Genomic DNA, 230,686 nt, shown 5'->3' with positions numbered 1-230,686 from the left:
AGTTCCTGATGGTGCTCGCCGAAGGGCTCGTCCTCTCCGGTATCGCGATCTCGATCAGCGGCGACACCAGGCCCTCGTCCGGCGCCTGCCACGAGATCTGCCACGCCTTCGACCTGCTCTTCCCGCAGCGGGCCGGCAGCCACGGCGAGCAGGTCGGGCTCGGCGCCGCCTTCGCGATGCATCTGCGCGGCGCGGCCGACGAGGCCGGCCTCTTCGCTGACGTCCTGCGCAGGCACGGCCTGCCCGTACTGCCGGGGGAGCTGGGCTTCAGCGTGGACGAGTTCGTCCGGGCCGTGCAGTACGCCCCGCAGACCCGCCCCGGACGCTTCACCATCCTCGAACACCTCAACCTGTCCGCAGACCAGATCAAGGACGCTTACGCCGACTATGCAAAAGCCATCGGTAGCTGAACTCCGCCCGGTCGTGCACCCTCCGGGCGTCAAGGACCGGCGGAGCGGTGAGCACTGGGGAGGCCGGCTCTACATGCGGGAGATCTCCCTGCGTGTCGACCGGCACCTGGTGAACACGCGGATCACGCCCAACCAGCTGACCTACGTGATGACCGTCGCCGCCGCCTTCGCCGCCCCCGCCCTCCTCGTGCCGGGGATCTGGGGCGCGGTGCTCGGTGTGCTGATGGCTCAGCTCTATCTGCTTCTGGACTGCGTCGACGGTGAGGTCGCCCGCTGGAAGAAGCAGTACTCGATGGTCGGCGTCTACGTCGACCGGGTGGCCGCCTATGTGCTCGACGCCGCGGTCCTCGTCGGTTTCGGTCTGCGCGCGGCCGACATCTGGGGCTCGGGGCGTATCGACTGGCTGTGGGCCTTCCTCGGCACCCTCGCCGCCCTCGGCGCCGTCATGATCAAGTCCGAGACCGACCTCGTCGGCGTGGCCCGCCACCAGCAGGGGCTGCCGCCGGTCAAGGAGACGGCGTCCGAGCCGCGCTCGTCCGGCATGGCGCTCGCCCGCAGGGCGGCCGGGGCGCTGAAGTTCCACCGGCTCGTCCTGGGCATCGAGGCGTCGCTGCTGATCCTGGTCCTGGCGATCGTGGACCAGATCAGGGGCGACCTGTTCTTCACGCGGCTCGGCGTCGCCGTGCTGGCGGGCATCGCGCTGCTGCAGTCCCTGCTCCACCTGGTGTCCGTCCTCGCCTCCAGCAGGCTCAAGTGACGGCCCCCGGCGCGGACGGCTCCGCGAAGGTCGGCGCGGTCATCATCACGATGGGCAACCGCCCCGACGAGCTGCGCGCCCTGCTGGACTCGGTCGCCAAACAGGACGGCGACCCGGTCGAGACCGTCGTGGTCGGCAACGGCGCACCCGTACCTGACGTCCCCGACGGCGTACGGACCGTGGAGCTGCCCGAGAACCTGGGCATCCCCGGCGGCCGCAACGTCGGCATCGAGGCGTTCGGCCCGGCCGGCACCGACGTGGACATCCTGCTGTTCCTCGACGACGACGGGCTGCTGCCGCGCACCGACACGGCGGAGCTGTGCCGCGCGGCCTTCGCCGCCGACCCGGAGCTGGGCATCATCAGCTTCCGGATCGCCGACCCCGACACCGGAGTGACCCAGCGCCGCCACGTCCCGCGGCTGCGCGCGTCCGACCCGATGCACTCCTCGCGGGTCACGACCTTCCTCGGCGGGGCCAACGCCGTACGGTCCCGGGTCATCGCCGAGGCCGGACCGCTCCCCGGTGAGTTCTTCTACGCCCACGAGGAGACCGATCTGGCCTGGCGGGCCCTCGACGCCGGCTGGATGATCGACTACCGGTCCGACATGGTGCTGCACCACCCCACCACGGCCCCGTCCCGGCACGCGGTCTACCACCGCATGGTGGCCCGCAACCGCGTCTGGCTGGCCCGCCGGAATCTGCCCGCGCTCCTGGTGCCGGTCTACCTGGGGGTGTGGATGCTGCTCACGCTGGTCCGCCGCCCCTCCGGTGCCGCGCTCAAGGCGTGGTTCGGCGGCTTCAAGGAGGGCTGGACGACTCCCTGCGGACCACGCCGTCCGATGAAATGGCGTACGGTCTGGCGGCTGACCCGACTGGGCCGGCCTCCGGTGATCTGAGAAGCTGACTGAGAGCATCGGACGTACTTCGGGACCCGGCATCCGAGCCCGGCCCCGATCCGGCAGCGCATCTTGAACACGAAAGTTTCAACTTGTGAGTGACACAACCCATGGCGGTGCGGTCGCGCTGAGCGACCGCCCGTCTCCCGACGACGGTCTGTCATCGGCCGAGCTGGCCGGGAAGTACGGCCTGTCGGTGAGCGGTGCCCGGCCTGGACTCATGGAGTACGTCCGGCAGATCTGGGGGCGGCGCCACTTCATCCTGGCCTTCTCGTCCGCGAAGCTGTCGGCCCAGTACAGCCAGGCCAAGCTGGGCCAGGTCTGGCAGGTGGCGACCCCGCTGCTGAACGCGGCGGTCTACTACTTCATCTTCGGCCTGCTCCTCAACACCAAGCGGGGACTGGCGCCCGACGTCTTCATCCCCTTCCTGGTGACCGGGGTCTTCGTCTTCACCTTCACGCAGAGCTCGGTGATGGCCGGTGTGCGGGCCATCTCGGGGAACCTGGGGCTGGTGCGGGCGCTGCACTTCCCACGGGCCTCACTGCCCATCTCGTTCGCGCTGCAGCAGCTCCAGCAGCTGCTGTACTCGATGATCGTGCTGATCGTGGTAGCGGTCTGCTTCCACAGCTATCCCTCGCTGTCCTGGCTCCTGATCATCCCCATCCTGGCGATGCAGTTCGTGTTCAACACGGGCCTGGCGCTGATCATGGCCAGGCTGGGCAGCAAGACGCCCGACTTCGCGCAGCTGATGCCGTTCATCATGCGGACCTGGATGTACACGTCGGGCGTGATGTTCTCCATCACGGTCATGCTCAAGGGCAAGCCGCCGTGGATCGCGCACGTGCTCCAGTGGAACCCGGCCACCGTCTACATGGACCTGGTCAGGTTCGCCCTGATCGACGGGTACGGCGCGGAGAACCTGCCTCCGCACGTCTGGGCGGTCGCCGGTGCCTGGGCGGTTCTGCTCGGTGCCGTGGGCTTCGTGTACTTCTGGAAGGCTGAGGAGCGGTACGGCCGTGGCTGAGGAAACCATTCAAGCGCGCATCCCCACGGTGATCGCGGACGATGTGCACATCGTGTACCGCGTCAACGCCGGTGGCGGCGGCAAGGGCGCGGCCACCGCGGCGCTCAGCCGCATCGTGGGCAAGGACAAGAGCGCCGCACGCGGAGTCCGCAAGGTGCACGCCGTACGCGGGGTGACCTTCACGGCCTACCGAGGCGAGGCCATCGGCCTCATCGGCTCCAACGGCTCGGGGAAGTCGACCCTGCTGCGGGCCATCGCCGGACTGCTGCCGACGGAGAGCGGCAAGGTCTACACCGACGGCCAGCCGTCCCTGCTCGGTGTCAACGCCGCGCTGATGAACGACCTCACCGGCGAGCGCAACGTCATCCTCGGTGGTCTGGCCATGGGCATGTCGCGCGAGGAGATCCGCGAGCGGTACCAGGGGATCGTCGACTTCTCCGGCATCAACGAGAAGGGCGACTTCATCACGCTGCCGATGCGGACGTACTCGTCCGGCATGGCGGCCAGGCTCCGCTTCTCGATCGCGGCGGCCAAGAACCACGACGTCCTCATGATCGACGAGGCGCTGGCCACCGGCGACCGCAAGTTTCAGATCCGTTCGGAACAGCGCATCCGCGAACTCCGCAAGGAGGCCGGCACGGTCTTCCTCGTCAGCCACAGCAACAAGTCGATCAGGGACACCTGCGACCGCGTCCTGTGGCTGGAGAAGGGCGAACTGCTGATGGACGGCCCGACCGAAGAGGTCGTCAAGGCGTACGAGAAGGAGACCGGCAAGTAACGGCCGGCCCCGACCTTCCCGCCCTCGCGCACCGCGGCAGCGGCCCCCGCCGGAATCTCCGGCGGGGGCCGCTGCCGTTCGCGCGCCGCCGTTCCCGGACATCCCGACACGCCGGTATGAGCAGGGTGTTCAGGCCACTGCCTGACCGTCGTAAAAAGCTCCCGGCGAGTCAAGTGATCGTCAAGTAGTGTGCCTGCGGGGAAGGTTGCGATGGATTGAAGTGTTCTTGTAATGCACGCTGCACCCCGCTGACGTGCCAGTCGTTGTACAACGTAAGCTGTACCGGTGCTGATTCACGGCAAGTGGGGCCATAACCCTGCGTCGCCAACCCGGCGTCGCCTTGCCTGACGGTCTGCGCGGCGTGTCCGAAATGGGTTGTATTGAGTCGGCAGTGTAGAACGGGAGATGTGACGGCAATGGCAACGGACGTGTCCCAGCTCCGCGATGGCTCCGCCGTTCCCGCGCCTGGCAGCATGCGGTGACGGGCGTCCGGGAAGCGGGCGCCGACGGTCATGCGCGCACCACGCTGGACAAGGCTTCCGGGGAGAACTTCCCGGTAGCGCCGTTCTTCCTGCCGCGCGCCTGGCGCGACGACCTGATGGCGGTCTACGGCTACGCCCGGCTCGTCGACGACATCGGCGACGGAGACCTCGCCTCGCCCGCCACCGAGGCCCGGCTGCTGGGTCTCGACCCCGCCCGCGCGGACGACCGCCTCGCGATGCTCGACGCGTTCGAGGCCGATCTGCGGCGTGTCTTCGCCGGACCGGGCGAGCAGCCGCGCCACCCCATCCTCCGCACGCTCCGGCCGACCGTCCGCCGCTGCGCCCTCACCCCTGAGCCGTTCCTCGGGCTGATCGCCGCCAACCGCCAGGACCAGACCGTCCGGCGCTACGAGACCTTCGACGACCTCCTCGCCTACTGCGAGCTCTCGGCCAACCCCGTCGGCCGTCTCGTCCTGCAGATCACCGGCACGGCGAGCCCCGAGCGCATCCGGCGCTCCGACGCGGTGTGCACGGCGCTGCAGATCGCCGAGCACCTCCAGGACGTCGCCGAGGACCTCGGCCGTGACCGTATCTACCTGCCCGCCCGGGACATGAAGGAGTTTCACGTCCAGGAGGCGGATCTTGCCGTCCCGAGCGCGGGCGCTTCGGTGCGCGCGCTGGTCGCCCACGAAGCCGAACGCGCCCGGGAACTGCTGAATGAAGGCGGCCCGCTGGTGGGTAGCGTCCATGGCAGGCTCAAGCTGCTGCTCGCCGGGTTCGTAGCCGGTGGAAGCGCCGCTCTCCAGGCGGTCTCCGCCGCCGGATTCGAGGTACTTGCCGGACCGCCCAAGCCCACCAAGCTCGGCCTGTTGCGCGAAATGGGAGCCGTCTTGCGAGGAACGCGTAGAGAGGGGTGAGCCGGACCGTGGAGGGACAAACACCGGTTTCGGGGCCCGTGATGGCCGCGTACACGTACTGCGAGGCCGTCACGGGACAGCAGGCGCGGAATTTCGCGTACGGGATCAGGCTGCTGCCCGCCGACAAGCGGCAGGCCATGTCCGCGCTGTACGCCTTCTCGCGGCGCGTGGACGACATCGGCGACGGAGAGCTGGCACCCGACGTCAAGCGGGAGCGGCTTGAGTCGACACGTGAACTCCTCGGCCGGATCCGCGAAGGGGCCGTGGCCGAGGACGACACCGACCCGGTCGCGGTGGCCCTGACCGACGCGGCACGCCGGTTCCCCATCCCGCTCGGCGGGCTCGACGAACTCATCGACGGCGTACTGATGGACGTACGCGGCGAGACCTACGAGACCTGGGACGACCTGGAGGTCTACTGCCGCTGCGTCGCCGGCGCCATCGGCCGGCTCTCGCTCGGTATCTTCGGCAACGCCGCGAGCACGGCCGCGGCCGAGCGGGCGTCGCAGTACGCCGACACGCTCGGCCTCGCGCTCCAGCTCACCAACATCCTGCGCGACGTCCGCGAGGACGCGGGCAACGGCCGCACCTATCTGCCCGCCGACGACCTCGCCAAGTTCGGCTGCTCGGACGGCTTCCACAGCGCGACACCGCCCGCGGGCTCCGACTTCGCCGGCCTTGTGCACTTCGAGGTGCGCCGCGCCCGCGCGCTGTTCGCCGACGGCTACCGGCTGCTGCCCTTCCTCGACCGCCGCAGCGGGGCCTGTGTCGCCGCCATGGCCGGTATCTACCGGCGCCTCCTGGACCGTATCGAGCGCGACCCCGAGGCGGTCCTGCGCGGCCGTGTCTCGCTTCCCGGCCGGGAGAAGGCGTACGTCGCGGTCCGTGGCCTCTCCGGTCTCGACACCCGGACCATCACCCGGCAGAGCGCCCGGAGGCGCGCCTGATGCCCCTCGACAGACCCGCTCCGCCACGCTCGGCCGAGCGGTACTCAACCTCCCGGGAAGATCACGCGTCCCTGACTTCGACGACCTGCCGTCCGTGCCCGGACGGCCGGGTCCGGAAGGGGGGCGTATGACAGCCGACGTGGCGCGGCCCGCGCACGCGGTCGTGGTCGGCGGAGGGCTGGCCGGCGTCACCGCCGCACTCGAACTCGCCGACGCGGGCGTCCGCGTGACCCTGCTCGAAGGCCGGCCCCGGCTGGGCGGGCTCGCCTTCTCCTTCCGGCGCGGCTCCCTGACCGTGGACAACGGCCAGCATGTGTACCTCCGCTGCTGCACCGCCTACCGCTGGTTCCTCGACCGCGTGGGCGGAGCCGGCCTCGCGCCCCTGCAGGACCGGCTCGACGTGCCGGTGCTCGACATCGCGCCCGCGGGCGGCCCCCGCCTGGGCAGGCTGCGCCGCAGCGCGCTGCCCGTGCCGCTGCACCTCGCCAGGAGCCTCGCGACGTACCCGCACCTCTCGCTCGCCGAGCGCGCGAGCGTCGGCCGGGCCGCGCTCGCGCTCAAGGGGCTCGACCTCGCCGATCCCGCCCTGGACGACACCGACTTCGCGAGCTGGCTGCGCGGCCACGGGCAGTCCGACCGCACCATCGAGGCACTCTGGGACCTGGTGGGCGTCGCGACGCTCAACGCCACAGCGCCGCACGCCTCGTTGGGGCTCGCCGCGATGGTCTTCAAGACCGGGCTGCTCTCCGAAGCGGGCGCGGCCGACATCGGCTGGGCCCGGGTGCCGCTCGGCGACCTGCACGACACGCTCGCCCGCGAGGCCCTCGACGCGGCGGGTGTGCGCACCGAACTGCGCGCCAGGGTCGCCGGTCTCGACCGGGCCGCGGACGGCAGCTGGCGGGTGGCGACGGACGACGAGACGCTGGACGCCGACGCCGTGGTGCTCGCCGTACCGCACCGCGAGGCCCACGCGCTGCTCCCCGAAGGGGCGCTCGACGCACCGGACAAGCTCCTTGAGATCGGCACCTCACCGATCCTCAACGTCCATGTCGTGTACGACCGCAAAGTGCTCCGCCGGCCCTTCTTCGCCGCGCTCGGCACCCCGGTCCAGTGGGTCTTCGACCGTACGGACTCCTCGGGCCTGCAGGGCGGCGGCCAGTATCTGGCGCTGTCCCAGTCCGTCGCGGACGACGACATCGACCAGCCCGTCTCCGTACTGAGGGAGCGCTATCTCCCGGAGCTGGAACGGCTGCTGCCCGCGGCCAGGGGCGCCGGCGTGAGCGACTTCTTCGTCACCCGTGAGCGGACGGCGACGTTCGCGCCCGCCCCCGGTGTCGGACGGCTGCGTCCCGGCACCCGCACCCGGATCCCCGGCCTCTGCCTCGCCGGGGCGTGGACCGCCACTGGCTGGCCCGCGACCATGGAGGGCGCGGTGCGCAGCGGTCTCAGCGCCGCCGGGACCGTGCTCACCACGCTCGGCCGTACCCACGACCATCCGCTTCAGGAGGCGGCATGAGCACTGTTACTGGAACAAGAGGAGAGCCTGTGACCCCGGCCGCAGACACCGTCGATATTGTCGCGCTCCTGGAGCGCGGACGGACCCTGTCCTCACCGGTGCTGCGCGCTGCCGTTGACCGGCTCGCACCGCCCATGGACACGGTCGCCGCCTACCACTTCGGCTGGATCGACGCCGAGGGACGCCCCGCGGACGGGGACGGCGGCAAGGCCGTACGCCCCGCGCTCGCACTGCTGTCGGCCGAGGCCGCCGGCGCGGCGGCGGAGGCCGGTATCCCCGGCGCCGTCGCGGTGGAACTCGTGCACAACTTCTCGCTGCTGCACGACGACCTGATGGACGGTGACGAACAGCGCCGCCACCGGGACACCGTCTGGAAGGTGCACGGCCCCGCCCAGGCGATCCTCGTCGGCGACGCGCTCTTCGCGCTGGCGAACGAGATCCTGCTGGAGCTCGGCACCGTCGAGGCGGGCCGCGCCACCCGCCGGCTGACCACCGCCACCAGGAAACTGATCGACGGTCAGGCCCAGGACATCTCCTACGAGCACCGCGAACGGGTCACCGTCGAGGAGTGCCTGGAGATGGAGGGCAACAAGACGGGCGCCCTGCTCGCCTGCGCCGTGTCCATCGGCGCGGTCCTCGGCGGCGCCGACGACCGCACGGCCGACACGCTGGAGGCGTACGGCTACCACCTCGGCCTGGCGTTCCAGGCCGTCGATGACCTGCTCGGCATCTGGGGAGACCCGGAGGCCACCGGAAAACAGACCTGGAGCGATCTGCGCCAGCGCAAGAAGTCCCTGCCCGTCGTCGCGGCACTCGCGGCCGGCGGACCGGCGTCGGAACGGCTGGGCGAACTGCTCGCCGCCGACGCCAAGAGCAGCGACTTCGAGACCTTCTCCGAGGAGGAGTTCGCCGCACGGGCGGCTCTGATCGAGGAGGCGGGCGGCCGTGAGTGGACCTCGCAGGAGGCCCGCAGGCAGCACGCGATCGCCATCGACACACTCTCCGGGGTCGAGATGCCGGAAAGGGTGCGGGCGCAGCTCATCGCGCTCGCCGACTTCGTCGTAGTACGGAAGAGATGATCACCATCGCCACATAATTCGCGGTCGCCGGCCGGTGTCCACGGGACACCGGCCGACGGAGACCCCAGCACAGCAGAGGAAGCACTGCACGAAGGGGAAGCCATGACAGCGACGACCGACGGAAGCCCCGGAGCCATGGAGCCCCGCGCAGCCGCGGCAACGGGACCAGCTGAGACAATTGAACCCAGTGGAAATACTGAAAATACTGACACGATTCTTGCCGGCCGCCACCCGGTACGCGACGCCGCCGAGCAGGCCGCGGAGCGCTCGGTCGAATATCTGCTGAAGGCCCAGGACGCCCAGGGCTGGTGGAAGGGCGACCTGGAAACAAACGTGACCATGGACGCCGAGGACCTGCTGCTGCGGCAGTTCCTGGGAATCCAGGACGAACGCACCACGCGCGCCGCCGGACAGTTCATCCGGGGCGAACAGCGCGCGGACGGCACCTGGGCCACGTTCTTCGAGGGCCCGGGCGAACTCTCCACGACCATCGAGGCGTACGTGGCGCTGCGGCTGGCCGGGGACGAACCCGACGCCCCGCACATGGCGTTGGCGTCCGAGTGGATCCGCGCCCATGGAGGCGTGGCCGCGAGCAGGGTGTTCACCAGGATCTGGCTCGCTCTCTTCGGCTGGTGGAAATGGGACGACCTCCCCGAGCTACCACCTGAGATGATTTTCCTGCCCAAGTGGTTCCCGCTGAACATCTACGATTTCGGCTGCTGGGCCCGGCAGACCATCGTGCCGCTGACCGTGGTCTCCGCGAAGCGCCCGGTCCGCCCGGCTCCCTTCGCGCTGGACGAGCTGCACACCGATCCGGCCGACCCGAATCCGGCCAAGCGGCCTGCCCCGCTGGTCAGTTGGGACGGGGCGTTCCAGCACCTGGACAAGGCGCTGCACCTCTACCACAAGGTCGCCCCGCGAAGACTCCGCAAGACGGCCATGAACGCGGCGGCCCGGTGGATCATCGAGCGGCAGGAGAACGACGGCTGCTGGGGCGGCATCCAGCCGCCCGCCGTGTACTCGGTCATCGCGCTCCATCTGCTCGGATACGACATCGACCACCCGGTGATGCGGGCGGGCCTGGAGTCCCTGGACAGGTTCGCCATCTGGCGCGAGGACGGCGCCCGCATGATCGAGGCGTGCCAGTCCCCGGTGTGGGACACCTGCCTGGCCACGATCGCGCTGGCCGACGCGGGGCTGAGCCCCGACCACCCGGCGCTCGTCAGGGCCGCCGAGTGGATGCTCGCCGAGGAGATCGACCGGCCCGGTGACTGGTCGGTGCGCCGCCCGGGGCTCGCACCCGGCGGCTGGGCCTTCGAGTTCCACAACGACAACTACCCCGACATCGACGACACCGCCGAGGTCGCGCTCGCCCTGCGCCGGGTCCAGGTGCCCGACCGGGCGAGGCTGGAAGGCGCCATCGCACGCGGGGTGCGCTGGAATCTCGGCATGCAGTCCAAGGACGGCGGCTGGGGCGCCTTCGACGCGGACAACACCAGTCCGTTCCCCAACCGGCTGCCGTTCTGCGACTTCGGTGAGGTCATCGACCCGCCGTCGGCCGATGTCACCGGCCATGTCGTGGAGATGCTCGCCATCGAGGGCAAGGCGCACGACCCGCGCACCCGGCGCGGGATCGAGTGGCTGCTCGCCGAACAGGAGGCGACCGGCGCCTGGTTCGGGCGCTGGGGTGTCAACTACATCTACGGCACAGGGTCGGTGGTACCGGCCCTCGTCGCGGCCGGGATGCCCGGCTCCCATCCGGTGATCCGCCGTGCGGTCTCCTGGCTGGAGTCCGTACAGAACGAGGACGGCGGCTGGGGCGAGGACCTGCGCTCGTACAAGGAGGAGGCGTGGATCGGACACGGCGCTTCCACCCCCTCCCAGACCGCGTGGGCGCTGCTGGCGCTCCTCGCGGCGGGGGAGCGGGAGAACAAGGCCGTGGAGCGGGGCGTCAGCTGGCTCGCCGGGACACAGCGCCAGGACGGCGCCTGGGACGAGCCGTACTTCACCGGTACCGGCTTCCCCTGGGACTTCTCGATCAACTACAACCTCTACCGGCAGGTCTTCCCGCTGACCGCGCTCGGCCGGTACGTCCACGGTGAACCCTTCGCCGGAACCCGGCAGGGGAGCTGATGGCAGAGGCCCCGGGCAGCGCCCCGCTGCTGATCGCCTGCGCGCTGGGCATCGAGCGGTTCGCCCTGCGCACGGGCGGCGGCCGCGGCGGCGCGCCGGGTCCGGTGACCGTACTCCGTACGGGCATGGGGCCCGAGGCGGCCGCGTACGCCGTCACCCGCACACTCGGCGCGCCTCCCTCGCGGGATTCCGCCGTGATCGCCTCCGGCTTCTGCGCCGGTCTCGCGCCCGGAATGCATCCGGGCGATGTGATCGTCGCCGATGAGACCAGGGACAGCAGGGGCGCGACCGCCTGCGTCGGCACCGAGGTGCTGGCAAAGGCCCTCGCCGCCGCCCTGCCGGGGCGTACTGTGCACACCGGTCCGCTGACCGGATCAGACCATGTTGTACGCGGCCACGAAAGGGCCGAGCTGCGTGCCACAGGGGCGATCGCCGTGGACATGGAATCCGCGGCGACGCTCTGGAGCGCCGTACGGACCGGGCCCCGCCCGGTTGCGGCCGTCCGAGTGGTCGTGGACGCTCCAGAACATGAACTCGTCCGAATCGGGACGGTGCTCGGTGGAATATCGGCCTTCCGCGTACTCCGTGCCGTCCTTCCAGCTTTCTATGAATGGCACCGTTCTTTGCTGCTCCCCAGGAGGTGAGCTAGATGGCCATGCCGCTCCGTCAGACCATCAGGGTCGGGACGTATCTCTTCGAACAGAAGATCCGCAAGCGTGAGAAGTTCCCGCTGATCGTCGAGCTGGAGCCGCTTTTCGCGTGCAACCTCGCCTGCGAGGGCTGCGGGAAGATCCAGCATCCGGCGGGAGTGCTCAAGCAGCGCATGCCGGTGGCGCAGGCAGTGGGGGCCGTCCTTGAATCGGGTGCTCCGATGGTTTCCATCGCGGGCGGTGAGCCCCTCATGCACCCGCAGATCCATGAAATCGTGCGCCAGCTGGTGGCGAAGAAGAAGTATGTCTTCCTCTGCACCAACGCGATGCTGATGCGCAAGAAGATGGACAAGTTCACGCCGTCGCCCTATTTCGCGTTCACCGTGCACATCGACGGGCTGCGCGAGCGGCACGACGAGTCGGTGGCGAAGGAGGGGGTGTTCGACGAGGCCGTGGAGGCCATCAAGGAGGCGAAGCGGCGCGGTTTCCGCGTCACGACCAACTCCACGTTCTTCAACACCGACACCCCGCAGAACATCATCGAGGTACTCAATTACCTCAATGACGACCTGGAGGTGGACGAGATGATGATCTCGCCCGCCTATGCCTACGAGAAGGCCCCGGACCAGGAGCACTTCCTGGGGGTCGAACAGACCCGGGAACTCTTCAAGAAGTCCTTCTCGGGTGGAAACAGGCGCCGCTGGCGGCTGAACCACTCACCGCTCTTCCTGGACTTCCTGGAAGGCAAGGTGGACTTCCCTTGCACGGCGTGGGCCATTCCCAACTACTCGCTCTTCGGCTGGCAGCGCCCCTGCTATCTGATGAACGACGGGTATGTCCCCACGTACAAGGAACTGGTCGAGAAGACCGACTGGGACAAGTACGGCCGGGGCAAGGACGACCGCTGCGCCAACTGCATGGCGCACTGCGGTTACGAGCCGACTGCCGTACTGGCCACGATGGGCTCCCTCAAGGAGACCATCAGGGCCGCCCGCGAGACCGTTTCGGGCAACCGCGGGTGATGTGAGGGCCGCAGGAGAGCCTGTCGCACCCCGGGCTCCCCGAGCCGCCGGCCCGACCTGTCCAGGTCGGGCCGGCGGCCGTAGGCGCACAGGCGCCGGTTCCGGTGCTGTCGACGACCGGGCGCCGGTTCCGGCGCCGTCACCGGCCGGCACCGGGTGTGTGAGCTGAACAGAATCCGAGAGGGGGCCCAGCGTGTCGATCTTGGAGAATATCCGGGGACCGCACGACCTGAAGGCGCTCGCCGAGGCGGAACTCGGTGAACTGGCCGTAGAAATAAGGGAGTTCCTGATCCAGGCGGTGGCCAGGACCGGGGGACACCTGGGGCCGAACCTGGGGGTGGTCGAACTCGCCGTAGCGCTGCACCGGGTCTTCGACTCACCCGTCGACCGCATCCTGTGGGACACCGGCCACCAGAGCTATGTGCACAAACTGCTCACCGGCCGGCGGGACTTCTCCAAACTGCGCAGCAAGGGCGGCCTCTCCGGCTACCCGTCCCGCGAGGAGTCCGAGCACGACGTCATCGAGAACTCGCACGCCTCCACGGTGCTCGGCTGGGCCGACGGCCTCGCCAAGGCCAACGAGGTGCTCGGCAGGACCGGCCATGTGGTCGCCGTGATCGGCGACGGCGCGCTCACCGGCGGTATGGCCTGGGAGGCGCTCAACAACATCGCGGCCGCCAGGGACCGCCCGCTGATCATCATCGTGAACGACAACGGGCGCTCGTACGGCCCGACGATCGGCGGCCTGGCCAACCACTTCGCCACCCTCCGTACGACCGACGGCTATGAGCGGGCCCTCGCCTGGGGCAAGGAAGTGCTCCAGTCGACGCCCGTCGTGGGACAGCCGCTGTACGAGTCGCTGCACGGCGCGAAGAAGGGGTTCAAGGACGCCTTCGCACCGCAGGGCATGTTCGAGGACCTGGGGCTCAAGTACGTCGGCCCGGTCGACGGCCACGACCTCGCGGCCGTGCAGTCGGCGCTGAACCGGGCCAAGCGCTTCCACGGCCCGGTGCTCGTGCACTGCCTCACCGAGAAGGGGCGCGGCTACCGGCCCGCCCTGGAGGACGAGGCGGACCGCTTCCACACCGTCAGCGTGATGGACCCGCTGACCTGCGCACCGCTCGCCCCGCCCGGCGGGCCCTCCTGGACCTCGGTGTTCGGTGCCGAGATCGCCGCGATCGGCGCCGAGCGGCCCGATGTCGTCGCCATCACGGCCGCGATGCTCCACCCGGTCGGGCTCACCGAGTTCGCCGAGCGCTTCCCCGAACGGGTCTGGGACGTCGGGATCGCCGAACAGCACGCGACGGTCTCCGCCGCCGGGCTCGCCACCGGCGGTCTGCATCCGGTGGTCGCCGTGTACGCGACCTTCCTCAACCGGGCCTTCGACCAGCTGCTGATGGACGTGGCCCTGCACAAGTGCGGTGTCACCTTCGTCCTCGACCGGGCCGGGGTCACCGGGGTCGACGGGCCCTCGCACAACGGCATGTGGGACATGTCCGTGCTGCAGGCCGTGCCGGGACTGCGGATAGCCGCGCCCCGGGACGCCGACCAGCTCCGCGCCCAGCTGCGGGAGGCGGTCGACGTGGACGACGCGCCGACCGTACTGCGCTTCCCCAAGGAGTCGGTGGGCGATCCGGTCCCGGCGGTCGGCCGGGTCGGCGGCATGGACGTCCTGCACAGGGCCGACCGGCCGCAGGTGCTGCTGGTCGCCGTCGGGGTGCTCGCCCCGGTCTGCCTCCGGGCCGCCGAACTCCTCGAAAGCAGCGGTATCGGCTGCACGGTCGTCGACCCGCGCTGGGTCAAACCGGTGGACGCCGCACTCCCGGGACTGGCCGCGGAACACCGGCTGGTCGCGGTCGCCGAGGACAACAGCCGCAGCGGCGGCGTGGGTTCGGCGGTCGGCCAGGCGCTGCGCGATGCCGGGGTCGACGTACCGCTGCGGACCTTCGGGATCCCCGAGCAGTTCCTCCCGCACGCCAAGCGCGCCGAAGTGCTGGCCGACATCGGGCTCACGCCCGTCGAGATCGCAGGACGGATCAGCGCCGCCCTGAAAGCCAAGGAGAAGACGGAATGACGGAAGGCGCACCCAAGGGTCTCGAACCGAAGGGTTTCGATCTGACGACCCTGCTCGCCGAGCGAGGTGCCGAGCGCTACGAGCTGCACACCCGGTACCTCAACCACCAGCTGCCGAGGATGCTGCACACCATCGGCTTCGACAACGTCTACGAGCGCGCCGAGGGCGCCCACTTCTGGGACGCCGACGGCAACGACTACCTCGACATGCTCGCGGGCTTCGGCGTCATGGGGCTCGGCCGGCACCACCCGGTCGTCCGCAAGGCGCTGCACGACGTCCTGGACGCCTCGCTCGCCGACCTGACGCGCTTCGACTGCCAGCCGCTGCCCGGGCTGCTCGCCGAGAAGCTGCTCGCGCACTCGCCGCACCTGGACCGGGTGTTCTTCGGCAACAGCGGTACGGAAGCCGTCGAGACGGCGCTCAAGTTCGCCAGGTACGCCACCGGGAAGCCCAGGATCCTCTACTGCTCGCACGCCTTCCACGGGCTGACGACCGGCTCGCTCTCGGTCAACGGGGAGGACGGATTCCGGGACGGATTCGCACCGCTGCTGCCCGACACGGCGATCGCGATGGGTGATCTGGCCGCGCTGGAAAGGGAGTTGAAACGCGGTGACGTGGCGGGCTTCGTGGTCGAGCCGATCCAGGGCAAGGGCGTCCTGGAGTCCCCGCCCGGCTTTCTGCGCGCGGCCCAGGAGCTGCTGCGCCGGCACAAGGCGCTCCTGATCGCGGACGAGGTGCAGACCGGGCTCGGCAGGACCGGCGACTTCTACGCCTACCAGCACGAGGAGGGCGTCGAACCGGACCTGGTCTGTGTGGCCAAGTCGCTCTCGGGCGGCTACGTGCCGGTGAGCGCCACACTGGGCAAGGACTGGATCTTCAAGAAGGTCTACTCGTCCATGGACCGGGTGCTGGTCCACTCGGCCAGCTTCGGCTCCAACGCGCAGGCGATGGCCGCCGGGCTGGCCGTGCTCTCGGTGATGGAGGACGAGGAGACCGTCGCGCACGCCCGTGCGACCGGTGACCTGCTCAAGTCCCGGCTGGCCGCGCTCATTCCCCGCTACGAGCTGCTGCACGACGTACGCGGCCGGGGGCTGATGATCGGCATCGAGTTCGGCCGCCCCACGTCGCTCAAGCTCCGCAGCCGGTGGACCATGCTCCAGGCGGCCCGCAAGGGGCTCTTCGCGCAGATGGTCGTCGTACCGCTGCTGCAGAAGCACCGCATCCTCACGCAGGTGTCCGGGGACCATCTGGAAGTGATCAAGCTGATCCCGCCGCTGGTCGTCGACGAGGCCGACGTGGACCGCTTCGTCGAGGCGTTCACCGCGGTGATGGACGACGCGCACGGCGGTGGCGGACTCATGTGGGACTTCGGACGGACCTTGGTGAAGCAGGCCGTCGCCAACCGCTGAGCACCCGTCGGCGGACGCGTTTTTGCCTCAGAGGCAAGGAAATTGCCTCTGAGGCATTTTGCTGTCCCAATGGGGTGTATGAGCACCCCCGCGGACGACCTGCCCGATGTCGCCCCGCGCCTGCGTGAACTGCGCCGGCGCGGGCGGCTCACCCTGGAGGCCGCGGCCCGCAGGGCCGGTCTCTCCCCGGCGCACCTCTCCCGCCTGGAGACCGGAGCCCGGCAGCCGTCGCTGCCCATGCTGCTCTCGCTGGCCCGCATCTACGGTACGTCGGTCTCCGAGCTGCTCGGCGAGGTGCCGCCGGAACGGGACCCCGTCATCCGCGGGGACCGCCAGGGCTCCGTCGAGGCCGACGGCTGGACGTACCACACGGCGGGCTCCCCGGGCCGGGCGATGCAGCCCCTGCGGGTGCGGGTGCCGTTCGGGGCGCAGGGCGAGCTGGTCCGGGTCCATCCAGGCGAGGAGTGGCTGTACGTCCTCAGCGGGAAGCTGCGGCTGACCCTCGGCGACGCGGCGCACGACCTCGACCCCGGGGACAGCGCCCACTTCGACTCGCTCACCCCGCACCGGATCGCGGCGGCCACCCGGGACGGGACCGAGCTGCTCTTCGTACACACGCTGCTGCAGAGCCCCGACCTGCACTGAGCCCGACCCGCTTCCGAACCCCCGACGAGAAGAGGCCCGCCATGCCGGAAACACCCGAGGACACCCAGGAGAAGAAGTTCCCCAGGGGACTCGTCATCAGGCTCTTCGCCTATCTGGTGGCGGGCCATCTCTTCGCCGGATTCGTCTATCTGCTGTTCACGCTCGGCGGCCGGCAGTAGCCCGCCACCGGCGATCGCCTCAGGAGGCGTCGTCGAGCAGCCGGGCGCGCAGCTTCTCGCGTGTCTCCGGGCTCAGCGCCAGGCCCTCGGTGAGATAGCGGTCGGTGGTGCCCCAGGTCTCGTCGATGGCCGCGAAGGCCGTCTCCAGATACTCGGCGCGGGCCTCGAAGAGCGGGCTCAGCAGCTGCATGACCTCGTCGGCGTGCGGGTCGGCCGACTCGTTGCTGCGCTTGACCAGATAGCGCCGCCGGGGATCGTTCGACTTGAGGTAGTCCGCCTCGACGGCGTCGCGCTCCACGCCCACCGCGAGCAGCGTCACCGCTATCGAGAGTCCCGCCCGGTCCTTGCCCGCCGCACAGTGCATCAGCGCGGGCACGCTGTCCTCGGCGATGGCGTGCAGCACCCGGCTGTGCTCGGCGGTCCTGGTCGTGATGATCGTCCGGTACGACTTCGCCATCCGGCCCGCGGCCCGGTCGTCGGAGAGCACCCGCCGCAGCTGCTCCAGATCGCCGTCGCGGACCATCCGCCAGAACTCGGACCCGTCCGCCGGGTCGGTGAGCGGGATGTTGACGTGGCGTACGCCCGCCAGCTCCACGTCCCGTCCGTCCAGGGCCACGTCGGCGGCGTTACGGAAGTCGAAGATGGTGTGCAGGCCCAGCGAGGACAGGAAGGCCGCGTCATCGGCTGTGGCGTGGGCGAGGTGACCGCTGCGGAACAGCCTGCCGGGGCGCACCCGCCGTCCGTCCACGGTCGGCAGCCCGCCCACGTCACGGAAGTTGCGGACCCCGGACAGCTCGGGTTCTGCCGACGGGACCTGCGGAAGTTGCTGCGTCACGGGGCTCCTCGGTGTCCTGCCGGCGGGGCTGGTCGCCGCCGTCGGCGCGTGGTGGACCTGGCGGTCCGGCCGTGTCTGAGGAGCGTGGTCCTCACGGCCCTGGATTTTTGACGATACGACATCGATGCGTGATGCAGGCATCGTGCCCCGGAGAAGCCGGGCGGCCCTCCTTATTCCGTCTTTAGACAAACTGACCAGGTGGCCTTTCTCACGGCCCGTCACCCCCTTAATACGGTCGCGTAGGTCACAGCACGAGGTGCAGGATGGGCCGTTGTGGCAGACGATTCGGCAATCAAGAACAGAGACATCATCGGGTCGTACGCGGCGATCGGCGACAGCTTCACCGAGGGAGTCGGGGACCCCGGACCCGACGGGACCTTCGTTGGCTGGGCCGACCGGCTGGCCGTACTTCTGGACGACCGCGTCCCCGAACACACCTTCCGTTACGCGAACCTGGCCGTACGCGGACGGCTCCTCGACCAGATCGTCGACGAGCAGGTCCCGCGGGCCAAGGAGCTCGCCCCCGACCTGGTCAGTTTCTCGGCGGGCGGCAACGACATCATCCGGCCGGGCTCCGACCCGGACGACGCGGCCGAGCGCTTCGAGCGGGCGCTCGCCGACCTCACCGCCTCGGTCGGCACCGTCATGGTGACCACCGGGTTCGACACCCGCGGTGTCCCGGTCCTGCGCCATCTGCGCGGCAAGATCGCCACGTACAACGAGCATGTCCGGGTGATCGCGGCCCGGCACGGCGCCCCGGTGCTCGACCTCTGGTCGCTCAAGACGATCCAGGACCGCCGCGCCTGGGACGCCGACCGGCTGCATCTGTCGCCTGAGGGCCACACGCGTGTCGCCCTGCGTGCCGCGCAGGTCCTGGGCCTCGACGTGCCCGCCGACCCGGACCAGCCGTGGCCCCCGGAGCCGCCGCGCGGCTCGGCCGAGGTGCGGCGCGACAACATCCAGTGGGCCCGCGAACACCTGGTGCCCTGGATAGGCCGCAGGCTCCGCGGTGAGTCGTCCGGCGACCACGTCGAGCCCAAGCGGCCCGACCTGCTCCCGCTCTGACCGCTGCCGCTCCGGCCGCTGCCCGGCGGCGTGGACCGTTCACGGACTCGTTCCTCGCCGGACGTGCCCGCCGCACATAATGGATCGACACCGCACACCTGGAGGTCCTTGTGCCCGCTTCCCGTTCTCTGCCTCCCCGGATCCGCGCGCTGCGGCCGGAGGGCTTCGGTGCCGACCCGGCCGGAGAGCGGATGGCACGTATCCGCCGCTCACCGAACTTCGCCGACGGCGTGTTCCAGAACCCGGTGGGCGCCAGGACCCGGCCGTCCGGCTCCATGGCCGAGTTCGCGAAGGTCTACTTCCGCAAGGAGGAGCGGGTCCTCAGGGTCCCCGACGGCACCGTCCCGGTCCACGCCACCACCGTCGCCGACCTCGCGAAGGCACCGGCGTCGGGGCTGCGGCTCACCTGGATGGGGCACTCCAGCGTGCTCGCCGAGATCGACGGCCGGCGGGTGCTGTTCGACCCGGTCTGGGGCCAGCGCTGCTCGCCGTTCTCGTTCGCCGGGCCGAAGCGGCTGCACCCCGTGCCGCTGCCGCTCGCCGCGCTCGGGCCCGTCGACGTGGTGGTGATCTCGCACGACCATTACGACCACCTGGACCTCCCCACCATCAAGGCACTCGCGGGGACCGGCACGGTCTTCACCGTACCGCTCGGCGTGGGCGCCCATCTGGAGCGCTGGGGTGTCCCCGCCGACCGGCTGCGCGAGCTGGACTGGAACGAGACCACGGAGGTCGCGGGCATCCGGCTCACGGCCACCCCGGCCAGGCACTTCTGCGGCCGCGGGCTGCGCAACCAGCAGCACACGCTCTGGGCGTCCTGGGCCGTCGCCGGACCCGAGCACCGGATCTACCACAGCGGTGACACCGGCTACTTCCCCGGTTTCGCGGACATCGGCGCCGAGCACGGCCCGTTCGACGCCACGATGATCCAGATCGGCGCGTACTCCGAGTACTGGCCCGACATCCACATGACACCGGCCGAAGGCGTCCAGGCCCATCTGGACCTCCAGGGCGGGAAGCCCGGCGGCGCGCTGCTGCCCATCCACTGGGGCACCTTCAACCTCGCCCCGCACCCGTGGGCCGAGCCAGGCGAGTGGACCCGGGACGCGGCGGGGGAGGCCGGGCAGGCCGTGGCGCTGCCCCGGGCCGGCGAACCCTTCGAGCCGTCGGGCAAGCTCCCGTCCGAGCCGTGGTGGCGCGCGGTGTCGCCGCCGATCGCCCACCCGTGGCGCCGTGCCGCGGGACCGGACACGGCCCCGGCCGGCCGGAGGGGTCTCGACCTCGCGGAGGAACAGCACACCTGAGCGCGGGGCGGCAGAGTCCTACGGCCGGGGCACCGCGAAGTGGAAGCAGCCGTACTCCACGGCGCGTACGTGCACCAGCGCCACCTCCCGGACCGCGAACGCCTCGTCGAAGGCCCGGTCGAACCCGGCGCCCGCGTCCGCGTCCGCGGGGATCTCGAAGAGACGGCCGCCGACGATGTGCCCCGCGGCGTCATAGCGCCGGATGGTGCGCAGCGCGCCCGGCCGGGCGAACGGGTAGCCATCGGTGTCGCGCGGCCCCGGGCACGCGTCGGCGTGGATGAAGACCGGCCCGGCCTCGTCGTACGCCCCGGGCGCCGCGCCCGTCTCCGCCGCCCAGCGTCGCAGCGGCGCGTACGAGACGAGTGCCACCCGCTCACCGGGCTCGATGGCCCGCAGACAGCAGCGCAGCGGGCTTCCGACGCAGTCGACGGGGTCGCCGTCCTCGCGTGCGGTGTACGGGTGCGGGGGCCGGCCGGAGTCGTCGCTCACGCGGAGTTCCCGCAGCGCGGCCGGGGGGATGGGAAGAGCCGTGTAGGTGGTCATGGCTCCAATGTCGTCGGCGCGCGCCGCGGGTGCTGGCGGAATTCTGACGCCGAGGCCGCCCGCGGTGGGCGCCGCGCTCAGCGGCTCCGGCCGGCCTGCTCCCGGCTGCCGCCCGCCTCCCTGGCCGCGGCCACGATGTCCTGGAGCGCGGTGAGGTGGTCGTCCAGCGCCTGCCGGCCGTCGGGGGAGAGGGACAGCCAGGTCCGGGGCCGCTTGCCCACATGCCCCTTGCGTACGTCCAGATATCCGGCTGCCTCCAGTGCGGAAGCGGTCTTGCTGAGCACCGAGTCGGACACCTGGCAGCCGTCGCGTACGGCCGCGAACTCGGCCTCGTCGCACGCGGAGAGGAAGGCGGCGACGGCCAGCCGGGTCGGATGCTGGATCGTCTCGTCCAGCGTGGGCCGCCCCCGGCCCGGCGGGGCGCCCGTCACGCCGGCTCCGCCAGGGCCCGCCTGATCGTCGCGTTACGGGCCAGGCATGTCACCCACACACCGAGCCCGAACACGACGAACGCCGTGAGCTGCGCTGTGCTCTGACCGGCTCCGAAGGCCCAGCACAGCCCTCCGGCCAGTGCGCCCGCCACGAAGACGGCCGGCAGCGCGACCCGGCTCCGCCACAGACGCGCGGGCCAGGACCGGTCGATCACGACCCCGGCCCCCTTGCGTGCCGCCCGCGCGAGCAGGGCGACGACGACGAGCGCCAGGAGCGCCACCACCAGCGACACCAGAGTCGCCCAGGCGCCCTTGCCGTTGCTCCACGCCTGGACCGCGGTCGGCACTATGACCGCCACGGCCGCGGCCGGGCCGTACCAGGCCGGGACGAGACCGGCCTTGAGACGGGCCCGCTCCTGTGCCGTCTCCACGTTCCGCAGGGCGCCTGCGGCGTACTCGGCCGATGCCGCACCGGCCTCGTGGCGTACGGACTCGTTCTCCTGCGACGGCATCAACTCACGGGCCTTTCCCGGTCATAAGTGGGGGCTGACGCTTGCCATCCTGACACATACTTTCCGAAGTGGAAAGTATTTTCTTATCCCGTGGAACGGCTGCGGGCGTTGGCCTCGGCGACGCGGGCCTGCAGCAGCTCGGCCGGGCCGACCGGGCGTACGCGTGCCGGATCGGCATCCCACTCGCGGCCGCCGCCCAGCGGCCGGAGCTGGAGCCACGGGCCCTCGTGCCCCATGACGATGCCGACGCGGCTGCTCGCGATGTCGCGGACGGCCGTTCCGGGAAGGGGTGGCGAGGTCCCCGGGTCCGGCTGCGGGGCGGTGCTCACCGGCCAGCGCCCTTCGCGACGACCGCGGCCAGCGCGAGTGCGACCGGCGCTGAGCACACCCCGAGGTACACCAGCGCGTAGCGGGTGCTCGCCGGGGCATCCTCGCGCTCCGGTCCTGACTCGAACCACGGGGTGCGTACGTCCATGGCGGGGAGCTGGATGCCGGCGCCGGTCAGGGCCCCGGCGAGCGCGTCGCGCGCTTCGAGCGCCTCCTGGATCTTCGGGCTGTCACCGTCGGCGCGGTACGGGGTGCGGCGGGGGAGCGGGGGAGGCGTGGTCATGGCGGATCTCCTTGCGGTCGGTGTGGCTGCGCGGTTTCGCTGCCGGGTCCACCAGGCGTGAACTACGGTGCGTAGTGGGGGCGTTACGAGAATGCCGCCCGGCCGGACCGGGCACACCGACGGCGCGATCTCGTTCCCCCGCGGCCGTGCACGTTCCACACATTCCACATGGAATGCGGCGAACTGGCGGGCGCGCGTGTATGTGTACCGGTACGGGGGCGGATTCCGGGTGGGCCGGACGCCCTGGAAGGAGCGCCATGCCGCAACGACGCCTCGTCACCAGCCGCAGCCAGGAGCCGCGTCAGCGGTTCGCGGAGGAGTTACGGAAACTGCGCGCCCAGCACGGTCTGAGCCTGCGGCAGTTCGGCGACCGGATGGGCTGGGACTATTCGCTGTTCGGGAAGATGGAGAAGGGCGAGACGCTGGGCGGGCCCGAAGTGGTGCAGGCGATGGACCAGTTCTTCGGTACGCCGGGGATGTTCCTCGCCCTGTGGGAACTGGCCATGGCGGACCGGACCCAGTTCCGTGAGCGCTACCGGCAGTACATGGCGCTGGAGTCGGACGCCGTCAGTCTGTGGCACTTCGCGGTGAGCGTTCTGCCTGGTCTGCTTCAGACTCCGGCCTACGCGCGCGAGGTTCTGGGGGCAGGCGGCCTCAAGGGGGAGGAGCTTGACCAGCAGGTCAAGGCACGAATGGGGCGGCGAGAGCTGCTTGCCGGTGAAGACCCTCCGCAGTTCCGGACCATTCTCTCGGAGGCGGTTCTGCGGACTCCGCTGAGGGACCCGCTGGAATGGCGGCAGCAGTTGGAGTATCTGCTGGAGGTTGGAGAACGCGATGAAGCGACCGTGCAGGTAGCGCCGTTCGGCGCGGGGCTGCACGGTCTCATCAACTCTGACGTGATGTTCCTCCGCCTGCCCGAGGGGCGTACCGTGGCCTACGTCGAAAATGGGTACAGGGGCGAACTCATCGAGGATGCTGCCCCGGTGGAACGGCTGCAACGTGCGTACGATTCGGTACGCGACCTGGCTTTGTCACCAGCCGAGTCGCGGAAGTTCATTCTGCGCATTCTGGAGGAAGTACCGTGCGATCCCTCGACCTGACCGCAGTGACGTGGCGTAAGAGCAGCTACAGCAACCAGGATGGCGGCCAGTGCCTGGAGGTCTCCGACGACTTCGCCGCCGTTGTCCCCGTACGCGACAGCAAGCGCCCGGACGGCCCCGTGGTCACGTTCGCCGCTGACCACTGGTCGTCGTTCGTCTCCGCTCTGCGGGACGGCGTGCTGAACGCCTGACCGGCAGCCGCCCCTGTCAGGTCACTGCGAGACAGGGGCGAGCCAGATCCCGGCGATCGCGTCGTTCAGGCCGATCGCGGTCTGCTCCCAGGTGGCCCGTGGTGTGGGGCTGCCCTCGGCGAGCGCGCGTTCCCGTTCGGCGACGACGAGCACCACCAGATGCCGGGTCATGGCGCCGCGTTCCAGGCGTACTTCGGGCGGCAGGCCGGGCAGGCAGCTGTTGAGGCCGTCGACCGCCCGGACCAGGGCCGGTGAGTGGAGGGACGCGTCCGTCATGATCTCCCGGTGGACGGGGTCGGTGCCGATCTGCGCGTAGAAGCGGCCGAACCAGGAGGGCACGCCGAGGCCGGCGACATGGAGCACGAAGGGATCCACCAGGCAGGCCACCCAGTCGCGTACGTCGGTGGAGCCGGTGGCCTGCTCGACCCTCTCCGCGCGCATCTGCTCGACCCGGTCGTTGTGCTTGTGCACGATCGCCCTGATCAGATCGGCCTTGGAGCCGAAGTGGTAGCCGACGGCCGCGTTGTTGCCCTGGCCCGCCGCCTCGCTGACCTGACGGTTGGAGACCGCCACCACGCCGTGCTCGGCGAACAGCCGCTCCGCCGCCGAGATGAGCAGCTCCCGGGTGGCGGCGACCCGTGCGTGCCGCGCCGTGGCGGCGGTCACCGCGGCCACCGCACCGGTGTGTACCGCTGGGCTGTGTCACTCACTGCTCGTCTCACCGCATGGCTTCCGTAGACGCGAACTCCGACGTCACCCAGTTAAGCGCCGCCCCCGATCACCGGTCAAACATCTGACTTAACCGGGGGCGGCCGCACTCCGCCCGGTCAGGCCGTGGCGGTGGGCAGGGCCTTCTCGCCTTCCGTCTTCGCCGTGCCGAGTGCGGCGGCGCGTACGGCCGGGATGAGGGCCGCCACGGCCATCGACACGATCGCCATGGCGCAGCCGACGAGGAGCGCCGTGCGGAAGCCGGACTCGGAGGTGAAGCTCCGGCCCGCCGCTGTGGTCGTCATCTGTGCGAGGAGTACGCCGATGACCGCGGCGCCGACGGAGGTGCCGAGCGAGCGCATCAGGGTGTTGAAACCGTTGGCGGCCGCGGTCTCCGACTGTGGGACGGAGCCCATGATGAGGGCGGGGATCGAGCCGTAGGCCAGTCCCACGCCGCTGTTGATGACCATGACGGCCAGCATGATGCCCCAGGCCGAGCCCATCAGCGCCAGCGAGACGCCGTAACCGCCGGCGATCACGAGGGCCCCGCTGATCAGGGTGAATTTCGGGCCCTTGGCATCGGTCAGCTTTCCGCCGAGTGGCGAGACGAGCATCATCATGATGCCGCCCGGCGCCATCCACAGACCGGAGGCCAGGAGCGACTGCCCCAGCCCGTAGCCGGTGGCCGAGGGGAACTGCAGCAGCTGCGGCATCACCAGCATGCTGGCGTACATCGCGAAACTGGTGAAGACCGAGGCGACGTTCGTCAGCAGCACCCGGGGGCGGGCGGTGGCGCGCAGATCGATCAACGGGTCCTTGGTGCGCAGCTCCCACAGGCCCCAGGACGCGAACAGCACCGCGGCGCCCGCGAAGAGACCCAGGGTGGTGCCCGAACCCCAGCCCCAGCCGGCTCCCTTGGAGACCGCCAGCAGCAGACAGACCAGCCCCGCGCCGAGGCCGAGCGCTCCGGGGACGTCGAACCGCTGCCCCGTGATGGTGGGGGGTACCTGCGGAATCAGGGAGCGGATCAGCAGCGCGAGGATCGTGGCCAGTACGGCGGCGCCCCAGAACAGCACACGCCAGTTGGCGTACTGGGCGACCGCCGCAGAGATGGGCAGCCCGATGCCTCCGCCGATGCCCATCGACGCGCTCACCAGCGCGATGGAGGAGCTGAGCTTCTCCTTCGGGACGGTGTCGCGCAGCAGGGCGATCCCGAGCGGCACCATGCCCATCCCCATGCCCTGCAGCGCCCGGCCGATGATCATCGGGGTGATGCCGGAGGACAGCGCGCACACCACCGATCCCAGGATCAGCGGCACCATGCAGGCCAGCATCATCCGGCGCTTCCCGAGCATGTCGCCGAGGCGGCCGGTGACCGGCACGCACACCGCGGACACGAGCAGCGTGACGGTGATGACCCAGGTGGCGTTGGACGCCGAGGTGTGCAGCATGCCCGGCAGCTTCGCGAGCAGCGGGGTGACGAGTGTCTGCATGACCGCCGCCAGGGTGCCGGCGAGCGCCAGGACGCTGACCACGCCCCTGGAGCCGGACGGCTCTTGTGTGTCCTTCACGTGCGTGTCCTTCAAGACGGAACTCTCCTCGCAGATAGTTGCTCGGGGAAACATTAAATCAGTCGATTGACTTAATCCAACCGCGAGGTGTTGACTGCTTCCGGAGCGTGATCCGTCGACCCGAGTGTGCGGAGGAGATCTGTGGTGACCGGCCCGCAGGATGTGGAACCGCTGCCCTATCCGCTGGACCCCCCGTCGGCGCTGCAGCCGCCGGAGACGTGGGAGGAGCTGCGCCGGACGTGCCCGGTGGCGCGGGTGAGTCTGCCGAGCGGCGACGAGGCGTCGTTGCTGACCCGGTACGAGGACGTGCGTACGGCGCTGTCCGACCCCCGCTTCAGCCGCGAGGGGCTGACCAGGCCCGACGCGGCCCGGGTGGCCGCCGGGGGTTCGGACGGGATCTTCAAGAGCCCGATGGCGAAGACGCTCAACGCCCAGGGGCACGAGCGGTGGCGGCGCATGGTGGGGAAGTGGTTCACGGCCAGGCGGATGGCCGCGCTGCGCCCTGACATGGAGGCCATGAGCGACCGGCTCATCGACGGAATGCTGGAGCGGGGCCGTCCCGCGGACCTGGTGGCCGGACTCGCGTTCCCGCTGCCGGTGTTCGTCATCTGCCGCATGCTCGGCGTACCGGAGAGCGACCGGGACCGGTTCAAGACCTGGTCCGACATCTTTCTGAACGTCACCCGGTACACGCGGGACGAGACGGAGTCGGCGTACCAGGAGTTCGCCGCCTATATGGCCGGCCTCATCGACGGCAAGCGTGCCGATCCCGGGGACGACCTGCTCAGCCTGCTGCTGACCGGTGCCGGTGGCACGGACGAGCCGATGTCCGACGAGGCGCTCGTGGCCACCGGGCAGGCGCTGCTGCTGGCCGGCCACGAGACCACCGCGGGTTTCATCGGGCTGATGGTGGCGCACCTGCTGTCGGACCGGCGGCGCTGGGAGCGGCTGCTGGCCGATCCCTCACTGGTCAGGGCGGCGGTGGAGGAGAGCCTGCGGTTCGATCCGAACGGCGCCAAGACCGGAATGCAGCGCTACGTCCACGAGGACGTCGAACTCTCCGGCGGTGCCGTACCCACGGGGACCACCGTGGTGTGCAGCATGGCCGCGGCCAACCGCGACCGGAGCGTCTGGGAGAACGCGGACGAGATGGACATCGGCCGCAGTCCCAACCCGCATCTCACCTTCGGCGCCGGGGCCCACTCCTGCCTCGGGCAGCCGCTCGCCCGTACCGAGATGCAGGCCGTGCTCAGCGTCCTGCTGCGACGCCTGCCGACCCTCGAACTCGCCGTGGCCGCGGAGGAACTGCGCGCCGAAGAGGGGCTGCTCACCGCTCCGCTGCACGCGTTGCCGGTGACGTGGTGACCGCTGCCAGGACCACCGGGGCTCCCCGGGCCGACCGTACGGAAGGGACCCGGGACGCGATCATGGCGGCGGCCGAGCGGCTGTTCGCCGAACACGGTCTGTCCGCGGTCTCGCACCGGCAGATCGCCCAGGCGGCGGGGCAGCGGAACGTCACCGCCGTCAGCTACCACTTCGGTACCCGGACCGAGCTGGTCCGCGCGATCATGACCAGGCACGGTGAGCAGGCCGACCTGTTCCGGGAGCGGTACGTGGCGCTCGCGGAGAGCAGTGATGAGATCCGGGACTGGGTCGTCGCCCTGGTCCGGCCGGTGCCGGAGTATCTGGCCTCGCTCGGCAACCCGTCCTGGAACGCCCGGCTGTCCGTACAGGTCATGACCGACCCGACGATGCGCACGCTGGTGACCGAGCAGGCCATCGCCCGCCCGAATCTGCGGCGGGTGCTCGACGGCCTCGGGCGCCGCCTCGCGCACCTGTCGCCCGAGGTCAGGGCCGCCCGCGGGGAGATGGCGCGGCATCTGATCGTGCACACCTGCGCGGACCGGGAAGGGGCTCTGGCCGCGAACACCGGTGTGCCGCCGGCCTCCTGGGACCGGACCGCGGCCGCGCTGACCGATGCGATCGCCGGGCTGCTGACCGCCCCGGCCACCTTGCACACCCCGAAACGAAAGGGAGACACCTGACATGAGGATCAGCGTCGACGAAGAGAAGTGCTGCGGCGCCGGGCAGTGCGTGATGATCGCGCCCGAGGTCTTCGACCAGCGCGACGAGGACGGCATCGTCGTCCTGCTCGCCGCCGAACCTGCGCCAGGCCGGCATGAGGCCGTACGGGAATCCGCGAGTGTGTGCCCCGCTGCGGCCATCCACATCACCGAGCAGGCGTAGGCGTTCCCTGACCCTCCTGCTCCTGCTCCTGCTTCTGCTCCCGCCCCCCACGTAGAAGGACGACCGAATGACCTCAGCGCCCCGGGCGGACACCGCCTCCGCCGACACCCCCGCGTTCCCCGGTCCCCGCTCCTCCGTGTGCCCGTTCGGCGTCTCGCCCGAGATGCGTGCCCTGCGCGACCGCGGAGCGGTCAGCCGGGTCACGTCCTGGGGCGGAAGCACCCCCTGGGTGGTGACCAGCCACGCCGAGCAGAAGCAGCTGCTCGGCGACCCCCGCCTCAGCGCCGTCTTCTCCCATCCGGGTTTCCCCAGCCCCGTCGACCCCGAAAAGGCCGGCAAGGGGAAGGCGGACATGAGCTTCGTCGGGATGGACGATCCGGAACACGCGCGGCTGCGCCGTATGGTCAGCGGCGTCTTCACCATCAAGCGGATCGAGGCGATGCGGCCCGTCGTCCAGGAGATGACGGACGGCTTCATCGACACGATGCTCGACGGCCCCAGGCCGGCGGATCTCGTGCAGGCGCTCGCGCTGCCCATCCCGTCCCTGGTCATCTCCCGGCTGCTCGGCGTCCCTTACGAGGACCACCAGTTCTTCCAGACCAACAGCAAGACCATCGTCTCCGCCTCCGCCGACGCCGAGGCCCGGCACACCGCCCACACCAACCTCGCCGAATACCTCGACGAGCTGGTCGGCAGGAAGACCACCGGCCCCGGCGACGACCTGCTCTCCGCACTCGCCGAGCGGATCACAGCCGGAGAGATCACCCGCCACGACGCGGGGGCCATGGGGGTGCTGCTCCTCCTCGGCGGCCACGAGACCACCGCGAACATGATCACCCTCGGCACGCTGCTGCTCCTGGAGCACCCGGAACAGCTCGCCACCATCCGGGACACCGACGACCCCAGGGTGGTCGCCGACGCGGTCGAGGAACTCCTGCGGTATCTGTCGATCGTCCATCTCGGGCGGCGCCGCACGGCTCTGGAGGACATCGAGGTCGCGGGCCGGACCATCCGCGCGGGCGAAGGCGTCATCCTCCTCAGCGAACTCGCCAACCGGGACCCCCAGGTCTTCCCCGACCCCGACACCCTGGACATCACCCGCAACGCCCGCCCCCACCTGGCCTTCGGCTCCGGCACCCACCACTGCGTCGGTCAGCCGCTGGCCCGGATGGAACTGCAGGTCATCTACCCCACGCTCTTCCGCCGCATCCCCACCCTGCGGGCCGCGGCCGATGTGGAGCGGATCCCGTTCAAGTACGACTCCGTCATCTACGGCATCCACGAGCTGCCCGTCACCTGGTAGCCGTCGCCCAGTGACATACGACATGGCCGGCCGCGCCGGGATACGGACACTATGGGCGGATGCACACAACCGGAACCGGTCGCCCCGACCGCCCCGATCACCCCGACCACGGCCCCACGCTGGCCCAGCTGCTCGCGATGATCGCGGCCGGGACGCTCGACGTCGTGGTGGCGCCGCGCGGGACCGGTGTGCCGGTGTCCGACGTGGTGCTGCACGACACGGGTGAGGAGCGGGACGAGGAGATATGGGCGGCCACCGGGCTCGTCCTGCTCGCGGTCGGAGTGGAGGCCGCCTCTCCCGAAGCGGTCGGTGTGCTGCGCGCCGCGGACCGCGCGGGGGCGGCGGCCGTGGTCATGCGGCCCGGCCGCCGGGGCCCCGGCCCCGGGCTGCTGGAGGCGGCGGAGCAGGGGCGTACGGCGCTGCTGACCCGGCGGCCCGGCCCTGGCTGGACCGAGGTGCTCGGCCAGTTGCGGACGGCCCTGGCGCACAGCGTGCCCGACCGGTCCGCGGGCGCGGCCGGGGTGGAAGGGCTGCGGCTGGGCGATCTGTCCGGCCTGGCCAACACCGTGGCTGACCTCGTCGGGGGCGCGATCACGATCGAGGACCCGCAGTCGCGGGTCCTGGCGTACTCGCGCATGGACCACGAGCCCGACCCGATGCGCCGGCTCACCATCCTCGGCCAGGAGGTGCCCCGTTGGCGGGTCGTCGAACTGCGCGAAAGCGGCTTCTTCCAGGCCCTGTGGAACACCGACGACGTGGTGCGGCGCCCCGCCGACGACCGGTACGCCGAGCGGCTGGCCGTCGCGGTGCGGCACGGCTCCGAGGTGCTCGGCTCGATCTGGGCCGCGGCCGACGGACGCCCGCTCGCCGAGGACGCGGTGGCCGCGCTGCGGACGGCGGGCCGCGCCGCGGTCCCGCATCTGGCGCACCACCGCACCTGGGGCCGGGCGGCGGCCTGGGCCCGCGAGGGGGCGGTGCACGCACTCCTGGCGGGCAGTCCGCAGGCGGCGCACGACCTGGGGATCGTGCGGGGCCGGCCGTACGCGGTGCTGGTGGCGGAGGCGTACGACGGCCGCGAGCCCGCCCCGGACGATGCCGGGCAACGGGTGCTCGACGTCCTGGCACTGCAGGCGGCCGCCTACCGTCCGGGGTGTGTGACCGCGCGGTCGGGGCACCGGCTGTACGTCCTGGTGCCGGCCGCAGACGAGGAGACCGACCCCGCGCGCACCCTGCTGGCGACGGCCCGTTCGGTGCCGCGCGCCGAGCTGTTCGCGGGTGCCGGTCCTGTGGTCGCCGACCTGGCGGAGCTGCCCGCGTCCCGTGAGGCCGCGGAACTGGTGGTACGGGTGCTGCGGGACCGGGCCGCACAGCTGCCGGCCGCCGGGACCGGGCCGGCGGTGGCGTCGTACGCGGAGGTCGCGGCCGACGCGGCGGTGCTGCGGCTGCTCGACCGGGTGGAGCCGCTGTGGGAGGCGCTGTCGGGCCCGGTGCACGCGATGCTGGCGCACGACCGGGCGCACGGGTCGCGGTACGGCGAATCGGTCGCCGCGCACCTCGACGCCTTCGGCGACACGGCCACGGCCGCGCGGCGCCTCAATGTGCACCCCAACACCCTGCGCTACCGGCTGCGCCGGGCCGGAGAGCTGTTCGGTGTGGACCTCGCCGACCCGGCCGTACGGCTGCTGGCCGACGTCGGACTGCGCCTCGGCCGCCGTACCGGGTGAGCCGTATGCGGCCGCGCCGGACCTTCCATGATCGTTTACCTGTGGGCCAGGACAGGTGAACCGGCCAGGCGTGGTCGCGGATGACGAAGACATGCCGGGCCCCCTGCACCGAAGCTGGGCACAACGTCCCGCGGTCCGAACGGGCGCGGTGCACGAGCGATCTCTCTAGGAGTGTTTCAGGTGACTTCCGGTCCGGCCCCCCAGCGCCAGCGCGCCCGCGAGGCGGCGCTCGCCCGCGCCGTCGACGAGGGGCTGCTCGGCCCCGGCTCGCCCCTGGTCGGGCTCCTCGACGTCGACGGCGTGCTGGCCGCGGTGGAGGCACTGCACCAGGCGTTCGACGGCCCGGCCACCGTGCACCACACGTTCGCGGCCAAGGCGTGCGGTCTTGTGCCGGTGCTGCGGCTGCTCGCCGAGGCCGGCATGGGCTGCGAAGTGGCCTCGCCCGGCGAGCTGGAACAGGCGCTGGCGGCCGGTTTCACCCCCGACCGGCTGGTCTTCGACAGCCCGGCGAAGACGGTCGACGAGCTGGAGTTCGCGCTGGCCCACGGCATCGCGATCAACCTGGACAACTTCCAGGAGCTGGAGCGCGTCGACCGGCTGCTGGCCGGGCGCGAGCCGTCAGGACCCATCGGGCTGCGGGTGAACCCCCAGGTCGGTGCCGGTGCCATCGGGGCCATGAGTACCGCGACCGCGACCTCCAAATTCGGTGTCGCGCTGCGCGACCCGGGAGCCGTCGACGCGGTGATCGACGCTTTCACCCGGCGCCCCTGGCTCAACCGCCTGCACGCGCACGTCGGTTCCCAGGGCTGCCCGCTGCCGCTCATCGCCCAGGGCATCCGTGCCGCGTACGACCTCGCGGAGCGCGTCAACACCGGGCTGGGCCACGCCAGGATCACCGGCCTCGACATCGGCGGCGGCCTGCCCGTCAACTTCGACAGCGAGGACGACAGCCCCGGCTACGCCGACTACGTCGCCGAACTGCGCAGCGCCGTCCCCGGGCTCTTCGACGGCCGCTACACCCTCGTCACCGAGTTCGGCCGCTCGCTGCTCGCGAAGAGCGGCACCATCGGCTCGCTCGTCGAGTACACCAAGTCGGCCGGCGGCAGGCGGATCGCGGTCACCCACGCCGGAGCCCAGGTGGCCACCCGTACCGTCTTCATGCCGGACGCCTGGCCCCTGCGCGTCGGCGTGTTCGACGCCGCGGGCCGCCCCAAGGAGGGCCCGCTCCAGGTCGTGGACATCGCCGGACCCTGCTGCTTCGCCGGTGACCTGACCGCGACCGCCCGCGAGCTCCCGGCGATCGAGCCGGGGGACGTGGTGACGCTGTACGACACCGGGGCGTACTACTTCTCGTCGCACTTCTCGTACAACTCCCTGCCCAGACCCGCGGTGTTCGGCTACCGCACCGACTCCGGGGGGCAGGTGCGCCTGGCGACGGTCCGCGCGGCGCAGAGCGTGCGCGAAGTCGTCGAGGAGAGCGGGCTCTCCCACGCGGACTCCCTGGTGGCGCTGTGCGCGGACGACGGGGACAGTCCCGACAGCGCCGAGTACGGAACGAAGAAGGAGGTGGAGCAGTGACGCACGTCCTCATATCCGCCGACATGGAGGGGGCGACGGGCACCGTCTCCCCGGCGGACGTCACAGCGGGAACACCGCGCTACGAACGCTTCCGCCGACTGCTCACGCAGGACGTCAACGCGGCGGTCGCCGGGTTCGCCGAGGCCGGCGCGGACGAGATCGTCGTCAACGACGCGCACTGCGGCATGGACAACGTACTCATCGAGGAACTCGACCCGCGCGCCGTCCTGATCACCGGCCGGCACAAGCCGCTCGGCATGATGGAGGGGCTTGCGGAGGATGTCGACGCGGTGGCGTTCGTCGGATACCACACCGGCGCGGGCGAGCAGGGCGTCCTCGCGCACACCTACCTCTCGCACAGCATCCTCGGCGTCCGCATCGACGGAGAGCCGGTCGGAGAGGGCCAGTTCAACGCCCTGGTCGCCGCCGAGGCCGGGGTCCCCGTCGTCCTCGTCACCGGCGACGACATCACCTGCCGGGAGGCCGCCGGGTACGCACCCGGCTGCCGGACCGTCACCGTGAAGAAGGCCATCTCCCGGCACGCGGCCGTCTGCCGTACCCCGGCCGTCACGGCCGCCGACATCCGGCGTACGGCAGCGGCGGCCCTCTCGGCGCCCCCGCCACGCGCCGCCCCGCGCCCCGCGCCGCACGTGGTGGAGGTGGACGTGGACAGCCCGCACCTCGCGGACCGCGCGAGCGCGCTGTCCGGGGCCGGACTGTCCGGGCCCAGGACCGTCCGTATGGAGACCCCCGACGCCGTGACGGCGCTGCGCCGCTTCCGGGCGCTCAGCTGGGTGATCGGCGGCGGTCGCGAAGGCGACTGGACCTGACACCGCCGCCGTCCCCCCGCGTGGATTCCCCGCCCCCGTACGTCTTCTACGCCGTCGTCCATGACTGGAGCTGCCATGACCTCCTCCGCACCGCAGAGCAATCCGCAGAGAAACCCGCAGACGGGACCACCGCAGGGCAAGGCGCCGGCCCCGAAACCTGAACTCAACCGCTCCCTGCGCAACCGCCATATGTCGATGATCGCGATCGGCGGTGCGATCGGCGCCGGACTGTTCGTCGGCAGCGGCTCGGTGATCAAGACCGCGGGGCCCGCCGCGATCGTCTCCTACTGCCTGGCCGGCGCGCTGGTGCTGTGCACCATGCGGATGCTCGGCGAGATGGTCGTGGCCAAGCCCTCGTCGGGGTCCTTCGCCGACTACGCCCGCACCGCCATCGGGCCGTGGGCGGGCTTCACCATCGGCTGGCTGTACTGGTACTACTACGTCATCATCGTGGCCGTGGAGGCCGTCGCGGGCGCGGCGATCCTGCACGAGTGGATCGGGCTGCCGCTCTGGGTGCTGGCCATGGGCCTGATGGTCCTGATGACCGCGACGAACCTGCTCTCCGTGAAGTCCTTCGGCGAGTTCGAGTTCTGGTTCTCCTCCGTCAAGGTCGCCGCGATCGTGGCCTTCCTGATCGTCGGCGGACTCTATGTCTTCGGCGGCTGGCCGGGCTCGTCCTTCGACTTCTCCCACCTGACCGCCCACGGCGGCTTCGCACCCAACGGCGTCACCGCGATCTTCTCCGCGATCGTCGTGGTCATCTTCGCGTTCGGCGGAGCCGAGATCGTCACCATCGCCGCCGCCGAGAGCAAGGAGCCCGAACGTTCGGTGGCCCGCGCCACCACCGGGATCATCTGGCGGATCATTCTCTTTTACGTCGGCTCCATCGTCCTGGTCGTCACCATCGTGCCGTGGGACAGCGCCAAGGTACTGACCAGCCCGTACGTCGCCGCATGGAAGATCATCGGGCTGCCCGGCGCGGGCGTCGTGATGGACATCGTGATCCTCACGGCCGTGCTGAGCGTGCTCAACTCCTCGGTCTACGTCTCCTCGCGGATGCTGCGGGCGCTCGCCACCCACGGCGACGCCCCCACCTGGCTGGTGGCGACGAACAAGCGCCAGGTCCCGGCCCGCGCCATCCTGGCCGGCACCGCGGTCGGCTGGATCTCGGTGCTGCTGGCCTATCTGTCCCCGGACACCGTCTTCACCTACCTGGTGAACTCGTCCGGCGCGATCGCCATCTTCATGTACCTCATGATCGGTGCGTCCCAGCTGCGTATGCGGCGGAGGCTGGAGCGCGAGGAGCCCGAGCGGCTGACCCTGCGCATGTGGCTCTTCCCGTATCTCACCTGGGTGGTGATGGCCGGCTTCGCCGCCGTGCTGGTGGCCATGGCCGTCATCGCCGACCAGCGCACTCAACTGCTCACCAGCCTCGGCAGTCTGGCCGTCGTGCTCGTCGCGTACGCGGTGCGCAGGGCACGCGGCAGCGGCCCGGTGCGCGCCGATGACACCCCGCGGCCGGACGCGGTGCCCACCTCCTGAACCACCGGGCGCCGAACCGCCCCGCCCCTGCCGATGCGGGACCGGCCGTGCGCCGGCCGGCCGGTCAGCCCAGGCGTACGGGCAGCGAGTCGACGCCGAACACGGCGGAGTACTTGCGGAACGCCAGCTCCTCCGCCGGTACGGCCAGCGACATGTCCGGGAAGCGCCGCAGCAGCGCCGGATAGGCCGCGCACAGTTCCATCCGGGCGAGTTCGGCGCCGATGCAGCGGTGGATGCCGTGGCCGAATGCGATGTGCGAGGAGGACGGGCGGGCCGGGTCGAACGTATCCATCCGCGGGCCGATGGAGGCATCGCGGTCGGCGCCGCTGAGGGAGCACAGCACCACGTCACCGGCGGATATCCGGGTCCCCGCTATCTCCATGTCCTCGCGGGCGAAGCGCGGGAAGGCGACCTGGACCACCGTGAGATAGCGCAGCAGCTCCTCCACACAGGGGCCCACGGCCTTGTCGTCGTCGCGGACGGCCGTGAAGTGGTCCGGGTTCTGGAGGAGGACCAGGGTGCCCAGGGCAAGCATGCTGGCGGTGGTCTCCAGGCCGCCCGTCAGCACCCCGTCGGCGAGACCGGTCAGCTCCTCGTCGTCGATGGCGTCGCCGTGCTGCTTGATCAGCATGCCGAGGAGGCCGTCGCCCGGGTTCTCCCGCTGCTTCTTGACGATGTCCCGGAGGTAGGAGAGCGACTCGGATATCGCGCCGAACGAGGCGCCGGCCCCGGCGAAGAGGTCGAACCGGGTGGTGCCGAGGCGCTGGAAGTCCTCCCGGTCCTCGTACGGGACACCGAGAAGTTCGCAGATGACGAGCGAGGGGATCGGCAGCGCGAAGGTCTGGACGAGGTCGACCGGCCCGGGAGTCCGCGCCATCTCGTCGAGCCTGTCGTCCACGATCTCGTGGATGCGCGGGGTGAGCCTGGCGAGCCGGCGCATGGTGAACTCCGGTGTGAGCAGACGGCGCAGCCGGGTGTGCACGGGCGGGTCGGAGAAGCCGAGGCCGCCGGGGTGCTGGCCCTCGGTGACGCCGGCGTTGCCGATCAGATTGGTGAAGTCGTTGCTGAAGCCCTTGGTGCGGCCCAGTACGGCCTTGGCCTCCTCGTAGCCGGTGACCAGCCAGACGTTCATACCGAGCGGTACGGACAGCTTGCTGACCGGTTCCCTCTCGCGCAGTTCACCGAGATCGGCCACCGGGTCGAGGCCGGTACGCCGCAGCGGCATGAGGGTCGAATCGGGGAGCAGCGCCGCATTCGAAAGGTCGAAGCCCTTCTTGCGGATGTTCGCCAGATAGCGGCGGCCCAGCCATGTCGTCATGCGTGAACGGATATTCGTCATGCGCGCAATACTGCCCCGACCATATGCGGGGCCGTTCCGCAGCCCCGATGCCCGCGACAGCGGCATAATTTTCGGCCGCGCGTACGAACCCTCATACCAGAGCGGGACGCTCGGCGCGCAAGTTCGGCAACTAGACGTCAAGTGCCACGGCGTGGCGACTACTGTGAGTGGCTGCTGATCAACAGGGAGACGCGTCAGGTGAGTTGCCTTCCCTGTCGGTGAGCCCTGGTATCCCACGTACCGAGGACGCTGATGTCTCAACTTCGCGCACCCGAAGCGCGGAACGACCGGCCGGAAGGCGGACGGCACGGCCGGACGGGCAACCGCCCACCCCGGCCGGGCCCCTCCCCGGCTCCGTCCGCCCGCCGCTCGCGGTCCGTACCGCCGACGCCCGAGGCCCGTATACGGCCGCAACTGCTGCGTACCGCCATCCTTCCCACCGTCGTCGCCGCGCTCAGCGGCACCGCGGCCGTGGTCTTCACCATCCACTCCGCCGGGGTCCACCCCTCGGCGTCGCTGCGCGGCGTACTGGCCGGATGCGCCGCACTCGCGGCAGCCGCCATGGCCGCGGCGGCGCTGGGGGCCGACCGGGTCACCAGGACGGTGCTCGACCGGTGCAACGCGCTGCGCCGCTCCAGCGCGCGCGGCCAGGCCGACCTGCGGGCCGTGGTCGACCGGCTCGCCAGAGGGGAGGCACCGCCCGGCGGAGGGGGCGGTACCGCCGGGCCGTCCCGGGGCGACGCCTTCGACCTGCTCGCCCTGGAACTGAGCCGCGCCCAGGAGGCGGCCGTGGAGTCCGTGGTGCGCGCCGCGCGCATCGCACCGCCCGCGGTGACCACGGTCGACGAACAGAAGGTCGAGGTCTTCGTCAACCTCGCCCGGCGCCTCCAGTCGCTGGTGCACCGGGAGATCCAGCTGCTCGACGAGCTGGAGAACCAGGTCGAGGACCCCGAACTGCTCAAGGGCCTCTTCCAGGTCGACCATCTGGCCACCCGGATCCGCAGGCACGCGGAGAACCTCGCGGTGCTCGGCGGCGCCATCTCCCGGCGCCAGTGGTCGAATCCGGTGTCCCTGACCGAGGTGATGCGCTCCGCCGTCGCCGAGGTCGAGCAGTACCCGCGCGTCAAACTGGTGCCGCCGGTGGACGGAACGCTGCGCGGCCACGCCGTCGCCGACGTCATCCATCTGCTGGCTGAACTGGTCGAGAACGCCACGGTGTTCTCCGCCCCGCACACCCAGGTACTGCTGCGCGCCCAGCACGTCACGGCCGGACTCGCCGTCGAGGTCGAGGACCGGGGCCTCGGTATGTCGGTCACCGAGACGGACCGGATGAACGCCCTGCTGGCCGAGCCCGACCAGGTCAATGTGGGCCATCTGCTCCAGGACGGACGGATCGGCCTGTACGTCGTGGCCGCGCTGGCCCGCAGGCACGGTGTCTCGGTCCGGCTGCAGGCCAATATCTACGGGGGAGTCCAGGCCGTACTGGTCCTGCCCGCCGCGCTGCTCGGCGCCGACGAGGCCGGACTCCAGACACCGACGGCCGCACGCACACCCCAGCCCCACCAGGTTCACCACACCCCCCAGGCCCACCAGGTCCCGCAGCAGGCGACCGTACCGGCCCCGCCGCCGGCCCCCCGGGATTCCCCCCGGCCGCTTCCCGTACGGGAGCCGGAGGCCGAGCGGCCCAATCCGGCCGCAGCCCTCCCGGGCGCGCACCACGGGCCGCCGCAGGACACCGGCGCGCCCGCCGACAGCGCGCGGTACGACAGCGCACGGTACGACACCGGGCCCGTCCCGCTGATCTCGCCCGCCGACCGCCCCGACCTGCCCCGGCGCCGGAGCCAGCAGCACCTGGTCCCGCAGCTCAAGGACGCGCCCGCGCCCCGGACGGACGAGGAGCACCCGGCCGTCCACGATCCGGGCCTGATGGCCGCCTTCCAGCGCGGCATCAGCCTCGCCGAGGCGGAGCCCGAACCCCACGGCCTCCCCCGGGACTTCCCCCACGACCTCTCCGCCCACGACCTCCCCGCACACGGCCTCCCCGTACCTGGCCTCACCACGAACGACCTCTCCAAGCACGACCTCTCCAAGGAGGAGATGCACCATGGCGAGTGAAGCGCCGACCGCGCATGTGTCCGATCTCGACTGGCTGCTGAGCGGCCTGGTCCAGCGCGTCCCATTCACCCGCAACGCCGTCCTGCTGTCCGCCGACGGGCTGGTGAAGTCCGTGCACGGCCTGGACGCCGACAGCGCCGACCACATGGCGGCCCTCGCCTCCGGTCTCTACTCACTGGGCCGCAGCGCCGGAGCGCGCTTCGGCGACAGCGGAGAAGTACGGCAGGTGGTGGTCGAACTCGACTCCACCCTGCTGTTCGTCTCCACCGCTGGTTCGGGCACCTGTCTCGCCGTACTCGCCGGGCGCGAGACGGACGCGGCCGTCCTCGGATACGAGATGGCCATGCTGGTGAAGAGCGTGCGGCCCTATCTGGTGACTCCGGCCCGCAGCCGGGTCGGCGCATCGAGCGCCACGGGGCGCTGAACGTGCCGTTCCAGCAGGACAGCCCATGGCTGGACGAGGCGGCCGGCCGGCTGATCCGCCCGTACGCCGTGAGCAACGGCCGCACCCGCCCCACCGCCCAACTCGACCTGCTCTCCCAGGTGATGGCGACCGGGGCGCCGCTCCCCGCACACCTCGGGCCCGAGCACGCCCAGACGCTCGGGCTGAGCGAGCGGCCCACCTCGGTGGCGGAGATCGCGGCCCATCTGCGGCTGCCCGTCGTCATCGCCAAAGTCCTGCTCTCGGACCTGATGGACAGCGGGGCCGTCACCACGCGCGCGCCCCGGCCCGACGAAGACCCCACCGACCTTTCCTTGCTGGAGGCAGTGCTCGATGGCCTACGACGACGGCTCTGATCTCTTCCCCACCGCGCTGAAGATCCTCGTCGCGGGCGGTTTCGGGGTCGGCAAGACGACCTTCGTGGGGGCGGTCAGCGAGATCTCACCGCTGAGCACGGAGGAGATGCTCACCCAGGCCGGTGAGCAGACGGACAGCCTGGAGGGGGTCGAGTCCAAGTCCACGACCACCGTCGCCATGGACTTCGGCAGGATCACCCTCGACCGGCACCATGTGCTCTATCTCTTCGGCACACCCGGCCAGGAGCGCTTCTGGTTCATGTGGGACGAGCTCTCCGCCGGAGCGCTCGGCGCCGTGGTGCTCGCCGACACCCGCCGCCTCGCCGAGTGCTTCGGCGCGATCGACTTCTTCGAGCAGCGCAGTATCGGATTCGTCGTCGCCGTCAACGAGTTCGACGGGGCGTTCCGCTACGGGGCGGACGAGGTCAGGGCGGCGCTCGACCTCAGGGCGGAGATCCCCGTGGTGCTGTGCGACGCCCGAATCGCCAGTTCGGGAATCCGCACCCTGGTCACTCTCGTAGGCCATCTGCTCGACACCGCGCCGGAGGCCGGACCCGAACCGGGCCCGGTGGCGGACCAGGTCACCACCCAGGGAGTCCACCCATGACGTACGACCCGACAGGGCGGCTGCTGCTGACCCCCGTCGACCGGGACGCGCCCGTCCGGGCCAGGCGGCTGCGCAGACTCGGCCTCGGGCAGCACCCCGACCCGGTCTTCGACGCGTTCGCCCGGCGGCTCGCCGAGGCGACCGGGGCGCCGTACTCGCTGGTCAACTTCATCGACGAGAACCGGCAGTTCTTCGCGGGACTGCACACCCCGGCCGGTACGCACTCGGGCAGCGACCTGAGCGCGGTGGCCGCGGCCTGCGGGATCAACCGTGTGATGGCCCGCGACCACGGGTACTGCCCGCATGTGGTCGCCCGCCGCAAGGCGCTCGTCCTGGAGGACGTCTGCGACTATCCGCGGTTCGCCGGGAATCCGGTGGTGGACGAGATCGGCATCCGCTCCTATCTGGGCGCGCCCCTCATCGACCGTACGGACACCGCACTCGGCGCGGTGTGTGTCGTGGACACCGTGCCGAGGCAGTGGGGGCTCACCGGTCTGCAGACCATCAAGGCGGCGGCGGCCGAACTGGTCGCGCAGATCCACCACCGGGAGGACGCCGGGCTCTGACGCCGGGCTTCCGGCGCCGGGTTCCGGCGTCCTGGCGAAGGGCGGCACGGTCAGGCCGTCACGGTCGTCCCGTCCGGGAACACCAGCTCGACCGCTCCGTCCCCGGTCGCTCCGTCCCCGGCCCGGCCGTCCCCGACCGTGACCGTGATCGACTCCTGCAACGCGGCGGGGTGCACCGCGTCCCGGGACAGGGCGACCAGGCTGACGTGCACGGTCCGCCCGCCGGGGTGTCCGGCGCGGCTCAGAGTCGGTGTCGCGGAGTGCGGGCCGTACGCGTTGGCCTGCACATTCCGGGCGACCGCCGCATCCGCCCGGTCCCAGCCGTACAGCCCGACCAGGGCGCTGGTCAGACCGTCCGCCGTCCGGGCCAGCGCCCACCCGGCGCCCTCGTCGGACGACGGGCGTTCCCGGGCGGCCACCGGATGGCCGCCCTCGCGTACGGTCACGCCCTGCGCGGCGTCCACCCGGTGCACCCGGATCTCCCAGGGACCGTGCAGCACACTGGTCGTCTCCACCCGGACCCCGGCGTCCTCGTACCAGGAGGACGCGGTCCGCCCCGCGCAGGCCAGCCGGTTGACGCGCCGCCGCCGCGACGGCACACCGTCCGGGCCGAGCACCGCGAGATGGTTGTCCACGGCCCGCTCCCACGCGTGCGGCGCCGACTCGGGCGCGGTGGCCGTGGAGTAGCCGAACGTGGCGTAGTGCGGGTCGTCCTCCGCGTCGCCCTGCGGCGGGTTGTGGTCGCTGCCGTGGTTGACGAGCCGGACGATGCCGTCGTGCCGGGTCCCGTGCAGCAGCCAGCCCGGCGCGGGCAGCGCGGTGTACTGGTCCGACTCCTCGATGGGCAGGGCCTGTTCGCGCTCCGTCCAGGTGGGGTGACCGGCCGGCAGCAGCAGCCCCAGAAAGCCCTTGGACGCCCAGTACGGCGACGCGGGACCCGAGTACGGCTGGGTGGTGGGCAGGAAGGTGTCGTACCAGCCGAGCGTGAGCAGCCCGCGCTCGTCGGGCACCCCGCGCTCCGCGAAGTGCCGCATGGTGCCCGACGCGAGACGGCGGGTACGGCCGGGGGAGAGCGGCGTGCAGTCGGCCAGCGCGCCCATCCAGACCGGAGCGAGCGCCGCGTACCGGTAGGTGAGGGAGCGGCCCTGGTGCACGGGCGCGCCGTCCCCTCCGAAGAAGTGCTGGTAGCCGTCGAGGAACTGGCGGAGCCGCTCCCGGTAGACCTTGGTGCGCCCGGCGTCCGGATCCTCACCGGCGATCCGGGACCAGAGCAGCGGGTACAGATGGAGCGCCCAGCCGATGTAGTAGTCGAAGTTCTGCCCGTCGCCGTCGGTGTACCAGCCGTCGCCGACGTACCAGTCCTCGATCCGGTCCAGACCGCCGTCGATGTCGGACTGGCTGTACGGGGCGCCGACCGAGGCGAGGAACTGCTCGGACACCACCTGGAAGAGCCGCCAGTTGTTGTCCCAGGTGCGGCTCCCGACGAAGCCGGAGAACCAGTCCACGACCCGCTCCTGGACGCGGGTGTCGAGCTTGTCCCAGATCCAGCGGCGGGTCTCGTGCAGCGCCACGGCGACCGACGCCGCCTCCACCATCTGCTGCGAGCACTCGGTCAGCCTCGGCCAGGCTTCGCGCGACGCCGGATCGGTGCCGGTGGCCAGGCCCTGCGCGTACCGCTCCACGAGACGCGGATCCGCGGCGTCGCCCGCGCCCGCGATCCGGAACGCGGCGAGCAGGAAGGAGCGCGCGAACCCTTCGAGACCGTCCGACACCACCCCCGACCAACTGCCGCGCCCCGGCAGCCGGTACTGCGCGAAACCGGGGGTCGCGTACGGCACGAGACCGTCGAGCAGCCGGTCGGCGAGCGCCTCCCAGTGGGCGCGGGTCCAGCCGGTGCGCGAGGAGAGGAGCCGGTCGGTCGGGGGCAGATCGAGGAAGGGCGGGGTCATCGGGGTGGTGCTCCTGGGCTGTGTGAGGGGGGGCCGGTGCCGGCGGGGCGGGCCCGCCGGCACCGGTGGGACGGGCGTCAGCGGAGTTCGGCGGTGTGCGTATGGCCGCGTGAACCGTCCACCGCGACGGTGAGGACCGGGCGGCGCCCGGTGGTGACGGTCACCGTGGGATCGGCGCGGACCACCTCCCGTACCCGGAAGGGCAGTTCGAGCGTCACGGCCTGCCGGCCGTGCCCGGGGTCGGCGACCGCGACCGACACACCACCGCCGTGCCGGCGCAGCAGAACCGACGCCGGGCCACTGGAGGTGAGGCCGGCCGCGGTCCCCGGCTGCCAGAAGGTGGCCGCGGTCAGCCCCGTCCTGGCCACCTCGACCAGCTGCACGGTGGCGTTGTTCGCCACGATCCGCACCGGCCGGGTGTGCGCCTGGACCGCGGTGGCGGCCGGGGAAGCACCGGGCAGCAGAATGTAGGCGTACGAGGCGTCGGCGGGGGACACCCCGTGGTCGAACCAGAGCGTCGCGTAGATGCGGGTGACCGGGGTGGTGGAACCGGCGGTGTCCGCACCGGTGTCGAGATCGCTCCAGCGGCCGGTGCGCTCCTCGCGCAGCGCGTGCAGCGAGGTGCCGGGCGAAGGGAACACATACCCGCCGACACCGTCCAGATGGGCCCAACGGGCGCCGTGGAACGTCCTGTTCCAGCCCGGCCCCGACGGCTGGTGCTCGCCGTCGACGGTCAGCCGCCGCTCGCCCGACGTGTGCAGATTGCGGTTCTCCACGACGGTTTCGACCGTGCGGCCGTCGCTCGCGGTGATGCCCGCCCCGAGCGCGATCACCGCGTTGTCGACGAGGAACCACGACTTGCGGGCCTTCAGTGTGCTGCCCTGCGCCGCCAGCTCCATGGCGGCCGCTCCGTACCGCCCGTCGAGGACAGCGCCGCCCGCGACGGTGTTCCCCGGCAGGTAGGTCCCGGTACCGGAGCCGGGTGTGATGTCCGCGCGCCGCCGGGTGTCCACGGTGGTGCCGGGCAGCCGGTAGGGGTCGACGGTCGGCCAGAAACCGTCGCCGAACTGGCCCAGGTCGTCGCCCGTGTAGAGGTACGTCATACCGTCACCGGTGTACCAGCCGTGCAGGTTCTCGCCGTTGCCCGCCTCGTACGCCGCGATCCGCTTCGATGACAGGGCGAGCGCCAGGGACCAGCCGGGCCGCCGGTGCACCACCCGGTCCATGTCGGCGAAGACGTGGTGACCGGTCGCCCGGTCCGCGGCGACGACGCTCCGGTCAGCGAGCAGCTCCTTGGCGAGCGCGACCTGCGGAATCCCGACCAGGCCCAGATAGGGGTCGGTACGGTTGCGCTCGATCCAGCCCTTGACCGCCGCCCGCCAGCGGTCCGCCACGGAGTCGGGCGCGGCGCTCGCCAGCAGCAGAATCGCCGAGACGGCCGCGGCGCCGTCGGTGTGGTCGGCGGCCCGCTCACGCGAGATCGCCCGGCCGCGCACCGCGTCCATCATCAGCCCGTCGAAGATCACCGGTGCGAAGGTCCCGGTGACCGCCTCGTACATCACGGAGATCCGCGGATCGCTGACCGCCCAGGGCGAACCGGCGAGCAGCGCGCTCAGATACGCGGCCCCGGCCAGCAGCACCGTGCCGTACGAGCCGGTGTACGCCACCGTGTCGTGCTGGACGAAGGAGCCGTCCGCGTAGAAGCCGTCGCCCGAAGTGACGGTCTGGAAGAGGCTGTTGAGCCCGTTGTCCCGTACGTCGGAGAGGCCGTCGCGGGCCAGCGCGACCTTCGCCGAGTCCTGGGCGAGCAGCCCGTGCAGCGCCACGATGACGGCCTTGTCCGACCGGTTGGCGCCGGTCTCCGCGAGCGACGGGGAGTTGGTGCGGCGGTCCGGATCCGGTGCGAACTTCTCGACGCTCGCCAGCTGGGCGGTCAGGTCGGCGGCGGGGATCCGGGACCTGAGGAGCACACAGCAGTCCAGCAGCGCGCGCGGCGCCCCGATCTCCCAGAACCACCAGTTGCCGCTCTCGGTCCTGTCCGGGTTGTACGCCGTGTCGTGCAGGAAGCGCAGCGCGGACACCAGCGCGTCCGCCACCTCGTCCTTCCCGCTCAGCGCGGCTCCGGTGGTCGCCCAGGCGGTCGCGAGGGTCCGCAGCCGGGTGTAGCTCTGGCTGAACATCCCCGGGTCGGTCACCGGGACGTAGTCAGGCCATAGCGCGGTCCGTCCCTCGCTGCGGTCAAGACGCTGCCAGAGGTCGGCGGCCGTGGTGTCGAGTGTCTTCAGCGCGGTGGTGAAGTCGGGGTCGGCGGCGTCGAACGCGCCCCCGGTGATGAGCTGTTCGGCGCGGGCGAGCGCGGTCTCGTACACGTCGGCCGCCGGTGCGCCGGTGGTGGTGGGGGACGCGGGTGCGGCGGCGCGCGCCGTTCCCGCGCCCGCGGTCCCGGCGACGACCGGCACGACGACCGACGCGGCCCCGGCGGCCAGGAGTGTTCTCCTGCTGAGCGCGGAATGAGGCTGATCCATGGCGGTTCCCTTCGGTTCCGGAATCGGGGGCGGTGTCAGTCGCTCAGCGAGCTGGGGTCGACGGGCGGTTCGGGCAGCCGCAGCGCGGCGATCTCGGCGATCCCGGTGGCATCGATGGGGAAGGCCCACTTCCGTACGAAGAAGTCCGTCAGGTCGTACCCCGCGACCCGGCTCGCGTAGGTGGACAGCGCCCGGTACTGCCTGGCCTCCACGGCCGGGTCGTGGTCGTAGTCCTCGACCGGCGCGTCGTGCTGGTGCTCGGTGCGGACCAGCTGGTGCAGCCTCGGCCAGAAGTCGTCGCCGAAGGCCAGTTCCAGCTGGCGCAGCGGGACCAGCTGCTCGTACGGGCCGAACGTCGTCTCGTACGCGATGCCGGGCGTGCCGACCTTGGGCGCCGCCGACTGGAACCAGTTGAGCCCGGTCGTCGCGTCCTTGGTGAGCAGGTTGGACGGCTGGCCCAGGGTGCGCTGGGCGGCCAGTGAGTAGATGTTGACGGTGACCTCGGTGAGCCCGCCCGCCTGGTAGGCGGCCTGCTGGTTGAGGTGGCCCAGCTCGTGGTAGAGCCCCCAGCCCCTGGTCCGCAGTCCCTCGACGGTGCAGAGGCGGTCCATATAGGCGCGCGGGAAGCCGTTGAAGCCGTGCCAGGCGTAGGCGCCGACGCCCTTGGGGACGACGCTCACCTCGTTGAAGTGGTAGCGGCCCGCCTTGGGGCGGTTGAGCGGCTTCGGGCCCACCAGGCCGCTGATCCTGTTGTGCGAGTCGATGATGGTGTCGAAGAGCCGCAGCAGCGCCGCGTGGTCCTCACCCCGGTAGAGCAGCGCGCCCTCCCGGGTCAGCGTCAGGATGGTGTGTCCGGTGGTCAGCTCCACCCAGGGCACATCGGTGATGCTGTCCAGCTGCCGCTGGAACTCGGCCTCGGTGGTGCGGCCCAGCTCGAAACCGGCCATCCGCGCCGTGCCGGAGACGAAGGTGACCGCCGCCTGCTGCCCGTGGCCGGCGAAGCTGAGGTAGAGGGGGCCGCCGTAGACGTCGGAGACGGTGTTGCGCCCGGCCCGCAGCGGGAACACCCGGGGGGCCTTGAGGTCGGGGTTGGTGTTGTAGTCGTCGAAGGTCCCGATGTGCAGGACGGGCAGCGCCCCGTGCCCCGGCCGGATCCGCACCGTGACCTGCTCGCCCGGGGCCGCGTAACGGCCGGTGGGGATGAACTCGCTGGCCCGCAGCGAGCGGTCGAGCCGCAGCCGCTCGGTCTCCGCGCCGGGGAACGCCTCGATCAGCAGGGTGTCGCCCGCACGGGACGCGGGGGACGCGGGGGACGCCGGGGAGGCGGGGGCGGTGCGGGAGCGGCCGTCCGCCGCAGCGCTCCCGGCGCCGAGCAGGGTGACGGCTCCGGCGCCCGCCAGTGCGGCGAGCGCGGAGCGGCGGCTGACCGCCGAGCCGGTGAGGGGCAGGTGAGCAGGGCGCATCCGGACTCCCAGGGGGCAAGAGATGGTGGAGTGGCGTACGAACTGCGCGTCAGCATGTAAGCGGTTGCTATCAACCCGCAAGAGGATCGGGGAAGTTACTGTCTTTTACTATGGCCAACTGGGGACAGGCCGTAAGTAACCGGTCACGGAGCACCCGGTCCCCAGACAGGCGGCCACGGAGCAACCGGTCACGGCCGGCGGCCGCGCGCGGGCGGCGGCGCCACGGAGTCGCGCACCACGAGATGGGTGCCGAGCCGCACGGTCCCGGTGGTCGGCTCCCGCCACTCGTCCTCGTCACCGCCGGGCACCGCGAGCCGTACGGCCTGGCGTCCCATCTCCTCCAGCGGGATGTGCACGGTCGTCAGCCGGGGCCGCAGCTCCTGCGCCACCGGGATGTCGTCGTACCCCGCGAGTGACATGTCCTGCGGCACCCGGACACCGGCTTCCTCCAGCGCCTGGGCCGCGCCGGCCGCCACGATGTCGTTCGCCGCGAAGACCGCGGTGAAGTCCGGTCCTTCCCGCAGGAGTTCGGCCATCCTGCGACGCCCGAAGGCGCGGCTGAAGGAGCCGAGCTGCTCCAGCTCCGGGTCGCGGGGCACCCCGCGCAGCTCCAGCGCCCGCCGGTGCCCGGCGAGCCGGTCGCGGGTGGTCGACAGAGCCGGCGGGCCGCCGAGGTAGAGGATCCGCTCATGGCCCTGGGTCAGCAGATGGTCGGTGATGGAGAAGGCGCCGCCCTCGTTGTCGTACTCGACGGCGGCGCCGCGCGCCTCCTGGTCCAGCGGCGGCCGCCCGCACAGCACCAGTTTCGATCCGCCGGACTCCAGGTCCCGGGCCCTGCGCCCCAGTTCGGCGGTGTGCGCGCGGTCGGCGACGGAGCCGCCGACGACGACCACGGCGTCGGCGCGCCGCTCGTGCATCAGCTCGATGAAGGCCAGCTCGCGCTTGGGGTCGCCCTGGGTGCAGCAGACCAGGCAGAGGCGTCCGCCGAGGCTGGCCTCCCGCTCCACGCCGCGGGCGATATAGGCGTAGAAGGGGTCGATCAGCTCGTTGACGATGATGCCGACCGTGCGCCCCGACACCCCGGCGAGCGCGCGGGCGTGCGCGTTGACGACATAACCCAGCTCGCGCATCGCCTCCTCGACCCGCTCCCGGGTCGCGGCGGCGACCGGGTAGTTGCGGTTGAGTACGCGCGAGACGGTCGCGGTCGAGACCCCCGCCAGCCGTGCCACGTCCGTGACGGTCGCGCGTCGCCGGCTGTCGGCTGCCGAGGTCTGGCGGCGCATCGGTCCCACCCCCTGGTTGTCGTCCTGTGCCGCTGAGCTTATGGCCTGCGGGACGGGGCCGTTCATGCGATCCGCTCCAAGTCGGCCAGGTGCACGGGGTGATTGAACGGCAGCCCGTCGGCGTAACGGCAGAGTTCGTCCACGGCGAGCGCTCCGAGCCTGCCGACCTCGTTGCCCTGGGCGCCCGCCATGTGCGGGGTGATGAAGACGTTCGGCAGGTCCCACAGCGGGTGGTCGGGCGGCAGCGGTTCGGGGTCGGTCACATCGAGTACGGCGTCGAGCCGCCCGCTGACCAGGTGTCCGGTGAGCGCCTCGGTGTCGACCAGGCGCCCGCGCGCCGTGTTGACCAGCAGGGTGCCCGGGCGCATCAGCCCGATCCGCCGGGCGTCGAGCAGCTGCCGGGTCACGGGGGTGTCGGGCGCGTGCACGGTCACCACGTCGCTGGTGGCCATGAGGGTGTCGAGGTCGGTGGAGACGGCCCCCAGCAACTGGGCCTCGGCCGCGCCGACATACGGGTCGTACAGCAGGATGTCCGCGTCGAGCACCCGGAGCAGTTCGATCACCCGGCGGCCGATCCGGGAGGCGCCGATGACGCCGACCGTCAGGCCGTGCGTACCGATCCAGTGCTGGCGGTCGAGGTCGGCCGCGGTGCGGTGGGTGCGGCGGTCGCGGAAGAGCCGGGCGAACGGGAAGGCGCGCTTGGCGCCCATGATGATCGCGGCCAGGGTGAACTCCGCGACCGGCACCGCGTTCGCGTCGGCCGCGGACGACACCGCCACCCCGCGTTCGTACGCCTCGGGCGCGAGGAACGTCTTGACGGTGCCCGCCGCGTGGATGACGGCCCGCAGCTTCGGCGCCCGCTCAAGCAGCCCGGCGTCGATGGGCGGGCAGCCCCAGCCGGTGAGCAGCACCTCGGCGCCGGCCAGCGCGGCCATGGCGTCGGGGGAGCCGAACTCCCTGATGACATAGGGCGGATGGAGATCGGCCGACTCCTCGAGACGGGCCCGCACCCGTGGCGGGAAGATGTCGTCGATCAGTCCGGGGTCCATGGCCAGCACGGTGCGAGGGCGCCGCGGGGGCGGGTCCGGCTCGTCCGTACCGGTCTGGGCCGGTGCCTCGTCGGTGGTTCGCACCCTGCCTCCGGACAGTAAACGCGTTCTATTGATGAGCGGCACGCTAGGGAGCCAAGACGCCACACGTCAAGCGATCTGTGCGGCCATCTGACCGGTTTGCGCCGCTATTTGAGGACATTTCCGGGCGATCCGATCGACAGAAACATCGAGTAACGCAGACGTTTCTCCGGATCTCTTGACGGTGGGGTTAACCGCTTACTACGTTGCGGCGGCAGAAGGCTCGCTCTGCGCCACCCCAGCCGAACAGGACTGCACCATGGCTGAAACAGCACCTCCGATGCCGCTGGACAAGCGGCGCAGGAAGTCCCAAGCACCATCTCCACCCGTCGTCGCCCAGCACCGGCTGTCCCTGTGGCAGCGGATCAAGCGCGACAAGGTGATGCTGCTGCTGACCCTGCCCGGGCTGCTGTACTTCGTGGTGTTCCACTACATCCCGCTGCTCGGCTACATGGTGGCCTTCCAGGACTACCAGCCGTACCTCGGCTATATGCACAGCGCGTGGACGGGCTTCGCCAACTTCTCCAGCGCCTTCGCCGACCCGGCCTTCTGGTCGGCGACCGTGAACACGGTGGAGATCGCCTTCGTCCAGCTGATCTTCTTCTTCCCGGTGCCGATCGCGCTCGCGCTGCTGCTCAACAGCATCGTCAGCGACAAGCTCCGCCGGTTCATCCAGAGCGTCGTCTATCTGCCGCACTTCATCGGCTGGGTCATCATCGTCTCGATCTTCCAGCAGGTGCTGGGCGGCGCCGGGCTGCTGCCCGACCTCCTCGGTGATCTGGGCCTGCCCCGCTACGACATGATGAGCGACCCCAACGCCTTCCCCTGGCTGATCGCCCTCCAGTCCATCTGGAAGGACGCGGGCTGGGGGACGATCATCATCCTCGCCGCGCTGCTCGGCATCGACAAACAGCAGTACGAGGCCGCGGCCATCGACGGGGCGAACCGCTGGCGCAGGCTGTGGCACGTCACCCTCCCCGGTATCGCCCCGGTGATCATCCTGCTGCTGATCCTGAACCTCGGCCAGATCCTCTCCGTCGGCTTCGAGCAGATCCTGCTCCAGCGCGACGCGGTCGGCCCCGGCTCCGGCGAAGTGCTCGACACCTACGTCTACTACCACGGCATCAAGGACAACCAGTGGGGCATCTCGGCGGCTGTCGGCCTGGTGAAGGCAGTCGTGGGAACCGTCCTCGTCCTGGGCGCGAACAAGTTCGCCCACCGTCTCGGCCACGAAGGGGTGTACCGCGGTGCGGACAGCTGAGAAGTCACCGGCGAAAGCCCCCGTCACGGCAGCGCCGCTCGCGGCCGCGCCCGTGATCAGGCCGTCGGACGGCCGCCCGCCGTGGATGGAGCGGCCGACGCGCCTCGGCCTCACCGGCAAGGGCATCGTCCTGGTCCTGGTCGTGGTCGCCGTGGCCTATCCGCTGCTCGGTGTGATCGGCACGAGCTTCGCCTCGCAGACCGACATCATCAAGTCGACCGGTCTCGTCCTGTGGCCCGACCACCCCACGCTCGACGCCTACCGCACCATCTTCACCGGCGGTGTCGTGTCCCGGGCGCTGCTGGTGAGTGTCGGCATCACCGTCTTCGGTACGGCGGCCAGCCTGCTGGCCACCATCGGCATGGCGTACGGGCTCTCCCGCCGCAATGTCACGGGATCCCGCTTCATCCTGATGACGGCCCTGTTCACCATGCTCTTCAACGCCGGCATCATCCCGAACTTCCTGCTGGTCAACCAGCTCGGCCTCTACAACACCTACGCCGCTCTCGTCATCCCCACCCTGATGAGCGCCTTCAACCTGGTCGTGCTGCGCGCCTTCTTCATGAACCTGCCGGAGGAGCTGTACGACGCGGCGCGCGTCGACGGCGCCGGGGACTTCCGCATCCTGCTCCAGGTCGTCCTGCCGCTCTCCAAGGCGGTCATCGCGGTCGTGGGCCTCTTCTACGCCGTGGCGTACTGGAACGCCTTCTTCAACTCGCTGCTGTACCTCCAGGACTCCGACAAGTGGCCGCTGCCCATGGTGCTGCGCACCTTCGTCCTCCAGGGCCAGAGTCTCAGCGGCGCGGCGGCGGGCGAGAGCGTCGCCCCGCAGGAGGCCGTGCAGATGGGTGTCCTGGTGGTCGCCGTCGTACCGATCCTGCTCGTCTACCCGTTCGTCCAGCGCTACTTCACCAAGGGCGTGCTCACCGGCGCCATCAAGGGCTGAACAGCCCCGTCGGCTGAGCGGCCGGCCCGCGTCGGCCGAGCAGCCCCCGCCACCCCCCGGCCTTCCCTCCCTTCTCTCAAGGAGATGTCCGTGCCGAGCTCCACCTCGATCAACCGCAGAGCCCTCTTCCGTATGGGCGCGGGTCTTGGCCTCGGCCTCGCCGCGACCCCGCTGCTCGCCGCCTGCGGCGACGGCGGTACCGCGGCCAAGGCCGAGACCAAGAGCGCGAGCCTGCTGCCGGCCACCGCGGTGCGCAACATCGGCCTCAAGCCCGACCTGCCGGGCACGGCCGCGGGTGTGCCGCAGGCGTTCTACAAGTACCCGGCGACCACACCGCGCGCCACCAAGGGCCAGGTACTCAAGGGCGCGAAGCCGATATCGGCGGCGATGGAGACCTTCTCGCCGCCCCCTCCGGCGCGCGGCAAGAACGCCGCCTGGCAGGCGATCGAGAAGCTGCTCGGCGGGAAGGTCGACGTCACCGCCGTCCCGACCGACGACTACTCGACCAAGTTCACCACCATGGTCGCCAGCGACACCCTGCCCGACCTCTTCATGTATCCGGAGACCGGCGGCGTCGACAACAAGGCGGCCTTCTTCGCGGCCAAGTGCGCCGATCTGACGCCGTTCCTGGCCGGTGAGAAGGTCAAGGACTATCCGAACCTGGCGGCCATCCCGCAGGCGGCCTGGCAGGGCGGCATCTTCGGCGGGAAGCTCTACGGCATTCCGATCTCCCGGATGGGCACCGGCGGCGCGGGCTTCTACCGCCACGACCTCTTCGCCGAGGTCGGAGTCTCCAGCCTCGACGAGATCTCCAGCCTGGACAAGTTCGTGGAGGTCTGCAAGGAGCTGACCCGCCCGAAGAAGGACCAGTACGCCATCATCGCGGGCGCCAACAACCTGCTCGCCATGTCGGCGGGGGCGCCCTGCTACTGGCGGATGGACGCCAAGACCGGCAAGTTCGTGACGGACCTGGAGACGGACGAGTTCCGTCTGGCGATCGACACGGCGCGCAAGCTGTACAAGGCGGGCTGCTACTACCCGGGCACGATCGGTATGTCGGGCGCGCAGAAGTCCCAATACACCGACATGTTCAAGAACGGCAAGGGCGCCTATGTGTACGACGGGATCCCGTCGTACTACACGCCCAGCACCGGGTACGTGGCGGCGATGGCGGCCGTCGACAAGAAGTTCGACCCCCGGCCCATGACCCCGTTCAGCGACCAGGCCATCGCCTGGATGGACAACGTCGCCCTCCAGAACACGCACATCAAGAAGGCGTCTCCCGAGCGGGTGAAGCAGATCCTCGCGCTCGCGGACTTCGCGGCGTCGCCGTTCGGCAGCGAGGAGTACACCCTCATCATCTACGGCGTCGAGGGCACCGACTTCACCCGCGATGCCAACGGCAACCCGATCCTCACCAAGAAGGGCAGCCAGGACGTCACCGTCCCCTGGAAGATGTTCGCGTCCGCCGTCCCGGCCGTGTTCAGCACGGACACCGAGAAGGGCGTCCGGTACGTCCACGAGGCGTACGCGAAGATGATCCCGATCATGGAGCAGGACCCGACCCTCAAGGTCTCCTCGCCCACCTGGGACTCCAAGGGCTACGGCAGCCTGTACACCCTCAAGCAGGACGGCCTCAAGGACATCGTCTCCGGCCGCAGGCCCATGTCGTACTACGGCCAGCTGACCAAGGAGTACCTGGCGAAGGGCGGCGAACAGGCCCGCCACGAGTTCGAAGAGGCCGTCCAGAAGGGGAAGAAGTGACCAGTCGGCGCACCGTACTCCAGCTCGGCGGCGCCGCGGTGGCGGCCGTCGCGGCCGTACCCGTGATCGGCACCCCCGCCCTGGCCCGCTCCTTCGACCCGGAGCCCGGCTCCAGCGGTGTCGGCGACCCGCTCTTCCCGACCCTCGGCAACGGCGGCTACCAGGTCACCCACTACGACCTGACCTTCGACTTCACCCCGGTCACCTACGACTTCACCGCGACGGTGCGGATATCGGCGCTGGCCACCCAGGACCTGTCCGCCTTCAACCTGGACACCGACGGCCACACCATCGACCAGGTCACCGTCGACGGCCACGCCGCCCGCTGGGCGCTGTCGGCGGGCAGCAGCGGCCAGGAGCTGACGCTCACCCCGGCCCGCCCCTTGCACGACGGCAGGCCCTTCACCGTCGAGATCCGCTACCACGGCAACGGCAAGGACAAGCGGCTCGGCCTGAACGGCTGGGTCTTCGGCAGCGAGGGCGGCTTCGCTGCCGCCGTGCAGTCCTCCCGCGCCGACACCTTCCTGCCCTGCAACGACACCCCGTCCTCCAAGGCGACCTGGGCCTTCCACATCAGCGCCCCGAAGGGCTATGTGGCCGCGGCCAACGGCGAGCTGCTGCACCGGACCCCGCGCGCCGACGGCTCGGCCGTCTGGCACTTCGCGCTCCGCGAGCGGATGCCCACCGAACTGCTCGGCATCGCCGTCGTCAAGGGCACCTATCTGTACGGCAGCAGCCACACCGGTCTGCCGCTGCGCCACATCGTGCCGCAGGGCCACGAGGACACCTACGCGCCGGTCGTCGCGCGCACCGCCGACCATCTGGCCTGGCTGGAGGCCAAGTTCGGGCGGTTCCCGTTCTCCACGTACGGGGTGCACATCTACGACGGCTACACCGACGCACTGGAGAACCAGACCCTCACCCTGATGGGCACCAACTGGTTCAAGCCCAGCGCCGACGGCAACCCGACGTACGAGAACACCATGGTCCACGAGCTGACCCACCAGTGGTTCGGTGACTCCGTCACCCCGCACGACTGGCAGCAGGCATGGCTCAACGAAGGGCCGGCCACCTACTACGCCGCCGTGTACAGCGAGGAGCGCGGCTGGTCGGTCGTCGCGGACAAGATGAAGGCCGTCTACGGGACGCTCGACGCGGTCCGCGCCGCCGACGGCCCGCCCGGACTGCCCAAGGCGCTCGGCGGCACCAATATCTACGACGGCGGGGCGCTCGTCCTGTACGCGCTCAACCAGCAGGTCGGGCAGCGGACGTTCGACCGGATCATGCGCGAGTGGGTCCGGCGCTTCAAGGACTCGACCTACACCAGCGAGAAGTTCATCCAGCACACCGTCGACATCACGGGCGACCGGAGCCTGGACCGTTTTCTGCGCGACTGGCTGTTCGGCGCCACCAACCCGCCGATGCCGGGCCACCCCGACTGGAAGGCCGCCGCATGAACCGCCGCACCACCCGACCCCCGGCCGGTCACCGGCCCACCGCCCGGCGTATCGGCACCGCACTCGCCGCCGTCGCCGCGCTGCTCGCCACCGCACCGCTCGCGCAGGCCGCCCGCCCCGCCCACGGCGACACCCTGTACGCGGCCCCGCACGGCGCCGGATCGTCCTGCACCCACAGCCGCCCCTGCTCCCTGGACGGCGCCCGCGACAAGGCCCGCACCCTGCACGGGCAGGACGTGACCGTGCGGCTCGCCGGGGGTACGTACACCCGCGACGCGGCCCTGAAGCTGACCGCAGCCGACTCCGGCACCACCTGGACAGCCGCACCCGGCGCCCGCCCCGTGCTGTCCGGCGGCCGCACCGTCACCGGCTGGACGAAGACATCCGGCGGGGCCTGGACCGCCCGGGTGCCCGACAACGTCACCCCGCGCCAGCTCTTCGTCAACGGTGTACGGGCCACCCCCGCCCGCGGCGCGGCCTGCGCCGCCAGCGTCTGCGACGCCACCAAGACCGGCATGACCGGCGCGAAGGCCACCGGGATCGCCGACTGGAAGCGGCCCACCGACGCCGAAGCCGTCATCAAGGTCCGCTGGCGCAACTACCACTGCCGGATCGCCGGGGTCAGCGGCGACACGATGACCTTCGCGCAGCCGTGCTGGACCAACTCGGCGAGCGGCACCGACCGCACCGGCCCCGCCTGGGACTCCACGACGGTCGACTCGGCACGCTACTCGGGCGTCGCGTTCTTCGAGAACGCGCCCGAACTCCTCGACCAGCCGGGTGAGTTCGTCCACGACTCGGCCACCCACACCCTCACGTACCTGCCGCGCAAGGGCGAGGACATGCGGCGCGCCACGGCCGTCACACCCGCCACCGAGCAGCTGGTGACGGTGGACGGCGCGCACGACGTCCGGCTCCGGGGGATCGGCTTCGCGTACGCCGCCTACCACCAGCCCGACACCGACGAGGGCTACGCCGGGATGCAGGCCGGACTCACCCTCACCGGCGCCACCGGGCCCGTCGACCACTCCGGCCGCTACTACACCAAGCCGTCGGCCGCGCTCACCGTGCACGCCGGCCGCCATGTCACCGTCGACGGGGCGTCGTTCACCCACCTCGGCGGCGCCGGCGCGATCCTCGAAGCAGGCACCAAGGACTCCGGAATCACCCACTCGGACTTCAGTGACCTGTCGTCGGGCGCCGCGTACATCGGCGACACCGATCCGACGCCGACGCCCGAACTGGCCGGTGAGCGCAACACGTTCGCCTACAACACGGTCACCCGCGCCGCCGTCGAGTACACCGACGCGGCCGCGGTCTGGGCGGGCTACGAGGCCGGACTCACGGTCGACCACAACACCCTCGACCAGCTTCCCTACTCGGGCATCTCGGTCGGCTGGGGCTGGAACCAGCCCGAGGCGCAGAAGTCGGTCCTGCGCGACAACCGGATCACCGACAACCGCATCACCAACGTCATGCAGGTCAAGGACGCCCAGCACGACGGCGGCGCGATCTACACCCAGGGCGCCCAGCCCGGCACGGTGGTCTCCGGGAACTACATCAACCGCTCCGCGTACGGCAACACCGAGCGCGACGGCAACGGCATCTACCTCGACGAGCAGTCCTCGTACATCACTGTCGAGAACAACGTCCTGACCCGGCTCGGCTACAAGTGGGTCTCCAACTGGGCGGATTACGGCATCCAGAACACCGCGCGCGGAAACTGGACCGACACCGACGCGCCCGCCATCGCGGGGACCGGCTCGACCATGAGCGACAACCACACCCGGTTGGAACAGCTCCCGGCGGCGGCACTGAAGACCGCCTCGGCGGCCGGTGCGCACCGCGGCCCCGTCGAGCAGCTCAGCCCCGACCTGGCCCGTCACGGCACCGCCACCCAGTCGTCCACCGACGGGGCCGCCGCCGCACTCGCCATCGACGGGGACACCTCGACCGACACCAGGACACTCTCCGAGCAGGGCGCCTGGTGGCAGGTGGACCTCGGATCGGTGCGGCACGTCGGACGGATCGAGATCTGGAACGACGCGTCGGCCACGACAGCGGGCTTCGACGTCCGCACGGACCACAGGACCGTCCATGTCGCGGGCAAGGCGCTGCGGCCCACGGTGCTGGACCTGAACGCCCGCACCCGGTACGTGAAGATCCAGCTCACCGGCACCGGACGGGTCGGTCTCGCCCAGGTCGCCGTCCACCCGTAGGAGTCCCGGCGGCCGCCCGGCCGGCCCCCTCCTGGGGGCTTGCCGGGCGGGCCGGGTCCGGGACCGATCCGGGGGAGCGGCGGACCTCAGGCCAGGAACCCGCTGATGCTCCGGTGCAGCGAGGCGGCGTCCAGGCCGTGCGCGGCGACATGCTCCTCGATCTGCCCGTACCGCCGCAGCTCCGCCCGGCCGACACCGAGGCCGAGCACCCGGTGCGGCCGGTCGGCCAGGGCGTCGTTCGCGGAGGCGGTCGACGTGCCGGCCAGATACGGCTCGGCCAGGACCACATCGGCCCGGCCGGACGCGTCGGCGGCCCGGCGGAGGGCGGCCCCGTCGAAGGGCCGCACGGTCGCCGCGTAGAGCACGGTGACGTCCATCCCCTCGGTGGCCGCCAGGACCGCGTCCAGCATCGGCCCGACCGCGATCACCACCCCGCCGCGGCCCTCCCGCACGGTGAGGAATCCGGCTCCGGTGACCGGTCGCGGGTGCTGGTTGGCCTGCAGCGACAGCCGTACGTACACCTTGTCGTCCCCGCGCACCGCGTGGCGCAGCAGGGCCTCCGCCTCGTCGGGGTGGCCCGGTACGTGCACGGTCCAGCCGTCGAGCGTGTCGAGGAGCGCCACATCGCCCGGCGCCATATGGGTGAAACCGCCGGCCGGCCAGTCGTACGACCCTCCGGCGCTCACCAGTACCGCGCCCACGCCCTGGTGGCCGAAGTCCAGCTTGACCTGCTCGAAGGGGCGCTCGACCAGGAAACTCGCGAAGGTGTGCACGACAGGGCGCAGCCCCGTCAGCGCCATCCCGGCGCCCGCACCGATCAGCAGCTGCTCCCGGATCCCCACATTGACCACCCGGTCCGGGTGGGCGCGTGCGGCGTCGGCGAAACCGTCGCGGGTGATCTCGGCCAGTACGACCGCGACCCGTGGGTCCTCGTCCAGCAGCCGCGATGTGGTGGCGGCGAAGCGTTCACGCATGTTGTCCATGACAAATCCCTCTCGGAAGATCGTCGGAAGGCAGGGCGGCGGAAGTCCCGCTCAGGCGTTCTTGGGCTCGACACGGGCGACCACGGCGTGCGGCCGGCCCGGATGCGGTGCGGTGAAGGCCGCGTACAGCTGCTCGTGGTCCCGCCCGTCGACGGTCTCGACCGACCACCCGCCCGCCTCGAACCTGGCCGCGATCCCGCCGGGGGCGCCGTAGCTGGCGGAGGCGTTGTCGATCACCACGGTGTGCAGCTGGTCGAGCCCGGCGGGCCCGGCGTAGGCGATGGCCTCGTGCACCGAGCCCTCGTCCAGCTCGGCGTCCCCGATCAGTACCCACACCTGCGGATCGGTGCGCCCCTGCGCCCGCAGCCCGAGCACGGTCCCCACACCCAGCGGCAGCCCGTGCCCGAGGGACCCGCTGCCGATCTCGGCCCCGGGCACGAGCAGCCGGTCGGGGTGGTGGCCGAGCGACGATGCGTACGAGCCGAAGCCCGCGAGCAGTTCCTCGGGGAGGAATCCCTTCGCGGCGAGGACCGCGTAGTACGCCATGGGGCCGTGCCCCTTCGACAGCAGAAAGCGGTCGCGGCCTGGCGCCGAGAAGGTCTGCGGGGTGACCCGCAGCACCCGGTCGTACAGCACCCAGAGCGCGTCCAGCGTCGAGGTCGCCGCCGGTCCGTGCTTCTCGTCGCCCGTCATGAGGGCCATCAGCCGGTTCAGGTCTGTGTTCATGCGGCCGACGATCCGACATCAAGCGCACTTGAGGTCAAGTGGTCCGCCGGGGGAAACGGGTTCGTGACCACCGGGTGGAGTGCGGTATTGTTTCGGTGCGCGTTCGGCCGGGGAAGCCCCGGTCCGAAGCGGCACCGGGACGTGGCGCAGCTTGGTAGCGCACTTGACTGGGGGTCAAGGGGTCGCAGGTTCAAATCCTGTCGTCCCGACTGGAGACAGTCGCAGATCAGGGCCGGTTTCGGAGCAATCCGAAACCGGCCCTTGATCATTTTTGGGGACCAGTTGGGGACCAGTTGGGGATCAACCGGAGGTCCGGCCTTCCCTGACCGGGTCAGCGGGTCATGACGACTGGGCCCGGCAGTGAGCGTGGTGCGCGCAGCGCGCTGAAGTGGGCCGAGAGCGCCGCCCCGGCGGCCGTGATCTTGCGGACGTCCGGGTGGAGGTAGCGCTGGGTGGTGGTCAGTGAACCGTGACCGGCGATCCTGCGGAGCACGTGTACCGGGACCCCGGCGTCGGCGAACCAGGTCAGCGCGGTGTGCCGGAGGTCGTGGCGGCGCAGATGCTCGTAGCCGAGCTTGGTGACCACGTCGTCCCAGTGTGTGGCGTCGCGCAGGACGGCGGTGGAGATGCGCCCGCCTCGCGGGCCCGTGAACAGGCGGGCGTCCGGATTGGGGCCGGCGGACAGGATGCGCTGCGCGACCAGGGGGCGGATCTCCTCGACAATGGGAACCTTGCGCGCCCGCTTGCCCTTGGTGCCCTTGTCGGTCAGCCCGCCGGGGGCGGGTGTGGTCTGACGGCGCACGGTCCAGATCCACTGGGTGGTGTCGATGTCTCCGACGCGGCAGCCGGAGATCTCGCCGATCCGTGCGGCGGTGCACGCGGCGAAGATGACCACGTCTCCCCAGCCGCGGTACTCATCGTGGGAGGCGGCCACGAGCGCGTCGGCCAGTGCGACGAGTGTTTCCCAGTCCGGCAGGGCGAGCGCGCGTGGGTCGAGGAGTTCGTCCTCGGCCTGCTTGTAGAGCTTCTGCCAGCCGGTCACCCGGGCGGGGTTCACCTTGATGATGCCGTCGCGCACTGCCTGCTCCATGACGCGGACCAGGACGGCGATGGTGTTCTTGACCGTTGAGCGGCTGAGCTCGTCGGCGATCCAGTTCTGCACGGTGCGGTCGACAGCACCGTTGGTGATCATCCGGACCGCGAGGTGGCCCAATGCGGGCACGACGCGCATCCGCCAGCCGGCGAGATAGGGGTCGAGAGTCTTCAACTCCAGCCCTCGCAACGCGAGGTCCATATTCGCGTTGCCGTACTCGGCGAGCTTCATGGTGGCCAGCGACGGGGACAGCCCTGCCTCAGCCGCTTCGATGATGGACTGGAGCCACTCCTGCGCTTCGTCCTCGTCCGCCTTTCCTTCCGACAGGGACAGGCGCCGCTTCGTAGTCGGGTCGAACCAGCGGACTCGCGCACGGTAGGGGTTGAGGCGATCGGGGCGGTACTCGATGTCGGTAGTGAGTCGGACACCGACTGGCACGATGGCCTTGTCGGCCATCAGACGTCTCGGCGCGGGTTGGTCCGGCGGCTGAGCAGCCATTCCTCAACGTCGTTCGCGCTGTACATGACGACGCGTTCCGAAACGGAGACGAACGGCGGGCCCTGGGGCGGCCGGGCGGTGCGCCAACGGCGCAGAGTCGAGGCGTCTACACGCAGCCAGGCGGCAAGTTCGCGTGTCGAATACCAGGCACTGGCCAGGAGAGGCGACCTGCTATCAGCTAGGGCGAATTGGGAATTTTTCTCATTCTTTGTGTGCGTCTGACGGTTTGTGTAGGCTGCTATCGGTCCGATGGGCAAGGGTGGTAGATCTCCGGGGGTATGGAGAGCGCCAGAGGGATACAGCGGAAAGCGGTCGGCGACAGGCGACGCAGCCCGCAGGTGGAGAGTCGGGGGATTCTGCGTGCGCCAGAAGCGCTTAGTCCCTTCTGATGGGCTGATCCGCAGTGGCGCTCGGGGCAAACGGTGGACAACAATCGTCTGCAGATACGCCGGTTTGGCTAACCGGCGATGGGCGGCTACATTGCCCTCGCTCGCGACACGGCGAGTGTCAGGCGCTGTGCCGATTGAATGCTTCTCTATGACGCACCATGTGGAGTGCGTGGCGATCCTCGAACCTATCGCAAAGGCTGCCTGACCTGCGGGTTTGGGTGGTGTGCGTTATGTGCGGTGTGTGCGTTACGGGCGATATCTTGACGCTGAAGTGACGCTCTACGAGGCATCTTGACGCTCATTTGACGCTCGTTCTGATAGGTCGTCAGGTGCATTGCATCGCTGTTCAGGTGGCCTCCTGACTGTATGGGTGCGGCGAGGTGCTGGGGATTTCGTGGTGCTGAGCGGTCTCACTCAGCCACCTGCGCAGAGTGCAGGTAGGTTCTTCGTCTGCTGGTGGTACATGCCTCGCATGGCCGCTGACCAGCGGAAACGGCCACGATTCGGCCAAGCTGCAGGCGGATGGTCCGCGTATGGCCCGGATCTTGGTCGGCACGGAGTGCACCCCTGGTCGTCGACCCGTGGCGGCGGCGAGCTAGCACATAAATGAGGGGTGTGCTGACAGGGCCCACGGAGCGTGCCTCGACGTGACGCGCTGGACTGCCGACCGCCGATAGAAGTGCGAACCATGGCGGCACCGCAGCTCCTCAGCCGTGCGGACCGGGCCGACGAGCCTGACCCAGCAGAGCGGCGTGCCGACTACTCCGGGCGAGGGCTGATGCTGCCTCGGCAGCCCAATCTCGGGTATCGGCGGAGAGCCGCCGGTCGTGGGCCATAGCGGCGGGCGTCTGCTTTGTGCTTCTTGAGCAGGAGGGATCAAGGGCCAGCCGGAGGCTCTGCCAAGGACTCGCTGAGTGAGCCTGCGAGGGCAGGGTACAAGCCTGTTCGCCGACGGGATGAGCGCAAGGCGTGAGACTGACTCTGCATGAGCAGGCTCAAGTTCGAACCGGCCGTCGAAAGCCGACGTGCCATGCGGCACTTTGCAAGCCGACGCCGAGAACACGTACGGCGTCGGCTCATCACACGTCGGCTGACCCTCGGGCGGTTGTAAGCCGCCCACGATGCCCGGTATGAGAGGTGGCCAGTATTCTCCGGTGCTGCTCAGGTAAGCGTGACAGCATGCGTAGAGTTCCTTACAGTGACCTTCTCGCGTCTCATCCGTTTGCAAATCAGGCTTGAACAGGACCCGGTGACGGGCAATCAGGCACTGCGGGGGACGTGGGACGAGATGGTCAGCAATTGGGGGAACGATGATCATCACCGAACAGCCGAGTGCTGCGGCAGCAGAGGTGGTCCGTGGTCACACAGTACTGCTGGACCAGGAGGGCGACAGCTCTCGTACCAGCAGCGACCCCCACACAGAACAGCACACGACGGTTCTGGCGGTTGAGGCGAAGGCGGCTGCCGTACGGATCTCCCCTCCGCAGCCCTCCGACAACCTCCTGGCCCCCTCCAAGCAGCCCTTCGTCGGACGTAGGAGAGCGCTCGCCCGATTAGCCGGCTCTCTGGACGGTGGGGGCGGAATCATCACCCAGAAGTCGACGATGACACTGAGCGGGTTGGGCGGCATCGGCAAGACGGCGCTGGCCCTGCACTACGCGCACCAACATCGCTCCGAGTACACCCTCGTCTGGTGGATCACCTCTGAGAGCGAGGAGCAGATTGCCTCGGGCCTGGCAGAGCTCGCGCTCACCCTGTACCCAGAGTGGGCGAGAGCGGCCACTCCCAAGGAGCGGACCGAGTGGGCCTTGACCTGGCTGGAGGCCCACGCCGGCTGGCTGCTCGTCTACGACAACGTCGAACGGCCGGAACACCTCACGCCCTTCCTCGGCCGCCTGCTCAACCGGGGTCACCAACTGGTGACAAGCAGATGCCGTACAGGATGGCTCGAAGGCACCGAGCTGATCAGTCTGGACGTCCTCAGCCACGAGGCAGCGGTGGATTTGCTGTGCGCGCCGGGGACGACGCAGCAGGATCCGGTCCCGGCCGGGCGCACCCCCGCCGAACGCGCGGAGGCGGAACTGCTGGCGGACGACCTGGGCTACCTGCCGCTGGCCCTGGCCCAAGCACGCGCCTACCTGCGGGAGACCAGAACGGGGTTCGCGGACTACCGGGCGAAGTTGACTCACAAACCGGAAGCCGGACTGGGCGGCGACAACGCGGCGGTCCGCGCCGTCGCCCGTATCTCCCGCACCAGTTTGGAGGCGATCCAGACGCGACAGCCGTTGGCCGTGTCCATGCTCCACACACTGGCCTGGTACGCCCCCGAGTCCCTGCCTCTCGCGGTGCTCCCGCACATGGAAGGTGACGCCGAACGGACCGACGCGGCGCTGCAGGCACTGCGGAACTACCACCTGGTCAACATCGGACCCGGCGGAATCGCGCTGCACCGGCTGCTCCAGCGCACGCTGAGGACATCGGCGGCGACACAGATCCCCGACGCCCGCGGGCGGGCGGAACGTGCGCTGGCCGCCGCAGTCGGATCGGCGCCCGACGACGTCAGACCGTTCCTGACCCATATCCAGGCGCTCGCTGCGACGGGAACAGCGCAGGACGCGGAGGCCGACGCGGGGCTGGTGGCCATGTACCGCCGCGGCGCCGAGGAGTTGGTGGCCCGCGAACAGCATGTCCTGGCCATCGTGCCGATGGAGCGAGTCGTCGACTGCAGCACGCGCTTGTGGGGCATCGATCACGACACCACGCTGGGCCACCGCGACCGCCTCGCCGAACTCCACGCCAAGGCCGGCGATCCAGCCACGGCCGTTAGCCTCTGCAAAGACCTCTTCCTCGACCGCAAGGCTGTCTCCGGCGACGAGGCACCGCAGACACTGGCCAGCCGGGAACGGCTGGCATACGCCTACCGCAAGGCCGGCGAGGTGATGCGTGCGGTCACGGAGCTCCACGAGGTTGTCGCCATCCGGCTCCGCGTCCAGGTACCGGACCACGAGGACACGCTCCGCAGCCGCAACGATCTGGCGTACGCCCTCCAGATGGCAGGACGCCACGTGGACGCGGTGAAGGAATTCGAGGCGGTCGTGGCCGACCGGGAGAGAGTTCTCGGCCCCCGGCACAAGGAAGCGCTCACCAGCCGCACCAACCTGGCCTACGCCCATCGCTCGGCGGGCAATCACGCCACCGCCGTGCGCCTGTACGAGCAGGCGGTCGAGGACCGGAGCTCCGTCCACGGCCCCGACCACCCGGACACTCTGACCAGTCAGGGCTGGCTCGCCTCCGCGCAGCTAGCGGCGGGCAGCCCCCGGACCGCAGTGGAGATTTACACCGCGGTGGTGGCCGACCGGACCCGGGTGCAAGGGGCAGATCACCCGGACACCCTGCGCAGCAGACAGGATCTCGCCTACGCCGTCGTCGACGCCTCCGGCCCGGAAATCGCGCTGACCGACTTTGAGTCTCTCGCCCAGGACAGCGCGCGAGCCCAAGGCCTGGACCATCCCGCGACCCTGGACTACCGCGAAGACATTGCCGAGATCCACGGGCTCCTCGGCGAATTCACCCGGTCTGCAGAGTGCTACGAGGCGGTAATCTCCGGCTACCGGCGCGCCCGAGGGGACAACCACCAGGACACGCTGCGGGCCCGGGACTCCCTCGCGCACACCCTGCAGATGTCCGGCGACCTCCGGCGCGCCCTGAGCGAGCGCGAGAGGCTGGTGGCCGACCGGACGAGAGCACGGGGTAAGGACCACCCGTCGACCCTTACAGCCCGCGTGAGACAGGCGCACACCCTGCGCGCCGTCTCAGAGTTCAAGGCAGCGCTGGGCCTTTACGCCGAAGTCCTGCACGACCGAGTTAAGTTGTTGGGACCCGAGCATCCAGACGTCCTGTGGACGCGCGAACTCCTGGCCTTCACCCACCAGGACGTCGGCCAGCATGCAAAGGCGGTCAAGCAGTTACGGGACTTGCTCACGGACATGAAGGAGTTCCTCCGCGCTGACCACCCCCGCATCCTGGCGGTGCGTCGCTCACTGGCCGACCTGTTCTCGGCGGAGGAATGCCACGCGGACGCCGTCCACGCCTACCGGAAGCTGGTCGAGGATCACGTGCGGGTCCACGGCCCGGATCATCCGAGGACCCTGCAGACCCGCGAGCGGCTCGGTGTGGCGCATCACGACGCCTCCGAATTCGATGAATCGCTGGCCCTGTTGGACGCGCTTGTCGCCGACCGCTGCCGCGCGCAGGGCCCCCAGCATCCCTACACCCTCAGTACCCGTTCCCTGCGTTCCTGGGTCCTGCGGTCGGCCGGCCGGTACGACCGGGCGATCACGGAGTACGAGCTGCTGATCGACGACCGGACGCGGCTGCTCGGCCCAGAGGCGGCTAAGACGCTGGACGCGTACAACGGCAGAGCTTTGGCCTACCTGGGCGCGGACGACCATCCGCGGGCCGTCGAGGAGTTCTCCCGGCTGCTCGACATCCGCTGCCGGGTCCTGGGCCGGGAGGCGCCGGCCACCCTGCTGGTGCTGGAGAACCTCGCGGACACCCATTCCGCGGCGCAGAATCACGACCGGGCTGTGGCTCTGTACGAGGAAGCGGTCGCAGCGTGGGGCCGGGCCTGGGGGCCCACGCACCGTCGCACGCTGGCGGCCCGGCGTGACCTGGGCCTGGTCCAACGGGCGGCCGGACGGCACGAGGCGTCGTTGGCCACGTTGATGGCCGTGCTTGAGGAGGAGGCCGAACAGACCGGGGACGATCATCCCGGAGCCCTCGGTCTACGGCTCGACATCGTCGCCGGACACATGTCCGCAAGCAATTACCTCCTCGCCGAGGAGCTGGCCGTTCCGCTCGTGCACGACTGCGTCCGGGTCCGCGGCCGGGACCATACGCACACCCTGGACGCCCGCTTGTGGCTGGCTTACGCCTGGATGGGTTCGGGCCAGGTAAGCAAGGCCATCACCGGTCTGCGGTCCCTGTTGGCGGACCGCGACGGGCTGCAGGGGCGCGCCCACGTGTCGACGCTGAGTACGCGCTTCATGCTCGCGTTTGCCTTCGAGGAGGCGGACGACTTCGAGTCGGCTCTGGCACTGTATGACGAGGTGGTGGCGGACCGGACGCGTGTCCAAGGCGCGGATCACCCGCGGACTCTGGCCGCCCGGGCGACTCTAGCCAGGGGACGCGAACTCGTCGGCGATCGCGCGGGGGCCCTGCGGGAGTTGCATGCACTGCTCGGGGACCACCAGCGCCTCCTGGGGCCGGATCACCCCGACACGCTCGAAGCGCGTGACGACATCGTCTGGGTGCTCCTGGGCGGTTCCGCGGCCCGGCCGGCCGTACGGGCGGCCGGGCACCTGGTGGCTGACTGCCTCCGCGTCCTCGGCCCGGACCATCCCCGTACGCTCAACGCCCGTGCCCGGCTTGCCCTGACGTATGTGCAGGCCGGGGAGCTCGTCAAGGCGCTGCGGTTGCGCGAGGAGCTCGTCGAGGACTTTGGGCGGGCTCTCGGACTGAGCCACGAATCGACTCTGCGGGCCCGCGCCGAGCAGGCCCGGTCGCTCAGTCTAGTGGGCGAGCGGCAGCAAGCAGTGCGGCAACTGCTCGATCTGGTCGCCGCGAGCGACCGGATCCGTGGTGCCGACCACGTCCTGACGATCGCCTGCCGCTCTCAGCTGGCCGTCGCCATCCGGGAGACCGGCGACCTCGCTTGGGCCTTGTCCGAACTGGAGAAGTTGCTCAAGCAGTGCGAGGAGGTTCTGCCGGAGGAACACCGGTGGACGTCCGAGGTCCGCTCCACCCTGGCCTGGACACTCGCCGACGCGGGACTGTCCGAACGAGCCGTGCCGCTGGCACAGGGGACGGTGGAGACAGCTGTACGTCATTTCGGCGCGGGCCACCGGCGTACATGGGAGCCGTCGGCGGTACTGGGACACGCCCTGCTGCAGGCGGGAGAAGCCAACCGGGCTCGGGTGGTGCTGGAAGAGCTGCTCCTCTCCGTGAGCCGGCTGCAGCACGGACCCGACTGGCCGACCGATGTCGACGGCCTCGTCCAGGTCCACCTCCGGGCGGCAGCTCTCGGCCCCTGGGAGCCCGACGGATCCGGGACGGCCGCTTCGGAGGTCCTGGCGGCCGATGAGGAGATCGTCCGGCTGGGCCTGGTGGTCGCTCTGTACGCGGAGCGCTTCGGTGGGCTGATGCCAAGCCTGCCCGTCGAACTCTCCCGCGCGCTCGCAGACTCCGAGCACCGCGCGGCGGCCGTGACGCTGCTGGAAGCGGTGCACGCGGGCAGGGCGGCAGTGCTGGGTGCCGACCATCCGGAGACACTGGAGTGCCACGCCGAGCTGGTCCTAGCCCGTCTGGAGACCGACGCGCCCGCGTGCCTAGCCTGGCAGAGCGAGCTGTTGAACCGTTGGGAGCGGGTCTTCGGCGCGGACCATCCGGGGACCGGGGAACTGCGCTGGCGGCTGCGTACCGCACGGCCGGCCTGGCAGCCCAGGATGACCCTCATCGACGAGACCGGCGTCGGGCGGACGTCGGCCGTGGAGCTGAGCCTGGAGCGGCAGGAGGACGTTCCGGCCCCTGAGCTGGCGGCTGTCGAGGTGGTGGCGGACTGCCGCTCCAACGCCGTCGTGGTCCCCGCAATCGTGGAGTACACCCCCGGGGGCCCGCCCGCCGTCTTCTCCTTCACCCCTCGGGAACCGGGGGCGCACAAGCTCCGTTTCACCCTGTACGACCATGCGTCGGGCTTCGCCCTGCAGGAGCTGGAGACGATGGTCCATGTGCCCGACGCCGAAAAGCGCAGCGATGCGCAGGAGCATGGGAGCGACTGACCCGCATGCGACAGGAACTCCCCGTCGAGATAGTGCGCAACCCGTCGTCCGGGTACACGGTCCCCCCGCCGCGCCCCGAGCCGGTCCCGGGCGTCGGCGCACCGCGTGATCTGAGGATCGTGGTCCGTCAATCGGGGCACGGCGGGCTGACCCTCATGTCCCACGCCTCGTGGCTTCCGGCCCGTGAGCAGTGGCTTGATGCACGCCTGGAGACGACGCCTCAGACGCTGCTCGACAGAGCTGGCACTCTTCGCTCCGAATGGAAGCGCCTGATTGTCGACCACACCACGACCACTCCGACGCCGGGGGCACGGGTAGGGGGGCGCCCGCTTGCGGAGCAGACAGACCTGACCCCTCACTCGCCCCTGGTCGGGACTTTGGTGAGGCGCCTCGCGGAGGAGGGCTTCGACGTCCTGGACGTCATGCTCGACGGACACGACTCCGCGCTGCGACGTCTACGCTCGTTCCTCCTGGACGCCCTGGCCGAGGAGGAGGACTTGCGAATCAGCTTCGACTCGGAGCTCCCGCTGCCCTGGCCGATGCTGGCCGTCGACCCGGCTCGCTGCGCGGACCCGTGGGATGCCTTCCTCGGCTACCGGCACCAGGTCGAGCAGTCGAGTCCCGGCCGCTCCTGGGTGGAGCAGATGAGGCTGGCGCCACGGCAGCAGGCGGTGACCAGCCTGAACACCGACACCACCTTGGACCTGGTGGGCCGGGCGTCGGAGGTGCGGGATCTGCTGAGCAGCCGTTCCCGTCTCACCGTCCGCACCAGGGCGGAGGATCTCCTGGACGCGCTCAACAACGCGGTCCTGCCGGAGGACCTCATGTACTTCTGGTGCCACGGAACGTTCATGGACGAGGGCACCACGAACCGGCGTCTGGTCATCAGGCTCTCCGACCCGGATTTGATCGACAGCGCCAAGGTGCGTCGCAAGCGCCGCCGTCTGCGTGACCTGCCCCAGCGTTTCCGGCCCTTCGTGCTGCTCAACGCCTGCCACACTGGCCAAGGCGCCGCCAACTCGGACGTCGAGCACCTTGGTTCCGCACTCATAGATCTCGGCGCCGACGGTGTTCTCGGCCCGCAGATCGAGATACCCCAGGTCTTCGCGTCGGAGTACGCGTACTCCTTCCTGGAGCTGTACCTGACGGGCCGGCACACCGCCGGGGAGATCAGCCAGCGCCTGGTTAAGGCGTTCGCCAAGGACTTCAACAACCCGCTCGCCCTCACCTACTCGCTCCACTCCGGTCTGCACAGCCGCCTGGACCTTGCCTCATGATCGCCGACGCGGCGCTGCCTGCGTTGCCAGAACCGGTCGTGGTCGACCTGGACGCGCAGGGGCGGCTGCGGACGCCGGAGGGCATGCCCGTCCCGGCCGACCGGGTGGCGGACCATCTGGCACGGCGACTGCGCATCCCCGCCTGGGCGAGCGACATCCATGTCTACGTGCACGGCTGGCGGACGCCTCCCGCGACAGCCGTGCGCAGCGCGACGAAGTTGCTCTACGCGGCCTCGGGACTGTGGACCGCCCGCCCCGACCGCTACCCCGGGCTGAATGATGGGTACCGGCCGTGGTGTGTAGTGGTGCGCTGGCCGTCCTCCAGTCGCCCCACTCTGGGGGGTTACCGCCTGATCCGAGACCGGGCCCACGCCATGAGCGCCGATGGGGACGGCCACGCGCCGTACGTCATCGGGCATCTGCTCGGCTATCTGGACGCGGAACGGGCCGACCCCCGCACGGCGGCTGTCCTGGCCAACCGCCATGGCCAGTATCTCCATCTGATTGGCCACTCGTTCGGGGGCCGATTCCTGTGCGAGGCTGTGCAACGGGCCGCCGAGCGCCCGCCCGTCCTCTCGTGGAGTTTGCCGCGCGACTCCCGGCGCCCTTTCACCGTCGACAGCACGCTGATCTTCCAGATGGCAGCGCCACGGGACGCATTCACCCGGGACTTTGCCAAGCTGTTCCCCTCGGACGAGCATCCTGGCGCCCCCCTCGGGGGGCCGCTCGTCCTGACCCACTCGCGATGGGACCGGGCCACCGGGTTCTGGCATCTGCGGGCCGAGGGTGCACCGGGCATCGGGCACTCGGGGGTGGGCCCCGCGCCCGTTCCGCAGTTCTCGACCAGACTGCTGGAGACGGGGGCTCGGTATCCTCCGCACGTCCTGGATCACCGAGTCGTCAATATCGACGCGGACTGGCTCTACCGCGGCGGTCGCCGCACCAGACTCTCCCCGGCCGGCGCGCACTCTGACTTCCTGCATCCCGAGTCCGCCCACCTTCTACTGACTTTGGCGGAGCGTTCCCGTTGATCTGACTACGGTGCACCACGGCAGAAGAGCCGTCCGGTCAGTCGGGTCCCCGGTCCGCGCATGCCGTGCGTCTAAGCCTCATTGTTTCGAGTTGCCACAGAAGGTGGCGGAAAGACCACCCCGCCCCGTGCAGGCCGTGCTCAGGAGAAGCCCGTGGGGCTTGGAGAGGGCAAGACGTTGAGCGTTGACGACTGAGTGCTGGTCAGATGTCCCGGAAGAGACCAGCGAGTGCGGTGACCTGCCGCGATGAGCGGTTGGCGGTCGCTGACCTGCGCGAATGACCTTTCGGCTATTTCACGTTCGTGCCGCTTGATGGGGCCGGAAGTCCCAGAAAAGTCCCAGGGGACTCCCACAACTGACGGATGCCTTTCGGCTCTGTACAGGTGCTTGGAAGGAAGCGTCCAGTTTCCGTCCCGTAGCTGTTCGCGCCGTAGTGGAATCCGGAGCGCTGGGAACGACGTCCTGGTGTTCGCCATCTGAGTGCGGGAGCCGACCCGGACGCCCATCGGTCGGACGGCCAGGCAGCCGCAGTGATGCTCCGGACGGAATCCGGAGTGCTGGACCGGCGGGGGTGATCCCCTCGAAGTCGATTACCACCCCGCAGTGGTGCTCCGGACGGAATCCGGAGTGCTGGCCGTACGGGCCACGACCACCGAGGCCCGGGAGGCGGACCCGCAGTGATGCTTCGGACGGAATCCGGAGTGCTGGACCGATTCGGGGGGCCGAACCCTGGCAGCGCCATGCCGCAGTGGTGCTTTGGACGGAATCCGGAGTGTTGGTGCCGCCACGCATTCGCGGTTGCCTGGGTAGCAACGCCGCAGTGGTGCTCCGGCCAGGATCCGGAGTGCTGGAGTATTGCCCTGGAGGACCTGAGTCGTCTCGATGCCGCAGTGGTGCTCCGGACGGAATCCGGAGTGCTGAAACGGTTGGCCGGCAAACCAGCCCGTCAGGTAGCAGCCGCGGTGGTGCTCCGGACGGAATCCGGAGTGCTGGCACGGCATCGTAGTCGCCGGTCGCGACACGGGCGATGCCGCAGTGGTGCTCCGGGGGAAACCCGGAGTGTCGGCGCGATCGCCTGTACGAGCGACATCTCTGTCTTGCCGCCGCAGTGGTGCTCGGGAGGAAACCCGGAGTGTTGGCGCATCCGGGGCAATGCCTTCGGTCGGCCTGGGCCGCCGCAGTGGTGCTCCGGACGAATCCGGAGTGGTGGGGGATGTATGCCTCTCCGCCAGTGGGCGGCTCGGCGCCGCAGTGGTGCTCCGGACGGGATCCGGAGCGCTGAGGCCGCGGACCGGATCGCCGAGACCCTCGGCACACCGCCGTAGTGGTGCTCCGGCCGGGGTCCGGAGTGTTGGGGTGCGGGCGTAGTTGTGGAAGTCGTCGCTCACGGGGCCGCAGTGGTGCTCCGGACGGGACCCGGAGTGTTGGGCAGGACCCCGCGCGCGTACGACTGCAACGTCTGGACGCCGCAGTGGTGCTCCGGCCAGGATCCGGAGTGTTGGACAACGTCGCCGCTACGATCTTTCCCACCCCGATAGCCGCAGTGGTGCTCCGACCGGGAGCCGGGTGTTGGAAGCTCTCGTAGCGCTGGCGCCATGAGGGAATCGAAGCCGTAGTGGTGCTCCGGAGGCAATCCGGAGTGTCGGTGTCTTTCCGGTCCTGTACTGCCTCGACGTCGAGGATCCGCAGTAGTGCTCCGGACGGGATCCAGAGTGTTGGTGTCGTGGTCCCGGCAGTAATGGTCAAGGAGTCGCTGCCGTAGTGGTGCTCCGGACGGATCCGGAGTGTTGGCAAGCTGTCCGGCATCGTCGTCCACCTTGCTGACCTGCCGCAATGGTGCTCCGGGACGGGATCCGGAGTGTTGGGCTCGCCCCGTCGTGGCAGGGCAATTCCATTATCCTGCCGAAGTGGTGCTCCGGTCGCAATCCGGAGTGTCGGCGTGCCCCGTTCGCACATTGATCAGCGCCAAAAGCCGCCGCAGTGGTGCTCCGGACAGAATCCGGAGGGTTGGGGTGGAATGTCATCAGCGATATCGCGCTGATCGACGTGCCGCAGTGGTGCTCCGGACGCGATCCGGAGTGTTGGAAGACCGGAGCACATGGGCGTGGCCAGGGCGTCGCCGCAGTAGGGCTCTGGTCGGGCCCCCGGAGTGTTGGTCGCCTTGGGTTTGATGGTCCCCGGCTTGCCAGACTTGCCGCAGTGGCGCTCCGGACGGAACCCGGAGCGTTGGACCGGGGTGTGCTGTACGCCGCGTACGGGCTCACACCGCGGGGTGTCCGGGCGCACCCCGGAGGTTTGGGACGGCCTTGATCGCGGTGCTCTTGCGCCAGACAGTGCCGAAGTAGTGCTCCGGTTGCAACCCGGAGTATTGGCCGTTCGACTGCAAGCTCAACCCGGCCAACCGGTGGCCGGAGATGTGCTCCGGTCGGAGTCCGGAGTGGTTGACGAATGCTGGCGTGGGCCACACCGCTGGGACGCTGCCGCAGTGGTGCTCCGGAGGGAAACCGGGAGTGCTGGTGCGCGAGGGTGACGCGTAGCCTCCGCAAGCGCAAGCCGCAGTGGTGCTCCGGGCGGCACCCGCAGTGTTGGGTACCAGCAGGTTGGCCCACACTCGTTTGTACGTCGCGCCGCAGTGGTGCTCCGGGGGAAACCTGAAGTGTTGGCGCGATCGCCTGTACGAGCGACATCTCTGTCTCGCCACCGTAGTGGTGCTCCGGATGGTCTCCGGAGTGTTGGGCCAGACCGCTGGCACCACCTTGCGCGGAATATTCGCGCCGCAGTGGTGCTCCGGACGGAAGCCGGAGTGTTGGCAGGCCAGGCCAGGCCAGTCGGTCGCCTTCCGTCAGGGGTGCCGCAGTGACGTTACGGACGAAATCCGAAGTGCTAAACGGGTGAGCAGATCCAGCACGGCGTCGGCGGATGGCCGTAGTGGTACTCCGGACGGAATCCGGAGTGTTGCTCTGGAGGTGCGCACAGATGTGCCGGACGACGTCGCCGCAGTGGTGCTCCGGACGGAGTCCGGGGTGTTGGCCCGCCCAGCCTGCAACGCTCCGGGGGAGCGAACCGGGCCGACCATGATCATGGATGCATGGTATAGGCATTTCGGTCATTTCGCTTCGGAGTGGTGGCGCATTTCGTGGGGTGCCTGTGGTTCCGAGATCTGTGGGTGACGCGCTGTCCTGGGGAGAGCGGTCCGTCGCCTTGGAGGAGACGGGTGCGTTGTGCGGTGTAGATCGCGGTGACGCCTAGGTTTTCGAGGACCGCTGGTTTGGAGGGGGTGCGGATGGCTGAGTGTTCGAGGAGGGTGGTGAGTGCGGTGGTGGTGAGGGGCGGGTGCCAGGTGGGCCATGTGAAGGCGTTAGTGGTGGTGTTCCAGCTTGTGGCTTGGGGGCGGTTGGTGTTGCCGATGAGGCGGATGGCGGCGAAGCCGTGGAGGGCGAGCCAGGTTGCTCCGGGGACGCCTTGTTGGGTGGGTTTGCCGTGGCTGACCATGTGGGCGTCGCCGAGGGAGCTGTGGTCGAGGTTGGCGCCGGCGTAGCCGTCGACTCGCTTCCAGTTGGTGAGGGCTGCGTGGAGGTGGTTGGGGTTGTTGATGCAGTGTTGGGCGGCGGTGGCCCAGCTGCTCGGGAGGGTCATGCGGCCGGTCCGCCCGAAGAGCGGGGTCGTACGGGTGTAGAGGGCCTGGGAGCTGTCTTTCGTTGTCCTCTTCGGTGCGGTGGTGTCTTCGGTTTTGCCGGGGCTGGCGCTGAGCGTGTTGATCAGCGAGGTGAACCAGTGGGCGTGGTTGTCGTTGTGGTCGCGTTCCGCCTGGGCGTGGGCGCGGAGGTGAGCGAGGGCTTCGGGGAGGGGCATGCGGAGGGGGTCGTTGGGTGCGCCCGGGCCGGATGAACGGGGCTGGTCGAGGATGCCGGGGGCGAGGGCCAGGGCGTCCTTCTCGGGCTGGATGGGCAGTTGGGTTGCCAGGAGGTCGGCGAGGCTGTCGTGGGTGAGGGGCTGGTGTGTGTGGAGGATGGCTGGTGCGTCCGGGCCAGCCCAGGAGAGTTGCGGGGCTTGATCGAGCATGTGGTGGGTGAGGTGGAGGGTGCCGAGAGCGGCGAGGAACCCGAGGGGTGAGCTGCCGTAGAGGGCGGGGAGTTCGAGGGAATGGCGGGTCATGGTCAGGTTCCTTCCTCGGAGCAGGCCATGTCGGCGAGACGGAGGGTGGCTTCGAGCAGGGCCAGTCCCCAGGGCCCGTAGCGGTGGTTGAGTGTGTGGAACCGGTCGGGGCCGGTCCAGTCGGTGCCCATGTCGGCGCTGTCGACGATGACCTGTTGTTGGTCGGGCATGGTGCACGTCACCTTCTCCGGGGCGGGGTCGGTCATGGGGGGAAGGAGCGGGCGGGCGTGGCCGTGGTGTGCGGCGACGAGGTGGAGCACCAGGTGGTCGTCGTCACCCCGGGGGTGGTCGGGGCGGGTGTCCAGCCAGGCGGTGACGGCGAGCGCGCTGATCGCTTCGTGTCGCATGTCTGGATGCCACTGCGCGAGTTGGGCTGCGCGGCGGCGCGCGTGGTGATCGGCGGGGTCCATCCCGGATTTCGCGCGGGGTTCGTCCAGGATTTCGGCCAGGAGTCTGTCTCCGGCGCAGAGCATGCATTGGAACCGGCGGTGTGATTTTCCACAGTCGTGGGCGTGTCCTGCGGCCCGGAGGGCGTCGATGAGCGGGGGAGGCAGGCGCAGGGCCGTGGCGAAGGCGCCGGCGCGTTCGGCGACGGCGACGCTGTGTTGTGACAGCGAAACGGGGCGGGTCAGCGAGCTTGCGTCGGAGGCGTCGTCGGCGATGCCTGGGGTCCGTTCGCGCTGTCCGCGTGGCGGCCGTGCAGGGATGAGGACGAGGCGGCAGAGGTCTTCTGGGTCGAGGACAACATGCCCTTGTTCCTCGGTGCGGCCGGTGGGTGCCGTGGTCCACCGCTCGACAGTGCGCAGGCGGTGCAGACGGTTCTGGGCCAGGTCGGCATACGGCCCACCGAGGAGGGAAACCGGGGCGGCGAGGAGGACGTCCAGGAGTTCGTTGACGATGCCGGTGGTCTCATCCGGGTCCTCAACGCGCAGCCGTTGGGCTGCGTGGGCGGTCGCTGTCGTGAGGCGGACGGTGACCGAGTCTTCGCCGGTGGTTCGGGGAGTGAGGACGTGGGCGTCGATTCGGGTGGGCGCGGTGTCCGTGGTGGGGTAGTCGCCGAGGTCGGTGACCGGTTGGTCGCGAGTGCCGGTCCAGCCGTAGGCGTCATGGCCTCCGTAGCGTGCGGGCAGGACTACGGTGCTACCGGGCCGGATTTCGCGGGGCTCGGTGGCTGGCACCCACTGGTTCTCGCGGTCGTCGTAACGCAGCACCGGCGACATAGTGGGTGCCGGTTGCCTCTTGGCCGTGGGAGCCGTGTCGAGGGTGGGCGTCGTGCCTTCGAGGTCGCTGGTGTCGTCGTCGGCGGGGGCGCAGGTGAGGAAGCGGCGCAGTTGCCGGGCGGGGATCGCGACTGTTTCGCCGGCGTGGGGCGGGGTCTGGCTCATGCGGGTGGCCCATTGTGCGAAGTCGGGCTGTCCGTCGGTCTCGTGAAGGTCGGCGCGCCAGAGCACGAGGACGTCTTCGGGTGAGGTGTCCAGGCCATGGAGGAACGGGGCTGGCGCCTGGTCGGGGACTGGGGCGGGGCTGGTGCGGGTCCAGGAGTCGACGAGGGTGCGATGGACTACAGGGATGAGGGGCGGCTCCACGTTGAGGACGCTGGTGTCCACGTCCGCGAGCAGCGCGGGCAGGGTTACAGGATTGACGAGCAGGCCCTCGGCAAGAACTCCGGCCAGTGAAGGAGCCTTGAGTCCGGACATTATGACGGTGGGCGCCTTCTCCGTCAGATGCGCCCAGGTGCGTTCGGCGGACTCACCGTAGACGGGGATGGTGCTCTGCTTGGTCTGTGTGCTGGTGCGCAGGACGATGGCGGGTGCGAGGTTCAGGTCGCCGGTGCGGTCCAGACGGCCGAGGCGCTGGATGAGTGCCGCGAGGGAGGCGTTCTCGGTGACCATGCCGGCGAAGGAGATGTCGATGCCGACCTCGACGGTCTGGGTGGCGATGACGATCAGCGGCCGTTCGCGGTCGGGTTGCACGCTGGCGAGGAGTTCGGTGACCAGCGGGTGGGCCAGGAGACGCTCGCGGTCGAGGGGGCGTGTGCGGCCGGTCAGCAGCACGGTGTCGGCGTCCTCGCGCTGGGCCAGCAGGTGATGGGTGGCGCGGGCGGCGCGGATGGTATTGGCGATCACGCCGATCACCGGTCGCTCGATCACCGGAAGCAGGGATTCGACCGCCAGCGCGGCAGCCTGCGCGAAGGCTGCCGCCGTGTCCTTCACGTTCGGCGAGGCATCCAGGAGCGTGAGGCGGCGCTGCGCGTTCAAGCGCCGGCTGGCCACAGGGTGGGCACGGTCGGCGTCGGTGATCGAGTGCCGGGGCCGGTCCGCGGCGGCCGAAGCGGTCGCGGAGAGGCTGACGACCTGGACGGCACGGCCGGCGAAGTCCGGTTGGGAGGCAGTGGCCTGGTAAGCGGCGCAGTCGGTGGCCGTGCGCAGCAGCGGCAGCGCGATGTGAGCCTCGTCCACGGCGAGGAGGGCGTCCATGCCGCACAGAGCGGCGTCGATGGGGCGCATGCGCGGGCTGGTGTGATAGCCGCGGAACAGCAGACGACTGCCGTACTGATCGACGGTGCTGGAGATGACGGCGGGCTGAGCCGGGGAGCGCAGCCAGCGGGAGCTCCAGTCGGCGCCGCCCCGCATGCGCACGCTCTCCATGGCGGTGTCGCTCGCGCCAAGTTCACGCAGCGCCTGGGCGACACGGCCGGTCACCGTAGTGGCACCGCTGTCGTGGAGCGCCCGTTGAAGGGAGCTGGCGCTTTCGTGTGCCTGGTCGACGACCAGGCGTCGGTCCACAGCGAAGAACAGCCGTACAGGCACGGTCCGCCGGGCCCCGCTGGAGTGCTGCCAGGCCAGGAGGAAGCACCAGATGTCGATGGTGCTGGTCTTGCCGAGGCCGGTGGGGATGTCGAGGTCGGCCCAGATGCCGCTTTCCGCGACCCGGTTCAGGTATGCGGTCTGCCAGGGAAAGGGCCGGTGTCCTCGGACTTCCTGGACGAAGTCGGAGAACTCCTCCAGATGCAGGGCGCCTTCAAGGGGGATGGTCATGCCGTTCCTTCTCGCGCGGGGACCGGAATGCACAGGCCAAGGCCGTAGCTCTTTTTGCTGCCCAGGATGATCGGCCCGGTGACCGGCTCGGCGAACCGCAGGCGGACGTGGCGGCTCAGGAGAGGCCGCTCGCCGGCCTTGCGGCGCAGCGCATACGGGGGGAGTTCCGGCGCGCCGGGTACGTATGCGCCTCGGTGCAGGACCTCGACCGATCGCGGCTCGGGGAATCCGGCCAGGACGCAGCTGGTCGCCACTGATGTCTCGATCCCGTTCGGGGTTCTTCTGGGAAAGTGGTCCAGGACCATCGGCAGGGCCGTCGTCCACTGGGTGGACGGGGTGGTCCATCGCTCCGCGCGCACTGCTTGCAGCGTGCTCTGCACGGTGTCGCCCGCACCGGCGTATGACAGAGGAACGGGGCGGGACAGCGTCGGCACGGACAGCTTGCGCAGCCCGCCACCGAGACGGAGGAGAACCGCCAGCAGCGCCTTGCGGTGCGCCGGATCGAGATCTCGGGGCAACGCGATGCCCACCCCGCGCAGCCGGCCGTCCGCGTGGCGATGTCCAACGAACGGCAGCGCAACGAAGGCGCAGACGTGCCGCTGGTCCCCGGCAGGTTTGTGCCCGTGCACCGCGATCATCTGGTCCACGTCGTGCCCTGCCGCAGAGAGCATGCCGCTGACCTTCGAACGCAACGAGGAGGTCACTTTGAGCGTGAGGGACGGGTCGAGCGAAAGCCCAGAGGGGAACGCGAAGGGGAGCAGATCGACATACGGGCCCTCCACCACCATGTCCTTCGGCCCCGCAGACTCGATGCCGACGAGCTGATAGGCGTGGGGCCGGGCCTGCTGGAACGCTCGCTGACCCTCGGCATGTGCGCTGCGAAGACGTGTGAGGAAGCCCGGGTAGGGAGCACGGAGAAACTCCACGTTCCTGGCCTCACGGGAAGCGGGAGACCACTCACGCCACCCTTCGCCCACGGGCGTCACCTCCGCATCGCCGACCACGGCCGCGGTGAGAAGCGCGTGCCCGCTGGCCCGGCCGAAGTAGCCGATGCGGGACAGCAGGAGCTCAAGCACCGCCTGGATACCCGGGGACGGGCACTGCGGCCAGATGAAGCTCACCATCGGCTCCGCGAGATTGCGCTGGGGCCATTGCTTCGGCTGGCCGCCGGAGATCCGTCCGGGAAGCACCGCGTGCCCAGGCTTCTTCCGCTCCACCGCATTGGTCGGCACCCATGCCCGCCGAGTCTCGGCGGCTTCCACCGACCGAGCCGGGACCCGGACCGTGGGAGGGGGCTGCTCCTCCAACCACGTCAGCGCAGCGTTCTGGACCGGGTCATCCTCATCGGCCACCGAGACCAGAGCGCAGAACAGCCGATAGGGGTGTGGCGGCCACTCCGCACCGGAACGATTCAGTGTCGAGGCGTGGTACGAACTGTCCAGCAGATGCACGTCAAGATGGAACGGCACGAGGTCACTCCTCTTCGGCCGCGCCGATTCCGGCGATCTCGTAGGACTTTTCGATCGCTTGCTGCAGACTCGCGTTCGGGCGGACACGGAACGGCTCGACCGGCCACTCCAGCCCGGACTTACGGGCCCGTTCCAGAGCGATCTCGAACAGCGCCTGTGCATCGCGGGACGTCGTGCACTCCATCGGCTCCGTCACCGGCACCCCGTTGCGCCCCCGCTGCACCCATTCCACCTGCTCCGAGACGACGACAAGGTCGCAGCCCGAACGTAGGTGCAGAGCCGACGCACCGAAGGCCAGCCGGTCTCCCAGAAGCGCGATGGACGCGAGCAACGCCCGGCCTGCGGCCGTGAACTCCTCGGTGACGCTCCCGAAGCGCAGCGAGGACAGTTGCGCCAGGGACACCGTCGCCTGCCGGTGCACCGCCTTGACCGAGACCCCGCCGATGCCTTCAGAGGGTGGGATCATGCCGTGGCCCAGCTCCGACATCCTTGCGGACGCGACGCCGCGGGGCGGCTTCGCACCATCGAGCGGAGACCACCCCGTCTCGGTGACCGCGACGGTGTCACCAGCCAGGTTCAGCCGGTCCACGCGCCCGGCCGCCCGCACACCCACGAGGGGCGAGACGCCGTACATCTCCGAGGTGTAGGCGCGGGGGACCTTGACCTGGATCCGGCGCTTACGGTGCGAGTCCCACACGCCATACACCAGGTCCGCCGGCGACTGATCCAGATAGGCGCGGAGGTCTGCTGCTCCCGCCCGGCGCAGCGCGGCCCCGACCTCGGTCTTGTCGAACGTTGTCCCCTCTTCGTTCTGGGAGTCGCGGAAGTAGGCGTCGCAGGACCTGTGCGGCGCCTCCAGGCTCGTGATCGATACGGCCGTCCCCCCGGCCTCCGTCGTCAGCTCCAGATGGGGAAGGAACAGGTCTTCACGGCGTACCGCGTCCAGGAGCGCCCGTTCGCACCGGTTCGCCTGCGACTGGCGCTGATCGAGGAGCACCACCCTGACCTCATCGCCCTCCACGTAGCGGGGCTCGATCAGGTAGCCGGCCGCGTCGGTGGACTTGGCCTTCACCGTCGGCGGGCAGATCCTGCCGCCCGAACCGCTGGTCGGCTCATACGCTGCCCGGACCCGAATAGCGCTGTCCTCCGACAGCGCATTGGCTGCGGCATGCAGCCGTTCGTACAGCTCCTCGATCACGATCGACCTCCCAAGATCGGTGAGCGCAGAGGACGGAATGGCCACCCAACCTCCCTCTAAAGCAGCCCACTTCGGCAATTGCGGATCATCGAAGCATCGAGGAAATGGGCGAGCAAATAGGTTCAATGGTGAGGGATACGACTCTGTCAGTGGTGGCCGATAGGGTCCTTCGCTCGTCGGTGACCGGCCTCCTCCCAGCGCTGGGCGCAGCGCGCCGATGGGCGTTGCGTTTTCGCACGGCCAGGGTTCCAGCGTGGCTGACGCGCAGGTCAACATCGTTCAGCATCCGTGCATCTGATTGGAGGTGCGAACAGCACTCGTTCGAGGGTGCGGCCAAATGGGGGATGGCGTTTCGGGGTACGGCCGACCAGGTTGTTCGACGTCCGGCGCTGACGGCAGGCTTAAGGAAGTCAACGGGTATAGAAGCAAGGACCTCACGCTATCCGCCAGCAACGACGAGGAATGCCGCGTGCCTTCTCCGTGGTTGCGGGACCTGCGGAGGCTCCCTCGGCGTAGGGGACGCGTCGAGCACGGAGACTCAGTGCCCGGCCAGCCGAGACCTGCGGCCAAGCGCTTAGAAGGCACCTGCTCTGTCTCCGTACTTCCTGGCCGCCGAGAGGCAGGTATGGGTGGGTTCGCGCAGATTCGCCAACAGCAGACATATTGAGTCGTATACGGACTGGATTAACTCGGCGAAGGAAGCAAACCTAGAGCGGTCCTCGGGAAGCGGAACCTGTTCTCTGCGTAGCAACCGGGTTCGCGAGGGGTGCGTCGCGGGCGCAACATAGCCGACGATCGCCGGTTAGCCAAACCGGCGTTTCTCCAGACCATTGAATGACCAGGGGGCGCTGACGCGTCCCGATGTCTCGTGTGAGGAATCAAGTAGGTTGTCGCAGCTCGCAATAGATGAATCGTCCTTGCTCTCTGCGGACCGCGTCCGTGCCCTCCTGGAATGGGTTCAGGAGGAATCTCCGGGAGCGATTTACCCCTTCTTCGTCTCGTTGGCGAGCACTGCGCTGTCGCCGGGTGAAGCTGCCTCGGTTCGGGTGCACGACGTGACGCTCCCGGACGGGGAGTTCGGGGAAGTGCTGGTCCGCTCCGGCGAGGGCCGAAAGGTCCCTCTCACGCCAGAAATCGTAGGCATCCTGAGGCGCTGGATCGACCGCGCGGGCCTGAAGGCCGGAGATCTGTTGTTCCCCGGTGAGCAGGGCGGGCCGTTGCCGTCCTGCGAATACAGGAGGGTGTGGAGGCAGGCTCGCCAGGCGGTGTTGAGTCCGGCCGAGGTCCGAGCGGGCGTGGGAGAACATGTCTCCAGCCTGCGTGATTCCTCTCTGGACGCCTGGCTGAAGGCGGGGGTTCCTGTGTGGGGCGTTGCCGAGTGGGCTGGTGTGAGCGCGAGCTGGATTGCGGTGCGGTACCCGCACCGCTTCCGGCTGGAGGACGTCGAGATCGACTGGGATCACTTGGAAGAGATCCTGCGCCTTCTGAACACCGCAAAGCTGTAAGTTCCGTTCCCGTGCTCGGACTCACGGTCCGAGCACGGGCCCTCCGGCCGAACAAATCCCGATCGTCGGCGGTCCACGCCTCGCCGCGGCGGCGACCTGTCACGTGCCTCAACCCCCTGAGCGATGTGGTCCCACTGCCCTGACAGGGCTGATAGCCCCTCGTTCTGGACCGCAGGCAGTCCCGCTCAACCAATTCGCCGGGTTGGTCATCCCACACCCGTTTCCGAGGACCGCGCATGCCTGCCCATTTGTTGTCCATCCCCGCTGTCGCCGCCGCCCTGGATGTCGACCGCCGCACCGTCTACCGCTTCATCGCCGCCGGAGATCTCCCCGTCGTCGACCTACGCACCGGGACAGGACGTTCCCGCGTTCGTGTCCCTGCTGCCGGGCTGGAGGAGTTCATCGCCAGGAGGCTGGTTGTTTCCCCGCGCCCCCGTCGCTGACCTCTCGCCCCAAGTCCGGCGCTCAACGCTTCCGAACGAAGGAGTAGTACCGCGTACCTGCGCAAATTGAAGTCCGGCAAGTGGCAGGCGACCGTACGCAACCGAGCCGGAGACCGGTTCAGCGAGTCCTTCCCCCTCAAGGCCCAGGCGAGAGCCTGGGGCATCGAGCTGGAGACCCAGTTTGCCCGCGGAGGCATGCGCGACCCGCGGGCCGGCGAAACCACGTTCCGGGAGTGGCACGACCGGTGGTGGAACGCCCGCATCGTCGAACCCCACACCCTCCGGGGCGACGCGTCCAGCATCAAGAACCACGTCATGCCCTACTGGGCGGACTGGGAAATGCGGGCCATCACCCGCATGGACGTCCAAAGCTGGATCCGCTCCCTGGTCGAGAAGGGCGCAGGCCCCGCCGCGATCAAGCGGGCCTACAACCTGACATCGTCCATCATGCGCGCGGCCGTCGACGACGATGTGATCGCGGTGAGCCCGTGCCGCAGCATCGATCTGCCGCCCATCGCGGTCAAACCGCCGCAGTGGTTCACGCCCGACCAGGCGCAGAGCATCCTCGACGGACTTGCCCCCGCCTGGCGGACAATGTGCCTGCTCGGCTTCTACACAGGACTGCGCTGGGGAGAGCTCTCCGGCCTGCACCGCCACCGCATCGACACGCGCCGCTCCCGCCTGTTCGTGGTAGAGGTCAATACTAAGAGTGCGGAACGTGAGCTCTTGTCCGTTTCGTCGTTGAGGTTGGACAAGGACGGCTGGTCACGGGTGCGTAATGGTCCTCAATCGCTGGGGCGGGCGAACAGGCCGGGTTCGGTCTCGGCGAGGATGCCGCGGCTGACCAGGCGCTTCAGTTTCGAGCGGATGCCTTCGGTGTTCTTCGGGAGGATCGGCAGGTCGAGGGCTTGGCAGAGGTCGCGGGCGCGCATCGGCCGGTCGGCGTCGGTCAGGGTGGTGAGGATCTGCTGGTAGGCGGGGTGGTCCGGGATATCGGGCCGGTCCGGCTCGGTGGCGGGTGCGGGCGGCGTGAGCGTGAGGAGGGTCTTGCGGGTGATGCGCAGGTTCTCGCTCTCCGCCTCGATCTCGCCCAACTGCCCGGTGAGCTCCTCGATGCGTGTCCTCAGCTGCTCCGCTTGGGCAGCGAGTTCACGCTCCCGTGTCTCGATGTGTTCCAGGATGGGTGTGACCTGCGGGTTCTCGCTCATGCGGTCCTCCAGGAGGAGATCGTGCGGCCGGTGAGGCGGCGGCTCATGACGGAGGTCATCGCCCACAGGACGCGGGAGCGGGAGGAGGTGGGACGGTGTTCGTAATCGCGGACGAGACGGCGGTAGAACATCAAGATCCCGTTTGTCTGCTCCACGATCCATCGCTTCGCCTGCGGGACGAATCCGCGCTGGTACGGGTTGCGTTCGACGATCTCGACGTCGATGCCCAGGTTCTTGCCGTGCTCGACGACCTTGTTCTTGAAGCCCCGGTCGACCAGGGCCTTGGTCACCGTGTCGCACTGGGCGGCGACACCGTCCAGGAGCGCGATGCCGGCGGTGTTCTCGTGCGCGGAGGCGGGCAGGACGACGCAGTCGATGACGAGGCCCGATACATCTACGGCCAGGCATCTCTTCCTGCCTGGCACCCGCTTCGAAGCGTCCTTGCCGGTCGTTGCGGCGGGGACGCCGACGGCGGCGTGGACGCTCTGGGTATCCAGGATCACCAGGCTCGGGTCGGCTAACCGCCGCCTCTTCTCCCGAAGTTGCCATCGGAGCAGATCGTGGATGGTCTGGTCGGTGCCGTCATCGCGCCACTTGTAGAAGTAGTACTTCACCGCGCCGGCGGGCGGCAGGTCATGGGGCAGCAGTCCCCACTGGCAACCGCTTCGGTTCTGGTACAAGATCGCGTTCACGATTTCCCGCATCTCGTATCCGCCCTGGTGGCCGCTGACCGACGGATGCGCGGCCTTCCAGGCTGTGATCACGGGCTCGACCAGGACCCACTGCTCATCGGAAACGTCGCTCGAATACGGCTTGTGCATGCTCATGCCACAACTCAAGCGAACACCGAACGCCCGACCGGCAACCATGCACCAACCTCACACCATCGAGCGATAATAAACCGGACAGAAGGTCACGGTTCCGCACTCTCAAAGTGCCCCATATTCCTGACGGGCGACGGCATGATGATCACGAGGGTATGCCGATGAAGATGCCGCAGTCGGTCATGTGGAAAGTACGTGGCTGTCTACGAGGTCCAGAAGCGCTTGCAGTGCCGAGCTCGGGCGGCGGTTCGTGGCGGTGCCCAGGTATGTGGTCCAGCGCAGGTCGGAGCCGTGTACGTCGAGTAGCCGTAGTTCCGGTGTGCGGGGGACCGCGAAGGCGGGCAGGAAAGCCAGGCCGAGTCCGTTGCGGACGAGAGCCGCCGCCATCGTAAAGTCGGGGATTTCGAAGGCCACTTTGCGTTCGATCCCGGCAGTGGCGAATGCGCGGTCGACCACTTCGCGGTTGCCATGGCCGGGTGGGGAGTCCACGAACGATTCGTCGTGGAGGTCGGCGAGCGTCACGTCCTGACGCGCTGCCAGACGGTGGCCTCTGGGGGCGACGAGGGCCAGGGGCACGGAGCTCAGCTCGCGCGCATCGATCCCAGCCGGCCGGTGCCCCGGCAGCGCCAGGAAGGCCACGTCCAGGTCGCCGTTGAGCAGTGCCTGGGAAAAGCCCGACGAGCCGGTCGTCGAGAATCGCAGCCGGACCTCGACCGCCGGGTGAAGGGCGTGGAGTTGCCCAAGGAGGGCGGGCAGGTCGACGACCTGGACCGATGCCATGGCGCCGACGTTCACCGTGCCGCGCAGCGTGCCCTGCGCATCCCGTACCGCATCCTGGGCCACCTGTGCGGCGTGCAGGGTGGCACGTGCCTCCGGGAGGAGAGCCGCGCCGGCTCCGGTGAGCCCGACGCCCTGTGAGGAGCGCTCGAACAGCTGGCAGCCCAGCTCGCGTTCCAGGGCCCGGATGGCGGCGGAGACCCCGGACTGCACGACGTGCAGGCGGTGGGCTGCGCGCGTGAAGCTCAGTTCTTCGGCCACGGCAATGAAGTGCTCCAGCTGTCGTAGTTCCATTCCATCAGTATCACTCTGAATGATGGCTCTCAGCAAAAACAATCGTTTGCAGTGATTCTTGCTGGTGGCGACTATGGAGAAGTCACTGAGCATGTGGAGAACCGGGAGAAGCGTCGTGGATTGGTCCGCTGCCATGAGGCACCCCACGTCCGGTACGAAAGCCCGGCTCGGCCGTCGCCTGCTGCGGCTGTATGCCGGTCTGGCGTTGTATGGCGCGAGCTCGGCACTGCTCGTGGCGTCCGGTCTCGGCCTTGAGCCGTGGAACGTGCTCCACCAAGGGCTGGCCGAGCTGACCGGGCTGTCCATCGGCGTAGTGTCGATCATCGTCGCCGCTGTCGTGCTGCTGCTGTGGATCCCGCTCAGACAGCGCCCCGGCCTTGGCACCGTCTCCAACGTCTTCGTCGTCGGCCTGGCGATGGACGGCACCCTCGCTCTGCTGCCGCATCTGCACAGGCTGCCGGTTCGTGGCGCGGTGCTGGTCGCCGGGATCGTACTGAACGGCGTGGCGACCGGTCTCTACATCACGGCACGGTTCGGCCCCGGTCCGCGGGACGGTCTGATGACGGGATTGCATCGGCTCACCGGCCGCTCGATCCGTCTGATGCGGACGTCTGTCGAGGTCGTGGTCGTCGCCGCGGGCTTCGCTCTGGGCGGCACCGTGGGCGTCGGCACTCTCCTGTACGCCCTGTCGATCGGGCCGCTCGCCCAGTTCTTCCTGCGCGTCTTCACCCTCGTCCCGCCGCCACACAACCCCTCCGCCCTTGCTGCGCAAAGGCGGCGGCCGCGCGGGACGCCTCCTCGCCCCGACCAGCCGTAGCAACTCTCCAAACCGCGCCGCGACACCTCACACATCCCTTGCCCTGTAATGAACACGGAGTCTGCATGTCCACCGTCCAAACGCCGCTCAGCCGAGGCGCCTCCCAGCCAGCCCCCGCGGCCGTGACCCACCCGCCCTCCCCGGCGAGACCCCGACCCGGGGCGGCCGGAACCGGCGCGCCTCGTACGCCGCCGGATTCTGGTTCGTGGCCACGGCCTTCGCCGTCCTGATGACCTTCGGCACCGTTCCGACCCCGCTGTGGCAGCTGTACGCGGCGCGGGACCACTTCGGCGCGACCATGGTGACCGTGGCCTACGCCTCGATGGTCGTGGGCGCCGTCGGTGCGTTTCTCGGCCTGGGACATCTCTCGGACCGCCTCGGGCGCCGTCGCGTCGTCGCGCCGGCGCTCGCGATCGGCATCATCGCCTCGGTCGTAATGATCACCTGGCAATCCCTGCCGGGCCTGATCGTCGGCAGGGTTCTCACCGGTCTCGCGATGGGGACCATGGCCTCGACAGCGACGACGTATCTGCACGACCTCCACCGTCGGGCCCGGCCGGAGCAGGCAGGGTCGCCGCTGCCCGGCATCGTGGCGACCGCGGCCAACCTCGGCGGACTGGCCGCGGGCCCTCTGGTCGCCGGGATCGTCGCGCAGTGGCTGCCGGCGCCGCTGACCATCGCCCCGGCGCTCTGCTCCGTCGCGCTGACGGTGTGCCTGCTGCTGGTACTCGCCACGCCGGAGACCGTGGACCGCAAGCCGCGCACCTCCCGCCCGGCCGCCCGGTTCGCGCTGCGGCCCGGGAGCGGGGTGGCCTTCGGCGCCGCCGGAATGCTGGGCGCCAACGCCTTCGCGAACTTCGGTCTGACCTCCGCGCTGGGCTCCAAGGTGCTCCAGGACACGCTGCGCATCGACTCCCACCTGGTCGCAGGGGTGGCGGTCTTCCTCATGTTCGCCTCCGCGGCGGCCGCCCAACTGGTGCTCGGGCGTCTGCCCCTGCCGCGCATCCTCCGCCTGGGCTGCCTGGCCTTCCCCACCGGTCTCGCTCTGTGCGCGTACTCCCTGAACCACCCCGCGCTCTGGCTCTATCTGGTCGCTGTCTCCTTGTCGGGGGCAGGCTCCGGTCTGCTGTTCAAGGGCGCCATCGACCGCGCCATGTCGGCGGCCGCCCCCGACTCCCGCGCAGGGGTGCTCGCCGTGTACTTCGTCATCGCCTACATCGGCATAGGCGTGCCGGCCATCATCTTCAGCATCGCCATCGACCACATCGGCATCGAAGCCGCGATGATCGGATTCGCATCCGTCCTGTCCCTGGGCGCTGCCGTCTCAACCGCTGTCGCCTCGCACAACCGCAACAAGAAGGCTTGATCCCATGCGCTACATCATCATCGGAGCAGGCGCGATCGGCGGCACCGTGGGTGTCCGGCTCGCGGAGGTGGGGCACGACGTGGTGCTCGTCGCTCGCGGCGCCCACTACACAGCACTGCGCGAGCGCGGCCTGCGTGTGACGACACCCGACGGAACCCGTACCCACCAACTGCCCGTCATCCAGCGCCCGGAGGAACTGGGCGAACTGCGTCCGGACGACGTGCTGTTCCTCGCCGTGAAGACGCAGGACAGCGAGGCAGCCCTCGATGTCCGGCGCCACCGCCCGGTGGCCGGCGGCGGCACGGCTGCCGAGCGACTTCCGCTGATCTGCGCACAAAACGGCGTCGAGAGCGAACGCATGGCCCTGCGCCGCTTCCGCCACGTCTACGGAATGTGCGTCTGGCTGCCTTCGACCTACGTCGAGCCCGGCGCCGTATCCGCCGCAGGCACCCCCTTCACCGGCATCCTGCACATCGGCCGCTACCCGACGGGCATCGACGAGACGGCCCGGAACATCGCGGCCGACCTGGAGGAGACCAAGCTGCTCGCACCCGTCGTGCCCGACGTGATGCGCTGGAAGTACGGCAAACTCCTCGCCAACGTGATCAACGCCCTTGAGGCCACCACCGGGCCGGTCACCTCCGGTGCAAGCATCGCGCTCCTCAACCGAGCCCAGGAGGAGGGCGAGGCGGTGCTCAAGGCGGCGGGCATCACGGCGACAGACGACCAGGAACAAAAGGAAGCCCGCGGTGACCGGATCCGCCTCACGCCCCTCGAGGGCGCCCAACGAGGCGGAGGCTCCTCCTGGCAGAGCCTCGCCCGCGGCACCGGCACCATCGAGGCCGACTACCTCAACGGCGAGATCGCCCTCCTGGGCCGCCTGTACGGCGTACCGACTCCGGTGAACGACACCCTCCAACGCGTCGCGAATACGTTCGCCCGGGAGCGGAGGCAAGCCGGATCGATGCCTGTGAGCAAGCTGACGGCGCTCGTGGACGAGGCAACCCCCCGATAAGCGCAGCCGACTGTCCCAAGGCGTAGTCGCGAATACGCCAACTCCTACGCAGACAAGCGCGAAGGTCGGGCGTCAGCCGGCACCCGAATCGAGCCGCACACCGTGCAGCGGCCGGTCAGCCCGACCCCCGGGAGCAGACTATGACGCCAACACATTTATCCGATTCTCGTGCTGTGAGAGTGCGGAACCGTGACCTTCTGTCCGGTTTATTATCGCTCGATGGTGTGAGGTTGGTGCATGGTTGCCGGTCGGGCGTTCGGTGTTCGCTTGAGTTGTGGCATGAGCATGCACAAGCCGTATTCGAGCGACGTTTCCGATGAGCAGTGGGTCCTGGTCGAGCCCGTGATCACAGCCTGGAAGGCCGCGCATCCGTCGGTCAGCGGCCACCAGGGCGGATACGAGATGCGGGAAATCGTGAACGCGATCTTGTACCAGAACCGAAGCGGTTGCCAGTGGGGACTGCTGCCCCATGACCTGCCGCCCGCCGGCGCGGTGAAGTACTACTTCTACAAGTGGCGCGATGACGGCACCGACCAGACCATCCACGATCTGCTCCGATGGCAACTTCGGGAGAAGAGGCGGCGGTTAGCCGACCCGAGCCTGGTGATCCTGGATACCCAGAGCGTCCACGCCGCCGTCGGCGTCCCCGCCGCAACGACCGGCAAGGACGCTTCGAAGCGGGTGCCAGGCAGGAAGAGATGCCTGGCCGTAGATGTATCGGGCCTCGTCATCGACTGCGTCGTCCTGCCCGCCTCCGCGCACGAGAACACCGCCGGCATCGCGCTCCTGGACGGTGTCGCCGCCCAGTGCGACACGGTGACCAAGGCCCTGGTCGACCGGGGCTTCAAGAACAAGGTCGTCGAGCACGGCAAGAACCTGGGCATCGACGTCGAGATCGTCGAACGCAACCCGTACCAGCGCGGATTCGTCCCGCAGGCGAAGCGATGGATCGTGGAGCAGACAAACGGGATCTTGATGTTCTACCGCCGTCTCGTCCGCGATTACGAACACCGTCCCACCTCCTCCCGCTCCCGCGTCCTGTGGGCGATGACCTCCGTCATGAGCCGCCGCCTCACCGGCCGCACGATCTCCTCCTGGAGGACCGCATGAGCGAGAACCCGCAGGTCACACCCATCCTGGAACACATCGAGACACGGGAGCGTGAACTCGCTGCCCAAGCGGAGCAGCTGAGGACACGCATCGAGGAGCTCACCGGGCAGTTGGGCGAGATCGAGGCGGAGAGCGAGAACCTGCGCATCACCCGCAAGACCCTCCTCACGCTCACGCCGCCCGCACCCGCCACCGAGCCGGACCGGCCCGATATCCCGGACCACCCCGCCTACCAGCAGATCCTCACCACCCTGACCGACGCCGACCGGCCGATGCGCGCCCGCGACCTCTGCCAAGCCCTCGACCTGCCGATCCTCCCGAAGAACACCGAAGGCATCCGCTCGAAACTGAAGCGCCTGGTCAGCCGCGGCATCCTCGCCGAGACCGAACCCGGCCTGTTCGCCCGCCCCAGCGATTGAGGACCATTACGCACCCGTGACCAGCCGTCCTTGTCCAACCTCAACGACGAAACGGACAAGAGCTCACGTTCCGCACTCTTAGAGCCGGATATTCCAGGTCTGGAGCGCTTCACTGCTGCTGTTGGAGCCCCTGCTCTACCTCACACTGGCTTGGGGCCCGGGGAGGCCAAAAAATTGGCGGGCTGCCCAATTGGAATCTGCGGGCTGGGTGGCTATGAGCGTTAATAGCCTCCGGCGATGCGCACTGCAAGAAGACGGCCGGTGTCCACATTTTGTGGAAAGGCGCAGTCAAGCGATTCTTGAATCCGTCGCATCGCGTTTACGTGGGCCTCTGTGCGATCCCCGTTCTTGATCGCCTCAATATGACCGGTGAGCCGTTCGAGGACTTCGGGGCTCTTTCCGTAGTCATTATCTGGGAAGAGCGGATCGAACGACGACAGGGTCTCACCATTCTCTAGGTATGAGATCCATGCTGCTGCTGTCTCTGTTTCACTTGCCGCGAGTACGACAGTGTCACGAGATATTGATTTGAGGATATCGACATCGGCAAGATATGGACCTTCTGATTCGATGGCGAAGCTCCAGTTTCCACAAGAACCGGCACGTATCAGTGGGCCGTCGGTGCCGGTGATTTTGCTACTGTGTAGTACCTCTATATCCAGGTCTGGGATGTCGTCGTCCGACAGGTCTTCCCCGAATGCCTTGACGGCATCTGATTCGGATCTACTCAGGAAGATGGGCGGAATGTCGCGACCCGTCACTCGTGCAAGCAGCTCACGCGGGGTGATGCCCCTGGCGAAGACGACGCAATAACCATTTTCGTAGATTTTTGAGTTTGGGAAGATCTCTGTATTCATTAATGCCCCACATGTCGTGAAAATGCATTCGTGGCCCGGCCTGTTGAGTTTCAAGCCGGGCCACGAATGTTATTCTGTTACCCGTTTCCTGCGTCTACCCAGTACGCGTCTCCGTCGATGAGGCGCCAATCGGTTGTAACTCTTCCAAGGCCACCCCCAACGCCCTCGTTTTCCACTTTTGGCATGCTGGCGCGAGCGCACTTGGCATTCGCTGGAGGCATCTTACCTTGATTCAGCCCTGGCCAGGTGAGAGAGGTATATACCTCCCCCTCAAGGGTTTCGGTAATCACAGCATATTGCTGGCAGGAAGATCCCTTGGCTCCCGAGCTCCCTCCGCTTTCCTTCGATTTGGCGAAGGGCCATTCGTCGCATTGTGCAGGAGGTGGCGTCGTGGGGTTTGCTTTGAATGTTCCGTCGCAAATGGCGTTTCGATTGTCTCTTGCGGCCTTCTCGTTGGCTTCGCGATGCAGTGGCTCTCCGTGTCCTTCCCATCCGGGATGAGTGGACATACTTGCCTGCACCATTCCTATGTACTGGCGCGACAGGTTGTATTTGCTGTCCACGGTGTAGGTGGGAGTGAAGCTAGGAACAATGCAGCCCGCGTATTTGCCGACCTCGTTATCGCAGCGTACCGCGTACTCGAAGGCCCCCGGTTGATTAAGGCCGCCCCACGAAGCGGTTCCGATTGTGGCGCCTGGGATGCTGACGGCAATGGTGTACTCCATATTCATCACATCATGCATCTTGGACTTCATCCAGGTGCGCAGCCAGTGGCCTTCCATGGGGACGCCGATCGTTACCGGCTTAGGTCCGGTCCATGGACCGGGACCTTGTTTGCAGGTCGATTTAGGGGAGACGTTACAGATGGAGGTTATTTCCGCCGTCATGGTGTCCGACACGACATCACTGGACTTCAACTCGAATTTGAAGTACTCGCTGTACTCCACGTTCGAGTTCGAGGTATCTATCTCTTGCTCGATAGTAGCCTCAGCGTTGCCAAGCACCATCCCGGTGTCAATGTTCACCACTACGATGATCAAGACTCGGTGGGAGCAGATGGACCAGCGTGTCACGAACACGGTGTTGTCCGCCTGCAAGCTGCACCATATTGGGCTCGTGGGTGCACTGCTCTTTCGCGATATCTCCTTCGCAGGTTTCCACTCGAAGCAGATCGCCTTCGTCTTCCCGGCCTTGCGCAGGGCCGGAAGGTTGCGCTTGGTCGCCGGACAAGTGGATTGCGCCTGGCCTGAAGTAGGCAGGGCGAGCGAGCCCTCGCTATTCAGGACTTTGCTTTTTACCTGACCTGCCGAAGCGATGCTGCTTACAGGGCTTTTCGGCGTCGTTTCTGCGGCGGCTGTACTCGGCAAGATCAGCGCGAGGGCGGCCGCGGCGGCGACTGCTAAGGATCTTCGAATTCTAGTATTCAAAATGCCCCCCCTAGGCGAATGTTGAACGAAGCATGACAGCTTCTTTCCTCAGGTGATCACGCCAGGGTGTTCTTGGTCAACGACGATTTTCGGTCAGAGGTGGTGGTCTACAGTCTTTGGCCTCGGCGTTCCCGCAGTCGGGAAGTCTTGATCTTGTCGGTAGCCTGCTGGCTCTGAAACCTTGTGTGGAAGCCCGTCGGTTTAGGCCGGAACAATCTTTACCCCTACAACAGTCGGAGATGATCCCAGCCATCTGGGCCGACGCTGAAGACGAGTAGCCCTGCCGTCGGTACCTTGCCGCTACGAGCCGTGTAACAACGGCTAACACAATGAGTTGATCTGTCGGTGGGTGATCAGGCAGCAGGCGAGCTTGAGGAAGGCTTCGTGGATGTCTGCTCGGCGTTCCCAGCGGATGCGGAGGTGTTTGAAGCCGTGGAGCCAGGCGAAGGTCCGCTCGACGACCCAGCGGTAGGTGCCGAGCCCTGTGCCGTGGAGGGTGCCGCGGCGGGCGATGGCCGGCACGATGTGGCGTTGGCGGACCTGGTCACGGTAGATGTCGTGGTCGTAGCCGCGGTCGGCGAAGAGCGAGTCCGGCTTTCGTCGCGGGTGCCCGACCCGTCCCCTGACGGGTGGGATGGCGTCGATGAGTGGCATGAGCTGGGTGACGTCGTTGCGGTTGCCGCCGGTGAGGATCACGGCGAGCGGGGTGCCGTGTCCGTCCGTGATCAGGTGGTGTTTCGATCCGGATCGGGCACGGTCGACCGGACTCGGTCCCGTGTGGCCCCCCCTTTTACGGCCCGAACGTGGCTGGAGTCGACCACCGATCGTGACCAGTCGAGGCGGGCCGCCGCGTTCAGCTCGGCCAGCAGCACTTCGTGTAACTGCTGCCAGACGCCTGCCTCGTTCCAGTCCCGCAGGCGTCGCCAGCACGTCATGCCGGAGCCGAAGCCCAGCTCCTTCGGCAGGTATTCCCACTGGATGCCTGTGTGCAGCACGAAGAGGATGCCGCACAGCACTTGCCGATCGGTGCGGCTTGCGGCCCGGGTGGCGGAACCGGCGTTCCTTGCGCGGCAACAGCGGCTCGATCCGCTCCCACAGGTCATCCGACACGATCCACGGCGAAGTCCCCATGCACCGCCAACGCCCAACCCCTCGCGCGGACACGGCCACCAGGACCGCACCACCTCATTGTGTTAGCCGCTGTAACAGTCGCCCTTGACCACCTTTCCGGAAGCCCGCGCTCGTGCCTTCTCTCGCCCATCGGTGGCGAGGCCGGACAGGCGCAGGGCGCATGGCAGGCCGGGCAACATAGCCGACGATCGCCGGTTGGCCAAACCGGCGCTTCTCCTGATCGTTGATTGCGTTCGTTGACGGACATTGGGATCTCCTTGCCTGCGTCAGGCGATGACTGCGTGCGTGCGGGTGGGAGGGGGAAACTGCTCGTCGGTCGGGGACCAGACCTGGGGACCAGTGCATGGTGCACGCAGTGGCCTCGCAGTGTCGGTGTTGATGAAGAGCATGCAAGTGATGAAACGGCGTCCTTCAAAGACTGGACGAGACGCCGTTCTGGTGCCTGGAAGGGGCAGTGGTGTTGCGGGGTTCGAGTTGTCGAGGAGCAGAGTCGGGGGAACTTGTGGGTATCGAGCTGTCGTTGGCTGACGTTCCGCTCGGGCCGTTCGAGGGTTCGTTGGTCACCGTGTATTCGGCCAAGAGCAAGGGGGCCAATCTGCACGTGTCGAGGCAGTGCGGACAGTTGCGCACGTCCGAGGTGCGGACCGCCGACGTGCCGCTGGAGACAGCGATGTTGCGGCGGTTGTGCGCGCGATGCGCGGCATGGGGTGTCTGGGGCCGGCCGGGTACCGGACTGGGCATGTTCCTCGGGGCTCTCGGCGGAACGGGGCTGTTGTACCAGTTGCAGTCCTACGTGGAGCCGGACGAGGAGGAACGCTGGACCGAGCGCGAGGCACGGGAAGCCGCCGAACTCCTTCGCACTGAACAGGATGTCGACCCCGGTGATGACGAGGAGGAGGTGGAAGGCGGCATATCGCGGCGGGAGGCACGTGAGGATGCAGAGGAGTTGCGCGGTCTGATCTTTGCCCACTGGCGCGGCGCGGGACGGAGCCTGCATCGGGCACAGGCCACCCTTGCTCACTTTCCATGGCTAGAGGAGTGGGCGAAGCCGGCTCTGACGGTCAAGACGCTGTACCTGGAGACGCTTCGGGCGCAGGCGGCGCGGTTTGTAGACCCGGAGGAGCTTGTCGCGGCTGCTGCCGCAACGGCTCTCGCTATGCCCGAGCTTCCGCACGCGGATCCGGCCTTCGCAGTGCTCGGTGGCAACAGTCGGGTGTCCAGAGCGCTGGTGGACCTGTGGCACCGGTGGCAGAGCGCGGCCGGTCGGCCCTGGGAAGGGCCGAGGACGCGTGCGTACCTTTCGTACGAGATCGTGCGAGGAATTCGCAGCAATCGGAAGGGCTACGACGAGGCCCGCGCCGAGACGGCGCGCCTGATTGCCTCTTGGGAGGAACAGGCCCGGGCGGCAGCGGCGCCGGCGGACCGGGCACCGAGATGCCGGCTGACGGCGCAGATGCCGGAAGCATCCGAAGCCATGCCACGTCATGGTGTCCGCGATTTCCTGGACGGGCTGGATACGTGGACGCTCGGCGTGCTGCTCACGTGGACCGTTGATGCCGACTGGGGCAGCGGCGTCCTCACCCTGGAAGTGCCCGATCTCGTCGCCGAACGGCTACTGAGCTCGGTGAGCAATCTTCCGTGCAGTCCCGCCGCTGCGGCGCGGGATCTGCCCGAACGTTACCGCGGTCCGGGAAGGCAGCAGGGCATCGTTCGGCCGGGTGTCTTCGATGACACCCCGGTCTTCGACCGTCGCCCGGTCACCCCCGATCACATCCGTGCGCTGCGCACACTTGGGCCAGGTCCCGACGAGCTTTACCTTGTCTTCTCGGCGGGCGGGGGAGCGGAAGTACTGCCTCTGGACACCATCGAGAAGCGGCTGGCCAAGGGGTGGCTGGGCGTCCTCATCGCAGGGACCCGTGACCTGCCCGGAAGCGTGCTTGACCCGGCGGAGCCGAAACAGAGTCCCGAGCCGGAGGCAGGTGAGGCCCAGCGGTCCGGTCGTGGCGAGGGCGTCCACGATCTGCATTTCGGCGAAGGACTCGGTCTTGCCGAGGGCACACGCCGGACCCTCCGCCAGACCTACGCCACCGAAGACCGGAACCTGAATCTTCGCCTGCTGGCCCTGGCGCGCAGCGCGCACGACCTCCGAAGCCTGGACGCCGGACAGCCTGGCGGGCTGCCGACGGCCGTATGGCACGGCCTGCTCACCGAGGACCGCCTCAGCCTCGCCCCTTTCCGGCAGCCCGGCAGTGATCGTTGGCGAAGCGGTAGCGGCCTCCCTCTGGGGCCCCTGGCTGCAGTCCAGGTCTACACCACCAATGCCAGCCCTCTGATCGAGGGCAAGGGCCACTCGCCGCTGTGTCGGCATGCCCACGAACGCGCGGTTGTGGCCGGAGATGACCTCCTCACGGTCGCCGACCTCATGGCGCGCACGGACTTGGACTGGTGCAGCAAGTGCGGCGGCTATGCCATACGCAGGCTCAGCGACACTCAACTGTCCTACTACCGTGCGGCTCACCAACTGCACGACATCAAAAAGCGGCTCGACGGCGGGACTGGAGTGGCCGACACTGAGACCTCCACGGTGATCACCCGACTGGAGGAACTGGCGGCCTGGTCGCCGGTCGACGAGGAACAGTGGCGGGGCAGCGATTCCTGGCAATGGCAGGACACCATCCGCGAGCTCAGACGCAAGGTGAGCCGCTACGGGATCGGTGGAGGCTCTATGCGTTGACTCCAACGGTGGTTCGGGGCTGGAGTTGAGTGTAGCGGGTGGTTTCGTCCTCGTGGGGCGGAACGTCTCCGATCCCGCTGTGGAGGCGCTTGTTGAACCAGTCGACCCGTTCCACGGTGCCGAGTTCTTCGACCGCAGCCCGCTGCCATCCAGAGTCGAAGTCTCCCTGGCCCCAAGCCCGTACGCCGCCTGTACGCCCTGTATCGCCCCCGCGCGGCTCTCTGGCTGGTGCCTGGCCGAAGAGGTCGGCGCCGGAAGGGCGTTGGCAGGGGGCGTCTCGGACCGCTGTGTCCCATCGGTAGGATCTCGGGCCTACTCGGCACTTGACGGACCTGCGGGGGGAAGCAGACCGATGGCAGCTATCGTGATCGTGCACGGCATCGGAAACCAGTACCTGGGCAAGTACACGCTGCACAGTAGCGTCGCGCCCGCGCTGCTGGACGGCGTACACCTGGCCGACGGCCCGCCGCTCAAGCCCGACGACGTGGAAGTCGCCTTCTACGGACATTGGTTCCGACCGCCCGGCACCACCTCCGGCAAGGGCGAACCGGCTTACGCCCACCGTGATGTGACGGATCCGTTCGAAACCGAACTGCTGCTGGCTCTCTGGCGGGAGGCGAACCGGCTGGAGCCGGACCGGGTGCCCGCGCCGGACCCGACGGGCACCGGCACGGCACGGAGCAAGGCCGCCGTACCGCACTCGGTGCAACGAGCGCTGTACGCGCTCAGCAGGTCGTCGTTCCTGGCGGGCGTGGCCGACCGTTTCCTGATCGGGGTCTTGAAACAGGTACACCGCTATCTCACCGACGACGTCGTCCGCGCAAGCGTCCAGCGGGAGATCGCCGACTGTGTGACCTCCGAGACCCGCGTGCTCGTCGGCCACTCCCTCGGATCCGTGATCGCGTACGAGGCGCTGTGCGCCCACCCGGAGTGGCCCGTCACGACCCTGGTTACCATCGGCTCTCCGCTCGGCATCCCCAACCTGGTCTTCGACCGGCTGCGCCCGGCACCCCGGGCGGGCCGGGGCGCGTGGCCCGGTGGGGTGCGCCGCTGGCACAACCTGTGCGACCGACGGGACGTCGTCGCCCTCGCCAAACGGCTCGCCCCTCTGTTCCCGGACCTGACGAGAACGGTCGACGACGTCCTCGTCGACAACGGCTGGCGGGCCCACGCCCTCGAACACCACCTCACGGCCGCCGAAACCGGCGCCGCCATAGCCGAGGGCCTGGCCGGGGGAGCGCGGTGACGGACACCGCCGTACCCCGGTGGGCGCTCGTCGTGGGAAACCGGGAGTACGAACACCTCGATCAACTGCCGTACGTCGACCTGGACCTCGACGTCATGGTCGGAGTGTTGTCCCGGCTCGGTTACGGTACCGCGCGCCGGGTCTCCGGCTGCACGACTGAGGGACTGCGCGCGGAGCTGGCCGACTGGGCCGAGTCCGACGACGACCGAGGCGAGGGCACTCTGGTCCTCTACTACACCGGCCACGGCGACCGCAGCGCCGACGACCGCCACTACCTTCTGTGCAGGGACAGCCGCCCCGGGCGCCTCAAGGGCACGGCCCTGGCCACCGAGGACGTCGTCGGCATCGTGACGGAGACGGGCCTGCGGCGCCTCTTGCTGATCATCGACACCTGCTACGCCGGTCAGGGGTCCGTTGATGCCGTCCGCGAACTGGCCCGCAGCCTGACCGCGACGCGCGAGGCCGGCCAGCACCGCCTGACGTCGTTCTCCGTCATCGCCGCCGCCCGGCCACTCGAACTCGCCGCGGACGGCGCCTTCGCCGCGGCCCTGCGCGACGCCGTCGACGACCCGACCCTCGGTGGCCCGCGCCAGCGCAAGCTGTTCGTGGAACAGGTCGTCGACCGGGTCAACGAACTGCTCGCCGAACGCAGCCCCGGCCAGCACGCGACCTTCGGCACCCTGTGCGGCGACGAGGTCTCGCTGTTCCCGAACCCCCGGTACGCACCGGACGTTCCGGCGGAGGGCGTCGACCTCTCCGAGCAACGCGTCGCGCTCAGCGCGGAAGGGCGACGGCGACGGGAGGAATTGGTCAGCCACTTCGGACCATGGGGTCGGGGAACCGAACGGGCGGCCGAGTGGGGGACGTACTTCACCGGGCGGCATGAAGCGTTGCGAGCCCTGACGGCGTGGGTGCACGGGAAGGAGGACGACGACGAGTACGTCATGCACAGAATGCTGACCGCGGACATCCGGCCACGCCGGACGGTGTTCAGTGCCCAGCGTCAAGTCGTGGTAACCGGCAGCCCAGGCGTGGGCAAGTCCGCACTGCTCGGCCGCCTTGTCGTGGAGAACTCCGAGGTCACCCGTCGGCCCGACCTGAGCGAACTGAGCGAACGGACCGGCCTGGCCGATCCACGAGACCTTGAGTGGCTTTTCGGCGTCTTCCAGGAAAAGGGGCGTATCCACGCGGCGATCCACGCCCGTCACAAACTGCTGTTCGACCTGGTCGCGGCGGTCGCGGACGCGGCCGGGCTGCCGGGCGGCACCGGTCGGGAGGAACTGCTGCATGCTCTGGCGGAGCGGTCCGAACCGCTCGTCCTCGTGATCGACGCCCTGGACGAGGCGGGCACGGCGAGCGGCGACGGCAGGGGCGGCGAGGCCGAACACATCGCCTCGGTGCTTCTCGCGCCCCTTGCGAAGATCCCGTGCGTACGGCTCCTCGTCGGCACCCGACCGAGGGTTGTCGAAACCCTGGGCCGCCGGTTCACCACCCTGGACCTGGACGACCCGCAATGGGGCAGCGTCCAGGACGTGGCCGATTACGCGCACAAGCTGCTCCGGGCCCCCGACGGTCTCGGCAGTACCGGAGCGTACGAAGGCGTCGCCGGCTCCCGGCAGGTCGCCGAGGCGATCGCCGTGCACGCCGAGGGCAACAATTACCTCGTCGCCCGCTTGATCGCCCGGGCTCTCGCCCACCGCCCCGATGCTCTCGACACCAAAACCCCTGGCTGGCGGCAGCAGATCCCGCGTCCCACGGACAGACCGTCCCTCACAGCCGGCCCCGCCTTCCGCTGGGCCCTGCGCGACCAGCTGCACGAAGACGCCGACCGAGCCCGTTCCCTGCTGCTTCCCCTCGCCCTGGCCCAGGGTGCGGGGCTGCCCAGTGCCACGGTGTGGCCGGCGGTCGCCTCGGAGCTGACGGGCGTCCCGGTGACGGCGGACGACATCCGGTGGGTGATGCGGGCCGCGGGCGCGCACATCGTCGAGGAACTGGACGCCGACGGTCGCTCGGTCTACCGCCTCTACCACGAGTCGTTCGCGGACGAGTTGCGCGCGGACGCGGCACCTGGTGCCCTGCCCGCCGTCACCCGCGCCCTGCTCTCCCTCGTCCCCACCGGCGCCGCGGCGGGCCTGCGCGACTGGTCCGGAGCGGACCCCTACATCCTGGTCCACCTCGCCACCCATGCAGCGGGCTGCGGCCTCCTCGACGACCTGGTGTGCGACCCGGGATTCCTGATTCACGCCGAACCGACGGCCTTGCAACGAGGGCTGCCGACCGTACGATCCACTCCGGCAAGAGCCGCGCGGGCCGTCTACGAGCAGGTGGGGCCGGAGCTGTCCCGGGAACCCGATCCACGGGCACGGCTGGCCCAACTCCGGCTGTCCGCGCTCCAATCGGGCGCCCATGAGCTCACCGCAGCGGCAGGGGCCCGGGGCGACGAGCGTCCGCCGTGGGACACCGAGTGGACCCTGCCCCTCGACGACAGGGCCGCGGGCTACCGGGCGATCGGTAGTTACGAGGGTGAGGTGACTGCTGTCGCCCTGCTGGAGTTCGACGACCGGAAGGTGGTCGTCACGGCGGAGACCCCGAACCGGGTACGGCTGTGGGACTTCGCCACGGGAACGAGCCTGGGCGAACTGCCGGGCGCCGCCGCTCATCCCATTCGGGCCCTCGCCCCGCTGCCCGGCGCGGAGTCCTCGCGGCTCCTCGTACTGTCCGGTGCCCAGGAGGGGTTCGGTTCCCGGGCGGTGCTCGGGCTCTTCGATCTGCGTACCCTCGCCCCCTCAGGACCCTCGGTGCCGACTCGGGCGTTCGCGTGGGCGGTCACGGACGTCGAAGGCCAGCCCGTCGTGGCGCTGCTGGAACCCGGGGCGATTCTCCTGGTGGATCCGACCGACGGCAGAAGACTGACGCGTGTTCCGGTGCCCCACGTCGGACACACACCCCTGTGGTGGTACGGATCGCGCGGCGGCTGGCGGATCGGCATGGGCATGCGCGCGGGGCGACTCGTGGTGGTGATCGCTGGCAGTGACGTGGACAGCGTGGGCAACGGACGGATCTGGGAGTGGGCCGTCGACCCGGGTGCCGGGTGGCAGGTGACGAGGTCCTCCCCTCCACGCCGTGCCAAGGGCCACCTGATCCTTTCCGTGGCTGTATGGGAGGACAGGACGTGGGTGGTTTCGACGCTCGCGAATCCGCCGCTGGCGACGGATCGGCAGCGCCAGCGGATCGTGCGCAGCAACACCCTGGCCGAGTGGACGGAATACCGGCGGCTGAGCTGGGCGGAGCTCGTCTCGGCTCCCGGTGAGAAGTTCCTGCTCTGCTACGGAGAACCCGACGACGAGCTCGGTGTCGTCGGGCTCGACGGCCGCCTGCGGGCTGCCGCCACGGTCAGTGGATCCCCCGCGTTCTTCCGCCATGTCCGGACAGACACCCAGGGACATCAGGTCCTGTCCTGGCAGGGCGACAGCCCCGCTCCGAGGGTGTGGACCCTGCGGTCACCGACGGGTCCGCCGAGCCGGCGTAAACACCGCAACAGGCTCCGGCCCACCCTGAGCGCTGGTCAGTACGCCGGCCGCCAGTCGTTCTTCGTCCTCGACAGGTTCCTTGACGCCGCCACGGGGGACGATGTGACTCCCCCGCGCGGGCACGCGGCGAACCACCGCACAGTCGGCCACCCGGAACTGCCACCCCTGCGATACAGCTGGCAGGACATGGTCTGGGGCCCGACCCACGTGACCTTCATGGGCGAAGACCCGCTCGACCTGCGGCTCCCGAACCGTATGACACCAGGACTCGGCCGGCTCCAGGGCAAGGACGTGATCGTCGGCCCCCACAGCGACTGGTTCAGAGCATGGTCGTTGGACGGAGAGCTGATCGGGCAGTGGAGCACGCACGGCAACGGGGTACCGGTGCAGTACGTCGAACACGAGGGAAACCTGCTCGCCGCGGTGCCACACGCACAAGGCGGTGGGATCCAGGTCTACTCCTTCCCGGACGGCGCGCCCGGTTTCTCTCTGCTCAGGTCCTCCGTCCCTCGGCTGAGTGGCCATCACCTGGGCCTGTGGCGCGGCGAACCGGTGATCGGCGTCCTGCTCGACGGCGGAATCTCGGTGTTCCACGCCCTCTCGGGCAAGCCGCTGTGGCGCTACGAGGACATGAGCCACCGCCGGGCTTACCCGATCCTCCGGCTGCTGACCGTGCACGGCCGCCGCCTCGCACTCGTCGTCCGCCCCGACCAAAGCCTGACCTTCCTGGACGCCGACGCTGATCGAGTGGCCTTCCGTGTCCATCCCGGCGCCAGGGTAGACGCCGTTGCCCTCGCGGGCGAAGACCTCCTCGGTGTCCTCACCACGAAGGACTTCACCTGTCTCCGTCTGCCCGCCCACTGAGGCGACACCTCACCGGCCTCGCCACCTCACCCCGTTCCAACGTCCCGGATACGGCCGGATTCCGAGAGCCCGGCCGCCCCACCCTCGTCCAACAGACACGACTGTCGGATGAGTCACCGTTGCGCGGTGTCGTCCTTGCTGCTGTGGCGATCGCTGGCCAACGGAACGTGCCCCATGGGGACCAGTTGGGGACCACACGGTGTCCGCACACCTGAACGGCACGCACGTCGCCCCGCGCCATGCTCCCTAATTTCTAGCTGTATGTGCAGACAAAAGGGATGACCCCTGCTCCTGGGGGTCAAGGGGTCGCAGGTTCAAATCCTGTCGTCCCGACGGTGCAGTACAAGGTCAGAGGGGTCCTTCGGGGCCCCTCTTGATCGTTTCCAGAGGTGCCGTCTCACAATTTCTCACAAACGCTGTTGATCAAGGTCAGCCGAGCAGTTCGGCCAGCTTCTCCGAACCCGCCCTGAGCGACTGCGGGTCGGGGTGCACGTAAGTTCGCTTCGTGAACCCGAGGTCCGAGTGACCGGCCCACGCGGAGACCACCGTGTCCGGCACCCCGTTGTTCGCCTCTTCGCCGGGGACGACCCGCACCGGCTGAACGAACGCCTTGTGGTGTGGGAGGGGCCGCCCCCGACGGACCTCGCCCGCCGCCCCGAGACCCTGATGCGCATGTGCGAGCAGGCCGGGGCGGACACCGTGGTCGTGGACTCGCTGAAGGGCGCGGCCATCGGGCTGTCCTACGACGAGGTGGGGGCCGGGTGGAACCGGGCGCGGCAGTTCGCGCTGTGGGAGGGCGTGCAAGTGCTGGAGCTGCACCACACGGTGAAGCGCGGCGAGAAAGGCGCCGAGCCGAACACCCTCGCGGACATCTACGACTCCACGTGGATCACGCCGGGTGCGGGCTCGGTGATCTCGCTCTGGGGCGAGACGGGCGACCCGATCGTGAGCCTGCGCCACCTGAAGCAGCCGTTCGCGGAGGTGGGCCCGTTCAGCCTGCTGCACGACCACACCACCGGCACCACGACCGTGCACCACACGGCGGACCTCGTGGCGCTGGCCGGTGCGAGCCGGGGCGGGGTCTCCGCTCCGGACGCGGCGCGGGCGATCTTCGAGACGGAGAAGCCGAGCGCGGCCCAGAAGGAGAAGGCGCGGCGCAGTCTGGCCAAGCCCGTGGAGGCCTGGCAGTTGGAGGCTAAGGCCGGCCCGGCCGGCTCAGGCGCGGTCTATCGGGCGGCCGCCGGCGCCCTGTCCTGCGCACCGCGGGCGTACCGTGGCAGCGTGGCAAATGAAGACCTGGGGAAGACTCTGCGCCGCCTGCGCCGTCTGGCCTCCCTCACACAAGAAGAGCTGGCCGAGCGCTCCGGCGTATCCGTTGACGTGATCCGTCAGCTCGAACAGGGACGGAAGCACTCGGCGCGGCTCCCCACGCTGCACGCCCTGGCGAATGGCCTCGGCGTGGAGCTGACCACGCTCCTCGGGGACCCGCCTGCCGTGTCCTCCACCGGGGAGAACGACGGTCCCCGCTTCGTGGCGGTGCGCCGTGCCATCATGCCCGCGCTCTGGGGACCGGCGCCCGAGCCGCCCGGGCCCGACTTTTCCATGGACAGTCTGCGTGAGCAGATCGCGGACGGCTGGACGCGGTACCACTCTGCTGAGTTCGACACGGTCATGAAGGCGCTGCCGGACCTGATCTCGGATGCGCGTTCCGCCACCGCATCGGGCAGCGAGGACGAGCGCAGGGCCGGTTTCGCAGCCCTGGGGAAGGCACTTCAGCTCGCCGGGCACGTTGCCGTGCGGATGGGCAAGACGGACCTCGCTCTGATCAGCCTCGAACGCGCCGTAGACGCTGCCGGACAGTCCTCCGACCCGCTGCTACTGCCGATGATCGTCAACTCCACGGCGTGGACGTACCAGCGGCAAGGCCGTCTGGAAGACGCGCTGGGTATCGCCCTCCGGGCCGCCGAGGACATCGTGAGCGCAGGCCATACCGATACGGCCGACGGCCTGAAGGTGTGGGGCGCACTGACCATGAGCGCCGCCACGTCGGCTGCGCGTAGCGGTGACTACGAGCGCGCAGCCGCGATGATGGAGACGGCCGAGAAGGAAGCCGCCCGCGTCTCGAAGTTGCCGGACGGCGGAGACAACCGCATGGTCAGCGTCTTCAGCCCTTCATCGGTCCGCATCGAACGCGTCCGGCTCGCAGTGCAGTACGGGCACCCGCAGGACGCCCTGGCTCTGGCGAAGGGGATGCGGCTCAGCAAGGACACACCTCCGTCGTGGCGCACGTGGCTGCTGCTGGACGTGGCCCGGGCCCACACGGACACCGGGGACGCGGCTGGAGCCGTGAAGACTCTGGAGTCCCTGCGCCGTGTGGCGCCGACGTGGATGCAGCACCACACCTTGGCCGTGGCGATCGTGCGCGACCTGTGGGCGCTACCCAATCACCCTCCGGGCCTGCGGCCGTTGGCGGAGTTCCTGGGGGTCTGCGAATAGCGTGGTGAAAGTGGGACGTTGCGCCCCTGTCAGCGTTCCAGGCATGTCGCTTACATGAGCGGACAGCGCCCCGGCGGCCGTGCGACCGGCCCCGGGGCTTGGCCGATCTGAAGGAAGCAGACCGACATGCCGCAACCTACAACCCGGGCCCGCCAGACCGGGCACCCCGGGTACAGCGAGACCCTGCCGAGGGAGCCCGAGAGCGCAGCCACCGCCCGGCGTCTGCTTCGTACCGCCTGCGCTGTCTGGGGGCTGGACGAGTTGGCCGAGGACGGGGCGCTGATCGTCTCCGAGTTGGTGGCCAACGCCGTGCAGCACGCCCGGCGGGAGTCCATCCGAGTCGTCATCGACCGCCCCGACGCCGCGCGGGTGCGTGTCGGCGTCGCGGATCTCTCTCGGGCGCGGCCGGTGGAGCGCGAAGCGCACGACGACGAAGAGGGCGGGCGCGGTCTGCGTCTCGTGGCGGCGCTGGCCGCCGATTGGGGCACGGACGAGCGCCGGTGGGGCAAGATCGTGTGGGCGGACCTGGAAGGGCGCGGGTGACCACGGGAGAGACCCCTGGCGGCAGTGGGGCCCGTGCCCATCTGTCGCAGTTGATCGAGCTGTTCGGCACGGACGGATGCCTGCGGATCAGTACGGCCCCTGCTGAACCCGGCCCGCCCGCTGTCGGCGGAGAGTCCGAGGACAACGAGCAGAACTGACCGTCCCAAGGCGCGGCGAAGCCCCGGCCGGTGAACTCCACCGAGCCGGGGCTTCGTCGTCTCACGGCCGTCTCACACAGGTCTCACGAACTGCACGGACTGACCTGGAATTTGTGCGCTGACCTGGACGCTTCTGCTCTCCCTGGCTCTCACGGACCCCCTGGACGGTGTTTCGTTCACTGGGGGGGGGCAAGGGGTCGCAGGTTCAAATCCTGTCGTCCCGACGGTGCAGCAGGGCTTCGAGCCCAGGTCAGGGCCTCGTATCACTTCGGTGATACGGGGCCCTCGATCGTTTTCGGGGGCCGTGGGGCCCCAGCCCGGCGTAAGTGTCCGCGTCTCGGCGGCCTATTCTGAACGCATGGCTGATGGGGCGGGACGGGCCGAGCCGTTCGGAGTGTGGGCCACCGCCGTGGGCGTGGCCCGGGTGCGGGCGAGGGAGACGGCACGCGAGCAGCCGCTGTTCCGGGACCCGCTGGCGTCGGCCTTCGCCACGGCCGGCGGGATCGGCCCAGGGCTGCAGTCCCCGCGCGCGGACGAGGCGGACGAAGCGGCCCGGCGCCGCCGGCTCGGCGTGGTCGTCTCGATCGTCATCCGGACGAAGTTCCTGGACGATCTGCTGGACCGGGCGGTCACGTCGGGCGTCCGGCAGGTCGTGCTGCTCGGCGCAGGGATGGACAGCCGCGCCTTCCGGATGGACTGGCCCGCGGGGACCCGGCTGTTCGAGGTCGACACGGCCGAACCGCTGGACTTCAAGGCCGCGGTGCTGCGCCAGGAACAGGCCGTTCCGCGCTGTGAGCGGATCACCGTCCCGGTCGACCTGCGCGACGACTGGCCCGGCGCTCTGGCCGCGGCCGGACACGTTCCGGCGCGGCCGACGGTGTGGATCGCCGAGGGACTGCTGATCTATCTGCCCGAGGACGCGGTGCAGTTGCTGCTCGAACGGGTCGGCGCGCTGTCCGCCGCGGGCAGCAGGATGGGCCTGACCCTGGGCGCCCGCGGTGTGGTCGAGCGCTTCCGCGGGGACGCCGCTCCCGGGTCGGCGGCTTCGATGTGGATCTCGGAGATGCCGGAAGACCCGGTCGGCTGGCTGGACGGCCTGGGCTGGGAGGCGGAGACCTTCACCTTGCGGGAGCGCGCCGAAGCCTACGGACGACCGTTGCGCATCCCGCCGCAGCACGACGAGGGCCCCGGCGGACTGGTCTCGGCGGTCCGCGCGGCGCACTGAGAACGCCGAAGGCCGGCCCCCGCGTGTGACGGGGGCCGGCCCTCTCCTGACGGCCCTCTGCTGACGGCTGTCTCCCGACGGCCCGCTAGCGGACGACCCGGCGGACGGCCCGCTAGCGGACGGCCCGGTGGGCGCCGCTCACGCCCGCTGGGCCGCGTCGTACAGCGGCTCGGTGATCGCCGAGCTGAACTGCGGGCCGACAAGGTAACGGACGCAGTCGTCGTGGGAGTCGACCGGGCAGGGGGCGCCCGCGGTGTCGAAGAACGCGCTCTGCGTGTTGTCGCCGACCACCGTGCCCACGCCGGTCACCGGGTGCAGGCCGGTGATCCGCGGCCCGCCGCTGGAGCCGCCGCCCATGGTGCACGGCAGGCCGAACAGGCCAGGCGGCTCGGGGAATTCGGGCGTACCGGGGTATTCCCTGCCGGTCCCCGAGCAGTACGCGAGACGCTCGCCCGTGTACTCGGGGAGGCCCTCGCGCGAGGGGTCGTTGGCGGCGCGCGGGTAGCCGAAGGAGTCGCCGGTCACGTCGCCGGGCCGATCGAAGCCGATCTTCTGTGCCGCGCCGACCGCGTCCTGTAGCTTTTGGCCCCGCTCGTTCGGGTTCAGCACGACGAACGCCTGGTCGTAGGCGTCGTACGTCTCGGCGTGCTGCTGGTCGTTGGCCAGCCAGGTGGCGTCGGCGACGCCCGTGCGGCCGACGAATTTGCCGTAGGGCGCCTGGCCGTCGTGGTAGCCGGGCACGAACATCTCGTTCGTCGCCCACTGGTTGTTCTCGCCCAGCAGGTCGGTGTTGTCCACGCAGTGGCCCGCGGTCACCACCGTGCTGCGGTTGGCGCTCCGGACCACGGTGGCGGTGCAGCTGACGTCCTCGCCGTGGTCGGTGAAGAACAGCCGTCCGACGGTCTTCGGCAGCGCGTTCTCGGTGGTCCAGGGCGCGCCGTCGGGGCCGCCGGCGGGCGGGTTGCCGGACGTCGGCGTGGTGAGCGCGGCGATGCGCTCCGGCGTCCAGTAGTGCAGGACCGCCTGCTGCTGTGCCGCGGTGACCGCCTGCTGGTGGACGGCCACCTGGCCGGCGGCGGGGTGTTCAGCTGCCGGAGCCGGGGCGGCGACCAGCAGGGACACTCCTGCTGCCGCCGCCGCGGCCACCGCGGTGATGCGCCGCAGGTGCGGACGGGACAGGGGCCCATGGAAGGGATGTGGCAGATATCGCATGGGCAGAGAATGCGGAACCGCTGTCAGCTTCTTGTCAGTTTTCTGTCAGCCGGTGATGTCGGTCCTGAGCGCCTCGACGCAGGGGCGTTCCGCTCCTGGGACCCGGGGCCGTTCCGGGCCGGTGTCAGGGTGTCAGTTCCTGCAGAGCGGCAGTGTCCGCACGTATCCGCCGAGGTTCTCGTCGTCCGTGCCGAGAAGGGCCTCGGTGGTTCCCGGCAGGCACTCCACCCCCTCGATCTTGTGCTGGGGGAACGTCTTGAGCACGGTCGGTGAGGCCGCCAGTGTGACCCGCACCTGCCCGGCCCCCGACACGGTGACCCGGCCCGCTTCGCTCACCGCGGATTCGAAGGGGCCGTCGTCGCCCTCGTCCGCCGCCGAACTCACCACGATCCGGCCGGAGTCGGTCACCGAGATATCGGAGATGTGCCTGGTCTCCTGATCGGTCGGATACGCGGCCCGGTACGCCTGGTGGGTCACGCCGCCGAACTGCGCCTGCCCCCACTCGTCGAAGCTGAGGGACGCCGAGTACAGCGTGGCGGGGCGGTCCCGGCCCGCTCCGCGGTCTGCCCACAGGGCGGCGAGGTGGTTGTCACGGGACACCAGCGCGAGGCTCTCGAAGTTGTCGCCCTGGCCGATCGCCGGGAGCGGCGCGTAGTCGAGGACCTTCGCCGTGGAGCCGGTGACTTCGAGGTGGTAGACGATGCCACGGCCGGCGAGCGCCAGATACTCCGAGGGCTGCCCCGGAACGGCTTCGACGGCCTCCAGGTCCACGGGCTCCGGCCCGTCCCAGGTGACCGGAGAGACGCGATCGGAGTCCTTGCCCAGGGTGATCCGGGACAGGCGCTGCTGCCCGGTGTCCTTGTTGTCGTGCACGACGAGGGCGCTCACGCCCGCTCCGTGCGGGGCGTGGCCTTCGTACGCGATGCCGCTGACACCGCTCCGGGCGTCGCCGCCCACCTTCTGCCATCCGGTCGCCGCGTCCTGCCGCCCGTCGGCGGTACCGGCCGTACCGTCCGCACCGGCCGGGGCGATGCCGAGCGCCGTCAGCAGCGCCGTCGCCGCCGTGAGCCAGACCATCCGCTGCACCATGGGGAGTTTCACTGGAGTTCGCTCGCCTTTCTCTCCGGCAGACGCGAGGTCACGCGTCTGCCGACAGAGTATTGATCATGGTGAGCGAAGGGCTGTTCCGGTGCGGCGTTTCAGCCGTCGGACGTGAGGCGGGCCAGCCACTCCCTCAGCAGATGCTGCTCCGCGCCGCTGAGCGTCGTCTGGTCGGGGAGCGTGGCCAGCAGGGTGCGGGCGGCGCCCGCCGGGCCCGCGGTCCGCACAGCCGGCTCGTCGTAGGTCACCGCGGTGACCATGGACTCCCGCAGGGTGGTCAGCAGTGCCGGGTCGCGCCGCTCCTCGGGCAGTGACAGCCAGGTGAGCACCGCGCCGCGCGCCGTGGCGTGGATGATCGCGGCCGCGAGGTCCTCGTCGACACGGAGCCAGCCGTCGGCGGCGAGGCGCCGGATGCGGCCCATGAGGATCTTCATGCCGGCCTGGAAGGCGGCCGACGTGCCCCTGGTGGGCTCGCTGTACATCAGGGTGTAGAGGGCCGGGTTGGCCAGGCCGAACTCGACCGCCAGGTCCCAGCCGGCCCGCAGGCCCTCGATGGGGTCCTGCGGCTCGGGTGCGGCGTGCTCGCCCTGCTTGGTCGCGAGGAACGTGGCGAAGCCGTACTCCGACACCGCGTCGAGCAGCCCCGCCTTGTCGCCGAACAGCCGGTAGATGGCCGGGGGTTGCAGACCGGCCGCGACCGCGACCGCGCGGGTGGTGACCGCGTCGCGGCCCTCGCGCGCCAGCAGATCGGCGGCCGCCTCGATGACTCGCTGCCGGGGCTCCTCCCGGTCCGCGGCCGGGGTGGCGGAGTCGACGGCGGTTGCGCCGTCCCTGTCGGATGGGCGTGGTGACATGAGTCAACGATACCGCTGATACCGCTCGGGCTGTTCCCTCGGAAATATCGGTGTTATCGTGAAGGTGATTCCACTGGAACTATCGCTGGAGAGAACCATGATCATCGTGACCGGAGCCACCGGAAAGCTCGGACGCCAGGTCGTCGAGAGGCTGCTGACCCGCGTCCCGGCCGGCCAGGTCGGCGTGAGCGTTCGCGACCCGCGGAAGGCCCAGGCGTTCGCCGATCAGGGTGTCCGGGTGCGGCGCGGTGACTTCACCGACGCGGACAGCCTCGCCCACGCCTTCGAGGGCGCTTCCCAGGTGCTGATCGTGTCCGTCGACAAGATGGGCGAGGAGACCGTACGGGACCACCGCGCCGCGATCGACGGTGCCGTCGCCGCCGGCGCCCGCCGCATCCTCTACACCAGCCAGATGGGCGCGGGCGCCTCGTCGCACTTCCAGGCATGCCGTGACCACGCCGCCACCGAGGAGGCCCTGCGCGCGTCCGGCGTGCCGTTCACCTCCCTGCGCAACGGCTTCTATGCCGCCAGCGCCCTCCAGCTGGCGGGCCCCGGTCTGGCGGCGGGCGAGATCGCGCTCCCCGCGGACGGCTCCGTCACCTGGACCGCGCACGCCGACCTCGCCGAGGCCACCGCCGTCATCCTGGCCGACGAGGGCCGCTTCGACGGGCCCACCCCGCCGCTCACCGGGGCGCAGGCGCTGACCTTCGACGACATCGCGCGCCTCGCCACCGAGGTCACGGGCCGCACCATCACCAGGACCACCGTCCCCGACAGCCAGTACCGGGAGGACCTGCTGGGCCATGGCGCTCCCGCCGAGGTGGCGGACCAGCTGCTGGGTATCTTCGCGGCGAGCCGGGCGGACGAATTCACCGCCGTCGAACCGACGTTGGCCACCCTGCTCGGCCGCGAGCCCCTCACCCTGCGTACGGTCCTGCGCGAGCACCTGGCGCAGGATGCCGTGCGCTGACCAGCCCCGCCTGGAGGGCGGGCATACGCCAACAGGCCCTCCGGCAGGGCCCGTCGGCATCGGCCGGGCCGTCTCAGGTACCCGGTGTGCGCAGCCCGAGGTGGTCGCGGAGCGTCGTCCCCTCGTACTCCGTACGGAAGACCCCGCGCTCCTGGAGGAGGGGCACCACCGTGTCGGCGAACTCGTCCAGGCCGCCGGGGACCAGATGCGGGGCCAGGATGAAGCCGTCGGACGCCTCGCTCTGCACGGCGTCGTTCACCGCGGCGGCGACCGTGGCGGGCGAACCGATGAACGTCTGCCGGGCGCTGGTCTCGATCACCAGCTCCCGGATGGACAGCCCCTCCGCCTTCGCCCGCTGCCGCCACTCGGCCGCGGTGGCCAGCGGGTCACGCACCATCCGTACGCTCGCCCGGCCCCGCGCCACCGTGTGCTCACCCGTATCGGGGTCGATGTCGGGCAGCGGCCCGTCCGGGTCGTACGCCGACAGGTCCCGGTTCCAGACGTGTTCCAGGAACTTGATGGCGGTCTGGCCGCTGACCTGGCTGCGCCGCACCTCATGGGCGCGTTCCTGGGCCTCGGCGTCGGTGTCGCCCAGTACGAAGGTGGCCGCGGGCAGGATCAGCAGCTCATCCGGGGACCTTCCGTGGCGGGCCAGCCGCCCCTTCACATCCCGGTAGAAGACCCGGCCGGCTTCCGGCGCGGAGTGCCTGCTGAAGATCGCGTCGGCGGTCGCGGCGGCGAACTCCCGGCCCTGGTCGGAGTCGCCCGCCTGGAAGATCACCGGCCGGCCCTGCGGCGAGCGCGGCACATTGAACCGGCCCGCGATGTCGAAGTGCTGGTCGCGGTGGGCGAACGTACCGGCGTCCGGCGTCCGCAGGAACCGCCCGCTCTCCCGGTCGGCCGGCACATCCCCGTCGGCCCAGGAGTCGAACAGCTCCCAGGCGGTACGGAGGAACTGCTCGGCGCGGGTGTAGCGGTCCGCCTCCGGGAGGAAACCGCCGCGCCGGAAGTTCTCCCCGGTGAAGGCGTCCCAGGAGGTGACGACGTTCCACGCGGCCCGGCCTGCCGACAGATGGTCGAGCGAGGCGAACTGCCGTGCCACCTCGTACGGTTCGTTGAAGGTGGAGTTGATCGTGCCGGCGAGACCGATCCGCTCCGTGACGGCGGCGAGCGCGGCCAGCACCGTGAAGGTGTCGGGGCGCCCCACCACGTCCAGGTCGTAGATCTCGCCGCCCTGCTCCCGCAGACGCAGCCCCTCGGCCAGGAACAGGAAGTCGAACCTGGCCCGCTCCGCGGTGCGCGCGAAGTGGCTGAAGGAGGCGAAGTCGATCTGGCTGCCCGCCTCCGGGTCGCTCCAGACCGTGGTGTTGTTGACCCCGGGGAAGTGGGCCGCGAGGTGGATCTGCTTCAGGGTGTCGCTCATGACTGTCCTCCGGCCCGGACCCGGGCGTAACGGTTGGCGGGCCGCGTCAGGCCGAGCAGCCCGCGCAGCGATCCGGCCTCGTAGGCGCGGCGGAAGGCGCCCCGGCTCTGGAGTTCGGGGACCAGGCCCCGGGTGATGGCCGGCAGGTCGTGGCCGGTCACGGCGGGGCGCAGCCGGTATCCGGTCAGGCCCGCGCGCTGCCAGTCGAGCAGCAGGTCGGCGAGTCCAGCCGGGGTGCCGGTGAACACCTCGGCGTCGCTGGTCAGCGGGGCACCGGCCGTCTCGTCCAGCCGCTGCCTGCGGGCCTTCGCGGCGGTGGCGGTGTCGTCGAGGAAGACCACCAGGTCCCCGAAGACATGGACGGTCTCACCGCCCCGGCCCGCGGCGTCCCGGGCGGTCAGGATCTCGTCGGTGACGGCCCGCGCACCGGCGGCGTCGTGCGGCGTGACATACCCGACGTCCGCCGAGCCCGCCACGAGCGCGTACGGCACGGGCCCGTGGGCGAGTGCGGTCACCAGCGGCTGCCCCTGCGGCGACCGCGGGGTGATGGACGGGCCCTTGACGCTGAACCGCTCGCCCTCGAAGTCGATGTAGTGCAGCTTCGTACGGTCGATGAACCGCCCGGTGGCGGTGTCGCGTATCTCGGCGTCGTCCTCCCAGCTGTCCCAGAGCCTGCGCAGCACCTCGACGTAGTCGGCCGCCTCGCCGAAGAGTTCACGGATCAGCTCCTGTGCGGCCGGGTGCCCGAGGTCCTGCGGCCGGAACTCCGGCAGGTCCCGGCGGCCGAAGTGCGCCGCCTCGTGCGCCGATGGGGAGACCCGGACCCGGACGCCCGCGCGCCCCCCGCTCACATGGTCCAGCGTGGCGATGGCCTTCGCGAGGTGGAAGGGCTCGGTGTGGGTGACCACCGCGGTCGGTACGAGCCCGATGTGCCGGGTCAGCGGCGCCACGGCGGCGGCGGTCAGGACCGCGTCCAGCCGGCCGCGCACCTGGTCGGTGCGCCGGTCGTCACCGGTCGGGTCGGTCGACTGGAGGGACAGCGCGTCCTCGAACGTCACGAAGTCGATGAGTCCGCGCTCGGCTTCCTGTACGGCGTCCAGCCAGTAGCGGGCGGTGAAGAGTCCCTCCGGCCTGGACCGGGGATCACGCCAGGAGGCCGGGTGCCAGCCCGCGCCGTCCAGCGCCACGGCGAGATGAAGCGGTCCGGGAGGAGCGGAAGGGGTGGGAGAGGGTGACATGTCCGCGGGGTGCCTTTCCTGAGGGGCGGGGGTGCGGGGAGAGCGGGGGAGGAGCGCCAGGTCCGGTCAGGCCCCCGGTACGGCCGGGGCGTCACCTCCCGGGACCCGGACCACGACGAACAGATTGCGCAGCCGCAGCGTGAAGCCCATCGACAGATAGAGCCGGATGGCGTTCTCGTTCTCGGCCGCCGCGTGCAGGAACGGAGTGTCCCCGCGGTCCCGGATCCCGTCGGCCACATGGCGTACCAGCCGGGTGGCGAGCCCCTGGCCCCGGTGCCCGTCATCCGTGCAGACGGCGCTGATCTCGGTATGGCCCGGCGGGCGCAGCCGCTCGCCGGCCATCGCCACCAGCCGCCCGCCGCGCCGGATCCCCCAGTACGCGCCCAGTTCGATCGTGCGGGGGAGGAAGGGGCCCGGCCTGGTGCGGCTCACCAGGTCCAGCATCTCCGGTACGTCCGCCGGGGTCAGCCGGACCGCCTCCGGGTCGCGGGCCGTACGCAGGGTGGTGGCGATGAGCTGGACGCCCGAACCGCTGCGTACCGTCTCCCAGTTGTCCGGCACCGACGTGACCCCGGTGACGGCGGTCTGCCCGCCGCGGCCGACCAGTACGGCGAGGTCGTCCCAGGCCGCGGGGGACGCAGGATCGGCCAGTGCGACGAAGGGCGCGACATCCGGCTGATAGCGCGCGGCGGCCCCCACCGTCTCGGCGAAGCGCCGGTGCGGGCCGGTGAGCGCGGCCCAGGCGGCGTTGTCCAGCAGATGCGGAGCGGCCGGTCCGGGCGGCGGCGCGGGAGCGGGCGGCGGGAGGGGCGGCCGCGGTGGCTGGAGTTCGGTGGACATGCGGCGCCTTCTCTTCTCTGCGGGGAGTGTTCTGGGCGGGCGTTTCTGCTGGGTCACCGCCTTCGGAGCGGAAGGCGGTGATGTGGCTCGGCAGTCGTCGGTGCCACGGCTCAGGAGTTGCTGACCGGCAGCCCCGGCGGGTTCACCTGGGCGTTCTTCACGGCCTCGTTCCCGAGGTTCCACGCCCGCAGCCACTTGGCGTACTGACCGTGCCCGATCAGGTAGTTGATGGCCGCGGCCAGTGGCTTCGCGAGGCCGCTGCCCTTCTTGGCGGTGGCGCAGATCAGTCCCTGCAGCGAGGCCCCGGCCCCCGAGAAGGTGCCCGCGCTGCGGGTCGCCTGCGGGGTCGATGCGGTGCGGGTGATGTGGTACGAGAGGCTCGGGTTCGGGCCGAAGTACGCGTCGATCTTCTTCGAATTCAGCGCCAGATAGGTGCTGTTGCTGTCCTGGTAGTACTTCACCGTCAGCTTCTTGCCCTCGGCCGCCAGCTTGCCCCGCCATTCGAGCAGGAGCTTCTCCTGGTTGGTGCCCGCTCCCACCGCGACGGTCTTCCCCGCCAGGCTCTTGTACGTGCCGTCGAAGTGCCAGCCGGAGTCCTTGCGCACCTCGAACCCGAGGTTGTCCTCGCGGTAGCAGGCGAACTCGTACTTCTTCTTCCGCTCCTCCGTGTCCGTGATGTTGGAGAAGCCCGCCTCGGTGCGGCCGCTGTCGATCCCGACGAACAGGTTCTCCCAGGTGGAGTTCTTCAGGTCGGGCCTGAGGCCGAACACCGATGCGACCAGCCGGCCGAGATCGGGCTCGGATCCGGTGAGGGTCTTCTGGTCGTCACCGACATACCCGAGCGGCGCCGAGCCGGCCGGGAGCATGCCGAGCCCGACGGTCAGCTTGCCGTCCGCGGTGACGGACTTGGGCAACTGCGCCCGGATGGCGGCCACTTCGGGGACGTGCAGGGTGGTCTGCTTGGCGGCGCCGTTCGAGACCGTGCCGATGACCACCGACCCCTTGGCGGCGGGGGCCGGCGAGCCGGTCCCGTCCTCGGCGCTGCCGGCACCGCAGGCGCTGAGTCCGGCGGCCAGGGCGAGCACGGTGCCGGCGGCGGCGAGAGCGGACAGTGGTGAGCTGCGGCGGAGCATGTCGGATTCCTCGGTGGTGGGTGCGGGTGGTGACGGGCGGGAGGCGATGCGGACGGAGCCGCTCAGGGGACCTTGCCGAGGAACTCCCTGGTCCTGGCCTCGCGGGGATGGTCGAGTACCTGTCCAGGCGGCCCCTGTTCGACGATCAGCCCCTGGTCGAGGAAGACGACCTGGTCGGCCACCTCGCGGGCGAACCCGATCTCGTGGGTCACCACGATCAGCGTGGTTCCACCCGTCGCCAGCTCCTTGATGACGGAGAGGACCTCGCCGACAAGCTCCGGGTCGAGCGCCGATGTCGGCTCGTCGAAGAGGATCACCCCCGGTTCGAGGGCCAGCGCCCGTGCGATGGCCACCCGCTGCTGCTGGCCGCCGGACAACTGCCGTGGATACGCGCCGGCCTTGTCCCCGAGACCGACCCGCTCCAGCAGGGTGCGGGCCAGGGCCCGGCCGCCCTCCCGGTCGGTACGGCCGATGGCGGTCGGGGCCGCCGCGACGTTCTCCAGCACCGTCAGGTTCGGGAACAGGTTGAAGTGCTGGAAGACGAAGCCGATACGGCTGCGCTGGGCCCGGATCGTACGCTCGGCCAGCTCCTTCAGCCGGCCCCTGAAGTGCCGTACGCCGATGGGCTCGCCGCCGACCGTCACATGGCCGATGTCCAGCTTCTCCAGATGGTTCACGGCCCGCAGCAGCGTCGACTTGCCGGACCCGGAAGGCCCGATGACGACGGTGACCGACCCAGGGTCCACGGTCAGATCGATACCGCGCAGGACCTGGTGGTCCCCGAACCACTTGTGCGCGCGGTGGATTTCCACGGCGACCGGCGCGGAGCGGACGGACTCCTCGCCCTGCGGTGCTGTGGTGCTGAGGCTCATATGCCCGCTCCGATCGCGATACGGGCACGCGCGCTGCGGATCCCGGCCCTGAGCTTCTGCAGTGGAGTGGGGGGTACGGTGCGCAGCGCACCGCGGGAGTAGTGGCGCTCCACGTAGAACTGGACGACCGAGACGGCGCTCGTCAGGACGATGTACCAGAAGGTGGCCACGAGCAGCAGCGGTACGACATCCCCCGGGTAGGTGCTGCCCAGGCTCTGCACCGTGCCGAAGAGGTCGAGCAGGGAGACGTAGAAGACCAGCGAGGTGCTTTTGACCAGGCCGATCAGCTGGTTGACATAGGTCGGCACGATGACCCGCAGGGCCTGCGGGAACACGATGCGGCGGAACCGGAACCCGGGCGGCAGCCCGAGGGCCGACGCCGCCTCGTGCTGGCCCTGGTCGACGGAGAGCACACCGGACCTGACGACCTCGGCGGCGTACGCGGCCTCGTTGAGGCTCAGACCGACGACGGCGACCACCAGGTCGGTGGCGAGATGGGACTCGTCGAACCGGAAGAAGGCGGGCCCGAACGGGATGCCCAGGCTGAGCGTCCGGTACAGCGCGCTGAAGTTGTACAGGAAGAGCAGGACGACGATCAGCGGGACCGAGCGCAGCAGCCAGATGTAGACCCAGGAGGCCGACCTGAGTACGGGGTTGGGGGAGAGCCTGCAGAGCGCGAGGACGATCCCGCCGATGAGCCCGGCCACCGCGCTGAGCGCCGCGACTTCGAGGGTGATGAGCAGCCCGTCGAGCACGACCGGGCGGAAGAACCAGTACGAGAACCGGCTCCACTGGTAGAACGGGTTGCTCACCAGGCCGTGCAGGAACTGCGCGACCAGCACCACGACCACGGCCGTCAGCACCCAGCGCCACGGGTGACGCAGCGGCAGCACCCGCTCGGCCGCGAGCCGGGGGTCGCGCACCGGGGCGGCCGTACCGGCACCCGGTTCGGAATCCGGCCCTGCGTCCGGTCCGTCGTCCTGTCCGGACGCCGTACCGGACCGTGGCGGTCCGGGAGGAGCGGGCAGCGCGCCGGCGGTCACCGGCTCGTCCGGGGGCGCGGACGTCTCGGGCATGGGTACTCCAGAGATCAAGAGGTCGCCGGGCGGCGGGGGCCGGCACGGCCGGGGCCGGGCCGGGCGCCCCGGGCAAGGTGCCGGGAACGGCGGTACGGGAGAGAGCGCGGGGAACTGGGGGAGCGGGCCGGATCTGCCGGGGCGTCAGCGGCCGCGGTGCGGAGCACCGGCCGGCAGCCCGGCGGTACACGAGCGACACCCGCCGGTACACGAGCGACAGGGGTGGGCCGCCGACGACGGCGTACGCGCGGAGCCGGGGTGCGGCAGGGCGCAGCGGAGGCGGCGTACGGCTGCCGTCCTCTCCGGTGCGCGTTCCATGCTGGTCACCCTGGTTCTCTCCGCCGTGCGGGCGCCGCCGGGGGGCGCGCTCGGTGAAACGGGCGGCACACGGGAATCGGGGCCGCCGGACCGGCGGGGGATCACCGGGCCGGTCCGGCGTCAGTAACCCATGCGGGGAAGTGGGCGTCAATGCGCGTCCAGGGAGTGTGAACAGCCCCGGGCCGTGGTCCGCCGACGCCGGGGCGGGACAGCCGTACCCGCTCTGAGCAGGGCAGACGCCGACGGGACACGGGCGGTGTGCGCGTGCGGCCGGGGTGCGGGCCGGGCCGCCGGCCGCCGTTCATTTCGCGATGCCGTAACACGGGCTTCATCCCCGGCGGGATACCGGCCCCGCAGGCCGTGAACCCGCGGCCCGCAGCGGTCATACCGTCGGGCGCGGTGCGTGTCTAGGAGGGCGCCGTGTCGTCCAGGGCCGCCAGCCGGGTCGTCACGTCGTCCGTGAAACGGGTCAGCAGCCGGCCGAGGTCCTTGCGGTCCTGTTCCGGCCAGTGCGCGACGGCTCCGGTGAACCATCCGACGAGCGTGCGCGCGTAACGGTCGGCGGCCTGCGCGCCTTCGGCTGTCGGCTCGATCAGGCTGACGCGTCCGTCGTCCGGGTCGCCGATGCGGTGCACCAGGCCACGCCGCTCCAACTGCTGGACCTGGCGTGTGGCGTGGGGCTGGACGACCTGCACCTGCTCCGCGATCTCCTTCACCCGAAGCGGCTTGCCCGCGAAGTGCAGGGCGAGCAGTACGGAGAAGGCGGGCCGGTCCACCGTGGCCCCGGCGGCCTCCATGGCGTGGTGCACCAGCCGGCCACGGCTGATGGCGTTGCTCAGCTGGGCCAGGCGGGGCATCACGGCCAGTACGTCGTCCTGGTTGCCGGCCTGCTCGGGCTCGCCCGGTGTTGGCGTGTTCATCCCATTCATCCCAGCTCCATTTGCATACTTAACACAGGTATCTATACGGTGGTCTTGCTCGTCGGTGTCCGGGGTGTGCTGCACCCGCAATAAGGATACCTAAAGTAGGCATCTACTGCCCCGGGTGGGAGCCCGGACGAGGAGGACTCATCATGTACCCCAAGGTCAACCGCACGATCCTCATCTCCGGCGCCAGCATCGCCGGCCCGTCCCTCGCCTACTGGCTCGACCGGTACGGCTTCGAGGTCACCGTGGTGGAGAAGGCCCCCGCGATGCGCGGCGGCGGGTACGCGATCGACGTCCGGGGCACCGCGCGTGACGTGGCCGACCGGATGGGGCTGCTGCCGCAGCTCCGGCGGGCCCATGTGGACACCCGGAAGATCTCCTTCCTCGATGCCGATGGTGGTGTCGTGGCCGCTGTACGGCCCGAGGCCGTCACGGGTGGGGCGGAGAACCTCGATCTGGAGGTGCGCAGGGGAGACCTGGCCGACTGTCTCCACGGCCTGGTCCGGGACAGGGTCGAGTTTCTGTTCAACGACTCGATAGCGACCCTCGACGACCGGGGCGACGCCGTGGAGGTCACTTTCGACAGCGGCACCCGGCGCACCTTCGACCTGGTGATCGGTGCCGACGGGCTGCACTCCAACACCCGCCGCCTGGCCTTCGGTCCCGAAGAGCGGTACCACCGCTACCTCGGTTACTGCTTCGCCGGATTCACGTTGCCCAACGACCTCGGCCTCGCGCACGAGGCCCGTATGTGGAACGTCCCGGGCAGGGCCGCGACGCTCTACGCCCACGACCCCGCCGACACCCTGCACGGATTCCTGACGTTCGCTCAGGAGAAGGCCCCCTTGGGGGCGTTCCGCGACCCGTGGGCCCAGCGTGAGCTGGTGGCATCGGAGTTCCCCGACACGCAGTGGGAGATTCCGCGCATGGTGGCGGCCATGCGGAGCGCCGACGACCTCTTCTTCGATGTCGTGAGCCAGATCCATATGCCGACCTGGTCCACCGGACGTACGGCGCTGGCCGGGGACGCCGCCCACGCGACCTCCTTCCTGTCCGGCCAGGGGTCGAGCGTCTCGCTGGTGGGGGCGTATGTGCTGGCGGGTGAGCTGGCCACCCGCGCCGACCACACCACGGCCTTCGCTGCCTACGAGAAGACGGTCCGTGAGTTCGTGGAGCTGAACCAGGCGCTGGCCCTGGGCGGCAGCGCCACGGTCACCCCGCGCACCCGGGAGCAGCTGGACGCGCGCAACGCCGCTCTGCGCGGGGGTGCCGCTCTTCCGTCGGAGGGTCAGGGCCGCACGGCCAGCACGGCTCTTGTGCTGCCCGATTACGGTCACGCCGGATAGGCGCCGGCCCATGGGGCGGGCCGTGGGGCTGTCGTGGGGCTGTCGTGGGGCGGGCCATGGCTATGACCGTCGTTACATGCACACGGGCGTGCAAATATGGGGTGTTTACCCACAATGACCCGCCCTATGCCTGTGCTTTTGTTCACGGTTGAACAAGTGTGTAATACACGGGCACTCGGGACAAACGGAATATCAGGCTCCTCTAAGGTGCCGGAACATGAGCACTGCCACTACTCACCGCACCCCCGCACAGCATTCCGTACGCGTTCTGCGCCATGTCTGGATCCCTCTCGATGACGGGACCCGTCTCGCCGCCCGGATCTGGCTTCCCGCCGACGCCGAAGGACCGGTTCCCTCGGTCCTGGAGTACATCCCGTACCGGAAGAACGACGGGACGGCCCCCCGCGACGTGACGCTGCACGGTCAGTTCGCGCGGGCCGGCTATGCCGCTGTGCGGGTCGACTGCCGTGGCAGCGGTGACTCCAGCGGCATCATGCTCGACGAATACCACGCCACCGAGCTGTCCGACGCGCTCGAAGTCCTCGCCTGGATCGAGCGCCAGGACTGGTCGGACGGCCAGGTGGGCATCATCGGCAAGTCCTGGGGCGGCTTCAACGGCCTCCAGATAGCCGCCCTCCAGCCGCCCCAGCTGCGCTGCATCGTCACGGTCTGCTCGACCGACGACCGGTACGCCGACGACGTGCACTACGCGGGCGGCTCGCTGCTCGCCTCCGAGATGCTGCCCTGGGCCGCGACGATGCTCGCGTACAACGCCCGCCCGTCCGACCCCGCCGTCATCGGCGAGTCCTGGCGCGACGAGTGGCTCGACCGGCTGGACAAGACCGTCCCGTACGCCGAGGAGTGGCTGACCCACCAGCGCCGGGACGCCTACTGGCAGCACGGCTCCGTCTGCGAGGACTACTCGGCCATCAAGGTCCCGGTCTACGCGGTCGGCGGCTGGCTCGACCCGTACCGCGGCGCGGTCTTCCGGCTCATGGAGAACCTGCGGGTGCCCGCCAAGGCCCTGCTCGGCCCCTGGGCGCACACCTACCCCCACCAGGCCGAACCGGGCCCCGCCATGGACTTCCAGGGCGAGTGCGTGCGCTGGTTCGACCACTGGATGGGCGGCGCCGACAACGGCATCATGGACGAACCCGCCCTGCGGGCCTGGATACCCGACCCGGCCCCGGTCGGCTCCGACCGCGAGGAGCGCCCTGGACGCTGGGTCGCCGAACCCTCCTGGCCGGCCCCCGGCGTCGAAGCGGCCGTCACCCCGCTCGGCGCGCTCGGCGGCGAGCCGGGCACGGCCGTACTCCGGTCGCCGCTCGCGATCGGCGCCTCCGGCGGCGACTTCCTCAAGTTCGGCGACATACCGGGCCAGAACGGCGACCAGGCACCCGACGACGGCCGCTCCAGGACATTCACCGGGCCCGCCCTCGCGGAGCGTCTCGAAATCCTCGGCGCCCCCGAGGTGACCCTGCGGGTCACCAGCGACCGGCCGCAGGCGCAGCTCGCCGTGCGGCTCTGCGAGGTCTGGCCCGACGGCAGCTCCAAGCTGGTCACCACGGGCTTCCTCAACCTCACCCACCGGGACGGCCACAGCGACCCGCAGCCGCTGGAGCCGGGCCGCGCCTACGAGGTGGCGGTGCCGCTGTTCGCCACCGGCCACGCCTTCGGCGCCGGCAACCGGATCCGGATCTCCGTCTCCGCCTCGCTGTGGCCCTGGGTCTGGCCCTCGCCCGAGCAGGTGGCGCTGGAACTCGACACGGCCCACGGCGAGCTGACCCTGCCGGTACGCGCGCCCCGCCCCGCCGAAGAGGCGGAGCTGCGCCCGTACGGACCGCCGCTCGATGTTCCTCCGCACAGCATCGAGCTGACCTCCATCCCCGGGGACAGGACGGTCGGCTTCGACTACGAGACCGGTGAGCAGATCATCGTCACCACCCCGGCCGACGGCACCATGACCGACAGGGCCGACGGCCTCACCCGCACCGGCAGCGACCTCAACCGCTTCCGGCTGGTCGAGGGCGACCCGCTGTCCGCCGTGGTCGAGAGCGAGCGCGAGGAGTCCATCAGCCGGGGCGGCTGGGCGACGCGCATCAGCACCAGGTCCAGGATGACCGCCGACGCCACGGACTTCTGTGTGGTCAACCAGCTGTCCGCGTTCGAGGGCGCGGGCGACGACGAGCGCGAGGTCTTCAGCCGTACCTGGTCCTTCAGCGTCCCCCGGGACCAGGTGTGAAGGGCCTCAGGCGCGTACTGGCCGGCTGTCTGGCCCTGATGGGTGTGGCCGCGCTGTCCGGCTGCGGCGCGGTGTCCGAGACCACGGGCAGCAAGCCCACCGTGGTCATCGGGGCGAAGGAGTTCACCGAGCAGTGGATCATCGGTGAGCTGTACAAACAGGCCCTCACCAAGGCCGGCTACAACGTCGAGCTGAAGTCGAACATCGGCAGCACCACCGTCATCGACGGGGCACTCACCTCCGGCCAGATCGACCTGTACCCCGAGTACACCGGGGTCATCCTCCAGGTCCTGGCCCGCAGTAAGACCATGCCGCACTCCGCCGCCGGGACCTACCGCGCGGCCAAGGCGTACGAGGAGACCCGCGGGCTGACCATGCTGCCCCCGACCCCCTTCCAGAACCGCGACGCGGTCGCCGTCAAGCCCGCGTTCGCCAAGAAGTACGGGCTGAGGACCATCAGCGATCTGAGGAAGGCGGGACATGTCGTCTTCGCCGAGTACCCGGACAACATGGAGGGCGCGCTCGGCTACCACGACATGGTCAAGACCTACGGGCTGCACAACACCGAGGTGAAGACCCTCAACATCGGCCTGCAGTACTCCGCACTCGACCACGGACAGGTCGACGCGGCCGACGTCTTCACCACCGACCCGCAGCTCGCCCGCGGCGGCTACACCCTCCTCGACGACACGAAGGGCTACTACGGCTTCCAGAACGTGGCGCCCGTCGTACGCAAGGGCGTGCAGGAGAAGCAGGGCCCGGAATTCGCCAGGACGCTGAACAAGGTGGACGCGCTCCTCACTGACCAGGCGGTACGCGAGATGAACCGCGCGGTCGACACCGTACGGCTTGCCCCCTCCGAAGTCGCGGCCAAGTTCCTGAAGGCCAACGACATCAGCTGACGCAGGCAGCCGCCGCGCGACGACCCGCGGCGGCGTCCCGCCACCCATCTGCGACCTTCCGGTCGCTCTCCAGGAGAAAAAGCCCCCAATGAGCCAGGAAAGCCATAAAATTTCCACCTCCGCGCAGGAGATCGTCTTCGACCACGTGGTCAAGACGTACCCCAACTCCGCGACGCCCGCGGTCGACGACCTGTCGCTGACCGTGCCCGCGGGGGAGATCTGTGTGCTGCTCGGCCCGTCCGGCAGCGGCAAGACCACCGCGCTGATGATGGTGAACCGGCTCGCCGAGCCGACCGGCGGCGACATCCGCATCGGCGGCCGGTCCATCCGCGACCTCGACCCCATCCAGCTGCGCCGCTCGATCGGCTACGTCATCCAGCAGACGGGCCTCTTCCCCCATCTGTCGATCGCGGCCAACATCGCCACGGTCCCCAAAGTCCTCGGCTGGGACCGGAAACGCACCAAGGACCGGGTGGCCGAACTGCTCGACCTGGTCGGCCTGCCCGTCGGCGAGTACGGGTCGCGCTACCCCACCCAGCTGTCCGGCGGCCAGCGCCAGCGCGTCGGCATCGCCAGGGCCCTCGCGGCCGACCCGCCGGTCATGCTGATGGACGAGCCGTTCGGCGCGCTCGACCCCATCACCCGTGAGCATGTCCAGGACGAGTTCCTGGCGCTGCACGAGCGCATCCGCAAGACCGTGATCTTCGTGAGCCACGACATCGACGAGGCCGTGAAGATGGGCGACCGCGTCGCGATCCTCCGCGAGGGCGGCAGGCTCGCACAGTACGACCCGCCCCGGACCCTCCTGAAGAAGCCGGCCGACGAGTTCGTCGCCCGGTTCCTCGGCGCCGACCGCGGACTGAAGCGCCTGTCCCTGGTCAGGCTCAGCGATCTGGAGCTCACACCGGCCCCGGACACCGGCGGCGGCGAACTCCCCGGCCTGCCCGGCGATGCCACGCTCCGCTCCGCGCTCTCCCTGATGGTGGCCGAGGGCGCCGACGCCGTACGGGTCACCGGGGACGGCGGCGCCGTACTCGGCACCGCGTCCATGGACGCCGTACGGAAGGCGGGCGCGGCATGAGCGCGGGACCCGTCATCCCGGACTACGGGAGCCCCAGCGCCTGTGTGGCGAACAACTCCACCTTCTGCGTGGACTGGTTCACCGCACACTGGTCGACCCTCTTCTGGCCGGCGCTCGTCCAGCACATCGAACTCACCCTGATCGCGGTCGTCGCCGGCTTCGTCATCGCCTTCCTGATGGCCGTACTCGCCCACTTCCAGGGCTGGTTCGCGATGCCGGCCTCCGCCCTCTCGTCCTTCCTCTACACGGTGCCGCCGCTGGCGCTCTTCCAACTCCTGGTCCCGGTCACCGGGTTCTCCGTGCTCACGGTGGAGATCGCCCTCATCGCGTACAGCCTCTATCTGCTGTTCACCACCATCCTCACCGGGCTCCGCGAAGTCCCGGAGGACGCGGTGCGCGCGGCGCGCGGCATGGGGCTGACCAGACGGCAGATCCTCTTCAAGGTCGAGCTGCCGATGTCCCTGCCGTCCCTCATCTCCGGACTGCGGGTCACGACGGTCATGACCATCGGGACCGTCGCCATCGCGGCCTACGTCATCGACTCCGGCCTCGGCTCGCTGATCCTCAAGGCGCTGCAGTCACCGTTCAACACCCAGTTCATCGGCGCGGGCGCCCTCGCGGTCGTCCTGGCGCTCACCGCCGACGGACTGCTGGTACTCGCCGGACGGCTGCTCACCCCGTGGGCCCGGAGCAGGAAGGCCGCGTAAATGGACACCTTCATCGGTTCGTTCACCTTCATGCACGACCGGATGTCGCTGATGCTGGAGAAGACGGGGCAGCACGTCTGGATGTGCGCGATCGTCATCGCCGTCTCGCTCGTGGTCGCCGTCCCCGTCGGGCTCTGGCTCGGCCATCTGCACCGCGGTGAGTTCCTCACCACCAGCATCTCCAACGTGGGCCGGGCCCTGCCCAACCTCGCGGTCATCGCGATCGGCCTGGGCATCTTCGGCCTCAACTTCGTCAACATCGCGGTCGCGCTGCTGATCACCGCCATCCCGCCGATCCTCAGCCAGGCGTATCTGGCCGTCGACCAGGTCGACCCGGACATGGTCCGAGCCGCACGCGGAATGGGCCTCACCCCGCTGCAGGTCCTCCTCAAGGTGGAGCTGCCCCTGGCCCTCCCGCTGCTCTTCTCCGGCATCCGGATCGCGGTGGTGTACGTCATCTCCGCGGCCACCCTGGCCACGGTGGCCGGGGGCGGCGGGCTCGGGGACATCGTCCTCGGCCAGGCCAACTACGGCCTTGAGGGCGTGATCGCCGCGGCGCTGTGGGTGGCGGCGCTGGCGCTCGCCGCGGACGGGCTGATCGCGCTGATCCAGCGGCTCCTGGTCCCGAAGGGGCTGCGCGTGTCGCGCGCCTAGGGGGTGTCCGGGGTTCGTCGCCGTACCCGCCCCTCGTCCGGACAGACCGCCGCCCCCGGCGCCGCGCAGTCGCGGTACCGGGGGCGGCGGGTCGCTGATCAGCGAGCCATGAACCCGAACCAGCCCTCGCTGGCGTTCTTGTAGGCACCGGCGTCCGTGATGCCCGCCGGGCCACCGAGGTTGTGGTAGTAGATCCCGCCGGCCTCCTTGTGGAAGCTGCCCGCCGCGGCGATGCCGTGGTGGCCGTGGTGGTGGCCGTGGCCGTGACCGTAGTCGTGGGCCGAGGCGGACGCGGCGCCGCCCAGCACCGCGGAGGCGGCGAAGGCGCTGGCGACGAGCATGCTGCGAAGACGCATAGAGACTCCTAATTCGACAACTACATGGGCAAGCACATGCATATCGGTTAGGGGGTGCATCCGGAAGCCGCCCCGCCCGGCCCCAGCCGAACGGACGCACCTGTCCGGGAAACGGGGTACCGGACGGGTCCTGACATGGGGACACGGGTGCGGTTCTCGTACGTTCCGGCGGTGTCCCGGGCCCGTGCGCCGAAGCCCTGGCTCACTCCTCGAAGTACGTGTCCAGGACAGTATCGAGCCGCGCCGACCATTCCTTGAGCTCGCCCCGGCCGGGCGCGGTGACATCGGCCTGGTAGGTGTGGCGGTTGGGCAGATGGACGAAGACGGTCAGCCGGCGTCCGTACTTGGACGTCTGGAACTCGACGGCACCGATCTCGGTCCAGTCGAACTCGGCCTCCTGGTCGTCCAGCCTGAGCACCATGCCCGCGCGGTTCGCGATGATCACCGAACGGCGGTCGGAGACCTCGAAGACGGGGGCGTCGGCCGGGTCGTCCCCCGCCTCGCGCTCGTCCTCGCTCTCCCGCGCGGTGTCCGCCGATGCCGGTGCCGGTGCCGGTGCCGATGTCGGTGCCGGTGCGGCCTCCGGCTCCGGTGTGCTCTCCGGCTCCGGCTGCGCAGACTCCTCCGTACGCTCCGGGGCCGCCCCTTCTGCCGGTCCGTCCGGTTCCGGCGCATCGGCGGCCGCCGTCTCGGCGCGCGGCGGCATCAGGCCGGGGACGTACGCCGGATCGGTCGCGGCGGCCGGCACGGGAGGGGGGCTCTTCGGGCCTATGTGCTGTTCCACGGTGCGCAGTATGGACGATGGACCTGTGTGACAGCCAGTGGCCCCGAGCACCGTCCTGCGGGCCGCGTGGACCGGGGGGCCGGGGCGGCCGGTCAGTGCGCCAGCCGGGCGTGGATCACGTCCGCGTACGCCTGCTCGCCCCGTGCGTTGGGGTGCAGCGGCGCCGCCGGAGCGGTGGGCAGGAAGCCCTCCACCCATTTGGCGCGGGGCGACCGGCAGGCGTCGTGCCCCCGGCTCGGGGTGCGGACGTCGACGTACTCGGCGCCGTGGGCGGCGGCCGCGGCGGCGATCACCCGGTTCATCCGGTCGATGCTGCCCTGCACCCAGTCCGCGTCGCTGCCGAGCAGCGGGACGGCCGGCCAGCAGCCGCCCGCCCTGAGGTAGTCCCCGTATCCGGTGACCAGCACCCTGGCCACCGGGGAGCGCCGGTGAATGGCGTCCAGTACGGCGGCGAGCTTCGGGCCCAGGCCGTCGATACGGGTCGCCTCCACGTCCACACCGTCCTTGAGATACGTGTCCTGGCAGTGCCCGCCGAGCGTGCTGAGCCGGACGCAGCTGCCCGCGACGCCGACCAGACCGGCGTCGTTGCCGCCGATGGTCAGGGTGACCAGCGTGGTCCCCGCGCTCAGCGCGTCGAGCTGGGGCGGTGCGGTGCCCGCGTCCGCGCCGAGGACCGAGAGCTGCTGGGGAGCGGTCATGTCGCCGGTCACCGCGCCACTGCAGGTGACGTCGCGGAAGACATCGGCCTTGAGCCGGGCGGCCAGGACGTGCGGGTAGTTGCGGGTCGAGCGGCCGCAGGCGAAGGGGCCCGTGCTGTGCGGTACGAAGGGGGCCGCCGCCATCGAGTCGCCCAGCGCCACATACACCTGCCGGCCGCCGCCCGGTGTGCCCGCGCTGTCCGCCACCGCGGGGGTGAGGCCGGCTGCCGTGGCCGAAGCGGCGAGTACCCCGGCGGCGAGTGCGGCCCCGGTCAGCCGTCGTACTCCACGGCAAGTGCCTGTGCGGCGTGCTGAGTTCACTGGGGGCTCCCGGCTCCTGGCTGTGCGGTGACGCGGTGCGTGATGCGGTGGGGCGGGCATGCTGTGCGTGGGCGGGCTGCGGTGGCGGCCGCCCACCACAACTTCCGTCACTTCACCGGCGTTGTCGAGCACCGACGCGGTGCGCCGGTGGCCCCGTCAACGCCGCTCAACGCCGCTTTTCCGGCACGGTGTTCGCCCGCTCCGGTGCGGCGGGCGGCTCCCGCGGTGCCAACGGCCCGCGGAGTAGGCGAGACTGGTGCCGTGGCGGGCTACCTTCCCCACGAGACCACGAGTCTCGTGGGGCGACAGAACGAGTTGGGCCATCTGCGGAACGCTCTCGCGGTGCACCGGCTGATCACGCTGACCGGAATCGGCGGGGTGGGCAAGACCCGTGTCGCGCTGCGCGCGGCCGGCCGGGCCGCACCGGACTGCCCGGACGGTGCCTGGTGGGCGGACCTCTCGCCGGTCCACGACGAGCGGCTGCTGCTGCCCACCGTCTGCGACGCCGTCGGATTCTCCGACCACACCACCCGCAGCCAGGCCGACGCGCTCTGCGCCTGGCTCGCCGACAAGCAGGGGCTGCTGGTGCTCGACTCCTGCGAGCACCTGGTCGGACCCTGCCGCAGCCTGGTGGGCGACCTCCTCACCGCGGCCCCCGGCCTCACGGTGCTGGCGACCAGCAGACAGGCGCTGGCGGTCGGCGGCGAGTACGTGGTCGAGATCGAGCCGCTGCCCGTCGAGGGCGACCGGGCCGCTCTGACCCTCTTCACCGAGCGGGCCGGACAGGTGGCGCCCGGGCTCTCACTCGCGGATCCGGGCGCCGCCGAAGCGGCCGCCGACATCTGCCGCAGGCTCGAAGGGATTCCGCTGGCCGTCGAACTGGCCGTCGCGCAGCTGCGGGACAGCTCAGTGGAGAAGGTGGCGGAGAGACTGGGCTCCCGCTTCGAGACGCTGGTGCGGGGCGAGCGGACGGGGGCCCTGCGGCACCAGACCCTGCGGACCGCCATCGGCTGGAGCCACGAACTGTGCGAACCGCTGGAGCGGCTCCTCTGGGCGCGGCTGTCCGTCTTCCGCGGCCCCTTCGACGCCGAGTCCGCACGCGCGGTCTGCTCCGGCGGGCCGCTCTCCGCCGATGAGGCCGGCCGAGCGCTGCGCGGGCTCACCGAGAAGTCGGTCGTCGGCTGGGACGGCACACGGCACCGCATGCTCGACACCGTCCGCGATTACGGCCGGATGTGGCTGGCCGAACTGGGTGAGGGCGAGGAACTGGCCGACCGCCACGCCGAGCACTGTCTGGCCCTCGCCCGCGACGCCGACGCGGGCTGGCGGAGCGCCGAGCAGAGCGAGTGGTACCGGCGGGTCGCCGACGTACACATCGACATCTGCACCGCGCTGGACCGGCTGCTGGTCACCGACCCGGGGCGCGCGGTCGAACTGGTCGGCCTCGTCGGCTTCTACTGGAGCTGCTGCGGCCACCTGCACGAGCTGCGCAGCTACGTGGAACGCGCCCTGGCCCTCCACCCGCTGCGAGGCCCGGTCCGCAGCCGGGCTCAGTGGGTGCTCGGGGTGAACGCGCTGCTCCAGGGCGAGCACGACCTGGCGCACGACCTGGGGCTGCGGTGCGACGAGGAGGCCCAGCAGGGGGACGACACGGAGGCGTCGCTCGCCGCCGGCTATCTGCTCGGCCTCAGCCACCTCATGGCGGGCAGGCCGCTGGCGGCGCACACCGTGGCCGTCCGGCTGCCGGGGCCCGCGGACATGACGGCGGACTCGGCGTCCCGCCGCAAGTGCCGGCTGGTCGAGGTGTTCGCGCTCACCGGTATCGGCATGCTCACCGAAGCACACGGTCTGGCCACCGAGTTGCGGGCCGCGTGCGCCGAGACGGGGGACTGGTGGACCCGCTCCTACACCGAGTACCAGCTCGCCCTGATCGCGCTCTTCCAGGACCGGCCGGGCGACGCCGCGGCCCATGCGCGGTCCATGCTCATGGGCAAGCGGCACATCGGTGACGCCTTCGGGATCGCCCTGGGCCTCGATGTGCTGGCGGCCGCTCTTGCCGCGCAGGGGGACGGCGAGCAGGCCGCGCTGGTCTTCGGCACGAGCCAGGCGTACTGGCACACGGTCGGCCATCCGCAGCGGGGCACCCCCGAGCTGGGACCCGTACGCGAGGAGTGCGAGCGCAGCGCCCGCGCCGCCATCGGGGACGAGGCGTACGACGAGGCGTTCCACCGGGGCGCCTCGGTACGGACCGCCCCGGCCCTGGCCCGCGCCCTCGACGGCCAACTGCCCCTGCCCTGATACCAGATCGGCCACCGCCTCGGGTGCGGTTGCGCACATGGTCTTGAAGGTGGCCGCACACCTGCGATGATGTTCACACTTTGTGCACAGATGACCTGGGGGGGGGGCCATGGGATCCGTCGGGACCGCGCTGCTCGAACTGCGGACGGCGCAGAAGTCCGCCAAGGGAGTGTCGCTCTACTCCCGCTATGTGAACCGCCCGGTGGGCCGCTATCTGGCGGCCGGATCGCACGCCGTGGGGCTGAGCCCCAATCAGGTCACCCTGGTGAGCGCCGTTTTCAGCTTCGCGGCGGTGGCCGGGGTAGCGCTCGGCGACCCGTCCTGGGGCCAGGGCGGCGCCGTATGGGCCGGTCTCGCCGTGGGGTTCGCCTTCGACTCGGCCGACGGCCAGCTGGCCCGGCTGCGCGGCGGCGGCAGCGCGGCGGGGGAGTGGCTCGACCACGTCGTGGACTGCGCGAAGATCACCGCACTGCACTCGGCCGTACTCATCGCCTTCTACCGGCACCCCGGCCACTTCGGGGTCACGGACGACGCCTGGCTGCTGGTGCCGCTCGGCTTCCAGTTCGCCGCCGTGGTCACCTTCTTCGGCGGACTGCTCACCGAGAAACTCACCCCCAGGCCGGCCCCCGGCAGCCCGGCCCCCGGCAGCCCGGCCGCCGCACCGTCGCGGCTGCGCGCGGTCGCGCTGCTCCCCGTCGACCACGGGATCTTCTGCCTGGTCTTCCTGCTGCTCGGTGCCGGAACGTACTTCCGCTGGGCCTATACGGCGCTCGGGGCGGTCAGCGCGCTGTTCCTGGCCGCCTTCCTCACGAAGTGGTTCCGGGAACTGAGCGCAGTTCGGCGCTGAACTGCGCCTCCGGCTGGGCCAGTACGTCCAGGGCGCGGCGCAACTGCGTACTCGACGTGTGCACCGTGTACGGGAAGTAGACGATGTCCACCCCCACCTCCGCGAAGTCCCGCTCCAGCTTCTCGCCCTTCGCGGTGCCCCGCCAGTCGTCGCCCTTGAACAGCACGTCGAAGCGCACCTGCCGCCAGGTCTCGACCTTGTCGGCGACCGTCTCCACGAATGCGGCGTCCACGTACTTGACGCTGCGGACGATCTCCAGCCGCTCCACCAGCGGGATCATCGGGCGGCGGCCCTTGGCCCGCTCCGCCATCTCGTCGGAGACCACTCCGGCGACCAGGTAGTCGCACTGACTGCGCGCGTGACGAAGGATGTTGAGGTGACCGATGTGGAAGAGATCGTAGGCGCCGGGCGCGTATCCGACCCGGTACGGTCTGTCTGCCGTCATGACTGAAACCCCCCAGCGAACCACACCCCCCGGCGTGGTGGAAGGTACTGACGATAGCGTGCACATTCCGTTCAGGATGAGTGAACGATCAGGGTGGCCAACGTGATTCACCTCTGGGGGGAAGGGACCGCCGCGTGACACAGACGCGACGCAACGATGAACAGGCGGCGAAACAGCGCCGGTTACTGCTCGTTTCCACCAACTACGCTCCCGAGCACGCCGGAATCGGACCGTATGCGACCCAGATAGCCGAGCACTGGGCGCGGGCCGGCCACGAGACCCATGTGCTCACCGGGATGCCGCACTACCCGTCCTGGGTGACGGACCCGGCGTACGCCGGTGTCTGGCGCCGCTCCGAGGAGCGCGAGGGGGTACGGGTGCACCGCAGGCGGCACACCGTGCCGCCCCGGCAGACCGCCGTCAGACGGGCGCTCTTCGAAGGCTCGATCCTGCTGCACGCCCTGGCGGCGCCACCACGGACCGGACGTCCGGACGCCGTGCTCGCACAGATGCCCAGCCTCGCGGGCGGTGTCGTCGGGGCCCGGCTCGCGGCGCGCTGGCGGGCGCCGTTCGTCCCGGTGGTGCAGGACCTGATGGGGGCCGCCGCCGCGCAGAGCGGGATACGCGGCGGGGACCGCGCCGCCGCACTGGCCGAGCGCGCCGAGTCGTACGCCCTGCGCCGCGCGGCCCTGGTGGGCGTGATCCACGAGACGTTCGTCGAGAAGGTACGGGCGATGGGCGTCGACCCCGGGCGGATCCGGATCGTGCCCAACTGGAACCACATACCGGGCCCTTCGCGCCCCCGTGCCGAGAGCCGGGCCCGGCTCGGCTGGCGCGAGAGCGACACCGTGGTCCTGCACTCCGGGAACATGGGACTCAAACAGGGGCTGGACGTCCTGGTCGAGGCGGCCAGGCGCGACCCGGCCCTGCGCGTGGTGCTGATGGGCGAAGGGAACCAGCGCGGGACGCTGGCCGCGCTCGCTTCCGGCATACCCAACCTGGAGTTCCTGCCGCCCGCCGATGACGGTGAATTCCCGGACATTCTCGCGGCCGCGGACGTCCTGGCGGTCACCCAGCGGGCCACGGTGCTCGATATGAGCGTCCCCTCCAAGCTGACCTCGTACTTCGCGTCCGGGCGGCCCGTGGTCGCCTCCGTGGCCGAGGGGGGCGGCACGGCGGGGGAAGTGCTCCGCTCGGGGGCCGGGGTGCTCGTTCCCCCGGAGAATCCGGACGCTCTGGTGTCCGCGGTGCGTAGAATCGCCGCAGATCCGGTGACCGCCGATGCGCTGGGGGCTGAGGGGCCGCGTCATGTGGCGTCCCACTTGTCGAGGGACGCGGGACTGGCGCGGATCGACGCACTGATCGAAGAGGCTCTGGGGGGTCCACACACGTGACGGACACGCACGCTTCCGCGTCGAGGGACGACGAACCGGACCTGCTGCGGGACCAGTTCAGGCAACTGCTGCGCTACCGCCGCCTCATCGGCCTGGGGATCGGGGTCGGCCTGCTCGGCGGTGCCTGGCTCGGGGTGACATCGGCCGAGAGCTACGCGGCGGCCAGCGACATCCGCCTCCGCGCCCCCACCAACGACCCCTTCAACCCGGCCGTTTCGGTGGACAAGACCATCAACATGGGCACCGAGCGGCAGACCGCCGTCAGCAGCAGCGTCGCCGAGATCGCCGTCCGGTCCCTCGGCCTGCCCGACAGCCGGCTGGCCGCCTTCCAGCGCGGACTCCAGGTCACCAACCCGCCGCAGACCATGGTCCTCCACTTCACCTACACCACGACCTCGCCCGGCGAGGCGGCCCGCCGGGCCAACGCCGTCACCAAGGCATACCTCGATCTGCGCAAGAAGCAGTGGGGCGACCTGCGGGACAGCATGGTCAAGAAGTCCCAGAACCAGCTGAACCCGATCGCCAAGGAGCAGAACGACCTGGCCAAGCAGCTGGCGGCCGAGGGCAGCGCGGCCCCGGACTCCTCACGGGCCCGCAACGACGACCTGCTCAGCAAGGTCGGCACGCTCAACAGCCAGATAGCCAGCCTCAAGGCGCTCGACATGACGGCCGGCACCGTGATCGTCAAGGCCGTGCCGCCGACCGCCTCCAGCGGTCTGGGGCTGGCCGTCTCACTCGGCGTCGGCGGCGCCGTCGGCATCGCACTCGGACTGCTCGCCGCCTGGGTCCGGCTGGTCTTCGACCCGTCGCCCCGTTCGTCCGGCGACGTCGCCCGTGCGGTGCGGGCCCCCGTACTGGGCAGCCTGCCGCGCATCGCCGACGGCGGTCCGCTGCTCGCCGTCGACCGGTCGGACTCCCGGCTCGCCGAGGAGTACCGCTCCGTCGCCTTCCGGCTCGCCTACGACCAGCGCTTCGCCGACCGCAGACGGCTGCTCGTCGCCGCCCCGCGGGGCGGCAACGGCGAAGCGGCGGCGGCCGTGGCGGCCAACCTGGCGGCGTCGTTCGCCGAGACCGGCAAGGACGTGCTGCTCGTCGAGGCCGACCTGCGCACCCCTTCGCTCACCTCCCGGCTGCGCGCCGAAGCCCCCAGCCGCCCGGGGTGGAGCCTGCCGCCCGACTTCGACGAGTCCGGCTGGCCAGGGCCCCGTCAACTCCAGGTCGACGCACACGAGTCGGGTGCCTTCGACCTGATCCCCGGCGAGCGCGTACGGAATGTGGCGCGCGCCCTCACATCGGCCCGGGTGACCCGGCTGATCGCGGAGGCCGACTCGCCGAACGCCACCGTCGTCGTGCTGGCACCGCCCGTCCTCGCCTACGCCGACGCGCTGGCCCTGGTCGACCGGGTGGACGGGGTGCTGATCGTCTGCGACCCGCGCGCCGTGCACCGGGCCGACCTCGTCCGTATCAGGGAGCTGATCACCGGCGCCGGCGGTACCGTACTGGGCGCCGTCACCCACGCGGCGTCCCGCAGGCCCAGCCGCCGGAGCGCCGCGGGAGCCGGGCACCGGGGAGGGGCCGGGCGGGCATCGGACAGACCGGCGCCGCCGGGCGCGGCGCCGCAGCCTCCGGCGCCCTACCCGGCGGCATCCCGCGTCCCCGCCGGGGACGACACCGTCGCCCTCCGCACGATCCGCGCCGGAGACCGGTGAGACGCTCGGCCGTCGTCGCCGCGTCAGTGCTCGACCAGGCCGCTTCCAGCCTGACCAACATCCTGGTGCTGGTGATGGCGGCCCGGGTCTCCACCACCGCCGGGTTCGCCGCGTTCTCGATGGTGTATCTGACGTTCACGGTGCTGCTCGGCCTCAACATGTCGTACGTCGGGCAGGCCGTCGTACTCGAACGCGGCGACCCCGCGGCCCTCGCGTCGGCCTGCCGCTCGGCCGCCGCGTTCACCGCCTGCGCCTCGCTCGTCGCGGGCGCGCTGCTCGCGGCGGGCGGCGCGGCCGTCGGCGGCCGCCTCGGACACACCTTCATCGCGCTGGGGCTCGTCCTGCCCTTCGTCCTGCTCCAGGACGGTCTGCGCTACTCGTTCTCCGCGCTGCAGCAGCCGCACCGCGCCCTCGCCGCCGATGTGCTGCGGCTGGTCTGTGTGGTGCCCGCGCTGCTGCTCCAGCCCCACCACGCTGCTCCCGCCCGGCTGGTGGCCGTCTGGGGGCTGTCCGCCGTCCCGGCGCTGCTGGCCGGGCTGCTGCTGTTGCGGCCGCTGGTGCGCGGGGCCACCACCCAGGTACGGCGCTATCTGCGCCGCGGCCACCTCGGGATGCGCTTCGTCGTCGAGTTCGCCGTCGGCAACGCCTCCAGCCAGCTGGCGGTCCTCGGCCTCGGACTGTTCGCCAGCCCGCTTGCGGTCGGCGCGCTGCGCGGTGCCACCACCCTCTTCGGCCCGCTCAACGTGCTGTTCAACTCGGTCAACGCCTTCGGCCCGCCGGTACTCGGCAGGCTGGGCGGCCGCCGCGCCACCACGCGGGCCGCGGCCGTCCTGGGCTGCGTACTGGCCGGCGCGGGCTTCGGCTGGGCCGCGGTCCTGTACGCGCTGCCCGACCGTATGGGGCGCCAACTCCTCGGCGCCACCTGGCAGTCGGCGTCCGCGCTGCTGCCCGCCACCGGCAGCCAGTACGCGGTGATGGCGCTGGGGACCTGCGCCCTGGTCACCCTCAGGGTGCTCAGCCCGCGCGCCACCCTCTCGCTCCAGGTGGTCTTCTCGCTGGTGTCCGTGGCGCTGATGCTCGGCGGCTATCCGCTCGGCGGCGCCACCGGCGCGGCCTGGGGGCTCGCGGCCGGTTCCGCGCTCAAGGCGGTCGCCGCCTGGACGCGTGTCGCCCGGCTGGGACCGGCCGCCGAGCCGGTCACCGGCGGGGACGCTCAGCGCAGCGCGGCGCCCCTGTCCTGACGGTAGGTGGTGACCATCGCGACGCAGATCACCGCGATGGCCACCCGTCCCGACGCCTGGAGCAGCGGACCGCGCAGCAGGATGAAGGAGTAACCGGCGACCAGCGGCACCACGAGCGAGATCAGACTCCCCGGCGGCGTGCGCCGGATCGCACGCCTGGCGTACCGCCGGTCCACCCGCGCCGCCGCGTACCCCATCGCGAGCAGCCCCAGCGTCATCCCGGCGGGGCCGAAGTCGATCCACAGCTCCGCCCACACCGGTGAGGAGAGGTTGGTGTTGACCGCGTCCATCCACTCACCGACCATCACCCCGGTGTCGTGCGGTTTGCCGTGCCACACCGAGCGCGGCACCGCGAACAGGATCGACCCGGCCAGCTGCTTCCCGTACAGGTGCCCGACCCCGGACCGTTCGAAGGTGATGGTGTTGGCGAACATCCCGATCTGGTCGTAGTCCTTGAGCGCCAGCGGTTCGAGCACCGAAGTGGTCTCCACCGGGTGGTAGTTCTGCTCGTCGTAGCGGAAGCGGTCGGCGAACGGGAAGACCACCAGCGCCACCACGACCCCCAGGCTCAGCGCCGAGCGGTACATCGCCGCGCTGACCGGGAACAGCGTGAACAGCAGCGCGAGCAGGACGGTCAGGAACCAGTAACGCGGGTTGGAGATCGGGTTGTTGACCACTGTGTTCAGCGCGGCCAGCGCGATCCAGACGGCGATCACCGCGGGGGACCTGCGGGCCCGCCGGGAGGTGACCAGCCAGCGGGTGTACGCCAGCAGCGCGAACAGCGCGGGAACGGTGCCGAAGCCGCGCAGCAGGGCCTGGCCCGCCTGCGAGTCGGCCTGCGAGATGCCCGCCTCCTCGATCCCGGCGATGATCTCCTGGCGGCTGCTGAAGAAGACGGCGGGCCCGCCCAGTCTGACGATGAGCGCACCGCTGCACACGAAGGCCACCACGACCAGCAGATACAGCCGTTTGCGGTGCACCAGCGCGGGCCGCGTCTCACCACGGCCCCTGCCGCCCGGCCGGTGCCGGGCGAGCAGCGCCCCCACATCGAAGGCGGCGCACCCGATCAGGACGAGCGCCACCGCCTCCGTCACGTCGGAGCGCGGCCCCACCACCGGAGTGGGGACCTTGCCGAGCACCGCCTGGGCCAGTGGCGCCACCCCCATCGCCATATAGACGAAGAGCCAGAACGCTCCCTGGAGCAGCTTGCGATGGCTGGTCAGCACCATGCCGGACAGCCGGGCCCCCGCGTACACGGTCAGGGTGAGCTGGAGCCAGTACGCGGCGTCGTGCACCCCGTCACCGGGCTGTACGGCGACGAGCAGCGGCAGTACGAGCGAGAGCCCCAGCGCGAGCGGCACCGACAGGGCCCGGGAGAGCAGCGTGCGCGGGGACACGGCGGGCGCGAAGCGGAAGGGGCTCGCGGTGGCCCCGGCCGCGACGGGGAGCGCACCGGGCCCGGTGGCCGGCGCCGGGGGCTCCGGCCGGACGCCCTCGCTGGTGTCCGTCGCCATGGCTAGGCCCCCGCCCCCTGGTTGAACGCCCCTGGTTGAACGCCCTGTTGTACTTCCCCTGTACTTCCCCGGCCGCAGTCTACCGACGTCACGCCGCCACCACCCGGCAAGCACTAGGCTGACCGCCAGGCGTCTGGGGAGGCGCCAGTGGGGGTGAAGTGATGCGGAATCTACCGGCGTTCACGCTGGCCGGATACGACAAGGGCCGGGGCAGACTGACCCAGGCGCTCTGGTTCGCCGTGCTGAACACCGTCTTCATGGCGTGGTTCTGCCCGGCCCGGCTGCGGGTCGCGCTGCTGCGGGCCTTCGGCGCGACGATCGGCGAAGGGGTGCTGATACGCCACCGGGTGCGGGTCCTGTGGCCGTGGAAGCTCACGGTGGGCGACCACACCTGGATCGGCGAGGGCGCCTGGCTGCTCAATCTGGAGCCGGTCACCCTGGGGGCGCATGTCTGCGTCTCGCAGGAGGCGCTGCTCTGCACCGGCAGCCATGACCACCGGGCCGCGGACTTCCGGTACCGCAACGCCCCGATCGTGGTGCGGGACGGCGCCTGGATCGCCACCCGCGCCACGGTGCTCGCGGGCGTCACCATCGGCGCGCAGTCCGTCGTCGCCGCGGGCACGGTCGTCCACCGGGACCTCCCCGACCTGACGCTGCACACGGCCGCAGGCCGACGGCCGGTGGAGGAGCCGGTATGAGGGTCCTGCACGCCGTCACCCTGCACAGCCCGACGCATGCCTTCGGCGGCCCGGTCCGGGTCGCGCTCAACCTCGCGCAGGGGCTGCGGGCGCGCGGTCACGAGGCGCGGCTGCTCGCCCTCGGCGACGGCTTCGGCGCCAGGGGCTGTCCGGTCGGTCTTGTCGGATCAGCCCGGGGTGTCTGGTGCGGTGCATCGCAAGGCGCCGAAGTGTCCGCAGGGTGGTTTCCTGCGGACACTTCGGCAACGCGGCGAGGTGCCGTGCCAGACACCCCGGGCCCGGCAGAGACCGGCCGGGCAGCCCCTAGGGGAGAGCGGCTGCCCACCGAGGTGGAGGGCGTGCCCGCCCGGCTCTTCCAGGCCCGCAGACTGCTGCCGCTCGGCTTCAGCGGCATCACATCGCCCGCACTGCTCGCGGCCGCCGGGCGCGTGGTGCGCGACGCCGACATCGTCCATGTGCACCTCGCACGCGACCTGGTGACCCTGCCCGTCGCCCTGGCGGCGCTGCGCGCCGGCAAGCCGCTCGTGCTCCAGACGCACGGCATGGTCGACCCGAGCGACCGGCTCCTGGCGAAGGTGCTCGACGCCCTTGCGGTCCGCCGAGTGCTCCGCCGGGCCTCGGCGGTGCTGTATCTGACCGGCCATGAACGCAGGGGCCTCGAAGCGGTGGCGGCCGGGAAGCGGGGCCCTCTCGCTCGCCCCGGCAGCCAGGCCCGTTCCGGTGACCCCGGCGGCCCTCTCCGGCTGGTCCGCCTCGTGAACGGCGTACCCGCCCAGGAGGCGCGGCCCACCCCGTCAGGCCCCCCGCGCATCCTGTACGCGGCCCGGCTCCAGGCCAGGAAGCGCCCGCAGGACTTCGTGGCCGCGGTACCGGAGATCCTGCGCCACCACCCGGAGGCCGAGTTCGTCGTCGCGGGACCCGACGAGGGCGAACTCGCCTCCGTACAGGCGCTCATCAGCCGCCTCGGCCTCGGTGAGCGCGTGCACTGCCCGGGGCCGCTCTCCGCCGGTGAGATGCTCGCCGAGCTCCGGCACGCCCATGTGTATGTGCTGCCGTCGGTGGACGAGCCGTTCCCGATGTCGGTCCTGGAAGCCCTCGCGGCCGGGACACCCGCCGTGGTCACGCACTCCAACGGGCTCGCCGGTGACATCGCGGACGCCGGTGCGGGCCGGGTGGTCGACGGCGCGCCGGAGCTGGCCGGGGCCGTGCTGGAGCTGCTGGACCCCGCCACGGCCGGAGCGGCCTCCACCGCGGCCCGGAAGCTGGCGGCGGAGTCGTTCTCGATGGACGCCGTGCTCGACACCCTGCTCGGGGTGTACGAGACGTGCTGAGCGCCGACCGGACGGGCCCGGCTAGGCGGGCACCCAGGCGTAGCAGCCCGACGAGGTGAACTCGGCGGCGCCCGCCGGGATCCGGGCCCTGACCTTTCCCTTGGCCCCGGTGCCGGGCCCGGACGCGAGGAGCTTGCCGCCGCTGCCGGTGACCCGCCAGGTGCAGTCGGCGGCGGCGGTCAGCGCCCGGTAGGTACCGGCCCGCGGGTTCTTCCGGGTGCCGTCGGGGAAGCCCGCGTCCGCTGCATCGAGTACCGGCTTCTGGTCCGGGCAGAGCAGCGTGATGGCGGCCTTCGCATCGGGGATGTCGCCCGCGATGACCGCGCCCACCGCCGCGTCCTTGTCGTGCGCGGCGGTCCTGGCCACCCGCTGGCAGCTCTCCTGTCCGGTCTGCAGCACGGCGGACGGATCCATGTTCTGCGGCACCCGGCCGCTCAGATACTTCTTGTCCTTCTTGCTGAACGAACCGGTGACGGGCGTGAGCCGGGAGTCAGGCAGCACCGGCTCCTTGACCGAAGGGGACGGCGAAGGACCAGCCCCGGCCTGCGGGCCCTGGCTGCTCGCCGCCGGGGCCGGAGTGTACGGGCCGCCGGCCGTGTCCTTCCCGTCGTGGGAACCGGAAGACCCGCAGGCGGATACGGAGACGAGAGCGGCGAGCGCGGCTGCCGCGGCGGCCGCACGGCGGTGGAGTGGACGCATGAGAGGGCTCCTGTGGTACGGGTGGTGCGGGGCCCGGCCGACCGGGCCCCGCACACGGTCATGGTGGTGTCAGCGCCGGATCACGGTGCGCCGAAGGTCAGGACGAGCTGCGGAGTGCCCTCGGCCGCCGCGGCCTCGTGGGACCACAGCCAGAGCGGGTCCGTGCCCGTACTGGTCAGGGCCAGGCCGTAGGCGCTGCCCAGGGCCGGGGTGAGCGCGGTCGTGTCGAGCGGGGCCGCATAGACGGTGGACCCGTCGGTGGCACCGCCCAGAGTGCCGAGTGTGCCGGGTCCCGGCGTGGGCCGGTTGTTGTACGTCAGACCCGACTCCGTCCAGTCCCCGGTGACCGGCACGACCGACTGGGTGTCCGTCGAACCCGCACCGGTCTCGGTCGAGGTCTTCACCGACAGCCTGGCGCTCTTCAGCACCGTGCCGGTCGGGGCCTTCGGCAGGGTGAAGCGCAGATAGGACGCGTACGCCGACGTGCCGCGCACCGCGAGCGAGCTGGAGGTGCCGTAATTCGCGTTCGGCGCGCCCGCGTTGACGTAGGTGTCCTCGGACGCCCGGACCGTGGCGACGGTGTCCGCCGGGGCGCTCGCGAGCTTGTGGTGGTTGGCCACCTGCGCCGCCGTGAGCACCGAGGGGTAGATGGCGGTCTCGTCGACCTGGCCCGCGAAGAAGTTGCTCGTGGGCTGCTGCGGCCAGCCGCTGAGCTGGTCACCGCCGACCCGCCAGTAACCGGAGTACGCCTGGTTGCCCGTCACCTTGGACGACGCCTTCAGCGCGCCGTCGACATAGAGCGCGATGCCGGACGCGCCCTGGGTGGCGACCACCTGGTGCCAGGCGCCGTTGTTGTAGGTGCCCGGCGTGGAGACGGTCTTGGCCCCGCCCGTGTACACGCCGAAGACCAGATTGCCGTTGTCGGTCAGGTAGATGTTCTTGTCGTAGTTGCTGCTGGTCTTGGTGGTGTTGTTGCCGAACCCGACGAGCTTGCCGCCCCGGTCGGTGGTCGTCCTGAACCAGGTCTCGATGGAGTAGTCACCGTCCACGGTCGTCCTGCGGTCGCTGTAGACGACCTGATCGGTGCCGTCGAAACCCATCGCCGTCCCGGGGCCGTTGACCGCGGCGGGCGTCTGCCGGAGCGACGGCCCGTTGAGCTGGATGCCGCTGCTGTCCGACGGGGACGAGTCACCGGTGAACGGGCCGCTCGTCTCGTCGTAACGCCAGTACTGCGTCGCGCCGTCCTTCAGCACGGCCGCCGGGTACGCCTCGGCCGACGAGGGGACCGTGACCGTGGCGGTGGGGGAGAGCCCGCTGGTGTTGCCGGCCGCGTCCGATGCCGTGACCCGGTACGTGTAGGTCTGGCCCGCGGTCACCGAGGTGTCCCGGAACGACAGCTGGGGCCGCGACCACGGCAGCGATTCGCCGTCCACGGTGTACACCGGGGCAGACGAGCCGTTGCGGTAGACCTTGTACGTCAGCCTGCTGTCGTCCAGGTCGGTGCTGGAGCGCCAGCGGACCTGCACCTCACCTGGTTTGATACTGGCCGCACCGGCCTGCGGCACCCCCGGCACCCCGGTGTCGGGGCTCGACGCGAAGCGGGTCAGCCCCTGGGCGGGCGCGGCGTTGACCGTGGTGAACTCGCCGCCGACCCACAGGTAGGTGTCGGACCCGGTGTCCGAGACCGCCAGCGCGCGCGGGCCGATGCCCTCACCCAGGCCGTCGTTGGTGTTCGGGAACCAGCCCAGTTTGCCCACACTGGTGGTCGGCTGGGCCAGCAGATGGTTGCGCGCGCCGTCGGGGAACTCGCCCACACTGGAGCAGTCGTGCGCGTGCGAAGCGCTGTAGAGGACGTTCTCGTACGACAGCACGGCCTGGGTGGCGCCCAGACAGGTGTCACGCCAGCGCTGCCCGAGATCGCTGAGGTTCAGCGCGATCCGTCCGTCGAAGACACCGCCGCCCGTGCCCTCGTTGCCGGTGTAGAAGCCGGTGGCGTCGGTCCCGATGGTCTTGACGACCGAGTTGGTCTCGATGAAGCCCGGATAGGTCTTCACGTTGTCGCCCGACGTGGCGTCGACCACGGCGAGCGCGTGCGAATCGGCGCCGTTGACGGTGAAGAAGTCACCGCCGAGCAGCACGTCGTGCCCGTCGGGCGTGACCGCCACGGCCCGGCCCGGCAGATCCGCGTCCGCCCGGAACGGGCGCAGCGCCCCGGTGGAGCTGTCCACCGCCGCGAACCGCTTGCGGGTCTCGCCCGCCACGGTCCCGAAGTCGCCGCCCGCGTACACCGTGTCGCCGGTGACGGCCAGCGCCCGCACCGTCGCGGGGAAACTCGGGTGGAAGTCCGGCTTCGGGGCGCAGGTGGCGATGTCGATCGCGGCCAGGCTGCTGGCCTGTACGCCGTTGACGGCGCCGAAGTACCCACCCGCGTACAGCGTCTTCTTGTCGGGCGATACCGCCAGCGCGCGTACGGTCGCGGTGCCGCTGCCCACGGTGAACGACAGCTTGCAGGACGTGGGCGCCCCGGTGGCGGCGTTCATCGCCACGAAGTCGACGGCGTCCTGCGGTGTCCCGCTCGCCCCGTCCGGCGGTCTGACCTGTGAGAACGTACCGCCGGCGAAGACGGTCCCCTGCGCCTCGGCCAGCGCCCAGACGATGCCGTTGGTCTGCCAGGTCGGCAGGGCGTCGGCGGTGAACGCCACCGGCGGGGTGACCGCGGTGGCCGGCGCCGCCGCCGTCACCCCCAGACCCGCTGTGACAGTCAGGACAAGGGCGGCCGAAAGCCCTCTGGATCTACGCATATCCATACCCCCCAGGCATGAAGTCGTGCACCTCAGCGATCGATGCGGACGTTCGCACCGGCCAGTTGGTCCGCCACCTGACGCATATCGGCGTCCACCATGATCCGGGCCAGCTCCTCGACGAGCACCTCCGGTTTCCAGCCGAGCAGCCGGTGCGCCTTGGCCGGGTCGCCGATCAGCGCGTCCACCTCGCTGGGGCGCTCGTACTTCGGGTCGTAACGGACGTACTTGTTCCAGTCCAGCCCCGCGTGGGCGAACGCCGTCTCCACGAACTCCCGCACGGTGGCGGCCACCCCGGTCGCCACCACGAAGTCGGTCGGCTCGTGGTGCTGGAGCATCCGCCACATCGCGTCCACGTACTCGGGGGCGTACCCCCAGTCCCGTACGGCGTCCAGGTTCCCCAGATAGAGCCGGTCCTGCAGCCCCGCCCGGATCCGGGCCACGGCGCGGGTCACCTTCCGGGTCACGAAGGTCTCGCCGCGGCGCGGGGACTCATGGTTGAAGAGGATGCCGTTCACCGCGTACATGCCGTACGCCTCACGGTAGTTGACCGTGGTCCAGTACCCGAAGACCTTCGCTGCGCCGTACGGGCTCCGAGGGTGGAACGGCGTGCGCTCGTGCTGCGGCGGCGGGGTGGCGCCGAACATCTCGGAGGACGACGCCTGGTAGTACCGGGTCTCGATACCGCTCGCCCGGATGGCCTCCAGGAGCCGCAGCGCACCGAGGCCCGTCACATCACCCGTGTACAGAGGGGCGTCGAAGGACACCCGGACATGGGACTGGGCCCCGAGGTTGTAGACCTCGTCCGGTCTGAGGTCACGCAGGAGATTGACCAGCGCCACCCCGTCCGTGAGGTCGGCGTGGTGCAGTACGAAGGACCGCTCGGGCTGCTGCGGGCCCTGGTAGATGTGGTCCACGCGCTCGGTGTTGAAGCTGGACGAGCGCCGCAGGAGCCCATGGACCGTGTACCCCTTGGAGAGCAGCAGCTCCGCCAGATAGGAACCGTCCTGACCGGTGACCCCGGTGATCAGCGCGGACTTGCTCATATGGGATGTCCCTCTCTGGCGGACCGGTCCGGGACCGGCCCGGACGCCGCGGATATAGTGTGGTTCACGGAATAAGTCAGCATCTTGGGCGCAGTGATGCGCTTCGTCCTGGCATGATCCGGCTCATGACTGAATCGCTGTTCCTGCCGGCCGGCGCCCGTATATTCGTCGCCGGCCACCGCGGCCTCGTCGGATCGGCCGTGGCCCGCCGGCTCACCGCCGACGGATACCAGGTCCTCACCCGCCCCCGTACCGAGCTGGATCTGCGCGACGCCGCGAGCACCGCGCGCTACCTCCACGACACCCGCCCCGACGCGGTCGTCCTGGCCGCGGCCAAGGTCGGCGGCATCATGGCGAACAGCACCGAACCGGTCCAGTTCATCGAGGAGAACCTGCGGATCCAGCTGAGCGTGATCGCCGGTGCGCACGCGGCGGGCGTCGGCAGGCTGCTCTTCCTCGGCTCGTCCTGCATCTACCCCAAGCTCGCCCCGCAGCCGATCAGCGAGGACGCCCTGCTGACCGGGGCGCTGGAGCCCACCAACCAGGCGTACGCCCTGGCCAAGATCGCCGGGATCGTACAGATCCAGTCCTACCGGCAGCAGTACGGCGCGGCCTACATCTCCGCCATGCCGACCAACCTCTACGGGCCGGGCGACAACTTCGACCTGGAGACCTCGCACGTGCTGCCCGCGCTGATCCGCCGCTTCCACGAGGCCCGCGCGGCCGGCCGGGACGAGGTGGTCCTCTGGGGCTCCGGCGCACCGCGCCGCGAGTTCCTCCATGTCGACGACCTCGCCGCCGCCTGCGCGCTGCTGCTCCGCTCGTACGACGGCCCCGACCCGGTCAACGTGGGCTGCGGAACCGATCTGACGATCCGTGAACTCGCTGCTACTGTCGCCGAAGTGACCGGTTTCGAGGGGCGGATCGGCTGGGACACGTCCAAGCCGGACGGTACCCCGCGCAAGCTGCTCGACATCAGCAGGCTGCGCGCGCTCGGCTGGGCACCGGGCATCGCGCTGCGTGACGGGATCGCCGGCACATACGCCGCGTGGCAGCGCTCCTGACGGCGGGCACACCAGGGTCCGGGGCCGGGTCCGGCACCGGAACCTAGGGCCTGTCGTCAAAGTGCCGCCTGCCGCGCGACGCCTGGCACGCGCGATCGCGGCGTTGCCGGAATGCCCTAGTAGCTCCGCTACGAGAGCATTCCGGCGCCTTGCGATCGCACGCACCAGACGCCGCGCGGCCGCCCTCCGGGCAACGACGGCACTTTGACGACAGGCCCTGGTGGACGGCGGCCGGTGCGCCGCGGCCCGGGTCCGCACGGACGGCGGCCGGTCAGTACGCACCGCGGCCGTCGACCACGGCGCGGAGCGTACGGGCCATCACATCGACGTCGCTGGTGAACGACCAGTTGTCGACGTACTGGAGATCGAGCTGGACGGTCTCGTCCCAGGAGAGGTCGGAGCGGCCGCTGACCTGCCAGAGCCCGGTCATCCCCGGCCGCACGGCCAGCCGCCTGGCCTCCGTCTCGTTGTAGAGCGCGGCCTCCTCGGGCAGCGGCGGCCGTGGACCGACCAGGGACATGACACCCAGTAACACATTGATGAGCTGGGGGAGTTCGTCGAGAGAGGTGCGGCGCAGCAGCCGTCCCGCCCGGGTGACCCGGGGGTCGCGCCGCATCTTGAACATCGGCCCGTCGGTCTCGTTCGCCGACGCCAGCTCGGCCTTGCGGGCATCCGCGTCCAGCCGCATCGTGCGGAACTTCCACATGACGAACGGGGTGCCGCCCTGCCCGATCCGCCGCTGCCGGTAGAAGACCGGGCCCGCCGAACTCAGCCCGACCGCGAGGGCTATCACCGCGAAGAGCGGCGAGAGCAGCAGCAGCCCCAGTCCGGCGCCCACCCGGTCCATGACGGACTTCAGTATCGGCTGGGCGCCGCGCCGCACCGGCGGCACGATCCGCAGCAGCGCCATCCCGGCCGCCGACGAGGGCTCCATCCGCTTGACGGAGATCTCCACCAGGCCGGGGGCCAGGGCCAGTTCGACCCCCGCGTCGTGCAGCGCCCAGGACAGCCGTCGTAATCTCTCGCCCGCCATGCCCGCACCCGGTGCGACCAGCACGACATCGGCGGCCAGTTCACGTGCGGCGCCCAGCAGCGGCACGGTGTCGTCGGCGGGGGCCGCCGGGGCGTGCGGTGCGAGCCGGCCCGCCAGCCGCGAGCCGCCGTCCACCGCACCTGCGCCGACCGCCACGATGCCGACCACGACGTACGGATGGTCGGTGCGGCCGGCCAGATGACCGGCCACATCGCCGGCCGCCGCCGGCTCGCCCACCACCAGCACCCGGGTCATGACCTGGGCCTTGTGGCGGGCCGCCGTGAGGTGACGGTAGGTCGCCCGGCGGCAGACCAGCGCGGCCAGCAGGGCGGGGATGAGCACCAACAGGCAGAGCAGCGGCGGGTGATGGAGCTCGGCCGCGCTGCGGATCACGGCCAGCACGCCCAGGAGGATCAGCCAGTCGTGCAGGACGGGCAGCGCACCCCTGGACTCGCCCAGGGCGCGCTTCGTGTAGCGGTGCCGGAACGCCTGCACCCCGAGCCAGGTCACCGCGGTGACGGCGGCCGACCGGAGTGCGTACGGCTGTCCCTGGGCGCGGAGGACCAGAGCCACCGGCAGTGCTGTCGCCGCGGTGTCGGCGAGCAGCGCTGTCGGTAAGTACCACGGTGCTTTCAGGCGCATCCCCTGCGGGATCGCGCCTGATGAAGTGCTGAGGTCGGACGCACTTGTCTCAGGCGTTCGGACATGCCACATGTACCCCCCCGGCACGTGTTGACTGGTTCGTCCTGTTCGCCGATTCCCCGATCGACGAACTGGAGTCGCAACAGGGACAGTACGACAAACTCCAGGTCGCACAATGCCGTTTACGTAAACGTTGCGACCGATTGGCCCCGCATCCATCGGGAGACGATGTGGCGAAGTGGTGGTGACCTCGTGCAATTCCGTCCCGGGGGCTTCCGGAGCCGCCGCTGCCCATATCCGGGTTCACCCGACGGCCGTGCGTGCGAACGAGAAGGCGCCGGGGCGGGCCTGTTTCGCGGTACGTGAGGCGGAGGGGCGGCCTCAGCCGACTGCGCCGCTGGTCACGCCGGGGAAGCGCCGGACGGCCGTGGGCGCGGGGCGGCCGCACCGGGCTCCGTCCGGCCCCGGCCCCTGTTGTCCCGAGGCCGCATTTCGGTTCTACTACTGCCCAACCCCCGCACTGCGGGCGGCTTTCCGGGGAGGAACGACGATGGCCCAAGCGCCGGTACGACCGTGGGCGCACCACCGCCGCAGAGCCACCGGGCGGCGCGTCCTGCTGCCGGGGGCCTTCGGGCTCGGCCTGCTGCTGATCTGTCTGCTGGCCGGCAGCGGAATGGCCTGGTCGCCCTTCGGGACGGACGGCGGGTCCGCGGGCGGCAAACCCGCGGCCGGGCCCTCCGCGCAGGGCCCGGCGGACCGCGCCGGAGCCCTCACTCCGCGGCCGCAGCGCGTCACCGGCAAGGAACTGCCCTTCGACCTGCCCGCACCTGCGACGCTGCGCGGCGGCCACCACCTGGTGTTCGCCCACTACTTCACGCCGTATCCGCTGTCCCTGGACAACAAGCCGGCCGGGCAGGACTACTACAGCCGCAACTACCTGACCGCGCGCGGCGAGCACGGCAAACACGCCCTGTACGGCGGCCTGTTGCGGGACCGGCCGCTCCCCGTCGCACCCCGGAGCGGCGACTGGCAGCTTGCCAACCTCCAGCAGGAGGTCCGTACGGCCAGGGCCGCGGGCATCGACGGGTTCAGCGTCGACATCCTCGCGCTGACCGGGCCGAACTGGGAGCGGGTCAACCTCCTGCTCAGGGCGGCCGCTTCGGCCGCGCCCGGCTTCCGGATCATGCTGATGCCGGACATGACGTCGCTGCACACCGACCCCACGACGCTCGCCGACGCCCTGGCGGGGCTTGCTGCCTCACCGGCCGCCCACCGGCTCGGCGACGGACGGCTGGTGATCTCGCCCTTCAAGGCGGAGGCGCACGATCCCGGCTGGTGGTCGCAGCTGACGACGCGGCTGCGCACACAGCACGGAATCCGGACCGCTCTGGTGCCGCTGTTCCTGGACTTCACCGCGAACGCCGACCGGTTCGCGCCCATCAGCTACGGCTTCTCGGAGTGGGGGAACCGCAGCTACACCGCGCAGGCGGGCGCCACCGCCGATGTGGCCCTGGCACACCGGCTGGGCAAGACATGGATGCAGCCGGTCTCGGTGCAGGACGCCCGGCCCAACCAGGGCGTGTACGACGAGGCGGGCAACACGGCGACGCTGCGAGAGGGGTGGGGCCACGCGATCGACGACGGCGCCGACTGGGTCCAGCTGACCACCTGGAACGACTACTCGGAGGGCAGCCAGTTCGCACCGTCGCTGCACAACGGATACGTCTACCTCGACCTGTCCTCGTACTACCTGACCCGCTTCAAGACGGGGCAGTGGCCCAAGATCGTGCGTGACACGGTCTATCTGACCTCGCGGGTGCAGTTCGCCGCGGCCCGGCCCGTCCCCGGCGGGCAGCGGAAGCTGATGAGCCCGCGCGCCGGGACGGCCGCCCCACGGGACACCGTGGAGGCGCTGACCTTCCTGACCGCGCCCGCCGACCTGGACACCGTGGTCGGGACCGACCGCCGGAGCCACCCGGTCCCGGCCGGGGTCAGGGCCACTGTGGTGCCGCTGCACACCGGCTGGAGCGCGGCGACCGTCCGCAGGGACGGCCGGACAGTGGCGGAGGTGACCTCGCGCCACCCGGTACGGAGCCAGGTCCGGGTCCAGGACCTCCAGTACTACGCGGCGAGCAGCGGCCGCCCCGACATGCCCTGAGGGGCGGCCGCTCCTCGCCGCGATCTCACTCTGCGGATCTCACTCGCCGCGATCTCACTCTCCGGATCTCACTGTCCGGATCTCGCGCGGCCTGGCCTCACGGGTACGAGACGACCGTGGAGGGCACGGTCGACGTCCCCGATGTGGCGGAGCCGGTGTTGTTGATGACGTGGTTGTACTGGCCCTTCCCGCCGAGCGACACGACCAGCAGATCGTGGAACTTCACCCCCGCCTTGTCGGGCGCGGCGAATCCGTGGTCCTGCTGGATGGTCGGATCCGCGGTGAAGTTGCAGTAGCTGCCGAGACCCCAGCCCTCATGGGTGTTCACCGAGTCGGCCACCTTGTAGGCGGCGTACCCCTTGGTGTCACCGTCCTGGACCGCGGCCTGGTTGGGTGCGTCGTACGCCTTCTCGTTCTGGAAGAAGATCGTCTTGCCGTTCTCGCCGTTCCACTGGACGTCGTACTTGTTGAAGTGCTCGACGAACAGCCCGGTGGCCAGCACATTGTCGCCGTTGACGGTGAGTCCGTAGTCGGCTCTGTTGGTGTCCCAGCCGACGCCGTCACCGTGGTCGGCACGCCAGAGCCAGGTGTGGTCGACGATGGTGTCGTTGCTGTTGATCTCCATGCTGGTGGTGGCCTTGCCCGGCCCGGCGCCGCCGATCCGGACGAAGACGTCCTGCACGGTCGTCGGATTGGCCGAGTGGTCGGCGGACGAGCCCTCGGGGCCGACCTGGAGCAGCGTGTCCGAGTTGGTGGTGCCCGCGTCGATCAGCAGACCGGCCAGCTTGACGCCGTCCACGTCGGCGACCTTCATCGCCGTCACCCCGTTGTCGGGGACCAGCGTCGCGTATCCGAGACCCAGCACCACCGTGTTGGCCCGCTTCACGTCGATGGTCTGGTCGAGGTGGTAGATCCCGGGCGTGAAGAGGAGGTTGAGCCCCTGGTCCAGCGCCTGGTTGATGGTCGCAGCGGTCGCGCCCGGCTTGACCACGTAGAACTGGTCCAGCGGAATCGACTCACCCTTCGGCGCGCCGTTCCCCCAGGTGGTGCCGCTGGCGTTGGTGCGCTTGTCCGGTGTGAACACCTTGTAGTCGTTGCCGTCCAGGTACAGGAACGGCTTCTCCCGGGAGACCGGGGTGGTGTCCAGGGTGGTGTACGTGGGGTCGGGGAAGCCCTGTGCGGGTGCGCCCTGCACGCCCGAGAACACCATGTTCCAGACGCCGTTGGCCCAGCCGCCGACCGAGCTGTCCCGGGTGTACCACTGCTGCTGGGAGTACGGGCTGACCGTCCCGTCGATCTTGCTGTCGGCGATATAGCCGCCGCTGGCCCAGCCGTAACCGTCGGGGGCGAGGTTGAGCCCGCCCTTGACGTGCATCCGGCGGAACGGGGCGGCCTGGGCGACGGCCCAGCGGTCGGTCCCGTTGGCCGGGGTGAGGGCCAGGTTCTCCGCCGAACGCCAGAAGTTCTGGGTGGCGTTCCCGTTGAACCAGCCCGCGTCCACGGTGACATCGCCGTTGATGTTGGTGTCGTCGGGGGACAGGCCGAGACCGGCGATCGAGGTGTAGAAGCCGAGCTGGGCGTTGATGTTGCTGTAGGTGCCCGGCTTGAAGAAGAAGGCGTCCCTGCCGGTGCCGAACTGTGCCGACTCCTGTTGCTTGAACACCGAGTCCAGTTGGCCCTGGATATCGGGTGTGGACGGGTCGAAGACGTGCACGTTCGGTCCGAGGTCGCCGCCGCCCGGCAGATCGGCGGCGTGCGACTTCGACGGGGCGACGACGAGGAGGGCGGCGGCGAGTGCGGCCGCCGCCACCACCGACATCCTTCTCCTGCGTGCCGTGGGGGGAACAAGCATGGGGAAATCTCCCGCAGTTGGTGGCTCAACGGTGAGCCTTCAAGAAGTGAAGAGCGAAAAGCTCTGGGAGCGCTCTCTGATGGGTTGGATCGTTCCTCCGGGCGTGCGCCACGTCAAGAGTTGTGCAAAAAGTGGGGGAGATGGCCGGTGTTTCTCCAACTCTGTTGAATAAGGGGTTATTTGAGCGAGCCGGACGGTGTTGCGCGGTGCCGATGGCGAAGGTGACGGCCGACCGGGAGCGCCCCCGCGCGAGGGGGGTGGATCGCGCCGAAACGTTGACATGTACTGACCCCAAGGTGAATTGTGATGCTCGAATTTCCAGTGTTCCAAGCATGTCTGCGCAGGCATTGCACATTTTGCTGTTCGGTACGAACGGAGAACACTCCTTGCGAATCCTCAGAACCCGCCCCCGGCAGGGCGCGGCCGCCGCGGTGTCGGCGCTGGTACTCGCCCTCACCACCTTGACCGTCCCGGCGTCGCAGGCACACGCGGCCGCCGCCCCGTCGGGAACCCTCGACAGCGGGACGAAGAGCGTCACCTGGCAGAGCCCCGTCTACGCCAAGGGCACCGTCGACGGGCCCGACAAGTGCGGTACGGCGGCCGACGACCCGGACCAGGCCAAGTGCGCCCGGTTCGATCTGACCGTGAACCCGCCCGCGGGCCAGTGGGACGACAACCCCGAAGGCGGTGTCCCGGTCTCCATCCAGTGGCAGACCCCCACCGACGACTTCGACATGTACATCTACGACAAGGACAACAAGGAGGTCGCGTCGAGCGCCGGGACCGCCGACCCCGAGGCGACGGTCATCCCCAAGGCGTCGGGTACGTACCACGTGGTGGTCGTCCCGTACACCGTGCACAACAACTCCTTCACCGGCAAGGCGTATCTCCCCGAGTCCACCGACGCGGGCAACCTCACCGGCTTCAGCGGCTCGCACGGGACCTACGACTTCGCCGCCGGTGATCTGAAGGCCCGCGCCTCGTTCTTCACCGACGAGACGATGCGGCTCCAGGCGTCCCCCGACGGCGACCTCTCCGGTCCCGCGGGCAGCCACATGATCCAGCAGCAGCCCAAGGCCGAGCCGCACACCTCGTCCTTCAACGCCGGTTCCTACTACGGAATCCGCTCCAAGGGCGTCGTGCTGCGTGTCTACAAGAAGCCGCTGAAGCTCGCCCTGTACAAGGCGGACAACCGCACGGTGATCTGGGCGGAGGCCGACCCGCTCCGCTGGACGTCCGGCGGTATGCGGCAGAGCCTGAAACGCGGTCCCAAGGAGCAGTTCTTCGGCGGAGGCGAGCAGAACGGCAGCTTCTCCCACCGCGACCAGGTCATGAACGTCGGCAACAACACCGACTGGGACGAGGGCGGCTACAACAACTCCCAGCCGTTCTACATCTCCACCGCCGGCTACGGCGTCTTCCGCAACACCATGACGGCCGGGGTGTACGACTTCGGCTCACCGGTCAGGACCGGCCAGCAGGAACGCCGCCTGGACGCCTACTACTTCACCGGTGACACCAAGAAGGTCATCGGCGAGTACACCTCACTGGTCGGCAAGCCCTTCATGCCGCCGGTGTACGGCCTCGAACCCGGCGACGCCGACTGCTATCTGCACAACGCCAACCGCGGCGAGCGCCACACCCTGGACTCCCTCAAGGTCGCGGACGGCTACGACCAGAACCAGATGCCGCTCGGCTGGATGCTCGTCAACGACGGCTACGGCTGCGGCTACGAGAACCTTCCGCAGACCGGCGCGGGGCTGAACAAGACCCACACCCAGCTCGGCCTCTGGACCCAGGACGGTCTGCCGAACCAGGCCGACGAGGCCAAGGCCGGCGTACGCGTCCGCAAGCTGGATGTCGCCTGGGTCGGCAACGGCTACGGCATGGCGCTCGACGCCTGCGACCAGGCCAAGGCCGGTATCGAGGACAACAGCGACGCCCGCGGCTTCGTCTGGCTGCCGGTCTCCTGGGCCGGCGCCCAGCGCTGCGGTGTCCTCTGGAGCGGTGACCAGAAGCTCTCCTGGGACTATCTGCGCTGGCAGATTCCCACCTACGCGGGCGCGACCCTGTCCGGGATCGCGTACAACACCGGCGACGTCGGCTCGATCTACAGCCACGACCCCAAGATGTACGCCCGCGACCTGCAGTGGAAGGCGTTCCTCCCGGCCATCATGACGATGGACGGCTGGGCCACCGACATCACCACCAAGAAGCCGCACGACCAGCAGCCCTGGCTGGACGGTGAGCCGTACACCTCCATCAACCGGAAGTACCTCCAGCTGAAGGAGCGGCTGCTGCCGTACATGTACACGCTGTCCAAGGACGCCACGAAGACCGGGGTCGGGCCGGTGCGCCCGCTGTCGCTGGAGTACCCGGACGACCCGGCGACGCTCGGGGCCGACGCCAAGTACGAGTTCATGTCAGGCTCGGACTTCCTGGTGGCGCCCGTCTACAGCGACACCGACGTCCGCAACGGCATCTACCTGCCGAAGGGCACCTGGACCGACTACTGGACGGGCAAGACCTACCACGGCCCGACCACGGTCAACGGCTACAAGGCGCCGCTCGACACCCTGCCGCTGTTCGTCAAGGGCGGCTCGATCGTGCCGATGTGGCCCAAGGGCACCACGTCCTGGGAGACCCGGAACAAGAGCGAACTCGACTACGACATCTACCCCAAGGGCACCACGGACTACACGCTGTACGAGGACGACGGTGTGACGCGGAAGTACGCGAAGGGCTCGTCGGCCACCCAGCACGTCCAGGTGAAGGCCCCCACCCACGGCAAGGGCGCCACCACCATCAAGGTCGGTGCCAGCAAGGGCAGTTACACGGGCAAGCCCGCATCCCGTTCGTACACCTTCTCGGTGCATGCCAAGAACGCGCCGTCCCAGGTGGGCATGGCGGGCGGCAAGCTGCGGCGCCTCGGCTCCGCGAAGGCGTTCGCCGCGGCGAAGTCCGGCTGGTACCGGGACCCGGCCACCGGAGTCACCCAGGTCAAGACGCCGTCCCTCTCCACGGGACACGGCTTCTCGGTCACGCTGCGCGGATAGCGGTACCCGCGCACGTATGAGACGGGTCAGGGGTCGTCGGGCACCGGCGGCCCCTGACCCGTGTCCGGGCGGACGCCCTGTTGGCCCGGCTGACCTGTGGCATACCATCCTCAGCTCTATGGACACGCTGAGCATCACGGGAAACATATGGGGCATGGCCGCCCTCGCGGCGGCGGCGATGCTGGTCGGCTTCTCCAAGACCGCGGTCAGCGGGGCCAACACCATCAGCCTCGCGGTCTTCGCCGCGGTCCTGCCGGCCCGGGAATCGACCGGGGTACTGCTGCCCGTACTGATCGCCGGGGATGTGCTCGCCGTCCTCACCTACCGCAGACATGCCCACTGGCCCACGCTCTGGCGGCTGTTCCCGGCCGTCGCGGTGGGGGTGGTGATCGGTACGGGGTTCCTGTTCTGGGCCGACGACGCGGTGGTCCGCACCTCGATCGGCGCGATCCTGCTGCTGATGGCCGGTGTCACCCTCTGGCGCAGACGCGCCACCGAGACGGCGCGCACGACTGCTGCCGTTACCGCTGCCGGTGCGGCTGCCGCCGGAGCCGCCGGAGCCTCCGGTGGAGCCGTGGACCGAGCTGCCGACGGAGCCGCCGGAGCCGCCGGTGGAGTCACCGACAGCCCTGGCGACGCACCGCAGGGGCCGACCGCCGGGCGCGGCCGGGCCATGGCCCGCTCGTACGGTGTGCTGGGCGGCTTCACCACCATGGTCGCCAACGCGGGCGGCCCGGTCATGTCGCTCTATCTGATCTCGGCGGGCTTCCGGAAACTGGGCTTCCTCGGCACGTCGGCCTGGTTCTTCCTGATCGTCAACGTCACCAAAGTGCCGTTCAGCGTGGGCCTTGGCCTGATCGGCACCAAGTCGCTGCTGCTGGACGCCGCGCTGGTCGTCTTCGTCGTCCCCGGCGCCTTCATCGGGCGGGCCTGTGTGCACCGGATCAACCAGCGGCTCTTCGAGCGGCTGGTGATCGGCGCGACCGTGCTGGGCGGCGTTCAACTGCTGCTGCGTTGAACCGGCCCGTCCCGCAGGTCCATCACCATGACCGAGCCCCAGTCCTGCCGTTCGGCCTCGGTGAAGCCGAGCGCCAGATAGAAGGCGCGCGCCCCCGGATTCCCGCCGCCCACCCCGAGGTGCAGCCCCGGCACGCCCCGCGCCCGCAGCTCGTCCAGCACGGCCGCCATCAGCCGGCGGCCGAGCCCGGCGCCCTGGCCGCGCGGCAGGATGTCGATGTGCAGATGCGCCGGGTGGCTCTCGTACAGCGGGTCGCCGTCGCCGGGCGGGGTGCGGTGGAGCTGTGCCACCCGCTGCCAGTCCCTGCTGCCGTCGCCCGGATCGTCGGCCATGGACTCCGGGTGGCGCAGCCGCAGCGGGGCGTACCAGTGGACCTCGCGCCACTTCTCGTACGCCGCCGAGTCGGCGGTCGCCACGACGTAACCGACGACCCCGTGTGCGTCGGACGCCACGAACGTCAGGCCCGGGTCGGCGGCCGGGTACGGGCCGGCGTACACATGGCCGAGCAGATCGGGGTCGTGGTAGAGCGCGGTGGCGTCGCCGCCCGAGTCCCCGGTCAGCAGGCAGACCCGGTACATGCCCGGCAGGTCGAAGGGCTGGAACGGCCGGATGCCGATACTCGTCGGGCGTCCGTGTGCGGCGGGTTCTGCTGTCATCCCGCCAGCGTAGGCGGCTGGTCGGACAGCCGGGCTCCGGTGCCCAGGCCGAGGTAGGTCAGCGGACCCGGGTCGGGCACCGGGATCTCGTGGAAACCGATGCGGTCGTAGAACGCGCGCGCCGGGGTGTTGGCCGTGACCATGCCCAGATGGACGGCGGGCACGTCCTGCTCGGCGAGGGCGCCGATGAAGCGCGTCATCAGCGCCCGCCCGAACCCCGCACGCTGATGGCTGGGCAGCAGATCGATGTGCAGATGGGCGGGGTACGCGGCCAGTTCGGGCAGCAGCATGCGCTGGGGCCGGTGCAGGAGCGCGGCCATCTGATCGGCCGGCGTCCGCAGCGGACCGGGCGGGTCCGGATACCGTCCGGCCAGCGCGGGCAGCCACTCCGTACGGAAGCGCTCGACGAACTGTGCGGTGTCCGCGGTGCCGAGGACATAGCCGACGGGGAGGCCGCTGCCGTCGTCGACCACGAAGGCGAGACCGGGTTCGAGCTCCACGTAGGGGCCGGCGAAGACACTCGGCAGCAGCGCGTGATCGGCGTACAAGTGCCGTGCGTCGCCGCCCTCTTCGCCGGTGCGTATACAGATGTCGTAGAGCGCCGGCCGGTCCTCGGGACGGTAGGGGCGCACGAAGGGCTGAGGAGTCACAGCAGTCACAGCGTCACTATGAGGGCCGGGGGAGCGCTCCCACAACCCGTTTTCGGGTGCGTGGCGCAACAGCCGACCGGCCCCTCGGCGGCCGACAGACTTCCCGGCAGCCGACCGACTACCCGGCGGCTGACCGGCTTCCCGGCGGCCGACCGACTACCCGGCGGCTGACCGGCTTCCCGGCGGTCTGTGGTCGTCAGCCGGCCGTCAGCTCGTACGCCCACAGTCCGTCCACGTCGGCCAGCCGGACGAAACCGGCCCGGCGCAGGACCTGCTGCGAGGGCAGATTGCCCGGGTCCGTCATGGCCACGATCGTATGGACGGTGGGGAGTTGCAGCGTCCAGCGGGTGAGGGCGAGCACCGCGTCGGTGGCCCAGCCGGCGCCCCGCGCCGACTCCGTCAGGTCGTAGCCGATCTCCACCGAGCCGTCGGACGGCGGCCCGTGGAAGCCGATCCCGCCCAGCGTGACGCCGTCGGTGGCGCGCTGGATGGCGAACAGCCCCCATCCGGGCAGATACGCCCCGGCCTCGGCCGCCATCGCCACCATCTTCCCGGCGATCTGTGTCCCGCTGCCCGGGACCGCGTCGAGCCAGTCGAGTCCTGCCGTGCCGCCCTCGGCCAGCACGGCGGCTGCGGCGGGCGACTGCTCGCGCAGCACGAGCCGTTCGGCCTCCAGGACGAGCAGGCCGTTCTCTCGGAAGGAGCGCAGGGTCATGGCGTCGGCCACCTCGGTACGGGAGTGGAGACCGGCGCCTCCGTGAACTCGGCCCGGACAGTATCTCCTGGATCTCCCGGCCCGCGCCGCGCATCAGGACGGGCTGCGGTCGGCGCAGGGCGCGCGCTCTCCGTTACGATTCCCGCTCATGAGCACTCCTGACCAGAGCGAAGCGGTGGACACGGATCCGACCGAGCCCGGGAAGCCGGGGCTGACACCTCGTCAGGCGCGGCGGATACGGATAGCGGTGGCGTCGGTGGTGATGGCCGCGCTCGCGCTGGTGCTCGCGGAGCGGATCACCAGCCGGTCGTCCCTGCTGGTCGTGGCCGACTACGGGATGGCGCTGATCCTCTGCGGTGTGGTCATCGAGCTCAGCCGCAGCGGCCGCACCAGGGTCGCGAGCTGGCTGCTGTGCATGGGCCTGGTGGCCGCGGTCGGCGCCGACTGGCTCGTCCTGCCTTGACCGGGGCCGGGGCCGGGGCCGGGGCCGGGCTTTGGGCCTGGGCCTGACCTCATCCTGACTTGACCGGGCCTGGCGTACGGCGGCGCCCCCGGCCCAGGGGGGGCGGGGGCGCGGACGGGCGGTGAGTCAGGTGAGTCAGGCGCCCTCGCCGGACCCGGACCCGGACCCGGACCCGGACCCGGACCCGGACCCGGAAGGGGAGGCCGCCTTGATGCCCTTGGTGATCGTGTCCATGACGGAGAGGGCGGGCGCCTTGGCGTTGATGTCGAAGCCGGAGCGGACCATGATCAGCATGCCTTCGGCCCCCGGGGACGGGAAGGCGAGCGACTGGACGTACCCGTCGTCGCCCTTCTTCGTCGTCACCTTCCAGCGCACCAGGTACCCCTGCTGTCCGGCCACGGTGACGGCCTCGGACTTGAGCAGTTTGTGCGAGGTGATCCCCGACGAGGTCTCCCCGTACGACTCCTTGGCGTTGCCCGCGATGTCCTTCTTCGCCGCCGCCTTCGCGGTGGTCGCGGAGATCTTCAGGGCGATCGCCGGCTCCGAGAACACCCCGCCGCGCACACACTTGGCGGGCTTGCCGTCCGAGTCGGTGCCGCCCGGGCAGTCGTACTTGCCGATGGTCACGCCCGCGCCGACCGTCCCCGACTGGCCGGTCCAGCCCTTCGGTACGGGGATGCTGATCCCGCTGGCCGCGTCGGTGGCGTAACCGTCCTCGGTCGGCGGTGCCTGCTGCCCGGGGCCCTCCTGGTCCCCGCCGCCGCCGTTCTGACCGTTCCGGCCACTCTCGCCGCCCGGCCGGCTGGGGGCGCCCGAAGGCGCCTTGGACGGCGCGGCCGCCGCGTCCGATGTGTGCCCGGAGCCCGATCCGTCCGTCAGCAGGTAGATACCGCCTCCGACGGCCGCCAGGACCACCACGGCGGCCGTGACCGCGGCCCCGATCCGCAACCTGCGCCGCCGGATCGCGGCAGGCGGCACCCGCAGCTGGTCGGTCCACTGGGCGCCGTCCCACCAGCGTTCCTGGACAGGGCCTATTCCTGTATACCCGGGGTCTCTGTGCCAGCCGGGAGGGCTCATCTGGGTCACAGCCGCCACCGTAGCCGGGCTGCGTGAAAATCACATGAATGAGGGTCGCCGGGCTGCCTGGCCGGGTGGACCTCAGCGTTCGGTGACCTCGGTCAGTGCCTCGGTGAGCCAGGCGATCCAGTACTTCTCCAGCTCGATCCCGCCCCGGAGCACCAGATGCTGGAGCCGGTCGTCGGCCGGGAGCGCGGAGACCGAGAAGTCGCGCTCCTCGATGGCCAGATACTCGGCCAACTGCCGCTCGTGCAGGCCGAGGTGGCGTTCCAGCTCGGCTCCGATGCCGTGGGTCCCCACCACGGCCGCGGCCCGCAGTCTCAGCAGCAGCGGATCGCGTACGGGTCTGGGGTCCTCGGTGCCGGCCACCCAGGCCGTCAGCTCGGCGCGCCCCTCGGGCAGCACCTCGTACTCCCGCTTCCGTCCCCGTGAGGGCTGCTGGGGCAGCGGCCTGATGAAGCCGGACTGCTCCAGTTTCGCCAGTTCGCGGTAGATCTGCTGGTGCGTCGCCGACCAGAAGTAACCGATCGATCTGTCGAATCTCCGGGTCAGCTCCAGCCCCGACGACGGCTTTTCGAGCAGAGCGGTGAGGATCGCGTGGGGGAGGGACATGCGGGCATCCTAAAGAGATCCCGGCCGGGGGCCGCTGTCGCGCCGCACCGGTTCAGACCCTCGCGGCCAGCTCGGTCCCCTGGCGTACGGCCCGCTTGGCGTCCAGCTCGGACGCCACATCGGCCCCTCCGATCACATGCACCGGGTGCCCGGCGGCGCGCAGCGCCTCGTACAGCTCACGGCGCGGTTCCTGACCGGTGCACAGCACGACCGTGTCGACCGGGATCAGCCGGCCGGCCCCGTCGACCGTGATGTGCAGGCCCTCGTCGTCGATCCGTTCGTACGTCGCGCCCGCGACCGTCGTCACGCCGCGGTGCTTGAGCTCCGCACGGTGGATCCACCCCGTCGTCTTCCCGAGCCCCGCCCCGACCTTGCCGGTCTTGCGCTGGAGCAGATGCACGGTCCTGGGTGAGGCCGGGCGGACCGGTGTACGCAGTCCACCGGGAGTGCGGTGCTCCGTGTCGACCCCCCACTGCCGGAAGAAGACCTCCGCGTCCTGGCTCGCCGACTCGCCGCTGTCGGTGAGGAATTCCGCCACGTCGAAGCCGATCCCGCCCGCTCCGATGACGGCGACACGCCGTCCCACCGGGGCGCCGTCCCGCAGGACGTCCAGATAGCTGACGACGCTGGGGTGGTCGAGGCCGGGGATGTCCGGGGTGCGCGGGACGACTCCGGTGGCGAGCACGATCTCGTCGAAGCCCTCCGCCGTGAGCGTCTCCACCGTCGCCAGGGTCTTCAGCCGGACATCGACCCCGCGCAGGCCGAGCTGGACCCGGAAGTAGCGCAGGGTCTCGTCGAACTCCTCCTTGCCCGGTATCCGCCGCGCCACGTTCAGCTGTCCGCCGATCTCGTCGGCGGCGTCGAAGAGCGTCACCGCGTGGCCGCGCTCGGCGGCCGACACGGCGAAGGCGAGCCCGGCGGGACCCGCGCCCACCACACCGACGCGCTTGCGGCGCCGGGTCGGGGACAGCACCAGCTCGGTCTCACGGCAGGCCCGCGGATTGACCAGACAGGAGGTGATCAGCCCGCTGAAGGTGTGGTCGAGACATGCCTGGTTGCAGCCGATGCAGGTGTTGATGGTGTCCGAGCGGCCTTCCCGGGCCTTCGCGACGAACTCGGGGTCGGCCAGGAAGGGACGGGCGAGCGACACCATGTCCGCGCCGCCGCCGGCCAGCAACTCCTCGGCGAGCTCAGGGGTGTTGATCCGGTTGCTGGTGACCACGGGAATGGAGACCGCACCCATGACCTTCTTCGTCACCCAGGTGTACGCGCCACGCGGCACCGAGGTCACGATGGTCGGGATCCGGGCCTCGTGCCACCCGATGCCGGTGTTGATGATGGTCGCCCCCGCCGCCTCGATCTGCCGGGCGAGTGCGATCACCTCGTCCTGCGACGAGCCGCCCGGGACCAGGTCGAGCATGGACAGCCGGTAGATCAGGATGAAGTCGGGACCCACCCGTTCCCGTACCCGGCGGACGATCTCCAGGGGGAAGCGGACACGGTTCTCGTACGACCCGCCCCAGCGGTCCTCGCGGTGGTTGGTCTGCGCCGCGATGAACTCGTTGATCAGATAGCCCTCGGAGCCCATGATCTCGACACCGTCGTACCCCGCGCCCCTGGCCAGCTCGGCGGCCCGCACGAAGTCCTCGATGGTCCGCTCGATCTCGTCGTCGGTGAGTGCGTGCGGGGTGAACGGGCTGATCGGCGCCTGGATCGCGCTCGGTGCCACCAGGCCGGGGTGGTAGGCGTACCGGCCGAAGTGCAGGATCTGCATGGCGATCCGGCCGCCCGCCCGGTGGACGGCCCCGGTGACGGCCGCGTGCTGGGCGGCCTCGGCGGCGGTGGTCAGCTTCGCGCCGCCGTCGAGCGGCCTGCCCTGTTCGTTGGGGGAGATCCCGCCCGTCACGATGAGCCCGGCGCCGGCGCGCGCACGGGCCGCGTAGAACTCGGCCATCCGCTCGAAGCCGTCGGGTGCCTCTTCGAGCCCGAGGTGCATCGATCCCATCAGGACGCGGTTGGGCAGCGTCGTGAAGCCGAGGTCGAGGGGGCTCAGCAGGTGGGGGTACGGGCTCATCCGGCGCCTCCGGTGCGCAGTGGTGGTCAGCTCTTTCTAGACCAGCCGGGTCCCGTTGTGCAACAAGTTGCATAATGGGGTGCGTCACTGCCCGTACGGCACACTCGCCGGACTCTCCGGATCAGCCCTGTACGCCTCTCCGGGCTGCGGACAGCGGCGATGCGCCGGGCGTCTCCGGCCGGCGAGCGGCGGCAGGGGCCGCCGGTCAGGCGCCGGTGAGGCGTGGGGCCGAGACCCGCGGGTCGACCGGTCCGCGGAGCCCGCCCGCGAGTTGCTCCGCCCAGGCCGCCAGCCCGCCGATGTCGATCCCGTACGGCATGGGCTCGGGATACGCGGCGAGTCCGCCCGCACCCCTGAGCAGCAGCCGTGCACCGCCGGCGGTATTGCCGCGGGCGGCATGCGTCAGCCCGACGGCGAGCTGCGCCAGCCCGCGCCACAGGGCGCGCTCCGACTCGGGCCCCGACTTCCAGGCGTCCTCGAACACCTCATGCGCGTGAAACGGCATCCCGGCGTCGAGCAGCCGCTGCGCCTCCCGCAGAGTCTCGACGGGCGTGCGCGCCACCCCTTCCGGCTGCCGCTCCACGCCCTCGGCCCCGTACGGAAGCGGACGCCCGAGCCCGTCCCTGGGCCGCGCGTTACGCGCCCGGCCCTCCGTGTCGCGATCCCTGCCGGTGCCGCCCGAGCCGTCGCTCTTCTCGTCCATCCGCCGATTGTCCCCCTGTTGCGGCCCCGCGTGCCGACGTGGCCGTTTATAGCGGAGTCGGTCGGGCGGCCGGAGTGGGGTATGGTTCTCATGCAGGTCAGGCCAGGGGAAACCCCAGGTCAGGCGGGCATCGGGACGTGGCGCAGCTTGGTAGCGCACTTGACTGGGGGTCAAGGGGTCGCAGGTTCAAATCCTGTCGTCCCGACTCGTGAGAGTCGCAGGTCAGAGGTCGTTTTCGGAGAAATCCGGAACCGGCCTCTGTTCGTTTTCGGGACCAGTTGGGGACCGGCGTGCTCGACCGGCGTCAGCGGTTCCCGACGATCCGGCTCGGCCTGCAGTGCGGAGAGCGCTGCGCACGGAGGGCGTGACCTTGTGCATGCCGGGTGGCGATCCCGCTGGGCAGTGGCTGTCGGCCAGGATACGAGCGGCCGGGGGCTCCACCGTATCGATGCGGTGGAGCCCCCGGCCGGCTGGCTTACTTCTTCTGCCAGCCGATCAGCTCGGGCGGGCCGGTGACGCCGTAGTTGCCGTAGAACTGAGCGGCGCCGTAGTTGGCGAGGCCCTTCTTGACCGCCCAGATGGTGGGGCCGTTGTACGTCGGCATGACACCGTAGGTCTTCATCGCTTTGAGCTCGACCTTGTTGCCGGCGGCGAGCTGCTCGTCCAAGGTCGGCAGGTTGGTGACGGCCTTGGTCTCCTTGTCCATGCTCTTCGGCACCGAGCGGGAGACGTTGAGAGTGGAGTCGGAGCAGTACATCTGGCAGATGTAGAGCATTCCGTTCGGGTCGCTCGAAATGAAGCCCATCCCGAATATGTCGAAGGCGCGCTGGGTGAACACCTTGTTGAAGTCGGCGGAGGGGTGCGCCTTGATGTCCAGCTTGACGCCGATGTCCTTCATCATCTGGGCGAGGGCAGTCGCACGGGCCTTGGTGGTGGACCTGTCACCGATGGTGGGGAAGGTCAGTTCCAGCTTCTCGCCCCCCTTGGCACGCACACCGTCCGAGCCGGCCTTCCAGCCCGCGGCATCCAGGTCCTTCTTCGCCTGGGCGGCATTGAACTTCACGAGCTTGCCGAAGTTGTCCTGGTACCCCTTCTGGAAGGGGTAGAGGTTGAAGGATCCAGGCAGCGGCTCGGTGTAGCCAAGCCCCTGGAACGTGATCTTCGCGAGCTGGGAACGGTCGATTCCCTCCATCAGTGCCTTGCGCACCGCCGGGTCCTTCAACTGCGGCGAAGTGCTGTTGAAGACCAGGGGGTTGTTGGAGGTGGTCGTGCCGCGGCGAAGGTCGGCCCCCTTCACCGACTTCACCTGGTTGAGCTGCTCGGCGTCCTGCACCTCCACCGCGTCGATCTGGCCGTTCTTGAAGGCGTTGACGGAAGCGCTCTCCTCCATCTGCACATAGGTGAACTCGTCCAGATGCGGCTTGGCGCCCCACCACTTGGGGTTGGGCTTGTAGGAGACGGTGCCGCCCTTGGCGTCGAACTTGGAGATGGTGTAGGGACCGGCACCCCACTCCGGGTGGGGGTTGCTCACGTAAGCCTTGTTGAAGGCGTCGGCTTTGGCGATGTGGGGGTTGGCCAGCTCGTAGAAGAGGGACTTCCAGTACACGAACTTGCCGTCGAAGGTGACGATCGCCTGCTTGGCGTCCTTGCCCTTCTTGACCGAGGCGATGCTGGAGTAACCGTCGGTGGAGCCGACGACGTAATCCTTGTCCTTCCCGTTGAGCGCGTTCCAGGTGTCCCGGAACGCCGTCCAGTCCATGTCCTGGCCGTCGTTCCACTTGGCCTTGGGGTTGATGTCGTAGGTGACCTGAGTGTTGCCGCCTGCCGTCGTCTGCTTGACGTCGGTGAGGTAGTCCTTGTTGAAGGTGATATTGCCCTTGGGGTCGTTGAAGGACAGCTGAGGCTGGTAGAACCAGGCGATCTTCGATGTGTACAGCGACCCGTTGCCGTTCAGGGGGTTGAGCTGATCAGGGATCTCCACGATGGGAAGCGTCATCTTGCCCCCCTGCTTCAGGTTGCTCGCAGGCTGGGGGTCGTACGAAGTCAGTACCTGGCTCTCCGAGGTGGCGCCCTTGGAGTTCTTCTGCCCGGAGTTGTCGGTGTCGCCACCGCTGCACCCGGAGAGGACGAGGGAAGCGGTGGCGGCGAACGCCAACCCGCTCAGAGCAATTCTTCTCATGACAGCCTTTCAGCTCAGTTGTCGACAGACGTGGTCGTGTCCGCGAAATGGCATGCGTCGAGGTGGTCCCGGTCTCCCCTCCCAGTGAGCTGCGGAGTGACCCCGCGGCACTGCTCCTTCTGTGGCTCCGGCAGCGTCAAGTGGAGGGGACACCTGGTGACGAACCGGCAACCGGGCTGATCGTCGGTCGGACTGGGGAGGTCGCCTTTGAGCAGGACTCGTTCCCGGGTGCGTTCCGCGACCGGATCGGGCAGGGGGATCGCGGAGAGGAGTGCCTTGGTGTAGGGGTGCCTGGGTTCGTCGAAGACGGAGTCGGTGGTGCCGATCTCGACGATCCGTCCCAGGTACATCACCGCCACCCGGTCGGAGATATGGCATACCACCGACAGGTCGTGGGCCACGAAGAGGTAGGACAGGCCCAGCTCGGCCTTGAGATCATTGAGCAGGTTGATGACCCCGGCCTGCACCGAGACGTCGAGAGCCGAGACCGGCTCGTCGAGAACCAGCAGTTGAGGCTTCGTGGCGAGCGCCCGGGCGATGCCGATGCGCTGCCGCTGCCCGCCGGAGAAGGCCGCGGGGAAGCGGTCCTGGTGCTCGGGGTCGAGTCCCACCAACTCCATGAGCTCCGCCACCTGGGTGCCGAGCGCCTTCGTGTCGCGTTCACCGACCGCGCGGAGGGGTTCGACGAGGATGTCGAAGACCGTCATGCGGGGGTCCAGCGCTCCCATGGGGTCCTGGAACACCATCTGGATATCTCGGCGAACCGAGCTGATGTCCTGCTTCCGCTTCAGGTCCGTCGTGTCCTTGCCGCAGACGGAGATGCTGCCCTGTTCGGGCGGCTTCAGCTCCATGATCTCCAGCAGTGTGGTGGTCTTGCCGCACCCCGACTCGCCGACGAGTCCGAGCGTCTCTCCCTCGCGGATGTCCAGGTCGATGCCGTTGACGGCGAAGACGGTGCCCACCTTGCGTTTGAGCAGGCCGCCCTTGGTGAGTGGGAAGGTCTTGGTGACGCCGGAGAGTTCCAGGACCTTCGGCCGGTCGGTGCGGGGGACAGCCGTGGTTCGGTTCTCCCTGTCGGCCGGGACGAGGTAGATCGGCTCGCCGCCGATAGCGCCGTCGTTGATCTCCGCGGCACGTCGGCAGGCAGCCTTGTGTCCGCCGCCGATGTCGCCCTCGTCGATTGCCAGCAGGGGCGGCTCAGCCTCCCGGCAGGCGTCCTGCACCACGGGGCAACGCGCCGCGAAGGGGCAGGCGTCGGGAAGGTCCACCAGAAGCGGCGGAGTCCCCGGAACCGGGATCAGGGCGTCCCTGGTGCGGTCGTCCAGGCGGGGAATCGCGCTCATCAGGCCGATGGTGTACGGCATGCGTGGTCGCGAGAAGAGCTCGTCCACCCCGGCATGCTCGACCGGGCGGCCGGCGTACATCACCATGACGTCGTCGGCCGAGCCTGCCACCACTCCGAGGTCGTGGGTGATCATGATGACCGCGGCCCCGGTCTCGCGCTGGGCGGTCTTGAGGACATCGAGGATCTGCGCCTGCACGGTGACATCGAGAGCGGTCGTAGGCTCGTCGGCGATGATCAAGTCGGGGTCGTTCGCGATCGCCATGGCGATGACCGCCCGCTGCCGCATACCGCCCGAGAACTCGTGCGGGAACCCTTTGGCACGTCGGTCGGGGTTGGGAATGCCGACCAGGTCCAGCAGTTCCACGGCCCGTTTCCACGCGGCAGCGGACGAGATGTCCTGGTGGATCTGGAGGGCCTCGACGATCTGGGCTCCGATGCTGAAGATCGGAGTGAGCGACGAGAGCGGGTCCTGGAAGATCATGCCGATGCGCCGGCCGCGCACCTTCGACATCCGTCTGTCGTCGAGATCGAGGAGGTTCATCCCGCCGAGCATGACTTCGCCGGTGACCGAGGCGTAGTCGGGCAGCAGCCCCATGACGGCCATGGACGTGACGGACTTGCCTGACCCCGATTCGCCTACGATGCCCAGCGTTTTGCCGCGGTGCAGATCGAAGGAGACGCCGCGGACGGCGTCCACCCGGCCTGCTTCCGAGGGGAAGGCCACCTTCAGGTCACGCACCGACAGCAGAGGCTGTTGGGTCTCGGGGTTGGTCGTGACAGCGCGCCGCTCGGTCATGCGCGGCCTCCAGACTGCGAGGTGGGGTCGAGGGCGTCCCGCAGACCGTCGCCGATGAGCGCCATCGCCACGGTGAGCAGCACCACCATGGCGGCGGGCAGGTAGAACAGCCAGGGAGCAGTGGACAGGGTGTTCTGGCCGTCGGCGAGCATCGAACCCAGCGAGACGTCGGGCTGCTTGACGCCGAAACCGATGAAGGAGAGTGCCGTCTCGGCCTGCACGGTCGAGGCGACACCCAGGGTGAACGTCACGATGAGCAGGGACCCGATATTCGGTACCAGATGACGGACGATAGTGCGCATCGGACTGACGCCCATGAAACGGGCCGCCATCACGTACTCGCGCTCCCGTAGTGAGGTGGCCAGGGACCAGATCACCCGGGCTGTGAGCATCCAGCCGAACAGCGTGAGGACCACGACCAGGACCTGCCACTCGCCGCGGTAGTGCGTCCCGACCAGGGCGATGATGAGGAAGGAGGGCAGGATGAGCAGGAAGTGCACAAATCCGAGCATCGCCCGCTCGACCTTGCCACCGAAGTAGGCGGCGGTGGTGCCGAACAGTCCGGCTATGGCAGTGGTCAGCAGTGACACCGTCACCGCGATGATCAGCGATCGACCGAGGCCGTGCACGAGCTGGGCGTAGACGTCATTGCCCGCGCCGTTGGTGCCCAGCAGGTGGCCGCCGACCCCGGGGGAGACAGTGAGCGCGGTGAAGTCCGCCTCCTGGTAGTCCCAGTGGGTCAGGTACCGGCCGAACAGCGAGAAGAAGACGAGGAGGGCGAAGAGGACCAGACCGCCGAGCGCCGCCCTGTTGCGCGCGAAGCGCCGCATGTAGAGCCTGGACCAGGAGAGGCGCTTGCCACCGGGGCCGGCCTTCCCCAGTTCCTTCGCTTCGGCCTCGTCGGGACGCACCTCTCCGGCGCCGGGTCCGGCTCCGGGCATGTTGATGGCCACGTCAGCTCACCCTGATCCTGGGGTCGAGGGCCACGATGACGAGGTCGGCGAGAATCGCGCCGATGGCCGTCATGAGGGCACCGAAAGCTGCGACGGCGACGACGCCGTGCACGTCGTTCGTGCTGATGGTCCTGGTGAAGTACTCACCCATCCCGTGCCAGGCGAAGACCGTCTCTGTGATCACCGCGCCGGTGAACAGCGCCGGCATCGCGAACGCGACCTGAGTGGCTACGGGAATGATCGAAGTTCGCAGACCGTGCCGGTAGATGGCCTGTTGCCGCGTCAACCCCTTGGCCCGTGCTGTACGGACGTAGTCGGAGTTGATGTGATCCAGCAGCAGCGATCTCTGCAACAGGTGGTATCCGGCGTAGGAGATGAAGGTGAGCGAAATCGTGGGGAGGATCGCGTGAGTCGCCCTGGACCCGAAGACCGACCAGAATCCTGCGACGTCGGGGCTCTGCGCTCCTGCGACAGGCAACAGGGTGCTGCCGAGGGCCTGGTTCAGCGCGATGGCGCCGAGCACCACCGCAAGGGAGGCCACTGCGGAGGGTGTGTTGAAGGAGAGGACGGAGAGTCCCTGCCACACCCGGTCGGCGGCTTTGTACTGGCGCGACGCGGTGTAGACGCCCAGTCCGACTCCGATGATGATGGACAGGATCGTCGATCCCAGGACCAGCTGACCGCTGACGAAAATGCGATAGCCGACCTGCTCGTTGACGCTGCCCCCGGTCGGCGACTGGCCCCAATCGAAGTGAGTCACGATCTGAGATATCCAGTGCCACCACCGATCCATGATCGGCTTGTCTGGATTGAGATTGTAAAGCGCCAGCGAATGATTGATCTGGGCTGGAGTTCGAGGCGGTCGCAACGCGGTGTAGTTCGACGCAGGTTTGAGGAATGCGTTAGCGAGGAAATACGTAATGTTGGTTGCGATGGCGATCATCAAAAACCAGCCGACTGCTTTGCGGGCGATGTAACGCAGCACTGTTAGCCGGCCTTTCGTGATATGGGGCTTGTCGGCCCGCAAATCCGGTGAGTGGCCGGACGCTTGGCCGCATTGACCGGGCGCCGGTTCGCGAGCGCTCGGACAGGACGTGCGGATCCTCGGAGGGTCAGAAAATGATTGGCGCGGGACCGCGCATGTGCGGGAGCCTGAGCTGTGCTGACGGAGCTGCATCGGTAGGTGAAGTGGGAGTGAGCAGTCCGCAGGGCATGGAGCGACAACCTCGCTTGGGAGTAAGCCAATTCAAGGCGGCCGAACGATTCAGCAGCGCCGATGCTGACGATCGCAACTGCCCCTGTGGCACGTCAAGGCTGGTCAGGTCGCGATCCGATTAAGTCGAAGCCGCATATCAGTCATTCTTCGCGAAAGTTTTCAACGTCGTGGTGGACGCGCGATGAACGAGGGAGCTCTGGAGGCTCCAACTGCCTTTTTGGGGCTGCTGTTACGGATCGGCCGGCCGCTGATCGGTCACGAGCTGTACCCGGGATCGGCGCCGGTACGGCTGTGCCCTGGCCGAAGCCGACTGGTGCGGCGCTACGGGCGACGACGGGCCTCGGCGGGACCTCGTCCATCTGCGGTCGGTCAGCCGCTCCGTCGATGCGTACCGGAGCAATCCGGCACGGCCCCTTGAGTCCTTCTACAGGTCCAGAACCAGGCGTGGCGAAAGCGCGCGGGACACACACGGGTACATCCGGCCCTCGGGCGCCCCGATGTCGTCGCGGTGTTCGGGCTCGCCGTCCAGGACGGTGAGTTCGCAGCTGCCGCAGACACCTTCGCGGCAGCCGGACGGGACCGAACGCCCGGCATGGTTCAGCGCGTCGAGCAACGACTTATCGGCATCGACCTGGACCGTCTGTCCACTTCGGGCGCACACCGCCTCGAACGCCGTTTCCGGTGCGAACTTCCGCGCGGCGGGCCGGAATCTCTCGATGCGCAGCCGCCCGGCGGGGAAGGCCGCTTCGAGCGCGGCAAGCATCGGCGCGGGGCCACAGCAGTAGACCAGGGCGTCGGAAGCCACACCCGCTGCCGACGCGGCGAAATCCGGCCTGCCGTGTGTGTCGGTCGCGACGACGGTCACTCTGCCGCCGTACGCGGCACGCAACTCGTCGGCGAACGGCATGGAAGCGCGCGAGCGGCCCACGTACACCAGTTTCGCCGCGGCGCCCCCTTCGGCCGCCGTACGCAGCATCGGCAGGATGGGCGTGATGCCGATGCCGCCGGCCACGAAGAGATACTCCGGCGCGGGTTCCAGCGGGAAGTGGTTGCGGGGCAGGGAGACTTCGAGTGTCCGGCCGGGCCGCAGGAAACGGTGTACGTACTCCGAGCCGCCCCGGCTGAGCCGTTCATGGCGGACCGCGATGCGGTACCTCTCGGGCTCCGCGGGGTCGCCGCACAACGAGTACTGCCGCGTCAGCCAGTTCGGCAGGACGAGGTCGATGTGCGCCCCCGCCTCCCACGGCGCCAGTGGCCCTTCGGCGCCGCGCAGATCCACGGAGACCACGCCGTCGGCGATCTCTTCGATCCGGTCGATGACCGTGTGTTGCATGGGAAACCCCTGTCAGTACAGCTCGCGGTAGCCGGCCTCGAGGCCCGCTTCGAGCATCGCCGGATCGATGTCGACGTTGAACTGGGCAGCCGCGACCTCGCCCACCGACGGAAGCTCGTCGGCCAGCGTCTGGCTCGCCGGATCCCACAGCCGGGACCGGATCAGCGCGCGACCGCAGTGGAAGTACGCCTCCGTCACCTCGACGACGATCGCAAGGACGGGCTCGCGCGCCTCCGTCTGCATCCGGGCGAGCACGTCGGGCTCGTCGGTGGGATAGCCGCGTCCGTTGACGCGCAGCGTCTCCCTGGCGCCGGGGATCAGGAAGAGCAGCCCGACCCCGTCGTGCTCGGCGAGGTTGGTGAAGGAATCGGCGATCTTGTTGCCCGGCCGGTCGGGGATCGCGAGCGTGTGCTCGTCGAGCACTTTCACGAAACCCGGGTAGTCGCCCCGCGGCGAGCAGTCCAGATGACCGGCCGCGCTGGAGGTGGCCAGCGAGAGGAACGGGGAATGGGCGATGAAGCGGCGGGAGAACTCGTCGATCCGGTCCTGCTTCTTCTCCTTGAGCATCGCTTCGGGTTCGCCCAGCCGGGCACGGACCTCGGCGGGTGCCACCCTGCGCGGCCGGACACGGGCATGCGTCATGACGGGCTCCTTCCGGTTTCGTTCCGAGTGGGGTGCGCCTGCGCAGTCGGCGCGGCGGCCCATTCTGCTGAGCAGCAGGTCATGGCGCTATTATGAGCAATTACTCAGTACTGGCGCTACTCGCTTTGGCGCCGCTTCGAAGGGGGTGCCATGGGGTCGGAGAAACGACGACTTCAGCCACGTAAAGAGCCACGACAGGTCCGCGCGGAGCTCACGCGGCAGCGCATCCTCACCGCGGCTGCTCACGTTTTCGCCGAACACGGCTACGCCGCGGGCACCACCAACCGGATCGCCGAACGGGCCGGGGTCTCGATCGGTTCGCTGTACCAGTACTACCCGAACAAGGACGCGATCCTGGCCGAACTGGTCACCCGGCACCTGGACGCCGGCGCCGCGGCCATGAGCCGCCGCCGCAGCGGCGCGCTGCCGGAGTCGTTGGAAGAGATCGTCCGCCTGTTCGTACGGACGTCGATCGAGAACCACCTCGGGGATCCGCACCTGCTGCGGGTCATGATGGAACAGCCGCCGCTGTCGGCTGAACTGCTGCAGAAGGTCGCCCGGCTCCAGCAGGCGGACATCGAATACATCCGGAAGCTCTTCGAGACCCACCCGGAGGTCCGGGTTGCCGACACCATGACGGCGGCGCGGGTCGCGGTGTCGGCGATCGAATTCATCGTGCACCCGCTCATCGCCGAGCCCTACCCGATCGACGCCACCAGGCTGGAGAACGAACTGGTGGCGATGCTGACCCGATATCTGCGCGGCTGAGCGTCGGGGCCGCAGACAGGTGCGGTGCGATGGCCGGCCGCCGCCTCGTTGACCGGCTGTGCGTCAGGCCGTGTCGGGGGAACTGAGCCAGTCCTTGGCGCGCGCTGTTTCGGCCGCGGTGCGCAGTAGCCGGGTGACGGCGGGACGACCGGTGAGCCCCCGGCTCAGCAGATGGATCTCAATGGTCGCAACGGGTGCCAGCGGCCGCCATGCCAGCCCGGCCGGCAGGCCCGCCACGGATGACACACCGGTGACCGAGACCGCGGCACCGTCCGCCACGAGGGTGTGTGCGGCATCGAAGGCAATGGTACGGAGCAGGAGCCGCGGAGTGATTCCGGCCCGCGTGAAGATGCTCGTGATCGCGTCGTAGTGACCGGGGTTGGCGTCCCGGGGATGCACCAGCACGGTCTCCTCCGCCAGCAGCTCCGTCTCCACGACGGAAGCGGCTGCGAACGGATGCCCCGCGGGCATGAGAACGCCCTGCGGTTCCAGTCGCACGAGGGTGCGTACCAACTCGGGCGTGGGCGGCGGGCAGCGCAGCAGACCGGCGTCGAGCGTGCCGTCCGCGACCCCCGCGAGTATCTCCGCCGTGGACAGCAGCCGGGTGGTCGTGGTGATGCCGGGGTGGGCTTCGGCCAGTGCCGCCAGCAGAGCCGGGGCCGTGTCGTAACTGGTGCTCGTGCTGTACCCGAACTCGAGCGAGCCGCTCGCCCCCGCGGAGAATCCGCGCACGTCCCGCCACAGCCGGTCCGCCTCGTCGCACAGCACCGTCCCGCGGTCCATGAGCAGTCGGCCGGCCTCGGTGAGCTCGACCGAGTGGGTGGTGCGCGAGAGGAGCTCCACACCCAGCTCCTGCTCCAGCTGACGGATCTGCCGGCTCAGAGCGGGCTGGGCTATGTGCACCCGCTCGGCGGCCCTGGTGAAGTTCCGCTCGGCGGCCACCGCGAGGAAGTAGCGCAGACGGCGCAGATCAGACATGCCCCGAAGCGTACGGCCTGCGCCGACCTGCGGTGATGCCGACCGGGTCTGAGCTGATCAGAAACAGGTCTTTCCCTTGGCGCGGCCGTCCTTCCTAGGGTTCAGGCATCGGGAAGGAAACAGCACCGACGGCACGGAAAGAGACGCGGACATGAGCACCGAAACGCACCCCACCAGCATCACCGAGCGCAGCAAGGCCGTGGTCCTCGACTACATGAAGGCCCTGACCGAGGGCGACTTCGATGCCCTGCACGCCTTCTTCGCACCGGACGCGACGTGGACGCTCGCAGGCGAACTGCCCTTGTCGGGCACCTGGACCGGACCGGACGAGATCCTCGGTGTGTTCGTCCCGGCCATGGTCGACCGGATGGCCCCGGGGTCGATGGAGATGGAGTTCGAAGGAGTCATCGCAGAGGGCGAGCGGGTGCTCGCCGAGTGGAACACCCGCGGCCTTGCCAAGGCAGGTGGCCGCTATGACCAGCACTGCCTGGCGGTCTTCACCATCCGGGACGGACGCATCGCGGCCGTGCGCGAACACTTCGACACACTTCACGCCCACAACGTTGTCTTTGCGTGAATCCACCCCACTGACCGGCCACCCACCTGCCCCACCGGAAGGAACCCGCCACCATGAAAGCCGTACTGCCCCCGGCGTCACCCACCAGCACCCGTGCCCCGGTCGTGCTGGGTGAAGCACCTGAACCGGAGCCCCGGGACGACGAACTGGTGCTGGCTGTCGAGGCGTACTCCGTCAATCGCGGCGAGACCTTCCAGCTCGACGGACAGCTCGACCGTCGCTGGCCCGGATGGCGGCCGGGCAAGGACGTTGCCGGCACGGTGCTACGAGCCGCCGCCGACGGGACGGGGCCCATCGCCGGTACCCGCGTGGTCGCCCACCCGCCCGCCTACGGGTGGGCCGAGCGTGTCGCCGTGGCCACTGCGCATGTCGCCGAACTCCCGGACTCTATCGACGCGGTGACCGCCGCGGCGCTCCCGCTCGCCGGCATCACCGCACTGCGCCTGCTGCGTGCGGCGGGTCCGGTCGCCGGCCGGCGCATACTGCTCACCGGAGCGAGTGGGGGAGTCGGCCACTACGTGACGGAGCTGGCGGCATCCTCCGGTGCGGCGGTGACCGCGGTCAGCGCGACCGCGGACCGTGGCGCGCGGCTGCTGGAACTCGGAGCGGTCGAACTGGTGACCTCGGTCGAGGAGGCACTGGGCCCGTTCGACGTGGTGCTGGAGTCCGTCGGCGGAGCCTCACTTCCCGCCGCACTGTCCCAACTCGCCCCGGGCGCACTGCTCGTGTGGTTCGGCCAGGCCGGCCGCACTCCGGTGACCCTCGACTTCTTCGACTTCTTCAAGGGCCCCCTCCAGGCCAGGATCGCCCACTTCGACTACACCTCGTCCGACGCGCCGTACAGCGATGACCTCGCCACGCTGGTCCGGCTGGTCTCCGCAGGACGGCTGCATCCGGAGATCGGCACCGTACGGGACTGGTCGCGTACGGGTGACGTCATCACCGAGCTGCGCGAGCGACGGGTGCGGGGCAACGCGGTTCTGACAGTGGGCTGACCGGCTGACCGGCTGACCGGCTGACCGCCCCGCACACCGCCGAGTCGCCGGGGTTGCCGGCCGGACGGTTGGGTACTGTCCGGTGCGGCCATGATGTGCTCGGTCCAGGGGTGGGTGGTGTCGTGAACGGGTTCGGCGAGAGTGCGCGTTCCGTGTGGTCGGGGCGGGCTGTTGCGTACGCGGAGTCCTTCGCCGCGTTGTGCGCGTATCCGATCGAGCAGTTGCTGGACGCTGTCGGGGCCGGTCCCGGTGTCCGTCTGCTGGATGTGGGCACCGGGTCGGGAAACGTCGCCGCGGGGGCGTGCGCGCGGGGTGCCCGGGTCAGTGCGGTCGATGCCGAGCCGGGGATGGTGGAGTTCGCGGCCAAGGCTGTGCCCGCCGCTGATGTACGTGTCGCCGAGCTGCCCGTTCTGCCCTTCGACGACGACGCCTTCGACGGAGTGACCGCCAACTTCGTGCTGGACCATGTCGGCCGGCCGCGGGCCGCGCTGGCCGAGTTGGGCCGGGTGACCAGGCCGGGCGGACGGATCGCGGTGACCATGTGGTCCGTGCCGGCCGGGGCCGGGCGGGACCTGCTGGTACGGGCTACGGAGGCCGCCGGTGTGGAGCGCCCGGCCCACCGGACCGTGCTGGCGCCCGAGACCGACTTCCCGCGTACTGAACAGGGGCTTGCGGACGTGATGTTGGCAGCCGGGCTCTCCGAACCCTCGTGCCGGACCGTCGCCTGGGACCATCGGACATCCGTGCAGGAGTGGTGGCACGGTGCGGCATCGGGTGTCGGCTTCACCGGTCACCTCATCGCCGCCCAACCGGCCGGGATCAGGGCGGAGATCAAACGGCAATTCGACCTGCTCAGCAAGGAGTTCACCGGCTCTGACGGCCGGCTCGCCCTGCCGCACAGGGCGCTGCTCGCCTGCGCAACAGCCTGATCTGCTGTCTGCTGTCCGCTGTCCGCCGTCCGCTGTCTGCTGAGAACGACAACGACGCCGAGGTCCGTCGCCTTCTGGATGTGAGTTCGCTGCGCGGGAGTGTTATGTCCGAGTATCGTCCAGTGCGTCGGGGTGGTTCGCCTCTGGCGGGGCCCGTGGTCGGTACGGACGTGAGGAGCGCGGATGGACGGGGCGAAAGCACTGCGGGCGGGCGCGGTCGCGGCCCTCGTTGTGGGGCTGGCCGTGGGCTGTTCGGCCTCGGAGAGTGGCGGCTCGGGCCGCTCGGTCCTGACCGGCGAGGGCGGGGCCGCGGGCCGGGTCCTTGCCGTGAAGGTCGACAACGTACGCGCCGCCCGGCCGCAGACCGGGCTCAATGACGCGGACCTCGTGTACGCCATCGAGGTCGAGGGCGGGCTCTCGCGCCTCATGGCCGTCTACGACAGCAGCCATCTGCCGCCGACCGTCGGGCCCGTCCGCAGTGCGCGGGAGACGGACCTCCAGCTCCTCCAGGCTTACGACAAGCCCGCACTCGCCTTCTCCGGTGCCCAGAGCATGCTGCTCCCCGTGCTGAAGAGCTCGGACATCGTCACCAGAACCGGCACCGGTGCGTTCTTCCGGGACCCGGACCGGCCGGCCCCGCACAACGAGTACGTGCACACGAAGGGGCTCGCCGACGGCGCCGGTACGGCCAAGGACATCGGGCTGCGCTTCGCCGCGAAGGTCCCCGGCGGCGGGCAGTCGGCGGGCGTCACGTCGGCCTCCATGCCCGCCGCCAGGTTCACCTTCACCTGGGACGCGCCGCGCTACCGGGTCGCCATGGACGGTGCGGCATCGCCCTGGACGGCCGACAACGTGATCATCCAGCGGGTGAAGGTCGAGGAGTCACGCTTCCACAGTCGCACGGGATACGTTCCGTTCTCCCGGACCGTCGGCAGTGGCTCCGCGGTCGTGCTGCGTGACGGGCGGTCGTACGGCGTGCACTGGAGCAGGCCCGCTGCGGACGCCGGGACGACCTATACGTACCAGGGGCGGACCCTGCCGCTGCGGCCCGGCCGGACCTGGATCGTCCTCGACCCCGGCTGACGGAGCGGACAGAGCAATCGGAGCTGACGGCCGTGTTGGTCGTGTTGGCCGCCTCGGTCATGGCGGCCGTGTCGGCCATGTCGGCCGTGCTGCCCGGCAACGATGTCAGCCGGCTCCGCCCGGCCGGCTGTCCGTGGTGCCCGCGGTGTCCACCGGTGTCGTGACGCCGAGCAGTCGGTTCGCCGCCGACCGGGCCGACGCCAGGGCCGCCCTGCGGTCCGCGTCCCGCTGGCCCAGTGCCACCCGGGTGCTCAACCCGTCAAGGAGCGCGAGGAGTTCACCGGCCCGCGCCGGTACGTCGTCGATCGCGAAGCGCTGCTGCGACGCGCCCTTCGCCAGGACCGCTTCGAGGTCCTCCTGCCAGCCGTGGTCCAGCTCCTCCTGGGCGGCGCGCAGCTGTTCGTTCGAGCCGGCGCGCGCCCACAGTTCGATCCAGAGCATCCAGCGCGGATCCCGCGGGCCGTTGGGCAGATACAGCTGGAGGAAGCGGTCGAGCAGGCGCGTGGCCGCCGTCCGGCCCGCGAGCAGTGCCCGGCGCTCCACGGTGAGCGCGTCCTCGCTCCACCGCAGCGCCTCCAGCAGCAGCCGGTCCTTGCTGCCGAAGTAGTACAGGATGTGGCCGCCGCTTGTCCCCAGCCGCTCGGCCAGTGCGGACATGGTGAGCGCGGCGAGACCGTTCTCGGCGATGGCCGTCATGGCCTCTTCGAGCATCCGGTCCCGTGCGATCTTCCCGTCCTTGCGATGTGCCACTTCCGCCCCGCTCACGCTGGTCTGCTCCGGACGCTGTCGAGCCTATCCCCGACCTGTGAGATCAATTCGGCCGGAGGTCTTGACGTGCCGCCGGTGCGGGGCGCATCTTGAATGCCGTTCTAACACTTAGAACGGCATTCAAAGTATGGATGCGGAATGCGGAGGCTCGTATGGCGCGACAAGCGACGGACGTCACCGACCCGAGCGCGCCGCCGGGCGCCCCGTCGAGTGCCGCGCGGCCGGCCGGTAGGGGGACCGGCGTCAGCAGTGACGAGGTCTTCCAGGTCGAGACGCACGGCATCGACCCGATCCCCGACGAGGAGCGGCACGGCAGCGCCAAAGACCTCTTCTGGCTCTGGTTCGGCTCCAATCTGACCTTCACCTACGTCATCAACGGCGCCCTCGCCGTCAGTTTCGGGCTCTCCTTCTGGCAGGCCACCGCCGTCGTCGTGCTCGGCGGGCTGACCTTCTTCGTCATCAGCGCCGCCGGACTGAGCGGCATCAGGACCGGCACCGCGACCCTGGTCATCTCCCGGGCCTCCTTCGGTGTCCTCGGGAACTTCCCCGCCGGTCTGCTCAACTGGGTCGTCTCCATCGGCTACACCATCGTCAACACGGTGGTCGGCACCCTCGCCCTCGAAGCGCTCTTCGCCGACCTCGGCTGGCACGGCGGCGGTGACGCCGCCAGGGCGCTCGCCTTGGTGATCACCCTCGCCGTGACGTTCGCGGTCGCCATGTGGGGCCATGCCACCGTGCAGTTCGCCGAGCGCTGGATGGCGTACGTGCTCGCCGCCGGGTTCGGTGTGCTGCTGGTCTTCCTGCTGCCGGGCGCCACGACGGGCGCCGCCTCCGGCGGTACGCCCGGGTTCTCCGGCTGGACGCTCGCCTTCGTCGTCATGCTGGCGGGGCCCTTCTCGTATCTGCCGATGCCCGCCGACTACACCCGCTATCTGCCCCGCGAGACCTCGCTGCGCTCCATCACCTGGAGCGGCGCGCTCGGCGGTCTCATCTCCTCCGTCGCGCTCGGTGTCGCCGGTGTCGCGGCCGCCACTCAGGCCGACATGACGGACGCCGTGGCCGGGGTGGAGAAGCTGCTGCCCGGGTGGTTCCAGCCGGTCTTCCTGCTGCTCGTACTCGGCGGTTCGGTCACCAACTCCATCCTGACGCTGTACTCCTCCAGCCTGAACCTCCAGGTGCTCGGCATCCCGTGGAGCAGGGCCAAAGCGATCATCGTCAGCGTCGCCGTGACCGCGCTCGGCTCGCTCGGCGCGCTCTTCCTGGTGGACTTCACCGAGTCCCTGCTGAGCTTCCTCTCCCTGCTGATCATCGTGTTCGCCCCGTGGGGCGGGGTCTTCCTCGCCGACATGCTGATACGGCGCTGCCACTACGACACCCGGTCGCTGCACGCGGGACGCGGAGGGGCGTACTGGTATCGCGGCGGATTCCATCCCGCCGGGATGGCCGCCCTGGTCTCCGGTATGGCCTTCGCCGCACTGACCTGCAACTCCGAACTGTGGACCGGGCCGCTGGTCGCGCCACTCGGCGGTGGTGACCTCACGCTGCTCGGCTCGGTCGTCTCCGGGCTCGTCTACTGGGCCCTGACCCGCCGCAGGCTGCGTACAGCTCCCGCCGGCAACTGACTGACCGGTACGCGTACGGCCCGCACCACCTGAAACGGCCGCATCGTCCGCACCACCTGTACCGCCCGCATCGTCCGCACCACCTGTACCGCCCGCACCATCCGCTCCACCCGTACTACCCCAGGAGTCCGTCCCTCATGACCCGCACCACCGCGCCCGCCGACCTGGTCCTGCGCAACGCCCGTATCCACACCGTCGACCCGCGGCTCCCCGCCGCCGAGGCGCTCGCCGTACGCGACGGCCGTATCGTCTGGCTCGGCCCCGACGCGGAGGCGGCCGCCTGGGCGGGCGACGACACCCGGATCGTCGACGGGGCCGGCCGGCTGGTGCTGCCCGGTTTCATCGATGCCCACAACCACGTACGGCTCGGGTCCGACGACGCCTGCGTCCAGCTCGCCGGAGCCCGTACGCTCACCGAGATCCACCACCGCATCACCGCCTGGTGCGCCGAGCACCCGGACGCCGAGTGGATCGAGGCCGAGGCGTTCGACTACTCCGCGATCCCGGACGGCCGGATGCCGAACGCGGCCGACCTCGACCAGGTCACCGGCGACACCCCGGCCTTCGTCCTCAGCTACGACGTCCACACCGCATGGCTGAACACCGCGGCCCTGCGCAGGCTCGGCGTCAGCAGGGAGACCACCTCGCTGCCGTTCGGGCGGGCCGAGACCGACCCGGCCACGGGCGAACCCACCGGATTCATCAAGGACTTCGCGGTCAAGGGGCTGTCCCGCGACGGACACCGGGCGCTGCGCGAGCTGGGGGTGCCGTGGGCCGCGTCCGACCGCCAGTACGGCCGGCTCGTCAAGAGCCTCGACGACGCGATCCGCTTCGGCATCACCACCGTGGTCGAGCCGCAGAACTCCCTGGACGATCTGGAGCTGTTCACCCGCGCCCGCACCGAGGGCCGGCTCCGCTCGCGCCTCGTCGCCGCGCTCTTCCACCCGCGCGGCACCACCGACGCCGACCTGGACGACTTCGCCGCGACCGCCGCCCGCTTCAACGACGACCGGATGCGGGTCGGTCCGCTCAAGCTCTACATCGACGACGTGGTCGAGCCGCGCACCGCCGCCCTCCTGGAGCCGTACACGGGCTGCGGCAGGCACCGGGGCGACACCTTCTACCCGGCGGAGGAGTTCGCCGGGCTGCTCGCCAAGCTGGACGCCCGGGGATTCCAGTGCTTCGTGCACGCCACCGGCGACCGGGGCATCCGCACCGTACTGGACGCCGTCGAGCACGCCGCCGCGGTCAACGGACGGCGCGACGCCCGCCACCAGGTCGTCCACGTCGAGTGCCTCGACCCGCAGGACACGGCACGCTTCGCGGAGCTGGGCGTCGTCGCCTGTATGCAGCCGAGGCACTGCGCCCCCGAGATCGCGGGACCCGGCCAGGACTGGGCCGAGAACATCGGCTCGGACCGCTGGCACAAGGCATGGCCCATGCGCAGCCTGCACGAGGCGGGCGCGGTGCTGGCCTTCTCCAGCGACTGGAACGTGGCCGAGATGGACCCGCTCATCGGTATCTACACCGCGGTCACCCGCCGTCCGCTCGGCGGCGGCGAGCCCTGGCAGCCCGGCGAGACGGTGGACGTCGAGACGGCCGTCCACGGCTACACCATGGGTTCCGCCTACGCCAACTTCCTCGAGGACGAACGGGGTTCGCTGACCGTCGGCAAGCTGGCCGACTTCACCGTGCTGTCCAGGGACATCCTGCGGATCAGCCCGGAGGACATCCCGGGTACGGAGGCCGAGCTGGTCGTCGTCGGCGGTGAGGTGGTCGCCGGTACCGGGGCCTGAGCCCCGGGCGTACGGTGGCGAGGAGACCGTCCGTGACCTGCGGGCCCACCGGATCCTGGAAGGAACCAACGAGATCATGCGCGTCACCATGGCCCGTGGGCCGAGGCAGGTGTTCCCGTGACCGCCGGCGAGCAGCATGTGCTGCTCCGTACCGAGGGCCGCGCGGCCCACATCACGCTCAACCGGCCACGGGCGCTCAACGCCCTCACCCACGCGATGGTGCGGCGCATCGACGAGGCCCTGGCGGCCTGGGAGAGCGACCCGGCCGTGGAGACCGTGATCATCACCGGTGCCGGGGGCCGTGGCCTGTGCGCCGGTGGTGACATCCGGTCCATCTACGAGGACGCGCGCGCCGGAGGCACTGCCTCCTTCGGCTTCTGGCGGGACGAGTACCGGCTCAACGCCCGTATCGCCCGCTACCCCAAGCCGTACGTCGCCGTGATGGACGGCATCGTGATGGGCGGCGGCGTCGGCGTCTCGGCGCACGGCAGCGTCCGTATCGTCACCGAGCGCTCGCGGATCGCGATGCCCGAGACGGGCATCGGCTTCGCACCTGACGTGGGGGGTACGTATCTGCTCGCCCTCGCGCCCGGTGAACTCGGCACCCACCTCGCCTTGACGGGCACTCAGGTCGGTGCGGACGACGCCCTGTTGTGCGGGCTGGCCGACCACTTCGTACCCTCGGACGACCTGCCCCGGCTGCTGGCCGGCCTCGCCACACAACCGGTCGGGGACGCGCTCCGGCCGTACGCAGGTGAGCCGTCGCCCGGTGAACTGGCCGGGGACCGGGCGTGGATCGACGACTGCTACGGCGCCGACACCGTCGAGGAGATCGTCGCCCGGCTGCGCGGCCACGGTGCGGCCGCCGCCCGGGCGACGGCCGACACCCTGGCCGGCAGATCGCCCACGGCCCTCAAGGTCACGCTCGCCGCGATGCGCAGGGCCCGGCGGCTCGGCTCGCTGGAGCGTGTTCTGGAGCAGGATTACCGGAGTTGCTGCGCCGCGCTCGCCTCGCACGACCTGGCCGAGGGGATCCGCGCCCAGGTCATCGACAAGGACCGCAGCCCCCTCTGGAAACCGGCCACCCTGGCCGAGGTCACCGGCACCGAGGTGGCGCGCTACTTCGCCCCACCCGCCGGGGAGGAGTTCCGGCTGGCCACGGCCCCATAGCAGGGGGCGACCCCGCCACCCGGGCACTAACTCCGGGCGTGCAAGGTGTGCGCGAGCGCGCTCATGCTGATGTCGACCACGGTGCGGAGCTGCTGCCGGCTCGCCCTGGTCCTGCTCATCACGGCCAGTGCCTGGTTGACCCCCGTGAGGTGAACCGCGAAATCGTCGGCATCGTCCTCGGTCAGTTGCGCGGCCTCCAGGGCGGTCCGCAGCCGCGCGCGCTGAAGGCCCAGGGCCTCGACGGCGCGGGCGGCGATGGCGGGGCCGAGCACCGGTGCCGCCATCGCGGTCTGGGCGATCAGGCATCCATCAGGTACGTCGGGGTCGGCGATGCGCCGCAGGGTGACCTCGAAGAACGCCCGTACCGCCTGGAGCGGCTCCTCGGACGCACACGACAGCGCCTGGTCGTACCTGCCTCCGTACCGCGCGGCGTAGCGGTCCAGGCAGCGCAGATAGAGCGAGTCCTTGTCGCCGAACGAGGAGTAGAGGGAACTTCGGTTCAGCCCGGTCGCCCTGGAGAGGTCGTCGAGAGACGTGTCCGCGTATCCGGCCCGCCAGAACTGGACCATCGCCGCGTCGAGCGCGACGTCCATGTCGAACTGCTTCTTCCCGGCCATCACGCATGCACCTCATTTCTGGATCAGCCGCTGCGGCCCTGCCCATCCTACCCATCTTGAACTAGTCAGTCCAAGATGGGTTAGGCTCTGCGGCATGTCCGACGACGCCATGGCCACGAACCACTCCCCTGACCGGAAGAACCCGCTCCCCGGGCTGCCGCTGCACGACCTCGCGGGTTTCACTCACCGCTGGGTCGACGCGGACGGAATCCGGCTGCACGCCGTGGAAGGCGGCCGGCCCGACGGCCCCACCGTCGTCCTGCTCGCCGGTTTCCCGCAGACCTGGTGGGCCTGGCGAAAGGTGATGCCAGGGCTTACCGAACGATTCCGTGTGATCGCGATCGACCTGCCGGGGCAGGGGCACTCCGACCGCCCTCGGAGCGGCTACGACACGCACACCGTCGCTTCGCGTGTCCAGGCCGCGCTGACCGCGCTCCATGTGCCGAAGTACTGGCTCGTCGCCCACGACATCGGGGCCTGGGTCGCCTTCTCGCTGGCCCTGAAGTATGAGGAGCGCCTGCACGGTGTCGCTCTACTGGACGCCGGCATTCCCGGAATCACCCTCCCGGACTCCATCCCGACGGACCCCGACCGGGCCTGGAAGACCTGGCACTTCGCGTTCCACCTGGTGCCCGAACTGCCCGAGACTCTGCTCACCGGGCGCGAGCGTGCCTACGTCGGCTGGTTCCTGAAGGCCAAAGCGCTGTCCCCGGACGCGTTCGACGACGCCGAGATCGACCATTACGCCGCCGCCATCGCGGCCGAGGGAGGACTCCAGGCGTCTCTCGCCTACTACCGCGACGCCGCGGAATCGGCCCGCAAAAACCATGAGGCTCTCGGGCGGGGGCACTTGAGCATCCCGGTGCTGGGAATCTCCAGCTCCCACGGCTCGATCCCCGACATGGCCGCCTCCATCCGCCCATGGGCGGAGAAGGCGACGGGTGTCTTCATCCCGGAAGCCGGACACTTCATTCCCGACGAGCAACCCGACGCGACTGTTGAGGCGTTGACCGCGTTCATCGACCAGGAGCGTGCCGGGCAGTAGTGGGAATGCCGAAGCCCTCACCGCGCACATCGAGGGCCGCGCTGCCCGCCGGCTCTCGGCCCCCACGGCCGAGAACCTCACCCTCCACCGGAGCGTCGACCCCACCGTCCTGGTCACCGAGATGACCGTCCCGGCGAGGGCGCACCCGAGCGTCCCGTCCGCGTCACCCCTCGCGGAGCAGACCCCGTGCCCATGCCGCCCGGCGCGTCCCGGCCGGATAGGGCAGAAGTGCGGCCATCGACTCGGCCCGGGTCAGCTCCTGTGCGCCTTCCGGTGTCCGGGCGAGCCGGGACAGGGACGCCCCGAGAGCGATCCGTGCTTCCACCTCGGCGAGGCGTTCCCCGGTGCGCCGCGCTCGCGCCACCTCGGCGCGTGCGAGGCGCAGCGCGGTTTCGGCACGCCCCGCCAGGAGTTCCGCCCAGGCCACCAGCACGGGCGCGTCGTCGGCATGTCCGTCCAGGACGCGCAGCGCGTCGTCCGGTCGGCGGGCGGAGAGCGCCAGTTCGGCACGGGCCGTGCGCACCTCGTGCTCCGCCTGCCGGTCCCCGAGCGCGTCGGCGACGGCTTGGGCGCGGTCCAGGAGGGCGGTGGCCTCCGCTGTCTCGCTCAGGAACACCCGCACACGCGCCAGTGTCGTGAGGGCGTACGTGAGGCACCAGGCGTCGTACGCCTCCGCTCCCGCCACTGCCTGTTCGGCGAGGGCCAGGGCCGGCTCGGGTTCTTCGAGCAGCAGCCGCAGTTCGGCGAGGTTCGCCCGCTCGAAGGCGGCGGCGGTCGGATCACCGGACTGTTCGGCCAGGCCGAGCGCGCGGGCCCCGATCTCGACGGCCTCACACAACCGGCCGGCCCGCCGGGCGTTTTCGCGCAGCGTCGACAGGACAGATCCGAGCAGAGTCGGATCCCCGTACGCCTCGGCAGGTGCGAGCGCTCTGTCACCCGCCTCGCGTGCCTGGTCGAAGTGGCCGGCGAGTCCGAGGTTGGCGGCTTGCAGGGCGTAGGCACGGGCCACCAGCCCCTGCCCCCGCACGCCCGGCATGCCGCGTGCGGCCGCCAGGGCATCCCGGGCGGCTTCCGCCCCTGCCGCGTAACGCCCCTGGACACAGCGGACGACGGACAGGGCGAGGAAGTGGCCGGCGGCCGGTTCCGGCGCGGTGTCCGCCGTCACCGGGTGTTCCCGCAGAGTCCGGCGGCCGGCCCCGGATGCGCTCGTCTTGACGAGTGTCTCGGCCAGCAGCGCTGCCGCGAGGACCGCGTGGTCGTGGTCGCCGCGCCGCTCGAACTCGGTCAGGGCGATACGCACCGTGCCGACCGCCTGCTCGAAGTGGCCCATTCTCCGCAGGACATGCGCGTGTGCCAGCCGGGCGCGAGCCGCGTCGACATCCAGCCGGGCCACCAGGTCCTGGTAGTAGCGGTCGGCGGTGTCGTTGGCGTACAGGGCCGCGGCACGCTCAGCGGCCCGGCGCAGATATTCGGCCGCGCGCGGGTCGTCGGCGCGAGCGAAGTGGGAGGCCAGGGTGTCGACGGCGTCGGGCCTGCGGCGCTGCACCGCCTGCGCGAACGCGGCGTGCAGTTGCCTGCGGCGGACCACGGTCAGCTGCTCGTAGCAGGTCAGCCGGACCAGCGGGTGCCGGAAGGCCACCCCTTCCTCGGGCCGCCCGGCCACCACGACATGGCGTTCCTCGACGAGCGAGGCGGAGATGGCCTGCTCCAGCGCGTCGGCCGCCGCAGCACCGGACACCGGCGGGTGCAGCCCGTGTTCGGCGACGTCGAGCAGCTCGGACAGCGCGGCGTCGCCGCCGGCCACGGAGAGTGCCTCGACGATGCGGCGGGCGTCCGTGCCGAGCCGTACGAGCCGGTCGGCCACCAGTTCCCGCACACCGTCGGGGGCGAGGCCGCCGCTCTCCTCGTCGGCCAGGCCACGAGCGAGTTCGAGGGCGAACAGCGGGTTGCCGAGGGAGAGTTCCCACACGCGGTGGATCCGCTCGCCGCGCGATACGTCCGCCGCGGCGTCGCGCACCATCGCCAGGCACGCTTCCCTGTCGAGCCGCGCCAACACCTCCCGTACGGCGAGGCGCTGGCGCACCAGCGATGCCAGGGCCGAGCGGCGTGCATCGCCCTCGGGGAGTTCCTCCTCGCGGTACGTCACCAGGAACCGCACCGACGCCCCCCGCTCCACGGCACGTCGGGCCAGATGGCTGAGCAGTTGGTAGGAGCCCGTGTCGGCCGCGTGCAGATCGTCGAGGACCACCAGCACCGGGCGCAGCGCGGCCAGGTCACCGATCAGCGCGGTGCTGCCCCGGAAGAGCCGGTCCCGCTCCTCCTCCGGGCTGCGCTCGCCCGACGTCCCCACCTGCCCGAGCGACGGCAGGAACGAGGCCAGTTCGGGGTACTCGGCGCCGGCCCTGGCGCGCTCGGCCGCGCTGTGTTCGGCGAGCCAGCCGTCCAGCGCCTCCGCGAAGGCGCCGTACGGGGTGTGCCCCTCCGCGTCCTGGCTGCCGCCCCACAGCACGGCGGTGCCGACCGCGGTGGCACGCCGCGCCACCTCGCTCACCAGGCGGGTCTTCCCCACCCCTGCCTCACCGCTGAGCAGGGTGACCGGTGGCCCGTCCGCCGCGAGGAGCCGTTCGAGCGTGGCGGCGCGGCCCCGCAGCGGGAGCGCGGTGCGGGCGGCCCGCAGGGGTGCCGGGAGCAATGGGGCCGCGGGGACGGGTGTGGGGGCGGCGGCCAGCGCGGCCTTGTGCAGCCGCTCCGTCTCCGGACCCGGCCGTACCCCCAGCTCCGCGTCGAGCATCTCGCGGCACACGTGGTACTGGTGCACCGCGCGCCTGCGCAGTCCCTGGCGCAGCCAGGCGTCGATGAGGACGCGGTGGGCCAGCTCCTCGGCGGGGCTGGCCGCGAGTACCTGCTCGGCGGCGGCCACCGCGTCGTCGGCTGCGCCGCGTTCCAGGTGCTCCTGGGCGAGCCGGAGCAGCAGCTGCTCGCGCAGCAGCGTGAGCTGTCCGCGCCGTTCGTCGGCCCAGCTCGCATAGCGGTCCTCCGGCAGCATCTCGCCGGCGAACCGTCGCAGGGCGCCGGACAGTTCGTCCACTCCGCCGTCGGCGAGTGCCGCCCGGGCCGACGTCTCGGCGTCGTCGGCGTCGATCCACACCGTCGATGGGCCGAGGCACAGGAGCGTCCCGTCGGAGACGAGGTACGACGAGGCGGCGCGCGGGGCCAGCTCGGGTTCCAGCGCGCGGCGTGCCGCGTGCAGGGCGACACGCAGGCTGCCCGCGGCGGCCTTCGGATCGGCGTCCGGCCAGCAGATGTCCATGGCCTGTTCGCGGTGGAGCCGGTGCCCGGGGACGACGGCGAGGAGTTTCACCAGGGCCCGGGCGCCGGGTCGTGGCCACCGTTCGGCGAGCGCGGGGCCGCCGTCGCGCGTCACTCTGAACCCACCGAAAAGGTGCAGACGCAGCAGCGGTGCGGCCGATGTGCCGCCGTCCGGGAGTTGCGCGTCCATGAAGGCGCACTGTAATCGAACATGCTGAGGGCCCCCCGGGCGAGGCCCGGGGGGCCGGTGGATCAGGTCAGCACCGGCTCAGGAGAGCTTGTACGTGCCGACCTGATGGATGCCGTTGTCGGTGGACAGGTAGCGGCCGCCGAGGTCCTCGGCGATCCGGTCCATTCCGTAGTCGTCGGAGTTGAGCGACAGCACCTCGGTGACGCCGTCGCCGTCGAGGTCGGCGGCCAGGTAGTTGCGGCCGCCGGTGGCGATGGCATCGCCGACGCTGGACGCGTAGGAGTTGGTGGAGCTGAAGATGCTCGGGTCCCAGGCGAAAAGGCCGCCTTCGACGCCGCCGATCAGGAGCTTGCGCCCGCCAGGGCCGGTCGCGAAGGCGGCATTGTGGGACTCGGGCACCGCGAAGATGGTGAAGTCGTCCGTGCCCTCGCCACTGAACCGTCGGAAGGACGACGTGCCCACCTGGTACAGGCTGCCGCTGTCGGTGAAGAAGTCGCTGTGCGTCCACAGCCCGCCGACCGTGGTGGAGTGCACGACCTCACCGGTACGGCCGTCGCGGATCTCCATGTACTGGTGCGGGCCGTCGGCGTCGGTGGAGCCGACGCCGGCCGGCGACTGGATGTCCCACAGGTAGACGACCGCGTGGCCGTCCGCGTACGGGATCTCCTTGGAGGCGAATGTCGCGTTGTACGTGAGGGCCGCGTGGATGACGCCGTCGCTCGACGCGGCCGGAGCCTTGGGCGCGACGTCCCATTTGGCCTTGCCCGTCCTGGCGTTCAGCGCGACCGCGTCCGCGGCCGGGTCGGCCAGGTCGAGCGAGTTCACCTTGGAGTACGAGGTGTAGACACGGCCGTCGAGGACCGACGGGTCGGAGAAGACGGCGTCGTCGCCGATGGCTTTGGGCGCCGCGTACGACCAGATCCGGTGGCCGTCACCGTAGTAGGCGTTGAGTTTGTTCGTCGGGACGAGGATGTCCAGTGTGCCGTCGCCGTCGAGGTCGGTGAGCTTGGCGGAGTGGACGAACCGGCCGCCGCCGTCGATGGTGGCGAGCGTCTTGCCGGTCCTGCCGTTGAGGACGACCACGGCGCTGTCCGCGGCGACGACGATCTCGGGCTTGCCGTCGCCGTTGACATCACCGGTCTCGATGTCGTGCACCGCGCCGGGAACCGTGGCCTGCCACAGTTTCTCGGGCTTGCCGGCGGCCAGCGACGGTCCCGAGTAGGCCCACACGCCGCTCGACGAACCGCCCATGACGACATCGGACTTGCCGTCCTTGTCGAGGTCGGTGGCCCGCGCGTACGAGACGTCCGCCTGCAGCGGTGTCACCGTCTCCTGCTTGCCGTTGCCCAGCTTGAAGGTGCGGACGTTCTGGCTCTGGTCGACGACCCGCAGATGGGTACCCCGGTCGTCACTGAAGACGTCCTGGTACATCGGAGCGGCGTCGGTGCCCTTCTCCCGCCACTTGACCGCGCCCTTGCCGGAGAACACGGTGAGCGTCGCGTAGCGGCCGCCGCCCGCGTTCTGGGACGTGCCGAGCTTCTCGTCGTCCTGCGCGGCGGTGACGAGCTTGCCGCCGACCACCTGGAGGTTCCAGATGCTGGGGCCGTCCTCGGAGTTGGCCGCGTCACGCTTCACCGTGTCCGACCACAGCGACTTGCTGGGGTCGGCACCGTTCAGCACCCGGACGGTGCTGGCGTTCACATACAGGTCGCTGTCCAAGGAGGATTCGGCGACCGCGTACTCGTCGCCCGCCCTGGCCGTGAGGTCACCGATGGTCAGCGCGGTCGGCACCACGTTGATCCGGCTGTCCAGCGTCGAACGCCGGCCGGTCTTCGGGTCGTACGACGCGATCTCGTAGCGCACCCCGTCGGTGGAGTCGGCCTGCTCGACGGCGACGATCCGCTTGCGGCCCGTGTCCACCCGGATCTGACGGCTGTAGAGCATGCTGTCGGTCTGCCAGGTGACCGACCCGTCGGCCGTGTCGAGGACGAGGGTGCGGCCCCGGCCGTCGGCGGTGGCGGTCTTGGCCAGATCCCAGGAGACGACGGTCCTGCCCTTGCCGAGGGCCTGGATGTCACCCCAGTTGACCATGGCGCTCTGACCGGTGTCGTACGTCCAGGTGTCCGCAGGGGCCAGCGCGCCGTCCGCGTGGGAGAAGCGGATGCCGGACAGCTTCGCCGTGTCGGCGGCGGGGGCGTCCTGGCTCATCCGGGGTGCGTCGGCGACCAGCAGTGTGCCGTCGACGATCTTCACCATCGACGCGTAGTCGTACAGCTTCGACCACAGCGTCTTGCCGGTCGATCCGTCGAGCACGGTCACGAACGTGCCGCTGGGCAGCGACGAGCCGGGCGAGGTGAACGGACGGTAGGGCACCGCGCCGACGCTCGCCGTGAAGACGATGTCGTCGACACCGTCACCGGTCAGGTCTCCGGTGGAGTATCCCGAGTCGGAGTTGGGCGAGAACGGCGAGACCGCGTTGTAGCCCATGAGGATGCGGGCCGGGTACGGCTCGGTCTGGTACACGCGCTGCGGCTTGACGCCCCAGTCCGTGTAGAGCGAGCTGTTGGTGCGCTCCCACTTCGAACTGCCGTCGGCGGCGTGGCGCTGCACATTGCCCAGGCTGTGGACGGTGAAGTAGTCGCCGTTCTTGCCGACGGGCACGGTGGCGCCCATACCGCGCACGCCTTCCAGCGTGGACTTGGCGGTGAAGGTGACAGGGGTGGAGGCGTCGCCGGTGGAGGCGCCCGCCGTCTTCGGGCCGGCGGCCGTGCCTTTCGCGCTGTCGGGCGCGGCGGCTGCGTCGGTCGTGCCGTCGGCCTTCGAGCCGTCCTTGGCGTCCTCGTACGGGTCGAGAGTGACGTGGGCGGCCAGTGTCCTGGCCTCGGCGCTGGTCAGTTTCATCCCCGAGCCGCTGTCGTCGGCGGCCAGGGCCTGCGGGGCTGCGCTCAGGCAGAGCCCGGCGGCGACCAGGGCGGAGGCGAGCTGGAGGGCCCGCCGCGAGTGGTGGGCTCTCATCACTTGGCTCCCTGGGTGAAGCGGATGGCCGAACCGTCGGCGATGACCGACTGGTTGTACGCGTACTGGAGGGCGTCGGTACCGGCCTGGTTCTGGATGCCGACGGTGGCACCCTCGCCCCGGTCGGCGAGCGACTTGTACTGCAGGGTCACGGCGCCGGTGGCCTCGTCGAAGACAGCCTCGAAGGTGGCGCGTCCCGACGTTCCGTTCGCGTAGGCGGCGTTGTTCCAGACGATGGCGAACTTGCGGCTGCCCTTGGTACCGGTGGTGGCCGTCTGCACGGAGGACTTCTTGTCGAGGGTCAGATCGTCCCAGAGCGGGGCGACGAAGCCGTTCGGGCTGTTCGCGCCCGCGGTGGGCAGCGTGGTGTTGCTGTAGTCGCCGACCCGGGAGGACAGGAAGTTCACCAGGCCGTCGGTGGTCACCGACGCGGTGGAGTAGGAGACGCCGTAGTGCTTGACCGGGAAGGGCAGCGCGACCTTCGCGGAGTCCTCGTCACCGCTCAGGGCGACCTTCTTCGTACCGGCGATCCAGGAGTACGTGGCCGGGGCGCAGGCGTTGCCTGCGGTGTCCGAGCGGGCCGGCACCCGGACGTCCTCGGTGAGGTCGGCGGCGACGGTGAGCGAGCCCGTGTAGACGCCGTTGCACAGGACCGGTGCGGCGGGCTTCACCGTGAGGGTGTAGACGCCTTCGGCTACCTTCGGCAGCGTGTACGTGCCCTGGGCGTTGGTGGTGACCGGGGCGACGGGCGAGCCGGTCACTTCGACGGTGGAGCCGGGCAGGGGCTTGCCGGTGGCGTCGAGGACGGTGCCGGTGACCTGGTGCGAGGGGACCGAGGACAGCGTGGTGTCCTGCGTCAGGTCCTGGTTCTCGGTGATCTCGACACCGGTGACCTTCGCGTCGGCGTAGCCGTAGCCGCTGAGCGCGAAGTCGTACGTGCCCGGGTTCAGGGCCAGCGTGTACGTGCCGTCGGTGCCGGTGGTGACGGTCCGGGTACCGGTGGTGGCGTTGGTGGCCCTGACGGTGATGTTGGCCAGCGCGGCGCCGGTGGACTTGTCGGTCACCTTGCCGCTCACGGTGCCGGCGGTGTGCGGCGCCTTGTCGATGGAGGCGAGGATGTCGAGCTTGCCCTGTCCCCAGACGTTGTTCATGTCGGCGGTGCCGCCGCAGTGGGTGTCGTCGACGTCGCGGGCACCCTCGTTGAGCAGCTCACGCGTCTCGTCGATGTTGCCGATCAGCGACGGGGCGGCCGACCACAGCAACGCGACCGCGCCCGCGACATGCGGGGTGGCCATCGACGTACCGGACTCGGTGTTGTACGAGGAGCCGGGCCAGGTCGACTCGACCGCGACGCCGGGCGCCGAGATGTTCGGCTTCGCCGAGCCGTCGACCAGCGACGGTCCGAAACCGGAGAACGAGGCGATGGTGCCACTGGAGTCGTACGCGCCGACGCCGTAGGAGGTCTCCTGCGAGCCGGGGGCGTGCGCGGTGGAGCAGGTCACACCGTCGCCGTCGTTGCCGGCCGCGAAGGCCTCGAAGATGCCGGCGGCGTTCCAGGACTCGACGATGTTCTGGTAGAACGTCGTGTCGTCACCGCCCCACGAGTTGTTGACGATGTTCGGTGCCAGATCGGGGCGTGGGTTCTGGCCGTTGTGGTCGGTCGGCGCGAGGATCCACTGGCCGGCCGCGAGCAGGTTGTCGTCCGAGCACTGGTCGGACTCGCAGCCCTTGGCGGCGATCCACTTGGCATTCGGGGCGACGCCGATACCGTGCTTGCCGACCATGGTGCCCATGGTGTGGGTGCCGTGGCCGTTGTTGTCGCACGGGGTGCCGTCCGACGGACAGGTGCCCGAGGGGTCGTAGAAGTTGTAGTCGTGCGTGAACGTGCCGTCGCCGTTGTTGCCCCGGTACTGGGCCACGAGGTCGGGGTGGTCGTACTGGACGCCCGAGTCGACGCTGGCGATCACGATGCCCTCGCCGCGGGCGCCGTACTTGTCCCAGACCTGATCGGCCTTGATGTCCGAGACGCCCCACTCGGGGGTGTCGTCACCGTTCGCGGAGGAGTCCGTGCGCGACTTGGTGATCTTCGTGTCGGCGGTCCGGACATCGTCGAGCTTGTACTTCTGCTCTTTGACGATGGACGCGACGTCGGACCGCGCGGCCAGTTCGTCGACCAGGTCCTGATTGCCGGTCACTTGGACGGCGTTGGCGATCCAGTAGTCGGTGTGGCCGGCCTTGTGGGCGTCGAGGAAGGAGTTGATCGACTTCTGGCTGGTCCTGGCGTGCGCGGTCAGCGCACTGTAGGCGGCCTTGGCCTTCGACGCGTGCGTCTTCTGCTTCCGGGCGCCGGACAGGTCGGCCTGATCCTTCAGAACGACGAAGAAGGAGGCGTCGCCGCCCTTGGCCACGGCGGCGGAGAGGGCGGAGTCGACCTTGGCCGACGGGGTGGGGCCGGCGGCGGCCGCGGGCAGCGTCGCGGTCAGCAGGGCGGCCGCGGTGAGGGCGGCCGCCGCCCAGACCGCGCGTCTGCGCCGGGGCGGTGGGGGCAGGTGCATCGAGGGCTCCTCCAGGAACGGTACGGGGGAGCCCGGACGCTAGACAGCCGCCGTTACTCGGGCATTACAGGGCTCTCGGCAGACCTGGCCGCCGATGAAAGACCGCCGGCCGTCCCGCCTCATGACGCTGGGCCCGCTCCGGAGGGGAGCGGGCCCAGCGAGGGCTGACGGGCAGCTGTGTCGTCACGTGTCAACGCGCCTGACCATGAGGGGCCTTGAGGGGCCTTGAGGGGCCTTGAGGGGCCTTGAGGGGTCTTGAGGACACTCAGGGTGTTCAGGGCGTGACGATGGCGAAGTCGGGGTCGGGGTCGGTGAGGTAGCTGAGGAGCTCTGTCATCTTGCTCGCGTCGCCGCTGATCTCGACGCCCGGGCGGGCCGTCAGCTCGTCGGGGCTCATCGTGCCGAGGAGCAGCGAGCGCAGATCCGCCTCGGTGAGGGCGACCTCGGCCTGCGGGTCGGGCGTGGCGGGGCCGTGGCCGAGTGTGTGGACGAGCACGCCGTTGTGCAGATGCAGGGTGACGGGGTCCTGGCCCGTGATGTTCCACCGCAGGGCGATGTCCGCGTCCCAGGCCCGTGGGCCGTCCACGCGGATCGCGAGGGCGTCGAAGAGCTGATCCAGCGTCAGCGCGGCGAACATGTCGGGGGACGTGGTGGCGGTGGGGGTGCCGACCGGTCCCTGGCGCAGTTCGAGGGTTCCGGTGAGATAGAAGTTGCGCCAGGTGCCGTTCTCGCTGCCGTAGCCGAGCTGCTCCAGTGCGTCCGCCTGCAGTTCGCGGGCGCCCGAGTGGTCCGGGTCGGCGAACAGTACGTGATTGACGACCTGGGCGGTCCAGCGGAAATCGCCGTCGGCGAACGACTGCCTGGCCCGGCGCACGACTTCGTCGGCGCCGCCCATGAACTCCACATAGCGGCGGGCGGCCTCGGTCGGCGGATGCTCCCACAGGTGGGCCGGGTTGCCGTCGAACCAGCCCAGATAGCGCTGGTAGATCGCTTTGGTGTTGTGGCTGACCGAGCCGTAGTAACCGTGGGTGTGCCAGGCACGTTCGAGGGCGGGCGGCATCCGCATGGCTTCGGCGATCTCCAGAGCGGTCAGCCCCTGGTTGAGCATGCGCAGTGTCTGGTCGTGCAGATAGGCGTACAGGTCACGCTGCTCGGACAGGAACCGTGTCAGGCGCTCCCGGCCCCATACCGGCCAGTGGTGCGAGGCGAAGGCGATGTCCGACGCTCCGGCGAACAGCCCGATCGCCTCCGTGAGGTAGCGCGCCCAGACGCGGGGGTCGCGGACCTCGGCGCCGCGCAGGGTGAGCAGGTTGTGCTGGTTGTGGGTGGCGTTCTCGGCCATGCACAGGGCGGCATGGTCGGGGAAGTGGATGTTGAGCTCGGCCGGGGCTTCGGTGCCGGGGGTGAGCTGGAAGACCATGCGGATGCCGTCGACGGTCTCGGTCTGTCCGGTGTGGGTGATGTCGAGCGTCGGCGGGATCAGGCCGACCGCGCCGGTGGACAGGGTGAGGCCGAGACCCGCGCCGATCTGGCCGCGGTCCCCCTTGGGCAGGGCGGCGCCGTACGTATAGGCGGCGCGCCGGTTCATGGCCGTGCCGGCGTAGACGTTCTCGCTGACCGCGTGCTCCAGGAAGCCCTGGGGGGCGAGGACCGGTACGCCGCCGTCGATGTCCTGGCCGGTGACGACGCCGCGCACACCGCCGAAGTGGTCGGCGTGGCTGTGGGTGTACAGGACGCCTGTGACGGGGCGGTCGCCGCGGTGCGCGCGGTACAGGGCGAGTCCGGCTGCGGCGGTCTCGGCGGTGAGCAGCGGGTCGATGACCAGGATGCCGCGCTCGCCCTCGACGAACGTCATGTTGGAGAGGTCGAAGCCGCGGATCTGGTAGATGCCCGTGGTCACCTCGAACAGGCCGTGGTCGGCGCAGAGCCGGCTCTGCCGCCACAGGCTCGGATTCGCGGTGTCCGGGCAGTCCTGGTTCAGGAATCCGTACGCGTGGAGGTTCCACACGGTGCGCCCGGTGTGGTCGGCGATCAGGTTGTCCCCTGCCGTGCCCATGAAGCCGCGCTTGGCGTCCTCCATGTCCTGCCTGTCGTCGAACGGCAGCCGGGTCTTGAGAGCCTCGTTGGCGGCGGCGATCGTCGGCTGCGCGGGCTTGGGGTCGGTGTGCTGGGACAACTGAGATCTCCCTTGCTGAGGGTTGGGCCGCTCGCAGGGCCGGCGCGACCACCTCCACTCTCGGCGGGGCAGTGGCCTCGCACGAGTGCAGGCGCGTCGTCCGAGGCGGTACGCAGGGGCCGCGCGGCCCGGGATCTCGGGCGAGGCGGTCTGTGCCGGCGGGCTCCGGTGCGGGCATCGCCTCGGCGGAACCTTCGGGTCCCCGGGGAGGCCGGACGGGTGATACGTCACTCGTGGCGGGGCCCGTGAGGGACCGACAGCTCGGCCGGGCTGCGTAGCGGCGACACACCTGTCTGGCGGAAGGTGCGCCCAGTGCGTCGGGCGGAGCGGTCTCATGCGGCCATGCCGAAGACTCTCCCCGCTTCGCCGGGGAAGCGGCAGCCTCCGTCGTAGGGCGGCCGGGCACAGGCGTCATCTCCCCAGGCGCACGGGAGGTCTCCGCCGACCGTTCGCCTGGGGCCGGCCCCCTCCCGACCGGGGCGAGGCAGGCGGGGACCCTCACTCGTGTGGGTCCCGTCAGGTCGCAGTGTGCGGTGGTCTCGCGGAGCCTGGGGAGCGTTCGGATGACGGGAGGCGCTATGGCTCGGCGGACTGTTCCACCAGTTCACCCGAGGAGCGGGAGCACGATCGTCGGTACCGGGGTGAGCCGCTGGTGCGGCCGGGCCGCGTGGTGCCGTGGGTGACGCGGTCGGACAGATGCTGGCGTCCGCCGTCGGGATCGCCATCAGCCCGCTGCCGCTGATCGCGGTGATCCTCATGCTGGCCACGCCGCAAGGGCGGGCCAACGGTACGGCGTTCACCGCAGGTTGGATCGTGTCGTTGGCCGCACTTGTCACGGTCGTGGTGCTGGCGGGCTCCGGGGGAGACGCTTCGGAGGGCGCCGGCGGGCCGGGGCGCTGGACGTACTGGCTCAAGCTGGCGCTCGGGATGGTGTTCCTGGTGCTGGGTGCCGGTCAGTGGCGCGGGCGCCCGCGCGAGGGCCAGGAGGCGGAGCCCCCGGGGTGGATGCGGGCCATCGACCGTTTCTCTCCCGTGAAGTCCGCCGGCCTGGCGGCGGGACTGGCGGTCGCCAACCCCAAGAACCTGGTGCTTGCCGTGGGCGGGGGCCTCTCCATCGCCGCCTCAGGAGCGAGTCCGGGCGGCAAGGCCGGCGCCGCCGTCCTGATGGTGCTGATCGCGTCGCTGTGCGCTCTGCTGCCGCTGGCTACGTACCTCATCGGCGGTCACCGTTCCGAGGCCGTGCTGGGCGAGTGGCGTACGTGGATGACCCGGCACAACTCGGCGATCATGACAACGGTGCTGGTTGTTCTGGGCGCCAAGTACGTCGGTGACGCGATCAGCGGTCTCACCCGGTGACCCCGCACAGGAGGGCGCCCGCGGCCGCGGCCGCGGCATCCGGGAGAGGTCACTGATGTCCGAGGACGAAGAGGACGCCTCCGGATCCGGACCCTGGTGGCAGCGGGGCGAGGAACCCGACTACCGGGCGACCATGGCCAACGAGCGGACTCTGCTGGCCTGGTCGCGTACCGCGCTGGCGTTCCTGGCCGCCTCTTTCGCCGTCGTCAAACTCACCGACATCACACCCCGCGCCCTGCGGCTGGCGCTGGCCGGCTATCTCATCGCTCTGGCGAGCGGTGTCACGGTCACCGGATACATCCAGTGGCGCACCCGCCAGGACCGGATGCGCCGACGGCAGCCGCTGGGCCGCATCGTCAGCCCGCCCGCTCTCTCGGCGGCCATGCTGCTGCTCGCCGGTTTCGTCGTCGCGGTCATCGTCTTCGCACCATGACGAGCCGCAGGAGACCGAAGACCGTCCGCAGACCTCGATGACGGAGGGGAGGTGGACCAGTGGCCGAGTGGCCGCACGCGCTGGTCCGTATGCGGTCGCTGCTGCACGCCACGGGCCGCGGCGACGTGCTCGGAGCGCTGACCGCGTGGGCCCTGATCGTGCCGGAGTGCGTGGCGTACGCGCAGATCGCCGGTGTGCCCCCGCAGAACGCCTTCTACGCTGCCCCGGTCGCCCTCATCGGGTACGTCCTGGTGGGCCGTTCGCGGTTCCTGATCATCGGGGCGACATCCGCGGCGGCGGTGCTGTCCGGTGCGACGGTCGCCGATATCACCTCGGACCCGAAACGGGCTGTGGGCCTGTCGGCGGCGCTCGCGGTGATCGCCGGCGGTGTGCTGCTGGCTGCGGCGCTGGCCCGGCTCGGATTCGTGACGAACTTCCTCGCCGAGCCGGCGCTGAACGGATTCCTGTTCGGGATGGCCCTGACCATCGTGGTCCGCCAGGCCGCGAAGATCGCCGGAACGTCCAGTGGTGACGGGCAGTTCTTTCCCCGCCTGTGGACGCTGCTGCGGCACCTGCCCGACTGGTCGCTCGCCTCGCTGGCGACGGGCGCCGTGGCACTGGCCGCGCTGCTCGCTCTGGAAAGGTATGTGCCGAGAGTTCCCGCGTCGCTCCTGGTGCTGGTCGCGGCGTTGGCGGTGTCCGCCGCGACCGGGCTGGAGCACCATGGCGTGGCGGTGGTGGGGAGGATTCCATCGGCCGTGCCGGTGCCTCACCTTCCGGGGATCCCGGCCGCCGACTGGTGGCGGCTGGCAGGCGGTGCCTGCGGGGTGTCGCTGGTGGTGTTCGCGGAGGCGTTCAGTATCGCCTCCCGCTTCGCGCGCGAACACGGTGACGAGGTGGACGCCGACCGGGAGATGGCCGCCGTCGGATTCGCGAACATCTGCGTCGGATTCTTCCGCGGCTTCACCGTCTCCGGCAGCGCCTCGCGCAGCGCCGCCGCAGAGGCCGTCGGCGCCCGCTCCAGGGCCACCTCGGTGATCGCCGCCGCGCTCATCCTGCTCACAGGTGTCTTCCTCACCCCGCTGTTCACGGATCTGCCCGAGCCGGTGCTGGGCGCGATCGTGATCGTGGCCGTCCGCGGCTTCCTGTCCGCCGTGCAACTCCGCCGCTACGCGGCGGCCGACAGGGCGAGCCTGTGGGTGGCGCTGACCGCGCTTGCCGGGGTGCTGCTCTTCGATCTGCTGCCCGGCCTGCTGCTGGCGGTGGCACTGTCGCTGGTGCTGTTCATCGCCTCCGCGAGCACCACGCACGTGGCGGTCCTGGGCAAGCTGCCCAACAGCCCGCTGTACGGGGACACCGCCCAGCACCCGGGCGCGACCGCCGTTCCTGACGTCCTCGTGGCCCGCCCCGACGGTGCACTGTTCTTCGGCAACGCCGACCGCACCCGTAAGGCCGTGCTCGCCCTGACAGCGGCAGCGCAGCCACCACCGCACAACGTCGTCCTCGACCTCAGCGCGACCTACCACCTCGGTGTCCCGGTCCTCGACACCCTGGACGAACTGCGCGACGCGCTGAAGCGGCGGGGGGCCGCCCTGCACCTCGCCCGGCTGCGCGAGGCGGCCCGTCACAACCTCGACCGTCACCGCCTGGCCACCCGGCTCGGTCCCGCCGCGCTCCACGCCGACGTCGATGGCGCCGTGACGGCGATCACCGACCCGCCCTCCGAGAGGCAGAAGTGAGCACCATGCGAACCGTGCTGACCGGGCGAAACCGGCAGCGGGCCCACCGGCCGCCCCGTGCCGCCTGGCCCAATCGCGGCCTGGCCGTCGCTCTCGTAGGTGCGTCGGTCCTGCTGGGCTGGTGGCTGCCGCACGCCGAACGGTCCCGCGATCTCGGCGGGTTGTCCTACGACCCGGCGGCCGCCCAGGCCACGCTGGGGGCGATCGCTTCGGGCATCATCGCCCTCACCGGCTTCGTCCTGACCGCGGTCACCCTGGTCATCCAGTCCGTGCAGAGCATGTCCCCGAGGCTCGCCGGCATCCTCGGCTTCTTCGAGCGTTCACTGGTTCTCTTCGGCTCGCTGACCGGTACGGCCGTCTACGCCCTGGTCGTCCTCGCCCAGGTCAGCGAACGCCATGTGCCACGCCTGTCGGTCACCCTGGCCATCGCCTTCGTCGTCCTGTCCACCGGTGCGACGCTGCGCACCCTGGCCGGACTGCGCGAAGTGATCACCGGCGGAGGTCTCGTACGCGCCGTCGGCCTGCGGCTGCACACCACCCTGGACCACACGTGGCGAGTGCCGCACGGTGCGGAGAGTGAACAGCGGGCCGAGGAAGCCGTCGTCACCGCGACCCGCAGCGGAGTCGTCCGGCACATCGACGGCCCCGCGATCGCGGAGATCGCAGCCGGTTGCGACGTCCACATCACCTGTCTGCCGGCCGTCGGCAGCTTCGTCGAACCCGGCGCACCCCTCCTGCGCGTCACGACCGGAGCGCTGCCCGATGCGGCCGTACGCCGCCTGATCCGCGCCGTGCGCCTCGGTCCTTCCCGCCACATCGACCACGACCCCGCCTACGGCCTGCGGCTCCTCGTCGATGTCGCGATCCGTGCCCTGTCGCCCGGAATCAACGACCCGACGACAGCCGTCCAAGCCCTCGACCAGATCGAGGCGGCCCTCCTGCGCCTCGCGACCCGCCCCCTCGGGCCGGTCGTCGTCCGAGACCGTGCGGGTGCCCCCCGTCTCACCGTCCCCCGCCCCGACTGGGACGCGCTCCTCGACCTGGCCCTCGCCGAAATCCTGCTGTACGGCGCGGGCTCCCTCCAGGTCCAGCGCCGTCTGCGGGCCCTGCTCGACACCCTCGCCCGTACCATCCCGCCCTCCCGCACCGCCACGCTCGCGGCCTACCGCGGCATCCTTGACCGGACCGCACTCTCCTTGCCCGACCCGGCGATGACCCGGACCGCCACCACCCCCGACCCCCAGGGCATCGGCGGCCCGGCCCCGGACATGGCCTAGCTGTATTGCCCTGGCTGCCCGTCCACCCGCGCCCGCCCGTCGACCCGAGCCGCCGCCCGTCGACAGGTCAGAGCTGCTGCCCGGACCGGATGGTCTTGGCCTGGCGGCTGTGGCGTACACCCCAGCGTGTGCTGAGCTGCCCCGAGCCTCCGGGCTCCGGGCCGGGCAGCCGGACCGGGGAGTCAGACGGGGAGGCGTTCGAGCAGCCCCCCGAAGTCCGTTCCGGCCGGAAGGGTGCCGAATGCCAGGCCGCGGTCCCCGGCCAGGCGGGACTCGCAGAAGGCGTCGGCGACGGCAGCCGGAGCGTGGCGGACGAGCAAGGAGCCCTGCAGCACGAGCGCCGTGCGCTCGATGACACGCCGGGCGCGCAGGGGAGCATCCTCGGTGAGGACGAGTTCGCCCTGGAGTTCCCGCCAGGCGGCGTCCAGACGGCGGTCGGTGCCGACGGCGGCCTCGATCTCCGTGCGCAGAGCCTCAAGGGACTCCGGCTCACGTGACAGGGCGCGCAGCATGTCCAGTGCGTTGACGTTGCCGGAGCCTTCCCAGATGCCGTTGAGCGGAGCCTCGCGGTAGAGACGGGGCAGGCCGGACTCCTCGTCGTAACCGTTGCCACCCAGGCATTCCAGGGCCTCGGCGACGGCGGCCGGCTGCCGTTTGCAGACCCAGTACTTGCCGACCGCGGTGGCCAGCCGGAGGAAAGCGCGTTCCCGAGCGTCGCCGTGCTGTGCCCGGTCCGCCGCTCCGGCCAGGCGCAGGGCGAGTGTGGTCGCCGCCTCGGACTCGAGTGCCAGGTCGGCGATGACGTTGCGCATCAGAGGCTGGTCGATGAGCTTGGCACCGAACACGGCCCGGTGGCGTACGTGGTGCGCTGCCTGGGCGAGCGCCGCCCGGGTGCCGGCGGCGGAACCGAGCACGCAGTCCAGGCGGGTCATGGTGACCATGTCGATGATGGTGCGCACGCCCCGTCCCTCGTCCCCGACGAGCCAGGCCACGGTGTCGTCGAACTCGGGCTCGCTGCTGGCGTTGGAGCGGTTGCCGAGCTTGTCCTTGAGGCGCTGGATGCGGAAGGTGTTGCGGCTGCCGTCGGGCAGGATCCGCGGGACCAGGAAGCAGGACAGACCGGCCGGTGCCTGGGCGAGTACGAGGAAGAGGTCGTTCATCGGGGCGCTGGTGAACCACTTGTGTCCGCGCAACCGCCACGTGCCGTCGGGCTGTTGCACAGCGGCGGTCGTGTTGGCGCGCACATCGGTGCCGCCCTGTTTCTCCGTCATGCCCATCCCCGCGAGCAGTCCGGGCTTCTCGGCAGGCGTGCGCAGACCGGCTTCGTACACCCGGCTGGTGAGCAGCGGCTCGTACGTCTTCGCGAGATCGGGGGCGTGGCGCAGGGCCGGAACCGCCGCGTACGTCATGGAGACAGGACAGCCGTGACCCGCTTCGGCGCTGCTCCACACCATGAAGCCCGCCGCGCGCGCCACATGGGCACCACGCCGCTCGTCCGCCCAGGCGGCGCCGCCGAGCCCCTCGCTGATCGCCACGTCCATCAGGGCGTGGTACGAGGGGTGGAATTCGACCTCGTCGACGCGGTGGCCGTAGCGGTCGTGGGTGCGCAGGACCGGTTCGTGGCGGTTGGCCTCGTCCGCCCAGCGCTGGACCTCCTCGCTGCCGGCCCTGCGGCCCAGCCGGTGCAGGTCGTCCAGATGCCACTGCGCGCCCTCCCGGCGCACGCCGTCGATCAGCACCGGGTCATCGGCGACATCGTGGCCGGTCAGCGGCGGGGGCTGGTTGGTCACCTCGTGGGTCGTCGCGGTGGGACGGCTGCGCGGTGCAGGGGTCACAGGCATGAAGAGCCCTCCTGGGCAGAGACGGATCAGGGGCGGGGAGACGCGGTGGCCGCTCCCGCGCAGCGCAGCGCCATGGTGGTCAGCTCGGCGAGAAGCCCGTCGGTGTCGTTCCCCTCCGGGGCGCCGAGGGGCGCCACGAGGACCTCACCGATCGCGCCGGTGAGTGCCGCGGCGGTGACCTCCCCGTTCTGGGGCGGCAGCGCTCCCTGTGCCATGCCCTCACGGATCACTTCGGCGAACAGGGTGCGGTAGCGGCGACGGAAGGCGAGGCGTTCCGCGCCGACGGCCGGTTCGGCAGGCGCGGCGAGCAGCGCATAGGCCAGGCCACGGTTCTCCAGGGCACGGCGGGCGAAGACCTCGACGCCGTCGGCGAGCCGGTCGACCGGCTCGCCGGGGCCTCTCAGCACGGAGTCGAGGACCTCCACCTCGTGCCCCGCCGCACGCCGGAAGACCTCGACCGCGAGGGCGGCCTTCGACGCGAAGTGCTGGTAGACCGAGCCCGCCGCGATACCGGCGGCGTCGGCCACAGCTGTCACGGATGCCTGGGACCAGCCCACATCGGCGACGACTTCGGTGGCGCGGGCGACGAGATGCTCCCGGGCCGATTCGAGACGCCGGATTTCGGCTGGGGTCTTGCGGTAGGCCATGAAAGAAGTGAAGCATCATTCATAGTTTCCCGACAAGGGCCGGGCGCCCCGGCCCGCGATCCCAGGAGAACGCGTGCACCTCAGTGCCATGCTGGACGGCGTCGTTCGTTCGGCCGGTCGCAAGGAAGCTCTGGTCTACCGCGGCCGGAGCTGGAGTTACAGCGAGTTCGGTGCCGCTGCCCGCCGTGCCGCGACCGTGCTGCGGGAGGCGGGGCTCGGACCTGGCGACCGCTTGGCCGTGATGACGTACAACACCCCGGCCTTCCTGTTCGCCGCGTTCGGTGCCTGGCTCGCCGGCGCCACGCTGGTGCCCGTCAATCACAAACTGCAGACCGCCGAGGTGGAACACCAGCTGCGCCACTGTCGTGCCCGGCTGGCGGTGGTCGACCAGGAGATCGGCGAGCGGGCCGTCGGGGCCGCCGTGGACATCGCCTGGCTGGTGAGCCATCCGGACGCCGAAAGCCCGCCGGCGGGCTCCTTCGAGGCGCTGACCGCCGCCGCGTGTGAGTGGCCGGGGGAGCCCGGGCGGGACAGCGACATCGCTCAGATCCTCTACACCTCGGGCACGTCCGGGCGGCCGAAGGGCTGCGTCCACACCCACCGGGGCATCGCGCTGACCGCCACGTACACCGCGGCGACCGTTCCGCTCCGCCGGGACGAACGATTCCTGGTCTGCATGCCGATCTGGCATGCGTCGCCCCTCAACAACTGGGCGATGGGCACTCTCCTGCTGGGCGGCACGGTCGTGCTGCAGCGTGAGTACGAGCCCCGCGTCATGCTGGAGACCGTGCAACGGGAGCGGGCCACAGCGGTGTTCGGCGCGCCGGTCGCCCTCATCGCCCCCGTGCAGGCGGTGCCCGACTTCGACGCCTACGATCTCTCGTCCGTCCGTTCCTGGATCTATGGAGCGGGCCCGCTGGACGCGGCGACCGTGCGCCGGCTGATGAAGGCGTATCACTCGGAGAACTTCCACCAGGTCTACGGAATGAGCGAGATGGGGCCTGTGGGGGCCTCACTCTCCCCCGGGGAACAGGTGGAGAAAGCCGGTTCGATCGGACGTGGCGGCATGGTGGGTGTCGATATGCGGATCGTGCTTCCGGACGGCACGGAAGCCACCGCGGGGCGCACTGGAGAGATCTGGCTGCGCTCGGACACCCGCATGGTCGGTTACCTCGACGACGAACAGGCCACCCGGGAGGCGTTCGTGGACGGCTGGTACCGGAGCGGCGACCTCGGCAGGGTGGACGAGGACGGCTTCGTCACAGTGGTGGACCGGCTCAAGGACGTGATCATCACCGGTGGGGAGAACGTGGCTTCGCAGGAGGTGGAAGGGGCGCTGCGCGGGCACCCCGACGTCCTCGATGTCGCTGTCATCGGCCGTCCGCACGAGGAGTGGGGCGAGACCGTGGTCGCGGTGGTGGTGCCGAGGGAGGGCGTTCGGCTGAGCCTTGAGGACGTACGGGAGTGGCTGGCACCACGGCTCGCGCGTTACAAGATCCCGCGCGAGCTGGTCGTGCGGCGAGAGCTTCCGCGTACCCCCTCGGGGAAGGTCACCAAGCACCTGCTCCGAAGTGGCCCCGCCGCGGTCTGAACGGGCCGGGTGCCAGAGGGCTTTGTGGGGGCCTGGACCCGCAGGGAGGAGCCACCCCGTACAGGCGTGACAGCCGTGGCCGCGTAAGGTCACGGTATGGCCGAGGACCGGATGAAACAGCCGCGCAGGGGCCCGGGCCGGCCCCGGGAGGAGCGCGTCACGGGTGCGGTCCTGGACGCTGTCATCGAGCTGGTGGCCGAGAGCGGCATGAGCGCCCTGACCATGGATGCCGTAGCGGCACGCGCAGGTGTGAGCAAGCCCGCCATGTACCGCCGCTGGTCCACCAAGCAGGATCTGGTCATCGCCGCGGCCGAGTCGCGCATCGGCCCGCTGTCCGTGCCTGACATGGGCGATTTTCGCGCCGAGTTGCAGGCCGTGCTGACGGCACGCGCCGAGGCGTACAGGCAGCCCGGTGTCGGCCGTCTGCTCGCCGGGGTGATCGGCGCCGCGGCGGAGGCGGAAGCGGAACCCGGCGCCTACCGTGCCTACACGGCACGCGTGATGAGCGAGACCCGGCATCTGCTGGAACGTGGCGTCGCCCGTGGGGACGTGCGGCCGGACGTCGACCTGGCCGCCGCTGCGACGCTGGTGGCCGCGTCGTTGGTGTTCCGGATGGTCGGCGAACAGCAGGAGCCGGACGAGGCTCTCGTCGCATCCGTGGTGGAACTGATCAGCCGCGCGGTCGCGGTCTCGCCCTGAACCGCTAGGGCCTGTCGTCAAAGTGCCGCCTGCCGCGCGACGCCTGGCACGCACGATCGCGGCGTTGCCGAAATGCCCTAGTAGCTCCGCTACGAGAACATTCCGGCGCCTTGCGATCGCACGCACCAGACGCCGCGCGGCCGCCCTCCGGGCAACGACGGCACTTTGACGACAGGCCCTAGGCGCTGTCCGGCGGGCAGCCCCCAGCCGCCGGCAGCCCTCGGCTGCCCCCGCGGCGCCAGTTCCGTGCCCGGGGCGGCGGGCCGAGGCGGGGGCGTGTCTATTGGCGTCCTGCGTATCACCGGCATGCGGCGTGCGCCGGTGCGCGCCGCCTCGGGGCTCGTGATGCCGCCCCGGAATCTCTTCGCCCGGACCCCTTGCCCTGCCGCGATGCAATATCGATACTGCCGGTTACGTAATCAATGTCGATCGTGGGAGGAACCCATGGCTGCCACCGTGACCACCGATGGTCCGAAGCCCGTACTCGACAAGCCCCTGATGCGCTACGGCCGCCGGACGCTGGAGCGGCTCGCGCCGGGAGCCGAGACGCCGCAGTACCGGATTCTGGGCATCAGCCCGCTGACCCCGCACATCGGAGCCGAGATCAGCGGTGTGGATCTGTCCCGGCCGATCGGTGAGGAGCTTGCCGCCGAGCTGCGGCAGGCGCTGCTCGAATGGAAGGTGGTCTTCTTCCGGGGGCAGGCCGGGCTGCAGCCGTGCCACCACCTGGACCTGGCTGCCGTCTGGGGTCCGCCGGAGGCCAACCCGTTCTTTCCGGAAGCCGGGACGGCAGGGGTGTCACGGCTCGCCAAGGACGCGATGGCCATCGGCAACGAGAACATCTGGCACAGCGACCATTCCTTCATGGCCGCACCGGCTCTCGGCTCGGTCCTGCGCTCCGTCGAGGTGCCGTCCGCCGGGGGCGACACCATGTGGGCCGACATGGGCGCCGCGTACGACAACCTCTCCGAGAAGATGAAGGCCCGTATCGAGAACCTTGCGGCGGTGCACGACTGGGTGCCCAGCTGGGGCTCGACCATGACCGGGGAGCAGATCGCGGACTTCCGTACGAGCCTGCCTCCGGTGGAGCACCCCGTTGTGGTGCGCCACCCTCGCAACGGCCGCAGGCTCCTCTACGTGAACGAGCCGTTCACCACGCGCATCGTGGGTCTGTCGGACACCGAGAGCCGCGAACTGCTGGACGAGCTGGTGCTCCAGGCTCGCGTGCCCGAATTCCAGGTCCGCTTCCACTGGGAGCAGGACTCGGTGGCGATCTGGGACAACATCGCCACGCAGCACTACGCGATCAGCGACTACTTCCCCCGGCGCCGGGTCATGGAGCGCATTGCCGTCGCCGGAGTCCCGCTGTCCTGACCGGCGCCGTTCGACCAGGTGATTCCGGTTCGCGTTTCGCTTGTCCCTCGCCCCACCGCTCCCTCACGGAGGATCCATGAACGCGGCACCGACGATGTCCGAGCGGCCCTCCGGGACCGCGGTCCCCCACGGTGGTGGCGCCAGGGCCTGGACGGTGACCGCGCTGCTGGTGGTCTTCATGATGGTCAACTTCGCGGACAAGTCGGTGCTGGGGCTGGGCGCCGACGAGATCCGCGCGGACCTCCATCTGAGCGCCACCGAGTTCGGGCTCGCCAACAGCGCGTTCTACCTTCTCTTCTCGCTGTCCGCCGTCGTGGTCGGCCTTGTCGCCGACCGTGTGTCGCCGCAGTGGCTGCTCCTGGTGATGGCTGTGCTGTGGTCAGTTGCCCAGGTGCCGGCGGCATTCGGCGGCGGTCTGGCCGTACTGGTCGCCTCGCGCGTGGTCCTCGGAGCTGCGGAGGGGCCGGCCTTTCCCGTCGCCCAGCAGGCGACGCTGGCCTGGTTCCCCAACCACCGGCGCAATCTGCCCGGCGCCCTCATCTCGCTCGGCGTCACGCTCGGCGTCATCGTCTCCGCGCCGGGTCTGTCGTGGGTCATCCAGCACCACGGCTGGCGGGCGGCTCTCTGGGTTCTCGCCGGGGCCGGCCTCGTCTGGGCCCTGGCCTGGAAGCTGTTCGGAGCGGACGGCGGCCACCGCACGGGAGGGAACCGGGTGGCGCCGGCTGCCGCCACACCTGGCATGTCCGATGTGCCTGAGGCGACCGGTACGGCCGCGGCCACCGCCGTTCCGTACCGGCTGATCCTGGCCAGCCGCACCTGGATCGGCGCCACGCTCGCCTACTTCACCAGCTACTGGTCGGTGGCGCTGATGCTGGTCTGGCTGCCTTCCTACCTGCGCAACGCCCTCGGGTACCCGGCGCACACGGCGGGCACCCTCGTCGTCGTCCCCTGGGCGATCGGCGCCGTCGCCCTGCTCGCGCAGGCCGGCATCACCGGCCGGCTGATGCGCCGTGGTGTCAGCAGCCGCCGCGCGCGCGGCTGGGTCGGCGGCTGGCTGCTGGCGCTGGGCGCCGCCTGCCTGCTGGCCCAGGCACTGGTGGACGGTTCCACCGGCAAGACCGTGCTGGTGGCCCTGGGATTCGGCCTCGGGGGCTCCTATGCGACGGTCGCAGCGACCACGGTCGCCGAACTCGCCCCCGCAGGCCGGAGCGGCGGGCCACTGGGTGCCATGAACGCGGTGGTCACGGCTGCCGGCCTCGCGGCACCCGCCGTCGTCGGTGCGCTGGTCGACGCCCGGGGCGTGGACGGCTACCACCTCGCGGTCACGTTCTCCGGGGCGCTGCTCGTGATCGGAGCAGCTGCTTCCTTTTTCCTGATCGACCCGGCCCGCGACATAGCCCGGCGGGTCCGGTGATCCCACCGTCGTGCACGGCGCAGACGGTCCGTCAGCCCCTGCCACCACGCCCCCAACATCGAGGAGCCATCTGTGAGCGCCACACCGGTACTCGACACCGAACCACTGGACCGCGCCGTGGCCGCACTGCGCGACGGCACCCGGACATGGACCCGAACCGGGACGGCCGAACGGATCGGTCTGCTGGAACGAATGCTGCCCCGTATCGCCCACGGCGCCCCCGCCATGGTCGCCGACGCCGCGCGCGCCAAGGGGTACGAAGCCACCTCGCCCTGGGCCGCCGAGGACTGGGTGACCGCACCCTGGGCGCTGGCACAGAGTGTGAGCGCCCACCTTCACGTACTGCGCAGGCTGTCCGACGGGCGCGGCCCCGTCCCTGCCTGGGCAGTACGTGACCGGGACGGCCGCACCGTGGTCGACGTCTTCCCGGCCACAGGCACGGACCGTCTCCTGCTCAGCGGTTTCTCGGCACAGGTGTGGACACGGCCCGGCACCACTCGCGAGCAGGTGCTCGCCAGGGCCGCCGGCGCCTACCGGGACAGGCCCGGAACCGCCGCCGTCGCGCTGGTGCTGGGGGCCGGGAACGTGGCGGCCATCACCCCGCTCGACATCCTGCACAAGCTGTACCTGGAGGACCAGGTCGTCATCGCGAAGATGAACCCGGTCAACGGCTATCTCAGGCCGCACTTCGAGACGGTGTTCGCGGAGTTCGTGGACCGCGGGTGGGTCCGCTTCGTGGACGGCGGCGCCGCCGAAGGCGCCTATCTGACCTCGCACGAGGGCGTCGACACGATCCATGTGACAGGGAGCGAGCGTACGCACGACGCCATCGTCTGGGGTACGGACGGACAGGCGGAACAGCGCCGGCGCGAGGACACCCCCCTGAACAGCAAGCCGTTCACCAGTGAACTCGGCGGAGTCAGCCCCTGCATCGTCGCCCCGGGCCCGTGGAGCGACGCGGACCTCCGCTTCCAGGCGGAACACATCGTCACCAGCAAGATGAACAACTCCGGCCACAACTGTGTCGCCGGCCAGATCCTCGTCGTGCCACAGGACTGGGACGGCACCGAGCGTCTGCTCGACGAGGTGCGCCGGGTCCTGCGCGCGCTCCCACCCCGCAGCGACTACTACCCGGGGTCGGCCCTGCGGTTGCGGGATGTCGTCGAGGCCCATCCTGGTGCCGAGACCTTCGCCGGGGAGGAAAGAAGGGTTCTCGTACCGGACATCACCCGTCCCGACGATCCTCTGCTCACCGACGAGGTGTTCGCCAGCGCCCTGGGAGTGGTGCGCATAGCGGGCCGGGACCCCGCCGAGTTCCTGCGCGGAGCCACCGACTTCGCCAACGACACCCTGCCCGGCACCCTCGGCGCCACTCTGTTGGTTCACCCCAGGACCGAACGCTCGCACCGCACGGCCGTGAACACCGCCATAGCCGAGCTGCGTTACGGGACCCTGGGCGTGAACTGCTGGTCGGCGTTCGGCTTCCTCCTCGGGTACACCCCGTGGGGGGCGTTCCCGGGGCATACACCTCAGGAGATCGGCAGCGGAATCGGCTTCGTGCACAACGCCTTCATGCTGGAGGACGTGGAGAAGACGGTGCTGCGCGCTCCCTTCGCGCCCTGGCCGCGAGGTCTGTTCACCGGCTCGCCCTCGCTCTCCCCGCGCCCGCCGTACTTCGCCACCAACCGGACCGGCCGTACCACCATGCGAAGGCTCACCGATTTCACGGCGGCACCGAAGCTCTCGAAACTGCCCGGTATCTTCATGTCCGCGCTGCGCGGCTGAGGCATCCACCCTCTCCCGGCCGCGGCCGGGGCGGCCTCGGGCGGTGCGGATGACCGCGGTCCTGGGTGCGACCGGCTCATACAGTTCTCATGTTCGGCACCTCGTGCAGGTCTGGCATGACGTGCCATTCGAGGCGTAGGTTCTGCCCATGGCCTCCTCGATGCACAGTGCCGTGATGGCGGCGCTCACCCTGGTCCTTGCCGTGGTCGCGGTTGTGGCGCACCGGCCGGTCGCGCGGAGAACCGGCTGGTCGGCAGGGGCCACCCTGGGGGTGCTGCTCGCGGTGGCGGTCTGTCTGGGGATCACGCTGCCCGATCAGCTCGTCGGCGGGGTGGCCGGGCGGCTCGGTGCGTGTGTGACCGGTGATTCGGTCCGCACGCTCACGGGCGGCTTCGCGCACAACGCGGTCAACGTGGTCCTGTGGGTGCCCATGGGGCTGCTGGGCACCCTGGCCTCGCGCCGGCCGCTGCTGGTGACACTCACGGGGTCGGCGGCGTGGGTGGTGGTGGAACTGCTGCAGACACTCGATCCCGTACGGTCCTGCCAGCCGCTCGACTGGGCGAACAACACGCTGGGCATCGCGGCCGGCGCGCTGCTGGGGTGGCTGATCGGCCGGCCCCGAGTCCGGGCCGGCCTGCCCGGCTAGTATGCGGATCCGGCGCTGCGTACGCTCCAGACGAACACACCCGTGGGGTTGACCAGCACATGGTGATCGCGGACCGCGGTGACCGTGCGCCGGCGCGGGTCGTTCAGGATGGTCTTCCGCGTCCGGGCGTCCCGGCAGACGATGAAGTCCGGGTTCCACGACAGGACGCTCACCGGGTCGGCAGGCCCAGCACGATCGACCGGCCGGGTCCGGCGGTACGCGGACGCAGAGCGGGAATCACGGGCCTCCTCTCGGCCAGGGCGAGTTCGACGCCTGGATGCTAGGAGGGAGGCCGACGGCGGCGATACGGACGGCCGGCCAGAAAAAGACGCTGGTCACGGCGGGCGTACCGGTGATTCGTACAACAGCCGCAGGACCGGGAGGACGCGGGGTGTACGCGTCCTCCCGGCCCTGCGGCCGGCCGGTGAGCGCTCAGTGGCGGCCCACCGGTACTGACACCGTCAGACGGTGAGAGCGGGCGGAACCGCTGCCAGCGCCTCCTGGATCGCGGCGACCAGGGTGCGGGCGGACTCGGCCGTCAGCTCCAGGGCGACGCGGGCCGACGGGCCCTTCGACGGATCGGTGAAGTCGATGTTGAGCGTGTGCCCGGCCATCGCGTGCACCGGGTGGTCGAAGTACACGGTCACGTCCGACACATGGAACCAGGAGCTGCCCGGACCCTTGGCGCTGCCGTCCACCGTGTCCTTGATCGTCGTGTAGGTGCACATGCTCAGGCCCCCAGGTGCTTGGCGAAGAAGGTCTCGATCCGCTCCCAGCCGTCGTTGGCGGCCGCCACGTTGTACGAGGGACGGTCGGTGGAGAAGAACCCGTGACCGGCGCCCTCGTAGGTGTGGAACTCGAAGTCCTTGCCGTGCTCCGTGAGGATCTGCTCCAGCTCGGCGACCTGCTCGGGGCCGGGGAAGCTGTCCTCGGCCCCGAAGAGGCCGAGCAGCGGAGCGCGCAGCCGCGGGAGTTCGCCGACGAGATTGGTGACCTTCAGCGGGAAGCCCTCGGGCGGTGTCCCGGTGACGAAGGCGCCGTAGCAGTCCACCGCCGCGTCGAGGTCGAGACGGCAGGCGGCGAGCACGCTCTGCCGTCCGCCGGAGCAGTAACCGATCGAGCCCACCTTGCCGTTGGAGGTGGGCAGGGCGCGCAGATACGCCGTCGACCCGGCCACGTCCCCGGCGAGCCGGTCGTCCGGCACCCCGCCCGCGGCGCGGTTGGCCGCCGCCGCGTCGTCAGGGGCCGCGCCGGGCGCGTCGCGGTAGAAGAGGTTCGGGCAGATCGCGTCGTACCCCAGCTCGGCGAACCTGCGGACGATCTCCTTGCTGCCCCGGTCGTATCCGGGCATGTGGTGGATGACCACGACGCCACCGCGTGGGGATCCGCCTTCCGGGCGGGCCAGATATGCCTCGATCTCGTCGCCGTTGTGACCGGCGAGCCTGACGGTTTCCGCGGTAAGTGAGTCGCTCATGAGACACCTATACCATAAGGCTGGACTCATCAGTTTATGCTGATGACCATGGTGAACGAGGTTGATTCGATGCGGATGGCGGCGGACCTGCGGGCCTGCCTCGGTCCGCTGGTGCGCAGGCTCAGACAGGTGCGGCCGGACGGCGAACTCACGCTGTCCCAGACCTCCGTACTGGTACGGATCGACCGGGAGGGCCCGACGACGCCCGGCAGGCTCGCCGATGCCGAGGGCATCCGCGCCCAGTCCATGTGCACGATCGTCTCCGCGCTCCAGGAGCGCGGTCTGGTGGTCCGCAGCCCGGACCCCGACGACGGCCGCCGGGTCGTCGTCTCGCTCACCGCGGCGGGCGTCGAGGGCCTGCACGGCGCCCGGCGGGAGCGGGCACGCCGCCTCACCCGGGCCATCGACGACGAACTCAGCGCCGCCGAACGGGAGCAACTGGCCGCGGCGCTGCCCCTGCTGGCTCGCGTCGTCCACCGGCTCTGACGCTCCACCCGGCCGCCCCGGCCGCGGTGGCTACCCCGCGGCAGGCTCCCGGGGCCAGCTGCCCGTCGTACGGAGCAGGGCGATGAACGCCCGCTCGGCGGGGGAGAGCAGCCGGTCGCGCCGGCTCACCAGACTGATCGGGCGCGAGCGCGGCCGCGGGCCGACCGGCACCACCGCCAGTGAGCCCGCCCGTATGTCGCCGTCCACGGCGTGCTCGGAGATCAGGGTGAGCCCGAGACCGGCGGCCACACACTGCTTGACGGCCTCGGGGCCCCAGATGTCGCCGTGCGACACCTCCGTCAGGCCCCACTCCGCCAGCACCTGTTCCTGCAGCTCGCGCGTCTGCGAGCCGGGTTCGCGCAGCAGGAAACGCGAGCCCGCCAGCTCGGCGGGACCGACCTCGCCCGCCCCCGCCAGCGGATGCGACGGCGCGGCGACGAGCACCAGCCGTTCGTCCAGTACGTGTTCGACGACGAGCTGGGCGGCGGTCGGCGCTCCCGCCACCACCGCGACCCCGATCCGGCCGTCGACCAGCCGCTCCAGCACGGCCTCGTTGTTGCCCACGAAGATGTCGCACTCGATGCCCGGATGCGCCGTCTGGTACCGGGCGAGGAGCGACGGCAGCAGATAGGTGCCGACCGTCGTCGTCCCGCCGATCAGCAGCCGGCCCGACGCCAGCCCGCTCACCTGCTGCACCGCCGCCACCGCCTCGTCGGCCAGCAGGAAGACCCGCTTTCCGTACTCGGCCAGCACCTCGCCCTCGGCGGTGGGCCGGGTCCTGGCGCCCGACCGGTCCACCAGTGTGACCCGCAGGGACTGCTCAAGTCTGCGCACCTGGTTGGAGACGGACGGCTGGCTCATATAGAGCTTCTGCGCCGCTGCGGAGAAGCCGTGGTGCTCGACCACTTGCATGAAGATCCACAATCGGTGGAGGTTCAGTTCCACGGGCCTCCTGACGTCGCTCCAGGAAGACCCTAGCCGCGAACGCGCCTGGTGGGGAGGGGGTGCACCGGTCGCTGCGCGGCTATGGCCCCCATAGCGATTCCGGTGGTTCTCCACGGTCGGCGCCGGGTGCTACCCATGAAGAGGAGAGCGGAAGCCCCCGCTCCGGACTTCGACCTCAGGGGTGGATCCGTACATGAAGGAATCTGTTGCCGAACCGCTCGATGTGAACGGGCGCGGCTACGGCCGGCCCCGTCGGCCCGTCGTCGTGGTCTGCATCGACGGCAGCGAGCCCGCCTACCACGAACGGGCCGTGGCAGACGGCCGGATGCCCTTCCTCGAACGCATGCTGCAGCACGGCAGCGATCTGCGGGCCGACTGCACCATGCCGTCCTTCACCAACCCCAACAACCTCTCCATCGCCACCGGCACACCGCCCTCGGTGCACGGCATCTGCGGCAACTACTTCTACGACACCGCTTCCGGCACCGAGGTCATGATGAACGACCCGGCGCTGCTGCGGGTGCCGACCCTCTTCGCCGCGTTCTCGGCCGCGGGGGCGAAGGTCGCCGTCATCACGGCCAAGGACAAACTGCGCAGGCTGCTGGGGCGCGACCTGGTCGACGGCATGTGTTTCTCCGCGGAGAAGGCCGACCAGGTCACCGAGGAGGAGAACGGCATCAGCAAGGTGCTGGAACGCGTCGGCCTCGACCTGCCGTCCGTGTACAGCGCCGGGCTCAGCGAGCTGGTCATGGCAGCCGGTACGGACGTACTGGAGCAGGAACGGCCCGACCTGATGTACCTCTCGCTCACCGACTACATCCAGCACAAGCACGCACCGGGCTCGCCCGTCGCCAACGACTTCTACGCGATGCTCGACGGCTACTTCGAGCGCATCGACGCGCTGGGCGCCGTCCTCGTCGTCACCGCCGACCACGGGATGAACGCCAAGAGCGACGCACGGGGCGACGCCCGGGTGGTGTTCCTCCAGGACGTCATGGACGCGCGGCTCGGCGAGGGCACGGCGCGGGTCGTGCTGCCCATCACCGACCCGTACACCGTGCACCACGGGGCGCTCGGCTCGTACGCGACCGTGCATCTGCCCGCGGGCACCGACGCGGCGCCACTGGTCGCCGCGCTCGCCACGCTGGACGGGGTGGACACCGTCCTCACCCGGGCCCAGGCATGCGAGCGCTTCGAGCTGCCGCCGGACCGGATCGGCGACATCGTCGTCATCGCCGAACGCAACACGGCGCTGGGCACCACCCCGGCACGCCACGACATCTCCGGCTTCGCCGAGCCACTGCGCTCGCACGGCGGGCTGACGGAGCAGCGGGTGCCGTTCCTGGTCAACGCACCGACCGGGCCGCTCCCTGACGGCCACCGGCTCCGGAACTTCGACGCCTACTGGGTGGGCACCGCACTCGCTGCGGACCGACCGCTCACGGCCTGACCGGTCCCGAAGCCCCTCCGTTCCTGACCACCGACCGATCGCTCCCGCACCACTGACCCGGCCCCGGCGTGCGCTGTCGAGGCGTGTGCCGGGGCCGAGCCATGTCCAGGTACGACTCCGATCCCTCACCCGCACCCACGCGCCGAGGACAGGACACCGCCATGGCAGACACCCCACCACAGCAACGACCACCGACCGGCACTCCGGTCAGCACCAGGGAAGCACTCAGCACAAGGGAAGCACTCGACGAGATCTCGCCGCTGCTCCGTTCCGCACCGTCCCGGCGCTGGCGCCGGCAGATCTTCGCGATCACCTGGCTCGCGTACGTCGGCTTCTACTTCGTCCGGCAGGCGTTCTCCGTGGCCAAGCTGGGGATCCTGGACGACCCCTCCGTGAACACCGTGCTCACCGAGCACGTACTCGGCATCATCGACGCGGTCTATCTGGCGGCCTACGCCGCCGGTCAGTTCCTCTGGGGCATGTGGGCCGACCGGTTCGGGCCCCGGGTGGTGGTGATCGGCGGGATGGCCGGTGCCATCGCCGCCGCCTGTGTGATGGGGCTGAACAGCGCGCTCCTGGTGTTCGGCGGCGCCATGGTGATCCAGGGGCTGTCCCAGTCGGCGGGGTGGGCGCCGCTCTGCAAGAACATGGGGAACTTCTTCGCGGTGGGGGAGCGCGGCCGGGTGCTCGGTGTGTGGAGCACCAACTACGCGTTCGGCGGGCTCGTGGCCCCGCCGTTCCTCGGCTGGATCGCCTACTCGCTGCTCGACAGCTGGCGGGCGGCCTTCCTCTCCGGGGCCGCCACCCTGGCCGTCGTGCTCCTGCTGTTCGTGCTCCTGCAGCGCAACTCGCCCCGGGACGTGGGCCTTCCGGACCCGGGCGAACCCACGGGGCCCGCAGACCCCACAGGCCCCACAGGCCCCGGGGAGCCGACGGAAGCCGCAGAGCACACGGAGCACACGGAGGCCCCGGGGCATACGGACACCCCGGGGCACGCGGAGACCCCGGAGGCCGTACGGAGTGCCGTGCCCCGGGCCGATGACGATGACGCGCCGCGCCGCTCGGCCATCGGGCTCTACCGCGAGACCCTGCGCGACCGCATGGTGCTCACCCTCGGCCTCTGCTACTTCCTCCTCAAGCCCGCCCGTTACGCCATCCTGCTCTGGGGGCCGGTGATCGTCAGCCAGCGGCTGCCCGAGATCAACAAGGTGGGCGCCACGCTCATCCCCATCGCCTTCGGCGTCACCGGCGTCCTCGCCCCGATCCTGGTGGGCTGGGTCTCCGACCGGCTGTTCCGGTCCCGGCGGGTGCCGGCGTGCGTCCTCGCCCTGGGCGTACTGACCGCGGCGCTCGCCCTGTTCATGCCGCTCACCGCGGCCGGCAGCGTCGGCGTGATGATCGCCGTTCTCGCGGTGATCGGACTCTCCGTGTACGCGGCCGACGCGATGATCTCCTGCGTGGCCGCCGTCGACTTCGGCAGCGCCAAGGGCGCCGGGACCGCGGCCGGGCTGGTCAACGGCTGCGGCTCGGTCGGCGCCATCCTCGGCGGTCTGCTCCCCGGATTTCTCTCCGGCGGTGTGCTGTTCACCGGCTTCGCGGGAGCCGCGCTCCTCGCCGGACTGCTGATGCTCCCGCACTGGAACCGCGTACCGCGCCCCACGTCCTGAGCCTCCTGCACCCATCGAGAAGGAGAACTCCATGACCGTCAACCGTGCCGACACCGCCGTCGTCGGCGGAGGCATCGTCGGCCTCGCCCACGCGCTCGCCGCCGCCCGCCGCGGGGACCGCGTCGTCCTCTTCGAGCGCGACGACTTCGCCGTCGGCGCCTCCATCCGCAACTTCGGCATGATCTGGTCGATCGGCCAGCAGCGCGGCGAGGTGTACGAACGCGCCCTGCGCACCCGGGAGATCTGGCTGGAGATCGCCGCCAAGTCCGGGCTCTGGGCCGCTCCGACCGGATCCCTGCACCTCGCACACCACCCCGACGAGGTCGCGGTCCTGGAGGAGTTCCTCGCGATCACACCACCGGCCCGCGACCGCGGCGTACGGATGATCACCCCCGCCGAGACCCGCGAGCGCAGCGCCACCGCGCGCACCGACGGACTGCTCGCCGCGATGTGGAGCCCGACCGAACTCAACGTGGACCCGAGGCTCGCCATCCCGGCGGTCGCCAGGCACCTGGTGGCCGAGTACGGCGTCGACATCCGGTTCGGCACGGCCGTACGCGGCATCGACCTGCCGACGGTCTCCACCACCGAGGGCGACTGGCACGCCGACCGCGTCTATGTGTGCAGCGGCAACGACTTCGCGACGCTCTACCCCGAAGTCTTCGTCCGCAGCGGCCTGGTGCGGTGCAAGCTCCAGATGATGCGCACCGGGGCCCAGCCGTCGGGCTGGCAGCTCGGCCCGATGCTCTGCGGCGGGCTGACCCTCCTGCACTACGCGGCCTTCGACGACTGCGAGGCGAAGGCGGCGCTCGCGGCCCGGATGGGCGAGGAGTTGCCCTTCCACCGAGAGAACGGCGTCCATGTCCTGCTCTCCCAGACCGCGGACGGCCGGCTGACGATCGGCGACAGCCACGCGTACGCGAAGACCCTCCACCCCTTCGAGAGCGAGGAGATCAACCAGGCGGTCGTGGACTACCTGGGCACGTTCGCCCAGTTGCCGAACCCGGCCATCACCGAGCGCTGGAGCGGCTACTACCCCTCGCTGCGGGACGGCCGTACGGAGCTGGTGACCGAGCCCGAACCCGGTGTCACCGTCGTGAACGGTGTCGGCGGCGCCGGGATGACGCTGTCGTTCGGACTGGCCGAGGAGATCGTCGGACGCTGACGCAGACTCACACGGAGGTGCCCCTCACCGGAAGTCCGGTGAGGGGCACCTCCGGTTGTGAGACAACCGGATACCGGCGGGATCAGTAGCTGATACAGGCCGAATGCCACTCCGTGTAGAAGTCCCACACCTCGGGCGAGCACTCCGGCGGGCCGTACTGCGACGCCTTCGATCCCACATGCGGCAGATGGGAGTACGCCCCGACGCCCGGCCGGTTCACATGGAGCATCCCGGCCTCGAACCGGTCGATCGCCTCGAACGCGCGCGACTGGGACGCCGTGAAGACGGTGCCCGACATCCCGTACTTCACCGAGTTCGCCACCGCCATCGCCTCGTCGAAACCGTCCGCGTCGATCACGGCCAGCACCGGCCCGAACACCTCCTCCTGCGCCAGCGAACTGTCCGCGGGCACATCGCGGATGACGGTCGGCTGGACGTAGCAGCCATCGGGCAGATCGTCCCGTTCCTCCCGCTCCCCGCCGCACAGCACCTTGCCGCCGTCGAGGCGTGCTCCGGCGACGGCCGCCAGCGCCGCGTCCATCCGGGCGGTGTTGACGACCGGGCAGACCCGCGACTCGGGATCGTCGCCCGGCCCGACCCGCAGACCTGCGACGCGTTCCACCAGCCGGTCGAGGAACTCCTCCCGCACCCGGACATCCACCACGGCCCGGCTCGTGGCCGAACACCGCTGGCCCGCCTGGCCGAAGGCGCCGTTCACGACGGCGTCGACGGCCTTGCCGATGTCGGCGTCGTCGCAGACGATCAGCGCGTTCTTGCCGCCGAGTTCCAGCTGGGTACGGAGCAGCCGGTGCGCTCCTCCGCTGTGGATGGCGGTGCCGACCGGCAGCGAACCGGTGAAACTGATGCCCGCCACCGCCGGGTTGGCGACCAGGGCCTCGCCCGCGGCCGCGTCACCCTGCACCAGATTCAGTACCCCGTCGGGAACCCCGGCCTGCTGGAAGATCTCGACCAGCAGCGCCGATGTCAGGGGCGTCAGCGGGGACGGCTTGAGCACCGCCGTGCACCCGGAGAGCAGCGCGGGCGCCACCTTCCACACCGGGATGGCCAGCGGGAAGTTCCACGGGGACACCAGCCCGACCACCCCGATGGGCTTACGGAAGGTGTACGCGAAGGTGCGTTCCTCCTCGGCGGGGGCGGTCACCCCGCCGAGCAGCCGCGCCTGTCCCGCGGTGAAGTCGATGACGGCCCGCGCCCTGGCCACTTCGCCGCGGGCTTCACCGAGCAGCTTGCCCTGCTCGCGGGTGATGGCCGCCGCGACCTCCGCCGCCCGCTCGCCGAGTATGCGGCTCGCCGCGGTGAGATACCCGGCGCGCACGATCGGACCCTGGGCGCGCCAGCCGGGCAGCGCCGTGGCCGCCGCGTCCACCGCGTGATCCACGTCGACGCCGCCCGATTCGGTGAACTCGCCGATCACATCGGAGAGATCGGCGGGATCGATGTTCTCCCTGAGCTGTCCCGATTCCGCCGGGAGCCACTGCCCGTCGATGAAGTTGAGCCGAAGGTGCTGCGGAACCTGATTCCTCTGCGCAACGCTTGTCATGCCCTCCCCTTCGCTGGACCTGCCGGCGCCGATGCCGGTCCTGGTCAGGCTCGCTCAGGGGACGGGCCGTCACAATGCGCGATTGGCGAATACGCCCGATAGCCGCCGCCTATCGGATCACCGCGGGCCTTGCGCTGCTTGGCCTGCGCTGCTTGCTCCGTGCTGCTTTTCCTGCGCTGCTCGTCCGGGCCGGGCCGGGCCGGGCCGGACCCTAGCCCGCCCGCTCCACGGTCCTGGCGAGGATGCCGAGCGTGGCACGCAGCCCGGCTTCGGGGATGACCGGGAAGATGCCCTTGTCCCGGTAGCGCTCCTCGATGCCGCTCCAGTCGTAGTACGACGTGACGAGCGTCCCCGTCTCGCTCGGGCTGAGCCGGTAGCCGTACAGGTGCCTGATCGGCGGCTGGATCGTCCCGGAGATCGTCCACTCGATCAGGGCGTCCTGCTCGAAGCGGGTGATGATGACCGTGACGTCGTACTTGCCCATCGGGAAGTCGTTGAGCGCCTCCCGGTCCATGTGCACCAGGAAGGTGTCGTCCACCTTCCGCACGGGGTCGCCCTCCGCGGACTGGAGCATTCCGGAGCTGTCGATGGCCACCTGGCCCTGTGGGTCGCACAGCAGCGCGAACACCGTGGCGGGGCTCGCCGCGATCTCCCGCCGGACTTCGAAGCGTTCCGGGGAAGCCGCGGGCCCGGAGGGGTCCGAGGAGTCCGAGGAGTCCGAGGAGTCCGAGGGATCTGAGGGGTCTGAGGGGGCTGTCGTCATGGCCGCCACCGTACGGTGCGCGGGCCCGGTGCGGAACGGCCCGGGGGCGGCGGACGATCGCCTCGTCCGCCGCCCCCGGGCCTCGTGTCCGTCCGCCTGGTCTCAGAGCAGCACCGGCGTCAGGTCCGGGCCGCCCTCGCTCTCGTACGCGTCCTCGTCGAAGGGGTACAGCGGGCGCTCCACCCGGTGGTGGCCCAGGCGCAGCAGATCCTGGTCGACGCCGCCGGGGGTGAGGGCCAGCAGCCAGTCGGCGGCCATGTCGTGCAGCTCCGGCTCCAGGTAGCCGATCTTCACGACGACCAGGTCGAAGGTGCGCGGGTCGATCCCCAGACCGCCCTGCGCCGGGCCGGTGAAGTCGGCGACCGTGTGGAACGGCTTGCGCTGCCCGGTGACGACGACCGTGAGCCCGCCGACGGTGATCGCCGCGAGGTCGCAGCCCCGGTCGTACGCACCGCCCTCGGCCCGGTCCGTCTTGTCGGCGGCGCGCTGCAGGCCCGTCACCTCGCCGGTGACCTCGTACGGTCCGCCCTGGCTGGTGTCGACCTTGCCGCCGACGCCGACCGTGACGGTGGCGCCGATCCCGGCCTCGAAGCAGGCGCGGACCGCGGCCGGGTCGGTGATGCCGGGGTGGACGGCGGTGACCCGGCCGGAGGCGATCTCCTCGTTCTCCAGCAGCTTGCCGAGCATGTACGCGAGGTCGCCCGCGCCGCCGGCCGTCGGGTTGTCCCCGGAGTCGCTGATCAGGAACGGACGGCGGTCGGACGCCACCGCGGCCGCGACGCACTCCTCCGCGGTCCCGGTCGGGCCGACGAACTCGAAGTCGCGCCGTACGTCCCAGTACTGGCGGGCCAGCGACTCGGCCTCGGCGGCGGCGAGCGCGGCGTCGTCACCGGTGACCACGATGGCCGCCTTGCAGCGAGGCTCGTCGGCCCAGGCGTATCCGACCCAGATCGCGGCGTCCACGATGCCGGGCTTCGCCTCGATCCCCGCGAGCCGCCCGTACAGCCCCTTGGCGGGTTCGAGGCGGGTGCTGGTCTTCTCGCCGGGCAGCAGGACGGGCACCTGCACCCAGGCGCGGTGCGGGCGGCGGTCGGCGGCGGGCAGCCGCAGCCGCTCGACCAGCTTGCGGGCCGCGCGCTCGCGGGTGTCCCAGGCGTCCTCGTGCGGGGCGAGCCGGTGCGCGGTGAGCAGCTCGATCGGCTCGGCGAAGCGGCGCGAGACATTGCCGTGCAGGTCCATCGCGGCGGACATCATCGGGCGGCCGGACGCCGGGTCCTCAGGGGTGCCCACCGCGTCCAGCGCGGCGCGCACGGCCTCGGTGAGATCGCCCTCGGCGTCGGTGAGGCCGATGACGCTCATCGCGCCGTGCAGGTCGTACACCATGCCGTCGAGGGGGCCCGCCGCCCGGATCCGGGTGACCAGCTCGTCCTTGAGGAGCAGATACGACTCCGCCTCGACGGGGCCGCCGGGCAGCGCGGTGGCGTGCAGCAGCGGGACCCACTCGACGAGTGCGCCGAGGTCGGACGCCGGCTGTGTCCAGGTGTAGCGGTCGAGGAGGTCCTGGCCGCGGGTCTGGCGGAAGTCGGCCGCGGTGGAGCGGTGCGGACAGAAGGTGGACGACTCGATGCCGATGCCGCCGATGGCTATGCGCAGACGGCGGGCGGGGGTGGCGGTGGTCATGTGGCGCTGCTCTCCGGGTTGCGGGTGGGGTGGTGGTACGGGGGCCGGGCCCGTGGGGCGCCGGGCGCGGCGGGAGGGCTCAGGGCGCTTCGGCGTACGGCAGGCTGTCGCGCAGGGCCGTCAGCCCCGCGCCCAGCAGGCCCGCGTCGCGGCCGGAGACGGTGGTGGTGATTTCGAGCCCCGCCGTGGCCATGGGCAGGCAGCGCTCGTACAGGACGCCGCGGACCGCGGCCACCAGGGGCTCCGCCGACGCGAGCGCACCGCCCAGTACGACGGCCTGCGGGTTGAAGAAGTTGACGACGACGCTGAGCACCGTGCCGATGTGCCGCCCTGCCGCCCTGACCAGGGTGGTCGCCTGCGGGTCCCCGTCGGTCACCAGGCGCAGCAGCTCCGCCGTGCCGTCCACCGGGGTGCCGCCGCGGGCGAGTTCGCGCAGCACGGCCGCGCCGCTGGCGACGGTCTCCAGGCAGCCGATGTTCCCGCAGCTGCACGGGCGGTCCTCGGCGGCCTCGACCCGGACATGGCTGATGTCGCCCGCGCAGCCGTTGGCCCCGCGGTGCGGGCGTCCGGCGGAGATCACTCCGCAGCCGATGCCGCGGCCCGCCTTGACCACGACGAGGTGCTGGAGCTCCGGCCTGGCGGACTGGTGCTCTCCGACGGCCATGAGGGTCGCGTCGTTGTCCACGACGACCGGCAGCCCGAGCCGGTCGGCGAGGACGTCGCGGAGCGGGAAGTTGTGCCAGCCCGGCATCCGGGAGGGGGTGAGTACCCGGCCGGCCCGCACATCGACCGGGCCGGGGAAGGCGATGCCGACGCTCCGTACGGTGCGGCCCGCCGCGCGCTGGCGGTCGGCCAGTACGGTCAGCCGCTCCACCAGCCAGTCGGCGGCCTGTTCCGGCCCCGCGGTGAGGTCGTGGCTGTGGTCGGCCGCGTCCCGGACCGTGCCGTCGGCCGAGACGGCCGCCAGCCTGCCGTGGTGCGAGCCGAGGTCCGCGGTCAGCGCCACACCCCCCTGCTCGGGGATGCGCAGCAGCCGGGGGCGCCGGCCCCCGCGGGACGCGCCCTCGCCCGACTCCGTGAGGAGCCCGGCCGCGACCAGCTCCTGGACCCGGAGCGAGACGGTGGAGGCGGCCAGACCCAACTCCCGGACCAGATCGGCCCGGGAGGACGCGGTGCCGGACGTGACCATGCGCAGAATCTGCTGGTTCGATGCGCTGTCCGTCATTGGTCTCCCCGTCATCGCGCTCCTCGAATTGCTCTGTATGCCTTCGAGTTACTTCGATATGTCAAAGCAAGTCTGTGCTGTCTCGATGAAAGTTAGCGATCCGGGGGCAACTTTCGCCAGGGGTAATGGGAAAGTTTTCAGCAATTCTGCATCTCAATATGGGACATAAGTGGCTAAAGACTCCAGGAAGGCTGCCCTTAGTCGAACATCTACTCTTGACTTAGTTTCGGCCACCGTCCTAACTTTCAAGCATTCTCCAGCCGATGTTCATGTCGGCTCGCTGCTGGAACCCGATGGAGGCCCACCCATGCGCCCAAGGCGCTCATCCGCGCGGCGTCGCGCGCTCGCCGCAGCGGTCACCGGGGCGGCGCTCGTCGTGGCCCTCTCGGCCTGTTCGCAGGACGGCGGCAAGATCGACATGGGGCCCACCGGCGGTACCCCCGTCGAGGGCGGCACCGCGACGATGGCGCTGCCGCCGGCCGCCACCCCGAACTGGATCTTCCCCATCGGAGCCCCGGGGTACGGCGCCACGTACAACTTCGCCATCCAGTCGCTGCTCTTCATGCCGGTCTACGACGCGGTGAAGAAGGACGGCGCCCTCACCACCACCGGGCCCAACACACTGGGTACGAAGCCCGTCTACAGCGACGGCAACAAGACCGTCACCGTGCCGCTGCGCAAGGGCATCAAGTGGTCCGACGGCAGGCCGGTGACGGCGCGCGACATCGAGTTCTGGTTCAACATGGTCAAGGCCAACAAGGCGGAGTGGGGCAGCTACTCGGTCGGCACCATGCCCGACAACGTGAAGAGCTTCGAGACCGTCGACGCCCACACCGTCCGGCTGCACCTCAACCGCTCGTACAACCCCGACTGGTTCACCGCCAACCAGCTCACCCTGATGCGCGCCCTCCCGCAGGCCGCCTGGGACGCGAAGAAGGACGGCGGCCCGATCGGCGACTGGGACCGGACCACCGCCGGCGCCAAGGCGGTCTTCGCCCGGCTGACCACCCACTCCAAGAGCCTGGGCGCCTACTCCAAGGACCCGCTCTGGAAGACGGTCAACGGGCCCTGGAAGATCGCCGAATGGCAGAACACCGGCCAGGTCACCCTCGTACGCAACCCGAAGTACACCGGCCCGGACAAGGCGCATCTGGACAAGGTCGTCCTCAAGCCCTTCACCACCGCCGACTCCGAGTTCAACGTGCTGCGCTCCGGCGGCGTCGACTACGGCTACATACCCCCGTCGGTGCTCGCCCAGAAGAAGAAGTTCGAGAGCCGTGGCTACCGCGTCGACCCGTGGGAGGGCTGGGCGGCCACCTACATCGTCTACAACTTCAACTCCTCGCACGGCGGCGCGGCCATGCGCCAGCTCTACATCCGCCAGGCCATGCAGCACCTCGTCGACCAGAAGTCGATGAGCAAGGTCATCTGGCAGGGCAGCGCCGACCCGACGCTCGGCCCGGTCCCGGTCACACCGAAGACGCAGTACACCACCCCGGAGATGCAGAAGAACCAGTACCCGTACTCGGTGAAGGCGGCCCGTACGCTCCTCACCGACCACGGGTGGACCGTCCGCGACGGCCAGGCCCGCTGCACCCGCCCCGGCACGGGCGCCGACCAGTGCGGAGCCGGCATCGCCAAGAACGCCCCGCTCGACCTGACCCTGCTCTCGCAGTCGGGCTCCACCGAGTCCACCAACATGATGCAGGAACTGAAGTCCTCGCTGAGCAAGGCCGGTATCGACCTCAAGGTCCGCCAGCAGCCGCTCAACTCGGTCCTCGGCAACTCCGTGCCCTGCAAGGCGGGACAGCCGGGCTGCGACTGGGACATGTCGTTCTTCGGCACGGCCGGCAGCTGGTACTACCCGCTCAACCCCAGCGGTGAGCAGCTCTTCTCGACCGGAGCATCCGCCAACTTCGGCAACTACTCGGACCCGAAGGCCGACAAGCTGATCCGCGCCGTCCAGTACTCCAGCGACCCGAACGCCATCCACGCGTACGGCCAGTACCTCTCCCAGCAGCTCCCCGTGATGTGGATGCCGAACCCCGCCTACCAGGTGTCGGTGATCCGCAACGACCTGCGGGGCGTCGACCAGAACCCCACCGTGACCCTCGCCCCGCAGGACTGGTACTACGTCAAGAAGGGGGCCGACCAGTGACCGGCTTTCTCCTCAAGCGCCTCCTCCAGGCGGTGGTCGTTCTCTTCCTGGTGTCGGTCATCGTCTTCGTCCTTCTGCACATGCTCCCCGGCGGCCCGGCCCGCGCCATCCTCGGGCCCAAGGGCACACCGCAGCAGATCGAGCACTTCAACCACGCCCAGGGCTACGACCGCTCGCTGCCCTTCCAGTACTTCGAGTATCTGAAGCGACTGCTCACCGGTGACCTGGGAGTGTCGTACAAGCTGAACCAGCCGGTCTCCGACCTGCTCATGCAGCGGCTCCCCAAGACACTGCTGCTGACGGCGCTCTCCACCCTCCTCGCGGTGATCGTCGCGATCCCGCTCGGTCTGCTCCAGGCCGTACGCCGCGGGAAGATCACCGACTACCTGCTGACCGGGGGCGCCTTCCTGGCCTACGCGACGCCGGTCTTCTTCCTCGGCCTGATCCTGATCATCGTCTTCTGCCAGACGATCCCGATCTTCCCGTCGGAGGCACCGCAGGGCGAGTCCCTGTCCAGTATCTTCAGCGGCTTCTCCGGCATGGTGCTGCCCATCGTCACCATGGCGCTCGGCGTCATCGCGATGTTCAGCCGCTACATGCGCTCCGCCACACTCGACAACCTCACCGAGGAGTACGTCCGTACGGCGATGGCCAAGGGCCAGTCCAGCCGGCGGATCCTCGCCAAGCACGTGATGCGCAACGCGCTCATCCCGCTCGCCACCCTCCTCGGCCTGTATCTGCCGACGCTGTTCAGTGGCGCCCTGGTCGTCGAGGCGATGTTCAACTACCCCGGTATGGGCCTCCTGTTCTGGAACGCCGCACAGGGCTCCGACTTCCCCGTACTGCTCGGAGTGACGCTGGTCGTGGGCGTCGCCACCGTGGTCGGATCGCTGCTCACCGACATCGTCTACGCCGTCCTCGACCCCCGGATCCGGAGCGTCTCATGAGCACCGCCGTCATAGCCCCCGGGCACGAGGACGCCGACCTCGCCACGCCTTCGCTGGCCCGCCGCACCGTGCAGGTCTTCACCGGCAACAAGCTCGCCCTCACCGGCGTGATCGTGCTCGTGCTGCTGCTCGCGTTCTGCTACATCGGCCCGCTGGTCCACTCCACCGACCAGGTCCACACCGACCTGTCCCAGGCCAACCTGGCACCCGGCAGCCCCGGACACATCCTGGGCACCACCGACCTCGGCTACGACCTGCTCGGCCGGCTGATGCTGGCCGGCCAGTCCTCGCTGGAGGTCGGGCTCGCCGCCGGACTGCTCGCCACCCTCTTCGGCACGCTGTGGGGCGCGGTCTCCGGCTACTTCGGCGGCTGGACCGACGCCGTGATGATGCGTGTCACGGACGCCGCGCTCGCCATCCCCGCGATGTTCCTGCTGGTGGTCGTCGCCGCGATCATCACGCCCAGCAAGAGCGTGCTCATCGTGATCATCGCGGCGGTGGCCTGGCTCTCCCCGGCCCGGCTCGTCCGCGGTGAGGCACTCTCGCTGCGCGACCGCGAGTACGTCCAGGCCATGCGGATGATGGGCGGCGGCGGAGCCCGCGCCGTGTTCCGGCACATCGTGCCCAACGCCATCGGCACCGTCATCGTCAACTGCACCTTCCAGATCGCCGACGCCATCCTCTACGTCAGCTATCTGGCGTTCCTCGGCCTCAGCATCCCGCCGCCCGCCACCGACTGGGGGTCGATGCTCTCCTCGGGCATCACCTACACCCAGAACGGTTACTGGTGGCTGATCTTCCCGCCGGGCATCGCCATCGTGCTCGTCGTCGGCGCGTTCAACTTCGTGGGCGACGGCCTCCGGGACGCCTTCGAAGTACGGCTCCAGAAGAAGTAGCCACACCCCCGCCTGCTTTCCTGCCTGCACTGCCCGGAGGACACTCCCATGACCGAGCCGCTGCTGCGGATCGACGATCTCCATGTCGACATAGCGTCCCGCAATCGCACCGTCCACGCCCTCGACGGCGTCAGCCTGGATCTCGCCCCCGGCGAGGCACTCGGCGTGGTCGGCGAGTCCGGCTGCGGCAAGACGATGACCGCGCTGAGTGTCCTTGGGCTGCTCCCGCCCGGCGGCGCCGTCGCGTCGGGGCGGGTCCTCTTCGACGGACACGACCTCGCGTCGGCCGGCGAACCCGTACTGCGCGACGTCCGGGGCAACACCATCGGCATGGTCTTCCAGGACCCGCTGACCTCCCTCAACCCCACCATGACCATCGGCGCACAGGTCGCCGAACCGCTCCTGCTGCACCGCCCCATCAGCAAGCAGGAGGCATGGGCGCGGGCCGAGGAGATGCTCGGCCTGGTCGGCATGCCACAGCCGTCCGAGCGGATGAAGGCGTATCCGCACCAGCTGTCGGGCGGTATGCGCCAGCGCGTCGCCATCGCCATGGCACTCGTCTGCGAACCCAAGCTCCTCATCGCCGACGAGCCCACCACGGCCCTCGACGTCACCACCCAGCACCAGATCCTGGAACTCATCGACGGGCTCCGCTCCCGCCTCGGCATGGCGATGATCCTCGTCACCCACGACCTGGGCGTCATCGCCAACCGGGTCGACCGGGTCGCCGTGATGTACGCGGGCAAGGTCGCCGAGACCTCCGGCGTACGGGACCTCTTCGCCCGCCCGCGCCACCGCTACACCCAGGCGCTCTTCGCGGCACTCCCCGAGAAGGCCGTCGAGGGCGAGACCGAACTGCGCACCATCCCCGGCCTGCCGCCGAACCTCGCCACCGCCCAGCAGGGCTGCCGGTTCGCCGCCCGCTGCGCCTTCGCCACCGACGTCTGCCGCGCCGACGAGCCGCAACTGACCGAGGGCGACCACCGGTTCGCCTGCTTCCACCCCGTACCCGAGGACGGCGAGCCGGACGCCGGGGACGCACCCGTCCAGGAGCGGCGGCCGACCGCGGTCGTCCCGGACGGCGCGACGCTCCTCGAAGTCACCGACCTCCGCAAGGACTTCCCGCTCACCGGCGGCCCGTTCTCCCGCAAGCGCGGCACGGTCAGCGCCGTCGGCGGTGTGTCACTGACGGTGCGCAAGGGCGAGACCTTCGGCATGGTCGGCGAGTCCGGCTGCGGCAAGACCACCATCGGCCGCATGATCGCCGGACTCGAGGACCCCACGGCGGGATCGATCGTCTTCGAGGGCCAGGACCTGGCCACCATGGACCGCGGCCGGCGCCGCGCCCACCGCCGCCGGATCCAGCTGATGTTCCAGGACTCCGCCGCGGCCATGGACCCGCGCATGCGGATCGGCACGATCCTGCGCGAGCCGCTCGTCATCCAGGGCGTCGGCGACCGGGCCGAACAGGACCGGATCGTCGCCGGGCTCCTCGACGCGGTCGGGCTGCCGCGCGGCGCCGTCGACCGCTACCCGCACGAGTTCTCCGGCGGCCAGCGCCAGCGCCTCGGGCTCGCCCGCGCGCTGACGCTCTCGCCCGACCTGATCGTCGCCGACGAGCCGGTCTCCGCGCTCGACGTCTCCGTACAGGCCCAGATCCTCAACCTGATGCGGGAACTGCAGCGCGAGCGCGGGCTGACGTACCTCTTCATCTCGCACGACCTGGCAGTGGTCCGCTATCTGGCCGACACGGTCGGGGTGATGTACCTCGGCAAGCTGGTCGAGTCCGGCCCGGCCGACGAGGTGTACGCGAACCCCCTCCACCCGTACACCCGCGGTCTCCTCGACACCGTCAACGTCCCGGACCCCGAGACGGCGGGCGCCGGCCGCACCCCGCTCGGCGGCGAGACACCCTCCGCGGCGAACCCGCCGTCCGGCTGCCGGTTCCGGACCCGCTGCCCCATCGCGAAGGACATCTGCGCCGAGACCGAACCGCCCGCCAGCACGCCGGAAGGCGCCGACCACCAGGTGGCCTGCCACTTCCCGCTGGTACGGGAGGCGGCGGCCTGAACCGGAGCGGCGCACACCGCGCGGGGCGGTGCTCTCGTTACGCCACCGCCTCGCGCAGCGCCCGCCGGCAGAGCGCGTCGGCGCGCCGGGTGGACTCCGGAAGCCGGTAGTCGGGGGAGAGCCGCAGGGTGTGGGCGCAGGCGTTGTCGATGCCGACCCGGTGCCCCACGGAGACGAACACCGGCTTGACCTCGTCCTGGGTACGCAGCGCCCGCCCCACCTCATCGCCGCCCTCGGCCAGCAGCGGGCTCCGCGCACCGCGCCGGGCGCCCGGCTGCTCGTACGAGAAGGTGAAGGGGTTCTTCGCCACCCCGATCACCGGCAGACCGGTCAGCACCCCCAGATGGCTGGCGAGGCCGAACCGCCGCGGGTGGGCCAGCCCGTACCCGTCGCAGACGACAAGACCCGGTTCGGCGGAGAGCGCTTCGAGCGCCGCCAGCACGGTCGGGATCTCCCGGAACGCGAGCAGCCCGGGAACATAGGGGAACGTCACCCGGCCGACCGCCGTGGCCTCTTCCACCACGGCCAGCGTCGCGGCGTCGAGCACCACGGCGGCGGCCGCCACCACGTCGCGTTCGTCGTCGTACGCCACATCGACACCGGTGATCAGCCCGGTGCCCGGCGCAGGACCGGGCTCGTCCAGCACCACACGGGTGCGAAGTTCGTCCTGGACCGCGCGGGCTGCCGTCTCATCGGCGGGTGTCTCCATGGGCTCACCCTACGAGGGCGGCTCTGCGCCGGGCCCAACCGCGGTGACCTGCGACTTCGCCCGGATGGGCCAACCCCGTTGCGAGCGGGACGGGCGGGGCGAGGAGAGTGGGTACGTACGTTCGCCGCCGGGACCGCGTCGAGGCCCCGCGGGCGGTCGTCGCCCGTTGACCCGCTGCCACAGATCTGGAGACCCCGATGACCTGCATCAACCGACGTGACCTCGGACTGCTCGCCCTGCGGGCCGGTACCGGGGCGGTGCTCATCGCACACGGTTCGCAGAAGCTGTTCGGCTGGTTCGGCGGCGGCGGGCTGGCGGGGACCGCGGCGGGGATGGAGCACATGGGATTCCTGCCGGGACACCGGAACGCGGTCGCCGCCGGCCTCGGCGAAGCGGGCGGCGGGGCGATGCTGGCCCTCGGCCTCGGCACACCCGTCGCGGGCGCCGCTGTCGCGGGCACCATGGCCGGAGCGGTGTCCGTCCACGCGCCCGCCGGCTTCTTCGCCCAGTCGGGAGGCTATGAGTACCCGGCGCTCCTCGGCTTCACCGCGGCGGCCATCGGAGTCGCGGGCGCGGGCCGCTACTCGCTGGACGAGGCCACAGGCAACCGCTTCGACCGCCCCTGGATGCTCGCCCTCGCCTTCGCCGGAAGCGCGGTGGCGAGCGCCGCGGTGGTCACCAAGCGCAAGAAGGCGCTGGCCGCCAGGGCGAAGGCGGAAGCGGAGGCCGACACGGTGCCGGGCGCGGGGGCGTAACGGGGCCGGGAGGGCCGGTGCCGGGTGAGCCCCGGTGGTGCGTGAGCCGGGGTGCGCGCCTGTTCCCGCTGTGCCCCCCCTGTTCCCCTTCGCCCCCTGCGGTCTATCCCCGCAGCAGGTCGGCGAGGACCGTGGCCTGACTGATGTCGGCGCGTTTCGTCGCCGTCAGAAGCGTCAGCTTCCGCTTCTTCGCCAGGTCGCGCAGATGAGTCAGCGCCTCGGCGCGATCGCTCTCCGCCAGCTCGTTCCGGTAGCGGCGGCCGAACTCCTCGAATCGGTCCGGGTCATGGGCGTACCACTTGCGCAAGTCGGTCGACGGGGCGACGGCCTTGCACCATTCGTCCAGGTCCGCCTTCTCCTTGGAGAGACCTCGCGGCCAGATGCCGTCGACCAGCACCCGTGCCCCGTCCCGGTCCGACGGGTCCTCGTAGACCCGGCGCACTTCCACTTTCGGCCGGGCTGTCATGCCTGCTGCCCGCCTTCGCCGTACCGCTTCTCGAATTTGGCGACTTGGCCTTCCGCGTCGACCACCCGCGCCTTCCCCGTGTAGAAGGGGTGGCTCTCCGCGGAGATCTCCACGTCGATCACCGGATACGTCTGCCCGTCGTCCCACTCGATGGTCTCGTCGCTCCCGGCCGTGGACCTGGTGAGAAACGCGTATCCGGCGGAGCGGTCGCGGAAGACGACCGGTCCGTACGAGGGGTGCTTGTCCTCTTTCATCTGCTACTCCTTGCCGGTCGGGCGCGGGTGTACTTCGAGCGGCGGCACATGGGCCTGATGGCCTCCTGACGCCAGCATGCGCACCTCGCCGCCCTGGCTGATCTCTGCACGCACGATGCCCGTGCCGTCGGCGTAGACCGGGGCACCGCCCGCGCCGGTCATCGTGGTGCGCCGGACGAGGACGGTGTCGCTTCCCTCGCCGGGTGTGTTGAACACGAGCTCGTAGCTTTCCGGAAAATCAGGTGTGTTCATGGTTGGCTCACGCTTCCCGGTTGAGCTGCGCCCTTACCGGGCGCGCCCCAGTACGTGCACGGGCGCGCCCCAGTACGTGTGCACGGGCGCGCCGACCGGAGCCCCGTACACACCACGATGCCGGGTTTCGCCGGGCCACGCATGCCGAGATGCACGGAGAGTGAGAGATCGCGTGCTGCCTCTACGGTGTGTGAGCACCGGGGATGCGGGGCGGAGCGGTCCCTGGTTCGCTGGGAGGACCCCTTTCCACGACCCTTCCAGAACACCAGGAGCGGTGATGAGCGGTGCGGGCGAGAGCGGCAGCCGGGTCCAGCAGATGCGGGCCAAGGCGCAGGACCTGAAGCAGGCGGCCGAGCAGACGACCGACCCGGAGGAGCGGCGCCGGCTCAAGGAGAAGGCCGACAGGCTGGACCGGCAGAGCGTGCAGGAGAGCAGCATGGCGGCCGGGGACATCTATCCGTCCGAATAACGGAGTTCGACCGGGCTGCGCCGGGGCGTGTCGGGTCGGGGGCGGGGTGCGGCGGGGCTCTGTCCGTTATCCCGCGGCCCGGTACGGGCGGAAGAACTCCCGCAGTTCCTCCGCGTAGAGCTCCGGCTCCTCGAACGGCGCGAAGTGCCCGCCCCGCGCCGGTTCGGTCACGCGCACGGTGTTCGCCGTGCGGTCGAGCCAGGCCCGCGGCGGGAGGACGATGTCGCCGGGGAAGAGCGAGAAGCCGGACGGCACTTCGACCCGGCGGGCGTGCTGCGCGGGTGGGATCGCGCCGTTCGCGCGGTACATGCGCATCGACGAGCCGATGGTCTCGGTGAGCCAGTAGAGCGTGACGTTCGTGAGGATCTCGTCCTTGGTGAAGCTCCGCTCGATGTCCCCGCCGCAGTCGCTCCAGGACCGGAGCTTCTCGACGATCCACGCGGCGAGCCCGGCCGGTGAGTCGGTGAGTCCGAAGGCGGGGGTCTGGGGCTTCGTACGGTGCATGGCGGCGTACGCACCCTCGGCCGCGCCCCAGGCCGCGCCGCCTTCGAGCCAGGCACGCTCCTCGGGCGTGAGGTCCGCCGGGTCGCCGGTGAAGACCGGCAGGCCCCCGTCGGTGCGGTGGACGGCCACGACCCGGCCGGGGTGGTCGAGCCCGAGATAGCGGCTTACATGGCTGCCGATGTCCCCGCCCGCCGCACCGAACCGCGCATAGCCGAGAACGTCCATGAGCTCGGCCCACAGACCGGCGACGGCGATGGAGTCGAGGGCCGGGCCCGTGGGGCGTTCGGAGTATCCGTAACCGGGCATGTCGGGCACGACCACGTCGAACGCGTCGGCGGGGTCGGCTCCGTGGGCGCCGGGGTCGGTCAGCAGCGGGATGACTTTCGAGTAGCGCCAGAACGAGTCCGGCCAGCCGTGGCAGAGGACCAGCGGAAGGACGGGCCCGGTGGGCGCCGCGGCCCGGGCGTGTACGAAGTGGATCCCGAGGCCGCCGAGCGGGACGCGGTAGCGGGGCAGCCGGGCGAGCTCCGCTTCCCTGGCCGGCCAGTCGAAGCCGTCCGCCCAGTAGGCGACGAGTTCGCGGAGGTAGGCCAGGTCGGTTCCGAGCGACCAGCCGGCGTCCTCGGGAGCGTCCGGCCAGCGCGTGGCACGCAGCCGAGTACGGAGATCCTCCAGGGCCGCGGGGGAGGCCCGCGGGGTGAACGGCTCGGGGCGGGGCGCGGTGTCCGGCATGGCAGCCAGCCTATGCGTTGGCCGGTGGGACCGCTGTCCTGCCGCGATGCGGACGGCGCCGCACGGCGTGGCACCGCATCGCGGACGTGACGTCCGGCCCGGCTGCCCGCTGTTGGCGGTCGGCCGGGCCGGACGGTTAGCGGTTAGCGGTTAGCGGTTCAGCTGGGCGAGGACGAGGTTGGGGTCCTTGCCCGTGACATAGGCGGCACTGCCGACGTAGACGGTGTTGCCGCGCAGCGTGACGGAGGTGGGGTTCTGGAGACCGTCGGCCCCGGTCAGGACGGTGGAGTGGGAGCCGTCGGGCTGGATGAGGGCGACCTCGCTGGGGCCGTTGAGCGCGGCCAGGATCTGGTCGCCGCGGCCGGTGAAGGCGAAGTCGTCGATCCCGGTCAGACCGGTGGCCCGGGTCCGGACCGGGCCGCCGCGCCCGTCCCGGCCGATGGGGATACGCAGGACGGTGCCCTGGTCGAGGTTGGTCGCCCAGAGCGCCCCGTCATGGATCTTCAGGCCGTTGGCGCCGAGGAATCCGGTGGCGGCCAGCTCGGGGGCGGTGGACCAGGCGGTGGGAGTGCCACCGGCGACGGGCACGCTCCAGATGGTGCCGAGGACGGAGTCGGTGACGTAGAGGGTCCCCGTCCGCGGGTCCAGGGCCAGGCCGTTGGGCAGACCGGCCGGGGGCAGTGCGGCGATCCGCTGCGGTGTGCCGCCGGGGCGCAGTCGCCATACGCCGGTCAGATCGGCGGTGCCGGTGGCGTACAGGAAGTACAGCGTGCCGTCGTGGGCGCGGACGATGCCGGAGGTCAGGGGGAAGTTCAGGCCAGGGGTGTGCAGGCCGCCGTCGGCGGGCAGCGGCAGGGTGGCCAGGGTACGGACGGTGCCTCCGGGGGAGATCCGGGCGACCTGGCGGGCCTTGGCGAAGGTGACGTACGCGCTGCCGTCGGGGCCCAGGGCGATGTTCTCCGGTGTCTGGTCCTTCGCCAGGTCGAAATGGAGCGCGGTCCGCGCGTTGCTCAGCGGGGCGGAGACGGCCGAAGCCGGAGCCGGGCCGATCGCGGGGAGCACGATCGCGGACAGCACAGCGGCCGCGGCGGCGGTCTTGGACAGCTTCTTGAACATGATGCCTTCACTGTTTTCGGGCATGCGGCAGCGGTACGCCGGCGCACAGGTCGGATGGATGGGTGTTCTTGAGCGGGCGTCCTCGGGCGGGTGGGCGGTTCAGGGGCCGTCCGTTGC

The 230,686-nt window shown here is 70.2% G+C and carries 184 protein-coding genes, 2 tRNA genes and 4 pseudogenes (1 of these 190 cut by a window edge); 107 read left to right on the top strand and 83 right to left on the bottom strand.

The features are described from left to right. From OG510_RS04575 to OG510_RS04500, 16 genes are all read left to right on the top strand, one after another. Positions 1-410 carry the 3' end of an iron-containing alcohol dehydrogenase family protein gene (locus OG510_RS04575; RefSeq protein WP_406135398.1) on the top strand. Its footprint begins 652 nt before the window's first position, so 410 of the gene's 1,062 nt are visible here — the last part of the coding sequence; its start codon lies beyond the left edge, outside the window; the stop codon is at positions 408-410. Then, entirely contained in the window at positions 388-1,167 is a 780-nt protein-coding gene (locus OG510_RS04570; protein ID WP_406135396.1) for a CDP-alcohol phosphatidyltransferase family protein, read from the top strand. The genes OG510_RS04575 and OG510_RS04570 overlap by 23 nt, the downstream gene beginning before the upstream one ends. A gap of 50 nt (positions 1,168-1,217) precedes the next feature. Beyond that, positions 1,218-2,063 (top strand): glycosyltransferase family 2 protein, encoded by an 846-nt coding sequence (locus tag OG510_RS04565; RefSeq protein ID WP_406142302.1) that lies wholly within the window; start codon positions 1,218-1,220, stop codon positions 2,061-2,063. 94 nt (positions 2,064-2,157) lie between these two features. Next, entirely contained in the window at positions 2,158-3,087 is a 930-nt protein-coding gene (locus tag OG510_RS04560; protein WP_406135395.1) for an ABC transporter permease, read from the top strand. Beyond that, entirely contained in the window at positions 3,080-3,865 is a 786-nt protein-coding gene (locus tag OG510_RS04555) for an ABC transporter ATP-binding protein (protein ID WP_406135393.1), read from the top strand. The genes OG510_RS04560 and OG510_RS04555 overlap by 8 nt, the downstream gene beginning before the upstream one ends. Before the next feature lie 478 nt (positions 3,866-4,343). After that, positions 4,344-5,264: a squalene synthase HpnC gene (gene hpnC, locus OG510_RS04550; protein WP_406135391.1), complete on the top strand. Its 921-nt coding sequence runs from the start codon at positions 4,344-4,346 to the stop codon at positions 5,262-5,264. Beyond that, the gene (hpnD, locus tag OG510_RS04545) at positions 5,261-6,211 is read left to right on the top strand and encodes a presqualene diphosphate synthase HpnD (RefSeq protein WP_406135390.1); all 951 of its coding nucleotides are present in this window, start codon (positions 5,261-5,263) and stop codon (positions 6,209-6,211) included. Before hpnC ends, hpnD begins: the two co-directional genes overlap by 4 nt. A gap of 127 nt (positions 6,212-6,338) precedes the next feature. Then, positions 6,339-7,727, top strand: a complete 1,389-nt coding sequence (gene hpnE / locus OG510_RS04540; RefSeq protein WP_406135388.1) for a hydroxysqualene dehydroxylase HpnE — start codon at positions 6,339-6,341, stop codon at positions 7,725-7,727. Beyond that, entirely contained in the window at positions 7,724-8,806 is a 1,083-nt protein-coding gene (locus OG510_RS04535) for a polyprenyl synthetase family protein (RefSeq protein ID WP_164262857.1), read from the top strand. Before hpnE ends, OG510_RS04535 begins: the two co-directional genes overlap by 4 nt. Positions 8,807-8,908: 102 nt before the next feature. After that, positions 8,909-10,939, top strand: coding sequence for a squalene--hopene cyclase (shc, locus tag OG510_RS04530; protein ID WP_406135387.1), 2,031 nt, complete (start codon positions 8,909-8,911; stop codon positions 10,937-10,939). After that, the gene (locus OG510_RS04525; protein WP_406135386.1) at positions 10,939-11,583 is read left to right on the top strand and encodes a 1-hydroxy-2-methyl-2-butenyl 4-diphosphate reductase; all 645 of its coding nucleotides are present in this window, start codon (positions 10,939-10,941) and stop codon (positions 11,581-11,583) included. The genes shc and OG510_RS04525 overlap by 1 nt, the downstream gene beginning before the upstream one ends. A 5-nt stretch (positions 11,584-11,588) precedes the next feature. Continuing rightward, positions 11,589-12,611 carry an adenosyl-hopene transferase HpnH gene (gene hpnH / locus OG510_RS04520; RefSeq protein ID WP_164262862.1) on the top strand — a complete coding sequence of 341 codons (1,023 nt, stop codon included), beginning with the start codon at positions 11,589-11,591 and terminating at the stop codon, positions 12,609-12,611. A gap of 193 nt (positions 12,612-12,804) precedes the next feature. Further along, the gene (dxs, locus tag OG510_RS04515; RefSeq protein WP_406135385.1) at positions 12,805-14,685 is read left to right on the top strand and encodes a 1-deoxy-D-xylulose-5-phosphate synthase; all 1,881 of its coding nucleotides are present in this window, start codon (positions 12,805-12,807) and stop codon (positions 14,683-14,685) included. Continuing rightward, positions 14,682-16,094, top strand: a complete 1,413-nt coding sequence (locus OG510_RS04510) for an aspartate aminotransferase family protein (RefSeq protein WP_406135383.1) — start codon at positions 14,682-14,684, stop codon at positions 16,092-16,094. The genes dxs and OG510_RS04510 overlap by 4 nt, the downstream gene beginning before the upstream one ends. A gap of 78 nt (positions 16,095-16,172) precedes the next feature. Further along, a complete protein-coding gene (locus OG510_RS04505) occupies positions 16,173-16,739 on the top strand; it encodes a helix-turn-helix domain-containing protein (protein ID WP_406135381.1) in 567 nt (188 codons plus the stop codon). 41 nt (positions 16,740-16,780) lie between these two features. Beyond that, entirely contained in the window at positions 16,781-16,918 is a 138-nt protein-coding gene (locus OG510_RS04500) for a DUF6126 family protein (RefSeq protein ID WP_203599449.1), read from the top strand. A 19-nt stretch (positions 16,919-16,937) separates the two neighbouring features. Here OG510_RS04500 and OG510_RS04495 read toward each other — a convergent pair whose 3' ends face one another. After that, complete coding sequence (locus OG510_RS04495) at positions 16,938-17,753, bottom strand: tyrosine-protein phosphatase (protein ID WP_406135380.1); 816 nt, start codon at positions 17,751-17,753, stop codon at positions 16,938-16,940. Positions 17,754-18,026: 273 nt separating this feature from the next. On the opposite strand from OG510_RS04495, the gene OG510_RS04490 reads away from it, so the two are divergent. Beyond that, positions 18,027-18,818 carry an SGNH/GDSL hydrolase family protein gene (locus OG510_RS04490; protein ID WP_164262872.1) on the top strand — a complete coding sequence of 264 codons (792 nt, stop codon included), beginning with the start codon at positions 18,027-18,029 and terminating at the stop codon, positions 18,816-18,818. Between the two features lie 191 nt (positions 18,819-19,009). Continuing rightward, complete coding sequence (locus tag OG510_RS04485) at positions 19,010-20,122, top strand: MBL fold metallo-hydrolase (RefSeq protein WP_406135379.1); 1,113 nt, start codon at positions 19,010-19,012, stop codon at positions 20,120-20,122. 18 nt (positions 20,123-20,140) lie between these two features. Here OG510_RS04485 and OG510_RS04480 read toward each other — a convergent pair whose 3' ends face one another. The 5 genes from OG510_RS04480 to OG510_RS04460 form a co-directional block, all read right to left on the bottom strand. Then, a complete protein-coding gene (locus tag OG510_RS04480) occupies positions 20,141-20,665 on the bottom strand; it encodes a DUF1203 domain-containing protein (protein ID WP_406135378.1) in 525 nt (174 codons plus the stop codon). 77 nt (positions 20,666-20,742) lie between these two features. Beyond that, on the bottom strand, positions 20,743-21,096 hold the full coding sequence (locus OG510_RS04475; RefSeq protein ID WP_406135377.1) for a winged helix-turn-helix domain-containing protein: 354 nt from the start codon (positions 21,094-21,096) through the stop codon (positions 20,743-20,745). Further along, on the bottom strand, positions 21,093-21,608 hold the full coding sequence (locus OG510_RS04470; RefSeq protein ID WP_406135376.1) for a hypothetical protein: 516 nt from the start codon (positions 21,606-21,608) through the stop codon (positions 21,093-21,095). The genes OG510_RS04475 and OG510_RS04470 overlap by 4 nt, the downstream gene beginning before the upstream one ends. An 83-nt stretch (positions 21,609-21,691) precedes the next feature. Next, positions 21,692-21,937, bottom strand: a complete 246-nt coding sequence (locus OG510_RS04465) for a hypothetical protein (protein WP_406135375.1) — start codon at positions 21,935-21,937, stop codon at positions 21,692-21,694. Next, positions 21,934-22,218, bottom strand: a complete 285-nt coding sequence (locus OG510_RS04460) for a hypothetical protein (protein ID WP_406135374.1) — start codon at positions 22,216-22,218, stop codon at positions 21,934-21,936. Before OG510_RS04460 ends, OG510_RS04465 begins: the two co-directional genes overlap by 4 nt. Positions 22,219-22,475: 257 nt before the next feature. Here OG510_RS04460 and OG510_RS04455 point away from each other — a divergent pair, with 257 nt between their 5' ends. Further along, the gene (locus OG510_RS04455) at positions 22,476-23,318 is read left to right on the top strand and encodes a helix-turn-helix domain-containing protein (protein ID WP_406135373.1); all 843 of its coding nucleotides are present in this window, start codon (positions 22,476-22,478) and stop codon (positions 23,316-23,318) included. Beyond that, entirely contained in the window at positions 23,300-23,509 is a 210-nt protein-coding gene (locus OG510_RS04450; RefSeq protein WP_406135371.1) for a DUF397 domain-containing protein, read from the top strand. The genes OG510_RS04455 and OG510_RS04450 overlap by 19 nt, the downstream gene beginning before the upstream one ends. Before the next feature lie 21 nt (positions 23,510-23,530). On the opposite strand, the gene OG510_RS04445 is transcribed toward OG510_RS04450, so the two are convergent. Continuing rightward, the gene (locus tag OG510_RS04445; RefSeq protein ID WP_406135370.1) at positions 23,531-24,175 is read right to left on the bottom strand and encodes a TetR/AcrR family transcriptional regulator; all 645 of its coding nucleotides are present in this window, start codon (positions 24,173-24,175) and stop codon (positions 23,531-23,533) included. A 161-nt stretch (positions 24,176-24,336) separates the two neighbouring features. Next, positions 24,337-25,788 (bottom strand): MFS transporter, encoded by a 1,452-nt coding sequence (locus tag OG510_RS04440; RefSeq protein ID WP_406135369.1) that lies wholly within the window; start codon positions 25,786-25,788, stop codon positions 24,337-24,339. 144 nt (positions 25,789-25,932) lie between these two features. On the opposite strand from OG510_RS04440, the gene OG510_RS04435 reads away from it, so the two are divergent. The 8 genes from OG510_RS04435 (at position 25,933) to OG510_RS04400 (ending at position 35,012) form a co-directional block, all read left to right on the top strand. Further along, the gene (locus OG510_RS04435) at positions 25,933-27,153 is read left to right on the top strand and encodes a cytochrome P450 (RefSeq protein WP_406135368.1); all 1,221 of its coding nucleotides are present in this window, start codon (positions 25,933-25,935) and stop codon (positions 27,151-27,153) included. 62 nt (positions 27,154-27,215) lie between these two features. Further along, complete coding sequence (locus tag OG510_RS04430; RefSeq protein WP_406142301.1) at positions 27,216-27,833, top strand: TetR family transcriptional regulator; 618 nt, start codon at positions 27,216-27,218, stop codon at positions 27,831-27,833. A 1-nt stretch (position 27,834) separates the two neighbouring features. Beyond that, positions 27,835-28,035, top strand: coding sequence for a ferredoxin (locus OG510_RS04425; protein ID WP_406135367.1), 201 nt, complete (start codon positions 27,835-27,837; stop codon positions 28,033-28,035). Positions 28,036-28,102: 67 nt separating this feature from the next. Next, a complete protein-coding gene (locus OG510_RS04420) occupies positions 28,103-29,338 on the top strand; it encodes a cytochrome P450 (protein WP_406135366.1) in 1,236 nt (411 codons plus the stop codon). A gap of 59 nt (positions 29,339-29,397) precedes the next feature. Further along, positions 29,398-31,062, top strand: coding sequence for a PucR family transcriptional regulator (locus OG510_RS04415; RefSeq protein WP_406135365.1), 1,665 nt, complete (start codon positions 29,398-29,400; stop codon positions 31,060-31,062). Between the two features lie 180 nt (positions 31,063-31,242). Further along, a complete protein-coding gene (locus tag OG510_RS04410) occupies positions 31,243-32,640 on the top strand; it encodes a diaminopimelate decarboxylase (protein ID WP_406135364.1) in 1,398 nt (465 codons plus the stop codon). Next, positions 32,637-33,470, top strand: coding sequence for a M55 family metallopeptidase (locus tag OG510_RS04405; RefSeq protein ID WP_406135362.1), 834 nt, complete (start codon positions 32,637-32,639; stop codon positions 33,468-33,470). Before OG510_RS04410 ends, OG510_RS04405 begins: the two co-directional genes overlap by 4 nt. Before the next feature lie 75 nt (positions 33,471-33,545). Further along, positions 33,546-35,012, top strand: coding sequence for an amino acid permease (locus tag OG510_RS04400; RefSeq protein ID WP_406135361.1), 1,467 nt, complete (start codon positions 33,546-33,548; stop codon positions 35,010-35,012). A gap of 64 nt (positions 35,013-35,076) precedes the next feature. On the opposite strand, the gene OG510_RS04395 is transcribed toward OG510_RS04400, so the two are convergent. Continuing rightward, the gene (locus tag OG510_RS04395) at positions 35,077-36,351 is read right to left on the bottom strand and encodes a cytochrome P450 (protein WP_406135360.1); all 1,275 of its coding nucleotides are present in this window, start codon (positions 36,349-36,351) and stop codon (positions 35,077-35,079) included. A 252-nt stretch (positions 36,352-36,603) separates the two neighbouring features. Between OG510_RS04395 and OG510_RS04390 the strand changes: the two genes are divergently transcribed. From OG510_RS04390 to OG510_RS04370, 5 genes are read left to right on the top strand one after another with little or no spacing between them, the layout of a single operon-like run. Next, positions 36,604-38,466: a sensor histidine kinase gene (locus tag OG510_RS04390; RefSeq protein ID WP_406135359.1), complete on the top strand. Its 1,863-nt coding sequence runs from the start codon at positions 36,604-36,606 to the stop codon at positions 38,464-38,466. Further along, a complete protein-coding gene (locus OG510_RS04385) occupies positions 38,456-38,890 on the top strand; it encodes a roadblock/LC7 domain-containing protein (RefSeq protein ID WP_164262110.1) in 435 nt (144 codons plus the stop codon). Before OG510_RS04390 ends, OG510_RS04385 begins: the two co-directional genes overlap by 11 nt. Positions 38,891-38,892: 2 nt before the next feature. Continuing rightward, positions 38,893-39,264 (top strand): DUF742 domain-containing protein, encoded by a 372-nt coding sequence (locus OG510_RS04380; RefSeq protein WP_164262106.1) that lies wholly within the window; start codon positions 38,893-38,895, stop codon positions 39,262-39,264. Further along, the gene (locus tag OG510_RS04375; RefSeq protein WP_406135358.1) at positions 39,242-39,871 is read left to right on the top strand and encodes a GTP-binding protein; all 630 of its coding nucleotides are present in this window, start codon (positions 39,242-39,244) and stop codon (positions 39,869-39,871) included. The genes OG510_RS04380 and OG510_RS04375 overlap by 23 nt, the downstream gene beginning before the upstream one ends. Next, on the top strand, positions 39,868-40,437 hold the full coding sequence (locus OG510_RS04370) for a GAF domain-containing protein (protein ID WP_164262101.1): 570 nt from the start codon (positions 39,868-39,870) through the stop codon (positions 40,435-40,437). Before OG510_RS04375 ends, OG510_RS04370 begins: the two co-directional genes overlap by 4 nt. Positions 40,438-40,487: 50 nt before the next feature. Here the strand turns inward: OG510_RS04370 and OG510_RS04365 are convergent, their stop codons facing one another. From OG510_RS04365 to OG510_RS04345, 5 genes are all read right to left on the bottom strand, one after another. Next, a complete protein-coding gene (locus OG510_RS04365) occupies positions 40,488-42,386 on the bottom strand; it encodes a DUF2264 domain-containing protein (RefSeq protein WP_406135357.1) in 1,899 nt (632 codons plus the stop codon). A gap of 77 nt (positions 42,387-42,463) precedes the next feature. Further along, entirely contained in the window at positions 42,464-44,911 is a 2,448-nt protein-coding gene (locus OG510_RS04360) for a polysaccharide lyase 8 family protein (protein ID WP_406135356.1), read from the bottom strand. Positions 44,912-44,946: 35 nt separating this feature from the next. Next, positions 44,947-46,374: a M60 family metallopeptidase gene (locus tag OG510_RS04355; RefSeq protein ID WP_406135354.1), complete on the bottom strand. Its 1,428-nt coding sequence runs from the start codon at positions 46,372-46,374 to the stop codon at positions 44,947-44,949. 188 nt (positions 46,375-46,562) lie between these two features. Continuing rightward, complete coding sequence (locus tag OG510_RS04350; protein ID WP_406142300.1) at positions 46,563-47,657, bottom strand: LacI family DNA-binding transcriptional regulator; 1,095 nt, start codon at positions 47,655-47,657, stop codon at positions 46,563-46,565. 62 nt (positions 47,658-47,719) lie between these two features. Next, positions 47,720-48,706 (bottom strand): hydroxyacid dehydrogenase, encoded by a 987-nt coding sequence (locus OG510_RS04345; RefSeq protein WP_406142299.1) that lies wholly within the window; start codon positions 48,704-48,706, stop codon positions 47,720-47,722. Positions 48,707-49,046: 340 nt separating this feature from the next. Here OG510_RS04345 and OG510_RS04340 point away from each other — a divergent pair, with 340 nt between their 5' ends. The 5 genes from OG510_RS04340 to OG510_RS04320 all read left to right on the top strand — a co-directional run bounded on the left by OG510_RS04340 (position 49,047) and on the right by OG510_RS04320 (position 56,434). Then, positions 49,047-50,048 carry an ABC transporter permease gene (locus OG510_RS04340; RefSeq protein WP_406135352.1) on the top strand — a complete coding sequence of 334 codons (1,002 nt, stop codon included), beginning with the start codon at positions 49,047-49,049 and terminating at the stop codon, positions 50,046-50,048. Between the two features lie 85 nt (positions 50,049-50,133). Beyond that, positions 50,134-50,994 carry a carbohydrate ABC transporter permease gene (locus OG510_RS04335; RefSeq protein WP_164262126.1) on the top strand — a complete coding sequence of 287 codons (861 nt, stop codon included), beginning with the start codon at positions 50,134-50,136 and terminating at the stop codon, positions 50,992-50,994. A 90-nt stretch (positions 50,995-51,084) separates the two neighbouring features. Continuing rightward, a complete protein-coding gene (locus OG510_RS04330; protein WP_406135351.1) occupies positions 51,085-52,758 on the top strand; it encodes an extracellular solute-binding protein in 1,674 nt (557 codons plus the stop codon). Beyond that, positions 52,755-54,215, top strand: coding sequence for a M1 family metallopeptidase (locus tag OG510_RS04325; protein ID WP_406135350.1), 1,461 nt, complete (start codon positions 52,755-52,757; stop codon positions 54,213-54,215). Before OG510_RS04330 ends, OG510_RS04325 begins: the two co-directional genes overlap by 4 nt. Beyond that, a complete protein-coding gene (locus OG510_RS04320; RefSeq protein WP_406135348.1) occupies positions 54,212-56,434 on the top strand; it encodes a right-handed parallel beta-helix repeat-containing protein in 2,223 nt (740 codons plus the stop codon). Before OG510_RS04325 ends, OG510_RS04320 begins: the two co-directional genes overlap by 4 nt. 86 nt (positions 56,435-56,520) lie before the next feature. Here the strand turns inward: OG510_RS04320 and OG510_RS04315 are convergent, their stop codons facing one another. Further along, complete coding sequence (locus OG510_RS04315; protein WP_406135347.1) at positions 56,521-57,417, bottom strand: transketolase family protein; 897 nt, start codon at positions 57,415-57,417, stop codon at positions 56,521-56,523. A 51-nt stretch (positions 57,418-57,468) separates the two neighbouring features. Next, the gene (locus OG510_RS04310) at positions 57,469-58,143 is read right to left on the bottom strand and encodes a transketolase (RefSeq protein ID WP_406135346.1); all 675 of its coding nucleotides are present in this window, start codon (positions 58,141-58,143) and stop codon (positions 57,469-57,471) included. A 135-nt stretch (positions 58,144-58,278) separates the two neighbouring features. On the opposite strand from OG510_RS04310, the gene OG510_RS04305 reads away from it, so the two are divergent. Further along, positions 58,279-58,352: transfer RNA gene (locus OG510_RS04305), tRNA-Pro, on the top strand. A 122-nt stretch (positions 58,353-58,474) separates the two neighbouring features. Here the strand turns inward: OG510_RS04305 and OG510_RS04300 are convergent. Then, positions 58,475-59,692, bottom strand: coding sequence for a tyrosine-type recombinase/integrase (locus tag OG510_RS04300; protein ID WP_406135345.1), 1,218 nt, complete (start codon positions 59,690-59,692; stop codon positions 58,475-58,477). Between the two features lie 1,741 nt (positions 59,693-61,433). On the opposite strand from OG510_RS04300, the gene fxsT reads away from it, so the two are divergent. From fxsT to OG510_RS04285, 3 genes are all read left to right on the top strand, one after another. Further along, a complete protein-coding gene (gene fxsT / locus OG510_RS04295) occupies positions 61,434-66,959 on the top strand; it encodes an FxSxx-COOH system tetratricopeptide repeat protein (protein WP_406135343.1) in 5,526 nt (1,841 codons plus the stop codon). A gap of 380 nt (positions 66,960-67,339) precedes the next feature. Beyond that, entirely contained in the window at positions 67,340-68,236 is an 897-nt protein-coding gene (locus OG510_RS04290) for a CHAT domain-containing protein (RefSeq protein WP_337962422.1), read from the top strand. After that, positions 68,233-69,267: a hypothetical protein gene (locus tag OG510_RS04285; protein ID WP_406135341.1), complete on the top strand. Its 1,035-nt coding sequence runs from the start codon at positions 68,233-68,235 to the stop codon at positions 69,265-69,267. The genes OG510_RS04290 and OG510_RS04285 overlap by 4 nt, the downstream gene beginning before the upstream one ends. Positions 69,268-72,345: 3,078 nt before the next feature. On the opposite strand, the gene OG510_RS04280 is transcribed toward OG510_RS04285, so the two are convergent. From OG510_RS04280 to cas7u, 4 genes are read right to left on the bottom strand one after another with little or no spacing between them, the layout of a single operon-like run. Next, positions 72,346-73,422 carry a hypothetical protein gene (locus OG510_RS04280; RefSeq protein ID WP_406135339.1) on the bottom strand — a complete coding sequence of 359 codons (1,077 nt, stop codon included), beginning with the start codon at positions 73,420-73,422 and terminating at the stop codon, positions 72,346-72,348. A 2-nt stretch (positions 73,423-73,424) separates the two neighbouring features. After that, positions 73,425-76,460 (bottom strand): type I-U CRISPR-associated helicase/endonuclease Cas3, encoded by a 3,036-nt coding sequence (cas3u, locus tag OG510_RS04275; RefSeq protein WP_406135338.1) that lies wholly within the window; start codon positions 76,458-76,460, stop codon positions 73,425-73,427. After that, positions 76,457-77,929 (bottom strand): type I-U CRISPR-associated protein Csb2, encoded by a 1,473-nt coding sequence (gene csb2, locus OG510_RS04270; protein WP_406135336.1) that lies wholly within the window; start codon positions 77,927-77,929, stop codon positions 76,457-76,459. The genes cas3u and csb2 overlap by 4 nt, the downstream gene beginning before the upstream one ends. 4 nt (positions 77,930-77,933) lie before the next feature. Beyond that, positions 77,934-79,172: a type I-U CRISPR-associated RAMP protein Csb1/Cas7u gene (gene cas7u / locus OG510_RS04265; RefSeq protein WP_406135335.1), complete on the bottom strand. Its 1,239-nt coding sequence runs from the start codon at positions 79,170-79,172 to the stop codon at positions 77,934-77,936. 842 nt (positions 79,173-80,014) lie between these two features. Between cas7u and OG510_RS04260 the strand changes: the two genes are divergently transcribed. The 3 genes and pseudogenes from OG510_RS04260 to OG510_RS04250 form a co-directional block, all read left to right on the top strand. Then, complete coding sequence (locus OG510_RS04260) at positions 80,015-80,632, top strand: tyrosine-type recombinase/integrase (protein WP_406135334.1); 618 nt, start codon at positions 80,015-80,017, stop codon at positions 80,630-80,632. A gap of 236 nt (positions 80,633-80,868) precedes the next feature. Then, on the top strand, positions 80,869-81,075 hold the full coding sequence (locus tag OG510_RS04255; protein WP_406135333.1) for a helix-turn-helix domain-containing protein: 207 nt from the start codon (positions 80,869-80,871) through the stop codon (positions 81,073-81,075). A 195-nt stretch (positions 81,076-81,270) separates the two neighbouring features. Next, a pseudogene (locus OG510_RS04250) lies at positions 81,271-81,450 on the top strand (site-specific integrase); the annotation flags it as partial. Between the two features lie 410 nt (positions 81,451-81,860). Here the strand turns inward: OG510_RS04250 and OG510_RS04245 are convergent. From OG510_RS04245 to OG510_RS04235, 3 genes are all read right to left on the bottom strand, one after another. Continuing rightward, positions 81,861-82,283 (bottom strand): hypothetical protein, encoded by a 423-nt coding sequence (locus OG510_RS04245; protein WP_406135326.1) that lies wholly within the window; start codon positions 82,281-82,283, stop codon positions 81,861-81,863. Then, the gene (locus OG510_RS04240; RefSeq protein ID WP_406135327.1) at positions 82,280-83,110 is read right to left on the bottom strand and encodes an IS5 family transposase; all 831 of its coding nucleotides are present in this window, start codon (positions 83,108-83,110) and stop codon (positions 82,280-82,282) included. The genes OG510_RS04245 and OG510_RS04240 overlap by 4 nt, the downstream gene beginning before the upstream one ends. 177 nt (positions 83,111-83,287) lie before the next feature. Further along, positions 83,288-84,178 (bottom strand): LysR family transcriptional regulator, encoded by an 891-nt coding sequence (locus OG510_RS04235; RefSeq protein ID WP_406135332.1) that lies wholly within the window; start codon positions 84,176-84,178, stop codon positions 83,288-83,290. A 133-nt stretch (positions 84,179-84,311) separates the two neighbouring features. On the opposite strand from OG510_RS04235, the gene OG510_RS04230 reads away from it, so the two are divergent. From OG510_RS04230 to OG510_RS04210, 5 genes are all read left to right on the top strand, one after another. Next, on the top strand, positions 84,312-84,995 hold the full coding sequence (locus OG510_RS04230; RefSeq protein ID WP_406135330.1) for a YitT family protein: 684 nt from the start codon (positions 84,312-84,314) through the stop codon (positions 84,993-84,995). Between the two features lie 205 nt (positions 84,996-85,200). Then, positions 85,201-86,361, top strand: coding sequence for an MFS transporter (locus OG510_RS04225; protein WP_406135329.1), 1,161 nt, complete (start codon positions 85,201-85,203; stop codon positions 86,359-86,361). A 4-nt stretch (positions 86,362-86,365) separates the two neighbouring features. Next, positions 86,366-87,376, top strand: coding sequence for a ketopantoate reductase family protein (locus OG510_RS04220; protein ID WP_406135328.1), 1,011 nt, complete (start codon positions 86,366-86,368; stop codon positions 87,374-87,376). Between the two features lie 279 nt (positions 87,377-87,655). After that, positions 87,656-88,486 carry an IS5 family transposase gene (locus OG510_RS04215; protein WP_406135327.1) on the top strand — a complete coding sequence of 277 codons (831 nt, stop codon included), beginning with the start codon at positions 87,656-87,658 and terminating at the stop codon, positions 88,484-88,486. Further along, entirely contained in the window at positions 88,483-88,905 is a 423-nt protein-coding gene (locus OG510_RS04210; protein ID WP_406135326.1) for a hypothetical protein, read from the top strand. The genes OG510_RS04215 and OG510_RS04210 overlap by 4 nt, the downstream gene beginning before the upstream one ends. A 221-nt stretch (positions 88,906-89,126) precedes the next feature. On the opposite strand, the gene OG510_RS04205 is transcribed toward OG510_RS04210, so the two are convergent. The 3 genes and pseudogenes from OG510_RS04205 to OG510_RS04195 form a co-directional block, all read right to left on the bottom strand. Beyond that, positions 89,127-89,762, bottom strand: a complete 636-nt coding sequence (locus OG510_RS04205; protein ID WP_406135325.1) for a DUF6461 domain-containing protein — start codon at positions 89,760-89,762, stop codon at positions 89,127-89,129. A gap of 77 nt (positions 89,763-89,839) precedes the next feature. Further along, on the bottom strand, positions 89,840-90,787 hold the full coding sequence (locus OG510_RS04200; RefSeq protein WP_406135324.1) for a hypothetical protein: 948 nt from the start codon (positions 90,785-90,787) through the stop codon (positions 89,840-89,842). 723 nt (positions 90,788-91,510) lie between these two features. Beyond that, positions 91,511-92,337, bottom strand: a pseudogene (locus OG510_RS04195) (IS5 family transposase). A 485-nt stretch (positions 92,338-92,822) separates the two neighbouring features. Between OG510_RS04195 and OG510_RS04190 the strand changes: the two are divergent. The 7 genes from OG510_RS04190 to OG510_RS04160 all read left to right on the top strand — a co-directional run bounded on the left by OG510_RS04190 (position 92,823) and on the right by OG510_RS04160 (position 105,116). Then, positions 92,823-95,054 carry a hypothetical protein gene (locus tag OG510_RS04190; protein WP_406135323.1) on the top strand — a complete coding sequence of 744 codons (2,232 nt, stop codon included), beginning with the start codon at positions 92,823-92,825 and terminating at the stop codon, positions 95,052-95,054. Between the two features lie 352 nt (positions 95,055-95,406). Next, positions 95,407-96,300, top strand: a complete 894-nt coding sequence (locus OG510_RS04185) for a hypothetical protein (protein ID WP_406135322.1) — start codon at positions 95,407-95,409, stop codon at positions 96,298-96,300. Further along, a complete protein-coding gene (locus OG510_RS04180) occupies positions 96,297-100,694 on the top strand; it encodes a caspase family protein (protein WP_406135321.1) in 4,398 nt (1,465 codons plus the stop codon). Before OG510_RS04185 ends, OG510_RS04180 begins: the two co-directional genes overlap by 4 nt. Before the next feature lie 1,281 nt (positions 100,695-101,975). Continuing rightward, positions 101,976-103,190 carry a helix-turn-helix domain-containing protein gene (locus OG510_RS04175; protein ID WP_406142298.1) on the top strand — a complete coding sequence of 405 codons (1,215 nt, stop codon included), beginning with the start codon at positions 101,976-101,978 and terminating at the stop codon, positions 103,188-103,190. Between the two features lie 126 nt (positions 103,191-103,316). Further along, entirely contained in the window at positions 103,317-103,733 is a 417-nt protein-coding gene (locus OG510_RS04170; protein ID WP_406135319.1) for an ATP-binding protein, read from the top strand. Beyond that, entirely contained in the window at positions 103,730-103,891 is a 162-nt protein-coding gene (locus tag OG510_RS04165; RefSeq protein ID WP_406135318.1) for a hypothetical protein, read from the top strand. Before OG510_RS04170 ends, OG510_RS04165 begins: the two co-directional genes overlap by 4 nt. 358 nt (positions 103,892-104,249) lie before the next feature. Further along, positions 104,250-105,116 carry an SAM-dependent methyltransferase gene (locus tag OG510_RS04160; protein ID WP_406135316.1) on the top strand — a complete coding sequence of 289 codons (867 nt, stop codon included), beginning with the start codon at positions 104,250-104,252 and terminating at the stop codon, positions 105,114-105,116. Positions 105,117-105,254: 138 nt separating this feature from the next. Here OG510_RS04160 and OG510_RS04155 read toward each other — a convergent pair whose 3' ends face one another. From OG510_RS04155 to OG510_RS04145, 3 genes are all read right to left on the bottom strand, one after another. Beyond that, complete coding sequence (locus tag OG510_RS04155) at positions 105,255-106,328, bottom strand: trypsin-like serine peptidase (protein ID WP_406135315.1); 1,074 nt, start codon at positions 106,326-106,328, stop codon at positions 105,255-105,257. 132 nt (positions 106,329-106,460) lie between these two features. Then, positions 106,461-107,429 (bottom strand): hypothetical protein, encoded by a 969-nt coding sequence (locus OG510_RS04150; RefSeq protein WP_406135314.1) that lies wholly within the window; start codon positions 107,427-107,429, stop codon positions 106,461-106,463. A gap of 98 nt (positions 107,430-107,527) precedes the next feature. Next, complete coding sequence (locus OG510_RS04145) at positions 107,528-108,283, bottom strand: TetR/AcrR family transcriptional regulator (RefSeq protein ID WP_406135313.1); 756 nt, start codon at positions 108,281-108,283, stop codon at positions 107,528-107,530. Positions 108,284-108,380: 97 nt separating this feature from the next. Between OG510_RS04145 and OG510_RS04140 the strand changes: the two genes are divergently transcribed. Next, complete coding sequence (locus OG510_RS04140; protein WP_406135312.1) at positions 108,381-109,253, top strand: SDR family oxidoreductase; 873 nt, start codon at positions 108,381-108,383, stop codon at positions 109,251-109,253. 73 nt (positions 109,254-109,326) lie between these two features. On the opposite strand, the gene OG510_RS04135 is transcribed toward OG510_RS04140, so the two are convergent. The 7 genes from OG510_RS04135 to OG510_RS04105 form a co-directional block, all read right to left on the bottom strand. Then, positions 109,327-110,676, bottom strand: a complete 1,350-nt coding sequence (locus OG510_RS04135) for an NtaA/DmoA family FMN-dependent monooxygenase (RefSeq protein WP_406135310.1) — start codon at positions 110,674-110,676, stop codon at positions 109,327-109,329. Next, a complete protein-coding gene (locus tag OG510_RS04130; protein ID WP_406135309.1) occupies positions 110,673-111,914 on the bottom strand; it encodes an LLM class flavin-dependent oxidoreductase in 1,242 nt (413 codons plus the stop codon). Before OG510_RS04130 ends, OG510_RS04135 begins: the two co-directional genes overlap by 4 nt. A gap of 66 nt (positions 111,915-111,980) precedes the next feature. Next, on the bottom strand, positions 111,981-112,754 hold the full coding sequence (locus OG510_RS04125; protein WP_406135308.1) for a GNAT family N-acetyltransferase: 774 nt from the start codon (positions 112,752-112,754) through the stop codon (positions 111,981-111,983). A 110-nt stretch (positions 112,755-112,864) separates the two neighbouring features. After that, positions 112,865-113,887 (bottom strand): transporter substrate-binding domain-containing protein, encoded by a 1,023-nt coding sequence (locus tag OG510_RS04120; RefSeq protein ID WP_406135307.1) that lies wholly within the window; start codon positions 113,885-113,887, stop codon positions 112,865-112,867. Positions 113,888-113,949: 62 nt separating this feature from the next. Then, positions 113,950-114,759 (bottom strand): amino acid ABC transporter ATP-binding protein, encoded by an 810-nt coding sequence (locus OG510_RS04115; RefSeq protein WP_406135306.1) that lies wholly within the window; start codon positions 114,757-114,759, stop codon positions 113,950-113,952. Beyond that, complete coding sequence (locus OG510_RS04110; RefSeq protein ID WP_406135305.1) at positions 114,756-115,835, bottom strand: amino acid ABC transporter permease; 1,080 nt, start codon at positions 115,833-115,835, stop codon at positions 114,756-114,758. Before OG510_RS04110 ends, OG510_RS04115 begins: the two co-directional genes overlap by 4 nt. A gap of 725 nt (positions 115,836-116,560) precedes the next feature. Next, positions 116,561-117,073, bottom strand: coding sequence for a MarR family winged helix-turn-helix transcriptional regulator (locus OG510_RS04105; protein ID WP_406135303.1), 513 nt, complete (start codon positions 117,071-117,073; stop codon positions 116,561-116,563). 152 nt (positions 117,074-117,225) lie between these two features. Here OG510_RS04105 and OG510_RS04100 point away from each other — a divergent pair, with 152 nt between their 5' ends. From OG510_RS04100 to OG510_RS04075, 6 genes are all read left to right on the top strand, one after another. Continuing rightward, complete coding sequence (locus tag OG510_RS04100; protein ID WP_406135302.1) at positions 117,226-118,425, top strand: FAD-dependent oxidoreductase; 1,200 nt, start codon at positions 117,226-117,228, stop codon at positions 118,423-118,425. Positions 118,426-118,642: 217 nt separating this feature from the next. Beyond that, positions 118,643-120,667 (top strand): CocE/NonD family hydrolase, encoded by a 2,025-nt coding sequence (locus OG510_RS04095; RefSeq protein WP_406135300.1) that lies wholly within the window; start codon positions 118,643-118,645, stop codon positions 120,665-120,667. Continuing rightward, positions 120,664-121,569, top strand: a complete 906-nt coding sequence (locus OG510_RS04090; RefSeq protein WP_406135299.1) for a glycine betaine ABC transporter substrate-binding protein — start codon at positions 120,664-120,666, stop codon at positions 121,567-121,569. The genes OG510_RS04095 and OG510_RS04090 overlap by 4 nt, the downstream gene beginning before the upstream one ends. 88 nt (positions 121,570-121,657) lie before the next feature. Beyond that, positions 121,658-122,650: an ABC transporter ATP-binding protein gene (locus OG510_RS04085; protein ID WP_406135298.1), complete on the top strand. Its 993-nt coding sequence runs from the start codon at positions 121,658-121,660 to the stop codon at positions 122,648-122,650. Then, positions 122,647-123,357 (top strand): ABC transporter permease, encoded by a 711-nt coding sequence (locus OG510_RS04080; protein ID WP_164262028.1) that lies wholly within the window; start codon positions 122,647-122,649, stop codon positions 123,355-123,357. The genes OG510_RS04085 and OG510_RS04080 overlap by 4 nt, the downstream gene beginning before the upstream one ends. After that, a complete protein-coding gene (locus OG510_RS04075; protein ID WP_406135297.1) occupies positions 123,358-124,011 on the top strand; it encodes an ABC transporter permease in 654 nt (217 codons plus the stop codon). A gap of 98 nt (positions 124,012-124,109) precedes the next feature. Here OG510_RS04075 and OG510_RS04070 read toward each other — a convergent pair whose 3' ends face one another. The 3 genes from OG510_RS04070 to OG510_RS04060 all read right to left on the bottom strand — a co-directional run bounded on the left by OG510_RS04070 (position 124,110) and on the right by OG510_RS04060 (position 126,170). Then, positions 124,110-124,367: a hypothetical protein gene (locus OG510_RS04070; RefSeq protein WP_406135296.1), complete on the bottom strand. Its 258-nt coding sequence runs from the start codon at positions 124,365-124,367 to the stop codon at positions 124,110-124,112. A 202-nt stretch (positions 124,368-124,569) separates the two neighbouring features. Further along, on the bottom strand, positions 124,570-125,151 hold the full coding sequence (locus tag OG510_RS04065) for a hypothetical protein (RefSeq protein ID WP_406135295.1): 582 nt from the start codon (positions 125,149-125,151) through the stop codon (positions 124,570-124,572). A 92-nt stretch (positions 125,152-125,243) separates the two neighbouring features. After that, positions 125,244-126,170, bottom strand: a complete 927-nt coding sequence (locus OG510_RS04060; RefSeq protein WP_406135294.1) for an SGNH/GDSL hydrolase family protein — start codon at positions 126,168-126,170, stop codon at positions 125,244-125,246. Positions 126,171-126,431: 261 nt separating this feature from the next. Here OG510_RS04060 and OG510_RS04055 point away from each other — a divergent pair, with 261 nt between their 5' ends. Both OG510_RS04055 and OG510_RS04050 read left to right on the top strand, forming a co-directional pair. Then, on the top strand, positions 126,432-128,468 hold the full coding sequence (locus OG510_RS04055) for an ATP-binding protein (protein WP_406135293.1): 2,037 nt from the start codon (positions 126,432-126,434) through the stop codon (positions 128,466-128,468). 109 nt (positions 128,469-128,577) lie between these two features. Then, entirely contained in the window at positions 128,578-129,315 is a 738-nt protein-coding gene (locus OG510_RS04050; protein WP_406135292.1) for a CDP-alcohol phosphatidyltransferase family protein, read from the top strand. Here OG510_RS04050 and OG510_RS04045 read toward each other — a convergent pair. After that, positions 129,275-129,760 carry an adenylyltransferase/cytidyltransferase family protein gene (locus OG510_RS04045; protein WP_164267350.1) on the bottom strand — a complete coding sequence of 162 codons (486 nt, stop codon included), beginning with the start codon at positions 129,758-129,760 and terminating at the stop codon, positions 129,275-129,277. The two genes, OG510_RS04050 and OG510_RS04045, sit on opposite strands and share 41 nt — an antisense overlap. A 134-nt stretch (positions 129,761-129,894) precedes the next feature. On the opposite strand from OG510_RS04045, the gene OG510_RS04040 reads away from it, so the two are divergent. From OG510_RS04040 to OG510_RS04030, 3 genes are read left to right on the top strand one after another with little or no spacing between them, the layout of a single operon-like run. Next, positions 129,895-131,154 carry a glycosyltransferase family 4 protein gene (locus OG510_RS04040; RefSeq protein ID WP_406135290.1) on the top strand — a complete coding sequence of 420 codons (1,260 nt, stop codon included), beginning with the start codon at positions 129,895-129,897 and terminating at the stop codon, positions 131,152-131,154. Then, positions 131,151-132,863 (top strand): lipopolysaccharide biosynthesis protein, encoded by a 1,713-nt coding sequence (locus OG510_RS04035; protein ID WP_406135289.1) that lies wholly within the window; start codon positions 131,151-131,153, stop codon positions 132,861-132,863. The genes OG510_RS04040 and OG510_RS04035 overlap by 4 nt, the downstream gene beginning before the upstream one ends. After that, entirely contained in the window at positions 132,860-134,104 is a 1,245-nt protein-coding gene (locus OG510_RS04030; protein WP_406135288.1) for a hypothetical protein, read from the top strand. The genes OG510_RS04035 and OG510_RS04030 overlap by 4 nt, the downstream gene beginning before the upstream one ends. On the opposite strand, the gene OG510_RS04025 is transcribed toward OG510_RS04030, so the two are convergent. Continuing rightward, on the bottom strand, positions 134,077-135,618 hold the full coding sequence (locus OG510_RS04025; protein ID WP_406135287.1) for a hypothetical protein: 1,542 nt from the start codon (positions 135,616-135,618) through the stop codon (positions 134,077-134,079). The genes OG510_RS04030 and OG510_RS04025 overlap by 28 nt on opposite strands. Before the next feature lie 161 nt (positions 135,619-135,779). Between OG510_RS04025 and OG510_RS04020 the strand changes: the two genes are divergently transcribed. Both OG510_RS04020 and OG510_RS04015 read left to right on the top strand, forming a co-directional pair. Continuing rightward, the gene (locus OG510_RS04020) at positions 135,780-136,316 is read left to right on the top strand and encodes a WcaF family extracellular polysaccharide biosynthesis acetyltransferase (RefSeq protein WP_164260227.1); all 537 of its coding nucleotides are present in this window, start codon (positions 135,780-135,782) and stop codon (positions 136,314-136,316) included. Beyond that, entirely contained in the window at positions 136,313-137,647 is a 1,335-nt protein-coding gene (locus OG510_RS04015) for a glycosyltransferase (RefSeq protein WP_406135286.1), read from the top strand. The genes OG510_RS04020 and OG510_RS04015 overlap by 4 nt, the downstream gene beginning before the upstream one ends. A 21-nt stretch (positions 137,648-137,668) precedes the next feature. Here the strand turns inward: OG510_RS04015 and OG510_RS04010 are convergent, their stop codons facing one another. The 3 genes from OG510_RS04010 to gmd form a co-directional block, all read right to left on the bottom strand. Then, the gene (locus OG510_RS04010) at positions 137,669-138,346 is read right to left on the bottom strand and encodes a hypothetical protein (RefSeq protein WP_406135285.1); all 678 of its coding nucleotides are present in this window, start codon (positions 138,344-138,346) and stop codon (positions 137,669-137,671) included. Between the two features lie 80 nt (positions 138,347-138,426). Beyond that, positions 138,427-141,147: a DNRLRE domain-containing protein gene (locus OG510_RS04005; protein WP_406135284.1), complete on the bottom strand. Its 2,721-nt coding sequence runs from the start codon at positions 141,145-141,147 to the stop codon at positions 138,427-138,429. Between the two features lie 32 nt (positions 141,148-141,179). Continuing rightward, positions 141,180-142,193, bottom strand: a complete 1,014-nt coding sequence (gene gmd / locus OG510_RS04000; RefSeq protein WP_406135283.1) for a GDP-mannose 4,6-dehydratase — start codon at positions 142,191-142,193, stop codon at positions 141,180-141,182. 125 nt (positions 142,194-142,318) lie between these two features. Between gmd and OG510_RS03995 the strand changes: the two genes are divergently transcribed. Further along, positions 142,319-143,257 (top strand): GDP-L-fucose synthase family protein, encoded by a 939-nt coding sequence (locus tag OG510_RS03995; RefSeq protein ID WP_406135281.1) that lies wholly within the window; start codon positions 142,319-142,321, stop codon positions 143,255-143,257. 271 nt (positions 143,258-143,528) lie between these two features. On the opposite strand, the gene OG510_RS03990 is transcribed toward OG510_RS03995, so the two are convergent. Then, on the bottom strand, positions 143,529-144,932 hold the full coding sequence (locus tag OG510_RS03990; protein WP_406135280.1) for a sugar transferase: 1,404 nt from the start codon (positions 144,930-144,932) through the stop codon (positions 143,529-143,531). A 550-nt stretch (positions 144,933-145,482) separates the two neighbouring features. Between OG510_RS03990 and OG510_RS03985 the strand changes: the two genes are divergently transcribed. Next, entirely contained in the window at positions 145,483-147,090 is a 1,608-nt protein-coding gene (locus OG510_RS03985; protein WP_406135278.1) for a glycoside hydrolase family 71 protein, read from the top strand. Positions 147,091-147,187: 97 nt separating this feature from the next. Here the strand turns inward: OG510_RS03985 and OG510_RS03980 are convergent, their stop codons facing one another. Beyond that, on the bottom strand, positions 147,188-148,942 hold the full coding sequence (locus OG510_RS03980; protein ID WP_406135277.1) for a coagulation factor 5/8 type domain-containing protein: 1,755 nt from the start codon (positions 148,940-148,942) through the stop codon (positions 147,188-147,190). 386 nt (positions 148,943-149,328) lie between these two features. Between OG510_RS03980 and OG510_RS03975 the strand changes: the two genes are divergently transcribed. Beyond that, entirely contained in the window at positions 149,329-151,998 is a 2,670-nt protein-coding gene (locus tag OG510_RS03975) for a TIM-barrel domain-containing protein (RefSeq protein WP_406135275.1), read from the top strand. Between the two features lie 118 nt (positions 151,999-152,116). Continuing rightward, positions 152,117-153,016: a sulfite exporter TauE/SafE family protein gene (locus tag OG510_RS03970; protein WP_406135274.1), complete on the top strand. Its 900-nt coding sequence runs from the start codon at positions 152,117-152,119 to the stop codon at positions 153,014-153,016. On the opposite strand, the gene OG510_RS03965 is transcribed toward OG510_RS03970, so the two are convergent. The 3 genes from OG510_RS03965 to OG510_RS03955 all read right to left on the bottom strand — a co-directional run bounded on the left by OG510_RS03965 (position 152,998) and on the right by OG510_RS03955 (position 155,037). After that, positions 152,998-153,672 (bottom strand): GNAT family N-acetyltransferase, encoded by a 675-nt coding sequence (locus OG510_RS03965; protein ID WP_406135273.1) that lies wholly within the window; start codon positions 153,670-153,672, stop codon positions 152,998-153,000. The two genes, OG510_RS03970 and OG510_RS03965, sit on opposite strands and share 19 nt — an antisense overlap. Next, complete coding sequence (locus OG510_RS03960) at positions 153,669-154,322, bottom strand: GNAT family N-acetyltransferase (RefSeq protein ID WP_406142297.1); 654 nt, start codon at positions 154,320-154,322, stop codon at positions 153,669-153,671. Before OG510_RS03960 ends, OG510_RS03965 begins: the two co-directional genes overlap by 4 nt. Positions 154,323-154,518: 196 nt before the next feature. Further along, positions 154,519-155,037 carry a GNAT family N-acetyltransferase gene (locus OG510_RS03955; protein WP_406135272.1) on the bottom strand — a complete coding sequence of 173 codons (519 nt, stop codon included), beginning with the start codon at positions 155,035-155,037 and terminating at the stop codon, positions 154,519-154,521. Between the two features lie 208 nt (positions 155,038-155,245). On the opposite strand from OG510_RS03955, the pseudogene OG510_RS03950 reads away from it, so the two are divergent. Further along, positions 155,246-155,500: pseudogene (locus OG510_RS03950) on the top strand (hypothetical protein); the annotation flags it as partial. Positions 155,501-155,635: 135 nt separating this feature from the next. Here OG510_RS03950 and OG510_RS03945 read toward each other — a convergent pair. The 4 genes from OG510_RS03945 to OG510_RS03930 all read right to left on the bottom strand — a co-directional run bounded on the left by OG510_RS03945 (position 155,636) and on the right by OG510_RS03930 (position 159,966). Then, positions 155,636-156,577 carry a DUF2510 domain-containing protein gene (locus tag OG510_RS03945; protein ID WP_406142296.1) on the bottom strand — a complete coding sequence of 314 codons (942 nt, stop codon included), beginning with the start codon at positions 156,575-156,577 and terminating at the stop codon, positions 155,636-155,638. Between the two features lie 81 nt (positions 156,578-156,658). Beyond that, the gene (locus tag OG510_RS03940; protein ID WP_406135271.1) at positions 156,659-157,189 is read right to left on the bottom strand and encodes a PadR family transcriptional regulator; all 531 of its coding nucleotides are present in this window, start codon (positions 157,187-157,189) and stop codon (positions 156,659-156,661) included. 52 nt (positions 157,190-157,241) lie between these two features. Beyond that, on the bottom strand, positions 157,242-159,263 hold the full coding sequence (locus OG510_RS03935) for an FAD-dependent oxidoreductase (protein WP_406135269.1): 2,022 nt from the start codon (positions 159,261-159,263) through the stop codon (positions 157,242-157,244). 205 nt (positions 159,264-159,468) lie between these two features. Continuing rightward, positions 159,469-159,966 carry a DUF309 domain-containing protein gene (locus OG510_RS03930; RefSeq protein WP_406135267.1) on the bottom strand — a complete coding sequence of 166 codons (498 nt, stop codon included), beginning with the start codon at positions 159,964-159,966 and terminating at the stop codon, positions 159,469-159,471. Positions 159,967-160,097: 131 nt separating this feature from the next. Between OG510_RS03930 and OG510_RS03925 the strand changes: the two genes are divergently transcribed. Continuing rightward, positions 160,098-160,171 (top strand) — tRNA-Pro (locus OG510_RS03925). A gap of 270 nt (positions 160,172-160,441) precedes the next feature. Here OG510_RS03925 and OG510_RS03920 read toward each other — a convergent pair. From OG510_RS03920 to OG510_RS03895, 6 genes are all read right to left on the bottom strand, one after another. Next, a complete protein-coding gene (locus tag OG510_RS03920) occupies positions 160,442-162,145 on the bottom strand; it encodes an ABC transporter family substrate-binding protein (protein ID WP_406135266.1) in 1,704 nt (567 codons plus the stop codon). Positions 162,146-162,159: 14 nt separating this feature from the next. After that, a complete protein-coding gene (locus OG510_RS03915; RefSeq protein ID WP_406135264.1) occupies positions 162,160-164,286 on the bottom strand; it encodes a dipeptide ABC transporter ATP-binding protein in 2,127 nt (708 codons plus the stop codon). Next, entirely contained in the window at positions 164,283-165,239 is a 957-nt protein-coding gene (locus OG510_RS03910; RefSeq protein WP_406135263.1) for an ABC transporter permease, read from the bottom strand. Before OG510_RS03910 ends, OG510_RS03915 begins: the two co-directional genes overlap by 4 nt. A 1-nt stretch (position 165,240) precedes the next feature. Continuing rightward, a complete protein-coding gene (locus OG510_RS03905; protein WP_406135262.1) occupies positions 165,241-166,224 on the bottom strand; it encodes an ABC transporter permease in 984 nt (327 codons plus the stop codon). A 655-nt stretch (positions 166,225-166,879) separates the two neighbouring features. Then, entirely contained in the window at positions 166,880-167,788 is a 909-nt protein-coding gene (locus tag OG510_RS03900) for a PDR/VanB family oxidoreductase (RefSeq protein ID WP_406135261.1), read from the bottom strand. A gap of 12 nt (positions 167,789-167,800) precedes the next feature. Next, a complete protein-coding gene (locus tag OG510_RS03895) occupies positions 167,801-168,430 on the bottom strand; it encodes an MSMEG_1061 family FMN-dependent PPOX-type flavoprotein (RefSeq protein ID WP_406135260.1) in 630 nt (209 codons plus the stop codon). Between the two features lie 150 nt (positions 168,431-168,580). Here OG510_RS03895 and OG510_RS03890 point away from each other — a divergent pair, with 150 nt between their 5' ends. Continuing rightward, positions 168,581-169,198 carry a TetR/AcrR family transcriptional regulator gene (locus tag OG510_RS03890; protein ID WP_406135259.1) on the top strand — a complete coding sequence of 206 codons (618 nt, stop codon included), beginning with the start codon at positions 168,581-168,583 and terminating at the stop codon, positions 169,196-169,198. A 63-nt stretch (positions 169,199-169,261) separates the two neighbouring features. Here the strand turns inward: OG510_RS03890 and OG510_RS03885 are convergent, their stop codons facing one another. Next, positions 169,262-170,176 (bottom strand): LysR family transcriptional regulator, encoded by a 915-nt coding sequence (locus OG510_RS03885; protein ID WP_406135258.1) that lies wholly within the window; start codon positions 170,174-170,176, stop codon positions 169,262-169,264. A 151-nt stretch (positions 170,177-170,327) separates the two neighbouring features. Here OG510_RS03885 and OG510_RS03880 point away from each other — a divergent pair, with 151 nt between their 5' ends. From OG510_RS03880 to OG510_RS03865, 4 genes are all read left to right on the top strand, one after another. Then, entirely contained in the window at positions 170,328-170,753 is a 426-nt protein-coding gene (locus OG510_RS03880) for a nuclear transport factor 2 family protein (protein ID WP_406135257.1), read from the top strand. Between the two features lie 53 nt (positions 170,754-170,806). Then, complete coding sequence (locus OG510_RS03875; RefSeq protein ID WP_406135256.1) at positions 170,807-171,748, top strand: zinc-binding dehydrogenase; 942 nt, start codon at positions 170,807-170,809, stop codon at positions 171,746-171,748. Positions 171,749-171,870: 122 nt separating this feature from the next. Then, positions 171,871-172,677 carry a class I SAM-dependent methyltransferase gene (locus OG510_RS03870; protein WP_406135255.1) on the top strand — a complete coding sequence of 269 codons (807 nt, stop codon included), beginning with the start codon at positions 171,871-171,873 and terminating at the stop codon, positions 172,675-172,677. Between the two features lie 183 nt (positions 172,678-172,860). After that, entirely contained in the window at positions 172,861-173,760 is a 900-nt protein-coding gene (locus OG510_RS03865; RefSeq protein ID WP_406135254.1) for a DUF3048 domain-containing protein, read from the top strand. 105 nt (positions 173,761-173,865) lie between these two features. Here OG510_RS03865 and OG510_RS03860 read toward each other — a convergent pair whose 3' ends face one another. Further along, a complete protein-coding gene (locus OG510_RS03860) occupies positions 173,866-174,471 on the bottom strand; it encodes a TetR/AcrR family transcriptional regulator (RefSeq protein WP_406142295.1) in 606 nt (201 codons plus the stop codon). A gap of 209 nt (positions 174,472-174,680) precedes the next feature. Between OG510_RS03860 and OG510_RS03855 the strand changes: the two genes are divergently transcribed. The 4 genes and pseudogenes from OG510_RS03855 to OG510_RS03840 all read left to right on the top strand — a co-directional run bounded on the left by OG510_RS03855 (position 174,681) and on the right by OG510_RS03840 (position 179,116). Then, on the top strand, positions 174,681-176,150 hold the full coding sequence (locus OG510_RS03855; RefSeq protein WP_406135253.1) for a purine-cytosine permease family protein: 1,470 nt from the start codon (positions 174,681-174,683) through the stop codon (positions 176,148-176,150). A 137-nt stretch (positions 176,151-176,287) separates the two neighbouring features. After that, positions 176,288-177,946, top strand: coding sequence for an amidohydrolase (locus OG510_RS03850; RefSeq protein WP_406135252.1), 1,659 nt, complete (start codon positions 176,288-176,290; stop codon positions 177,944-177,946). Between the two features lie 10 nt (positions 177,947-177,956). After that, positions 177,957-178,067 (top strand): annotated as a pseudogene (locus tag OG510_RS03845) (acyl-CoA dehydrogenase family protein); the annotation flags it as partial. Then, positions 178,064-179,116: an enoyl-CoA hydratase/isomerase family protein gene (locus OG510_RS03840; RefSeq protein ID WP_406135251.1), complete on the top strand. Its 1,053-nt coding sequence runs from the start codon at positions 178,064-178,066 to the stop codon at positions 179,114-179,116. The pseudogene OG510_RS03845 and the gene OG510_RS03840, both read left to right, overlap by 4 nt. Before the next feature lie 26 nt (positions 179,117-179,142). Here OG510_RS03840 and OG510_RS03835 read toward each other — a convergent pair whose 3' ends face one another. Beyond that, a complete protein-coding gene (locus OG510_RS03835) occupies positions 179,143-179,733 on the bottom strand; it encodes a TetR/AcrR family transcriptional regulator (protein ID WP_406135250.1) in 591 nt (196 codons plus the stop codon). Positions 179,734-179,827: 94 nt separating this feature from the next. On the opposite strand from OG510_RS03835, the gene OG510_RS03830 reads away from it, so the two are divergent. After that, complete coding sequence (locus OG510_RS03830) at positions 179,828-180,778, top strand: alpha/beta fold hydrolase (RefSeq protein WP_406135249.1); 951 nt, start codon at positions 179,828-179,830, stop codon at positions 180,776-180,778. Positions 180,779-180,941: 163 nt separating this feature from the next. Here the strand turns inward: OG510_RS03830 and OG510_RS03825 are convergent, their stop codons facing one another. The 4 genes from OG510_RS03825 to OG510_RS03810 all read right to left on the bottom strand — a co-directional run bounded on the left by OG510_RS03825 (position 180,942) and on the right by OG510_RS03810 (position 192,023). Continuing rightward, on the bottom strand, positions 180,942-184,277 hold the full coding sequence (locus tag OG510_RS03825) for an ATP-binding protein (RefSeq protein ID WP_406135248.1): 3,336 nt from the start codon (positions 184,275-184,277) through the stop codon (positions 180,942-180,944). Between the two features lie 78 nt (positions 184,278-184,355). Further along, positions 184,356-187,292 carry an FG-GAP repeat domain-containing protein gene (locus tag OG510_RS03820; protein WP_406135247.1) on the bottom strand — a complete coding sequence of 979 codons (2,937 nt, stop codon included), beginning with the start codon at positions 187,290-187,292 and terminating at the stop codon, positions 184,356-184,358. Then, positions 187,292-189,847, bottom strand: coding sequence for a S8 family serine peptidase (locus OG510_RS03815; protein WP_406135246.1), 2,556 nt, complete (start codon positions 189,845-189,847; stop codon positions 187,292-187,294). The genes OG510_RS03820 and OG510_RS03815 overlap by 1 nt, the downstream gene beginning before the upstream one ends. Positions 189,848-190,121: 274 nt before the next feature. Then, positions 190,122-192,023: an alkyl/aryl-sulfatase gene (locus OG510_RS03810; protein ID WP_406135245.1), complete on the bottom strand. Its 1,902-nt coding sequence runs from the start codon at positions 192,021-192,023 to the stop codon at positions 190,122-190,124. Between the two features lie 675 nt (positions 192,024-192,698). Here OG510_RS03810 and OG510_RS03805 point away from each other — a divergent pair. The 4 genes from OG510_RS03805 to OG510_RS03790 are packed head-to-tail and all read left to right on the top strand — an operon-like array spanning position 192,699 to position 196,828. Next, on the top strand, positions 192,699-193,379 hold the full coding sequence (locus OG510_RS03805) for a GAP family protein (RefSeq protein ID WP_406135244.1): 681 nt from the start codon (positions 192,699-192,701) through the stop codon (positions 193,377-193,379). A 55-nt stretch (positions 193,380-193,434) separates the two neighbouring features. Next, a complete protein-coding gene (locus OG510_RS03800) occupies positions 193,435-193,812 on the top strand; it encodes a DUF202 domain-containing protein (RefSeq protein WP_406135243.1) in 378 nt (125 codons plus the stop codon). A 59-nt stretch (positions 193,813-193,871) separates the two neighbouring features. Then, positions 193,872-195,551, top strand: a complete 1,680-nt coding sequence (locus tag OG510_RS03795; protein ID WP_406135242.1) for a SulP family inorganic anion transporter — start codon at positions 193,872-193,874, stop codon at positions 195,549-195,551. Positions 195,552-195,565: 14 nt separating this feature from the next. Next, positions 195,566-196,828 carry a DUF2254 domain-containing protein gene (locus OG510_RS03790; protein ID WP_406135241.1) on the top strand — a complete coding sequence of 421 codons (1,263 nt, stop codon included), beginning with the start codon at positions 195,566-195,568 and terminating at the stop codon, positions 196,826-196,828. Between the two features lie 182 nt (positions 196,829-197,010). On the opposite strand, the gene OG510_RS03785 is transcribed toward OG510_RS03790, so the two are convergent. Continuing rightward, on the bottom strand, positions 197,011-198,669 hold the full coding sequence (locus OG510_RS03785) for an acyl-CoA dehydrogenase family protein (protein ID WP_406135239.1): 1,659 nt from the start codon (positions 198,667-198,669) through the stop codon (positions 197,011-197,013). A gap of 26 nt (positions 198,670-198,695) precedes the next feature. Continuing rightward, on the bottom strand, positions 198,696-199,316 hold the full coding sequence (locus OG510_RS03780; protein WP_406135238.1) for a TetR/AcrR family transcriptional regulator: 621 nt from the start codon (positions 199,314-199,316) through the stop codon (positions 198,696-198,698). Between the two features lie 73 nt (positions 199,317-199,389). Between OG510_RS03780 and OG510_RS03775 the strand changes: the two genes are divergently transcribed. The 6 genes from OG510_RS03775 (at position 199,390) to OG510_RS03750 (ending at position 206,825) form a co-directional block, all read left to right on the top strand. Then, positions 199,390-200,907 (top strand): class I adenylate-forming enzyme family protein, encoded by a 1,518-nt coding sequence (locus OG510_RS03775; RefSeq protein WP_406135237.1) that lies wholly within the window; start codon positions 199,390-199,392, stop codon positions 200,905-200,907. A gap of 96 nt (positions 200,908-201,003) precedes the next feature. Then, a complete protein-coding gene (locus OG510_RS03770) occupies positions 201,004-201,606 on the top strand; it encodes a TetR/AcrR family transcriptional regulator (protein WP_406135235.1) in 603 nt (200 codons plus the stop codon). Positions 201,607-202,050: 444 nt separating this feature from the next. Then, on the top strand, positions 202,051-202,980 hold the full coding sequence (locus OG510_RS03765) for a TauD/TfdA dioxygenase family protein (RefSeq protein WP_406135233.1): 930 nt from the start codon (positions 202,051-202,053) through the stop codon (positions 202,978-202,980). 76 nt (positions 202,981-203,056) lie between these two features. Continuing rightward, positions 203,057-204,394, top strand: a complete 1,338-nt coding sequence (locus tag OG510_RS03760) for an MFS transporter (RefSeq protein WP_406135231.1) — start codon at positions 203,057-203,059, stop codon at positions 204,392-204,394. A 72-nt stretch (positions 204,395-204,466) separates the two neighbouring features. Further along, positions 204,467-206,179, top strand: coding sequence for an aldehyde dehydrogenase family protein (locus OG510_RS03755; RefSeq protein WP_406135230.1), 1,713 nt, complete (start codon positions 204,467-204,469; stop codon positions 206,177-206,179). 148 nt (positions 206,180-206,327) lie between these two features. Further along, positions 206,328-206,825, top strand: coding sequence for a VanZ family protein (locus OG510_RS03750; protein WP_406135229.1), 498 nt, complete (start codon positions 206,328-206,330; stop codon positions 206,823-206,825). On the opposite strand, the gene OG510_RS03745 is transcribed toward OG510_RS03750, so the two are convergent. The 3 genes from OG510_RS03745 to OG510_RS03735 form a co-directional block, all read right to left on the bottom strand. Then, the gene (locus tag OG510_RS03745) at positions 206,822-206,998 is read right to left on the bottom strand and encodes a hypothetical protein (protein ID WP_406135228.1); all 177 of its coding nucleotides are present in this window, start codon (positions 206,996-206,998) and stop codon (positions 206,822-206,824) included. The genes OG510_RS03750 and OG510_RS03745 overlap by 4 nt on opposite strands. A 288-nt stretch (positions 206,999-207,286) precedes the next feature. After that, positions 207,287-207,553: a DUF6295 family protein gene (locus tag OG510_RS03740; protein WP_406135226.1), complete on the bottom strand. Its 267-nt coding sequence runs from the start codon at positions 207,551-207,553 to the stop codon at positions 207,287-207,289. A gap of 2 nt (positions 207,554-207,555) precedes the next feature. Continuing rightward, positions 207,556-208,299: a dienelactone hydrolase family protein gene (locus OG510_RS03735; RefSeq protein WP_406135224.1), complete on the bottom strand. Its 744-nt coding sequence runs from the start codon at positions 208,297-208,299 to the stop codon at positions 207,556-207,558. 48 nt (positions 208,300-208,347) lie between these two features. Between OG510_RS03735 and OG510_RS03730 the strand changes: the two genes are divergently transcribed. After that, on the top strand, positions 208,348-208,785 hold the full coding sequence (locus tag OG510_RS03730) for a MarR family winged helix-turn-helix transcriptional regulator (protein WP_406135223.1): 438 nt from the start codon (positions 208,348-208,350) through the stop codon (positions 208,783-208,785). A 30-nt stretch (positions 208,786-208,815) separates the two neighbouring features. On the opposite strand, the gene OG510_RS03725 is transcribed toward OG510_RS03730, so the two are convergent. Continuing rightward, positions 208,816-209,730: a LysR family transcriptional regulator gene (locus OG510_RS03725; protein WP_406135222.1), complete on the bottom strand. Its 915-nt coding sequence runs from the start codon at positions 209,728-209,730 to the stop codon at positions 208,816-208,818. A gap of 193 nt (positions 209,731-209,923) precedes the next feature. Between OG510_RS03725 and phnA the strand changes: the two genes are divergently transcribed. The 3 genes from phnA (at position 209,924) to OG510_RS03710 (ending at position 214,012) form a co-directional block, all read left to right on the top strand. Further along, positions 209,924-211,180 (top strand): phosphonoacetate hydrolase, encoded by a 1,257-nt coding sequence (gene phnA, locus OG510_RS03720; protein ID WP_406135221.1) that lies wholly within the window; start codon positions 209,924-209,926, stop codon positions 211,178-211,180. A 161-nt stretch (positions 211,181-211,341) separates the two neighbouring features. Next, entirely contained in the window at positions 211,342-212,847 is a 1,506-nt protein-coding gene (locus OG510_RS03715) for an MFS transporter (RefSeq protein ID WP_406135219.1), read from the top strand. 31 nt (positions 212,848-212,878) lie between these two features. Beyond that, positions 212,879-214,012 carry a TIGR03364 family FAD-dependent oxidoreductase gene (locus OG510_RS03710; protein ID WP_406135218.1) on the top strand — a complete coding sequence of 378 codons (1,134 nt, stop codon included), beginning with the start codon at positions 212,879-212,881 and terminating at the stop codon, positions 214,010-214,012. Between the two features lie 82 nt (positions 214,013-214,094). Here OG510_RS03710 and OG510_RS03705 read toward each other — a convergent pair whose 3' ends face one another. The 4 genes from OG510_RS03705 to OG510_RS03690 form a co-directional block, all read right to left on the bottom strand. Next, positions 214,095-215,573 (bottom strand): aldehyde dehydrogenase family protein, encoded by a 1,479-nt coding sequence (locus OG510_RS03705; protein ID WP_406135217.1) that lies wholly within the window; start codon positions 215,571-215,573, stop codon positions 214,095-214,097. A gap of 211 nt (positions 215,574-215,784) precedes the next feature. Then, positions 215,785-216,336 carry an SRPBCC family protein gene (locus OG510_RS03700; RefSeq protein WP_406135216.1) on the bottom strand — a complete coding sequence of 184 codons (552 nt, stop codon included), beginning with the start codon at positions 216,334-216,336 and terminating at the stop codon, positions 215,785-215,787. 102 nt (positions 216,337-216,438) lie between these two features. After that, entirely contained in the window at positions 216,439-218,016 is a 1,578-nt protein-coding gene (locus tag OG510_RS03695; protein WP_406135215.1) for a M81 family metallopeptidase, read from the bottom strand. Positions 218,017-218,095: 79 nt separating this feature from the next. Continuing rightward, positions 218,096-219,241, bottom strand: coding sequence for an ROK family protein (locus OG510_RS03690; protein WP_406135214.1), 1,146 nt, complete (start codon positions 219,239-219,241; stop codon positions 218,096-218,098). A gap of 307 nt (positions 219,242-219,548) precedes the next feature. Here OG510_RS03690 and OG510_RS03685 point away from each other — a divergent pair, with 307 nt between their 5' ends. The 4 genes from OG510_RS03685 to OG510_RS03670 are packed head-to-tail and all read left to right on the top strand — an operon-like array spanning position 219,549 to position 225,312. After that, positions 219,549-221,399: a peptide ABC transporter substrate-binding protein gene (locus OG510_RS03685; protein WP_406135213.1), complete on the top strand. Its 1,851-nt coding sequence runs from the start codon at positions 219,549-219,551 to the stop codon at positions 221,397-221,399. Next, positions 221,396-222,346 carry an ABC transporter permease gene (locus OG510_RS03680; RefSeq protein ID WP_406135212.1) on the top strand — a complete coding sequence of 317 codons (951 nt, stop codon included), beginning with the start codon at positions 221,396-221,398 and terminating at the stop codon, positions 222,344-222,346. The genes OG510_RS03685 and OG510_RS03680 overlap by 4 nt, the downstream gene beginning before the upstream one ends. Continuing rightward, positions 222,343-223,242 carry an ABC transporter permease gene (locus OG510_RS03675; protein ID WP_164260755.1) on the top strand — a complete coding sequence of 300 codons (900 nt, stop codon included), beginning with the start codon at positions 222,343-222,345 and terminating at the stop codon, positions 223,240-223,242. Before OG510_RS03680 ends, OG510_RS03675 begins: the two co-directional genes overlap by 4 nt. A gap of 48 nt (positions 223,243-223,290) precedes the next feature. Next, entirely contained in the window at positions 223,291-225,312 is a 2,022-nt protein-coding gene (locus OG510_RS03670) for a dipeptide ABC transporter ATP-binding protein (RefSeq protein WP_406135211.1), read from the top strand. A 37-nt stretch (positions 225,313-225,349) separates the two neighbouring features. Here OG510_RS03670 and OG510_RS03665 read toward each other — a convergent pair whose 3' ends face one another. Next, a complete protein-coding gene (locus OG510_RS03665) occupies positions 225,350-226,021 on the bottom strand; it encodes an endonuclease V (protein WP_406135210.1) in 672 nt (223 codons plus the stop codon). 197 nt (positions 226,022-226,218) lie between these two features. Between OG510_RS03665 and OG510_RS03660 the strand changes: the two genes are divergently transcribed. Next, a complete protein-coding gene (locus OG510_RS03660; protein ID WP_406135209.1) occupies positions 226,219-226,776 on the top strand; it encodes a DoxX family protein in 558 nt (185 codons plus the stop codon). Positions 226,777-226,879: 103 nt separating this feature from the next. Here the strand turns inward: OG510_RS03660 and OG510_RS03655 are convergent, their stop codons facing one another. Genes OG510_RS03655 through OG510_RS03645 form a run of 3 tightly spaced genes read right to left on the bottom strand, consistent with a single transcriptional unit; the run spans position 226,880 to position 227,748 of the window. Next, positions 226,880-227,242 carry a DUF488 domain-containing protein gene (locus tag OG510_RS03655; protein WP_406135208.1) on the bottom strand — a complete coding sequence of 121 codons (363 nt, stop codon included), beginning with the start codon at positions 227,240-227,242 and terminating at the stop codon, positions 226,880-226,882. Then, the gene (locus OG510_RS03650) at positions 227,239-227,496 is read right to left on the bottom strand and encodes a type B 50S ribosomal protein L31 (protein WP_406135207.1); all 258 of its coding nucleotides are present in this window, start codon (positions 227,494-227,496) and stop codon (positions 227,239-227,241) included. Before OG510_RS03650 ends, OG510_RS03655 begins: the two co-directional genes overlap by 4 nt. Positions 227,497-227,499: 3 nt before the next feature. Next, a complete protein-coding gene (locus tag OG510_RS03645; protein WP_406135206.1) occupies positions 227,500-227,748 on the bottom strand; it encodes a DUF6296 family protein in 249 nt (82 codons plus the stop codon). A gap of 277 nt (positions 227,749-228,025) precedes the next feature. On the opposite strand from OG510_RS03645, the gene OG510_RS03640 reads away from it, so the two are divergent. Beyond that, positions 228,026-228,217 carry a DUF6381 family protein gene (locus tag OG510_RS03640; RefSeq protein ID WP_406135205.1) on the top strand — a complete coding sequence of 64 codons (192 nt, stop codon included), beginning with the start codon at positions 228,026-228,028 and terminating at the stop codon, positions 228,215-228,217. Positions 228,218-228,283: 66 nt separating this feature from the next. Here OG510_RS03640 and OG510_RS03635 read toward each other — a convergent pair whose 3' ends face one another. Next, a complete protein-coding gene (locus tag OG510_RS03635) occupies positions 228,284-229,453 on the bottom strand; it encodes an epoxide hydrolase family protein (RefSeq protein ID WP_406135204.1) in 1,170 nt (389 codons plus the stop codon). 150 nt (positions 229,454-229,603) lie between these two features. Further along, entirely contained in the window at positions 229,604-230,569 is a 966-nt protein-coding gene (locus tag OG510_RS03630) for an SMP-30/gluconolactonase/LRE family protein (RefSeq protein WP_406142294.1), read from the bottom strand. Positions 230,570-230,686 lie beyond the last annotated feature (117 nt).

The organism is Streptomyces sp. NBC_01089, from assembly GCF_045162975.1.
In the GTDB taxonomy this organism is placed as follows: Bacteria; Actinomycetota; Actinomycetes; order Streptomycetales; family Streptomycetaceae; genus Streptomyces.
Note: the sequence above shows the minus strand (reverse complement) of the source record. Positions and strands in the feature narration are given on the sequence as shown.

What these genes read in the sequence shown, in the direction of transcription:
- OG510_RS03685 (WP_406135213.1), top strand. Translation starts at nt 219,549, where the DNA reads ATGCGCCCAAGGCGCTCATCCGCGCGGCGTCGCGCGCTCGCCGCAGCG.
- OG510_RS04510 (WP_406135383.1), top strand. Translation starts at nt 14,682, where the DNA reads ATGACGGAAGGCGCACCCAAGGGTCTCGAACCGAAGGGTTTCGATCTG.
- OG510_RS03780 (WP_406135238.1), bottom strand. Translation starts at nt 199,316, where the DNA reads ATGGCCTACCGCAAGACCCCAGCCGAAATCCGGCGTCTCGAATCGGCC.
- OG510_RS03690 (WP_406135214.1), bottom strand. Translation starts at nt 219,241, where the DNA reads ATGACGGACAGCGCATCGAACCAGCAGATTCTGCGCATGGTCACGTCC.
- OG510_RS04100 (WP_406135302.1), top strand. Translation starts at nt 117,226, where the DNA reads ATGTACCCCAAGGTCAACCGCACGATCCTCATCTCCGGCGCCAGCATC.
- OG510_RS04340 (WP_406135352.1), top strand. Translation starts at nt 49,047, where the DNA reads ATGGCTGAAACAGCACCTCCGATGCCGCTGGACAAGCGGCGCAGGAAG.
- OG510_RS04300 (WP_406135345.1), bottom strand. Translation starts at nt 59,692, where the DNA reads ATGGCCGACAAGGCCATCGTGCCAGTCGGTGTCCGACTCACTACCGAC.
- OG510_RS04015 (WP_406135286.1), top strand. Translation starts at nt 136,313, where the DNA reads ATGAGGGTCCTGCACGCCGTCACCCTGCACAGCCCGACGCATGCCTTC.
- OG510_RS04050 (WP_406135292.1), top strand. Translation starts at nt 128,578, where the DNA reads ATGGGATCCGTCGGGACCGCGCTGCTCGAACTGCGGACGGCGCAGAAG.
- OG510_RS04365 (WP_406135357.1), bottom strand. Translation starts at nt 42,386, where the DNA reads ATGACCCCGCCCTTCCTCGATCTGCCCCCGACCGACCGGCTCCTCTCC.
- OG510_RS04570 (WP_406135396.1), top strand. Translation starts at nt 388, where the DNA reads ATGCAAAAGCCATCGGTAGCTGAACTCCGCCCGGTCGTGCACCCTCCG.
- OG510_RS03660 (WP_406135209.1), top strand. Translation starts at nt 226,219, where the DNA reads ATGACCTGCATCAACCGACGTGACCTCGGACTGCTCGCCCTGCGGGCC.
- OG510_RS04430 (WP_406142301.1), top strand. Translation starts at nt 27,216, where the DNA reads ATGGCGGCGGCCGAGCGGCTGTTCGCCGAACACGGTCTGTCCGCGGTC.
- OG510_RS04235 (WP_406135332.1), bottom strand. Translation starts at nt 84,178, where the DNA reads ATGGAACTACGACAGCTGGAGCACTTCATTGCCGTGGCCGAAGAACTG.
- OG510_RS03900 (WP_406135261.1), bottom strand. Translation starts at nt 167,788, where the DNA reads ATGCAACACACGGTCATCGACCGGATCGAAGAGATCGCCGACGGCGTG.
- OG510_RS03655 (WP_406135208.1), bottom strand. Translation starts at nt 227,242, where the DNA reads ATGACAGCCCGGCCGAAAGTGGAAGTGCGCCGGGTCTACGAGGACCCG.
- OG510_RS03740 (WP_406135226.1), bottom strand. Translation starts at nt 207,553, where the DNA reads ATGTGCACCTACACGACGATCAAGGACACGGTGGACGGCAGCGCCAAG.
- OG510_RS04185 (WP_406135322.1), top strand. Translation starts at nt 95,407, where the DNA reads ATGGCAGCTATCGTGATCGTGCACGGCATCGGAAACCAGTACCTGGGC.
- OG510_RS04245 (WP_406135326.1), bottom strand. Translation starts at nt 82,283, where the DNA reads ATGAGCGAGAACCCGCAGGTCACACCCATCCTGGAACACATCGAGACA.
- OG510_RS03640 (WP_406135205.1), top strand. Translation starts at nt 228,026, where the DNA reads ATGAGCGGTGCGGGCGAGAGCGGCAGCCGGGTCCAGCAGATGCGGGCC.
- OG510_RS03880 (WP_406135257.1), top strand. Translation starts at nt 170,328, where the DNA reads ATGAGCACCGAAACGCACCCCACCAGCATCACCGAGCGCAGCAAGGCC.
- OG510_RS04070 (WP_406135296.1), bottom strand. Translation starts at nt 124,367, where the DNA reads ATGCGTCTTCGCAGCATGCTCGTCGCCAGCGCCTTCGCCGCCTCCGCG.
- OG510_RS03980 (WP_406135277.1), bottom strand. Translation starts at nt 148,942, where the DNA reads ATGCTTGTTCCCCCCACGGCACGCAGGAGAAGGATGTCGGTGGTGGCG.
- OG510_RS04110 (WP_406135305.1), bottom strand. Translation starts at nt 115,835, where the DNA reads ATGCCCGAGACGTCCGCGCCCCCGGACGAGCCGGTGACCGCCGGCGCG.
- OG510_RS03695 (WP_406135215.1), bottom strand. Translation starts at nt 218,016, where the DNA reads ATGACCACCGCCACCCCCGCCCGCCGTCTGCGCATAGCCATCGGCGGC.
- OG510_RS04020 (WP_164260227.1), top strand. Translation starts at nt 135,780, where the DNA reads ATGCGGAATCTACCGGCGTTCACGCTGGCCGGATACGACAAGGGCCGG.
- OG510_RS04075 (WP_406135297.1), top strand. Translation starts at nt 123,358, where the DNA reads ATGGACACCTTCATCGGTTCGTTCACCTTCATGCACGACCGGATGTCG.
- OG510_RS03850 (WP_406135252.1), top strand. Translation starts at nt 176,288, where the DNA reads ATGACCCGCACCACCGCGCCCGCCGACCTGGTCCTGCGCAACGCCCGT.
- OG510_RS03635 (WP_406135204.1), bottom strand. Translation starts at nt 229,453, where the DNA reads ATGCCGGACACCGCGCCCCGCCCCGAGCCGTTCACCCCGCGGGCCTCC.
- OG510_RS03715 (WP_406135219.1), top strand. Translation starts at nt 211,342, where the DNA reads ATGGCAGACACCCCACCACAGCAACGACCACCGACCGGCACTCCGGTC.
- OG510_RS04135 (WP_406135310.1), bottom strand. Translation starts at nt 110,676, where the DNA reads ATGAGCGACACCCTGAAGCAGATCCACCTCGCGGCCCACTTCCCCGGG.
- OG510_RS04145 (WP_406135313.1), bottom strand. Translation starts at nt 108,283, where the DNA reads ATGTCACCACGCCCATCCGACAGGGACGGCGCAACCGCCGTCGACTCC.
- OG510_RS03955 (WP_406135272.1), bottom strand. Translation starts at nt 155,037, where the DNA reads ATGACCCTGCGCTCCTTCCGAGAGAACGGCCTGCTCGTCCTGGAGGCC.
- hpnE (WP_406135388.1), top strand. Translation starts at nt 6,339, where the DNA reads ATGACAGCCGACGTGGCGCGGCCCGCGCACGCGGTCGTGGTCGGCGGA.
- OG510_RS03825 (WP_406135248.1), bottom strand. Translation starts at nt 184,277, where the DNA reads ATGGACGCGCAACTCCCGGACGGCGGCACATCGGCCGCACCGCTGCTG.
- OG510_RS04120 (WP_406135307.1), bottom strand. Translation starts at nt 113,887, where the DNA reads ATGCTCCGCCGCAGCTCACCACTGTCCGCTCTCGCCGCCGCCGGCACC.
- OG510_RS03710 (WP_406135218.1), top strand. Translation starts at nt 212,879, where the DNA reads ATGACCGTCAACCGTGCCGACACCGCCGTCGTCGGCGGAGGCATCGTC.
- OG510_RS04010 (WP_406135285.1), bottom strand. Translation starts at nt 138,346, where the DNA reads ATGCGTCCACTCCACCGCCGTGCGGCCGCCGCGGCAGCCGCGCTCGCC.
- OG510_RS03990 (WP_406135280.1), bottom strand. Translation starts at nt 144,932, where the DNA reads ATGCGCCTGAAAGCACCGTGGTACTTACCGACAGCGCTGCTCGCCGAC.
- OG510_RS03730 (WP_406135223.1), top strand. Translation starts at nt 208,348, where the DNA reads ATGGTGAACGAGGTTGATTCGATGCGGATGGCGGCGGACCTGCGGGCC.
- fxsT (WP_406135343.1), top strand. Translation starts at nt 61,434, where the DNA reads ATGATCATCACCGAACAGCCGAGTGCTGCGGCAGCAGAGGTGGTCCGT.
- OG510_RS03835 (WP_406135250.1), bottom strand. Translation starts at nt 179,733, where the DNA reads ATGGCCGGGAAGAAGCAGTTCGACATGGACGTCGCGCTCGACGCGGCG.
- OG510_RS04220 (WP_406135328.1), top strand. Translation starts at nt 86,366, where the DNA reads ATGCGCTACATCATCATCGGAGCAGGCGCGATCGGCGGCACCGTGGGT.
- OG510_RS03650 (WP_406135207.1), bottom strand. Translation starts at nt 227,496, where the DNA reads ATGAAAGAGGACAAGCACCCCTCGTACGGACCGGTCGTCTTCCGCGAC.
- phnA (WP_406135221.1), top strand. Translation starts at nt 209,924, where the DNA reads ATGAAGGAATCTGTTGCCGAACCGCTCGATGTGAACGGGCGCGGCTAC.
- OG510_RS04500 (WP_203599449.1), top strand. Translation starts at nt 16,781, where the DNA reads ATGCCGGAAACACCCGAGGACACCCAGGAGAAGAAGTTCCCCAGGGGA.
- OG510_RS04240 (WP_406135327.1), bottom strand. Translation starts at nt 83,110, where the DNA reads ATGAGCATGCACAAGCCGTATTCGAGCGACGTTTCCGATGAGCAGTGG.
- OG510_RS03940 (WP_406135271.1), bottom strand. Translation starts at nt 157,189, where the DNA reads ATGTCCCTCCCCCACGCGATCCTCACCGCTCTGCTCGAAAAGCCGTCG.
- OG510_RS03630 (WP_406142294.1), bottom strand. Translation starts at nt 230,569, where the DNA reads ATGTTCAAGAAGCTGTCCAAGACCGCCGCCGCGGCCGCTGTGCTGTCC.
- OG510_RS04395 (WP_406135360.1), bottom strand. Translation starts at nt 36,351, where the DNA reads ATGACGAATATCCGTTCACGCATGACGACATGGCTGGGCCGCCGCTAT.
- OG510_RS03670 (WP_406135211.1), top strand. Translation starts at nt 223,291, where the DNA reads ATGACCGAGCCGCTGCTGCGGATCGACGATCTCCATGTCGACATAGCG.
- OG510_RS04505 (WP_406135381.1), top strand. Translation starts at nt 16,173, where the DNA reads ATGAGCACCCCCGCGGACGACCTGCCCGATGTCGCCCCGCGCCTGCGT.
- OG510_RS04095 (WP_406135300.1), top strand. Translation starts at nt 118,643, where the DNA reads ATGAGCACTGCCACTACTCACCGCACCCCCGCACAGCATTCCGTACGC.
- OG510_RS04230 (WP_406135330.1), top strand. Translation starts at nt 84,312, where the DNA reads ATGAGGCACCCCACGTCCGGTACGAAAGCCCGGCTCGGCCGTCGCCTG.
- OG510_RS04255 (WP_406135333.1), top strand. Translation starts at nt 80,869, where the DNA reads ATGCCTGCCCATTTGTTGTCCATCCCCGCTGTCGCCGCCGCCCTGGAT.
- cas3u (WP_406135338.1), bottom strand. Translation starts at nt 76,460, where the DNA reads ATGACCATCCCCCTTGAAGGCGCCCTGCATCTGGAGGAGTTCTCCGAC.
- OG510_RS04085 (WP_406135298.1), top strand. Translation starts at nt 121,658, where the DNA reads ATGAGCCAGGAAAGCCATAAAATTTCCACCTCCGCGCAGGAGATCGTC.
- OG510_RS04375 (WP_406135358.1), top strand. Translation starts at nt 39,242, where the DNA reads ATGGCCTACGACGACGGCTCTGATCTCTTCCCCACCGCGCTGAAGATC.
- OG510_RS04140 (WP_406135312.1), top strand. Translation starts at nt 108,381, where the DNA reads ATGATCATCGTGACCGGAGCCACCGGAAAGCTCGGACGCCAGGTCGTC.
- OG510_RS04005 (WP_406135284.1), bottom strand. Translation starts at nt 141,147, where the DNA reads ATGCGTAGATCCAGAGGGCTTTCGGCCGCCCTTGTCCTGACTGTCACA.
- OG510_RS04565 (WP_406142302.1), top strand. Translation starts at nt 1,218, where the DNA reads ATGGGCAACCGCCCCGACGAGCTGCGCGCCCTGCTGGACTCGGTCGCC.
- OG510_RS04280 (WP_406135339.1), bottom strand. Translation starts at nt 73,422, where the DNA reads ATGACCCGCCATTCCCTCGAACTCCCCGCCCTCTACGGCAGCTCACCC.
- OG510_RS03985 (WP_406135278.1), top strand. Translation starts at nt 145,483, where the DNA reads ATGGCCCAAGCGCCGGTACGACCGTGGGCGCACCACCGCCGCAGAGCC.
- OG510_RS04350 (WP_406142300.1), bottom strand. Translation starts at nt 47,657, where the DNA reads ATGCGCCGCCAGACCTCGGCAGCCGACAGCCGGCGACGCGCGACCGTC.
- OG510_RS03875 (WP_406135256.1), top strand. Translation starts at nt 170,807, where the DNA reads ATGAAAGCCGTACTGCCCCCGGCGTCACCCACCAGCACCCGTGCCCCG.
- OG510_RS03800 (WP_406135243.1), top strand. Translation starts at nt 193,435, where the DNA reads ATGTCCGAGGACGAAGAGGACGCCTCCGGATCCGGACCCTGGTGGCAG.
- OG510_RS03665 (WP_406135210.1), bottom strand. Translation starts at nt 226,021, where the DNA reads ATGGAGACACCCGCCGATGAGACGGCAGCCCGCGCGGTCCAGGACGAA.
- OG510_RS04470 (WP_406135376.1), bottom strand. Translation starts at nt 21,608, where the DNA reads ATGCCGTCGCAGGAGAACGAGTCCGTACGCCACGAGGCCGGTGCGGCA.
- OG510_RS03865 (WP_406135254.1), top strand. Translation starts at nt 172,861, where the DNA reads ATGGACGGGGCGAAAGCACTGCGGGCGGGCGCGGTCGCGGCCCTCGTT.
- OG510_RS03760 (WP_406135231.1), top strand. Translation starts at nt 203,057, where the DNA reads ATGAACGCGGCACCGACGATGTCCGAGCGGCCCTCCGGGACCGCGGTC.
- OG510_RS03705 (WP_406135217.1), bottom strand. Translation starts at nt 215,573, where the DNA reads ATGACAAGCGTTGCGCAGAGGAATCAGGTTCCGCAGCACCTTCGGCTC.
- OG510_RS04385 (WP_164262110.1), top strand. Translation starts at nt 38,456, where the DNA reads ATGGCGAGTGAAGCGCCGACCGCGCATGTGTCCGATCTCGACTGGCTG.
- OG510_RS04320 (WP_406135348.1), top strand. Translation starts at nt 54,212, where the DNA reads ATGAACCGCCGCACCACCCGACCCCCGGCCGGTCACCGGCCCACCGCC.
- OG510_RS04210 (WP_406135326.1), top strand. Translation starts at nt 88,483, where the DNA reads ATGAGCGAGAACCCGCAGGTCACACCCATCCTGGAACACATCGAGACA.
- OG510_RS04480 (WP_406135378.1), bottom strand. Translation starts at nt 20,665, where the DNA reads ATGACCACCTACACGGCTCTTCCCATCCCCCCGGCCGCGCTGCGGGAA.
- OG510_RS03885 (WP_406135258.1), bottom strand. Translation starts at nt 170,176, where the DNA reads ATGTCTGATCTGCGCCGTCTGCGCTACTTCCTCGCGGTGGCCGCCGAG.
- OG510_RS04170 (WP_406135319.1), top strand. Translation starts at nt 103,317, where the DNA reads ATGCCGCAACCTACAACCCGGGCCCGCCAGACCGGGCACCCCGGGTAC.
- OG510_RS04315 (WP_406135347.1), bottom strand. Translation starts at nt 57,417, where the DNA reads ATGGACAACATGCGTGAACGCTTCGCCGCCACCACATCGCGGCTGCTG.
- OG510_RS03965 (WP_406135273.1), bottom strand. Translation starts at nt 153,672, where the DNA reads ATGACAGCAGAACCCGCCGCACACGGACGCCCGACGAGTATCGGCATC.
- OG510_RS04415 (WP_406135365.1), top strand. Translation starts at nt 29,398, where the DNA reads ATGCACACAACCGGAACCGGTCGCCCCGACCGCCCCGATCACCCCGAC.
- OG510_RS03735 (WP_406135224.1), bottom strand. Translation starts at nt 208,299, where the DNA reads ATGAGCGACTCACTTACCGCGGAAACCGTCAGGCTCGCCGGTCACAAC.
- hpnH (WP_164262862.1), top strand. Translation starts at nt 11,589, where the DNA reads ATGGCCATGCCGCTCCGTCAGACCATCAGGGTCGGGACGTATCTCTTC.
- OG510_RS04455 (WP_406135373.1), top strand. Translation starts at nt 22,476, where the DNA reads ATGCCGCAACGACGCCTCGTCACCAGCCGCAGCCAGGAGCCGCGTCAG.
- OG510_RS03920 (WP_406135266.1), bottom strand. Translation starts at nt 162,145, where the DNA reads ATGAGAAGAATTGCTCTGAGCGGGTTGGCGTTCGCCGCCACCGCTTCC.
- OG510_RS04285 (WP_406135341.1), top strand. Translation starts at nt 68,233, where the DNA reads ATGATCGCCGACGCGGCGCTGCCTGCGTTGCCAGAACCGGTCGTGGTC.
- OG510_RS04425 (WP_406135367.1), top strand. Translation starts at nt 27,835, where the DNA reads ATGAGGATCAGCGTCGACGAAGAGAAGTGCTGCGGCGCCGGGCAGTGC.
- OG510_RS03890 (WP_406135259.1), top strand. Translation starts at nt 168,581, where the DNA reads ATGGGGTCGGAGAAACGACGACTTCAGCCACGTAAAGAGCCACGACAG.
- OG510_RS04335 (WP_164262126.1), top strand. Translation starts at nt 50,134, where the DNA reads ATGGAGCGGCCGACGCGCCTCGGCCTCACCGGCAAGGGCATCGTCCTG.
- OG510_RS04390 (WP_406135359.1), top strand. Translation starts at nt 36,604, where the DNA reads ATGTCTCAACTTCGCGCACCCGAAGCGCGGAACGACCGGCCGGAAGGC.
- OG510_RS04355 (WP_406135354.1), bottom strand. Translation starts at nt 46,374, where the DNA reads ATGCGCCCTGCTCACCTGCCCCTCACCGGCTCGGCGGTCAGCCGCCGC.
- OG510_RS04420 (WP_406135366.1), top strand. Translation starts at nt 28,103, where the DNA reads ATGACCTCAGCGCCCCGGGCGGACACCGCCTCCGCCGACACCCCCGCG.
- OG510_RS04310 (WP_406135346.1), bottom strand. Translation starts at nt 58,143, where the DNA reads ATGAACACAGACCTGAACCGGCTGATGGCCCTCATGACGGGCGACGAG.
- OG510_RS04345 (WP_406142299.1), bottom strand. Translation starts at nt 48,706, where the DNA reads ATGGACCCCGGACTGATCGACGACATCTTCCCGCCACGGGTGCGGGCC.
- gmd (WP_406135283.1), bottom strand. Translation starts at nt 142,193, where the DNA reads ATGAGCAAGTCCGCGCTGATCACCGGGGTCACCGGTCAGGACGGTTCC.
- OG510_RS04360 (WP_406135356.1), bottom strand. Translation starts at nt 44,911, where the DNA reads ATGGATCAGCCTCATTCCGCGCTCAGCAGGAGAACACTCCTGGCCGCC.
- OG510_RS03815 (WP_406135246.1), bottom strand. Translation starts at nt 189,847, where the DNA reads ATGCACCTGCCCCCACCGCCCCGGCGCAGACGCGCGGTCTGGGCGGCG.
- OG510_RS03915 (WP_406135264.1), bottom strand. Translation starts at nt 164,286, where the DNA reads ATGACCGAGCGGCGCGCTGTCACGACCAACCCCGAGACCCAACAGCCT.
- OG510_RS03700 (WP_406135216.1), bottom strand. Translation starts at nt 216,336, where the DNA reads ATGACGACAGCCCCCTCAGACCCCTCAGATCCCTCGGACTCCTCGGAC.
- OG510_RS03750 (WP_406135229.1), top strand. Translation starts at nt 206,328, where the DNA reads ATGGCCTCCTCGATGCACAGTGCCGTGATGGCGGCGCTCACCCTGGTC.
- OG510_RS04045 (WP_164267350.1), bottom strand. Translation starts at nt 129,760, where the DNA reads ATGACGGCAGACAGACCGTACCGGGTCGGATACGCGCCCGGCGCCTAC.
- OG510_RS04160 (WP_406135316.1), top strand. Translation starts at nt 104,250, where the DNA reads ATGGCTGATGGGGCGGGACGGGCCGAGCCGTTCGGAGTGTGGGCCACC.
- OG510_RS03935 (WP_406135269.1), bottom strand. Translation starts at nt 159,263, where the DNA reads ATGAGCCCGTACCCCCACCTGCTGAGCCCCCTCGACCTCGGCTTCACG.
- OG510_RS03820 (WP_406135247.1), bottom strand. Translation starts at nt 187,292, where the DNA reads ATGAGAGCCCACCACTCGCGGCGGGCCCTCCAGCTCGCCTCCGCCCTG.
- OG510_RS04155 (WP_406135315.1), bottom strand. Translation starts at nt 106,328, where the DNA reads ATGCGATATCTGCCACATCCCTTCCATGGGCCCCTGTCCCGTCCGCAC.
- OG510_RS03945 (WP_406142296.1), bottom strand. Translation starts at nt 156,577, where the DNA reads ATGAGCCCTCCCGGCTGGCACAGAGACCCCGGGTATACAGGAATAGGC.
- OG510_RS03770 (WP_406135235.1), top strand. Translation starts at nt 201,004, where the DNA reads ATGGCCGAGGACCGGATGAAACAGCCGCGCAGGGGCCCGGGCCGGCCC.
- OG510_RS03785 (WP_406135239.1), bottom strand. Translation starts at nt 198,669, where the DNA reads ATGCCTGTGACCCCTGCACCGCGCAGCCGTCCCACCGCGACGACCCAC.
- OG510_RS04205 (WP_406135325.1), bottom strand. Translation starts at nt 89,762, where the DNA reads ATGAATACAGAGATCTTCCCAAACTCAAAAATCTACGAAAATGGTTAT.
- OG510_RS03855 (WP_406135253.1), top strand. Translation starts at nt 174,681, where the DNA reads ATGGCGCGACAAGCGACGGACGTCACCGACCCGAGCGCGCCGCCGGGC.
- OG510_RS03930 (WP_406135267.1), bottom strand. Translation starts at nt 159,966, where the DNA reads ATGGACGAGAAGAGCGACGGCTCGGGCGGCACCGGCAGGGATCGCGAC.
- OG510_RS03830 (WP_406135249.1), top strand. Translation starts at nt 179,828, where the DNA reads ATGTCCGACGACGCCATGGCCACGAACCACTCCCCTGACCGGAAGAAC.
- OG510_RS04370 (WP_164262101.1), top strand. Translation starts at nt 39,868, where the DNA reads ATGACGTACGACCCGACAGGGCGGCTGCTGCTGACCCCCGTCGACCGG.
- OG510_RS04130 (WP_406135309.1), bottom strand. Translation starts at nt 111,914, where the DNA reads ATGTCACCCTCTCCCACCCCTTCCGCTCCTCCCGGACCGCTTCATCTC.
- OG510_RS03765 (WP_406135233.1), top strand. Translation starts at nt 202,051, where the DNA reads ATGGCTGCCACCGTGACCACCGATGGTCCGAAGCCCGTACTCGACAAG.
- OG510_RS04535 (WP_164262857.1), top strand. Translation starts at nt 7,724, where the DNA reads ATGAGCACTGTTACTGGAACAAGAGGAGAGCCTGTGACCCCGGCCGCA.
- OG510_RS04115 (WP_406135306.1), bottom strand. Translation starts at nt 114,759, where the DNA reads ATGAGCCTCAGCACCACAGCACCGCAGGGCGAGGAGTCCGTCCGCTCC.
- OG510_RS04215 (WP_406135327.1), top strand. Translation starts at nt 87,656, where the DNA reads ATGAGCATGCACAAGCCGTATTCGAGCGACGTTTCCGATGAGCAGTGG.
- OG510_RS03895 (WP_406135260.1), bottom strand. Translation starts at nt 168,430, where the DNA reads ATGACGCATGCCCGTGTCCGGCCGCGCAGGGTGGCACCCGCCGAGGTC.
- OG510_RS03860 (WP_406142295.1), bottom strand. Translation starts at nt 174,471, where the DNA reads ATGCTCGAAGAGGCCATGACGGCCATCGCCGAGAACGGTCTCGCCGCG.
- OG510_RS04525 (WP_406135386.1), top strand. Translation starts at nt 10,939, where the DNA reads ATGGCAGAGGCCCCGGGCAGCGCCCCGCTGCTGATCGCCTGCGCGCTG.
- OG510_RS04125 (WP_406135308.1), bottom strand. Translation starts at nt 112,754, where the DNA reads ATGTCCACCGAACTCCAGCCACCGCGGCCGCCCCTCCCGCCGCCCGCT.
- OG510_RS04400 (WP_406135361.1), top strand. Translation starts at nt 33,546, where the DNA reads ATGACCTCCTCCGCACCGCAGAGCAATCCGCAGAGAAACCCGCAGACG.
- OG510_RS03995 (WP_406135281.1), top strand. Translation starts at nt 142,319, where the DNA reads ATGACTGAATCGCTGTTCCTGCCGGCCGGCGCCCGTATATTCGTCGCC.
- OG510_RS03645 (WP_406135206.1), bottom strand. Translation starts at nt 227,748, where the DNA reads ATGAACACACCTGATTTTCCGGAAAGCTACGAGCTCGTGTTCAACACA.
- OG510_RS04105 (WP_406135303.1), bottom strand. Translation starts at nt 117,073, where the DNA reads ATGAACACGCCAACACCGGGCGAGCCCGAGCAGGCCGGCAACCAGGAC.
- OG510_RS04080 (WP_164262028.1), top strand. Translation starts at nt 122,647, where the DNA reads ATGAGCGCGGGACCCGTCATCCCGGACTACGGGAGCCCCAGCGCCTGT.
- OG510_RS04460 (WP_406135374.1), bottom strand. Translation starts at nt 22,218, where the DNA reads ATGACCACGCCTCCCCCGCTCCCCCGCCGCACCCCGTACCGCGCCGAC.
- OG510_RS03675 (WP_164260755.1), top strand. Translation starts at nt 222,343, where the DNA reads ATGAGCACCGCCGTCATAGCCCCCGGGCACGAGGACGCCGACCTCGCC.
- shc (WP_406135387.1), top strand. Translation starts at nt 8,909, where the DNA reads ATGACAGCGACGACCGACGGAAGCCCCGGAGCCATGGAGCCCCGCGCA.
- OG510_RS04025 (WP_406135287.1), bottom strand. Translation starts at nt 135,618, where the DNA reads ATGGCGACGGACACCAGCGAGGGCGTCCGGCCGGAGCCCCCGGCGCCG.
- OG510_RS04485 (WP_406135379.1), top strand. Translation starts at nt 19,010, where the DNA reads ATGGCACGTATCCGCCGCTCACCGAACTTCGCCGACGGCGTGTTCCAG.
- OG510_RS03970 (WP_406135274.1), top strand. Translation starts at nt 152,117, where the DNA reads ATGGACACGCTGAGCATCACGGGAAACATATGGGGCATGGCCGCCCTC.